The sequence below is a fragment of the Actinopolyspora biskrensis genome (genome assembly GCF_013408175.1).
GTDB lineage: Bacteria > Actinomycetota > Actinomycetes > Mycobacteriales > Pseudonocardiaceae > Actinopolyspora > Actinopolyspora biskrensis.
This window is the reverse complement of sequence record NZ_JACBYW010000001.1, coordinates 1-230,686: the sequence shown is the minus strand read 5'-3', so window position 1 is coordinate 230,686 and position 230,686 is coordinate 1. Positions and strand designations below refer to the sequence as shown.

The following is a 230,686-nucleotide window of genomic DNA, read 5'->3' as shown; positions in this document are numbered from 1 at the left end:
TCCAGCACGGCGCCGAGCACGTCCTCCTCGCTCAGCCCGTTCTTGGGCAGGAGCACGACCCCGCGCCTGTTGAACAGGTACGACACCGAACCCGCGTCGGCCATCGAACCACCGTGGCGGTTCATCGTGGTCCGCACCTCACTGGCCGCGCGGTTGCGGTTGTCGGTCAGGCACTCGACCAGCACTCCCACACCGTTGGGTGCGTAGCCCTCGTACATGACCGTCTGCCAGTCGGCGCCGCCCGCCTCCTCACCGGCACCACGCTTGCGGGCGCGCTCGATGTTGTCCTGCGGCACCGAGGACTTGCGCGCCTTCTGCATGGCGTCGTACAGGGTCGGGTTGGCCTCGGGATCGCCCCCGCCCATCCGCGCGGCAACCTCGATGTTCTTGGTCAGCTTCGCGAAGAGCTTGCCGCGCTTGGCGTCGAGGGCGGCCTTCTTGTGCTTGGTAGTGGCCCACTTGGAGTGGCCGCTCATCAGTCCTCCGTGGTATCTGCTCTTGCCGGAGTGGTGTCGCGGGTGTCTCCGGCACCGCTCTCGTGGATTACCCGCACGAACAGGCGATGCACCCGATCGTCCCCGTCGACCAGCTCCGGGTGGAACGCGGTCGCGAGCACCGGACCCTGCCGAACGGCGACGATGGTACCCGTCCCGGCTTCGGAGGCCGAGTCGTGCGACGACCGTCCCGGCACTTCGGCCAGCACCGTGACACCGGCACCCGCCTTCTCCACGACGGGGGCGCGGATGAACACGGCGTGCAGCGGATCCCCCTCGATCCCCGCGAAGTCGAGATCGGCCTCGAAGGAGTCGACCTGACGTCCGAACGCGTTGCGCCGGACCACCACGTCCAGCGCTCCGAGGGGGCGGACACCGGGACCGCCCCGGTCGTCGGAGCGGTCGTCCAGCACGCTGCCCGCCAGCAGCACCATGCCCGCGCAGGAGCCGTAGGCGGGCATGCCGTCCCGCAGCCGTTGCCGCAACGGTTCGAAGAGCTCGAAGTTCTCCAGCAGGCGTGTCATCGTCGTCGACTCGCCCCCGGGAAGTACGAGCCCGTCGACAGCGGCGAGTTCCTCGGGCCTGCGCACGGGTAGCGCCGAGACTCCGATGCGCTCGAACGCATCGAGGTGCTCGGCGACGTCGCCCTGCAGGGCGAGCACACCCACCACCGGTTGAGCTTGGTTCACACCCCCGATTGTCCTGCACACCCGCGATCGGGCAAAGCCAGGGTCACCCCGCCCGGGAGACGCCCGCCCGGCGGCGGACGACACTCCAGCCGAACCATATCGCCACGATCAGCAGCGGGACGGCGTACAGCGACCAGCGGGCCGCGACGTCCGAGGAGAACCCGGCCAGCACGAGCACGAGCGCGAGGAAGCCGAGCACGATCCAGTTCGTGTAGGGCGATCCGGGCATCCGGTAGGAGGGGCGCTGCAGCCGACCCAGCTTCGCGAGCCTGCGCATCCTGAGCTGGCTGTACAGCAGCGCCGCCCAGGTGGCGATCACGCCGAGCGAGGAGATCGAAGTGGCGATCTCGAAGGCCTTGTCCGGAACCGCGTAGTTGAGCAGCACCCCGAGCAGGAAGACGGCCGCCGTGAACAGCACGGCTCCGTAGGGGGCGCGTTGCGCGTTCATCCTGGCGGTGAAGGAGGGGGCCTCCCCGTTGAGCGAGAGCGAACGCAGGATGCGCCCCGTCGAGTAGAGGCCGGAGTTGCAGCTGGACAACGCGGCGGTCAGCACGACGAAGTTCATGATGTCGCCGGCCCACGGAACGCCGATGCTGGAGAACACCGTCACGAACGGGCTCTCCGCGCCGCTGTAGGCGGTCCAGGGCAGGACCATGCACAGCAGCAGCAACGAGCCCACGTAGAACAGCGCGATGCGCGCGATGACGCTGTTGATGGCGCGCGGCATCACCTTCGCCGGATTCCGCGTCTCCCCCGCGGCGATACCGGCCATCTCCATCGAGGCGTAGGCGAAGATCACGCCCTGCAGGCTCATCAGCACCACCGGCAACCCCATCGGGAGGAAGCCGCCGTGGTCGAAGAGGTTCGACACGCCCGCCGTGGTCTCGCCCACCTGCGCGCCGGTGGCGACCAGCCAGGTTCCCACGAGCAGGAAGCTGACGATGGCCAGCACCTTGATCACCGAGAACCAGAACTCGAGTTCGCCGAACAACCGGACGGAGAGCAGGTTCACCCCCAGCAGGACCAGCAGCGACAGCAGCGCGGTGACCCACTGGGGGAACTCCGGGAACCACTTCCCGATGTAGATCCCGGCGGCGGTGATCTCGGCGACACCGCTTCCGACCCAGTTCACCCAGTACATCCAGCCCGCGGCGAATCCGGCCCACGGGCCGATGAACTCGCGGGCGTACTCCACGAAGCTTCCCGAGACGGGGCGGTACAGCACCAGCTCGCCGAGTGCCCGCATCACGAAGAAGACCGCGATGCCGCAGCCCAGGTAGGACAGGATGATCCCCGGCCCCATCTCCTTCAGGAGGCCGCCCGCCCCCAGGAAGAGCCCGACTCCGATCGCCCCGCCCATGGCGATCATCTGGACCTGGCGGTTGCCCAGTCCGGCCGCGTAGCCTTCCTCGCTGCCCTGCTCACCCGGCCGGTCGGTCGTGGCCGTGCTGTCGTTCGGAGGGTCGGGTGCGCTGACCAAGGTCTGCCTCCCACTGCGCATCGGCCGGGTACGGATGGCCCGGCTCGGTACGACGCGAACCCGTGGTGCGGGTTCGGCGCGATCGACAAGACCCTAATCAGTCGGTTTTCGACCCCCGCACGGGGGTTAACGAATGTTCACATAAAGGACGTGTCAAAGAGCACACGCATCCCCGCGGCAACCCCGGCGGCCACCAGCACCACCACCACGAACGGCGCCCGCCGCCAGGCCAGCACCCCGCCGACCACGACTCCGCCGACCCGCGCCATCCCGGCGAACGCTCCCGACTCGTACAGCGCGCTGGTGGTCACGAAGGCCCCGAGCAGCACCAGGGCTGCCGTGGCCAGCAGCCGTCGTCCCCGCTCGGGAACGCGCAGCCTGCCGCGCAACAGCGGACCGGCCACCCGCAGCGCGTAGGTGCCCGCGGCCAGCGCCACCACGACTCCCAGGGTCATGCCGGTTCCTCCTCACGCGTCCCACGGCGCGCACCACGTGAGATCGGAAGCGCGGCCAGGGTCCCGAGCAGGGCGAGCAGCACGGGGAGCCCCTCCGCCAGCAGCGGGGTCAGCACCACGGCCACCACGGATCCGAGCGCCACGGCCCGGAGGGTGGGGCGGTCCCGCAGCGAGGGCAGCACCAGGGCGAGCAGCCCGGCGGGCAGGGCCGCGTCCAGCCCGAGGGCGCGCGGGTCCCCGACACCGTTGCCGATCAGCCCGCCGACGAACACGGAGGGGGCCCAGACCCCGTACAGGGTGAGTCCGGCGGCCCAGTAGGCACGTCGCTGCCGGTGGGGGTCCGACTCGGCCAGCGCGAAGGCCACGGCCTCGTCCACCAGCAGGTGGCTTCCGAACAGCCTGCCGAGCGGTCCGCTCGCCTCCAGCACGTTCCCCAGAGCCAGCCCGTAGGGCAGGTGCCGGGCGTTGAGCAGCACCCCGCCGAGCACCACCGCGAGCGGGGCCGCCCCGGAGGTGGCCATCCCGACGGCCATCAGCTCGGAGCCGCCCGCGAACACCAGGGCGGCCATCAGGGTGGCCAGCCACAGCGGAACACCCCGCGAGACGGCGATGGCCCCGAGCGAAGCGCCGATCACCGCGAGCGCGAACCCCATGGAGGCCACTGCGGCGAGCAGGGAGGATTCACCCCCGGAAACCTTCGCTGTTCGCTTTAATGAACGCATAGTCAGTTATATTGAACACAACAGCGATTGTTCGTCAAGGCGAACAAATGGAAGGACACAGCGAACAACGATGAGCGACAGCAGAGCAGCCACCGCCCTGGAGGTCATCGCCCCCGCGTTGCGGCACGCCCGCGAGGACGCGGGGATCTCCCTCAACGAACTCGCCAAACGCGCCGGACTCGCGAAGTCCACCCTCTCCCAGCTCGAGTCCGGAGCGGGAAATCCCAGCGTGGAAACGCTGTGGGCGGTGGCCGCGACCCTCGAGGTCCCCTTCAGCAGGCTCGTGGAACCCCCCGCCCCGCACGTGAAGGTCATCCGATCCGGACGAGCTCCCAAGCTGGGATCCGAGCAGGGGGACTTCGCCGCGGGCCTGCTCTCGTCCTGTCCCGCGGGCGCCAGCAGGGACCTCTACGAGATCACCCTCCCTCCGGAGCAGGAACGACACGCGGAACCGCACCACCGGGGGACGATCGAGCACCTGGTCGTGACCTCCGGAACGCTGCGCGCCGGTCCGGCGGCGGAGCCCGTCGAGCTGGAACCCGGCGACTACCTCACCTTCTCCGGCGAGGTCGCCCACGTGTACCGGACGCTCTCCCGGCAGGCCACGGCACTGCTGATCATGGAACACAAGTAGGGGCTCCCTCACCCCGGCGAGGGAGCCCCGGGCCCACGTCGACGGTTTCGCGCGAAACGCTCCCGTCGCGGCGGGACGAGCGGTCACCAGCCGCGCTGCGCGTAGTGCTGCCCCTCCGGCAGGTCCTCCACGTTGAGACCGACCATGGCCTCACCCAGCCCGCGCGAGACCTTGGCGAGGAGGTCGGGGTCGTCGTAGAACGTCGTCGCCTTGACGATCGCCTCCGCACGGGCCTTCGGGTCACCGGACTTGAATATCCCCGAACCGACGAACACGCCCTCGGCGCCCAGCCGACGCATCATCGCCGCGTCGGCGGGCGTGGCGATGCCTCCGGCGGTGAACAGCACGACGGGGAGCTGTCCCGTGCCGGCGATCTCCCGCACGAGTTCCACCGGTACCCGCATCTCCTTGGCCGCCGCGTACAGCTCCGAGCTGTCCAGCACCGAGAGCTTGCGCAGCTCCGCACGGATCTGGCGCATGTGCCGCGTGGCCTCCACCACGTTGCCGGTTCCGGCCTCGCCCTTGGAACGGATCATCGCGGCGCCCTCGGCGATGCGCCGGAGAGCCTCCCCCAGGTTGGTGGCACCGCAGACGAAGGGGACCGTGAACGGCCACTTGTCGACGTGGTTGGCCTCGTCCGCCGGGGTCAGCACCTCGGACTCGTCGACGTAGTCGACCCCGAGCGACTGCAGCACCTCCGCCTCGACGAAGTGCCCGATGCGCGCCTTGGCCATCACCGGGATGGACACCGACCGGACGATCTCCTCGATCATCGAGGGATCGGACATCCTGGCCACCCCGCCCTGGGAGCGGATGTCGGCGGGCACCCGCTCCAGCGCCATGACGGCGACCGCTCCGGCCTCCTCGGCGATCCTGGCCTGTTCGGGGGTGACGACGTCCATGATCACGCCGCCTTTGAGCATCTCCGCCATGCCCCGCTTGACACCGTCCGTGCCGGAAGTCCGCACGGGGCGGTTGCTCGCGACGTCTCCGTTGGTCACCTTGGATCGATCCTTTCTCACGACCACGATCCGTCATCGGATTACGGCTTCGACGGTAGGGAAGTCCGCGCCCGCGGAAACGGGCCACTGTCCGGGTTTCTGGCTAGGCCACTGGAGGCAGCGGCCTCGCTTGGAGCCGCCGAGCTCCCGCCGGGGAGTCCCGACCAACAGGCCCACTCCAGCGCAGGCACTCTGAACCCGAACAGTCGGCACCGCCGAACTCCCACCGGAAACTTCCGGAAGAAGGCTTCACCCCAACGCGAGCGCTCTGAGTCCGAGCAGGACGAGAAGATCCGGTGCGTGAGTCGGATGCATTGCCAGGCCGGACCGCTCGCCGCGCAGGCCGCTACTCGAGAGCGGCCCGACACAGCGAGGCGCCGACTCACGTGACGGCTAAGAAAACACCCACTCACCCCGCACCACTGCCCTTCAGCCCGCCTTGCGTACTCATCCCATCGGGTGTGTGCTCGGTGTCACACACAGCTGTCGGCGCTAGGCGCGGGAGCGGCCATGGCCAACAAGCGCGGGGACAACGGTCCCGCGACGGCGGGACCGTCGAACCCCACATCCATCCGCAACGTGGTGTTCGTCGGTCCCTCCGGCGCGGGGAAGACGACGCTGGTGGAGCGCCTGCTCGCGGCGAGCTCGACGATCGCGCGGCAGGGCTCGGTTCCGGAGGGGACCACGGTCTGCGACCACGAGACGGCCGCCGTGGAGCAACAGCGTTCCGTGGGGATGGCCGTGGCTCCGCTGTGGCACGGCGACACCAAGATCAACCTCATCGACACCCCCGGGTACGCCGATTTCGTCGGGGAGCTGCGCGCGGGGCTGCGCGCGGCCGACGCCGCCGTCTTCGTCGTCTCCGCCACGGAGGGCGCGGACGCGACCACCCGGGCGATCTGGCACGAGTGCGCCAGGGTCGGGATGCCCCGCGCGGTGTTGGTGTCCCGGATCGACCAGCCGCGCTCCGACGTGGCCGCGGCCGTCGAGTCCTGCAGGAACGCCTTCGGACCCGGGGTGGTCCCGCTGTACCTGCCCCGCTTTCACGAGGACCGCCCGACCGGGCTCCACGGGCTGCTCACGGGCAGCGACCACGACCACGTGCTGGACGACGTCCCCGCCGCGTCGACGCACACCGGCCTGTCGGACGCGGAGGTCGAAGCGGCGGGCAACGAACTGATCGAGGGCATCATCTCGGGCAGCGAGGACGACTCGCTGCTGGAGAGCTACCTGGCCGGCTGGCGCATCTCGGAGGGAACGCTGCTGAGCGCCCTCGAAACGGCGGTGGCACGCGGCGGGCTCCACCCGGTGATCCCGGTCTCGGCCGAGACCGGGATCGGTGTGCACGAACTGCTCGACGGGATCGTGCGCGGTTTCCCCACACCCCTGGAGCACGTGCCCCCGGAGTCGACCACCCCGGAGGGCAGGGATCCGCGCGTGCTGGACTGCGATCCGGACGGACCGTTGGCCGTGGAGGTCGTGCACACCTCGGTGGACCCCTACATCGGGAGGGTCTGCCTGGCCCGGGTGTTCTCGGGCACCCTGCTGCCGGACCGGTCCGTGCACGTCTCCGGGCACGCCCCGAAGGGGCGGAGACGTCCCGAGCACGATTCCGAGGAACGGGTCGGACACGTCTACACACCGCTCGGGGCGGGGCTGCACGAGGTGCGCCACTGCGTGGCCGGGGATCTCTGCGCGCTGACCAAGCTGGGCGCGGCCGAAACCGGCGACACGATCTCGGATCCGTCGAGCCCCCTGCTGATACAGCCGTGGGACGTGCCCGATCCGCTGCTCCCGATGGCTCTGACGGCGCGCAGCGGGACGGAGGCGGACGCGTTGTCCCGGAGCCTCAACCGGCTGCTCGCGGCCGATCCTGCACTGCGCCTGGACCGCTCCACCGAGACCCGCCAGATGGTGCTGTGGTGCATGGGCGAGGCCCACGCCGAGGTGATCCTGCGCCGACTGCGGGAGAGCGGGGTGACCGTGGAGACCGAGCCCGTGCGGGTGGCTTTCCGCCAGGCCTTCGCGAAACGCGCCGCCGGACACGGCAGGCACGTCAAGCAGTCCGGAGGACACGGCCAGTACGCGGTGTGCGACATCGAGGTGGAGCCCCTGCCGCGCGGAAGCGGGTTCGAGTTCGTCGACCGGATCGTGGGCGGCGCGATCCCGAAGCAGTTCGTCGGCAGCGTCGAGAAGGGGGTGCGGGCCCAGCTGGAGCGGGGCGTTCAGCCGGAGTGCCCGCTCGTCGACGTACGCGTGAGCCTGGTGGACGGCAAGACGCACAGCGTGGACTCCTCGGACGCTGCCTTCCAGGCGGCCGGGGCCGCGGCGCTCCGGGACGCCGCGGAGCGGGCGGGATTGCTGACCCTGGAACCGGTGGACGAGGTGGAGATCCACCTTCCCGACGTCCACCTGGGAGCGGTGCTGGGCGACCTGTCGGCCCGCAGGGGCAGGGTGCTGGGCACCGAACCGGAGGACGCGGGTTGGACGGTGGTGCGTGCTCACGTCCCGAGCACCGAGCTGACGCGCTACGCGGTCAACGTGCGCTCGCTGAGCTCGGGAAGCGCCAGCTTCACCCGGGACTTCGCGGGCTACGAACCGCTTCCGCGGTGAGCACGACGCGGACCGCGGCGGCCGTCGGCGGACGGCGGGCACCCGCCTGACCGGTGTTTTCCGCTCCTCGGCCACAGGCGATCGCCGAACGGAGCCTCTCACGGGCTCGTGCGCGGGGGCTCGCTGCCGGATCTGGCCGCGTCCTGGTCACTGTCCGGCGGCCGCGCGAAACGTGCGCGGGTCCGGTCGACGTTCGGCGGAACCGGTCGATCGTTGCGGCGACGCGGAGGGAAACGTGTACCGGCGGAGCCGCGACGGACAGCCTCAGTTCTCCGGAAATGCCCTGGCATTCCCGGAGAGAGGAAGCCATGAGCACACGGACACGCACCACCTGGCTGGTCACCGGGGGCCGTCGTCGGGCTCGCGCTGATCGCGGCGCTCTTCGCGGTTCCGAAGCTCGTCGACCCGAGCACGGAGAAAGCTGCACCTGATCGAACAACTCCAGGTGAGGCTTGGTATACGACGCAAGCAAGGACGTCGCCTTCCGGACTCCGAACAAAAGAGAACCAGCCCGTGATCCGAAGATCAGAGGGGCTGGCCATGTTAGTGACTAATGTAGCAGAGGCTGCCGTGCGAAGGCGAGACGAGTCGAGGTCCAGGCTCCCTCAGAAACACCGAGCTAGGCGCGGTAGGCACCGGCCAGCCGCTGGCCGACGGTGAGGATCGATATCGCGGCCAGCCCCCACAGCGCGATGTCCAGCACGTAGGGCACGCCCATCCCGTACAGGCCGGTGCCGACGAGCAGGACGACCAACCGCTCGGCCCGCTCGGCCATGCCCGCCTCGACCTTCACCCGCTGGGCCTGCGCGCGCGCCTTGACGTAGGAGATCACCTGGGCCGCGACCAGGCAGATCAGCAGCGCGGCCCCTCTCCAGTACTGATCCCCGACCAGGGCCCACCAGACGAGCGCACCGAACACGACCCCGTCCGCCACGCGGTCGCAGCTCGCGTCCAGCACGGCCCCGAAGCCGTCGTCCGCACCGGCCGCCCGCGCCGCCGCCCCGTCGAGCAGGTCGAACAGCAGGAAGAAGGCGACCACCAGGGTTCCGGCCAGCAGGTGTCCGAGCGGGAACAACGTCCCGGCCGCCAGGACGGTGCAAACCGTCCCGACCACTGTCACCACGTTGGGTGACATCCGATGCCGCACCAACCACGCACCCACCGGGTCGGTGAGCCTGGCCACCGAAGCTCGCGCGAAAACGTTCAACATCGTTTCGATTCATCCACCGCCACACGGGAGTTTCCCGCACACGGCAGCCTAACCGGCGACGATCGCCGGCTCCCACGCGCACCACCGACGAGGGGCGGAACCGGCCAATGATCCATGACACACCCGGAATGAGCAACGAAACCGGTTAGTTGGACATCGGTGGAACATCCTCACCGATTCCACGGAGGTCCGGTATGACAGACGCCACGCAGATCCCCGGTTACACGACGGGCACCTGGGACATCGACGCGGTGCACTCCGAGGTCGAGTTCACCCTCCGGCACATGGGGGTCGGCCGCTCCCGCGGTCGGTTCGACAAGTTCGAGGGGCAGATCGTGACCGCGGAGAACCCGCTGGACTCCAGCGTCTCCGCGACCATCGACGCCGCCTCCATCAACACGGGCAGCGCCGACCGCGACGCCCACGTGCGCGCCGAGGACTTCCTGGACACGGACAACTACCCGACGGCGGAGTTCCGCTCCACCGGAATCAGGGAGAACGGTGACACCTGGATCATCGACGGCGACTTCACCCTGCACGGCGTGACGGTTCCGGTCTCCCTGGAAGCCGAGCTCGGCGGCTTCACCGACACCTCGGACGGGGGAAAGCTGCTCGGTCTCTCGGCGAGCACGACCCTGAACCGCACCGACTTCAAGGTCGGCCCGAACGGTGGCGCCATGCTCGGCGAGAAGGTCAAGATCAACCTGGAGATCGAGGCCACCCTGCGCGGATAACAGGTTTTCCGTCTCGGTTGGCGTAGGCGGTCACCCGGCGGAGCCTCTCGCGGCCACTCGGCCTGGCACCGTGGTCATCTCGGTGCCGGCGCCGGAGAAAAGCCTCAACTCGACCGGAGGACTCCACTGAGCGCGGAAACGCCGACTCACGTGACGGCTTACCCGACCAGCTACGCGAAGTTCTGTTATGAGCTATTGGAAGGGCCGCCGCACCGCTCGGTGCGACGGCCCCTTCGTCGTCCTGTGCCGCCGCGTCGTCGCTCAGGCGATCCGCTGCCAGGCGTCGGCGAGCAGCTCACGGGTGTCGGCCAGCAGCTGGGGAAGCACCCTGGTGTGGCCGATCACCGGCATGAAGTTCGAATCGCCGCCCCAGCGGGGGACGACGTGCTGGTGCAGGTGCGCCGCGATCCCCGCACCGGCCACCGGCCCCTGGTTCAGCCCGATGTTGAAGCCGTGCGGAGCGGAGACACCGCGGATCACGCGCATGGCCCGCTGGGTGAAACCGGCCACCGCGACGGTCTCCTCCCCGGTCAGCTCCGTGTAGTCCGCGACGTGGCGGTACGGCAGCACCATCAGGTGGCCGGGGTTGTACGGATAGAGGTTCAGCACGGCGAAGACCAGCTCGTCCCTGGCCACGATCAGCGTCTCGCCGTCGGAGCGCTCGTCCGCCAGCAGCCCGCAGAACGGGCACCCGTCACTGCCGTCCCCGGTCGGCTTGTTCTCCCCCTGGATGTAGGAGAGCCGGTGCGGGGTCCACAGCCGCTGCAGCGCGTCCGGGACCCCGATACCTCGCTGCCCGGCGAACTCCGCCCCGGAATCCGCGGAAGAACCGCCCGCGGAGTTCCCGGGTTCATCGTTCGATGGCCGTTGTGTCACGCCAACTCCGCTCCGAAGCTCTCCGCCGTCGGCGAGGCGTTCTCGCGCCGCCCGACCCAGTGGCCGAGCGCCTCGACGGCTCGTTCCACGGGTACTCCGTTGAGCTGACTGCCGTCGCGGAAGCGGAAGGAGACCGCGTCCGCCTCGACGTCCTTGCCACCGGCCAGCACCAGGAACGGAACCTTCTGCGTGGTGTGGTTCCTGATCTTCTTCTGCATCCGCTCGTCACCGGTGTCGATCTCGACCCGCAGCCCCTTCTCCCGGAGCCGCTCGAAGACGCCCTCCAGGTGCGGGACGTGGTCGTCGGCGATGGGGATCCCCACCACCTGCACCGGGGAGAGCCACGCGGGGAACGCGCCTGCGTAGTGCTCGGTGAGCACGCCGAAGAAACGTTCGATCGAGCCGAACAGCGCGCGGTGGATCTTCACCGGCCGCTGCTTGGAACCGTCGGCCGAGGTGTACTCCAGGTCGAAGCGCTCCGGCATGTGGTAGTCCAGCTGGATCGTGGACATCTGCCAGGTGCGCCCGAGCGCGTCCTTGGCCTGCACCGAGACCTTCGGGCCGTAGAAGGCCGCCCCGCCCGGGTCGGGCACCAGTTCCAGCCCGGAGTCCTCGGCGGCACGCCGCAGCGTCTCGGTGGCCCCCTCCCAGAGCTCGTCGCTGCCGACGTACTTCTCCTCGTTGCGGGTGGACAGCTCCAGGTAGAAGTCCTCCAGGCCGTAGTCGCGCAACAGGTCCAGCACGAAGTTCAACAGCGATTTGAGCTCGGACTGCAGCTGGTCGGGAGTGCAGTAGATGTGCGCGTCGTCCTGGGTCATGCCGCGGACCCGGGTCAGCCCGTGCACCACGCCGGACTTCTCGTAGCGGTACACCGAACCGAACTCGAACAACCGCAGCGGCAGCTCGCGGTAGGAGCGTCCGCGCGAACGGTAGATGAGGTTGTGGAACGGGCAGTTCATCGGCTTCAGGTAGTAGTCCTGCCCGGGCTTGCGCACCTCGCCGTCGGCGTCGCGTTCCTCGTCGAGGTGCATGGGGGGGAACATCCCGTCGGCGTACCAGCCGAGGTGCCCCGAGGTCTCGAACAGCGCGCTCTTGGTGATGTGCGGCGAGTTCACGAACTCGTAGCCGGCCTGCTCGTGCCTGCGACGCGAGTAGTCCTCCAGCTCGCGGCGGATGACCCCGCCCTTGGGGTGGAAGACCGGCAGCCCCGATCCGATCTCCTCCGGGAACGAGAACAGGTCCAGCTCCGCGCCCAGGCGCCGGTGGTCCCGCCGTTCCGCCTCGGCCAGCCACTCCAGGTGGGCGTCCAGGGCCTCCTTGGACTCCCAGGCGGTTCCGTAGATCCGCTGCAACTGCCGGTTGCGCTGATCGCCCCTCCAGTACGCCGCGGCGACCCGCGTCAGCTTGAAGGCCGGGAGGAACCTCGTGTGCGGGACGTGCGGCCCCCTGCAGAGGTCTCCCCAGACCGTCTCCCCGTGCCGGTCGATGTTGTCGTAGACGGTCAGCTCACCGTCCCCGAGCTCCATCACCTCGCTGGTGTCCACGTCCGCCGACCCCGACTTGAGGTCGACGAGTTCCAGCTTGTACGGCTCCGCGGCCAGCTCCTCACGCGCCTCCTCGAGGGAGCCGAGCTCGCGGCGGGAGAACTTCTGGCCGGACTTGACGAGCTGCTTCATGCGCTTTTCCAGCGCCTGCAGGTCCTCCGGGGTGAACGGCCGCTCGACGTCGAAGTCGTAGTAGAAGCCGTCGGTGACCGGCGGGCCGATTCCCAGCTTGGCCTCGGGGAACAGCTGTTGTACCGCCTGGGCCAGCACGTGGGCGGTGGAGTGCCGGATGACACTGCGGCCGGCCTCGGTGGCGGCGGGCACCGCTTCGACCTCCACATCGACCGGGGGAGCCCAGGCGAGATCACGCAGTTCCCCGTCGCCGTCGCGGACGACGACGATCGCCTCGGGACCTTTGGAAGGCAATCCCGCCTGCTGGACGGCATCACCAGCCGTAGTGCCCGCCGGTACCTTAACCCGGGATTCCTGCTGGGTTTGGAGCGGCGAGACTGACACGGTTACTCCTACGATCGTTGCTCGAATGGGATGCGCGACCCGACCACGACCGAAGGAGCTCCGGCGACGACGCGGTCGGGGCGGGCGAACGTTTTCGCGTCGATGCTATCGGCCACCGGTGTCCTCGCCGCGATCCGGCCGAGCGGTCACCATCGGCGGTCTCTCCGGGACATCCCCCTCGCCCGGGCCGCGCGCCCGGACGAGGGGCGACCGTTCAGGCACCCTCGCCCAGGAGCTCGCCCACTTCCATGGCCGAGACCGGCTCACCCACGTGCTGCCCCTGTGCGGCGTACACGTTCATCGCACGCAGCCGGTCACCCTGGCGAGCCGTGTCCACCCCGTCGGCGAGCACTGTCATGCCCAGCAGGTGAGCGGCCGAGACCACGCTGCCGACGAGGTGCTCGTCCAACGGATCGGGGTGTTCCGGCTCCGACAGGCGCTTCAGGTACTCGCCGGAGATGCGCACCGAGGTGACGGGCAGTTCCCGCAGTCTGCGCACTCCGGTGTAGCGGGCGCCGAAGTCCCGGACGACGAAGGCGGCCCCGAGCTCGCGGACGATCTCGACGGTGTCGACCGGATCGTCCACCTCGTCGAAGAGCGCCGATTCCGGCACGCCGAGCCGCAGCTGCTCCGCGGGCAGCTGCGTTTCCGCCAGGATGCCCTTGAACCGGCTGACCAGGTCGGGGTCCCGGAAGTGCCGTTCCGACAGGTCGACCGTCACCAGCGGGGCGTCCGCACCGAGCTCCCGGACCCACCGGGAGGCGTGCTCGCAGGCCTGACGAAGCAACCAGTCACCCAAACGGGTGATAACACCGGTTTCCTCGGCCAGATCCACGAAATCATCGGCGTCCAACTCGCCGTACTCGGGATGGTCCCAGCGCACGGCCGCGTGCAACGCGATCACGCTTCCGTCGGAGAGCCTGCGTATCGGCAGGTACTCGACGAAGAACTCGTGGTTGTCCAGCGCGGCCGGCATGGTGGCCGACATCCGGAAACGACGTCTGGCCGCGGCGTTGCGCTCCGCGTCGAACATCACCCACTGCGCCTTGCCCTCGTCCTTGGCCCGGTACAGCGTGATGTCGGCCTCGCGGAGGAGCTGGTCCGCATCGACCCCCGCCACCGGTTGCTCCACCACCCCGGCGCTGGCCGAGGCGTTCAACTCGTGGCCTCCTATCCGCACCGGCCGATGGATCTCGTCCAGCAACCGCTCCACCAGCCGGAGCATCCCGGCGGAACCGTCGGTGTCCGGCACGAGGACGACGAACTCGTCACCACCCATCCGGGCAGCCAGCGCCCCCTGACTCGTGGCGAGCGCGTTGACCCGATTGGCGACCTCCCGCAGGAGATCGTCCCCGATGGGGTGACCGAGACTGTCGTTGATCGTCTTGAACCCGTCCAGGTCGAGATAGCAGATCCCCACCCTGCGGTCGGCGGGGACGGCCCGGAGCGCCTCGTCCATCCTGGTGCCCAGCAGGGTGCGGTTGGCCAGGCCGGTGAGGGGATCGTGCGTCGCCTGCCTGCGGAGTTCCTCCTGCAGGAGGTACCTGTCCGTGACATCGGCGTAGAGCACCACCTGGTACTCGGGCACTCCCTCCGAATCCTTGACCAACGCCCCGGAAACCTGCGCCCACACCGTTCGCTCGTCCGGGGCCGTGAACCTCGTGTCCACCGCGAACTGCTCGGTCGATTCGTCCAGCAGCCCGCTGTCGGCCTCCCGCAGCACCTCGACCCAGCGGGAGTCGGACAACGCCAGCATGTCCCGCCCCACCAGCTCGGCGCGCGGAATGCCGAAGATCACCGTCATCGAATCGTTGACGTCCTGCAGCACCCCGTCCAACCCGACGATGGCGATCCCGAGGGCCGAGGAGGTGAAAACGGCCCTGAAGCGCGCCTCGCTCGAGCGCAGGGCCTCCTCGGCGGCGTCACGGGCGTTGAGCACGGCCTGCTGGATCACCCCCTGCTCGGCGAGCACCCGGTCCTGCGCCGCCCGCTCGAACCCGGCGCCGAACGAGGCGGTCAGCTCGTTGACACGTCCCGGCTCCACGGGGGTCTCCGGCGCGAGCCTGCTCGCCAGCTCGGGCAGTTCGGAACCGAGCAGGCGCAGCGACCGCCGCAGCGCCTCCGGCGCGACTATGTGCGCCCGCACCAGGTCGACGGCCGCCTCCGCGCAGCGTTCGTCGTCGTGGTGCTCGGCCCACAGCGCCGCGAGCAACCGCTCGGTGCGTTCCTCGAGGAACTTCCACAGCTCGGGGCGGGCCATCGGGACGTAGCTCGTGCCGATGACCAGACGTGCCCACTGCCGCGCGAAATCCACCACGGTGGCGGTCTCCACCTCGTTCGGGTCCGCTCGCCCGCGCTCACCGTCGAAAACGGGTGATTCCTCGGAGGAAGTGCCGCTCATCGATCACACCTTGTACCCGACCGCTCCGTACACCAGCGAACTCGCCGGATCCTGCCAGCGGTCCTCCTCGGTGTCCGGACGCCATTCCGGCACGTAAACCAGCCCCGGCTCGACGAGGTCGAACCCCCCGAGCAAATCCGCCACCTCCGCGTGGCTGCGCACGATGACAGGACTGCTGCTCCCCGCGTACAGCTCCACGAGGCTCCGGGCGTAATCGGGGTAGTCATCGGAAGTGACGTGCGAGAACCCGAGGAAGCTACCCGGTGCCATGCGCTCGTGGTACCCGTGGATGATCTCGCGGGGCCGCGCGGACTCGGGGACGAAGTGCAGCAGGGCGATCATCATCACCGCGATCGGCTCCTCGGGGTCGAGCAGCCGCCCGGCCTCCTCGGAACCGAGGATCCCCTCGATGTCCTGTAAGTCGGCCTGGACGACTCCCGCCTGATCGTTGCCCTCCAGGAGCGTACGACTGTGCGCGACGGCCACGGGTTCGTTGTCGACGTAGAGCACCCGAGCGCCGGGGTCGACCGCCTGAGCGATCTCGTGCACGTTGCCCACCGTGGGGATGCCCGACCCGATGTCCAGGAACTGGCGAATCCCCCTGTCCAGGCAGTAACGCACCGCTCGACGCAGGAAGGCCCTGTTGTCCTGTGCCAGCGGTTTCACGTGCGGGACCTGCGCCTCGACCTTGTGGGCCAGTTCCCGGTCGACCTCGAAGTTGTGCGACCCGCCGAGGTAGTAGTCGTAGCAGCGCGCCGCGCTGGCCTTTTCCAGATCGACGTCCGCAGGCAGACGGTTCGGCTCTGACATGGAAGCTCCCTGTCGTCACGGGCCACCAGCAGCGCCCCCCGATACCAAGGCCCTCGTAGCTGTGTGTACTCGATCACCGATGCGACTCCCCCGCCCGACTTTCCGGAGCTGCCACCGGGTGATCAACACAAATCCTACTGTGACAGCTCGAGTTCAGTCATTCACGGTCGGCTGTCGCGAAACAACAGCGCATCACCCCTTCGGGGATTCTTCAGCCGTGTAAGCAGCCTCACGCGTCCACATTACGGGCCGCCGGATTAGGTATGCCTAAGCTGTCATAGGACAGCATGTCGCGCTCCACGGACCCGCAGTCGGCGCGGCACCCCGGTGATCACGCACGGCGAACCACCACTACGGAAACCGAACACCGAGCAAGCGACATCCACGCGAACAGGGAACAGCCGCAGCCGCACGTCGCCCAGGAGGAGAACCGTGAGCCACCCGCTCCGAGTAGCCGTCATCGGCGCCGGCCCCGCAGGCGTCTACGCCGCGGACATCCTGACCAAATCGGAAACGACCACCGAAGTGGACCTCTTCGACCGGATGCCCACCCCCTACGGGCTGGTCCGCTACGGCGTCGCCCCGGACCACCCGCGGATCAAGGGAATCGTCAACGCACTGCACAAGGTGCTGGAAAAGCCGGGCATCCGTTTCCTCGGGCACGTCGAGTACGGAGTGGACTGCAAGCTGGAGGACCTGCGCAGGCACTACGACGCGGTGGTGTTCGCCACCGGCGCGGCCGACGACAGGAACCTGGGGATCCCGGGCGCCGAGCTGCCCGGCAGCCACGGCGCCTCCGAGTTCATCTCCTTCTACGACGGCCACCCGGACGCCCCCCGGGACTGGAACCTCGACGCGCGGAACGTGGCCGTTCTCGGAGCGGGCAACGTGGCCCTCGACGTCGGACGTGTGCTGGCCAAGCAGGCCGACGACCTGCTCGGAACCGAGATCCCGGACAACGTGTACCGCGCCCTGAGCGAATCCCGCGTGACCGATGTGCACGTGTTCGCCCGGCGGGGGCCCGCGCAGACGAAGTTCACCCCCCTCGAACTGCGCGAGCTCGACCACGAGCCGAACACGGAACTGATCGTGCACCCCGAGGGCTTCGAGATCGACGAGGCCGGCGAGGAGGCGATGCGGACGAACAACCAGGTCAAGTCCGTGGTCAAAACCCTGCAGGACTGGGCGCTGCGGGACCCCGTGGGCAACACGGCGCGCAGGCTGCACTTCCACTTTCTGCGGCGTCCCGTGGAGATCCTGGGCGAGGACGGGGTCAGCGGGCTGCGCACCGAGATCATGGAACTCACCGGTGACGGCTCGGTCCGCGGGACCGGCGAGTACGAGACCTTCGACGTGCAGTCCGTCTACCGTGCCGTGGGCTACCTCAGTTCGGCGCTGCCGGACCTGCCCTTCGATCACGGCTCGGGAACCATCCCGCACGACGGGGGCAGGGTGCTGGACCTCGACGGGGACCACGTCCCCGGCGTCTACACGACCGGCTGGATCAAGCGCGGTCCGGTGGGGCTGATCGGTCACACCAAGGGCGACGCGCTGGAAACCGTCAACAACCTGCTGTCCGACACCGAGAACCTCCCGGAACCGGCCGAATCCGACCGGGACTCGATACTGCGGATGCTCGACGAGCGCGGGGTCCCCTACACCACCTGGGAGGGCTGGAACCGGCTCGACGAGCACGAGCGCGCCCTCGGCGCCGAACGGGGCAGGGAGCGCCTGAAGGTCGTCGAACGCGACGAGATGGTGCGGATCAGCCGCGGGGCCGACGCCTGACCGGGCAGTGGCCGCACCTCGGTTGACGTGGGTGGTCGCTCGGCGGAACCTCTCGCGGCGGCGCGAGTTGCTCGGATGGTGTGCTCGGCGCCGACTGCGCCGAAAAACAGCCCGGCCGGAAAGCTCTCGCGAACCCGCCGCTCCGCGGCCGACCCCGCGAACCGGGGGTCGGCCACCGGCCCCCGAATCACTGCGACCATCGTCGCCGCGCCGTACTTTCGAGCGCGGGCCGGTCCTGCCGTGCTTCACACACGCGGGGGTGTGCGATGAGCTGGGAATGGTTCTGGGCACCGGAGTACGGACCGGCTCGGTTCGTGTTCCAGCACCTGCTCGCCGCCACGTACGCGCTGGCCTTCGTCAACGTGCTCGCCCAGTTCCGGCCGCTGCTCGGCGAACACGGGCTGACGCCGGTACCGCGCTTCCTGCGCGACGTCCCCTTCCGCAAGGCGCCCAGCCTGTTCCAGTTCCACTACTCGGACCGTTTCCTGCTGGTCGTCGGGTGGTGCGGCCTGCTGCTGAGCCTGGCCGCCTTCCTCGGCGTCGCCGACGTGCTCCCGGTGTGGGGCTCGATGGCGGTGTGGTTCGTGCTGTGGGCGGTGTACCTGTCGATCGTCAACATCGGTCAGCTCTGGTACGCCTTCGGCTGGGAATCGCTGCTGCTCGAAACCGGCTTCCTCGCGATCTTCCTCGGACCTGCCCACACCTCCCCGCCCGGACCGGTGATATGGCTGCTGTGCTGGCTGCTCTTCCGCGTGGAGTTCGGCGCGGGGCTGATCAAGATTCGTGGCGACCCGGCGTGGCGGGACCTGACCGCGCTGCACTACCACCACGAGACCCAACCGATGCCCGGCCCGCTGAGCCGGCGGTTCCACCGGGCGCCGCGCGCGCTGCACAAGGTGGAGGTGCTGGCCAACCACTTCACCCAGCTGATCGTCCCGTTCGGGCTGTTCCTCCCCCAGCCGGTGGCCTCGACCGCGGCGGCGATCATGATCGTCACCCAGGTGTGGCTGCTGCTCAGCGGCAACTTCGCGTGGCTGAACCTGATCACGATCACCTTGGCCTGCACCGCGCTGGACACCACCCTGCTCCGGTGGGTCCCGATGGACGCCCTCACCCCGCCCGCCGTCCTTCCGGAGCAGGACGCGGCGAGCCCGCTGTGGCACCGGGCCGCCGTGCTGGCGTTGACCGCGCTGGTGATCGTGCTGAGCTACTGGCCGGTGCGGAACATGCTCGGGCGCGGGCAGGTGATGAACCGCAGCTTCAACAAGATCCACCTCGGCAACACCTACGGAGCCTTCGGCAGCATCACCCGCACCCGCTACGAAGTGGTGCTCGAAGGCACTGGCGACCGCGACTCGGGATGGCGCGAGTACGAGTTCCGCGGCAAGCCGGGGGGCGTCTCGCGCCGCCCGCCGCAGATCGCCCCCTACCACCTGCGTCTGGACTGGCTGATGTGGTTCGTGGCGATCTCGCCCTCCTACGGGAGGGGCTGGCTGGAACGGCTGGTGATCGCGATGTTGCGCGACGACCGCCGGATCCTGCGGTTGCTGCGCCACGTCCCGTTCCGGGAAGAGCCCCCGCGCTACGTGCGGGCCCGGCTCTTCGAGTACCGCTTCAGCACGGGGGAGGAGTACCGGGAGTCCGGGGTGTGGTGGGTGCGCACTCCGCTCACCGAACTGATCCCCCCGGTCGCCGCGGAAGATGTGCGCACGGACGGTTGAGCGAGCCCGCCGGTTGGCCCGCGTGGCGGCGCCGGTGGACGGAAAGCGGTTTCGCGCGGAACGTTGCCTCCGGAACCGTTCCGGGGACGACGTTCCGCGCGAAACGTGCCGAGGACGGCGGCCTCACCAGTCGGGGCGCAGCGGCATCGAACTGGCACCGCCGTCGGAGCGCACCCCCAAGGTCTGGTGCAGCTGGATGTCGTCGCGTTCGAAAGCCAGCCGCGAGGCGGCCATGTACAACCGCCACACCCGGGCACGAGCGGGGCCGACCTCGGCCACGGCCTTCCGCCAGTTGCGGTCCAGGTTCGCGCACCAGCCTGCCAGGGTCAGGGCGTAGTGCTCCCGGAGGTTCTCCTCGTGCCGCACCTCGAACCCGTTGTCGTTCATCCGCCCGAGGATCTCCGCCGGAGATTCCAGCTCCCCGTCCGGGAACACGTAACGGCGGATGAACTTGCCCGGACGAGCCGGGTAGGAACCGTCCGGGCGGGTGATGCAGTGGTTGAGCAGCCGTCCGCCGACCCGCAACCTGTCCCGCAGCGACCGGAAGTACCCGGGCAGCTGGTCCCGCCCGATGTGCTCGGTCAGCCCGATCGAGCTGACAGCGTCGAACCCCGTCTCCGGGACGTCGCGGTAGTCCTGGTACCGCACCTCGGCCAAATGGCTCAGCCCGCGTTCGGCGATGGTGTGCCGCGCCCAGTCGGCCTGCTCCTCGGAGAGGGTGACACCGATCGCGCGCACGCCGTAGTGCTCGGCAGCGTGCAGGACCATGCCGCCCCAACCCGCGCCGATGTCCAGTAAGCTCATCCCCTCGCGCAGCCCGAGCTTGCGCGCGACCAGGTCGTGCTTCTCGTGCTGCGCCTGTTCCAGGGTGGCGTCCTCCCGCTCGAACACGGCGCAGGTGTAGGTCATCGACGGGCCGAGCACCCACTCGTAGAACTGGTTGGACACGTCGTAGTGGTAGGAGACGCTGCGACTGTCCCTGCTCTTGGAGTGCCGTCTCCCCCGCGCGGCCCGGTTCTCCTCGGCAGGGGGGCTCACCGGCCACCACATCCGGTACGCCCCGAGACGCGCCGCGAGCTCGATCCGCTGCCCCAGCGGGATGTCGGCGACTTCGATCGGCGGAAAGGCCGCCAGTGCGGTGTACATGTCACCCCGCACCTCGAGGTGCCCGTTCACATAGGCCCGTGCCAGTCCCAGCTCTCCCGGAGCGGAGGCCAGGTGGGCCAGCGCCAGGGGAGACTTGAGCACTATGGCGGCCGAACAGCCGGAAGGTCCGTGCCTGCTGCCGTCGTAAGCCCGGAACTCGATCGGCAGATCGTCCCCGAACACACGTGCGAACACGGCTGCCAACGCCATTTGCTGATCCTCCATCGCAACCAGAAAGGAAGGGAGTCGTGTCGTGGTCCCCGAGCGGGCCGTGCGCAGCAGGCCGCTCAGTTCCCCAACACGCACTTTTCGTACAGTCCCGGCAGTTTTCCCGCCTGGTCGTACCGGTCTTTGAGGCTCCGGTACGTCTCCCCGTCGTAGTGCTCCCAGAACTCCTCGCGTCCGTAGTAGGCGGTCGAGTACAACGACTTGTGGCCGTCGAGCTCGCTCACCTTCCCCTCGATCGCACGATTGTGCGCGCCGAGCTCCTGGTCGGCACGCAGCGGAACGGTGGCCCAGAAACCGACGTTCACGTACAGTGTCCCCGGGTCCATCGGATACAACGGCCAACCGGCCGTGTCCCGGAGCCGCACCGGGCACAGCCACACGGGGCTGATCCCGATCTCGTCGTGGAAGAACTCCAGGAACTCCGCGAGGCGGTCCACCGGGATCTCCACGTCCTGGATCACCGGCTCCCTGCGGGGGCGTCCGCGCAGCCGGTTGATCCGGTCGGACAGCGCGAAACGCTGGTCGAGGGCAACGGCCTTGCGATAGAAGTCGGAGCGCAGGAAACGCCGCGGCCAGAACGGGCGGAGCAGCGGGTGCTGGGCTCCCATGGCCCGTGAGCACCAGAACCAGTCGGTGTCCCAGCGCCACAGGTAGTCACCGACCTTCAGGTGGTCCACATCCCGTTCCCGGATGGACCGGTAGTAGATCCTGCTGCCCGTGTAGTCGCTGGTGTAAGGAGCCCCGTCGGCGAACGTCCCCAGCGTGAGGTACAGCTCGGACCGCCCGAACACCGTTCCGTCGACGAAGTCCACCCGCCGGTCCCGCCAGGTTCCGGCGCCGTGTATCTCCTCGATCGCCGTCGCGCACTCGTCGGCCGAGGTGAACCGCACGTGCCGCAGCCGCACGTGGTCCCGAACGGGTTCGAGCTCGATGACCAGCCGCAGCGCGTATCCCAGGGAACCGTAGGAGTTCGGAAAGCCCCTGAAGAGTCCGGCGTGCTCGTTGTCCGGCCTGGCCAGCACCACCTGACCGTCCCCCGTGAGTATCTCCATCTCGCGGACGGATTCGTGGGGAAGACCGTTCCGGAACGAGGACGCCTCGATCCCCAGCCCCGCCACCGCGCCGCCGATGGTGATCGTCCGCAGCTGCGGAACCACGAGCGGCATCAGCCCGTGGCGCAGCGTTTCGGCGACCAGGTCCTCGTAGGTGGTCATTCCCTGCACGTCGGCCGTCATGGTGTCCGGGTCCACGGACAGCACCCGGTCGAGCCCCGTCACGTCGAGTCCGCCCCCGCCCACGGGCGAGCGGAAACGAAAGAGGTTCGAAGTGGACTTGGCCAGTCGGACGCGTTCGGAAGCCGGGATCCGGCCGTAACGCGTCGCCAGCGCGGCGACTTCGTCCGCGTGTTCGGCACCGGTTGAGGGCACTGGGGGATCGGTCTCCATGATCTCCGACCATATGCCGCTCGACCGATGACGGCATCCTGTTTTGCCCCGGAGCACTCCACGGCCCCCGGATCGGCGACACACCGTGTTCCGATCGGCACGTTCGATGGGAACTCCGCCCGGCTCGTCGCGGGTTCCGCGACCCGCGCCGCCACGCGGACCGGGACGGCGAAGCCCCGCCACGACCCGGCCGGGCGACCCCCATCAGCCGGCTCGACGCAGCGCCCAGGCCTTCAGTCCGCGGAACCCGGACACCTTGTTCGGGCCGAGCGCGGTGAGGTCGAAACGGGACAGCTCGCGCAGTTCGCTCGCGCACTCGCGGTCCACCAGCACCGAAGCGGGCCGCGCCAGGGTGGTGAGCCTGCTGGCTATGTTGACCGTGGAACCGTAGACGTCACCGAACCGGGCCAGCACCCGCCCGCTGGCCAATCCGATGCGGAGCGGGGGAAGTCGCGGTTCCTCGGCCACTCGCTCGTTGAGCGACAGGGCGATCTCGCCAGCGTCCCCGGCCGTGTCGGCGACGAACAGCACCTCGTCACCGACCGTTTTCACGATCCTGCCGTGGTTCTCGGCGATCACACCGGTGACCAGCTCCTCGAAGGTGTCTATCAACCTGGCCAGCTCGATCTCGCTGTAATCGCGGATCAGCCTGGTGTAGCCCACGATGTCGGCGAATCCGACGACCAGGGTGGGTTCCTCGGCCCGGTCCTCGCTCTCGTTGAGCTCGCGGGCCGCGATGGCGGACAGGTGCCTTCTCCAGACGTAGCCCTGGAGGTGTTCCATCACCGGCAGGATCGCCTCGGCGACCTGGGCCGTGGTCTCGCGGTCGCCGGTGAAGCTCTCCCCCAGCACGGACTTGAATATGCCCACCTGCCACTCGGCGAGCCGCGACATCGTCTGCGCGAGCGAACGCGCCACCGCGGTCTCCAGCTCGGGAGGGATGACCTCGGCCGAGACGAGCCGGACGACGGTGCGCAACGCCGTGATGTCGAAATCGGTGAACACGACCGCCTCGTCCGAGACGTGCGCGAACCCCATCGCCTGCCAGAGCCGTTCCGCCCTGGAAAGCTCCACACCTGCCAGCCGCGCGACTTCGCTCTTCCGATAGCGCGGTTCGCCACCCAGCAGTGACCACTCCACCGGGTTCTCGGGCGCTACGAAATCATCGTGCGGTTCGAACGACGAGCACATCACTCTCCGAACGTCGTGAGATCTCCGAGGGGACCGACCCCAAAATGCGCCCCTTCAACGTGTTCAGCCCACGGCTTCCGACCACGAGCAACTCGGCCGAGCGCCGTTCGGCCGCTCCGATCAGCGACTCGACCGGCTCGCCGAGCACCGCCACGGTATCGACCGCACGCGCACCGGCCGAACGGGCGTGATCGGCGGCCGTGCGCAGGCTGTCCTCAGCCGGTGCGGAACCGACCACTTGGAAGGCCTCCTGTCCCATCTCGTCCCTGGCGTGCTCGACCTCACGCCTGCTGTTCGGATAATACGCGCAAACGATCAACAGTTCGGCGGACTCACCCGCCACCTCGGCGGCACGGGCGACGGCGTGCATCGACGGAGAAGAGCCGTCGGTTCCGACGACGACGGTGCTGTACGGCGACATGACTTCTTCCGTCCTCCGGAGCTGGGTCGATGTGGCACACGGACGTGAACACCAACGAGCGAGCGGCCGAAGCGTCACGGCTTCCGCCCGGAAGTTCCGCCTCCCGGACGAACCAGCGCCACCGCGGCGCCCGCCCGCGGAGCGGGCTCACGAGCCACCTGCGGAACCTCGGGAGCGGGCCGGATCCGCGCGCTCCACGTCAACGGCGCGGGCCACCCTCACCTCGGCGGGCCGCCAGCAGTTGCAGGTGAACGCTCAGCCGTTCCGCGGGGTCGTCGAGATCGACACCGCAGATGCCGACGGCCCTGCGGACGCGGTACCGCAGGGTGTTCGGGTGCACGTGCAGCGCCAGGCTGGCCGAACGCACGTCCCCGAAGGATTCCAAGTAGGACAGCAACGAGCGGCAGAACTCCGTTCCGTTGTCCCCGTCGTAGGCGCGCAGTTTCGCCAGGCGCGGGTCGCGCATCCGCTCGTTGTCCCGCAACGTGGTGAGCACCTCGCTGAGCAGCACGCGCGAACGAACATCGGCGATCGTCGCGACCTCGGTGCCCGGCTCGTGCCCGAGCGCGTCCAGGATCCGGTCCGCCTCGGCCCTGGACGCCGCCGCCTCCTCCAGACTCGGGACGACCGAACCGATGCCCGCCTGCACCCTGGAGCGGATGTGACCACGGGCGGCGGCGACTATCTCCTGGGTCAGCCCGGAAACGGCGGACTCGGGCTGCCGCTCGGACAGGTCGGGGAGCAGCACGTAGACCCGGGACCCGATCGTGGTGACCAGAGCGCTGCGCCTGTAAGCAGCGGCGTGCACCGAGATCAGACTGGTCATCTCGGCACGTTCCAGTTCGATCTCGGAGCGGTTGGACGCGCCGGACTGGTCCCGCGGGCGCAAAGTGAGCACCACCACGGCGACGGGCTGGCGGACGTCGGCACCGATGTTGGACGCAGCGGACTCCCCGTCGATCCGGTTCTCCAACAGCCCGGCCAGCAGGTTCTCCCTGAACCGCGGGCCCATCGTCGACTCGGTCCGCTGCCGGATCAGTTGCAGCGCCGCGACCCTGGCCGCGCCGATGAGCGCCCGCTCGGTTCGCTCGCTCAACGACCGCGTCCCCTCCTGGACCCAGATCGTGCCCAGGGGCTGCGCTCCGGCGTGAATGCCGACGGCCATCCTGCGGCGGATCCCGAGGTCGGGACGCTCCTCGATCCGGACGACCTCCTCACCACCACGCAGACGCTGGTACACCCCCCATTCGCGCAGCATGGCCAAGTACGATTCCGGGCCGCGCCTGCCGAGGATGGAGAGCCTGCGCAACTCGTCGACCTCGTCGTCGGAGCGCGAGTAGGCCAGCACCCGGTTGGCCGTGTCCTCGATGCTGACGATGCCGTCGGTCATCGCGGCCACCGTCTGCGCCAGCGAGAACAGGTCCCCCAGCGCCTCCCCGACGTCGGGGTCACCGGTGATCCGCGCGTTGTCCAGGGCGGACCGGGCGAACGACTCCAGCTGTTCCCAACGCACCCCGGGGCGCACCCCGAGCAGGGCCACTCCCTCGTCGATCGCGGCCTCGCGCAGCGCGCGCACGTCCTGCTCGGCCTCCACCTTCACCGCTACGGCGGTAGCGGCCGAGCGGGCCACTCGCCGGACCAGACGCACCGCCGAGCGGCCACGCGCTCCGATGACCAGCACCAGATCGTTGGCCCCCGCCCCGGAGTCCTCCTCCGGATCGACGATGACCACATCGCGCACGTCGACGTCGAACCCCGCGGGAGCGGCGAGCACGTCCACGAGCGGCTCCCCCACGGCGATCAGCAGCTGCCGCAGCGGAACACCCTCCGCCCCCGCCTCGCCCACCGCGGGGGGATCGGACCCCTCCGCCGCGGTCCGCGTGGGACCCGGGTCACTAGCGATTTGTTCGATCGGCCAATCCATCACCGACAACGATAGACGCGCGCACAAGCCGCCGAACGGCCGGAACTTCTATTCTCGGTGGGTGAGGAAACCGCCCCCACGGGGCGAGGTCACCGACCCGAGACGGAAGTCGCGCGAGGAGGCGTAACGGCCATGGATGCCATCACTTCGGTCCCCGTGCCGGCCAATGAGCCGGTCAAGTCCTATGCCGAGGGAACGGCCGAGCGACAGTCCCTGCAACGGCGCCTCGCCGAGCTCCGGTCCGAACCCGTGGAACTCACCATGACCATCGCGGGCAAACAGCGCATGGCCGGCGGTGAGCGGTTCGATGTTGTGGAACCGCACAACCACTCCCACGTTCTGGGCGTCTGCGCACAGGCCACCAACGAGGACGTGGCCGAAGCGGTGCGCGCTGCCAAGGACGCCTCCGAGGAATGGGCGAACACGCCGTTCGACGAGCGCGCCGCCGTGATGCTGCGTGCCGCCGACCTGCTGTCCGGCCCGTGGCGGGACACCATCAACGGCGCGACCATGCTCGGCCAGTCCAAGTCGGTGCACCAGGCCGAGATCGAAGCGGTCTGCGAGATGGCCGACTTCCTGCGGTTCAACGTGCACTTCGCACGGCGCGTGCTCGCCGAGCAGCCCAACTCCGTGCCGGGCGAGTGGAACCGCATGGAGTACCGCCCGCTGGACGGGTTCGTCACAGCGATAACCCCCTTCAACTTCTCCGCCATCGCGGCGAACCTGCCGACGGCCCCCGCCCTGATGGGCAACACCGTGGTCTGGAAACCGACTCCGACCCAGCAGTTCGCCGCGCACTACACGATGCGGATGCTGGAGGCGGCCGGGCTGCCCCCGGGAGTCGTCAACATGGTCACCGGGGACGGACAGGCCGTCGGCGAGGTCGCGCTCACCGATCCGGACCTGGCCGGACTGCACTTCACCGGTTCCACCGGAACCTTCAAGAAGCTGTGGAAGACCATCGGGGAGAACCTGGACAACTACCGCACGTACCCCCGCATCGTCGGCGAGACGGGCGGGAAGGACTTCGTCGTGGCGCACCCCTCGGCGGACCCGGCCAAGCTCGTCACCGCGCTGGTGCGCGGGGCCTTCGAGTACCAGGGGCAGAAGTGCTCCGCGGCCTCCCGCGCCTACGTCCCCCGATCGTTGTGGGAGTCCGGACTCCGCGAGGACCTGATCGCCGCGACCAGCGACATCACCTACGGCGACCCCACCGACTTCGGGCACTTCGGCGCGGCGGTGATCGACTCCCGCGCCTTCGCCAAGCACAAGGCCGCCATCGACCGGGTGGCGACCGAACCCTCGCTGGAGGTCCTGGCCGGCGGTGAGTACGACGACTCGGTCGGCTACTTCGTCCAGCCCACGGTGCTGCTGGGCAGCGATCCGCACGACGAGGCGTTCACCACGGAGTACTTCGGCCCGATCATGGCCGTGCACGTCTACGACGACAACCGCTACTCCGAGATCCTGGACACCGTCGACGAGACCAGCCCCTACGCGCTGACCGGAGCGGTCTTCGCCACGGACCGGGACGCCATCCAGCAGGCGCACCACCGGCTGCGGCACGCCGCGGGCAACTTCTACGTCAACGACAAGCCCACCGGCTCCATCGTGGGACGTCAGCCCTTCGGCGGCGGTCGTGCCTCGGGCACGAACGACAAGGCCGGTTCGATGTTCAACATCCAACGCTGGGTGAACCCGCGCGCCGTCAAGGAAACCTTCGACGCGCCCACCAACCACACCTACCCGCACCAGGGCTGACCCGAGGCCCGTCCGGGAGGACGTCCCGGACGGGCCTCGCGCCCGCATCCACGAGGAGACAAGATGCTGCGCACCACGATGCTGGCCGCGGCCCGTTCCAGTGCGGTACGTCGGCTGGTGGAGGCCAATCCGCTGACCCGCACGGTCGTCGACCGCTTCGTCGCGGGCTCCGACACCTCGGCGGCGATCGGGGTGACCGGTCGGCTGGCCGACAAGGGCCTGCACGTGACCCTCGACCACCTCGGCGAGGACACCACCGACGCCCGGCAGGCGAACGAGACGGTGCTGGCCTACCAGGGGTTGCTCTCGGAACTGCGGCGGGCCGGCCTGGCGCACCGCGCCGAGGTGTCCGTGAAGCTCTCCGCGGTGGGGCAACAGCTGGCCGCCGACGGCGAGAAGATCGCGCTGGACAACGCCCGCCGGATCTGCGAGTCCGCGGCCGAGGCGGGCACCACGGTCACCCTGGACATGGAGGACCACACCACCACGGACACGACCCTGCGGACGCTTTCCGACCTGCGGGTGGACTTTCCCTGGGTGGGGGCCGTGCTGCAGGCGTACCTGCACCGCACCGAGCAGGACTGCCGTGATCTGGCGAACGAGGGTTCCAGGGTCCGGCTGTGCAAGGGCGCCTACTCCGAACCGGCCTCGGTGGCCTTCCAGGACAAGCACGAGGTCGACAGGTCCTACGTGCGCTGCCTGCGCGCCCTGATGAACGGGCAGGGCTACCCGATGGTGGCCACGCACGATCCACGCATGGTGCGTATCGCCTCCGAGCTCGCCGGAAGCGCCGGACGCGCGAAGGAGAGCTACGAGTTCCAGATGCTCTACGGCATCCGCCCCGGCGAGCAGCAGCGCATGGCGGAGAACGGTGACCGGCTGCGCGTCTACGTTCCGTACGGCCAGGAGTGGTACGGCTACTTCATGCGCAGGCTGGCGGAGCGGCCGGCCAACATCGGCTTCTTCCTGCGTTCCCTGCTCACCCGCTGAACGGGCTCGTTCGGCTTCTCACCCGCGGCCCTCGGACCGCGACGGACCCCGGGGACGGACGGCCGTCCCCGGGGTCCGGTCTCCACGTCACGCGGTCACCGGAGCCCACCGGTTCCGCCGTGGTAGCGGACGTGCAGCTCGCGAACCCGGTCGACGAGTTCCGGCACCGGACCCTCCACCCGGAGCGCCGGGACCACCTCCCCTATCGGCAGCGCTGCCACCGGGGCAACGGGAGCACCCAGCTCGTCCAACCACTCCCCCAGCTGTTCCGAGGAGACGATGTAGACGATCCGCCCCAAGCCGGCCCAGCCGTGGGCGGCGGCGCACATCGGGCAGTGCTCACCCGAGGTGAAGACGGTGGCAGCCGCTCGCTGCGGCCGTGTCAGGTGCTCGGCGGACCAGCGGGCCAGGGCGAATTCGGGGTGCCGTGTGTCGTCCCCGCTCGACACACGATTGCGTTCCTCGGCGAGTACGGTCCCGTCGGCGGCCACGAGCACCGAACCGAACGGTTCGTCCCCGGCACGCAGCGCGTCCTCCGCCAGTTCCGCACACCGGCGCAGGCACTCGAATTCGTGGTTAGAAACGGTGGACATGCTCCGGAGGGTACGAGCACCCCGGCAACTCACACACCAGGATGAGAACCCACGTGCTCACCCCGAGAACCTCACGGGGGCCGTGGTGCGCGGTACCGGCCACATACGAGGTTCGGTGCCGGTCACAGCTGCCGGGACCACCATCCGCCCCGGGGCCGGACCCGACGGGCTGCGCTCCTCGTCCCCACGGAACCCGAAGACCGCGACCGCGAGCGGGCCCGGACACCGACGTGTGCGGCGCACTCCGCATGCGCTGCGTGGATCGATGGCCTGCTCGGCGAGCGGAGGCAACTCGACCGCACCCGAGCAGCCAAGCGCGAAGCCCTCGTCGCCGAGGTCGGCAGCACCGGGCCCGGCACCGTCGTCGTCCCGGCACTCCGCGTCCCGAACCTCGCAGCAGCGGGATCGAAACGCGAGGAGGCCGCAGCCACCCACACGGCAGCTGCGGCCTCGAAGGACACGGACGGAAAATGGCCGAACCGGTGCGCGATGCTGGGATCGAACCAGCGACCTCTACCGTGTCAAGGTAGCGCTCTCCCGCTGAGCTAATCGCGCGAGGCGGAGGCGGGAATCGAACCCGCGTACAGGGCTTTGCAGGCCCTTGCCTAAGCCACTCGGCCACTCCGCCGAACCCACCCGCGACCGGCAACGCCGGAATCAGGTGGCACCAGAGCGGATGACGGGATTCGAACCCGCGACCCTCAGCTTGGCAAGCTGATGCGCTACCGCTGCGCTACATCCGCACTCACGACGGGGCCGAAGTTCGCCTCGGCCGTTCCGCCGTGTTGCACCAAAAACTCTAGACCACGCCCTGAACGGCGATCAAACCGGGGGGCCCGTTCGACGACCACGGCCCCACCGGAACCGCCCCCACCGCACCGGGGATCACGAAAGGTCGTGCGGAAGCAGCCTGGTCAGCGCTTCGTCGATACTGACCCACAGGCTCTCGTTGCCCGGCACGACCACGTCGTAGGTGCGGTCGAGGAAATCCGCCAGCTCCTGGGCCGACGCCTCGAACACGGCGTGCCCGGAGGGCGAACTGAGCTCGATCACCACCACCTCGGGGTCGTCCGCCGCCGGCCGGATGGCCACGTCTCCCTCACCCGCGTAAGCGATCAACCCGTCGGCCAGCAGGTCGCGCGCGAAAACCCACTCGACCCATCCGGCGCGGCCGGTGCGGAACGCGGCCACCACGGCGTACGGATCGCGGGTGTCGTAGCGCAGCTCCACCTGAACGGGCACAGCAGGCGTCTGCGGCGCCAGCAGATCGAACACCGCTGTCGAGCGAAGGGTCACATGATCGTTGCGCATCGTCCTCGCCTTCCTTGCTCCCTCCCGGTCTCTGTGAAAATCGACCGAGCAACACAGTTGTGACGGCTGTCCGGGTTCGTTCGCTCGCCACTCACGAACAGATCACCCACACGGGGGAAAATTAATTCGCTGAGCTACCGGTGAACTCCGCAGAGTAACCGACAACCCAGGTGGCCGAGGCGGATCCCCGAGATTCATCAACACGGCTCTCACCGCCCGACACCAACGAAGAAAACCACCGAGTGCGCTGACCACGTATTCGGGAACCGCACCGGTTCCGATATCAACGTGATACTTCCTTTCGGATCTCACACCCACACACGGCCGTTCCTCGGCCGGACATGGCACGAACCCGTTGTCAACACCCCGAAACGACCACCGCAACGCTCGAAATCACGATCCGTCTCCCGCGGCCACCACGGGGCGCTGTTTTCAGGATAGTCGATACTTATACGACAGGCCGTTTCACACAAGTGCCCCGCGAGAGGCACACCACAAACATTCACCGAAACGGGCGAATATCAAATACTCCGAAGTCGAGCTTTCACGCCTGAAACGCCCCTCGAAAAAGAGAGCGGGGTCACAGTGTGAGATGGCCTGCCCCGTGCGCGCGAGATCGACGCGACACCGGACGAACGAGCGCTATCCTCGGGTTACACCCGCGGAGCACTCCGCTCGCAGGCCCCGGCGCGGACCCCGGAACCGCCGGCCCCGGCGCACCGGACTGCGGAACAGCCGACACGTCCACCTTACAGACGAGGTGGCACTCCGTAAGCTGAGAGACCGAAGGATCGCGGCCTCGCCCCCGCGGACGAGACCGGAGAGAAGACCCCTGAAGCTGGCAGGTGTGTTCTGAACAGGACGGCGGAACCCGACTCGCGACAACACCGGGCAACCCCCCAGCGAGCCACTTCGGCCCTGCGCACCCGGCTGCACGAGCTGCGTGAGCGCTTGCGGGCGCGCAGGGAGAGGATTCGTGCCAAGCGCGGCCTGAACGCGCTGTACCGCTTCACCCTGGGGCTCACCGGCGGCCTGGTGCTCGTCGTCGGCATCGTGATGATCCCCTACCCCGGACCGGGCTGGTTGTGCGTGTTCGCGGGACTGGGGTTGCTGGCCACCGAATTCGCCTGGGCACACCAGGTGAACATGTTCGCCAGGCACCACTACCACCGCTGGGTCCGCTGGCTCTCCCGCCAGCACCTCGTCGTCAAACTGACGATCATGGGAACCACCGGCCTGATCGTCCTGGCCACTCTCTGGGCGATCGGGGCGTTCTCCCTGCTCGGAAACCTGTTAGGGCTGAACTGGCCGTGGTTGACCTCCCCCCTGTTCGGCCCCTGAGAACGATCGTGTAAGCTTTTGGCTGTCGCTGACAGGGGACGGCGAGGACGAACAGAACACGGGCGATTAGCTCAGCGGGAGAGCGCTTCGTTCACACCGAAGAGGTCGCTGGTTCGAACCCAGCATCGCCCACTCACATGATCCGGCCGCTCGGGAGCACCTTCCGGGCGGCCGGATCGTTGTCATTCTCGCCACGGCGCGCGGAAACCGGCTGACTCCGGAATTTCCCCACCGCCAGGCGGGAGGCACCGCCTCCCGCATTCCACCGGTGGTGTCCGTCGCCCACCACACCGGGCGCGCGATCCCGCGACAACGGCCCGGCACTCGTCCACGGTTTCCGTGATCCGAGTTTCCGTGATTCCCACCGGGGAAAGTGACACGGTGAACCACTGCCCGGCAAATCGGCACCGGGACGCAATTTCGAACAGCTGCGCACTTTCCGTGTCCGGAAAGACACGAAAGGTTACCACCGCTCCGCTCGGAAGCGATTCCGCCCTCCGCACGAACGAATCCCGCGAGTAAGTACGCACCCCCGCCCCGCGGGAGTCGAAACGATCGCTGGTTTCGCCCGGCCGAAAGCCGAGCGGGGCGAAAAGCCAAATCGTTCTTCCGGCCGAGCCCCTCGGTCGGAGGATATCGGCCGATCGGCCGGGACCTTCCGACCGAATTGCCGTCCCCCGCGCGGAGGTCCTCGCCCAGACTGGGACGCATGAACGGATCCGTTCCCGGTGCGCACCGGGGGAAGCCGGACGGAGCGGAAGGCTCGCCGGAGGAACATCCCCCGGGCTCCGCACCCGAGGACCCCGCTGCCCGAGCCGACGAACCGACGACGAACCTCACGACCAGAATGACCGAGCTCGACGCGCTGCGCGGTTTCGCTCTCTGCGGGATCATATTCGTCAACGTCCCCCCAGTCATGAGAATGACCGGGATAACCGACGGTGCGGTACAGCCCGTGAAGCACACGCTGGACCTGCTCGTTCAGCAGCGCTTCTTCCCCTTGTTCTCGCTCCTTTTCGGCATCAGCTTCGCTCTGGTGCTGCGCAGCGCGCAGGACAGGAACAGACCCCCCGGAGCGGTGTTGGCCAGAAGACTGCTGTTCCTCGTCGCTCTCGGCGCCCTGCACCACCTGTTGCAGCCGGGAGAGGCACTGCTGTACTACGGGCTCGGCGGGCTCGTGCTCCTCCTGCCGCTCAACCGGGCTCCGCTGTGGCTCAACGGCCTGCTGGCAGGTGGTCTGACCGCCGCGGGAGTCGCTGTCGCCAGCGGCGGGCTCGCCCTGGTTCCCGGGATGCTGCTCGCGGGATTCGTCATCGGGCGAACCGGTCTGCTGCACCGGGTCGAACAAAGCTCCACCGGACTCGCCACCGCCTTCTGCGTGTCACTGGTGCTGGCCACCAGTGGCCTGATCTGGCAGGAACAGGAGCCACTCTCCGCCGGATTCACCCGCTCGTCCGCGATCGCCGGACTGTGCCTGGCCGCGGTCTACGCCACCGGATTGCTGCTCGTGCTCCGCACGTCCACGGGCAAACGAATCTCGAGCGCGTTGGAACCGCTGGGGAGGATGGCACTGACGAACTACGTGGGCGCCACTCTGATGTTCGTTCCGACCGGTCACCTGATCGGCCTGTGGCAGTCGAACCACTGGGGCGGATTACTGGCGCTGTGCGTCGGGATCCTTGCGGTGCAAGCGATCGCGAGCAACCTGTGGTTGAAGAAGTTCCGCTACGGTCCGTTCGAGTGGGTCTGGCGCTGGGTCACCTGGTGGCAACCGGTCCCCTTGCGCAAGGAGACTTCGTCGGCTCGCTTCACGTGAGTGGTGCTGACGAGCGGACCTCGGACGACGTCCGGCCGCGCCGGTCCCCGACGTCGGGTACGCGCCTGCACAACGTCGGGGGCCGTCCTCGCGGCACTCACCGGAGACACCTCGGCGGTGCGGTGGTACGGGGCCCCTTTTCCCGAGGACGCGACTCGGCAAGGATGTGCGGCATGACAGCCACCAGGGACGTGACGGTCGTCGGCGGAGGCATCGTCGGACTGGCCACCGCGTACGCCCTAGCCATCACGGGCACCGGAGGACGTGGGAACACGAGGGTCACCGTCATCGACAAGGAGCTCTCGTGGGCGGCGCACCAGAGCGGGCGGAATTCCGGGGTGATCCACAGCGGCCTGTACTACAGCCCCGGGAGTTCCAAGGCACGGCTGGCACGTGCCGGAGGCGAGGAGATGTACGAGTTCTGCGCTCGCCACGGGGTGCCCGTCGAACGAACCGGCAAGGTGGTGGTGGCCACCGAGGAGCGCGAACTGCCCGCTCTGGAGGAACTCGCCCGCCGCGGCAGGGCCAACGGGGTGGGTGTCAGCGAGCTGGACGGCGCGCGGCTGCGGGAGCGCGAGCCCGAGATCAGCGGCGTCCGGGCGCTGTTCGTCCCCGAAGCGGGCGTGACGGATTTCGCCGCGGTGTGCCGCAAGCTGGCCGAGCTGCTGTCCGAGGCCGGCGTGGAACTGCGCACGGGCACGGAGCTGCTGAGCAGCACGTCGACGGGCGACGAGCTGGTCCTGTCCACCACGTCCGGAGAGATCCGCACGCGGAGGGCGGTCAACTGCGCCGGTCTGCACAGCGATCGGGTCGCCCACCTGGCCGGTGGCGACGTTCCGGTGCGGATCCTGCCCTTCCGGGGCGAGTACTACGAGAGCTCCGCGTCCAGCGACCTCGCGGTGCACTCGCTGGTGTATCCGGTGCCGGACCCGGCCTTCCCGTTTCTCGGGGTGCATCTGACCCGGATGCTCGACGGAAGCCTGCACGTGGGACCGAACGCCGTACTCGCCCCGGCACGTGAGGGCTACGAGCGCCGGGACCGGTCCGCCGCCCACGTCCGCGAACTCGCGGGGGATCCGGGACTGCGCGCCCTGGCACGCAGGTACTGGCGCCCCGGTCTCGCCGAAGTGGCCCGTTCGCTGGCCAAACCGCTGTTCGTGCGCGCCGCCCGCAAGCTGGCCCCGCGCGTCCGCTCCTCCGATCTGGTCCCGGCCCCCGCCGGAGTACGGGCGCAGGCGGTCAGGCCCGACGGGACGCTGGTGGACGACTTCCTGATCACCGAGGACGCCCACTGGGTGCACGTGCTCAACGCACCGTCCCCCGCGGCCACCGCTTCCCTGGTGATCGGCAGGGAGATCGCCACCCGCATCCGGCGCAAGACGCCGGACTGAGCCATCGCGGGGCCGGTCCCTCCGCGCCTCCGCGCCGAGGGGCCAGCCACCCGTCCCACCGCGCAGACCGCCCCGTGTGAAGCCTTCAGTCGTCGACAGAGGCGACCCGCCGCACGATCGCGTGCAGAAGGCTGCTGACCACGGTGACGACGATCGCTCCCCAGAACGCCGCCCAGAAGCCGTCCACGTGGAACGGCAGGTCCAGCCTCGTGGCCAACCAACCGGTCAACCAGAACAGCAAGGCGTTCACCACGAGACCGAACAGGCCGAGGGTGAGGACGTAGAGCACGCACCCCAGTGTTTTGGCCACGGGTTTGAGCACGGCGTTGACGATCCCGAACACCACGGCCACCACGAGCAGCGTCAGCGCCTGGTCCGCTACTCCTTGGGTGGGGTCTCCCGGGTCTCCGAGGGTGATGCCGGGCAGAGCGGTGGTGGCCCACACGGCCACCGCCGTAATCAGGATATGCACTACGAGTGTCACGATGCGTCCCTCCGCGGTCGCTGCCGTTTCCGCGGTGCTCAACGCTACTTGTACTGATCGCGCTTTTCGGAAGACACCGTCCCCCGAAGGGGGGAGTTCCCACCTTCGTGCTCGTTTCCCGGTGGGTGGCGACGCGCCCTCGTCGAGCACGACTCCCGGCCGCGGGGAGGGACGACCGCGCACAGGGACTGCCCAACTGCCGTACTCGCCGGTAACCTGTGCGCGATCCGTCGAACCACTCCGGGTCGCGGACACTACGCGCAGAGCGGGACCGATCCCCGGCAGAGAGCGAGAGACATGCGTATCGGTATGCCGCTGAGTTTCAGCGGGGGCTTCAAAGAGACCGTCGACGAGCTCGTCGACCACGAAAAGGCCGGGCTGGACATCGTCTACGTCCCTGAGGCGTACTCCTTCGACGCGGTCAGCCAGATGGGATTCATCGCGGCTCGCACGCAACGACTGGAGATCGCCTCCGGAATCCTGCAGATATACACCCGCACGCCGACGCTCACGGCGATGACCGCGGCCGGGCTGGACTACGTGTCCGACGGTCGGTTCACCCTGGGGATGGGCGCGTCGGGACCGCAGGTGATCGAAGGGTTCCACGGGCTGCCGTACCAGGCTCCCCTCGGGCGCACGCGCGAGATCGTGGATATCTGCCGCAAGGTGTGGCGCAGGGAAAAGCTGACCCACGAGGGCAAGAACTACAACATCCCCCTCCCGGAGGAAGAGGGCACCGGCCTCGGCAAGCCGCTCAAACTCGTCAACCACCCGGTCCGGGAACGCATACCGATCATGATCGCCGCCATCGGCCCGAAGAACGTGGCCATGACCGCGGAGATCGCCGAGGCCTGGGAACCGATCTTCTACGTGCCCGAGAAGGCGAACGAGGTGTGGGGGGAGTCCCTGGCCACCGGGAAAACCAAGCGGGATCCCGCTCTCGGGGAGCTGGACACGGTGGTGCAGGCCCCGCTGGCCATCGGCGAGGACCTCGACGAGCTGCTCGACTCGATGCGTCCCATGCTCGCCCTCTACATCGGCGGCATGGGAGCCAAGGGCAAGAACTTCTACAACAACCTGGCCCGCCGCTACGGTTACGAGGCCGAGGCCGAGCGCATCCAGGACCTGTACCTCGACGGGAAGAAGGACGAAGCCGCGGCGGCGGTTCCCCGGGAACTCCTGACCAAGACCTCGTTGATCGGCACCGAGGGGCACGTGCGCGAACGACTCGCCGCGTTCAGGGAGTCCGGCGTGACCACCCTCAACGTGACCCCGCTGGCCGGTTCCGCGGTCGAGCGGACGCGGTTGATCGAACGGGTGCGCGGGCTCGCCGACGAACTCTGATCGGAGTTCGCCGTTCGGGCGCGGTGGGCGTCCCGGCTGTCCGGACTTCACCGGGCAGCCGGGCGCCGGTTGGCCCTCCGAGGCGTCAGGGCACCGCCCGGACGGGGTCCGCTCCCCCGGGGCACCGGACCGGCGGTCCGCCGTCAGCCACCGTTGAGCACCCGCACGGGGCTCCCCTCCAGGAACCGGCGGATGTCCTCCACCGTCTCGGTGTAGAACGCGCGGTAGGTGGTTTCGCTGACATAACCGATGTGCGGGGTGAGCACCGTGCGCGGCGCGCTGCGCCAGGGATCGTCGGCCGGGAGCGGTTCGCGCTCGTAGACGTCGATCCCCGCGCCGCCCATGCGGCCCTCGTGCAACGCGGCGAGCAGTTCCGGCTCGTCCACGATCGGACCGCGGGAGGTGTTGATCAGGTAGCCGTCCGGTCCTATGGCGTCGATCTCCGGACGACCGACCAGCCCTCGGGTGCGCTCGCTCAGTCGCATGTGGATCGTGACCACGTCGGAGGCCGAGAACAGCTCCCGCTTCCCGACCGCCCGGGCCCCGAACTCGCTCGCCCGCTCCTCCGTGAGGTTCTCGCTGAAGGCCAGCACCTCCATGCCGAAGGCGCGTCCGACGGCGGCGACCTGCCCGCCGAGACGTCCCAGCCCGAGCACTCCGAGGGTTCGTCCCGCCAGGTCGACGCCGATGGTGTGCTGCCATCCCCCCGTGCGCACCGCGCGGTCCTCCCGCGGAATCCCCCGAGCCAGCGCGAGGATCAGCCCCCAGGTGAGTTCCGCGGTGGGAGCCCAGTCACCTCCTGTGGCGGAACCGTTCCCGGTCCCGCAGACGGTGACCCCGTGCTCGGTCGCCGCATCCATGTCAATGGCCGCATTGCCCATGCCGGTTGTGACCAGCAAGCTCAACTTGGGAAGCGCTTCAATAACCTCCCGGGGGAACGCGGTCCGCTCCCGCATAACCGCTACGACGTCGAAACGTCCGAGCCTGCGCACGAGCTCGTCGCGATCGGCGATGTGCTCGTCGAACACCACCACTTCGGTGTTCCCGGGCAGGCTCTTCCAGTCTCCGTACTCGCGCGCGACGTTCTGGTAGTCGTCCAGTACCGCGACGGCGATGCCGGTATCCGAGCTGTTCGCGGCGTCCTCAGGGCCCTGTGCGCTGTCACCCAGCATGGCACTCCCAGTCACTGGTCGGGTTTCGGTCAACGGCTGATCTCCTCCGGAGACGGCAGGTTACCCGCCGGGGGAAGTTCTTCGCGGCCCGTGGAGAGCATCGGAGAGTGCGCGGCTCCGCCGCTCGGCTGACGACCGGACCGGGCGAGCAAGCACTGGCCCGAACCGCGCGGGCACTCGGGGAGGACTGTTTCGCTTCGTGTGGCGCCCCGGAGATACTCTGATGCGTGACCACAACGACGCTGTTTCACCTGCTGCCGTTGCGGGAGTACCGCTCGGAGAGCACGAGTCCGATCACGGCCGACTCGCTGGAGCACGAGGGGTTCGTGCACTGTTCCCCGGACCCGGAGACCACGCTGGCCGTGGCCAACGGGATGTACCGTTCCGCTGAGGAGCAGCTGGTGCTGCTCGAACTGGATCCCGCCGAGCTGTCCAGCCCCGTCCGCTGGGAGCCCCCCACCCCGCGCCCGCCGGAGGGGGTGCCCCCGGAAACCCCGTTCCCGCACGTCTACGGCCCGTTGGACCGCGCCGCCGTTCGCGGCGTCCGTTACGCGCGCCGCGACGTGCACGGCGAGTTCGTGGCTTTCGAGAACCGCGGAGAAACCGCGCAGCGTCTCGACCTGCTCCCGCACCCGGAGGGTGGCTGGTACCGCCGCACCTGGACCTGCGCGGAGAAAGCGTTGCTCACGGATCGTGGCGAACGCCCGAGCGCCACCTCCATCTACTACCTGCTCACTCCCGGGGAGCGTTCACGCTGGCATTCGGTGCGCTCGGACGAGCTGTGGATGTGGCACGGCGGAAGCCCACTGCTGCTGTCCACCGCGGCCCGGGGTGAACATCCGGACGCACGGGCGGAGACCGTCACGCTGGGCCCGGACCTCCCGGCGGGTCACAGTCCCCAGTTCCTGGTTCCCGCCGGGACCTGGCAGTGCGCCGAACCCGCGTCCTCCGCGGAGGAGACCCTGGTCAGCTGTGTGGTGTCCCCCGGATTCGACTTCGCCGATTTCGAGGTGTCCTCCTGAGCGGGCTCCCGGTCGTGGCGCCGGTCACCGACCGCGCATCGGTGACCGGACCCCCCGCTGAGTCAGCACGCAGACCAGCACCACGGCCACGCAGACCCCGGACAGCGCCAACCCGCGAACGTCGGTGGACTCGCTTCCCGCTCTTCCCGCCGCCGTCCTCCCCGAGCGGCTCATCACCGCTGCGCGCGGTGACCACGCGCGTTCACCGCTCCGCCGGGCGGGCGAAGCGCTCGTCACGTTGACGGCCCCGCCTGCCGGAGAGGGGCTCCGGGGGGACGGGACCACCGGTCCCGGAAACCACGAACCGGTCCCCGGCGTGTTCTCACCGCTCGGTTCGGGTGGGGACGACTCGGAAGGGGCTGACTCGGTCGGCGTCCCGGCCACGGAGGGCGAACTCTCCGTGGCGGGTTTTTCACCCACCCGAGTGGGGGTGAACGGAACGGTTCCCACCCACCGCTGCTCCACCCAGCTCATCGCCACCAACGCGGTCACGATCGAACTCATGGTCCCCGTGGCCACCATCACGAAGACGGCAAGACTGTTCACCAGCAATCACCCCGGATGTCCCGAAGAAGGGGGCCGCTCACGAACGCGCGTTTCGCGGCGTACCGAGAAGCGGGAATCTGATTGCGCGACATCGTGCTTCGGAAAGCGCATCGACCTGTCGACCACGGTATAGGCGAGCGCGGAATGATGTCGGCAACCCTCCGGGAGGTCCCCTGAAAGAGGGAGACCGTGGTTCACGGCGGGCGGGACCGCGCGGGGGCGGCCACTTCCGTCCCCGGAAGTGGCCGCCGGTACGGAGCTCATGGCGGATCCGGAGAACCTCACCGGAGAGGCGACCGCGGCACGGCCCCGGCTCCGGAGGACCCCGTCAGGCTTCCGCCCCGGAAACGCCGGGATCCACCGGTGCCTCGACCGAGCGGTTCCGGGCCGAACGCCGAGCCGCTTCGATGATCGCCAATCCGCGCGCGGCGTCCTCGGCAGCCACGGGGGCGGCGGTTCCGGACTCCAGCGCGGAGGCCACTCCGGCGTAGAAGTCCTGATAACGTCCCGGTTCGCTCGGGCGGGAACGCGCTTCGGAGCCCACTCCGACCACGGCCCGGGTCTCCTCGGACTCGACCCCCCAACCGGGGTCGCCCGGCAGCCCTCCGGCGCGAAGCGCCGCTTCCTGCGGATCCGTCCCGTACTTGGTGAACGCGCCACGATCACCGAGCACCCGGAAACGGGGACCGTACTGAGCGGCCAGTTTTCCAGTCCAGAGATGACTGATCACACCGCCGGAGTGCTCGAGCGCCACGAAGGCGTCGTCGTCGGCCGCCACACCGGAACGGAGCGTCTTCATCTCCGCGTACACGGAGTCCACCCCGCCGAACAGGTACGTCGCCTGATCGATGAGATGGCTGCCGAGGTCGTAGAGCACTCCGGCCGCCTCCTCGGGGCCGCCGCTGTCCCTCCAGGAGTCCTTGGGCGTGGGAACCCAGCGTTCGAACCGGGACTCGAAACGGTGAACCCCGCCCAGCTCCCCCGAACCGAGGACCTCGCCCAGGGTGAGCATGTCGCTGTCCCAGCGCCGGTTCTGGAACACCGTCAGCAGTACCCCGCGTTCGCGGGCGCGGACGATCAGTTCCCGAGCCTGTTCGAGGGTCGGGGTCAGCGGCTTGTCCACCACCACGGGCAGCCCTGCCTCGATCGCGCGACTCGCCAGCTCGGCGTGGCTGCTGTTCGGAGTGGCCACGACCACCAGATCCAACTCGTCGGCGTTCTCGAAGAGCTGCTCGGCCCGCGCGTGCACCCGCGCGTCCGGATGATCCTGTCGCACCTGCTCGGCACGTTGCGCGCTGCCGGTCACCACCGCTTCCAGTCGCGTACGCGGTTCCGCCTTGATCAGCGGCGCGTGGAACGCCGCCCCGGCCAAGCCGTAACCGAGCAGACCGACACGTAACTGCCCCGGGGAATCCATGCCCTCATTACATCAACGGCGTTCGCCGGCGGACCGAGCGGTGACCGGGTCACGACCGGGCGGAGCCTGCCGCGGAGCTCACCCGCTCGGGAGCCACACCTCGCGAGGGTCCGGGGCCGGGCGACGACGCGCAGCAGACCGGCCCGGGATCAGGCGCTCTCGCCCCGGGAGTTCCGCACGGCCGCCCCCACCCCACCGAACGGTTCGCTCGTCGCGCCGTCCCGGCCGGGGCAGACCAGCCCGGTCTCGTACGCGGTGATCACCAGCTGGGTGCGGGAACTGAGGTTGAGCTTCTGCATCACGTGGTAGACGTGCGATTTCACCGTCAGCTCGGCCAGTCCCAGATTGGCCGCGATGTCGGCGTTGGAACCACCTCGGGAGACCTCGAGCAGCACGTCCCGCTCACGCTCGGTGAGCGCGGCCAGCTCGCTGGAGGCCTCGCGCACCTCGAGGGAGGCGAATCTGTGCAGCAGTCGGCGCGTCACGCTGGGGGCCAGCAGGGCGTCCCCCGCGGCGACGGTGCGCACCGCTCGGACGAGTTCCTCGGGAGGCGCGTCCTTGAGCAGGAAACCGCTCGCCCCGGCGCGCAGTGCCGAGTAAACGTATTCATCGAGGTCGTAGACGGTCAGCATGACGACAGCCGTGTTGCCGCCGGTGCTTTCGACGATCTCGCGAGCAGCGGCGATGCCGTCCAGCCCGGGCATCCGCACGTCCATGAGGACGACATCGGGTCTGCGACGCCGGACCGCCGCCACGGCGGCCTGACCGTCGTCGGCCTCGGCCAGCACGCGCAGGTCCGACTCGGCTGACAGCAGGGCCACCAGACCGCCACGAATCATCGCCTGGTCATCGGCGACCAGCACGTTCGTGATCGACTCTGTCATCGCCAGCGGACCTCCTCAGGCTCACGTCGGGCCCGAAGTTTCGGGGCACGGTAGCACGGCCGACAAATGAAACCCATTCGGAACAGGGTGTGCGGTAAGCGCCCCTCCGAGCAACGACACGCGCTCGCGGAGACCGATCAGACCATGCCCGGCCGCCCCCCGGTGCTCCTCCGCGGCGCTCTCTCCCCCTCCCTCCGCCCGAATGGCGGAGATCGGGCCACCTCCCCCGATGAACGAATCAGTGGCGTGGTTGCTCACCTCGATCGTCAGCTGATCCCGCTGGTACTTCACCAGCACCCGCGCGTAGCCGGCCCCGGCGTGTTTGAGCACGTTGGTCACGGCCTCCTGGACGATCCGGTAAGCCGTCATCTCGACCCCCGGTCCCAGGTCCCGCACTTCTCCACAACGCTCCAGCCGCCAGGCGACCCCCGTGCCACGCACCGAATCGATCAGCTCGTCCAGCTGGTCCAGCCCCGGGGAAGGCCGTCGTTCGGCCCGCTCCGGCTCCTCGGTGACGAAGTCGGCCGATGTGGACTGGTCGGGAGCGGTGCGCAACGCCCCCAGCAGCTGACGCATCTGCTCCAGCGAGGAGCGCGAGGTCTGCTCCAGCTCCCGCAGGGTCTCCCGCGCGTGTTCGCGGTCCTCGTCGACGAGAGAGCGCGCCACCCCGGCCCGCAGGGCCACCACGGAAAGATTGTGCGAGACGATGTCGTGGAACTCCCTGGCGATCCGGGCCCGTTCGACGGTGGCCGCCTCTTCGGCGAGCTGGTCCCGCGCCTCGTCGAGCAGTTGGACGGCCTGTTCCAGTTGAGCGGCCTGCCTTCGCTTGACCCGCATCGACCAGCCCCAGCCCAGCACCATGACCAGGTTGGCCAGTGCCCCGGAGAGCATCACCGCTCCCGCGCCCGCCGACATCAGCGGGAGCTTGCTCACCGGCCAGGCCATGGCGGCGGCCCCCGCGCCCAGCGTGGCCAGGAGTCCACCACGGACGCAAACCGAGTACACGCTGACCAGAATGGCCAGGTTCAACGACCCGACCGGCTCGTTGATCCAGGTCAGCAGGATGATCACTACCAGGAGCACGCTCAGGCTCACCCACGGCAGGTACCGCCGCAACAGCAGGGACCCGAACGCGGGAAGGCTGAGCAGCACCGACCACCACCAGAACGGCTCCCGCGGGTGGGGCGACAGGAACATCACGAGCACGTGACAGGCCGCGAAAACCAGCACGAGCCCCACGTCGAGCAGCACGGCGCGCCGCGGAAGCCTTCCGGGACCTCCCGGAGCCGCTCCGGTCTCACCGACGGCCTCACCGTGCAACACACCCATCGGCACCGCTTCCGATCCGCACCTTCGCGTTCGATTTCCCGGACGTTCCCGGCACGGACGGGAAACGAGCGGAAAATCACCGCGCCGCGTCCCCGGAACCGCCCGAGAACACGACCCCGCCCGGACGAACCGGGGCAGGGCGCACATCCGGCAGAGCACCGCCGATACCGGCCACTTCCGGCAAAACTAGCAATGAGTTCCCGAACGGAGGTAACGCGGATATTACGTGGCGAGTTCGCGGCTCGGTTCGCTCGGCGAATCGGGGCCGAACCTCATCCGGGGGAGCCCGCGGGGCCACCTCGGTGCACCGACCGGAGCGGACCGGGTTTCTCCCGCGAAGGCACCGAACCGTCGCTCGATCGGATGCGCGAAAGCGCAAAAGTGACACACGCCATTCCCCGGTTACTCCGGGGTTGCAGTACTATTAGTCATCAAATGACTACATTATGAGTTCAACCCGACGGCCCACTCGCACGGCAGGTGAGCGGTGTCGGACGTTTCCGGCCACACCTTCGTGATGCGTCCACTTCGGATTCGCAACGAAGCCGTTCCACGATCGCCCCTTCCGTATCCGATGGCACCCCCCGGGTGACGCTCCACGGCGCGATTCGGGAAAGCAGGCGGTAATGACCACGGAAAACCCACGCCACAGGCGAGAAATGGACCTGACGCGTCCGTGCGCGGCTCGCATCGCCGACGCCTTCCTCGGCGGCTGCCACAACTTCGGCGCCGAGCGACGATTCGTGGAACGGGCCGAACGGGCGCTGCCCGGGATCACCGGCACCTTCCGGAGGAGCAGGGACTTCCTCCGCCGCGCCGTCGACCACGCGCTCTCCTGCGGAATCCGGCAGTTCGTCGACCTCGGTTCCGGACTGCCGACGGTGGGCCACATCCACGAGATAGCGAACAGGATCACCCGTGACCACCGTGTGGTCTACGTGGACAACGAGCCGTTGACGGCCACGCACGGAGCACACCTGCTCGCCGGACAACCGCGGACGACCCTGCTGCACGCGGACTGCCGTGACGTGGAAGCCGTGCTGAGCGCTCCCGAACTGCGCCGGCTCATCGACCCGAACGAGCCCATCGCGCTGGTGCTCACCGGCACGCTGCACTTCCTGCCGGACAGCGTCGAGGCGCGCGCGGTCGTCGATTCCTACCGGGACGCCGTTCCCGCGGGCAGCCACCTGATCCTCGGGCACTTCACCGAGAGCCTCGCCCCCGAGCACGGAAGAGCGCTGCGACAGCTCTACGCGGAGAGCAGCGATCCGCTGTTCACCCGCGGAATCGAGTGGATCGAAACCCTGTTCGGCGACTTCGAGCCGCTCGAACCGGGCATGGGGCTGTTGACCTCGTGGCGCCCCGACCCCCGCACCGGGGCGGGCGACGATGAGAACCACCCGGTCCTCTACGGCGGTATAGCACGCAAAAGGGTCCGCTCGACCCGTTTCCGGAGCGAGCCGTTCTCAGCCGGAGCGCTCCGCCGCGACGCTCCTCCTGGCGAGCCACAGCAGCACGGCGCCGAGCACGGCGACACCCCCCGCGGCCATCCACGCCGCGGACAGACCCGCGTGAGAGGCCAGCACTCCGAACAGCAGCGGTCCGCTGCTGCCACCGATGTAGACCCCGGTCTGACTGATCGAGGTGGCCCCGGCCACGCGCCCGGGGTACAGCGCCGCCACGGCGAAGTTGAGCAGCCCCGGCCAGGCCCACCCCGCTCCGAAACCGATCACGGCTCCCAGCGGGAAGACGAGCGGGACCGGGAACGCCATGAGGGCGAACCCCGCGGAACCGATCACCAGCATCAACGTGATCAGCACGATCGGATCGGGGTTCCTGCGGTCGGTCAGCACCCCCACCGCCAGCCGCATGCAGAGCCCCACTGCGGAACCCACGACCAGCACCATGCCGGCGGAGGCCTGAGTGAACCCCACGTGCACACCCGTGGTGGTCACGAAGGAGCCCAGTGAGTTGGCCGCCGCCGATCCGAGCCCGGCGGCCGTCGCGATCAACAGCAGCACTCCCCGCCCCGGGGAACCGCCTCGTCCTCCGGTGGAGGCGGCCCCGGAGGGCTGTTCCGAGCGCACCCGAACCGGCAACAGCAGCACGACGCACACTCCGACGAACGCCGCCATCGCGAACGCCCAGCGCCAACCGAGCGTCAGCGCGACGGTCGGCACGGCCACTCCGGACAGGAGAGTGGCCGTGGGGATGGCGGCCTGCTTGATCCCGAAAGCCGTGGCCCGGTGGCGCAGGGGCACGCACCGGGCGATCAACGAGTTCGAGGCGGGCTGCCCGAGAGCGTTCGGCAGCCCCGCGAGCCAGAGCACCGCCAACAGCCAGAACCGGTTCGGTGCCACGGCCGTTCCCAGCAGACACAGCGAGCTGCCCGTGGCGGCCACCCGCAGCGAGGTGACCGTCCCGATCCGTTCGGCCACCCACCCCATGGGACGTGAGCAGAGGGCCGCGACCGCGAAGAAGCCCGCGACCCCCAGACCGAGGACGGCAGGCCCGAAGTCGAGCCGCTCCTGCAGCTGCACCCCGAGCCCTCCCACGAGGAACACCGGAAGTATGCCGACGGTGACCACTCCCGAGACCGCCGGAACCACGCGTCCGGGGCCGTACGCGGTACGCGCGGCCGCGCTCGCGGGAACTCTGACCATCACCGCACCTGCCGTTCGGTCGACTCCGGGCCCACCGCGTCATAGCACCCGAGGGCCCACCTCCGAACGGAGCAGTGACCGATCCCTCGCCGTACTGTTGAGAGCTCCGCTCAGGTTGACTGGACGGTTGCCCGGCGGAACCTCTCGCGGCGGTGCCGGTTTCCGGGACGGTGCGTTTCGGCGCCGCCGCGCCGAAGAACACGGCGAGCTGCCACGGCCGAACGGGCGCACCAGGCCTTGACGGGACCCCGCCAGCTGGTTGCGTGGCGTAACCGCCCGCGAGGGGCGTTCACCCCCGGAAGGCGTCCACTCCCGTCAGGGCCGCGCCGATGGTCAGCGCGTGCATCTCGGAGGTGCCCTCGTAGGTGAGCACCGACTCCAGATTGGTCATGTGGCGCATGATGGGGTATTCCATCGAGATGCCGTTGGCACCGAGCAGGGTCCTGGCGGTGCGCGCGACTTCGAGAGCACCGCGCACGTTGTCCAGCTTGCCGAAGCTGACCTGCTGGGCGAGCAGAGTCCCCGCGTCCTTGCGCCTGCCGAGGTGCAGCGCGAGCAGTCGTCCGTTCTGCACCCGCACGGCCATGTCCGCGAGCTTGGACTGGGTCAGCTGGTGCCCCGCCAGGGGCTTGCCGAACTGCTCGCGGGTGGTCGAGTACTCCAGCGCCGTTTCCAGACAGCTGCGCCCCGCCCCGTTGGCTCCCCACACGATTCCGTAGCGCGCCTCGTTCAGGCAGCTCAGCGGCCCGCGCAGTCCCACGGCCTCCGGCAGCACCGCCTCGGAGGGAAGCCGGACGTCGTCGAGCACGAGTTCGCTGGTTATCGAGGCGCGCAGGGACAGCTTGTGCTCGATCTCCGGTGCCGCGAACCCCGGTGCGTCGGTCGGGACCACGAAACCGCGGATGCCCTCTTCGGTGCGGGCCCAGACGACGGCCACGTCGGCGATCGTCCCGTTGGTGATCCACATTTTGCGCCCGTTGAGCACCCAGTCCGAGCCGTCCCTGCGTGCCGAGGTCCGCATCGAGGAGGGGTCCGAGCCGTGATCCGGCTCGGTCAGGCCGAAGCAGCCGATGGCCTCGCCCGCGGCCATCCTCGGCAACCAGTGCTGCTTCTGCTCCTCCGAGCCCCAGCGCCATATCGCGAACATGGCCAGCGACCCCTGCACCGAGACGAGCGAACGCAGCCCGGAGTCGCAGGCCTCGAGCTCCTCGCAGGCCACCCCGTAGTCCACGGCGGACATCCCCGCGCACCCGTACCCGTCCAGGTGCATACCGAGCACTCCGAGCTCACCCAGTTCCCGAGCCAGCTCACGGGCCCGGGGAAGCTCGCCGCGTTCGAACCAGTCGGCCACGTACGGCCGTACGCGGTCCCGGCACAACGCGCGAACGCTGTCCCTGATGGCCAGTTGCTCGGTGCTGAGCTCGTCGTCGATCCCGATCGGGTCGCGCGGGTCGAAGTCGGGGCGTTTTCCTGCGTTCATCTGCTCCATCCTCCAAGAACGAAATCAGGAGATTCGGATGTTCGGCCCGTTCTCGGGCGCGTCGGGAACCCGCGTTTCCGGCTCGGGGCCACCGAGGGGGTGGGAATACGGGCGGGAGAGCCAGTCGAGCACTTCGGCGTTGTGCTCCCCCAGCGCGGGAGGCGCGGTCGGAAGGGTCCTCGCCGCTCCGGGGAGGTCGACAGGAAAACGCACACCGGGCGTTCCGCCGCCGACGGGGGTGACCGTCGGGTCGAGCCCGAGCGATTCCGCGTACCGCACTGCACCGGCGAGGTCGTTGACCTGTCCGCAGGCTATGCCCACCCTCCGCAGACGTTGCTGCCACGCGGTGGCGGGCCTGGCCCCGAGCACGTTCTCCAGTTCGACGACGAGCGCTTCCCTGTTGCGCACCCGCTCGGCGTTCGTGGCGAACCGCGTGTCGTCGGCCATACCGACCAGTCCGAGGGTCTCCGTGAACCGGCGGAACTGCTCGTCATTGCCCACAGCAACGGCGAGCAGGGCGTCCTCGCAGCGCAGGGTCTCGTAAGGGGCGATGCTCGGATGCCGGTTGCCCATGCGTTCGGGGCTCTCGCCGGTGGCGAGGAAACCTCCGGCTTGATTCACCAGACCGGACAGCAGGCTGGAAAGCAGGTTGACCTCGATGTGCTGCCCCCGTCCGGTCGCCTCGCGCTGCCGCAGCGCGGCCATGATCCCCAGCGCCGCGTCCTTGCCGGTGAGCACGTCGACGACGGCCACCCCGACCTTGGTCGGCGGGCCGCCCGGGTCTCCGGTGATGCTCATCAGGCCGCCCACCGCCTGCACCACGAAGTCGTACCCGGCCAGGTCCGCCCCTTCGGCGCTGCCGAACCCGGAGATCGAGGCGTAGAGCAGGCCGGGGTTGTCGACGCTGAGCGCCGGGTAGTCCAGCCCGAAGCGCTTCAGCGCCCCCGGTTTGTGGTTCTCCACCAGGACGTCCGCCCTGTTGGCGAGTTCGACGGCGGCGGCGCGGTCCTCCTCGACGGCCAGGTCGAGGGTGACGCTGCGCTTCCCCCTGTTCAGGGATTCGAAGTACGAGGAGCTCACATCCGTCCACGGGGGACCCCAGGCGCGGGTGTCGTCCCCGGTTTCCGGGCGTTCCACCTTGACGACGGTGGCCCCGAGATCAGCGAGCATCATCGTCGCGTAGGGCCCCGCGAGCACCCGGCTGAAGTCGGCGACCAGCACTCCCTCCAGCGGCAGCGTCCGCGTCATTCGGCTCTGACCTTTCCACACTCGTCGACCGGGCTGGACGGCTTGCATCGACGCAAAGTTGGATCCAATATACAGTCGGGCAGTCATCGGTCAACCCGGACAGAACATGCGCGGAGTCCCCCGCTCGACCGCATCGGTCAAGTTCCGGGAACACGGCTTCGGGGTGTCCGGTTCCGGGGATCGACCCGTGTCGACGCCGACTCACGAGGATCCGATGTCACGACCGCCTACCACCCAGCAGTTCGTCCTCGCCGAGCTGCGCAGGGCGATCCTTGCGCGCGAACTCCTGCCCAACCAGCCCATAAGACAGGACAGCGTGGCTCGCGGTCTCGGAGTCAGCCGCGTGCCGCTGCGGGAGGCTCTGAAGATCCTCGAGGCCGAGGGGCAGGTGGTCTACCGCCCGCACCGCGGTTACACGGTGACCGAGCTCTCGCTGACCGACCTGCTGGAGGTCTACCGGCTGCGCGAGTTGCTGGAGTCCGAGGCCGCGTCCCTGGCGGTGGAACGTTACGGAGCGACGGAGCTGGAGCGCGTCGAGCAGGAGCACCGCGCGGTGATCGACGCGGCCGAGCGCGACGACCTGGTCGAGATGATCGCGGCCAATCGCAGGTTCCACTTCGCCCTGCTGGAGCCTGCCGGGATGCCGCGGTTGATGCGCGTGATCCGCACGCTGTGGGACACCACCGACGCCTACCGCGCCGTGTACTACAACTCCGCGGACAACCGCTCCAGGGTGCTCGACGAGCACGAGGAGATCGTGCGGACCGCACGTGACCGCGACGGCGCCGAACTCGTTCGGTTGTTGCACGCGCACCGGCAGCACGCCGTGGATTCGTTGCGCGAAACGGTCGGCACCGACCGGCAAGCCCCCGGGCAGAGCTCCGGCGGGAGCGCCGGAGCGGAGACCCGAACGGAGCCGTGAGCACGACGTCACTCGGGCACCGACCCGGTCTCCGCTCGTCGCGCCCCCTGTGGACAACGTCCAGTTATAGGCAAAATTGGGCCACAGGGGGCGGCGCGCTGCGGAACTCCGCTCAGGAATAGCTGTAGAAGCCCCTGCCCGACTTCTTGCCGTACAGCCCGGCGTCTACCATCCGCCGCAACAGCGGCGGCGCCGCGTGGTTCGGGTCCCTGTACTCGGCGTACATCGAGTCGGCGATGGCGACGACCGTGTCCAGCCCGACCATGTCGGCCAGGGTCAACGGTCCCATCGGGTGGGCGCACCCCAGCACCATGCCGTTGTCGATGTCCTCGGCCGAGGCGAAACCGCTCTCGAACATCCTGACGGCCGAGAGCAGGTACGGAACCAGCAGGGCATTGACCACGAAACCGGCCCGGTCCCGCGCGCGGATCGCCTGCTTGCCCAGCTGGTCGACCGCGAAAGCCGCGGCCCGCTCCACCGTGTTCTCCTCGGTGACCAGTGAGGGGACCAGCTCGACCAGTTTCAACACCGGGACCGGGTTGAAGAAGTGGATACCGAGCACCTTGCCCGGGCGGTTGGTGGCCGCGGACAGCTGCGCGATCGGGATCGAGGAGGTGTTCGAGGCCAGTATCGCCTCCTCATCCGTGACCACCCGGTCCAGCTCGCCGAACACCGAACTTTTGACCTCGGGATTCTCCGCCACGGCCTCGACGACCAGCTGCCGGTCCGCGTGCTCGGCCAGGCTCGTGGCGAAACGCAGCCGCCCGAGCGCCGCGTCCCGGTCGCCCTCCTCCAGCTTTCCGCTGCGGACGGCGCGGTCCAGCGATTTCCGGATCCGCGAACTCGCCGCCTCCGCGGCCGAGTCGTCCACCTCGGAAACCACCACGTCGAGCCCGGCACGGGCGCCCACCTCGGCGATGCCGGACCCCATGAGGCCGCCGCCCACGACCCCCAGTCGTTGGATCTGCTCCACCACTCGCGTCCCTTCGACTCGAAGAACGGCGGGCGGCGAGGACGGCCCCGCTGCCCGCCAACTGCCACGGATCCAAAGATTACCGTCCGGTAACCATACTGGCCGCCATTGTGCCCGCGGCAGCAAGACGGGTGAACGGCAAGGCCCCTCCGAAAAGCACCCGGAGGACGCGGGCCACCACGGCACCGGGCGGGTGCGCCCGAGAACGAGCGCTCAGGACGGCGTGGAGGAGGGCTCGAACAGGTAGTGGGTGAACCACGCCCGGGCGGCCTGCCCCACCTGTTCCAACGCCCCCTCCTCCTCGAACAGGTGCGTCGCCCCGGGGACCCGGTGCACCTCCTGCTCGGCCGGGATTCTTCGGGCGAAGTTCTCGTTGAGCCGCAGCACCTCGGCATCCCGCTCACCGACGATCAACAAGGTGGGCGTGTGCACGTCTTCCGGCCGATCCGGCGCGAGATCGGGGCGGCCACCGCGCGAGACCACCGCCCGCGCCGCCCGCGGACGACGCGCGACAGCCCCGAGCGCGGCGGCCGCCCCGGTGCTCGCACCGAACAGTCCCACCCTGCGAGCGTTCAGATCGGCGCGTTCGGACACCCAGTCGAGCACTCCCAACACGCGGTTGGTCAGCAGCTCGATGTCGAAACGCAGCCTGCCCGTCCGCTCGTCCGAGGCGTGCTCGGTCGGGGTGAGCAGATCCATCAGGAGCGTGGCGAACCCGGCCCGGTTCAGCCCGGTCGCCACAGCCCTGTTCCGCGGGCTGTGCCGCGAGGAACCGCTGCCGTGGACGAACACGACCAGACCGTCGCGATTGTCGACCCCGGCCAGATCTCCCCCCAGCTGCTCACCGGAGGCGCTCCCGCTCGCGGGCAGCAGGACCTCTCCCTCGGCGGCGCCCGCCCCGTGATTCCCTCGTTCAGCGCCCACTGTCCTCAACCCGTTCGGCGTCTTCCTCGGGGTTCTCGTCCACGACCCGGGACTCGTCCGCCTCGAATCCCTCGACCGAGGAAGCACTCCTGCCGGTCTCCTCGGTCCGCTCCGGCTCGACGACCGTGCTGTGCTCCGCCGCTACCGGCTGGTCGGCGTACTCGTCGGCGTCCACCCCGTCGGCCACTTCGGCCGAGGCCCGCTCGTCGACCGACTCGTCCAGATCGACCGTCCTGGTCTCACCCACCGACCCGGTGTCCTCCTCAGCGGTGAAGTCCGGACGCTGCTGCGCCAGGCGCTCGTCCAGGTCGTCGGCCTCGAACTGATCACTCGGCGTCGGAGGGTCCCTGCTCACCGACGACCAGCGCTGCGGCGGTTCCATACCGCCCTCCAGCGGGTCGGTGTCCAGTTCGTCCTCGTCCAGATCGCCCGCCGACTGAAGCTCGGCAGGGTCCCTGGTTCCCTCCTCGTGCTGTACCTCGTCCGCCGAGGGAGTCTCCGCGTCGAACGGATCCGACATGCTCGCCCCCTTCTCGTCGGGACTCCACGTACCATCCGCACCCGGCCGATTACCCGAGAACCACCGAGTCAAACCAGCCGCTCCCCAAGACGGCACCGGCCGCGGGTCCGGAGTCACGGGCCATCGGGCCCGGCGAGCACGAAACCGGCGTTCCGCGCGAAACGTCCCGCGCGTACGCGGCGCCCCCCGCGCGGATGCAGCAGAATGCGAGCGGGGCCGTACTCCGCGCGGCCGCCCGTTGCGTCCTGCCCCCGCGTGCCCGAAGATCGACGACGAGCGGGAATCGGTGGTCATAACAGCACGGAGAGGAGTTCGGCGTGGGGCAACTGCAAACCGAGGTAGCGCCCGCGGACGTGGGGCTCGCCCCCGAACGGCTGCAGCGCATCGAGGACCACTTCGCGAAGTACGTGGCCGACGGCAGACTGCCCGGCTGGCTCGTGCTGATCGCCAGGCACGGCAAGATCGGCTACCTGCGCACTCACGGACTGCGGGACGTGGAATCCGGGCTCCCCGTGGAAAGCGACACGATCTTCCGCATCTACTCGATGAGCAAACCGGTCACCTCGGTGGCGGCGATGATGCTCTACGAACAGGGCCTTCTCCAGCTGACCGATCCGGTGGCCGACTACATCCCGGAGTTCGCACAACCGCGCGTCTACGTCAACGGCCCGGCCGAGGCCCCGCAAACCCGTCCGGCAGCCGAACCGATCCGGATCTGGCACCTGCTCACCCACACCGCCGGGCTCACCTACGGTTTCCACCGCATCCACCCCGTGGACCAGATGTACCGGGAGCGGGGCTTCGAAGCGGGCTACCCCGAAGGGACGGACCTGGCCGGGGCCTGTTCCGCCTGGTCCGAACTGCCGCTGCTGTTCGACCCCGGGCGGTCGTGGAACTACTCGGTGGCCACCGACGTGCTCGGGCGCGTCATCGAGGTGATCAGCGGCAAAGCACTGGACGAGTTCTTCCGGGAGAGCATATTCGACCCGCTGGACATGCGCGACACCGGTTTCGCGGTCCCCGAGTCCGAACTGGAACGACTCGCCGCCCTGTACAGCGCGGACAGGAACGGCCTGGCCGTCCGCAACACACGGCTGAACCGGGTGAGCAGCCACCAGCCGCGTGTGCTGTCCGGTGGCGGCGGACTGGTCTCCTCCGCTCGCGACTACCACAGGTTCACGCAAATGCTGCTCGGCGGCGGAGCTCTCGAGGGGACCCGGCTGCTCGGCAGCCGGACCGTGGGGTTCATGACCCGCAACCACCTGCCCGGAGGGGCTGATCTGGCCGACATCGCCATGGGGTCCTTCTCCGAGACGAGCAACGCGGGCAAGGGGTTCGGTCTCGGCTTCTCGGTCAACGAGTCCCCGCAGGCCGCCAAGGTGCTCGCCACCCAGGGGCAGTACGCGTGGGGCGGCATGGCCAGCACGGCCTTCTGGGTGGATCCGGTCGAGGAACTGACCGTGCTGTTCCTGACCCAGCTCATGCCCTCCAGCGCGCACCCGATCCGCACCCAGCTGCAGCCCCTCGTCTACCAAGCCCTCGTGGACGGTTGAGAACCGACGAAGTCCTGCGAGGGCGTTCGGTTGGCCCGCACGCGAGTCGGCCGTCCCGGGAGCGTTGCAGGGCAGCTCGAGCAGCGGCCCGCAGCCACGTGCCCTGCCGCCTCGCGACGCGTCCGACTCACGCACCGGAACTTCTCGGGCCGCGTGGGCCGGGCGCCCGGGACACTGCCGGGGTGCCGACCGCTCGGGTGGACGGCCTCGGGGCGTGCCCGGGCGGAGCGGATGTCAGCTGCCGCGGTTCTCCCCGAGCTCCTCCACGATCGGGTTGCTCGAGGTACCGGTCTCGTGCTCCGCCAGGCCGTCGGCCGTACGCCTGGTGTTCTGCTCGGCCTTGTCCGCGTCGCTCTGCCCCTCCTCGGCCGCCGTGTCCGACATGACCGAGCGCTCGACCTCGGTCATGTTGGCGTAGTCACTGGCACGCGGCATCGCGCGCAGGGCCTCCCGGGTCTCCTCGTCGGCCCCGTTGTTCTCGGCGTGCGTCACCAGATCTTCCTTGCTCGCCGGAAAATCCACGGAAGACAGGCTCGCGCGCAGACTCCTCCTGTCGATCGTCGCCACCGCGTCTCCTCCAATCCGTCTCTACGGGCGCGGATCAGTTCCCGCCGCCCGAGTCGCTGTAACGCAGGACGCTTCCGATGCCCGCGGTCAAGCGGCTCCGCTCCGGGTCGATCAACACGAGCTCGGCATCGGTGCCAACCAGCGCGCGCACCACGGCGGCATCGGCGGAGACGCTTTCGGGCTCCGCGACACCCAGCTCCGTCAAGGTCCGCCGCTCGGTGGCGATCTGATTGGGCTCCGGCCCCGTCCAGAGGGTTTCCGGAGGTTCACCGACCTCCTGCCTGCTGCGCAGCAGTGTTCGCACCTGACCGCGTTGCAGTGCTCCCACGGTCTCGGCCCAGCCGTTCACCGCCCGGTCGTGCTGACCCAGCTCGCGGTCGAACTCCTCGACCGTCGCGTTCACCCGCTCCCGCACGGCGGAGCGCACGGTCTCGCTCACCTCACGCTGGAGGGTCTCCTCCGAGGCGTTGCGATCCCGATGACTCGCCTCCGTGGCGTGGACCGAGTCCTGCAGTCCCTTGCGGACGTGATCGTGCACCATCTTGCGCATCTGCACGTCCCCGGCGAGCACGATGGTCTCGGCCCCGACGCGCAACGCCTGCTTGTCGATCTCGTCCGCTATCTGCTTCGCATTGCGCAGCCACTGCTCCTCGACCACGTCGTGATGGTGCTTCTCGGAGCCCTCGCCGGCCCGGCTGCTCTTGTGTATCGGGCTTCCGTCCCCTTCGACGGTGGTGCTGCCGCTGTGCCGCCCGGCATCGACCACGTGCAGGTCGGCCCCGGTCTGGTCCACCAGGGCCAGCACGTAGGGGAGCCGGGCACTTCGCAACCGCAGGTAGGGCATCAGGTGCGGCAGCGGTCCGACCCTCGCGAGCTCGTCGTCCGCGAACTCCTCGGGGGCCTCGGGCAGCTCGTCCCGGAAAACGACCTCTCCGCCGGCGGCGACCAGCACCTGGCCGCGTTGCCCGGCACGCCATCCGTGCTCCCCGACGACGTTCTCGATGGCCCGCAGGTCGTGCTCCTCGGCACCGTTCCGGGACAGCTGCTCACGCGCGGACCGCCAGCGCAGCTCTATCTCCTTGCTCGCGTCCTGGTCGTCGCCGGAAGTGTCCAGGTAGACCGTGACGAACGGTCCACTGTTCTCGTACACGTCCTGCAGATACCCGAGCTTCATGGAAGTCGTTCTCCTATTTACGGTCTCGTGGCCTTCACCCGGCCACCGCTGTGTCTCTCTCGAGCGCGGGGCGGATTCACGGCACCTGCTCGATGACCAGGCGCCGGAGTCCTGCTAGCCCGTTTCCGCTTCCTCTCGGTGCGCGCTGCGGGCCTGGGCACGGTGCTTGCCCTCGGCGACCTCCTCCACCAGCTTGGCGCAGAACGCGTTCAGGTCATCGGGAGTGCGGCTGGTGACCAGCCCCGAGTCCACGACGACCTGCTCGTCGGCCCAGTTCGCCCCGGCGTTGCGCAGGTCCGTGGCCAGGCTGGGGTAGGAGGTGACGTTCCTGCCCCGCACCACATCGGCCTCGATCAACATCCACGGGGCGTGACAGATCGCCGCCACCGGCTTCTGCGCGGAGAAGAAGCCCCCGACGAAGCGAACGGCTTCCGGATACCGACGCAGCGCGTCGGGATTGGCCACGCCTCCCGGAAGCACGAGCCCGTCGTAGTTCGCGGATCCCACCTGGTCGACGGTTCTGTCCACGGTGAAGGTGTCCGCCTTGTCCAGGTGGTTGAACGCCTGGACGGGCCCCGAGGAGACCGACACCAGTTCGGCCTGCCCGCCCGCTTCACCGACAGCGCGCCACGGCTCGGTCAGCTCGACCTGCTCCACGCCTTCCGGCGCCACCAGGAAGGCGACCCGCAATCCATCCAAGCTCGCTGCCATCCGACGATCACCCCACTTCGTTCAACGATCTTCCGCTGGACCACGTGAACCGGTCCGTGATCGGGTCGTCCGCACGCCGAACGCTGAGGACGGTGGTCGCCAACCGGCTCGTCACACCGCCTTACCCGCTTCCGCGAAGGTCGAAACCTCGACCGCGGCCACCGGTCCGGGCCCGGGACCTCCGACGAGAGGCGCCGTCCGGATCGGGTGCTCAGCACCCACGCGGGGCGAGCGGCTCGGAGCGCGTGAGTCGGACGCGGCGCGGGGCCACGGGACACGCGGCGCGGGTGCCCCTCGGGGTGGGCGGACCCCGCAGCGAGCCCCGACCGAGATTCCCCCACCCGCACCACCGGGCGAACCAACCCGCGCAACCTCTCAACGGGTAGGTTGGGACGGGACCGAAGCCGATCAGCGGAGGCATCAGTGCAGTCTGGGGAGCTCGCGCCGGATTTCGAACTCGCCGATCAGCACGGAACTTCCCGCTCGCTGTCCGGCCTGCTCACCGGGGGTGTCGTTGTTCTGTTCTTCTATCCGGCCGCGATGAGCGCGGGGTGCGGCGCGGAGAACCGCCACTTCAGGGACCTGGCCAACCGATTCGCCACGCTGGGAGCGCAGCCGGTGGGTGTCAGTCCCGACCCGGTGGAGAAGCAGTCCCGCTTCGCCGCCGAGAACTCCCTGGAGTTCCCGCTGCTTTCCGACGGGAACGCGGAAGTGGCGCGGGAATTCGGTGTACGGCGCGGGTTCGGGCCGCTGCCCGTCAAGCGCCACACGTTCGTCCTCGACCGCGACCGGCGGGTGCTGCACGTGATCCGCAGCGAGTTCCGCATGGCGGCACACGCCGACAGGGCGATCGAGTTCCTCCGGGCGCGGAGCTGACTGGCGCTTTCCGCTCGGGTCGACCGGGGGCTCGGCGGAACACTCCTACCGATCCGTCCGTGCCGCGCACTCCGGTTCGAGCAGTTTTCGCACCTCGGGGGAGTCCACGTTCCGCGCGGTGATCAGCCGCGCACCGGTGTCGAAGTCGGCGAAGCGCCGCGAACCACCACGCAACTCCGCCACGGTCGCCCGCACCGAGCGGAACCCCATGCGGAACGGATCCTGCGCGATCAGACCGGTCACCACGCCGTCCCGCAGCGCCTGGACCTGACCGCTGGAGGCGTCCCATCCGATGATCTCGACCTCTTCCGCCCTGCCGGCCTGGCGGACGGCCTCGGCGGCCCCCAGGGTGCTGGGCTCGTTCGCCGCGTAGATCCCGTCCAGATCGGGATGCGCGGTGAGGATGTCCTGGGTGACCTGCATAGCCGTGTTGTAGCTGCTGTCACTGGACTGCCTGGCCACCATCCGCACCCCCGGCTCGCCGCGCAGTGCCTTCCGGAACCCCTCCACCCTGGTCGCGTTCGTGCTCGTCCCCGGCTGGAACTCGATCAGCGCCACTTCGCCCTCGCCCCCGAGCCGTTCGGTCAGCAGCTTCGTGCCCCGCTCGGCCGCGGCCACGTTGTCCGTGGCGAACACCGGAACCCCCGAAGGCTGGGGCGAGGTGCCCGAGTCGATGTTGGCCACCGTCACCCCCTGGCGCAGCGCCGTACGACTGACCGCGCCGAGGGCCTTGGCGTCGGTGGCGGCGTAGACCAGCCCGTCCACCCCCTGCGCGAGCAGGTTCTGCAGCAGGTTCTGCTGCCCGCTCACATCGCTCTCCGCCGTCACCCCGTCCCAGTGGAGATCGATGTCCTCGCGGTGCTTCACCGCGCACTCCGCCCCCGTGCGCACCTTCTCCCAGAAGCTGAACCCGATCGCCTTCGGCACGACCGCTACTCGCAGGGAGCCGCCACGGCCGTCGTCCCCACCTCCCGGTTGGTAGACCCGAACACCGCAGGACGCGGAAAGCAGCAGCGGCAGCAGGCAGCAGACGACCAGCGCGCGTCGCATCGAATCACCTCGCAGACAGCCGCCGTGCCCCGACGCGCCACGGCGGGAGGCGGTGGAACCTAGCCGGTTTCCTCGTTGTTGAACTTGCGGCGCTGGTAGCGGTCCCACCAGACGGCCAACCAGATGATCAGCCCGATCAGCACGTTCTGGTAGAAGGTTCCGATCCCCAGCTGGACCGCGCCGTTGCGGATGACGGCCACCAGGAACGCCCCGATCAGCGAGCCGAGGATCGTTCCCCTGCCTCCGAACAGGCTGGCGCCGCCGATCACCACGGCGGCGATCACGTCCAGTTCCAGCCCCTCCCCGAAGTTGGGCTGCCCCGAGTTGATCCGTGACGCGGCGATCATCCCCCCGAGGCCCGCGAACATTCCGGACAGCACGTAGACGGCCGTGATGTGCCTGCTGACCGCCACTCCGGACAGCCGGGCGGCCTCCGGGTTGGACCCCAGCACGTACGCGTAGCGGCCGAGGCGCGTTCTCGTCAGGATCACGTGCCCCGCCAGCGCGACGAACACGATCAACAGCACCGGGACGGGCACCGGCCCCAGCACCCCCTGGCCCAGCACCCGGAACGAGTCCGGGGCGCCGAACACGGCCACCGCCCCGGTGGTGATCAGCACCACCCCGCGCGCCACGCTGAGCATCCCCAGGGTGGCTATGAACGGCGGCAGCCCGACCCTGGAGACCAGCAGCCCGTTGACCAGCCCCGCGGTGGCTCCGACCGCGAGCCCACCGAGGACGCCGAGCAGTGGGTTCAGCCCGTGCTCGGCCATGAGCAGCACTCCGACCACACCGGACAGCGCGGCCACAGATCCGACGGAGAGGTCGATCCCACCGGTGATGATCACCAGTGTCACGCCCACGGCCATGACGGCCTTGACCGAGGTCTGCGACCCCAGGTTGAACAGGTTGTCCGCCGTGAGGAAGGAAGGCGCCACGAAGGACAGCACCACGAAGATCACGATCAGCGCCCCGGCCGCGGCCAACCTGGACACCGCGCCGGACACCCGTACCGGCGACCACAACCGCTGACGACCGCCGGTTTCCGCCTCAGTCCCGCTGCTCATGCTCGCCTCCGGCCCCTGTCGCCAGCGCGACGATGCGCTGCTCGGAGTACTCTTCGCGTTCCAGCTCGCCCACGACCCGTCCAGCGCGCAGCACCAGGATGCGGTCGCACATGTTCATCAGTTCCGGCAGGTAACTCGAGATCAGCACGATCGCCCTGCCCTCGGCGGCCAGCTGGTCCAGCTGCTGGAACATCTCGGATTTCGCGGCGACGTCCATACCGCGCCCCGGCTCGTCGAAGAGCAGCACCTCGGCGCCGGTACGCAGGATCCGCGCCAGCACCACCTTCTGCTGATTGCCGCCGGAGAGCAGGCTCACGGCGCGGTCGACCCGCGGAACCCGGATACCGAGGCTCTCCCGGTAGTGCTCGGCCACCCGGCGCTGTCCGCGAAGGTCGATCAGACCGCCGCGCATCGGAAGCCTTCCGAGGGTTATGTTGACGTCCACTCCCAGCTGCAGAGCCAGTCCGTCGGACTTCCTGCTCTCCGTCAGGTAGCCGATCCCGGCGGCTATGGCGTCCCGTGGTCGTCGGATGCGCACCGGACGACCGTCCAACCGGATGCTTCCCGCCGTGGCCGGTTCCGCGCCGAATACGGAACGCGCCAGTTCGGTGCGTCCGGCACCCACCAACCCGGCCAGACCGACGATCTCGCCCGCTCGCACGGTCAGTCCGGCGTGACGCAGGGCTCCGGGACGTTCCAGCCCCCGCGCCTCGAGTCGAACCGGCCCCGGCTCGCGGAAGGTGCGCGGATAGAGATCGTCGACCTCGCGACCGACCATGGAACGCACCAGAGCGGACTCGTCCATCCCTCCGACCGGGACGGTGGTCACCACCGAACCGTCCCGCAGCACCGTCACCCGGTCGCCGATCGCGAAGATCTCGTCCAGCCGGTGGGAGATGTAGCAAACGGCCATGCCCTGCGCTGTGAGTTCACCCAGGACGGTGAACAGTTCCCTGCTCTCCCGTTCGGTCAGGCTCGCGGTCGGCTCGTCCAGGATCAGCAACCGGGCATCCACGGCCAGCGCCTTGGCTATCTCGACGCGCTGCTGCTCGGCCGTGGAAAGACTCCGCACCGCACGCGTTTCCCGCACCCCCAGGCCGACCCTTCGGAGCAGTTCACGGGCGAGGGCGCGCTCCCTGCCGCGCCGTATCCAACCGAACCCGCCCGGTTCCTGCCCGATGAACAGGTTCTCGGCGACCGTGAGATCGGGGGCCAGCGCGAACTCCTGGTGAACCATCGCCACCCCGAGCCGCCGCGCCTCGGCGGGGCCCCGATGCGTGACCGGAGCACCGGCTACCTCGACACGTCCGGAGGTCGGCCGGTCCACTTGGGCGAGAATTTTCATCAACGTGGACTTTCCCGCCCCGTTCTCCCCCGCGAACACGTGCACCTCACCGCCGAAAATGTCAAGGCTGACCTCCGTTACCGCATTGACCCCGGGAAATCGTTTACTCACCTCGGTCAGACGTGCCAGCGGTTCGACTTCCGATTCCCCGACCTGCGCGAATTCACCCACCACGAACCTCCCGACGACTCGGCCACATCGGACCGGACGGCGTGACTTGGATCATAGACGCTTCGAAAATCACCCGGAAGAGATTCGATCCGGCGAGTAACCGATTACTCCACTGTCCTCCGGTCGTGCTGCGACCGCAGGCTCCCTCGAACGTTCGGAGGACCGCTCCCCTCGGAATCCGCGTGCCCCGGGCCGTCTTCCTCCGCGCGCTCTTTCGAACCGGTTCGTGCACCACCGACGGTCCGGAGGCCGTAAGCTTGGGGGCGTATCGGCGAAGGGGGACGATCTCAGTGCAGCCGCTGCTGGCCGGCGATCCGAGCAAGATCGGCGACTACCGGCTACTCGCCCGCATCGGCAAAGGCGCGATGGGCTCGGTCTACCTCGGGGGCTCCAGGGGAGGGCGCCCCGTAGCGGTGAAAGTGGCCAAGCCGGAACTCGCCGAGGACACGGACTTCCGGGAACGGTTCCGGCGCGAAGCCCGCATGTCGGCCGCGGTCGGTGGCTTCTGGACCGCCACCGTGGTCGATTCCGATCCGGAGGCTCCGCACCCCTGGCTCGCCACCGAATACGTACCGGGGCCCACACTGCACCGGGCTGTCGCCGAGCACGGGCCGCTCCCGGAGGGCACGGTGCTCGGACTCGGCGCGGGACTGGCCGAAGCCCTGCAGGCCGTGCACCGGGCCGGACTGGTGCACCGGGACCTCAAACCGGCGAACGTGCTGCTCGGCCCGGACGGCCCCCGGGTGATCGATTTCGGGATCTCCCGCGCCATGACCGCGAGCGGAATGACCGCCACCGGGATGTTCTTCGGAACGCCGGGTTTCTTCTCCCCCGAGCAGACCACCGGCACCGATGTCGCGCCGCCGAGCGACGTGTTCTCGCTGGGAGCTGTCCTCGTGTTCGCGGCGACCGGAACGGCCCCGTTCGGCAACGAGAACACCGCGGCCATGCTCTACCGCGTGGTGCACAACGAGCCGGACCTGAGCGCGCTGCCGGAGGCGGTGCGCTCACCGGTGGCGGCCTGTCTCGCCAAGGACCCCGACGCACGACCGAGCACCGGTGAACTGCTCGACATCATCGGAAGCTCGCGGCACTTCTCGGCCGACTGGCTGCCCTCGGACGTGAAAACACTGATCAACGGGCACACCGCTCAGCTGGAGCGGGTGCTCCACGGCGGCGCACCGGACCACGAGCGGCCGCCCGCCCCGCGGAAGGGAGCAGGCGGCACCGCAGTGGCCCCGCCCCCGGCGGCGGGAGCGGGAAACAACCCTTCCGTTCTCGCGCCCCGGTCATCTTCCACCGCGGGGCAGGAGCCACCCCCTCCCGGCGTCCCGCGACCGGACGGGAGCGCCGCACCTCCACATCCTGCCGGGGGGAGCCCCTCCGCGGCCGGGGAGGCCGACTCCGGACAACACCGCACCGACCCCCCGGAGGGGGTGCGGGGCGAGTTGCCCGGCCCCGTGTTCCACACGGCCGGCAGGGCGAGCGCACTGCTGTGGTCGGGTTTCTCGGCGTTGCTCGCCTACGGGACGGTGCGCACGGGAGCGGACTTCGGAGTGTCCGGCGAGAGCGCGGCCGTGTTCATGCTCGCTGTCTTCCTGCTGCTGCTCAGCGCGGTGCTGTCCCTGGCGCACGCCCTGGTCCCCGCGATCCGGCTCAAGATCAACCCCGACGGGATCCGGGTGAGCCGGATGGGACTGCACCGGGACATCCCCTGGAGCAGGGTGGGCCGGGTCGGTCTCGTCGGAACCGGCAAGAAGCAGGCCCTCGCCGTGTGGGTCGCCTCTGCTTCCACGCCCGAGTCACGCTGGTGGCACCGCGTTCGCGAGTACCACGGCGGAAGCAGGATATTCACCATCGGCGCCAGTGGCGGATGGTGGAAGAGGCGGCGCGAAGCCAGACGTCTCCGCGCCGCGCTCCAGCAGTACGCGCCGAGCAGGTACGACCCGCGGCTGGTCTGATCGCTCGCGAGAGCGGTCCCGGCGTTGTGCGGGCCGCTGCCCGCGACCGGGGGCACCCGCTCACGAGACCGCGGGAGGTCCCGTCGGCAGCGAGCACCCCGGCAACCGGGAGCGGAGAGCAACCGTCAGGGCGCCGAGAGCGGACTCGGGCTCGTCTTCTCCGCTCCGGAGAAGAACTCGGTGACGCTCGGCAGCAGCCCCCGCTCGTGTCCGGCGGCGTTCGGGTGGTACGACTCCCCGACCGGGTAGGAGAGCCCGTTGATCCAGGGTTGTGCGCCGCACACGCCGTGGCCCTCGAAGTCCTCCTCCACGTCCAGGAAGGAGAAACCGGCGGCACGCGCCTGCTCGGAAATGGCCCGGTTCAGCGTTCCGGCCGCCTCGTTGAGGCGCTGCCTCTCGAATTCGCTCAGCGGGGACAGGCAGGGACCGAGTTCGAACAACCGTGGGTACCCCACCACGCCCACCCGTGCTTCGGGAGCCTTCGAGGCGATCGCGCCATAGGTGTCGGCCAGTTGTCCGGGAAGTTGTTCCGTGGCGTAGTCCTCCGCCTCGGTGACGGCGTCGTCGCAGGCCTGCTCTCCCTCGGTCGCGCAGGTCGTCACCACGGGGACGAATCCGGCGTCGTTACCTCCGACCGAGATCGTGACCACGTCGGTGCTCCGGCTCAACGGGGCGAGTTGCCCGTCGAGGACGTCGCCGGTCTTCGCGCCGGCACAGGCCGCGAAAGCGAAAGCGTCGGCTCCCGCACCGGCCGCGGCCAGGCTCGGGTAGGCCAGTTCGCTCCTGCGGCAGTCACCGCTCCCCGAGATGTAGTCCCCCGTCCCCACTCCGGAGGCGTAGGAGTCCCCGAGTGCCACGTACTCGAGCGAATCGGACTTCTCCGAGTCCGCCGCCGCGGCAGCGGGGGAGGACAACGGCAGCAGCGCTACGGCGAAAGCAGCGGAAAGACAGCTGGACAGCACGGATTTACGCACGGGTCACCTCCGGTGGCCTTGATCGACCTTCCGTGACTATCAGCACACGAAAAACCACAAAAGGTACACACGGAGGATCAAGTGCGAATCGCTACGATCGTGTGACACCGCTCGGCGGGAGCTCCTCGGCCCGGTTCACGTCGGTGTTTCCGCGGCGGAACCCCCGCGGGACCTCGCCGCGGTGCCCCTTCAGGGACAACGCCCGCACCACCGGCTCCGGTCACCGCGCGACGCCGTGGAAAGCGGGCACCGCCGGTTCTCCCCGCCCGGAAGAACCGGCCCTTCCCTCCACGGAGGGACAACGAAGGAAAACGAGGAACCAGCACGACGCAACGAATCTTCGGAAAAAGCAATGCGTTCCGGCTGAAAGTGTCGCCACGAGGACATAGCCTGTTGCCATGACAGCGGCCGTACCCGGCGTGCGCGACACGCCCTCCGAGACTTCCGACTTCCTCGCGTTGGACGAGGCCTACTCCACGCACAACTACCACCCGCTTCCGGTGGTGCTCGCGACGGCGTCCGGAGCCCGGATGACCGATGTGGACGGTCACAGCTACCTGGACTTCCTCGCGGGGTACTCGGCGCTGAACTTCGGACACCGCCACCCCGACCTCGTCGCCGCCGCGACGGAACAGCTCAACCGGGTGACCCTCACCAGCAGGGCCTTCCACCACGACCAGTTCGGCCCGTTCTGCCGCGAACTGGCCGAACTCACCGGCACGGACATGGTGCTGCCCATGAACTCCGGGGCCGAGGCGGTGGAGTCCGCGATCAAGGTGGCCCGCAAGTGGTCCTACCGGGTCAAGGGGGTCCCCGAGGAGCGAGCCGAGATCATCGTGGCCGGCTCGAACTTCCACGGCCGGACCACCACGCTCGTCTCCTTCTCCACCGATCCCGACGCCCGTGCCGAGTACGGGCCCTACACACCGGGATTCGTCGTCACCGACTACGGCGACGCCGGAGCCGTCGAGGAGGCCATCACCCCGAACACCGCCGCGGTGCTCGTCGAACCGATCCAGGGCGAGTCGGGGGTCGTGGTCCCCCCGGAGGGATATCTGCGCAGGCTCCGGGAGCTGTGCGACGACAACAACGTGCTGTTGATCTCGGACGAGATCCAGTCCGGCCTGGCCCGCACCGGAGAACTGCTGGCCACCGATCACGAGGGGGTGCGCGCCGACCTGTACACACTGGGCAAAGCACTGGGCGGCGGGATCGTTCCCGTGTCGGCCGTGGTCGGCGACCGTTCCGTCCTCGGAGTTCTCCGCCCCGGGGAGCACGGATCCACCTTCGGCGGAAACCCGCTGGCCTGCGCCGTGGGACGTGCCGTCGTAAGCCTGCTGTCCGACGGTTGGTTCCAGGGGAGAGCACGCGAACTCGGCGAGCGGTTGCACCGGCGCCTCGGCGAACTCCTCGGTCACGGCGTCTCCGAGGTCCGCGGGCGCGGCCTGTGGGCCGGGGTGGACATCTCCCCCGGAGGGCCCGACGGCCGCCGGGCCTGCGAGCGGCTTCTCCAGCACGGCGTGCTGTGCAAGCAGACCCAGGACAACACGCTGCGCATAGCCCCGCCCCTGGTCATAACCCCCGAGGACCTCGAAACCGGGCTGGACGCGATCGCGGAGGTGCTCACGACCCGCTGAACCACGCGGAGCGGAGCTCCGGACCCCGGAGGAGACCGGTCCCGCCCGACGGTGCCCCCGCCGGGCGGGTCACGACCTGGCGAGTTCCTTGGACAGCGCGGTGAGCCTGCTCAGGGCGCGCAGGTACTTCTTCCGGTAGCCGCCCTCGAGCATCTCCTCCGTGAACAGGGCGGACAGCGAACTCCCCGAGTTCCGCACGGGCACGGCGCGGTCGTAGAGCCGGTCGGCCAGCGCGACCAGCCGAAGGGCCACCCCCTGGTTGGGCGCGGCGTGCACCCCGCTCAGATGCACCGCAGCGACGTCGTCGACCATCCGCCCGTACTTCGACGGGTGCACTCGCTGCAGGTGCGCGCACAGCTCCTCGAAGTCGTCGAAGGTGCTCGCGGGGGTGGTTCGGGCCAGCTCGCGAAGCTCCGCCTCGTTCAACGGCTCCGGCGGATCGGCCACGTCCCGGTGGCGGTAGTCGAGTCCGTCGATGCGCACCACCCTGAACCGCTCGGCCATGGCGTGGATCTCGCGCAGGAAGTCCACGGCGGCGAACCGCCCCTCCCCGAGCTTGTCCGGCAGCGTGTTCGAGGTCGCGGCCACCCGCACCCCGGCCTCGGTCAGCTTGGACAACAGCTGGGTCACCAGCATCGTGTCCCCCGGGTCGTCGAGCTCGAACTCGTCGATCGCCAGGAAACGATGACCGGAGAGCCTGCGCACGGCCTCGTTGAACCCGAGAATCCCCACGAGGTTGGTGAGTTCGACGAAGGTGGCGTAGGCCTTCGGGCCTTCCACGGCGTGCCAGATCGAGGCCAGCAGGTGCGTCTTGCCCACGCCGAACCCGCCGTCCAGGTACAGCCCGGGCCGCCGTCCACCGCTCGTCCCGGCCCTGGAACCGCGGCCGAACAGCGTCCGGAACCACGAACCTCCCCTGGAGGAGGGGTCGCCGACCTCGGCGGCGAACTCGCGACAGCTCTCGACGGCCTCGGCCTGGCTCGGCTCCTCCGGGTTCGGAACGTAGTTCTCGAACCGGGCCTCGTCGAAGCGCGGCGGCGGCGTCAGCGCGGCCACCAACTCCTCGGAACCCAGTTCGGGATGGTGTTCCACCAGGCGCGAGGTGCTCATGGGGGAACTGTAACCGTCCGCCCGAACTCCTCGGGCGGCGTGCTGAGATGGTGCAATGCACCAGCTGTGGCCAACTTCCGCGACGAAACAGGTGGACAGCGCCCTTTCCGACGTCGATTCCCTGGAATGGTTCTACTCCTACCCCGCCGCGCTGAGCCGTCCGTGGGTGAGAGTGAACTTCGTCTCCAGTCTCGACGGGGCGGTCGCCGTGCACGGCAGTTCGCGGGGCTTGTCCAGTCCGACGGATCAGCGTGTGCTCGGCCTGATAAGGGATCTCTCCGATGTCGTGCTCGTCGGCGCGGGAACAGCGCTGGCCGAGGGATACCGCGGGGTGCGCCGCACCGAGGTCCGCAGCAGGCGGCGCGGTGAGCACGGGCTGAGCGAGCTCCCCCCGATCGCGGTGGTGAGCTCCAGCGGCTCGGTCCCCGTCGACTCCCCGCTCATAACGGACACGATCGCGACCCCGATAGTGCTGACCAGCTCGAACGCACCGCGGCAGTGGCGTTCCGAACTCTCCGACGCGGGGGCCGATGTGATCGTCGCGGGAACCGATGAGGTCGATCCGGCCACCGCGCTGCGGGAGCTGGGGGAGCGCGGGCTGTACCGGATCGGCTGCGAAGGAGGTCCCGAGCTGTTCGGCTCGCTCATAGCCGCCGATGTGGTCGACGAACTCTGCTTGACGATCTCCCCGCTGCTGGCCGGTGGGCAGGCGGGCAGGATCGCCGCGGGCGACGGCGCGGGAACGCCGCGCGGGATGCGGTTGCTCTCGGCGCTGCACGTCGATGATTCCGTGCTGCTGCTTCGCTACGGAAGAGCTCCGGAGTGACTGACCCGTTGCCGAGGCGCGAGGAGCCGGCGGAGCCTGCCCGCACCCGCTTCCCCCGATCGGGTGGCATCACGCATCGCGCCGGAACAGTCGGGGCGGAACTAGCATTTCATCGGGAGCACGGCCCATCCACCCGGATCCTCCCGGGGAGGGTGAACGGCCGCGACGAGATCCTTCCCGAAGGGAGCCGAACATGAGCCAGTCCGGTGGCACGCAGTCGTCCACGACGTCGTCCTCGACGCGTTCCGGTTCGGAACAGCCGAGCAGCAGTGACGTGGCCGGCATCCCGGAATCCCGCTCCGGTGGAACCCCGGCCCGACTGGCCGACGACACCGGCGAGGGCAAGACCAGCATCGCCTCGTCCGTCGTGCAGAAAATCGCGGGCATAGCGGCGCGGGAGATCTCGGGGGTTCACTCGATGGGTGGAGGTGTCTCCCGCGCCTTCGGCGCCCTGCGCGAACGGATCCCCGGCGGGAGCGGGAGTTCGAACATCTCCGGCGTGCAGGTGGAGGTCGGCGAGCGGCAGACCGCGATCGATCTGGACATCGTCGTGGAGTACGGGGCCGCCATCGTGGATCTCGCCCGTTCCGTGCGGCGCAATGTGATCCACAGCGTGGAACGGATGTGCGGACTCGAGGTCACCGAGGTCAACATCTCGGTCAACGACGTCCACCTGCCCGACGACGAGGAGGAGGAGAGCAGCGGAGCCACCGGGGGCGGGTCGCGCGTGCAATGATCGCGACCGTGCCGGTCCGCCCGGACCGGAGCGTCCGGCCCCGTTGGGGCCCGTGCTGCCGACACTCGAAAGAGAGACCCTTGAACAGCGGAAACGCCGAAGAACACCGGGGGTCGCACGCCGAACGGATGGCCGAGGCGGTGCTCGGGCATCCTTGTGTCGTACGACTCGACGGTGGGGAGCACGGCACCGTCGCCACGTATCTGCCCGGGCGGCGGGTGACCGGAGTGCGGGTCGATCCGGACGGTGTCGAGACGGCGGAGGTCTGCGTGGTGCTGCGGCTGCTGCGCCCGGTTCCCGAAACCGTGGACGAGATCCGGACCAGACTGCGTGACGTCGTCGGGGACTCGGCCGTCGACGTCACGGTTGCGGACGTGCTCGCCCCGGAGGAATCCGAGGAGTCCCCTCGTGCGGCAGGTGATCGCGGTGAGCGACCCGAGTGAACGTGTCCGGGACGGAACCGACGCGCGGGCCAGGTTGCGCGAGTTCGTGCGCACCCATCATCCGGACGTCGGCGGGGATCCCGAGCTCTTCGCGGCACGCGTGGCCGAGCTCCAGGCGGCACGGGACGGGGCGTACGAGTGCTCCCGGCCCGCGGGACCCCGGCGTGCCGAACGTGGCGAGGCCCCGATCGTGGTCGTGCGGCGGCGTGGTCCGCGCGGTCTGTTGGCCCGGTTACGGGAGTGGCGGGCTCGCCGCAAACGTGGCCCGCGGGTCGTATGAGAGCGAAGAAGCACCACGCATCCCGCACGACGGAGTAGGAAGGTTTTCGCCTTGAACGCAACCCAGACCGGTTTGCTGGCCGGACTGATCCTCGGAGTAGCGGTGGCCGTGGGGGGTTTCATCGCCTTCCTGATCACGGTAGCCGTGGGTGTGATCGGTTTCGGCGTCGGCCGCTTCGTGGACGGCGGCATGGAGATCGGAGATCTGTTCGGACGGGGCAGGGACCGTTGACCGGAACACTCGATTCCACGAAACCCTCCGTCGAGGACGAGCGCACCGAGCCTTCCCACAGGGGGAAACTGCGGATCGACCGGTCCGTGCTGCGCAAGATCGCCGAACACGCCGCGAACCTCGAACCGGACTGCGTCCGGGTCGGACGTCGCGTCGCGGGGATCGGGATGGGTGAGCACGGTGCCGCGGCACGCGTGACCGGCCCCGACCAGCAGCTGCACGTGCACCTCGATCTCGCGTTGCGCTACCCGGCCCCCGTGACGAGCACCGTCCGGGCCATCCGCGAGCGCGTGGGGGGAGAACTGGACCGTGTGGCGGGGTGCCGGGTCGCCTCGGTCGACGTACGGGTGACCGCGCTGGTCCCGCATCCGCCCGCCCCCCGAGTGGAGTGACCGATGCGCCCATTCGTCCGATTCCTGACAGTGCTGCTCGGTCTGCTCCTGCTGGCCGCGGGAGTGGTGCTGCTGATCGAACTCGTGTGGACGGCGAGCCCTCCGCTCGAGGGAACGTTCCTGCTGGAGCGGCCCCCTCTCGAAGCCGAGCTGCGAACGCTTTCCTGGAACGCCCCCGCGGTGCGGACGGGCGCGGCTGTCACGGCGGTTCTCGGCGTGCTGTTGCTGCTGTTCGGCCTGCGGGCCGGACGCGGTGACATCCGACTGCACGATCCCGCCGAGGGCGTGGCCGTGGTCACCGGACCGCGTTCGCTCGCCAGGGTGGTGGGTCACAAGATGCGCGAGCAGGAGGGCGTGGCCAAGGCCACGGTCGTGGCGCGGCGCAAAGCGGTGCGCGTGACAGCGGTCAGCGAGTTCACCGAAGTCGGAGACCTCGAGCGGAGGCTGGCGGACACGGCACGTGCGACGATCGACGACCTGCCGCTGGTGACCACTCCGCGGGTTTCCGTGACGGTTCGCCCCACCAAACGGAGATGAGCAGCCGAGGCCTCGTCCGGGAGAAGCCGATGACGACAGAACAGCCGAGCACGACAACGGGCGGAAAACGTTCCCCGGCCGGACTTTCCCGCTCGCTGGGCTTCGAACGAGCGGTCACCTCGATCACGGGGCTGCTCGCCCTGGCCGCGGGGGCGCTCGCGCTGTTGGTGGGCTCCGGAGTCCTCGGCGCCTACCGCGCCCGCCGCCCGCTGCTCGATCCGCTCGCGCAACGTTGGGTGAGCGGAAACCCGGGCATCGCCCTCACGGCGGCGGCAATCCTGGGGGTCGTGCTGGTGGTGCTGGGACTCTGGTGGATCACGCACGCGCTGCGTCCCGAAACGCGGCCGAACCTCCACCTGGGTGGCGGAGCCGCGGGCAGGACCTCGCTGTCCGGCTCGGCGCTGAGCGAGGCCGTCCGCGCGGACGCGCGCGAGGTGACCGGTGTCGTCGGGGCCAGGGTGCGCACCACGGGAACCCCGGAGCGTCCCGGACTGCGCGTGGTGCTGTCGCTGCGCGACGACACGGACATCCGCCGGGTCTGGGACGAGCTGGACCACCGGGTGCTCTCCAGGGCACGCAGCGCCCTCGAAACCGAGTCGCTGCCCACCGTCATAAAGCTGGAACTGGACCGCTCCCGCGGGCAGCGGGTCCGCTGACACCCTCCCCCGCGGACAGCCGAACGCTCGTCGTGCGAGCGGCACAGCCGTCGGTGCCCCGGTTCAACCGCCCCGCCGAACTTCCACCGGAAACTTCCGATCAAGGGCACCGTCCGACGCGAATGCTCTGGACCCGTGCAGCACGAGGAGATCCGGTACGTGAGTCGGATGCATCGCGAGGCCGGGCCGCTCGCCGCGCAGGCCGCTACTCGAGAGCGGCCCAGCACAGCGAGGCGCCGACTCACGCGACGGCTAAGAAACCACCCGAGCAACCGGCATCGCCGGAGGTTCCGCCACGCGACCACCTACGCGGACCGAGACGACAAAGTCCTACTACCCGCGTTGACCGCTCCTCGTAGCCCCGATGGAAGCGATCACCACACAGCACACGGCCGACCACTGCAGGGCTCCGAGCCCCTCCCGCAGTACGACCAGGCCGGCCAGCGCGGCCACTGCCGGTTCCAGACTCATCAACACCCCGAACACCCTCGGAGGTATGCGACGCAGGGCCTCCAGCTCCATCGAATAGGGGATGACCGAGGACATCAGGGCGACCACCAGCCCCACCACCAGCACTTCGGGACGCAGCAGAGCGGTGTTCGACTCGACCACCCCGAACGGCAGCACCAGGGCCGCTCCGACGGCCATCCCCACGGCGAGCCCTCCGCCACCGGTGGTCCGGTCGCCGAGCTTGGCTCCCATGATGATGTAACAGGCCCAGAACACGGCCGCCAGCAGCGCGCAACCGACACCGACGAGATCGAGTCCGCCTTCCCCCCTGGACAGCAGCAGCACCCCGAGGGCGGCCAGCACGGCCCACAGCACGTCGAGTTTGCGGCGTGAGCCGAACACTGCCACCGAGAGCGGGCCCAGGAATTCGATCGTGACCGCCACTCCCAGCGGGATGCGTTCGAAAGCCTGGTAAATGCTGGCGTTCATCCCGGCCAGCACCGCGCCGTAACCCGCGACCACGAGGAAGGTCCTCCGGTCCATTCGGGGGGAGGGGCGCCACACCAGCAGCAGCACCAGGGCCGCGAAGGTGAGCCTGATCGCGCTGACCCCGAACGGCCCGGCCAGCGCGAAGAGCTGCTTGGCGAAGGCAGCACCGACCTGCAGGCTGATCATCCCGGTGACCACGAGCATCGGCGGCGGAACCGCCCCGAACGCCCGTCCCGACAGCCTGCCGAGCCGCCCGAGGGGATGCCGACCGACCGCTACCTCTTCCGTGTGCTCCACGTTCGCGTTCCACTCCGTTCCGGCCGAGCACGGCCGATCGACGTTTCCGCGGCTGCCGAACGCCGCTCTTCCTCCGAGACGCGCCGCTGGTGAGAATATGCGAACCGCGCCCTCCGGAGAGCTCCCGGAGGTACCGTCCGTTCCGCGGTCGACGGCCGCCGCGCCACGGCTGGGGTGTTCGGCGGGAGAGGCGGCTCCGCTTGCCGGGGCTCTCCCCGTGTGAACCCGTTAACTCGCGGCTCACGCCCGCCGTGCGATGCTCTCGGCGGTGGGGGAGATCCGCTAGGGACCACCGCACAGCGTTACGAAGGAGCATCCGTGCCGCGCATCATCGGACGAGCCTGCGCCGTCTTGTTGCTACTGGTGGCCGCGGGGTGTTCGGCGGGCCCTTCGGACCGCCCCGCGGTGGCCTACCGCGGCAGCGAGCAGCAGGTACCTCCCGACCGCAGGCTCCCCCAGCAGCAGCCGGTCCCCCCGCTCGGTCCGCGGAGTCAGGACGCCCTCGGCTGGCGCGAATGCACCACGGCGACGAAGAACGACCTCGGCGAAGTCGAGGTCCCCGACGGAATGCGTTTCTCGTGCACGCACCTGAGCACCAGCCTCAGCCCCACGGGGACGCGGCACAGGGGGACGATGCGGCTCTCACTGCTCGGCGTCGGAACCGGCAAGATCCCGCTGGTCGTGGTCAACGACGTTCGCGGCGAGCGGGGAACGACCTTCGCCGCCCGGCTCGCCCTGCACCTTCCCGAGAGGGTGCTGCGCGAGTACACCATCATCGGAATGGACCGCAGAGGCACCGGTGAATCGGATCCCGCCAACTGCGTCCCCGCGCAGAACCGCGAAACCATAACGGGATTCGATCCGAGGGCCACCGAGAAGTCCGAGTTGGACGAGCTGAACGAATCGGTCCGTTCGGCCAGCAAGGAGTGCCTGCTCGAACTCGAACAGCGCGCCCAGGCGTACGACACCAGAAGAGCCGCGGACGATCTGGAGGAACTGCGCATCGAGCTGGGGGTGCCGCGGCTGCACGCCATCGGACGCGGCGAGGGCTCACGCGTGCTGACGACCTACGCGCAGAAGCACCCCGGTTCGGTGGGCAGAACGGTCCTGGACGGGGCTCCCGACCCGGTGCTCGAGTCACTGGCCCGGACGAAGCAGCAGGCGCGCAGCGCCGAACGCACCTTCGACGCCTTCGCCGCCCGATGCGGCGGTTCGGGGGACTGCCCGTTGGGCGACGATCCGCGCGCGCTGCTGGACGGTCTCGTCGAGCGGGCACGTGCGGGCGGTCTGCCCACCGCGGACGAACCGCTGCGGTCCGGCGAGCTGGTTCGCGCGGTGCTGCACGGACTCACCGACGGGGACTCCTGGCCGCGCCTCGAGACGGCGCTGGCCGCCGCGGACAGCGGGGACGCGAGCGACCTCGCCGCGTTCGTCCGCTCCCCGGAACCGGGTGTGAACCGACTGGACGCGCGCATGATCACGCGCTGCAACGACACGATGTTGCGCCTCCCGCCGGAACGCGCGACCGACGTCGCTCGCGAGTGGGCCGACGCTCTTCCGCTGTTCGGCGGGGTGTTCGCGCAACGACTGGTTCAGTGTTCCCTGTGGCCACGCCCCCAGGAAGCACTTCCGACACCCGAAAACGGCGAGCTCCCGCCCGTCCCGGTGATCAGCACCAAGCACGATCCGCTCACTCCCGCCGGCGGAAGCAAGAACATGGCGAGCAGGTTGCCCAGCGGGGTCGCGGTGAACTGGTTGGGAAGCGGTCACGGCGCGATCGGGGATTCGGAATGCGCCACCAGGCTCGTGGGGCGGTTCTTCACGGACGGCGAGGTTCCGCCCGAGGAGACGGCCTGCCCGGCCTGATCGAAGTTTTCCGCTCAGGTTGGCCGGTAGGGCTTCGCCCTCCCGGTTCGCGCGGGTGACAGCTTGGTGAGCCTCCCGCGGGTCCTCGGGAGCGAGTGCCCCGACCTCGGGCAGTGACACCTACACGACGTCGGGGCCGCACTCGCGAGAGCACGAAGCAGGAGAGCCCGCTGCCGTTCGGCTCGACAGAGCCGGCCCCGGCACCACGGCGGCGCAGGGAAGCACCGGGCTCTGACGGCCGAACGAGCACACCGGACAGAGCGCTGTCAGCAGCTGCTGCAGCACCCGCAGGACGGTCCGCTGCAGCTACTGCAGCAACTGCAACCACCGAAGTGGGTTTCCGTCGCGGAATACACTACCGTTCGTTCCATGGCGGCCTCCCGATCGCAGGAACTTCGACGGGCCGATCCTCTCCCGCCCCGATCCGTGTCGATACCGCCGTACGGGCGAGAAGGAACCGTGGAACACCGCCACCGGCGAACGGAACGTGCGCTCTCCCGCCCCCGAAGCTCTCCCCTGCCTACGACGGTGTGAACTCTTCCGCATACGACCGCACCGGGAGTTACCGTTGTAGCCATGGCACGCGCCGAGCACGGCGAACCGGACGAGCCGGCCGGCCGTTTCGCCGACGATCTGATCGGACTGGACCCGTACGACCCCGAGGCCCAGGAGTTCGCCGCACACCTCGACCGCATACAGCAGTGCGACTCCAGATCCACGGTGGAGGGGATGCTGCGCGGGGTGGGGGACTTCGCGCACAGCACCAACCGGCTTCGCGGCGAGCGCCGACTCGTGGCCGTGTTCCTGGTCGTGTTGATGCTGTTCGGGGTCGGGTTCACGGTGTGGAACGCCCTGGTGTACATGACCGCCACCTTCACCGGCTGACCGACGCCTTCCCGGTCGACGGCCAGCGGCGAGGGCGAGCGGGAAAGCTCGACGGGCGCGCTCGCCGCCCGTGCCGACTGGGCCGGCGAACCCCACAGGATTATCGTGGAGGTATGGATCCGGTAGTGGGAGCCACCCCCAAGGTCGTCAAGTCCGAACAGCAGTGGCGGGAGCAGCTCGGCTCCGAGGAGTACGCCGTGCTGCGCGAGGGAGCCACGGAGCCCCCGTACAGCGGGGAGTACGTCGAGGAGAAGTCCGAGGGCGTCTACGAGTGCCGGGCCTGCGGCGCGGAGCTCTTCCGCAGCACGACCAAGTTCGAGTCGCACTGCGGTTGGCCCTCCTTCTGGAACCCGAACGACTCCGACGCCGTGCTGCTGCGCGAGGACCGCTCACACGGAATGGTCCGCGTCGAAGTGCTCTGCGCCTCGTGCCACGGTCACCTCGGGCACGTTTTCGAGGGCGAGGGATACCCCACGCCGACCGACCAGCGCTACTGCATCAACTCGGTCGCGCTGCGGCTGGTGGAAAGCGGCGAGTCCGGAAGCTGACCCCTGGCCGGGACCGCTTCAGCTCATCCGGAACGTGTGGTACCGGGTGGTGCTCTCCGTGCCGGTGACGGCGGTCTCGGCCACCGTCTCGACCGTGAGCTCCTGCTCGGCGGCCAGCTCGAGAAGGTAGTCGACATCACCCGAGGTCCCGAAGAAGACCAGCATCCGGCCCTTCCGGGCCAGGTGTCGCCGCACGTGGGTGAAGAACGTGGTCAGGGTCCGGTACCCGGGATCGGTGATGGCCGCCTCCGTCGCGTCCCGCGCCGCGAACCAGCGGAACGGCGGATCGAAGACGATCAGGTCGAAAAGCCCGGTCACCGCATCGAACACGTCACCGTTCAGGACCCGCACCCGCTCGGCCACTCCGTTGAGCTCGGCGTTGTCCCGCGCGGCGCGCACCGCGGCCGGGTTGACGTCCACGGCGCACACCTCGGAGGCCACCGAGGCCGCGAGCACGGCGTTCACGCCGCTGCCGGTCCCCATGTCGAGGACCCGGTCCCCGGGACGCACCTCGGAGAGCACCGCCTCCCCCAGCAGGTGCGAAACGGGCAGGATCGGCTGCACCGAGGGCGGCACCCCGATCGTTCGGCCCAGATAGCTGAAGGTGCGCTCGACCGAACCCTCCGAGAGGGCGGCCCGGTAGGCGCGCTCGTGCCATCTCCGGACCCGTTCGACCTCTGTGGCCGACATCCTCGGGGTGTGTCGCGCCGCGGAGTCCTCACCTGTTCGTCCCGACCGATCGCGCACTGCCGCTCACCCTCCGCCGATCAACCCCGAACGGAAGGCTGCCGCACGCTCGGGGACGGCGCAAGAGGGTCCTGGGCCTCACGGCAGCCGCGCGACCAGCGTCTCCGGCTCGACGCGGTGACCGGTGTAGAAGGGCGTCTCCTCGCGCACGTGCAACCGGGCCTGGGTCGCCCGCAGCTTGCGCATCACGTCGACCAGCCTGTAGAGCTCGTCGGCCTCGAAGGACAGGATCCACTCGTAGTCCCCCAGCGCGAAGGCCGGGACCGTGTTGGCGCGCACGTCCGGGTAGTCCCGCGCCTCCTTGCCGTGCTCGACGAGCATTTCCCTGCGCTCCTCGTCCGGAAGCAGGTACCACTCGTAGGAACGCACGAACGGGTAGACGCACACGTAGGCGCGGGGTTCCTCACCGGCCAGGAAAGCCGGGACGTGGCTCTTGTTGAACTCGGCGGGCCGGTGCACCGCCACGTTGCTCCACACCGGGTCGCTCGCCCGGCCCAGCGGAGTGTCGCGCCGGAAGTCCGTGTAAGCCGCCTGCACGTCCTCGATGCGCGGCCCGTGCCACCAGATCAGGAAGTCGGCGTCCGCCCGCAGACCGGACACGTCGTAGACACCGCGCACCACGACGTCGGAGGAGTCCTCGAGGCCGTCCAGGAACTCCTTGGTCGCGGTCCCGGCCTTCTCCCTGTCCTCGGGCAGCTCGCCGGGACGAACCCGAAACACCGACCACATGGTGTAACGGATCGTCTCGTTCAGTTCGGCGTAGTTCAGGCGGGCCATACCGCTAGTCTGCCACTGCCCGGAGCGGGGTTCGTGGAGAGGTCAACCACGTGCGTGCCGCTGTCCGGCCCCCAGGAACTCGCCGATCCCCGCCGCGGCCGTCTCACCCGTGCCCACGCAGGCGGGCACGCCCACCCCGTGCAGCGACGCACCGGCGACCTCGAGCCCGGGGGCGCGGGAGACCGCCTCCTCGATCCCGGCCACCGTCTCCGCGTGGCCGACCCCGTACTGCGGCAGCCCACCACCCCACCGGACGACGGCGGTGTCGACGGGCTCGGCCGTCGAACCGGTCAGCTCGGCCAGATCGGCACGGACCCGGCGCAGCAGCTCGGCGTCGTCGACCCGGAGCTCGCCGGGATCGCCCCTGCCGACCGAGGCCCGCACGAGAGGCTCACCGCCGCGCCCGCGCAGATGCGGCCACTTGCGGCTGGAGAGGGTGACGGCCTTGGCGGTGAAGGCCGTTCCGTCCCGGTGCCGCTCCCCGCGCGCGATGAGCACCCCCGAGGCCGGCGGCAGCTCGACTTCGGCCGGGAGGGCCAGGCCGACGACGGCCATCGACGCCAGCGAGATCCCCGCGAAGCCCGCGGAAGCCTCGGGAACGCTCTCGGCCAGCAGCCCGCGGGCCGCGGGAGCGGGAACCGCGAGCACCACGGCGTCGACGTCGAGCCTTCCCGGCCGGGCAGCGGACCCCGTGGAGAGGGACCAACCGCTCCCCTCGCGCCACAACCGTCGTGCGGTGACCCCTCGTTCGATCCGAGCTCCCGAACGACGTTCCAGGGCGTTGACCAGGGTTCCGTAGCCTTCCTCGAAGGCCCCGAACACGGGAGGTCCGGCACTGCCGGGGGGCGTCGGGGCGGGCATCGCCTCGTTGACCGCCTCGGTCAGTGACTCGGCGCCCGCGTCCAGCGCGGCCGCCAGCCCCGGCATGGTCGCGCGCAGTCCCAGAGCGTCGGCCGAGCCTCCGTAGACCCCTCCGAGCAGCGGCTCCACGAGACGCTCCACGACCTCGGCACCGAACCGCCGGCGGAGCAGTTCGCCGACCGAGGCGTCGTCGCCCGCCATCCGGAGCGGTGGCAGCTCGCTCTCCGCACCGACAGCGCGGCACGCGCCGTCGGACAGCACGTTGCGCACGGCCTCGGCCGAAGCGGGAACCCCCATGAACATTCCGCTCGGCAGCGGAAGGGTCGCGCCTCCGGCCCGGATCCGCGCCGAGGCCCCGCTCGGATGCACCAGCTCCGAACCGAGACCGAGTTCCTCGGCCAGCCTGGTGACCTCGGGGCGACGCGCGAGGAACGCCTCGGCGCCGAGGTCGTAGCCGCGCCCCCCGAGTCGGGGGGTGTGCAACTTCCCCCCCAGCCGCTCCGCCTGGTCGAGCACGACGATCTCGGCCGTCTCCCCCAGCAGACGACGCAACCGGTAAGCGGCGGTCAACCCGGAGATCCCGCCCCCGACGACGGCCACCCTGCTCATCGGTCACCTCACCGTCGCCCCGCGCTCGACGAGTGCACGAGCTCCACGATCCGCGTGAGCACGTCGGGGTCCGTGTCGGGCAGCACGCCGTGCCCGAGGTTGAATATGTGCCCACCGGCGGAACGCCCTTCCGCGAGCACCCGCTCGGTCTCGCTCCGCACGGCGTCCCAGCCCGCGAACAGCACGGCCGGGTCGAGATTGCCCTGCACCACGGGCGGCCGGTGCTGCTGAGGATCGAGCCTGTTCACCGCCCTGTCCAGCGGAACCCTCCAGTCGACCCCGACCACGCTGGCTCCCGAGTCCCGCATCGCCGTGAGCAGCTCACCGGTGCCCACGCCGAAGTGGATCCGCGGCACCTCCTCCCCCGAGTGCTCGGCGACACCGCGCAGGATCCTGTTCGTGTGCGGCTGCACGTAAACGGCGTAGTCGTGCGGGGAGAGCGCCCCGGCCCAGGAGTCGAACAGCTGGACGGCGTCCACTCCCGCGTCGATCTGGACGCGCAGGAACTCGAGCGTGGTCTCGGCCAGCTTGCCGAGCAGGGCGTGCCACGTCTCCGGCTCGGAGTGCATCAGGGCCTTGGTCCGCTCGTGGTTGCGGCTGGGCCCTCCCTCGACGAGGTAGGAGGCCAGGGTGAACGGTGCCCCGGCGAATCCGATCAGCGGGGTCGCACCGAGTTCCGCGACCAGGGTCCGGACCGCCTCGGCCACCCCTTCCACCTGCTCGGCCCGCAGCGCGGGCAGGGCGGCGACGTCGGCCGCGCCGCGCACCGGCCGGTTGACGACGGGACCGGTCCCGGCGACGATGTCCAGCTCCACCCCGGAGGCGTACAGCGGGAGCACGATGTCGCTGAACAGGATCGCCGCGTCCACCCCGTGCCTGCGCACCGGTTGCATCGTTATCTCGCTGACCAGATCCGGGGTGAGGCACGCCCGCAGCATCGGCACCCCTTCGCGGGTGCGGCGGTACTCCGGCAGCGAGCGCCCCGCCTGACGCATGAACCACACCGGTGTGTGTGCCGGAGTGCCACCACGCGCGGCCACGAGCAGCGGCGCCTCGTCGAGCTGACGACGGTTCGACACGTTCGCGGGAAGGCTCATGAAAACTCCGCTGGTCGTAAGGGCGGAAGGGCCGTGGAGCTACCACGGTCCGCAACGGTCACGGCGAAGCGCCGCAGGGCAGTCCGGGGAGCATCGTGGCAGCGCACCGCGTTTCCCGTCACGCGAGGCAGGCGGGAGCACGGCAGGAACGAGCCACTGTACGCCCCTGCGGGTGATCGGGTCCGTCTCGACGGACCCGAGGTCATGCTCGCACGCCGTGCGCGCCGGGCATCGTCCGGTCCCGCGTCACCCGAGGCCCGGTTCCCGTTCCGCGCGACCCCGCGATTCCCCCGGTACAGCCAAGGATCCGACTTCCTTCGGAGGAAGTTGTCGATGATCCACGGCGTGGCGTCACCACTCGGGAACGCAACGGGCTTACAGTTACCTGCCGTGACCGAGATGTCGGCGATTCCCCTTGTTTTTCGGGACGCGGTTGCCGCGTTGAAGTCCCTCGCACCACGTAGGGAGATTGAACTCGACGAGATCCGCCCACCGAAACGCCTGGCTCCGTGGACCTACGCGCTGGGCGCGGAGACGTGCGGCCCGAGCGGGACCGAGGTCACCGCCCGGTTGGTGTTGCTGCACGATCCGGACGGGCACCCCTCCTGGGGGGGCGTGCTGCGCATGGTGGTCTACCTGCGTGCCGAAGTGAATCAGGATTTGGCCCACGATCAGGGAATCACCGAACTCGGCTGGTCCTGGCTGACCGGAGCGCTGCGTTCGTGCCGCACGTCGCACACCGCGCTCGGCGGGACGGTCACGGTCTCCTCCTCGACGAAATTCGGCGAGCTCGCCCTCCCCGAGCAGGAGCACGAACTGGAACTGCGCGGCTCCTGGACCCCGTTGGACGAGGAGCTGTCCGCGCACGGACGTGCTTTCCACGAGCTGCTCTCCTCCGCCGCGGGCCTGCCCCCCGTGGGGGTGAGCGTGCTGGGCACCCGTTCCGCTGAGCGACGCAGGAACTCCTGAAGCATCTCTTCGTCCTCGGGAGCGTCCCGGGAGCGACCGGGCCGCTCCCGGGACGCCGGAGTCCCCGCGCCGGTTTCCGGGCCGTCGGATCCGCTCGTGGAACCGTCTCCGGCCCCGCACCGAGCGCGCCGCCCGCAGGCGAGCCGTCTCGCGCGCTTCGAAAACCTCGACGAGACGAGCGACACACCTCCTTCCCGGTTCCCGCATGCCGGGAGATACTCCCGTGAATGGGAAAACCGGCAACAATCGTCGAAACACTCGCTCGATCCGGGCGCCCGTCGTCGGCACCGCCTCGCGCGCCTTCGAGGGATGCGCTGCTCGTACCCCGCCACTGAGCGCGAACTTCCACCACCAGGAAAGTCCTATATCGAATGAACACGCACTGGTGTTAACACCGTTTTCGAGTACCACCCGAAAGAGGGAAGAAGAGTCACTTTGAGGACAACTCGATCGGGATACATACCCATTTGATCGTCCCAATAATCCGCTCGGACGGTTACGCTACAACTTGAACGACACCACTTTCGGTCGATCAGTGGCGCGGCTGATTGGCCGAGAGTCCCGGTGCCGGTCGGGGGGCACGACCGACTCCAGGGAGGTAGTGACGTGGCTGCCGTCGGCTTAGGTCAGGCCGCTCGTACCACGCCAGCCGGCACACTGCCGGCGAACATGGTTCCGCATCCGCGGGAAGAGCTGTTCACGGTGCTCGTGGTGGACGATCATCCGCTGCTCCGGGAGGCCATATCCTCCCGGCTGCTGCAGATGGGCGCCGGCACGGTGCACGAAGCCGCATCGATGGCCGAGGCCAAGGCGCGTGCCTTGGCAACCGGTCCGTGCGATCTAGCAGTGCTCGATCTGGGACTGCCGGACGGGACAGGTGTTGACCTGGTTACCGAATTACGTACCCAGGGCTGGCCGCGAATCGTGGTGCTCGCGTCTTCCGACGACCCGTACGCGGTGCGTGCCGCTTTTCAGGCAGGAGCTCAGGCTTACCTGCTGAAATCGGCCTCACCCACGGTCGTCACGGACGGGGTGCGCCGCGTACTCGACGGCGGGGTGTAAGCCGACCCGAACGTGGCCCCGGTGCTCGCTGCCGGTACCCGAGTCCCGGGAACCGACAACACACCGCGTGAGCTGTCCGCTCGCGAGATCGAAGTGCTGCAGCTGGTGGCCGATGGCCGATCGAACAAAGAGATCGGCGAGACGCTCAATTTGTCCGCGCTCACGGTGAAGAGTCACCTGTCGCGGATCGGGCGCAAGCTGGGCACCGGTGATCGTGCGCAGATGGTCGCTTTGGCGATGCGTGCCGGGGTGATTCGATGATCGGATAAACGCTGTTGGGCGGCCCGGTGTCGACGAAATCGGACCATTTGGCTCACTCGGTCGGAGGAAGGACGTATCGTCTGGGAGCCGTGGATACTGTTCACTCCGATTTCGTCGACCCGGACCGTTCCGAACCGGTACTGCTGACACGTCCCTCCGGTGGTGTTCCACCGGTGGTCGAGCAGACCCGGTCCCTTCGTCTCGCCGCCGCGGCACTGGCCGCGGGCAGCGGGCCGGTCGCGATCGACACCGAACGCGCCTCGGGCTACCGGTACTCGCAGCGGGCGTACCTGCTGCAGTTACGCCGCGAGGGCACCGGAACGGTGTTGATCGACCCGATCGCGCTGGCGGGAGAGCTGGGACCGCTCATCACTGCGCTGAGCGACGTCGAATGGATACTGCACGCCGCTTCGCAGGACCTTCCGTGCCTTTCCGAGCTCGGGATGCGGCCGAAGCTGCTCTTCGACACGGAACTGGCGGGACGCCTGGCCGGTTACGAGCGCGTCTCCCTCGGGGCGCTGGCCGAGAAGCTGCTCTCCTACCGGCTGGAGAAGGGCCACGGCGCGGCGGACTGGTCCCGCAGACCGCTGCCCCGCGAGTGGCTGGTCTACGCCGCGCTCGACGTGGAACTGCTCGTCGAACTTCGCGCCGCCCTGTACGAGGACCTGGAGCGGCAGGGCAAGCTCGACTGGGCGTTCCAGGAGTTCGAGGCCGTGCGCACGGCTCCCCCACCGGGGCCCCGCGCGGAACCGTGGCGACGCACCTCCGGGATACACCGCCTCCGCGGCCCCAGACAGCTGGCGATCGTGCGGGCGCTGTGGCGAACCCGTGACGAGCTCGCCCGGCGCAAGGACATCGCGCCCGGACGCGTGCTTCCGGACAGCGCGATCGTGCGAGCGGCTCAACAGAACCCGAGCACTCGCGAGGAGCTGGTCGCGCTGCCGATCTTCAGCGGAAAACAGCAGCGCAGGCGCGCGCCGCAGTGGTTCGACGCGCTGAAGACAGCACGGGAGCTGCCCGAGGACCAACTTCCCGAAACCAGTCCGGCCAACGAGGGCCCGCCCCCGACCAGCCGGTGGCACGACCGGGACCCGACGGCGGCAGCCCGGCTGAACGCCGTCCGCAACGTGCTGAGCGGGATCGCCGAAGCGAACACGCTGCCGGTGGAGAACCTGTTGCTTCCCGACATCGTGCGCAGGTTGTGCTGGCAGCCTCCCGACGAGAGGGGACCGGAGCAGGTGGCCGAGGTGCTGCGCGAGCGCGGCGCGCGACAGTGGCAGATCGAGCTGACCGCCGCGGAGATCGCGGCCGCGTTGCGCGCGAGCGGCGAGTGACCCCGGAAAAGCCGCACCGGGCCCGTGTTCGTCCGCCGAGGGACCGGACGCGTGTGACCGTTGAATTCGTGGTGTGGTTCAGCAGACAACGATCCCGCTGGTTACCGATCGGTAATGAGCGCTAGAGTGCACGTTACCGGCCGGTAGCGGCGTAGCCCTCCGTCGGGCTGCCCTCTCCGCCCGGCCTGGCGCGTACCCATATCGAGAAGGAGCACGCCGTGGCAGCACCTGCGTCGGCATCAGCCGACACGAGCAGCGGCCCCGCATCAGCGGGAGCACCGCGTGCCCCCAGGAACGTGGTCTTCGTCGACGGCGTCCGCACGCCGTTCGGCAAGGCCGGTCCGAAGGGCATGTACGCCGAGACCCGCGCGGACGACATGATCGTCAAGGTCATCCGCGAACTGTTGCGCAGGCACCCCGAACTTCCCCCCGAACGGATCGACGAAGTCGCGGTCGCGGCCACCACGCAGATCGGTGACCAGGGACTGACGATCGGCAGGAACGCGGCGCTGCTCGCAGGCCTGCCCAAGTCCGTCCCCGGCTTCGCCATCGACCGGATGTGCGCCGGAGCCATGACAGCCGTGACCACCACGGCGGGCGGCATCGGGATCGGCGGGTACGACATCGCCTTCGCGGGCGGTGTCGAGCACATGGGCAATCACCCGATGGGCGAGGGCGTCGACCCGAACCCCCGGTTCGTCTCCGACAACCTGGTCGACTCCTCCGCACTGGTGATGGGGTCCACAGCGGAGAACCTGCACGACAGGTTCCCGAAGCTGACCAAGCAGCGCACCGACGCCTACGCCGCCCTCAGCCAACAGCGTTACGAGGCGGCGGCCGAGGCCGGAAAGATCGCCGCGGACCTGGCCCCGGTCGCCACCCGCTCCGGCGAGCACGGCTGGGGACTGGCCACGGCCGACGAACCGCCGCGCCCCGGGACCACCGCGGAGTCCCTGGAAGGTCTGAAGACTCCGTTCCGCCCCCACGGCAGGGTGACCCCGGGTAACTCGGCCGGGCTCAACGACGGCGCCACCGGTTGTGTGGTCGCCGACGAGCACACCGCGCGCGAGCTCGGGCTCCCGGTCGGCATGCGCATGGTCGGCTACTCCTTCGCGGGCGTGGAGCCGGAGGTCATGGGCGTGGGCCCGGTGCCGGCCACCGAGAAGGCCCTCAAACGCGCCGGTCTCACCATCGACGACATCGGCCTGTTCGAGATCAACGAGGCGTTCGCCGTGCAGGTTCTCGCCTTCCTGGACCACTTCGGCATCGCCGAGGACGACGAACGGGTCAACCCGTGGGGTGGCGCCATCGCCTGCGGGCACCCGCTGGCCTCCTCCGGAGTCCGCCTGATGACCCAGCTCTCCAGGCACTTCGCCGAACATCCCGAGGTCCGCTACGGCATCACGACGATGTGCGTCGGCTTCGGCATGGGCGGCACCGTCATCTGGGAAAACCCGCACCACGACGAGACCGCTGGGGGCGCCAAGTGAGCACCGAAACCGATTTCGCAGCGCTGTTCCCCGACGAAGTCGTCACCGAGGCCCGCACCCGGCTGGTCGACGTCCCCGGGCTGAGCGGCAAACTCGCGCTGGTCACCATCGACAACGGCCACGATCACACCAAACCCTCCACGTTCGGTCCCGCCGGGCTTTCCGCGCTGGACAAGGCGCTGGACGAGGCCTTCGCCGCGGAGCCCGCCGCGATCGCGGTCACCGGCAAGCCCTTCGTGTTCGCCGTCGGGGCCGACCTGAGCGGGATCGGCCAGCTCACGGAGCGCGCGCACGCGCACCGGATCGCCAAGACCGGCCACGACGTGTTCCGCAGGCTCACGGAATCGCGGATCCCCACCTTCGCCTTCGTCAACGGTGCCGCGTTGGGTGGTGGGCTGGAACTCGCCCTCTCCTGCCACTACCGCACGGTGGCCGACAACGTGAGCGCCATCGCGTTCCCGGAGTGCTTCCTCGGGTTGTTCCCCGGTTGGGGCGGCACGCAACTGCTGCCGAACCTGATCGGCGCGGACCAGGCCGTGAGCGTCATCCTCGAGAACTCGCTCAACCAGAACAAGATGCTCAAGCCCGGCAAGGCCACCGGCATGGGCATCTTCGACGTCGAGCTGGAGTCCCCGGACTTCCTCGAGGAATCGGCGCGCTGGGCCGCCCGCGTGGTCAACGGGGAGCAGACCGTGCGGCGCCCCGAGATCGACAGGGGGCAGGCCTGGGACGAGGCGATCAACCGCGCGAGGGAGCTCGTCGCCTCCAAGACGCACGGCGCCTCCCCCGCCGTGGACAAGGCGGTCGAGCTGATCGACCTCGCCAGGAACGGTGACCTGGACGAGGGCTACGCCGCCGAGACCGAGGCGCTGGCCGACGCCCTGATGTCCGACGAGCTGCGTGCCGGGCTGTACGCCTTCGACCTGACCCAGAAAAGGGCGAAGAAACCGGCTGGTGCTCCGGACAAGTCCCTGGCCAGGGACGTCAACAAGGTCGGTGTGGTCGGCGCGGGCCTCATGGCGGGCCAGCTCGCCCTGCTGTTCGCGCGGCGCCTGGAAGTGCCGGTCGTGCTGACCGATGTCGACCAGGAGCGCATCGACAAGGGCGTCGCCTACGTGCACGGCGAGATCGACAAGCTCGCGGAGAAGGGCCGCCTCTCGGCCGACGGAGTGAACCGGATCAAGGACCTGGTCACCGGTTCGCTCGACAAGCGGGCCTTCGCCGACGCCGACTTCATCATCGAGGCCGTGTTCGAGGAGATGTCGGTCAAGCGGCAGGTCTTCGGCGAGCTCGAGCAGCACATCTCCTCCGAGGCCGTGCTGGCCACCAACACCTCCTCGCTGTCGATCAGCGAGATGGGCGCGGAGCTGGACCACCCGGAGCGTGTCGTCGGGTTCCACTTCTTCAACCCCGTGGCGGTGCTGCCGCTGCTGGAGATCGTGCGTGGTGAGCGGACGGACGACGCGACGCTGGCCACCGCCTTCGCGGTCGGCAAGAAGCTCAAGAAGTCCTGCGTGCTGGTCGCGGACGCGCCCGCTTTCGTGGTCAACCGGCTGCTGACCCGTTTCCTCGGCGAGGTCATCGCCTCGGTCGACGAGGGCACTCCGTTCGAGGTCGCCGACCGGGCACTGGAGCCGCTCGGCCTGCCGATGAGCCCGATGGTGTTGTTGCAACTGGTCGGTCCCGCCATCGCCCAGCACGTCAACGAGACCATGCACGCCGCCTACCCGGATCGCTTCGGGCTCAGCGACAACCTTCAGCGGTTCGTCGAGGCGGGCAAGACGTCCGTGTGGACCACCGCCGAGGCGGGGAACCAAATCGTCGACCCCGAGGTCGCCGAGCTCTGGAAGCAGGGCGACGCACCGCTGTCCGAGGAGCAGGTCCGCGACAGGGCGCTGCGTGCGCTGGCCGAGGAAGCTCGGATCATGCTGGACGAGGACGTGGTGGTCGAGGCCCCCGACCTCGACCTGTGCATGCTCCTCGGAGCGGGCTGGCCCTTCTGGTTGGGCGGGATCACCCCCTACCTGGACCGCGCGGGCTACTCCGAGTCGGTCAACGGCGAGCGGTTCCTCGAGCCGGGAGTCGCGAGCGTGCCGAACTCCTGACCGGAGTTCTCCGCTCGGCTAGACGATCGGGCCGGGGCGGTTGCGCGGCCGCCCCGGCCCCTTCCCGTGCTCACTGTGCCGGTGCTCCCGCGGTCCCACGTTGTGGCATGATGAATCGCGAACGAGGTGAGGTGATGCTCGGTGACCGCGCTTGTACAGCACGAGATCGGCCCGTTCACGATCGAGGACTGGCACGCGCTGCCCGCCCGCGCCGACGGGTCGCGCCTGGAACTGCTCGAGGGGTACTGGCTGGTGACGCCACCGCCGAGCGGCCCGCACCAGTGGGCCGAGAACGAAATCATCCTGCTGTTCAAGAACGCGTTGCGTGAGGCGAACCGTTCCGAGCTGTACGCGGTGGGCGGCATCGGGGTGGAGATCGGCTCCGAGCAGCGGACCGCGCTGATCCCGGACTTCGTCGTGCTGGACACCGCGCCCGTCGGGACCTCGTTCGCTCCCGAGCACGTCCTGCTCGCGGGTGAGATCTGGTCCCCGGGCAACAGCCCGCGGGAGCAGCGGGACAAGCTGGACGCCTACGCCCGCGCGGGAGTGCCCTCCTTCTGGAGCGTGGCCCAGGACAACCGGGGGCCGACCGAGCTCGTCACCTACCGGCTGGACCGGGGGGCACTACGTGCCGGCCACTTCGGTCCGCGCCGGCGACGGGGCGGTGCGCGCCGCCGAGGCCCCCGAACCCGCCGTAGTGGACATCGCCGCGCTGCGCCTCTAGAGCGCACCGGCCACGTCCCCTGCCGCAGGCACCCACGCGGTCACGCTCAACCCGCCACCGACGACCGGCTCAGCCCGCACCTGTCCACCGTGCGCCGCCGCGGCGGCACGCACGACGGAAAGCCCCAGTCCCGCCCCCGCACGGCTCGTTCGCTCGGCTCCCGCCCTGCGGAAGGGCTCGAACAGGTTCTCCACGCGTTCCGCGTCCACGTGGCTTCCGGAGGAGGAAACCGTCAGGAAGGCCCACCTCCCGGAAACTCCGGTGTCCACCTCGATCCATCCGCCGCGGACGTTGTGCCGCACGGAGTTCTCCAGCAGGTTGCCCGCCACCCGTTCGAGCAGCGCGGAATCGCCCATCGCGACCGCGGGAGCGTGGCCGACCCCGACACGCAGCTCCGCGGCGGTGATCTCGGCGTCGATGCTCTTCAACGCGTTCCCGGCGATCTCGGTGAGATCGACCCGCTCCCGCTCCGGGAGCTCGGAGCCCTCGGTGCGGGCCAACAGCAGCAACGACTCGACCAGCCGCTCCGACTTGGCCGTGGCCTCGCGGACCACCTCGGCCATCCTGCGCAGTTCCTCCGCGTCCGCCCGCGGATCGGACAGCGTGACGTCCAGCTCGGTGCGGATGACCGACAACGGCGTGCGCAGCTCGTGACTCGCGTTCGCCACGAACCGGTGCTGTGACTCGAACGCCGTCTGCAACCTGTCCAGCATTCCGTCGAAGGTGTCGGCGAGTTCGGCCACCTCGTCCCGCGGACCGTCCAGCTCGATCCGGCTGCCCAGCGAGCGGGCGGTCAGCCGCCGCGCCGTACCGGTCACCTCGTTGAGGGGGCGCAGCACTCTCCCGCAGACCGACCAGGACAGCACCGCCGCGGCGAGCACGACGCTCACGAAGGCCACTGCCCCCACCGACAGGACCTGGCTCCTGGCGTGGTTCCGCAGTGCCGCCCCCACGTCCTCCGCGGAGACCACGGCCCCGTCCAGCCGCACGGTCGTGCCCTCGGGCACACGCGGCACGGCCGCGACCACGTCCCCCACCAGCAACCAGCCGAGCCACAGCAACAACGCGCTGCCCCCCGCCACGAGCACGGTGGCCAGCATCGTCAACCGAAGCCGCAGGCCGGGACCACGTCTGGTCCTGCTCGCCGAGGAGAACAGCTCCGGCGAATCCTCCGGAAGGGACATCAACTCCGCCCCGCGTCGGAGGTGTCGAGCGTCGTCTCAGCCCCCGCCGAGGGAATCCGGTAACCGGATCCGACCACAGTGTCGATCACACCCGGCTCACCGAGTTTTTTGCGCAGGGTCATCACGGTCACCCGAACGGTCGTGGTGAAGGGGTCCGCGTGCTCGTCCCACACCCGCTCCAGCAGTTCCTCGGAGCTGACCACCTCCCCGTTCGCGGAGAGCAGCACCTCGAGGACCCCGAACTCCTTGCGGGTCAGCTCTATCTCCCCCCCGGGACGGCGAACCCTTCTTCGGGCGGAGTCGAGCACGAGCTCGGTCGCCGTCAGCGTCGGAGGACTCGCCGGAGTGGAACGTCTGCCCAACGCGCGCACCCGGGCGACGAGCTCGTTGAAGGCGAACGGTTTGGCGAGGTAGTCGTCGGCTCCCAGTGAGAGCCCCTCCACCCGGTCCTCGACGCTGCCGCTGGCCGTGAGCATCAGCACCCTGGTGAGCGCTTCGGAAGCGACGATCTCCCCGCAGAGCTCGTCCCCGGACAGCTGGGGCAGATCCCGGTCCAGCACGATCACGTCGTATCTGGTGACCATCGCCTTCTCCTGGCCGTCGGGCCCGTCGTAGGCGATGTCGACGGCCAGGCCTTCACGCCGCAGCCCACGCGCTATGGCATCGGCGAGCGGTTGTTCGTCCTCCACCACAAGGATCCGCACGTCTTCACCTGTCTCCTATCGATGGAAGCCCCGGGCTTCGGTTCGGGGAGGAAATCGGTCTCGAGTGTTGTGCGGCGCGATCACACGCCCGGAGTTACTCGTGCTCGACAGTCGTGGAAAATGATCGGTGTGCGGACAGCGTACAAGTGCCGGGCCTGCCCGGATGCCGAGCAGGCGCCCCTGTTGGTCCGTGCGTTCGGCTGCGTGCGCCTGGTGCGGAACAGGACCCTCGATGCGCGGCACCGCCGCCGGCACACCGAGGGCCGGGCCACCTCGTACCGGGAGACCGACGCGGCCAAGAACATCCTGGCCGCTGGTCGAGCGGTAGTCGGGTAGCGCACCGGCGAAGCCTGTGGAGCCGGTGTGAGTCCGCAAGGGTCCTCCCTTCGGCAATCGGCTGGGAAGCAGGACCCCTCGGGCGCGAGCCCGACGGGGAACCCCGCCTCCAAGGCGGGGAACAGTCAAACTGCCACAGCGACGCTCTTGCCGACGATCAGGACTCGGAGAGGTCGGTCGCCTCCGAGCGGGAGGTGTCCAGATCGGCGACCCGGGGGGACGAGTCCTCCATGCTGCCCTCGAGCCGATCGGCGACCCACTCGGTGATCCGCCGGGCCACGTCCTGCTCCGTCAGCCCCAGCTCGGCGAGCACCTCGCCCCTGGAAGCGTGGTCCAGGAAGCGGTTCGGGATGGCGAGGTCCCGCAGCGGGACGTCCATCTCGGCGTCGCGGAGCGCGGCCGCCATCGACCAGCCGAAACCGCCGTGCCTGCCGCAGTCCTCCAAGGTGACCACCAGGCGGTGCTGTCCGGCGAAATCGAGCATGGCCCCCGGCACGGGGCTCACCCAGCGCGGATCGACCACGGTCACCCCGATGCCCTGGTCCGACAGCCGCTCCGCCGCGGCCACGGCCATTTCCGCGAAGGCGCCCACCGCCCCCAGCAGCACATCGGAGTTCTCGTGCTCGGCGGGGCGGCGCAGCACGTCCACCCCGTTCACCCGCTCGAGCGCGGGGACCTCCTCGATGACGGTGCCCTTGGGGAAGCGCACCGCTGTGGGCCCGTCGTCGACGGCCACCGCCTCGCGCAGCTCCTCGCGCAGGGTTCCGGCGTCCCGTGGTGCGGCCACCCTGAGGCCGGGAATCATGCCCAGCACGGACAGGTCCCACATCCCGTTGTGGCTGGGCCCGTCGTCGCCGGTGACTCCGGAACGGTCCAGCGTCACCGTCACCGGCTGGCGGTGCAGCGCCACATCCATGAGCAGCTGGTCGAAGGCCCGGTTCAGGAACGTGGAGTAAACCGCGAAGACGGGATGCAGTCCCGCCATGGCCATCCCCGCGGCCGAGGTCATGCCGTGTTGCTCGGCGATGCCCACGTCCACGCACCTGTCGGGGTAGTGCCTGCCGAACTTGTCCAGTCCCGTCGGCCCGAGCATCGCACCGGTTATCGCCACGACGTCCTCGCGCTCCCCTCCGATCCGGACCAGCTCGTCGGAGAACACGCTGGTCCAGCTGGTCGCGCTCGGACCGGTCGGAGCGCCCGTGTTCGGGTCCATGACCTTGACCTGGTGCATCTGGTCCGCTTCGTGGTTCTCCGCCGGAGCGAACCCGTTGCCCTTCTGGGTGACCGCGTGGACGATGACCGGACCGCCGAAGGTCTTGGCCATCCCCAGCGCGTAGTCCAGCGCCTTGAAGTCGTGACCGTCGACCGGTCCCAGGTACTTGATCCCCAGGTCGGAGAACATGACCTGCGGGCTCAGCGCGTCCTTGATTCCGCGTTTCGCCGCGTGCAGCCCCGTGTACAGGGGCCTGCCCACCACGGGCAGGTTGCGCACGGTCCGCCTGCCGTTCTCCAGGGCCCGTTCGTAACCGGGGCGCAACCGCAGCGAGGCGAGGTGCTCGGCCAGCCCACCGATCGTGGGGGCGTAGGAGCGACCGTTGTCGTTCACGACGATGACGAGGGGACGTTCCTGGTCGGCGGCGATGTTGTTCAACGCCTCCCAGCACATACCTCCGGTCAGCGCACCGTCACCGACCACGGCCACGACGTGCCGGTCCGTTTCGCCGAGCTGGAAGGCCCGCGCCAGCCCGTCCGCGTACGAGAGGGAGGTGGAGGCGTGGCTGTTCTCCACCAGGTCGTGCTCGCTCTCCGCGCGGGAAGGGTATCCGGACAGGCCGCCACGCTTGCGCAGCCGCTCGAAGCCTTCCTGCCTACCGGTGATGATCTTGTGCACGTAGGCTTGGTGCCCGGTGTCGAACACGACCGCGTCGCGCGGTGATTCGAACGCCCGGTGCACGGCCAGAGTCAGTTCCACCGCACCCAGGTTCGGCCCGAGGTGCCCTCCGGTGCGCGAGATCTTGTCGATCAAGAACGATCTGATCTCGGCGGCGAGCTCAACCAACTCACCGTGCTCCAGGCGCTGTACATCGGCCGGACTGTGCACGGACTCCAGCAGCGTCACCGCTCCACCTCGCTCGTCGTGCCCGACTACAGGTCGAATCTCGGACCGGCCCGGAACGGCCGGTCCGCGTTGTGGGCAACCGACTGTGCGGATGCCCGGAAACACGTTTTCGGGCCCTCGTGCTTCCGCCGCGTGCCCTTCCGGTGTTTTGGGCTACCCCTCGCGACCGTGCCAGTCTACTGAGCCGTACACGAGTCCGGTCCAGACGGCTGCCCGGAGTGCTCGCTCATGAAGGGGGCTCAGCGACCTCCAGCAGGGCGACGCACTCCACGTGGTGTGTCATCGGGAACGCGTCGAAGGCCTCCAGCCGGACGAGCCGGTACCCGTCCCGTTGAAACAGGTCCAGGTCCCGCGCCAACGCCGCCGGGTCGCAGGCGACGTAGACCACCCGGCGCGGCCGGGAGCGCGCCACGGCGTCGACGACGTTCCGCCCAGCCCCCTTGCGGGGTGGATCGAGCACGACGACGTCCGGCGCGGGCATCGTCGGGTCCGTGACCACGTTCTCCACCTCGCCCTCGCGCAACCGCACCTGCGGCATGTCCGCGAGGTTGGCGGCGGCGTCCCGCACACTGGTCCGGGCCGACTCGACGAGCACCACGTCCCCCGAGTCCCCCACCCGGTTCCCCAGCACGGCGGCGAACAAACCGACCCCTCCGTACAGGTCCCAGGCACAGCCTCCCGGCGGCACCTCGACCATGCTGTCCACCACTTCGGCGAAGCGCTCCGCCGCCTGCCGGTGGACCTGCCAGAAACCGTGCGCCGCTACTGCCCACTCACGTCCGGCGGCGGTCTCGTGAGCGACTCCCGAGCCGCGCACCTTGCGGGTCTTCCCCGGTTTCGCACCTCCCCGGCGACGCGCTCCCCGTGCGGGCGCACCACCGGGGAGGTGCTCGGTCACGTGCAGTTCTCCGGAACCGTCCGCGGTCACCTCGATCTCCGCTCCCGGCGTCCAGGAACTGGAAGCGACCTCGTCCACGGCTCCCTCGACGGTGATCGGGCAGTCGTCCACCGGCACCACGCGATGGCTGCGGTGCGCGCGGAACCCGGCCCGCCCCGCTTCGTCCACGGCCAGCCGCACCCGAGTGCGCCAGCGCAGCGCCCCGCCGGGAAGCGGTTGCACCTCCACCGGGTGTTCGATCCCGGCCAGCCTCCACAGCTGTTCGGCGACCACGGAAGCCTTCAGCTCACGCTGGGTCACCGGATCGGCGTGCTGCCAGTCGCAGCCCCCGCAGCGGTTCGTCCCCAGTGACATGTCCGCCAGCGGGCACGGTGGTGTCACCCGCCCCTCGGCCGCCTCGACGACCCGCACGGCATCGGCTCGGCAGAACCCCCCACCGCGGTCCTCGGTCACCTCCGCTTCGACCGTTTCCCCCGGCAGCGCGTGCCGCACGAAAACGACTCTTCCCTCGTGGCGGGCGACGCAGTGCCCGCCGTGCGCGACCGGCCCGACCTCGAGCCGGAGCCGACGTCCGTTCCAGTCCGGTTTCTCGTTCACCGCTGGTCGTTTCCCTTCCCCTCTTGTCCGGCACCCCAGCGCACCGAACGACGCGGTGTCGGCGCGCGCAGATCGACCCTGTTCGAGGACTCGAGCTGCCAGGGAACGCTCGTGACCATCACCCCCGGCTCGAACAGCAGTCTGCTCTTGAGCCTCAGGGCACTCTGGTTGTGCAGCAGTTGTTCCCACCAGCGCCCCACCACGTACTCCGGAATGAACACCGTGACGACGTCGCGCGGACTACCCTTACGAATTCTTTTCACATACTCGACGACCGGGCGCGTGATCTCCCGGTACGGGGACTCGAGGACCTTCAGCGGAACGGATATGCCGCGCTCCTCCCATGCGGCCACGAGCTGCCTCGTCTCCGAATCGTCCACGTTGACGGTGATGGCCTCCAACTCGTCGGGACGAGTGGCCCGCGCATAAGCCAGCGCCCGCTTGCTCGGCAGGTGCAGCTGGGACACCAGCACGAGACCGTAGTTGCGCGCGGGAAGGACGGTCTGCCCCTCGGCACGTCGCAGCTCCTCCGCGACCCGCACGTAGTGCTTCCGAATCCCCACCATCAGCAGATAGCTGGCCACCATCGCCGCGAGAGCTATCCAGGCTCCGTGCACGAACTTCGTGACCAGCACTATGACCAGCACCGTAGCCGTCATGCCCAGCCCGACGGAATTGATCGCGCGCGCTCTGCCGATCTGCTTGCGCGCCTCCGGGTCGGTCGCACTGCGCAACTGGCGGTTCCAGTGCCGGATCATCCCGCTCTGGCTGAAGACGAACGAGACGAACACGCCGACGATGTAGAGCTGGATGAGCTTGGTCACCTCGGCCTCGAACACCAGCACCAGCACGATCGCGAACCCCGCGAGGAACAGGATGCCGTTGGAGAACGTCAGCCGGTCCCCCCTGGTGTGCAGCTGCCGGGGCAGGTACCGGTCCTGGGCGAGCACCGAGCCCAGCAGCGGAAAACCGTTGAAAGCCGTGTTGGCCGCCAGCACCAGGATCAGCCCGGTGAAGAAGATCAGGTAGTACACGGCAGGCTGGAACCCGCCGAACACCGCTCCGGCGAGCTGGGCGATCAGCGTCTTCTGCTCGTACCCGGCCGGGGCGCCGATCAACTGCTGCTCCGGGTCCTGCACGACCAGCACACCGGTGATCCTGGCCAACATCAGCAGCCCCATGAACATGGCGACCGCTGTCAGCCCCATCATCAGCAGCGTGGTGGCGGCGTTGCGCGACTTGGGCTTGCGGAAGGCAGGCACACCGTTGCTGATCGCCTCCACCCCGGTCAGCGCGGCGCTCCCCGAGGAAAAGGCGCGCAGCACCAGGAAGACGAAGCCCAACCCGGCCATCTGGGAGGGCTCCTGGGCCAGTTCGAATCCCGCGCTCTCCGCGCGCAGCTCGTCCCCGAGCACGTAGGTGCGGTACAGCCCCACACCGATCATGCCGAGGATCCCGAGGGCGAAGGCATAGGTCGGAACGGCGAACATCGTCCCCGACTCCCGCACCCCGCGCAGGTTCACCGCCGTCAGCACGACGATCGCGCCCACCGCGAACGCCGCCTTGTGGGTGGCCACGAACGGCACCAACGAACCTATGTTGGCGGCGGCCGATGATATGGACACCGCCACGGTGAGGACGTAGTCGACCATCAGCGCACTGGCCACCGCCACTCCCCACCTGGATCCGTGGTTGACGGCGGCCACCTCGTAGTCACCTCCGCCCGAGGCGTAGGCCCGCACGTTCTGGCGGTAGGAGGCCACCACGACCAGCATCACGGCGGCGACCACCAACCCGACCCACGGACTGATCGCGTAGGCCGACACCCCGGCCACGGACAGCGTGAGAAGGATCTCCTCCGGCGCGTAGGCGACGCTGGACATCGGATCCGACGCGAACACCGGTAGGGCGATGCGCTTGGGCAACAACGTGTGCGACAACCGATCGCTACGGAAGGGTCGCCCCACCAACAGACGCTTGGCCACGGTCGCGAGCTTGGGCACGACCCAGAGCGTAAGGGCCGGGGATCACCGGACTCGGTGACCCTCGGCCCTCGTCGCGTCCGCCGTGACGCCCGCGGGGGCACAGCTCGTCCGGAACTACCGCGGACGTTCGCCCACCGGAGCGGAGCGCACGGACTCGCCGCTTTCGGAGCCCTTCCGGGGGACAGACGTGAAAACCCCTGTGGACGAGCGGTTCCGTTCACCCGATACGGTGCAGCAGCCCGGATGCGGTGACCCGTTCGCGGGAATGAGTTCCGGCCGGCGAAGAAGCACGCGGCGAAGAACGAGGAATTCCGTCACCCGAGGAGTACTGTCATGGCCGTGGAACGGTTCGCCGAACCGCCCACGGTCGGTCCGGCAACCAGCCGAGAGCGAGGAAACCGGTCGTGCATGTTGTGATCCTGGGCTGCGGCCGAGTCGGAGCGTCCCTGGCCGCGGCACTGCAACGGCTAGGTCACACCGTGGCTGTGGTGGACAAGGACCCCGAGTCCTTCCACCGACTGAGCAAGGAGTTCCGCGGAAGGCACGTCACGGGCAACGGTTTCGACAAGGACGTGCTGGCCGAGGCGGGCATCGAACAGGCCGGGGCCTTCGCCGCCGTTTCCAACGGGGACAACTCCAACATAGTCTCCGCCCGGGTCGCACGCGAAACGTTCGGCGTGGAGCAAGTCGTCGCTCGTATCTACGACCCCAAGCGGGCCGAGGTCTACCAGCGCCTCGGGATCCCCACCGTGGCCACCGTTCCCTGGACGACGGACCGTTTCCTGCGCATGCTTCTCCCCGAGGGGGCGGCCACGGAGTGGCGGGACCCCTCCGGTTCGGTCGCCGTGCTGCGGCTCCCCCTGCACGAGGACTGGGTCGGCAAACGGGTCCGCGACCTGGAAGCAGCGATCGGCTGCCGAGTGGCGTTCGTGATGCGCTTCGGCAACGGGGTGCTCCCGCAGTCCAACACCGTCGTCCAGGCCGACGACACCGTCTACGCGGCCACCCTGTCCGGCACTGTCACCGAGGTCACGGCCACCGCGCAGCGCCCACCCGAGGAGAGCGAGTAATGCGTGTCGCGATCGCCGGCGCAGGCGCCGTCGGACAGTCCATAGCCAAGGAGCTGTTGGAGGGCGGGCATCAGGTGATGCTCCTCGAGCGCTCCACCCGGAACTACCACCCCAGATCCATACCCGATGCCCAGTGGGTGCACGCCGATGCCTGCGAGCTGTCCTCCCTCGAAGAGGCGGGCATCGAAACCTGCGACGTCGTGATCGCCGCCACGGGCGACGACAAGGTGAACCTCGTGGTCTCCCTACTGACCAAGACCGAGTTCGCGGTACGACGCGTCGCGGCCCGCGTGAACGACCCCCAGAACGAGTGGTTGTTCACCGAGGCCTGGGGAGTGGACGTGGCTGTTTCCACCCCGCGGATGCTCGCCGCCATGGTGGAGGAAGCGGTCAGCGTCGGAGACGTCGTCCGGCTCATGACCCTGCGCCAGGGGCAGGCCAACCTCGTGGAGATGACCCTGCCCGAGGGCACGCCGTTGGCGGGTCACCGAGTCAGGGACCTGAGCCTCCCCCGGGACGCCGCGCTCGTGGCGATACTCCGGCGCGGGCGGGTGATCGTCCCCCAGTCCGACGACCCGCTGGAAGTGGGCGACGAAATGCTGTTCATCGCCCCGGAAGAACTCGAACACCGCATCAGCGAACTGGTCCACGACCCGCCGGGGCTCGACTGAGGGACGGAAAGGCCGGTCGTTCGGTCCCGAGCGGGCCACGGACCGACAGCGGGGTCTCAACCGGTAGCGGGCCGCCCGGAAGTGGGATGCTCCTCCCCTCGCGGCGGCCCGGAGTCGGTCGCTGCCGTCGCCGTCTGCAGTTCGGCGATCTTGTTGGCCCGTCGGATCGCCCAGACGGTGATCAACAGAGCCAGCGCGGTGAGCGGATAGCTCATCGCGATCCGCGCGAAGGCCAGCCAACCCGTCTCGTCCGCCGCGTAGAGCCACTGCTGCACCACGAACTTGGCGATGAAGACCACGGTCCAGGACAGCGTGGCCAGGTCGTACCCGAGCAACGCCCTGCGCTGGTGGCGCCAGGAGAAACCGCTGCCGTTGAGCACCGACCAGGCGACACCGACCAACGGCCACCGCACGACTGTCGAGATCAGGAAGACTCCGCCGTAGATCAGGCTGGTCCAGATACCGAGCAGGAAAAACCCCTTGGCGTCCCCGGTCCGGTAGGCGATGAAGGAACAGACCACGACACCGAGCACACCCGATATCGCGGGTTGCAGGGGTTCCTTGCGGATGATGCGTGCCACGGCTATCAGCAGGGAGACCGAGATGGCGATCCAGATGGCCGGAACCATTCCGACCAGCGAGTTCGCCACCACGAACACGACGATGGGCACCGCGGAATAGGCGAGTCCGCTGACGCCGCCCATCTGTTGCAGCAACGTCTGCTCGGTCCCGCCGGACCCTGCCGCGGGACGTAACCCGAACGGCGCCTTGGCTTCCCTCGACGAGTCGGAGCCGGCAGGATCGGCTGACGCCGCGTCAGTAGACCCCCCGACAGGTGTTTGTCCTTCGGGGGGCGATGAACTGGATTCGGTCATGCGGTGTTCTGCAACTCGTAGTAGGGGTTGTAAAGAACCTTGTGTCCGTCACGATCGGCAATTCGGCCCCGCGCCTTGATGGTTCGGCCGGGATCTATTCCGGTGATCTTCCGCCTGCCGAGCCAAACCAACGTCACACCCTCGGTGCCGTCGTACAGCTCCGCTTCCAGAGTCGGAACCGAGGCCTTCGGGACCATGCCGACACAGCGGAGTCGGCCGAGCACCTCCGCCTGCTCGCCGCACTTGCAGTCACACGCGCGCCGCGCCCCGCTCGCCTGTGACATCTCGGAGAGGTCATCGGCGTCGAGCTCGGCGACGTCGCTGGTGAGACGGCGGACGAGACGACGTAGGTAGCCGCCTCCGGTATTGCTCATCTCGCGCTCCCGTGCGCAGTGGGCCTCGCGACCCGTGCAGGTTACACCCGTGCGATTACAGCCTAGCCGTGTCCGATTCCCGCGTCTCCGGGCCGACGGAAAACGACCACGTTCTCCTGTCGGAAGGCCGGCACGGGGCCACCCAACGGGATAACGCGCATCAGGCCTGCGCCTGTTCCTGCTGTTGTTGAATGTGCGCGGCGATCTCCTGGGGCAGTTCGATCGGCAGCGGAGTGCGCACCGGCATCGGCTCCGAGCCACGGTCCACCACGGTTTCGTCGATCACCGCGTAGAGCAGCTTCGTGCAGGCGTCGAGATCGGCGGCTGGACTCGCCGCCACACCGCGCAGCAACCAGCGCGGCCCGTCCACGCCCACGAAACGCAACGAGGTCTTCGCGGTCTCGGCGACCAGTTCGGTGTCCCAGCCCCCGTCCTCGAAACGCACGGTCGCCCCGTCGGAACGCAGCTGCTCCACCAGTTCCTGGCGGACCTCCTGCCAAAGATCACCTGTTCGTGGGGCTGCGAAAGCGCTCACGGTCAGCCTTCCCGAGGGCGTGAGCAAGTGGACCGCCCGCACCGGCCCCTCCGGGTCGATCTCCACCTGCAGCTGACTGTTCTCCGGAACGGGCAACCGCACGGACCCGAGGTCCAGCCGCTCGATCTCGTCGTCCGGGGCTTCCTGGCTGTCGTACGGGCCGCCCTCGACGTCGGACTCATCCTGCCCACGGTGTTCGTCGCCGAATCCGGAATCGTCGTCCACCCGGTCGTTCCGCCCGCCGCGACGGCGCCATCCGAACATCCCCTCAGACCTCCGTACTACCGGTCGTGTTGCCCACGGTCCCGGCGTCGATCGAATCCATCAACGCCCCGTGGCCTCCGGTCGAACCATATCCGCCGGTGCCACGCACGGACTCTGGCAGTTGGGCGACTTCTTCGAAAGCGGCCTGCTCGACACGCTGTATCACCAACTGGGCTATTCGGTCCCCACGCAGCAGATTCAACCTCTGCTCCGGATCGTGATTGATCAGACACACCTTGATCTCCCCACGATAGCCCGCGTCGATCGTTCCCGGCGCGTTCACCACGCCGAGTCCCGATCTGGCCGCCAGCCCGGAACGCGGGTGCACGAACCCCGCGTAGCCCGCGGGCAGAGCTATCGCCACCCCGGTACCGACCACGGCACGTTCCCCGGGGCGCAGTTCGAGGTCCTCGGTCGTGACGAGGTCGGCCCCCGCGTCCCCCGTTCGCGCGTAGGACGGTATCGGCACTTCGGAATCGGTACGAGTCAGCAGGACCTTCACGCTTGGCACGAGGGACAAGACTACCCTGGGGACGTGTCGGAAAGTTCAGAAGCGGGGCCCGTGGACGGCTCGCCGTCCGAGACGTCGAAGAGGCGCGGACACTTCCGCTACCGGGAACGGGTGCACGCCTCGTGGTGGAGCTGGCCCCTGCCCCTCGTCGCGGCGACCCTGCTCGCGGCCGAAGTGCACATGGGCCATCCGGGTCTTCGCGCCTGGCTTCCCTACGTGGTGCTGATCCCGCTCTCGCTCGCGCTGCCCGTACTGCTGAGCAGGCTGCGCATACTCGTCACCGACGAGGAGCTCGTGGTCGGCGACGCACGGCTGCCGCTGCGCTTCGTGTCCGAGGTCGAGGTGATCCCGCGCGAGCGCAAGCGACGTGCCCTCGGTCCCGAGCTCGACCCGGCAGCTTTTCTGGTCCACCGCCCGTGGGCGCCGACAGCCGTACGGATCTGGCTGGAGGACCCCGAGGATCCGACACCCTACTGGGTGATCAGCACCCGCCACCCCGAACGACTGGCCGCCGAGCTGAACACGGAGTGAGCCCGGAGGTCCCGCGCCCCCGGATCCCCGTTCCCGAAGATCGTCCCGAGAACAGCGGACTGGACATGCGCATGCTCCCGCTCATATCCAGTCCGCTTCAAACCTCCGTGAACAGGCGGCTCAGGCCGCGCAATCGCGGCACACGTACTTTCCGTTGCGCTCCTCGGCCAACCGGTTGCGGTGGTGCACCAGGAAGCAGCTGGAGCAAGTGAACTCGTCGGCCTGCTTCGGCAGCACCTTGACCGTCATCTCCTCGCCGGAGAGGTCGGCTCCCGGCAACTCGAAATTGTCGGCCATCTCGCCTTCGTCGGTGTCCACGGACCCGGACTGCGCGTCGTTGCGCTTGGCCTTGAGCTCTTCCAGCGAATCCTCCGGCAGGTCTTCGCTCTCGTTACGGCGCGGAGCGTCGTAGTCGGTCGCCATTTCCTTTCACCCCTGCATTGTGGAGACTTGCAATGGTGTGCCGCTGGTCAACGATCCAGGGCCCCGTTTTGTGCCCGCACACTCGAGTGGCGGAGGTCTCGTCTTACCTGCGCTCCAAGTTCCCCCGAAACGAGCGACTACCTCCGTTGACACAGCGTGGAGCGCCGGAAGGGTAGCTCATGACGCCGCGGAACACGTACCGGGTCACCCACAGGTGTGGTTTGTACTGCACTCGCCGGGCCGAGCGCCGGGTGATCTCGCTTACAACGTGGCATCCTCGGGACATTCGTGACTCCGATGCCCGAAGGGCACCATCGTGGGGGCGTGATCGCACGTTCGGACGAGCCCGGCGGCGAACCGGGGTATTCCGCACAACAACTTCGACACGACCACCCGCACGATGCCGCACCGAAACGGGACAGCACTTAAGCTGACCGACAGAGGACGGTTCGGCGAAGATCCGGACCGGCGAACTCACCGGCAAGGCGAAGGCTCGACCAGGGAGGTTGGCAGAACGTGTCCACCGCGAGCACAGGACAAGGGCCGCGGGGTCCGCGGTACCGGCGCCGCCGCCCGTTGCCCGCACTGATTCTGCTCGCGGTGCTCGTCGTGCTGTCCGGGTTCGTCTGGACGAGAGTGTTCGAGTCGACCGAATCGGTCGAGATGGCGACCCGGTGCAACGTGCCCGGCGCCGAGCCGGGGACCTCGGAGGCACGTCCGGGCAAGCCGCCGACCGAGACGGCCGCCGGGACGATGTTGTCCAGGAGCGCCCTGAACGAGACCACTCCGGTACCCCCGCAGGACGTCTCGGTGCGGGTGCTCAACGCCAACGGCGAGGTGAACCAGGCCAGCCTGGTCAGCGAGGAGCTGACCAACCTCGGTTTCGGGCAGGGCGGCTCCCCCTCGAACGACCCCGTTTACACCGAGATGAACCTGAAGTGCCACGCCCAGATCCGCTACGGGGAGGCCGGTGCGGGAGCCGCGCGCACCCTGAGCCTGATCGCACCGTGCGCCCAGCTGGTCAGGGACCAGCGTTCCGACGCCAGGGTCGACCTCGCCCTCGGCTCCGACTTCGACGGGGTCAAGGCCACCCAGCAGGGGCACCGGGCACTGCAGCAGCTGAAGAACTGGGCCAAGCAGAACAGGGGGCAGACCGGGGACCAACCGCAGGCCTCCGACCCCGGGCTCGACCCGAAACTGCTCAGCGCCGCTCGCGACGTGCACTGCTGAACACCGGAGGCCCCGCACCGGAGGCCCCGCACCGGAGCGGTTCGTTCGGCGCACGGGCCCCGACCGGGGATCCGCCGGACGACCACCCGGGCGAACCGGACCGGCAGGATCCTTCCGGAGGAAGCGACGCACCCGCTCCCCTCCACCCGCGCAGCCGGCACCGCCGAGCGAACCGAGCCGCCGACCCTCCGAGTCAGATCGTTCCCGCTCTCCTCTCCAGGAGGGCGCGGGTGAGCGCGTCGGCTATCCCCGGGGTCACGCACAGGACGGCCTCGTCGCCGAGGCCGTCCGTGGACCCTCCCGCAGGCAGCCGCGTGCGGGCTCCGGCCTCGGCCGCGATCAGGCTCCCCGCCGCCCAGTCCCAGCGGGACAGTCCGTGCTCGTAGTAGCCGTCCGTCCAGCCCGCCGCGACCGCGCAGAGGTCGAGCGAGGCGGCACCACCGCGCCGAATGTCACGAATCTCACTCAGCAGTTCGGCCAGCACCGCGGCCTGCCTGCCGCGCCGCTCCGGCAGGTAGTTGAAGCCGGTCCCGATCAGCGAGAGATCGAGCCTTCGCGCGGCCGACACCTCGAGAGGGCGGCCGTCCAGATCGGCCCCGTGCCCACTGGCGGCACTCCAGGCCCGCCCCGAGCGGGGTTCCACCACCGCTCCGGCCAGGGAGGCACCGTTGAGCTGAACAGCGATGGAGACCGCGTAGTTCGGATGGCCGTAGAGATAGTTCACGGTCCCGTCGATCGGGTCGACCACCCAGCGCAGTCCTTCCTGGTCGATGGCACCGCCCCCTTCCTCACCGAGGACCGGGTCCTCGGGACGCAGTTCGGCGAGCCGGTCGCGGATCAGCCGTTCGACGGCGCGGTCCGCAGCGGTCACCACGTCGGTCTCGGTACTCTTCGTGTCGACGGCACCCTCGGTGACCACTTCGTTTCGCATCGTCTCCGCGAGCTCCGCGGCCTCTTTCGCGACCTGCACGGAGATGCCGCGTAAACGCTGGGCGTCATACTCGTGTGTCAAACCCACGTTCACATCGCAACACGGCGCGGTTAAGGTCTGCACACCTCGTCCTGAATCGAATAGGAAGGATCAGGCATGGGCACTGCCCGTGGTTTCGGCGTGGACGTCGGCGGTTCCGGCATCAAGGGGTGCCCCGTCGACGTCGAAGGCGGAGTTCTGGCCGACGATCGACTGCGCATCTCCACCCCACAGCCGTCCACCCCCGAATCGGTGGCCGACGCGGTGGCCGAGATCGTCGGCAAGTTCGGCTGGGAAGGACCGGTCGGCATCACTCTGCCGTGCGTGATCAAGAGCGGCACCGCCATGACGGCGGCCAATATCGATGAGGACTGGATCGATACAGACGCGCAAGGACTGTTCGCCAAGCGGCTCGGTCGAGCACGCGAGCAGATCGTAATGCTCAACGATGCCGACGCGGCAGGGATAGCCGAGATGCGTTTCGGAGCAGGCGCGGACCGGAGCGGGCTCGTGGTGGTGCTCACCTTCGGCACCGGCATCGGGAGTTCCACGTTCCTGAACGGGCGGCTCGTCCCCAACACCGAGTTCGGGCACATCGAGGTGGCCGGCCGGGACGCCGAGGAGGAGGCCGCCGCTTCCGTGAAGGACAACCTCGAGCTCAGCTACGAGGAGTGGGCCCCACGGGTGAGCAGGTACATCCAGACACTGGAGAAGTTCCTGTGGCCGGACCTGATCATCGCGGGCGGCGGCGTGAGCAAGAAGGCGCACAAGTGGCTCCCCCTGCTGCAAACCCGTACTCCGATCGTGGCAGCCGACCTGAAGAACGACGCGGGTATAGTCGGAGCCGCGTCAGCCGCTGCGCAAAACGCGTAGTATCGGCTGCGACGAGAAACAGGCGCCGCATCGTTCGAATCACGATGTTGAGCCCGCCCCGTTCGGGTGGCAACAGCGGTTCGAGGGCTGCGGCGTGAGGTCGGATGAGGGCGGATTCGAACGGCCGGAGCATCACGAATACGTGACATCGTGCTCTGATCAGCCTTGCAGCGGAACCGCACTCACCTGACGCAGTTACAATGGAACACGTCCCACCGAATTCACGGCCTTCCGGCACGCCTCGTAGGGCTCGAACGGTGGGTTGTCCCCGACCCCTGGCGGCCGAGGTTTCGCGCCCCCGGCCAGCCCTGGCAGACCGTCGCGAAAGGGCGTACGTGGCAGCCGCAGAAACCGCAACCCGACGCTCCGGCTCCGCTGCAGCATCAGGCGGGGTCCGGTCCGAGCCCAGTGAGACGAACACCGCTTCGACGACCGAGGCGGTTTCCGGGTCCGAAACCGACGAGCCGAAAAAATCCTCGTCCTCCGGAAAGAAGACGTCCAAGGGCTCCACCGCGACCAAGTCGAGCGGAACCAAGTCGAGCGGAACCAAGTCGACCAGCCGCAAGAGCACTTCCAAGTCGACGGCCAAGAAGGGCACGAAGTCGACCTCGGACAAAAGTGCCTCCGATTCGAGCGCCGACTCGACTTCCGACCAGGCCAATGCCGACAACATGGGCATTGACGAACCGATCGAGACGGACCTCACCTCGGCGAACATCGGCGACCTCGACGACATCGAGGTGGACATCCCCGAAGAGCCGGAGGTCGTCGAGGACGAGGAAGGCAAGACCGACCCCGACTTCGTCTGGGACGAGGAGGAGTCCGAGGCGCTCAAGCAGGCGCGCAAGGACGCCGAGCTGACGGCTTCGGCGGACTCGGTCCGTGCCTACCTGAAGCAGATCGGCAAGGTCGCTCTGCTCAACGCCGAGGAAGAGGTAGAGCTGGCCAAGCGCATCGAGGCCGGCCTCTACGCGGCGGAACGGCTACGGCAGGCCGAAGAAGCAGGCGAGATGCCCCCGCTTCAGCTCCGCAGGGACCTTCGCTGGATCGTGCGAGACGGTGAACGCGCGAAGAGCCACCTGCTTGAGGCCAACCTCCGGTTGGTGGTCAGCCTCGCCAAGCGCTACACCGGACGCGGTATGGCCTTCCTCGATCTCATCCAGGAGGGCAACCTCGGCCTGATCCGCGCGGTGGAGAAGTTCGACTACACCAAGGGCTACAAGTTCTCCACCTACGCCACCTGGTGGATCCGCCAGGCCATCACCCGCGCCATGGCCGACCAGGCCCGCACCATCCGGATCCCGGTCCACATGGTGGAGGTGATCAACAAGCTCGGCCGGATCCAGCGTGAGCTCCTGCAGGATCTGGGACGGGAGCCGACTCCGGAGGAGTTGGCCAAGGAGATGGACATTTCCCCGGAGAAGGTGCTGGAGATCCAGCAGTACGCCAGGGAGCCCATCTCGCTCGACCAGACCATCGGCGACGAGGGCGACAGCCAGCTCGGGGACTTCATCGAGGACTCCGAGGCCGTGGTCGCGGTCGACGCCGTCTCGTTCACTCTCCTGCAGGACCAGTTGCAGTCGGTGTTGCAGACCCTGTCGGAACGCGAGGCCGGCGTCGTCCGGTTGCGCTTCGGACTCACCGACGGACAGCCTCGGACGCTGGACGAGATCGGACAGGTCTACGGCGTCACGCGGGAGCGTATTCGACAGATCGAGTCCAAGACCATGTCGAAGCTGCGGCACCCCTCGCGTTCGCAGGTGTTGCGCGACTACTTGGACTGACGGACCGGCCGGCAGCCTCTCGGGCTGCCGTGCCACGCCCCGCACTCCCGGATCCCCAGCCCGGTCGAGTGCGGGGCGCTTTCATGCGGTTCCCCTGTGTTCGCCGGAGGCGGCTCGCTCCACGGGGGCGTCGCTCCGGAGCCAGGAAACCACTCGATTGTGTGTGACACACATCACTGATTCGGCGTTTTCATCCCTTCATGAGTGGTCGGGAACTGTTCGCCCACAGCGGAACACCTCCGCCGAAAACCGGGCGAAAATATGCCGAAAAACACGTTTTCCCCCTTGACCCCGCAGTCAACCGGAGTGGAACACAGGAAAAACGAACGCTTTTTTAGCAGGTCACAGCTTCAAAACCGGAAATGGTCACGCTGTGCTCCCGATCACTGCGCCATCCGGGCATTTCCCAGTGACTCAAGTCGCTGATCGAACCTGGAACAGTGACGCGGCTCCAAGTGTCTGTAAGAGTGGAACTTGCGACACCGGCCCCGTCGCCAGCGGGCTACCGGTGGTTGCAGCAGGATCGAGGCGTCGGGTACCCCCGACGCCGGGACGGAGGGAGATTCCGATGCCTGACACACTCACCCGCCCCGAGTTGACCGCCGCCGACCGCTGTGACCGCTGCGGGGCCGCCGCAAAGCTCAGGGCAGTTCTCCAGTCCGGCGGAGAGCTGCTGTTCTGCGGACATCACGGCCGCGAATTCAAGGCCGGTCTCAGTGACATCGAGGCGGATCTGCAGGAGGACGAACAGATCGACCTCTGAGACCTCGTCGGGGTTTCCGTTCGGGTTGTCGCCGGTGGTCCGCTGAGCGGAACCTCCCGCGGCGGCGGGAGCACCGCTCCGGTCGGCAACACGACGGGAAGGCCTCGGTCAGGGCTCTGAAGATCCGAAAACGGAAGCGAGCCGAAGTGCCCGGTCGGAAAAGGTTCCGGCCGGGCACTTCGTCTTTCCCGCCCCGGTCGCGCACACGGCCGCCCCGGGGCCGAGGTCGGCCACAGCCGATCACCAGGACCGGAGCGTGGCGATGCGCTCCTCCAGCTGTTCGATGGTCGCCGAGGCCGTGGGCGGCCCCCCGCAGGTGCGACGCAGCGCGCCGTGGATCACTCCGTACGGCTTGCCCGTACGTTGGTGGTACAGCGCGACCAGACTGTTGAGTTCCTTGCGCAGTGCCTTGAGACGCTCCTGAACGCTCTGTGGGCGCTGTTTGCCCCCCTCTTCGGCCAGCCCCTCCGACTGGGCCGATTTCGCGGACTCCGCGGCTTTGTGCTGCTGTTCGCGCTTGTCCACTTCCTGCAACTGCTGCTGCTGGCGCTGTTGCAACAACGCACGCACCTGATCGGGCTCCAACAGCCCCGGCAGCCCCAGGTAGTCCTGCTCCTCCTCGGTGGTCGAGAAGGCCGCGGTACCGAACGAGGAACCGTCGTAGATGACCTGGTCGAGCTCGGCCTCCGCGCCAAGCGCCGTGTAGGGCTGCTCCTCTTCGCCCGGCTCGTCCCGCTGTCGGTTGGCCTCGGCCAGTTCCTGGTCGTCCCAGCCTTCCTTCTCGCGCTGCGGTTTGCCGAGCACGTGGTCCCGGTCGGCCTCCAGCTGGCTGGCCAGGTCCAGCAGCACCGGCACGCTCGGCAGGAAGATGCTCGCCGTTTCGCCCGCCTTCCGCGCACGCACGAACCTGCCGATCACCTGGGCGAAGAACAGCGGGGTCGAAGCACTGGTCGCGTAGACCCCTACCGCCAGCCTGGGGACGTCGACCCCTTCGCTTACCATGCGCACCGCGACCATCCAGCGGTCGTCGGACTCGGCGAACTCCGCGATCCGTTCCGAAGCCTGCGGATCGTCCGAGACGACGACCGCCGGTTCCGTTCCGCTGATCCGTTGCAGGGTCTTGGCGTAGGCGCGGGCGCTCTTCTGGTCCGAGGCGATCACCAGGCCACCCGCGTCGGGCATTCCACCGCGGCGCAACTGCGTGAGCCTGGTGTCGGCCGCGTGCAGCACCGAGGGGATCCACTCCCCACCCGGGTCCAGCGCGGTGCGCCAGGCCCGGGCCGTCTGCTCGGCGGTCAGTGGCTCACCCAGCCGCGCCGAGAACTCGTCACCCGCGCTGGTCCGCCAGCGCGCTTCCCCGGAGTAGGCGAGAAAGATGACCGGCCGGACCACCCCGTCCCGCAGCGCGTCGGCGTAGCCGTAGGAGTGATCGGCCTTGCTGCGCTGCGCCCCGTCCGAATCGGGCTCGTAGTTGACGAAGGGGATCGGGTTGTCGTCCGAGCGGAAGGGCGTGCCGGTGAGCGTGAGTCTGCGGACGGCGGGGGTGAAGGCCTCCCGCACGGCGTCGCCCCACGACTTGGCGTCCCCGGCGTGGTGGACCTCGTCCAGGATCACCAGCGTCTTGCGTCGCTCGGTGCGCAGCCTGTGCAGGTTCGGGTGAGCGGCGACCTGCGCGTAGGTGAGCACCACACCCCGGTAGTCGCCGGACGTGGTGCGGTCGGAGTTGCTGAACTCCGAGTCGAGCGGGATCCCCGCCCCTCCCGAGGCCAGGGACCACTGGTGTTTGAGGTGCTCCGTCGGAGTGACCACGGTCACGGCATCCACCGTGCGGTCACTCAGCAGCTCGGCCGCCACGCGCAGGCCGAAAGTGGTCTTGCCCGCGCCCGGGGTCGCGACGGCCATGAAGTCCCGGGGTTTACTGGCCAGGTACCGCGTCAGCGCCCTGCGCTGCCAATCACGCAGCGGCTTGTCGTTCGCCTGCGACGGATCACTGAGCACTGAGCGAACGGATTGGTCAACCTGCGTCTCGGACACGCCCGTCTGCCGCTCCCTTCCAATCAACGCCGTTCGACAAGCCTGTGAAGGTGCTCTCGGCCGCCGTCCCGCGGAACAACGTCGCTTTCGTCCCGCGACCCGCGGGACGGTACGCGGCGCCGCGAGATTTCCACGCCGCCCCCGGCCCGCGTCATCACGACACGGCACTTCACCGAAGCGGGTGCCGCCCGGGAGCCGAGCCGCGCACGGATCACTGCGCGAACCACGCTGCGCGGACCGGACACCGACGAACGGGCCACGGCCCGGACCACGGAGGACTCCCCGCGCCGACCCGTCCGGCACTGCACGCCCGGAAGCCCTCTTCCGAACCGTGCGATCACTCCGCGGGAGTCCGGTCACGACCGGACACGCCCGTGCTACGGGTCACCGTGGAAACCGGTGAATCCGCCTTCGCGCGAACAACCCCTCACCCGGGCGAACGGGTGCCGTGCCGGACGGCCGCGCCCCGGCCGGGTGGTGTCCGCGCGTCGCCGCGGCCCGGGGAAGCCTACCGTCCCCACCCCCGCCAGCGCGCCCTCCGGGGAGGTCCGCCAGGAGAATGAGAGTCCGCGACGGAAAACGCCGAGATCACGATCGCCGAACACTTTGGAAGTGGGATGGGTTCAGCGAGTCCGCACGAGGAGAGCCGGACGGTTTCGGGGCCGAACACCGCCGGAACCGTTCGACGCGGACCGCTGCGTCTCGTGACGCGCACGTTGCGCAAGTCGTGGGACGACGACATCTTCTCCGAAGCGGCGGCGGCGGCCTTCTGGCAGGCCCTGTCGCTGCCGCCCCTGCTGCTCGGACTGCTGAGCAGCCTGGGGTTCATCGGAGGGTGGCTGGGCCCCGAAGTCGTCGAGACCATGCAGCGCAGAATCGTGGACTTCGGCGGGACGATCTTCAGCACCGGCGTCGTCGACCAGATCATCCGCCCCACCGTCGGCGACATACTGACCAGCGGGCGTACGCGAATCGCCTCGGTGGCCTTCCTCCTGTCGCTGTGGGCCGGTTCCTCGGCGCTGGCCTCGCTGATCGAGTCGATCACTCTCGCCTACGACCAGTACATGGTCCGCAACGCGATCTGGCAGCGCGTGCTCGCGCTGCTGCTGTACTTGATCAGCCTGGTGCTGGCCGTGCTGGTGCTGCCCCTGACCGCGATGGGCCCCCGCTGGCTGCTCACGGTGTTGCCCCCGTGGTTGCGCGAGGACGTGGCCACGCTGATCCGGCTGCTCTACTTCCCGGTGACGGGAATCCTGCTGGTGCTGGGGCTGGCGACGTTGTACAAGCTGGCGCTTCCGCGCAAACTCCCCTGGCACCGGGGGCTTCCCGGGGCGCTGCTGGCGATGCTGGTGTTCCTGTGCTCCAGCTCCGGTCTCCGGATCTACATCACCTGGGTCACCTCGACCGGCTACACCTACGGGGCCCTGGCCACGCCGATCGCCTTCCTGCTGTTCGCCTTCTTCATCGGATTCGCGATCGTGGGGGGTGCCCAGTTCAACAACGCCATCCAGCAGATGTGGCCGGCCGGAATGACCAGGCGGGAACGCAGGCGGTGGCGTCGGCTGGAGATGCGGCGCGCCGCCCAGCGCTTGCGCACCGAGCAGGGGTATCAGGCCTGGCGCGGCAAACGCGCGCGGCGCGACGGCGTTCCGGGGGCGGAACCCGAGTGATCGGAGGAGCTCAGTCCGGGCTCACTCGTCGTCACCACCCGGAGGCAGCCCCTCGAAGATCTCCTTGCACTCGGGGCACACCGGAGAGCCCGGCTTCGCGGACTTCGTCACGGGAAACACCTCACCGCAGAGCGCCACCACGTGGCTGCCCATCACGGCGCTCTCGGCGATCTTGTCCTTCTGCACGTAGTGAAAGACCTCGGGCCGGTCGTCGCTGGTCTGCTCGGTGGTTTCCGGGTTGGTCTCGGTTTCGGGAAGAGTAGTGGTCATAACCCCATGATGCCGCACCGCGGACGCGGGTGTCCCCTCGGTCGTCGCCCCTGCCGGTGCGACTCACGGGCTGTCGACGACCCGGTGCTGCGGATCGTCGATCTCACGCGTGTCGGGTTCCCCCTGGAAACGACTGACGTGCTCGCTCTTGCGCGGCGGCCGGTCGTTGGCCACGAGCACCGCTATCCAGGGCAACGGAATGGACACCGCCACGATGATCAGCGAGAGCCACCAGACCGGGTAGACCATCACGGCCGCTATCAGGCAAGGGATGCGCAAGGACATCATCAATGCGTACTTCTTGCGCCGCGCCGCTTGCTGATCGTCGTACGACGGCTCGGCCTCGGTGATAAGCACCGGGGTGTCGTCACCACGCTGGAAGCCACTCACGACACCACCTCCGACTTCCATCGTCCCACTTCCGCCCCCGGCGATGCAGGACCCCCGAAGGGGTTTCCGCGCGCAGAGCTCGGAACCGGGGGGCGGCGGATCGGGCGGAGTCCTCCGCCGCCCTGGCCGGGTACCCGGAAACCGGGGAGCTGACCCAGGTCTCCGGGAGCGGGCCGGAAGGCGTGCCGGGGAACACGGACAGCGGGTCGCGTCGACCGGAGGTGTGCGGGGCGTGTGAGGATCGCGGCGTGACTCTCGAACTCTCACACGACCGCATCGACCTCCTGCGCGAGGCCCTGCTCGCGGCGAACTACACGGCCGACGGCGTGCTGGAACTGCTGGGCCCGGAGGCCCACGCGGCACTGGGAAGGGGGGAACCCGAGCCCGCGTTCCGCGCCACGGCCGAGGCCGGAACGCTGGGAACCCTGATACGCGTGTTCCTGCTCGGTGAGCCCGTCGACACGGACTCGGCCGGGCGGGCTCTGGCCCCGCTGCCGCTGTCCGAAGCCGCGGCGGCGGGCATCGCCCTCGTGGAAGGGGATTCGGTCCGGGCGGGGCTGGACATCCGTCCCCACGCCGCCGCTGCCGATTCGTGGTGGGTCGTCTCCGACCTGGACGCCGAGACGCGCTCCCCCTCGGATCCGGTCACGGAGGAGCACGTTCTCGGGGTGGGGCAGGCTTCGATGAGCCTGGTGCAGGCGACGCCCAAAAGTTCCGTGGGGTCCGTGCTGGACCTCGGAACCGGCTGCGGAGTGCAGGCGCTGCACGCGGGCGCCCGTGCCGAACGGGTCACGGCAACGGACGTCTCGGAACGGGCTCGCGCCCTCGCCGCGGCGACCTTCCGCCTGAACCGCGTGGACGTGGAACTGCGCGGTGGTGACTGGTTCGACCCGGTGGCCGGAAGCCGTTTCGACCAGGTCGTGTGCAACCCCCCGTTCGTCGTCGGCCCGGCACGGACCGATTTCGTCTACCGCGATTCGGGACTGCCCGGGGACGAAGCCAGCGCTCTCGTGGTGCGCAGGACCCCGGAACTGCTCAACGGGGGCGGGACCGGGCACCTGCTCGCCTCCTGGCTGCACCGCGAGAACGAGGACTGGCGGGATCGGGTCGCCTCCTGGATCGACGCCCCGGATGTGGACGCCTGGTTCGTGCAGCGCGATATCGCCGAACCGGAGCTGTACGTGGGCACCTGGTTGCGGGACGCGGGCATCGACCCGCGTTCGGAGCTCGGCAGGCGCAAGTCGGCGGAGTGGCTGGACTGGTTCGCGGACAACGACGTGATCGGCGTCGGCTTCGGTTTCGTCACCCTGCGCCGCACTCACGGGGAACGCGGGCAGACGGTCTGCGAGGACCTGCGGCAGACCTTCGACGCCCCGCTCGGCGAGGAGGTCGACGGCTGGCTGCGCCGCCTCGACTGGTTGCGCGCCCGTCCCTCGGCGGATGACCTGCTCGGAAGCAGGCTGGTCACCGCGCCCACTCTGGTGCTGGAACAGGTCAGTTCCCACGGTTCGGAGGGCTGGGCCGAGTTCGTGCACCGGCTGCACCGCACCGACGGTCCGGGATGGCAGCACGAGGTGGACGAGCTCGGTGTCCGGCTGATCGCGGGCTGCCAGGGCGCCCTCCCGGTCGACGAGCTGCTCGAGCTGCTGGCCGCCGCGTACGGGGCCGATTCGGCGGAGCTCACGCGCTCCGCCGAACCGGTGCTGCGCGAGCTGATCCAGCACGGCATGTTGCTGCCGGCGGAATGGCAGGAGTCGCGGGAATGAGAGCGGTCGTAACCCGAGTGCTGCGGGCCTCGGTACGGGTGGACGGCGCGGTGGTCGGCGCCGTGGACGAACCCGGCCTGCTCGTGCTGGTCGGCGTCACCCACTCGGACACCACCGAACAGGCCGGGGTCATGGCGCGCAAGCTGCACGAGCTGCGTGCGCTGCGTGACGAGCAGTCGTGTGCCACGGCGGACGCGCCGTTGCTGGTCGTCAGCCAGTTCACCCTCTACGGCAGCACCAGGAAGGGGCGCAGGCCCTCGTGGAGCGCCGCCGCCCCTCCCGAACACGCCGAACCCCTGGTCGAGTCCGTGGTCGACCGGCTGCGGGAACGCGGAGCGCGGGTGAGCACGGGGAGTTTCGGAGCCGCGATGGAAGTGGACAGCACCAACGACGGCCCGTTCACCCTGCTCGTCGAAACGTGACGAGCTTCCGCTCCGGTGCGGCGGATCCCCCGCCCGGCTCCGGCCCCGTTCCGGAACGGGGCCGGAGCCGGAGCCGGGAAAACAGCCACTTCACCGCCGAACCGACCCTCCGCCCCCGGAATAGTTCCGAACGTATTTCCGTTGCACTCCCCGAGTTCTCCGGAAAACCGACCATCCGGGAGGCGGTATCCCCGAAAAAGGCAGGACCCGTTTCCATCCGACGTCCGGACACTTCGACGAGCACCGCACCCGGACCTTTTCGGAACAATTTTCCCGTTTCGAGCCGGTGCCCACCACCACGGAGGTCACCTGAGGCACGAGCCCGATCCCGCGCACGGGAGCGGCCGGACTCCGCCGGAGCCGGACGGCCCGCACGATCACTTCCGACCTCCCGCCCCGGAGCACCCGGGAACGGTGGCCCGGCAACGGGGACTCAGCGAATTCTCAGGTTATGGGCACAACGGGTGTGACGACGCTGACGTCCTTCGTTCGACGAATCCGGGAACGATTTCGACGACTCACGCGTTTTCCGGGTAGCCAACTCAACACGGCATCGGCAGCCGCCGGTCATCAGCCGTCGGCCACCGGTCGGCCGCGGCCGACTTTCCGGCGATCACGACACCATCACGCCCGGTGCGGATCGACCGGGAGCGGACGGCAACCAACGACGAGACATGCGACAGGCCACGGAACGAACGCTTCGCAAGATCCCGACCAGACGACCACCCCGATCGGATGACCCGGCCGGTCCGGCCGCACAGCCGACCCGACCGAACCGACAGCTTCGACCAAAACGCGAAATCGAACCAACACAACCACCGGCACCACCGGTCACCGGTGTTACCGACGAGGTACGACCTCTCCCCTCCACACCGAGCGTACCCGTCCTTCGAGCGGCGCAGTGTCGCGCCGGTGCACCGGCACCCGACAACCAGCCCGTCAGGGAGGTAGCTCTATGACCGTCCCGCAGACCGTCGCCCCGGATGTCACCAACGAGGCTGACCTCGACAACCAGGGCCCTTCGGCCGACCTGGTGCGGGTCTACCTGAACGGTATCGGTCGCACGGCACTGCTCAGCGCACAGGACGAGGTGAATCTCGCCAAGCGCATCGAGGCGGGCGTGTTCGCCAAGCACCTGCTGGACACCTCCGAGGACCTGAGCAGGCAGCGCCGCGCCGACCTCAAGACCGTCGTCCGCGACGGCAGCGACGCCAAGAACCACCTCATGGAAGCCAACCTGCGGTTGGTGGTCAGCCTCGCCAAGCGCTACACGGGCAGGGGAATGCCGCTGCTGGATCTCATCCAGGAGGGCAACCTCGGCCTGATCCGCGCGGTGGAGAAGTTCGACTACACCAAGGGCTACAAGTTCTCCACCTACGCCACCTGGTGGATCCGCCAGGCCATCACCCGCGGCATGGCCGACCAGAGCCGGACCATCAGGCTCCCGGTCCACCTGGTGGAGCAGGTCAACAAGCTCGCCAGGATCAAGCGTGACCTGCACCAGAAGCTCGGCAGGGAAGCCACGGAAGAGGAGATCGCCTCGGAAGCGGACATGACCGTGGAGAAGGTCGTCGATCTGATGGACCACTCCAAGGACCCGGTGAGCCTGGACATGCCCGTCGGCTCCGAGGAGGACGCCCCTCTCGGGGACTTCATCGAGGACTCCGAGGGCGCCGACGCGGAGAACGCCGTCATCTCCGGTTTCCTCCAGGACGATCTGCGCCGTGTGCTGGACACGCTGGAAGGACGTGAGCAGCAGGTCATCCGCATGCGCTACGGCCTCGACGACGGCCAACCGCGCACGCTGGACCAGATCGGCAAGGCCTTCGGCCTGTCCAGGGAACGCGTCCGGCAGATCGAGCGCGAGGTGATGTCCAAGCTCCGCCAGGGTGACCGCGCGAACAAGCTGCGCTCCTACGCGAGCTGAGGCGGCCAGGGGCGCGTTCGACACCTCCCGCACGTCGGCGCGCCCGCACCGCCCGTGTCGGTGACCCGCCGAGCGGGTTCGGCGCGACACGCCGAACCCCCGGGGACCGAGCACCGATGCTCGCCGAACGGCGAGCATCGGTCAGACGGCCGGTTCGAGGAAACGACGCCTCCAGCGGTCCAGCTCCTCGACCGTGGCCCCCTGCTCCAGCAACCATCCGGCCGCGCCTCCCTCCGCGGAGTCCACGAGTTCCAGCGCGTGTTCGATGGCCTCCCCCGGCGCGGATATGAGGTCGTTCACATCGGCTTCGTCCACTCCCGGAGGCAGCGCGGGAGCTATCCGCAACCGCTGCAGCACGCGGTACATGTTGTGGTCGGTGCGCACGTAGTCCGAGACGATCGCGTCGTGCCGCACCCCCGCGGCACGCAACAACAACGCGCAGGCGACGCCGGTCCGGTCCTTTCCCGCGGCACAGTGGATCAGCACCGGCCCGTCCGCCTCCACCGTGGTGCGGAACACCTCGAGCAGTCGCTTCGGGGCGTACCGCACCATGTAGGCGTACAGCTCATCCAGGGTCAGCCACGGGTCCTCCCCCGAATCACCGCGCAGCCCTTCCAGGACCGGAACCCGGTGCACCGTGCTCGCCGAGTCCAAGGGGTGCACGACATCGGACTCGGCGTCGGTGTCCCGCAGGTCGATCACCACCGACGGTGGCCACTGCTCGGCCCCGTCCGGCGGACCGTCCCCGACGTACGGGGCGTCCCCCCTGTAGAGCACCCCGGATCGCGTGGTCACCCCGTTGTCCGCGGGAAGCCCTCCCAGGTCCCGGAAGTTGACCAGTCCGTCCGGACTGCCGTGGATCTGTTCGCTCATGTGAACGTGCCCTTTCGCCGTCGGCCTCGCACCCGCGCACAGGATCGCAGCTTTGGCAGCGGGCTTGAAGGGAATCTCCCGTTTTCGATCCCGCTCAGCGCTGCTCCCCCGGGCACAGGATGCCTCCCGCAGGAACGGTTCCTGCGGGAGAGCACGGATCACACGACCGTCACCGCCGTTCAGCCGCCGGAGACGGTGGTCTCCCGCTGGGTGAGCACGACCTGGCGGCTACCGAGCTCCTCGTCCAGCGGAGCGGTCACCGGCGGGTAGCGCAGATCCATCGTGCAGGGCCCGGCGTCCTTCGGCGTCTCCTCGACGAGCTCGAGCCCGATCCGTTCCGGGGTCTGCTCGGTCACACGCGCGTGCACGCTGCCACAACCGCCTTCCTGGCCGGTCGCGACGAGCACGGCGCCCTCGCGCTGAGTCCAGACCTCCTTCGGATAGCCGTCGGGAAGCTGCGAGGCGTCCACCTGTTCCGCGGGCACCCGGGTGCGCTTCTCCTTCGGCACGGGCTTGATGTTTCCGTCGGTCGACTGCTCTTCCCCGGACCGGTCGTCCTCCGCGGCCGAAGGCGGTTGGCCACCGAATCCGACATCGGGCTGTTCCTCGGCGCAGGCCGTCAGTGCGAACAGCACCATGCCCGCGCCCAGGAGAGTCTTCAGGCGTCTCATACCTCATGGACGAGGGCACGTTGACGTGGGGTTGCGTGCATTCTTCGTGTTGGCGACATTTCGACAACCGCTCGGGATCGAGCTCCCGGACACGGCGGGGCCGCACCGCGCGGGGCCGCACCGCGCCGCCGCGACGGCCCCGAACTCATCTCAGCCTCCGCGGCCCCGAGTCGGGGGAGTCCGGAGTGCGTCCCAGCCCGAGCGCCGCTCCGGCGACGTGGGCCCCCGAAGGAGTCGCGAGCACCGGTTCCAGCACCAGTTCCCGCACTTCGGGCAGGTCCTCGGCCAGGCTGGCCACCCGCAGCACCAGGTCCTCCATCGCCGCCATGTCCGCGGGCGGGGCACCGCGGTAGCCGGTGAGCATCGGAGCCGCGCGCGGCTCCCGGATCAGGGCGGACACGTCGGTGTCGGTCAGCGGAACCGCGCGGTACGCGCGATCCCCGAGCAGATCGTTCGCCAGACCTGCCAGTCCGAAGGACACGAGCGTGCCGAACGAGGGGTCGTCCATGAGGCGGATGACGCACGAGGTCCCCTTCGGGGCCATCCGCTGCACGTACACCTCACCGCTGCCCGCGAGTTCGCACAGATCCGAGTAGGCCGTCCGGACCACGTCGACGGTCCCCAGGTCGAGCCGCACCCCGGCCAGGTCCGTGCGGTGGCGCAGTTGCCCGCTCGCGGACTTCAGCACCACGGGAAAACCGACCTCCTCCGCGGCCGTCACGGCGGACTCGACGTCCGCGACGAACCGGAAGGGCGACACCCCGATCCCGTAGCACTCCAGCAACCGCACCGTGTCGGCGTCGGACAACCGCTCCACGCCCCGCTCGATCCACTGCTCGACCAGTTCACGGGCGTGCTCGGAATCCACTCCCTCCGGCCGGACGAACTCGCCCTGCGGTGCGGCACGCCAGTTCGCGTACCGCACGGACCTGCCCAGTGCCAGTACCGCTCGCTCCGGCGTCGGGTAGGAGGGGATCGAGCCGTACCCGGGAGTTCCGTCCTGCCCGGGAACCGCGAGTTCGTCCGGTACCCCCTCGGCGGCCAGAAACGTGCTCACCACCGGTTTGCTGTGCGACGTGTCCGCCTCGTGCAGGGCTTCCCGCAGCTGACGTGCGTAGGAGGCCCCCGGAACGGCCACCGGGGGTGCGAACACGGTTACCAGCGCGTCGACCTCCTCGTTCTCCGCGGCGGAGCGGACGGCCGCGGCGAACTCCTCCGGGCCTGCGGAGGCTCCCACGTCGACGGGGTCGAGCACCGGGCGCAACCCCTGTTCCAGAGCCGCGTCGGCGGCCAGCATCCCCAGGGCGCTCGAATTGCCGACTATCGCCACGCGATCCCCTCCGGGAAGCGGCTGGTGCGCCAGCAGCAACGCCACGTCGAACATCTGCGCCACGGATTCGACCCGGATGACACCGGCCTGGTCGAACAGCGCCTGCACGCTGGTCTCGTCGATCCGCACCGAAGTGGCCGCCAGTCCGGCCCGTACCGCGTTGCGCCCCGATTTGACGGCCACGATCGGTTTGCTGCGTCCGAGTCTGCGGGCGAGCCTGGCGAACTTGCGCGGGTTGCCGAAGGACTCCAGGTACAGCAGCACCACGTCGGTGGTCGGGTCGGTCTGCCAGTACTGCAGCAGGTCGTTGCCGGAGACGTCGGCCCGGTTCCCCGCCGAGACGAAGGTGGACAGCCCCAGGCCGCGTTCGGTGGCGGCGGCGAGGATCGCGACCCCCAGCGCTCCGGACTGGCAGAAGAACCCGGTCCGCCCCCTGCCCGGCAGCTGCGGAGCCAGACTGGCGTTCAACCGCTGCGCCGGATCGGTGTTGACCACTCCGAGCGCGTTCGGCCCCACCACGCGCATACCGTGCACCCGGGCCTCGTGCACCATCCGGCGCTCCGTCTCACGTCCGCTCGGCCCCGCTTCGCTGAAACCGGAGCTGACGATCAGCAGCGCCTTCACGCCCTTGGCCAAGCAGGCGTCCAGGGCTTCGGCCATACCGCCTGCCGGTATGGCCACCACGGCCAGGTCGATGTCGTCGGGGATGTCCAGCACCGAGGAGTAGGAGCGCACCCCGCGGACGGCCCTGTGCTCCGGGTTGACCGGATAGATCGGCGCGGCGGAGTCGGCGCCCAACAGGTTCGCCAGCACGGTGTGCCCGATCTTGCCGGGATCCGTGGAAGCACCGATCACCGCGACCGAGCGCGGATGCAGCAGGTTGTGCACACTGCGGGCCTCGGCGGCCTGTTCACGCGCCCTGGACACGGCCAACGACTCCTCGGTGGGGTCGAGCGGGAACTCCAGGTGGACGAGCCCTTCCTCCATGGCTCGTTTAACCTGGTAACCGGCGTCGCGGAACACGTGGACCATCTGGGAGTTCTCCGCCAGCACCTCGGCGACGAACTTCCCCAGCCCGCACTCCCTGGCCGCGGCGGCGAGGTGTTCGAGCAGGATGGAGCCGAGCCCTCTGCCCTGGTGGCCGTCCTGCACCACGAAGGCGACTTCGGCCGATTCCTGCTCGGTGAGCCGGTCGAACCTGCCCACCGCGACGATGTTCTCGCCCAGCAGGGCCACGAGGGCCACCCGGTTGACGTAGTCGACGTGGCTGAAGCGCTCCACATCGCGTTGCGGCATCCGGGGGTACGGGGAGAAGTAGCGGTAGTAGCGGGTGCGATCGCTGAGCCTGCCGTGGAACGCGACGAGCTGGTCGGCGTCCTCCGGGACGATCGGCCGCAGATGAACCGTTCCGCCGTCGGAGAGGACCACATCGGCCTCCCAGTGCCGCGGATAGGCACTCCCCTCCGCCTCTTCTCGTTCCCCGAACTCGGAAGAACCGCCCATAACGGACCTCTCAGCGCCTGTTCGCCGAACCTGCTCGGTGTCTCCGGGAAAGCACTCCCCCGTCAACCACCGGGGAACCACCGGTTCCCGCCCCCGGACACTTCACCGCCCGTCGCCCCGGACTCAATCACGGCCGTCGGCGGGATCCAAGCCGTGCAACGGGAAGACGGCGTGTCGGGTGTCCCTGATCGCCGCGTCGACCGACAGCTCGGTCACACCGTCCCACGGAGTGAACCCCGGATCGACTTCGTCGGTCATCGTGGTCGGCAGCGCCACGTCCGAGGCCAGCGTGGTGGCGTAGGCGGTCCACTCGGCGGGCACGATCCGAGCGGGATCGACGTCCCTGTCCAGCAGTGTGGCGAGCAGATGGGTCCACGCCCTCGGAACCACGCGGTGCAACGCGTACCCACCCCCTCCGAGCGCCAACCACTTCCCGCCCGCGTGGCGGTCGGCGAGATCCCGCAGCGCGCCGTACACGGCCCGCTGCCCGTCCACCGACATCGCCAGATCGGCCAGCGGGTCCTCCCGGTGCGGATCCGCCCCGCACTGGGTGACCAGCACCTGGGGCGCGAAGGACTCCAGCATCGAGGGCACCACCGCCCACAGGGCACGTAACCAGCCCGCGTCGTCCGTACCGGGCGGCAGCGCCACGTTCACCGAAGTGCCCTGCGCGTTCTCCGCACCCACCTCGTTCGGGAAACCGGTGCCCGGCCACAGGGTGAACGGATGCTGGTGCAGCGAGATCGTCATCACGCGGGGGTCGTCGTAGAAAGCGGTCTGCACCCCGTCCCCGTGGTGCACGTCGACGTCCACGTAGGCGATCCGGTCGACCCCGTTGGCCAGCAGCCACGCCACGGCCACGGCGCAGTCGTTGTACACGCAGAACCCGGCCGCGTTGTCCGCCATCGCGTGGTGCAGCCCGCCGGAGAGGTTGACGGCCCGGTTCGCGCGTCCCGATGCGATCCGTTCGGCCGCCGCGATCGAACCGCCCGCCACGAGCGACGCGGACTCGTGCATCCGGTCGAAGACGGGGTTGTCGGCCGTTCCCAACCCGTGCCCCACGCCCTCCGCGGCCGTGGGGGCCGTGCGCACGGCCTCCACGTAGTCACGGGTGTGGATCCGCGCGAGGTCCTCGTCGGTCGCCGGGTCGGGAGCCGACGGTTCGATGCCGTCCAGCACACCCAGTGAGCGCGCCAACCTCATGGTCAGGTCCAGGCGGACGGGATGCAGCGGATGGTTTCCGCCCAGGTCGTACGCGAGCAGTGACTCGTCCCAGATAACGGCGCACTCGTTGCCCATGGGGCGAAGCTACCCTTGAAGAGGCGAACGCCACAGCCCTCAGGCACGTTCGGCGGCTCGGTTTGCTCAGCGGGTCACTTGGCGGAACCTCTCACGGGCTCTCGCTCCGGCGAGGCCCGACATCGGGGAGCAGCCTCCATCAACCCGCTTCGGGGCCGACGGCCGCCGCGCGTCGCGGATCCCCGGCCCACTCCGACCACGAACCGGGGTAGAGCACGGCGGGCTCGTCCGGGGAGCACAACCCGGCCTGTTCGAGCGCGAGGACCACGGAACAGGCATTGACCCCGGATCCGCAGTAGGCACCCACCTCACCCGCCTCCGAAACACCGAGTCCGGCGAAACGTTGCGCCAGCTCCTCCGGAGCCCGCCACCGACCGTTCGGCGCGACGTGCTCAGCCGCGGGAGCGTTGACGGCGCCGGGGATGTGCCCGGCCCGGGGGTCCACGGGCTCGCGCTCGCCGCGATAGCGCTCGCCCGCACGCGCGTCCAGCAGCACCCCGGTGCGCGCCAGTCGCGCTGCGGCATCCGCATCGGCGGTGGGCATGCCGCCGGGTTCGACCACGAAGTCACCCGGCTCGGGCCGCGGAACCCGTGTCGTGGTCGGGCCTCCCTCCTCGACCCAGGCCGCGAAACCGCCGTCCAGCACGAACACGCGTCCGTGTCCGGCCCAGCGCAGCAGCCACCAGCCACGCGCGGCGACCGAACCGTCCCCCGAGTCGTGGACGACCACCGGCCGTTCGGAGCCCACCCCGGCGTCCCGGAAGGCGCGCTGCAGTTCCCCCGCGTCCGGCAGGGGGTGCCGTCCACCTGGCCCCGGCGGAGCGGCCAGTTCGGTGTCCAGGTCCACGAAGACCGCCCCCGGAAGGTGCGCTCGGTCGTACTCCTGGCGCCCCGGTGGCCCCATCAGGTTCCAACGGACGTCCAACAGCGTGGGAGCCGGTTCCTCCTCCCACGTCGAACGCAGCTCGGACGGGCTGATCAGCGGAGTCATCATCGCCTCCGGTCGGTCGAGGTCGGAGCTCACATCCTCTCAGGGAATGAGCCGGATCGGCCGTCCCGTTGTTCCGGTACGGCCGTCGAACGGGCGGTCCCCTGGAGACGTCGACCGGGCGGCCTTCGACGTCGCCCGTTCCGGCTAGCATTGGTGCCGGACCGAATGGGGAGCTGGCGTGAACGATCTCATCGATACCACCGAGATGTACCTCAAGACCATCTACGAGCTTGAGGAAGAAGGACTCGTGCCGCTCAGGGCCCGCATCGCGGAGCGGCTGGAGCAGAGCGGGCCGACCGTCAGTCAAACGGTGGCTCGCATGGAGCGGGACGGCCTGCTGGCCGTCGCCGAGGACCGGCACCTGGAACTGACCAAGTCCGGTCGCGCCCGCGCGATCGGAGTCATGCGCAAGCACCGCCTGGCCGAACGGCTTCTCGTCGACGTCATCGGACTCGAGTGGGAGCACGTGCACAGCGAGGCGTGCCGTTGGGAACACGTGATGAGCGAAGCGGTGGAGCACAAGCTCATCAACCTGCTCGGCGGCCCGGGCACCTCGCCCTACGGCAATCCCATCCCCGGACTCGACGACCTCGGGGTCGGGGAGGCCGCACCGGCCGTGGACAGCGAGTTGCAGCGTGTGGACGAGATCGCACGCAACGGCGGTGGTCGTGCTCTCGTGTGCCGGATAGCCGAGCACGTGCAGCTGGACCCCGAGCTGATGAACGCGCTGAAGACCGCCGGGGTGGTCCCGGACGAGAACATCGAGATCGTTTCCGTGGTGGGCGGCAACAAGCCCATCGACGTCCACGGTGTCTCGGGGACCACGCAACTTCCCCCGTCCATCGCGCACGCGGTACTGGTCAGGCCGCGATGAGCGAGGCGGCGGAACGGGCCACGGCGACGTTCGTGGCGGAACACGGGGCGGAACCGGACTCGGTCTGGTCGGCTCCGGGCCGGGTCAACCTCATAGGCGAGCACACCGACTACAACGACGGGTACGTCTTCCCGTTCGCGCTGCCGCACCGCACCGCCGTGGCCGCGCGACGGCGCACGGACGGGAAGCTGTCCGTGACCAGCCTGGACTCGGACGGTTCCCCCCAGCGGGGCGGCACCGTGCCGATCGACGAGCTCACCCCCGGTGCTCTCACGGGCTGGGCGGGCTATCCGGCCGGGGTCACCTGGGTGCTGCGGAAGGCCGGTATCCAGCTGCCCGGCGCCGATCTGGTCATCGCGGGGGACGTCCCGACCGGGGCGGGGCTTTCCTCCTCGGCGGCCCTGGAATGTGCCACCGCCCTCGTACTGCTGGACACGGCGGACCGGCCCGCCGACGGCCCGGAAGGCCCCGAACTCGCCGAGATAGCGCACTGGACGTGCCGGGCCGAGAACGACTTCGTCGGGGCACCGACCGGTCTGCTCGACCAGACCGCCTCGTTGCGCTGCCGTGCCGCGCACGCGCTGTTCTTCGACGTCCGCTCGGGGGAGACCGAGCAGGTTCCCTTCGACGCCGCGGGCAGCGGGCTGGAGATCCTGGTGATCGACACCCGGGTGAATCACTCGCACAGCGAATCCGGCTACGGAGATCGCAGGAACGGTTGCGAAGAGGCCACCGCGCTGCTCGGCGTCCCCGCGCTGCGCGACATCACCGCGGCCGAGCTGGACGGTGCGCTGAACGGGCTTCCGGAACGGCTGCGCCCGTTGGTGCGGCACGTGGTCACCGAGAACGGCAGGGTGCTCGAAACGCTGGATCGGCTGCGGAACGGAGCGTTGACCGAGGTGGGGGAACTGCTGACCGCCTCGCACGCGAGTCTGCGCGACGACTACCGGGTTTCCTGCCCCGAGCTCGACCTCGCGGTCGAGACCGCCCTGGACGCGGGCGCTCTCGGAGCACGGATGACCGGGGGCGGTTTCGGCGGGTCCGCGATAGCTCTGGTCCCCTCCCGGGAACGGGAGCACACCGAACGGGCGATAACCGAGGCCTTCGAGCGGAACGGTTCGGCGGCACCGCGGCTGTTCACCGCCGTGCCTTCGACCGGGGCCGCGCGGGAACCGCGGTCGTGAACCCGTCCGTGGGTGGTCGGCGGAGGCCGATCCGTCCGCGGAGCGCTGCCGGGCCGCGCTGGGCCGGAAGCGTCCCGGTGGTTCACAGCCGCGCGGTGTACGTTGGGGGCGATCTTTTCCGTTCGGTTGCGCCCCGGCTTCCGCGAGAACGCTGTGCCCGGGCGTTTCCGTGAGCGACCGACGAGCATGCCGAAGGGGAGAACGCGGTGAAGCTGCTGGTTACCGGCGGGGCGGGTTATGTGGGCAGTGTCTGCGCGGCCCGGCTCGACGAGGCCGGACACGAGGTGGTCGTCCTCGACGATCTGTCCACCGGGCACGCCGACGCCGTGCCGAGCGGTTGCCGGTTGGTAACCGGTGACGTGGCGGAACGGGCCGCCGAGGTGCTGGCCGAGGGCTTCGACGGTGTGCTGCATTTCGCGGCCAAGTCGCTCGTGGCCGAGTCGATGAGTGACCCCGCCCTGTACTGGCACGGCAACGTGGTCACCACCCTGCGGCTGCTCGACGCCATGCGCGAGCGGGGCGTCCCCCGGCTGGTGTTCTCCTCGACAGCGGCCGTGTACGGCCAGCCGGACTCCGTCCCCATCCCGGAGGACGCACCGACCGGACCGACCAACACGTACGGGGCCACCAAGCTGGCGATCGACCAGGCCATCGGCTCCTACGCGAGCGCCTACGGAATCGCGGCCACCAGCCTGCGCTACTTCAACGTCGCCGGTGCGCACGACGGTTTCGGGGAGCGGCACACCGTGGAGACGCACCTCATCCCGATCGTGCTCGAGGTCGCCAGGGGGCTGCGCGATCGCGTGCACATCGCCGGGGAGGACTGGCCCACCCCCGACGGAACCTGCGTGCGGGACTACATCCACGTCCGCGACCTCGCCCAGGCTCATCTCCTCGCGTTGGAGAAGGCCGTGCCGGGTGAACACCGGATCTACAACCTGGGCAACGGGACCGGGTTCTCGGTGAAACAGGTGGTCGACGCGTGCCGTTCCGTGACGGGAAGGGACATCCCGGCGGAGACGGCCGAACGTCGTCCGGGCGACCCCGCCACGCTGGTGGCCTCCAGTGAGCGGGCCCAGCGCGAACTGGGCTGGTCCCCGCAACGCCGGGAGATCGAGGACATCGTGCGCGACGCGTGGAAGTTCGTGCTCGACCGGGCCCAATAGGACCTCGTCGCCCCGCTTCGCGCGGCGGTGCTGATGGCGGCACCTCCGGCCTGCGCTCACCGCGGTTCCCGGCCGGGGGTGGTGCCGCTCGGCGGTCCGGGTCGTTCCGGCCTCCGTCTTCCCGGCGAGTGCCCGCGCGTGCCCGTTCCGCCGGTCAACACTCCTCCTGCTCGATCATCGCCTGCGCGTCGGCGACCGTGTCCCGCACTATCACCGACAGCGCGCTCGGACCGATTCCGGTGTCCAACGCCCTGCGCAGCAGCTCGCCGAGGCGGTGCGCGGGGCGTGTCCGCTCCACCCGTTCCAGTGCGACGCCGGCCAGCGCCCCGTCCCCGCGCAGGTAGGCGGAGAAGGCCAGCAGCACTGCCGCATCGGCGACCTCGGGCTCCGGTGCCTTGCGCACCAGGGTGAGCCAGAGCCGCTCGGCGGCACGTGCCTCGGTACTCAACGCGCTTCCCATGGCCAGGTCCCGCACCCGGTAGTCGGACAGCGCGACGAGAACCCGCAGCAGGTCGTCCTCCGTCAACGCCTCCTCGCGCGCCGTACGGCGGATCGCCGCGAACACCGTCTCGACATCGGTGGTGCACATGTCGGCCGCACCGCGGTGCGGCTCCGCGTCGTCCTGCAGCAGGTTCAACCGCGCGGACCAGCGGGCCGGTGTCTCCGCGGACTCGGGAGCCACCGACTCGGCCAGTTCCGCTCTGCTGGGGAAGGTCACCGTGCCGGAGACGGCCAGGGCGGCTGCCAGCGGGGACGCCTTCGGATCGGGCGTTTTTCCGCTGCGCCCGTCGGTGTAGCAGTACCACGGGAACCCCTTGCCGATCTCCGGTGTCCAGAGCGCCTGGGCGAGGGACAGGTCCGCCTCGTACAGGACGTCGTGGAAGAACCCGATCAGTTCGCTGTGGGGCGGTGCGGGAATCCCGCCGTCCGGGGTGTCCGGTGCCCCGGACGGCGGAACCGCGCGTTCGGTGCTCCCGGACAGGAGTCCGCCGACCACGGCAAGCAGCACGCCGGCCGGTTCGTCGCGTGCGATCGGTCCCCGCACCAGTTCGGTGGCCAGTTCGGCACGTCTGCCCTCTGCCGGCAGGTCCACCCGCGCGGTGAACCCCAGTCGCGTCGCCGCCGGTGCCCCGTGCAGCGTCGTGACGATCAGCGACTCCTCCGGGTAGAACCCGAGCAGATGCGGGATGGCGGCCACGAACTCGGCCGGATCGGAGAGATGTACGGTTTGTTGCTTCGCCGAAGAACTCATACTTCCCGCATCGGCGGAAGGCACCGGAGACGAGAGCCGCGGTTCGCGAAGCTGTGGACGCCTCCGGGCGGTGTGGACGGGCACCGGCCCTCCGCGACTCGCCGAGGGCGCGGAACACGAGAAGCGGCCCGGCGGAGGTGCTCACTCCGCCGGGCCGCTCCCGCGTGGAAAAGGTGCTCGGAAGGTTCCCGGGCTCACGCCGGCCGAGCAGTCGAAGGCCTACTGGAACACCCCCCGCCCCGCGACCGCGGGCACGACCAGGCTGCTCTCCGACAGGTCGAGACTCAGCCCGGTTCCGGGCGCGGGCCGCAACGTGTACTCGTGATCGCTGGACAACACGACCATCCCGAGCCGATGCCCCCTTTCGAGCACGTAGTCGTCCGGCATCATCTCCACGTTCACCCGGTACCGCTGCCCCGGCTCGACCGGAGTGCTGCGTTCGACGGACCTCCTGTTCTGCGGATCGGCCCATCCCCGCGTGATCGGCTCGACCGAACCGTCCGGAGCACGGTCGACCAGCATCGCGGTCACGTTGGCCGCGGGCCGGTCGAAGGACAGGGCCAGCTCCGCCCGCGCGGTACCGCTGATCCGCACGGGGCGGGGCACGCCGCGGGTGAAGTAGGCCAGCCGGTGCGGTGAACGCCGGGCGCCGGCCAGTTCCCCGGCCGGCACGCTCGCGTCGTCGCGCAGTGTCTCCACCTCATCCCCGGAAGCGTGCCCGCGCGGGCTCAGCCCTCCCCTGGCGTCGCCGCCCGGGGTCGGGGTCAGCGAAACCTCCCGTGCCGCGGGGGCGGGCCACTCCCACTCCCGGTGCCAGCTGCCGTCGGCTCGCTGGATCGTCGCCCTGGGTTCGTAGGTCACCCCGTTGGACGCGCCGTGCAGGTAGTGCGTGAACCAGCGGTTCAACGTGCGCAGCCACTCCTGCTTCCTGATCCCGATCGGATCGCGGTGTCCCCGCTGGTGCCACCAGATCCGGTGCTGCACGCCCTGCTCGCGCAGCGCGCGGTACCACTGGGCCGCCTGCCTCGTCTTGACGTTCCAGTCGTTCAGGCCGTGCACCGACAGCACCGACGCCTCGATCCGGTCCACATCGTCGAGGTAGTTGCGCTCGTCCCAGAACTCGTTGTAGTCGCCGGTCAACCGGTCCTGCCCGGAGCGGAGACGTTCCGTCGCCGCCGCGCAGTCGCGGTCGTTGGTGTGCACGTACTTCGCCAGCACGTCTGCGTCCTCGCCCTGGTACCCGCCCGGCGCCACGACGGCCCCGTCCGAGCGGTAGTAGTCGTACCAACTGGATATCGCCCCGATGGGCACGATCGTCTCGAGGCCATCGACCCCCGTGGTGGCCACCGCGTTCGGCAGTGTCCCGTTGTAGGAGACACCCATCATCGCGACCTTGCCCGTGGACCAGTCCGCCCGGACCGGTTCGCCGTTCGCGTCGTGGCCCGGGGCCCGGCCGTTCAGCCAGTCCACGACCGACTTGGCACCCAGGGTCTCGTTCCGCCCTCCCGAGGTCGGGCAACCGTCCGACGCCCCGCTGCCCAACGACTCGGCGTAGACGACGGCGTACCCCCGCTCCAGCAGGAAACGCTGGTATTCCCAGTCGATCGCGGCGTTGGACGACCGCGGAGAAGCCTCCGCGGTTCCGGCCGACCGGGCCGCGGCCCGGTCCGGCACGTACAGTTCCCGGTCCACGTCGTGGTTCGAGACGGGATTGCCACCCGCGGAGTAGGGGCTGGCCCGGTAGACGACGGGCACGCGCATCCCCCGTTCGGTCCCCTTCGGACGGACCACCTGGACGTGCACCCTGTCGTCCCGGCCGTCGTCGTCACTGTCCACGTTCGCCGTCACGAACAGGTCCTGCCGCACCGCTTTCGACGCATCGAACACCGGCTGGGCGGCACCGTTCTCGATGACGGGGGCGGACGGTTCGGGTTCGGCGTCCGCCGTGGGAACACCGAGCAGCGGTAGGACGACCACCGCGGAGAGAAGAGCGGTTCGCGCTCGCCACATGCGAACTCCCCATCAGGTTTCCAAGGACGATCAGCAGCTTGCCAGCCACATCGGCGATGTCAATCACGCAGCGCGGCGTTTTCCAGCCAATCCGCGCCGCGCAGTGATCGTCTGCAAAGGACAGTCCGGGAGGGCGGGTCCGTACGGACGGGGCCGGAAAGCTCCCCGGACGCGGGCACTGCCTTCTGGGACGGGACGAGAACGGCGCTCCCCGGCGCGGCGACGGAGCGGGAACCTGCCGCGGGACGGACCCGGGGCTGAGGGCGGAGAGCTGACGGCGCGGTACGACGCCCGGTGGGCCGGCGTCGCGCTCGACGCACACAACGGGCCCTCCGCCGGGAGCCGGAGGCGGCGCCCCGCGAACGCCTCCGGAACGAGCGAAGGGGAGCCGGCCGTCGTGGCCGACTCCCCTGTCGAGCCCGAGCCGGGAGAACCCGCTCTCGGAGCTCACCGTGCTCGGTCGATCGCTCAGCTGCAGCCCGAGGTGGCTCCGCAGCCCTCACAGAGGTAGCACGCCCCGGAGGGCCGCATCTTGGTACCGCAGGTCATGCACAGCGGGGCGTCGGCGGCCTTGCCCAGCTTCAGCTCCAGCAGCTCGGTCGAGCTCCCCGCGTCCGAGTCGTCGCTCGGGTTCTGCACCACGGGCTTGGGCTGCTCGGCGTACTCCACCGAACCACGCATCGAGTCCAGCTGGTTCTGCTCCTGCCCCGCCTCGGCACCGTTGGTCTGCTCGGTGCGCTCGGCGGCGGTGAAGATGCCCAGCTGGGCCCGCTTCTCGTAGGACAGGTGATCCAGCGCGAGCCTGCGGAACAGGTAGTCCAGCACGCTGCTGGCCATGCGCACGTCCGGATCGTCGGTCATACCGGCGGGCTCGAACCGGACGTTCTGGAACTTGGAGACGTAGAACTCCAGCGGGATCCCGTACTGCAGACCGACCGAGATGGACATCGCGAACGCGTCCATCACACCGGCGAGCGTGGACCCCTGCTTGCCGAGCTTGATGAAGATCTCGCCGAGACCGTCGTCCGGGTAGGAACCCGCGTGGAGGTACCCCTCGGCGCCGCCGACCGTGAACGAGATCGTCTGGCTCGGGCGCTTCTTGGGCAGGCGCTTGCGCACCGGGCGGTACTCGATCTCCTTCTCGACCTGCTTCTCGCCCTTCTCCTTGCCCCCGCTGCCCGCGGACAGCGGCTGACCGACCTTGCAGTTGTCCCGGTAGATGGCCAGTGCCTTGAGGCCGAGTCGCCAGCCCTCGAAGTAGATCTCCTGGACGTCCTCGACCGTGGCGTGCTCGGGCATGTTCACGGTCTTGGAGATAGACCCGGACAGGAACGGCTGCACCGCGGCCATCATGCGGACGTGCCCCATCGGGGCGATGGAGCGCTCACCCATCGCGCAGTCGAACACCTCGTAGTGCTCCGGCCGCAGCCCCGGCGCGTCCACCACGTGACCGTGCTCGGCGATGTACTCGATGATGGCCTCGGCCTGCTCGTCCGGGTAGCCCAGCGCGCGCAGCGCGCGCGGGACCGTCCGGTTGACGATCTGCATCGAGCCGCCACCGACCAGCTTCTTGAACTTGACCAGGGCCAGGTCCGGTTCCACACCGGTCGTGTCGCAGTCCATCATCAGGCCGATGGTTCCGGTCGGAGCCAGCACGGAGGCCTGCGCGTTGCGCCAGCCGTTCCGCGCGCCGGTCTCCAGCCCCTCCTGCCACACCTGGGTGGCCAGGTCGTGCACGTGGACGTCGTTGTGGTGGTAGGTCCGCACCAGATCGTTGGCGGCCGCGTGCTTGCGCATCACACGCTGGTGGGACTCGGCGTTGCGCGCGTAACCCGCGTACGGCCCCACCGCACCGGCGAGTTCGGCGGAACGCTTGTAGGCGGCCCCCGTCATCAGCGAGGTGACAGAGGCGGCGAGCGCCCGACCGCCGTCGGAGTCGTAGGCGTGACCGGTGGCCATCAGCAGCGCGCCGAGGTTGGCGTACCCGATTCCGAGCTGGCGGAAGTCCCGCGTGGTCCGCGCGATCGACTCCGTGGGGAAGTCCGCGAAGCAGATCGAGATGTCCATCGCGGTGATCACGATCTCGACGGCGCTCTTGAACAGCTCCGCGTCGAAGGTGAGGTCCTCGCGCAGGAACTTCATCAGGTTCAGCGAGGCGAGGTTGCAGCTGGAGTTGTCCAGGTGCAGGTACTCCGAGCAGGGGTTCGAAGCGCTGATCCTGCCGGACTCCGGGCTGGTGTGCCAGTCGTTGATGGTGTCGTCGTACTGGATGCCCGGATCCGCGCACTCCCAGGCGGACTTGGCCATCTTGTTGAACAGGTCCCTGGAGCGGAGCGTGTCCGTCACCGACCCGTCGGTGCGTGCCCGCAGCCCGAACTGGCCGTCGCTCTCGACGGCGCGCATGAACTCGTCGCTGACCCGCACCGAGTTGTTCGCGTTCTGGTACTGCACGGAGACCATGTCGGAACCGCCGAGGTCCACGTCGAAGCCCGCGTCGCGCAGGGCGCGGATCTTGTGCTCCTCCCTGGACTTGGTCTCGATGAACTCCTCGACGTCCGGGTGGTCGACGTCGAGCACGACCATCTTGGCGGCGCGCCTGGTGGCCCCGCCGGACTTGATGGTGCCCGCCGAGGCGTCGGCGCCGCGCATGAACGAAACCGGCCCGGACGCGGTTCCCCCGGAGGACAGCAGTTCCTTGGAGGAGCGGATGCGGGAGAGGTTCAGCCCCGCTCCGGAGCCTCCCTTGAAGATCAGCCCCTCCTCCTTGTACCAGTCGAGGATCGACTCCATCGTGTCGTCGACCGACAGGATGAAGCAGGCCGAGACCTGCTGCTTGGAGCTGGTCCCCACGTTGAACCACACCGGCGAGTTGAAGCTGAACACCTGGTGCAGCAGCATGTAGGTCAACTCGTGCTCGAAGATCTCGGCGTCGGTCTCGGAGGCGAAGTAGCCGTGTTCGAGACCGCTGTGCACGTAGGTCTTGACCACGCGGTCGATGAGCTGCCGCAGGCTGCTCTCGCGTTCCGGCGTGCCGAGTGCGCCACGGAAGTACTTGCTCGTGACGATGTTGGCCGCGTTCAGCGACCAGAAGTCCGGGAACTCGACGTCGCGCTGCTCGAAGTTGACCGAACCGTCGCGCCAGTTGGTCATCACGACATCACGGCGCTCCCAGGTCACCTCGTCGTAGGGGTGCACTCCCTCGGTCGTGTAAACACGCTCGACCCGGATTCCCGCCGTGCGGGTTCCTGCCTCCGACTCCCCTGCGGAGGCCGGACTACCGACGGTCTCTGTCATGGCGTGGGTCTCTCCCTCGTCGCTCGCTCTCCTGCTGCCACCGTCCGGGTTCCCCGTCCGGCTCGGTCGCTTCTTTCCCTGCTCGGGGCCGCCCGCGTGGGCCACCCGCTTGCGTTTGGCCGCGCCGTTCCGGCGCTGTGCCGCTCCCCGCCCCGGTTTAGGCATTCGCGTCCGCTTCGCTCCTTCGACCGGGCTGCTCGTCCGTGTCGGCCCCGCTCCGCGGAGTCACCTCCGCACCGGCGGTGTCGTCGGGATCCTCGTCGGCGTCGCGCAGGTCCGCGATCTCCCGCTCGAAGTCCTCGACCGAGGTGAACGACCTGTACACGCTCGCGAACCGCAGGTAGGCGACCTCGTCCAACTCGCGCAGCGGCCCGAGGATCGCCAGTCCCACCTCGTGGCTGGGCACTTCCGGCACCCCCAGCGACCTGATCGTCTCCTCCACCCGGTGGGCGAGCTGCTGCAGCGCGTCCTCCTCCACCGGACGTCCCTGGCAGGCGCGGCGCACCCCCCGAACGACCTTGTCCCGACTGAACGGCTCGGTCACCCCCGAGCGCTTCACCACCGTGAGAACCAGTTCCTCGACCGTGGTGAACCTGCGGCCACAGCTCGCACAGGACCGCCTGCGCCGAATCGACTGCCCTTCCTCCACCTCGCGGGAGTCGACGACGCGCGAGTCGTCACCTCGACAGAACGGACATCGCAACGCGAGTCATCTCCTCGACACAACCCGACCGGCCACCGGTGCGCATCACGCAACACACTTCGTCGTGCGGACAGTCGGCACGATAAGACTCGGACAACCGCTCACCGGCCAGTATACCCAAGTCATTGATTAATTACACCGATGAAACTACTAGATGTTGTGGTCGACTTTAGCTCCCGGGGCCATCCTAAGCAAATCGGGGCCCGGTTTTCCGGCGACTCGCCGAAGCGGCGGGCACAAGCCCTCGAATCCGCCGAAGTCCCCTCGGAAAGGAGCGCCGAACCCCCGAATCCCCCCGGAGGGAAGCCGCCGCGAACACGGAAAGCGCCCCCCACGCACGACGCGGGGAGGAACACGGACACCGATCGAGTGAGTTCGTGGACGGACCGGTCGAGCGCTCGGGCACGTCGACGCATCGCGGGAACCGAGTCCCGGACAGCCGCTCGCCCGGGAAGGACCGGGCGGGTACTCGACTCGCCCCGCACGCGGACGAGCGGTCGACGGCCCCGCCGGCACGCCCCTCGGGAAAATACCGCGCCGGAGATCGCGCGAAACCGCGGCTCCCCTCGGCCCACGCCGGAGGGGACCCGAAAAGCAAACCTGTGACCAGCTGTTCCGCGGAAAACGGACCCGACAGGCGGCCGAGGCGGTGGGCACTCACGCGCGAGCGAGACATCTCGCACCCGACCCTGTAACGGTGCCGCCGAAGGCAACGAAGTCGAACACCAGTACGAGTGGTGTACCATCGGTCTCGAACGAACGCGGAAAACACCGGGCGGAGTCGCAACCGACTCACTCGAACTGGTGTTTGGTGTCGTCTCCCCGTGCCGTCTACTGTGGAAATGTGCGTGCACGTGCGGACAGTGGTGGACAGGAGGCCGCGACGGTGAGTGACTCTTCCGACCCCGCCGGGCGCGGGGGCACCGAGGACGCCGCGGGGACGACCGCGTCGCCCGAGCGGTCCACCCGGACCGCGGAGACCGGGTACGACTCCGAGCTCACGGAACGCCAGCGCCGAGTCCTCGACACCATCCGCGGCTGGATGCACGATCACGGCTACCCGCCGAGCGTTCGGGAGATCGGCGACACCGTCGGGCTGACCTCGACCTCCTCCGTCGCCTACCAGCTGCGCGCGCTGGAACGCCGCGGCTACCTGCGCCGCGACCCGCACCGTCCCCGCACGGTCGGCGTGCTGACCGCGGAGGACACCTCCTCGTCCTCCGAGTTCGCCGAACGGGCGAATCCCGCCTACGTGCCGCTCGTCGGACGCATCGCAGCGGGCGGCCCCATACTCGCGGAACAGTCCGTCGACGACGTGTTCCCACTGCCCAGGGAGATCGTGGGTGAGGGCTCGCTGTTCCTGCTGAACGTGGTGGGCGACTCCATGATCGACCTGGCGATCACCGACGGGGACTGGGTCACCGTCCGCCAACAGCCCGACGCGGAGAACGGCGACGTGGTCGCCGCGATGATCGACGGAGAGGCCACCGTCAAAACCCTCAAACGCACCGAGGACCACGTGTGGCTGCTGCCGCACAACGCGGACTACGAACCGATCCTCGGTGACGAGGCCACCGTGCTGGGCAAGGTCGTGGCCGTTTTCCGGAAACTCTGACCGAGGTTCTCCGCTCTCCGCCACCCGACCCCCCGCGAGAGGGGCGAACGGAGAACACCGCTCAGCCGCCGCGCCGTCTGCGCAGGCGCGACACCACGGACAGCACGGCCAGCAGCGCGAACAGCCCACCCGCCGTCAGCGCGACCTCCCGTGTCGAGGGGGACCACCCCGCGGAGACGGATCCGTCCGAGTCGGCCCCTCCCCCGGTGGAGCCGTTTCCGGTGCCGCGCCCGTGGTCGGCCGCGAGCCCCACCGCGTTCGGCACCACACGCACCGGGGCCAGCTGCTCGGAAGCGGAGAGCAGGTCACCGTTCGGTTCGAAGGCGACCGCCTCACCCTGCGGTTCGTCGGCCAGCGGCACCCGCAGCGGATCACCGTCCAGGGCTTCGAGCACCTTGCCGTCCGGAGCCGGATACAGATAGACCTCGGTGTAGGTCCGGACGGCCACCACCTCGCGCCCGGAACTGACCGCGGCCCCCGTCACGGCCACCGAACCGAACGAACCGGGCAGCGGGCCACCGGGAGTGCCGGTCGACTCCAGACTCAACGTGCCCACCCGCTCCAGCTCCACCGGTGTCCCCTCGCTCGGTTCCGAAACCGGCCGGTAGATCCCGGCCTCCCCGAAGGGGTTCTTGGTGACGACGTGGGGCACGGAGTCCCGGCCGAGCAACAGCGCCTCCGCATCGTGCGGGCCGTCCGGGTACCGGAACCGGTAGAGCTTCGCGGTCCCCTCCTCCGGGGACAGCACGTGGGCGGCGACCGTTTCCCGCTTCCGGCTGTTGTCACCCGTGTCCGCCAGCCACAGCCTTCCGTCCTCCGCACGCGCGAGATCCTCGACGTCGTACGGGTCCACGTCCCAGCTGTGCGCGTCGACGATCGAGCAGTTCCGCGGGTCCACCTCGAAAACCCGCAGGGCGGTGCCGCCGTCGCCCACGGCGTACCAACCGCGTGGCCCCGCGGACAGCCCGGACAGCTCGGCCAGTCGCTCGTCCCGTGGAGTACAACCGGTTCGCGGGGCGGGAACCTCGGCCGCCGAAGCGCCCGGCCGGGCAGTAGCCTGCCCGGCCCCCGTGCAGACGGGGGCCGCTGCCAGGAGAAGCACGGCGGTCACACGCCCGAGCAGGACTTTGCTGTCCCGGTTCGCGTGGGTGGTTCCGTGGCGGAACCTCTCGCGGGCTCTCGCCGCGGGTGCCCCGACCTCGGGGAGCCACCTACACAACGTCGGGGCCTTCCTCGCGAGAGCACCACGGGAGAACCCGCGGCGGCGCCGGTGGGCGGGGTGGTGGTTTCGGCGCTCGCCGCGCCGAACGACACCAACCGGGCACCACATCGACGACCACACCAAGACCTAGCAAAACACCACTAGCCCGGACCTCAACCCGTCGTGGCGAACGGCTCGAGCGCGTTCGCCAGGTCGGTGCGCACCTTGGCACGGAGCCGCGTTCCCTCCGCGGTGTGCTCCCGCTCGACGAGCTCGCCCTCGGTGTGCACCCGCGAGACGAGCTCACCCCTGGTGTAGGGCACGAGCGCGTCCACGTAGACATCGGGCTTGGGGAGCCACTCGGCGATGGCCCGGTGCAGCTCGTCGATGCCCGCACCGGAGCGGGCCGAGACGAAGACGGCCTCGGGCAACAACCGCTTCAGCTCGGCGAACTTGGCCGTGTCCAGCGCGTCGGCCTTGTTCACCACCACCAGTTCCGGCGGAACGGCGCCCCCCTGCTCGGAGCCGATCTCGGAGACCACGTCCCTGACGGCACCGACCTGCTCCTGCGGAGCGGGGTCCGAACCGTCCACCACGTGCAACAGCAGATCGGCCCTGGTCACCTCCTCGAGGGTGGACCTGAAGGCCTCCACCAACTGGTGCGGCAGATGCCGGACGAAACCGACCGTGTCGCTGAGCGTGTAGGGCCTGCCGTCCACGGTCCGGGCCCGGCGGGTCGCCGGATCCAGCGTGGCGAACAGGGAGTCCTCCACCAGCAGACCGTTGCCCGTCAACGCGTTGAGCAGGCTGGACTTGCCCGCGTTGGTGTAGCCACCGATCGCCACGGAGGGAACGGCGTTGGCCACGCGCCGGGAACGCTTGGTCTCGCGGATCGTGCTCATCGCCGCGAGCTCCTTGCGCAGCTTGCTGATCCGCTTGTGGATACGCCTGCGGTCGGTCTCCATCTTGGTCTCACCGGGACCACGGGTACCGACACCGCCCTTACCGCCACCGGCACGACCGCCGGCCTGCCGGGACATCTTGTCACCCCAACCACGCAGCCTGGGCAGGTAGTACTGCAGCTGCGCCAGCTCCACCTGGGCCTTGCCCTCCTTGGAGTTGGCGTGCTGGGCGAAGATGTCCAGGATCAGGGCGGTGCGGTCCACGACCTTGAGCTTGAGCTTCTCCTCCAACTGCCTCAGCTGACCGGGGGCCAGCTCACCGTCGCAGATCACGGTGTCGGCGCCCGCAGCCAGGGCGATGTCCCGAAGCTCACGCACCTTTCCCGCACCCACGTAGGTCGCGGGATCGGGGCGGTCCTTGCGCTGGACCAGTCCTTCCAGCACCTCCGAGCCCGCTGTTTCGGCCAGCCGGCTCAGTTCGGCCAACGACGCCTCGGCCTGCGCCGAGGTCCCCTCGGTCCACACCCCGACGAGCACGACTTTCTCCAGCTGCAGTCGCCGGTACTCGACCTCGGTGACGTCGGAGAGCTCGGTGGAAAGACCGGAGACCCGCCGCAGGGACGCGCGTTCCTCCCGCTCCATCTCTCCGATGGAGGGTTCGTCCTCGGGCGCGTTCGGGGCCTCGTTGATCGCTTGCGTGTCGAAGCCGTCGGTATCGGCCACGCGCTCCGCGGTGTCGAAGCGCTCGTCGGTGAAGTAACGGTTGGTCAAGTGATCCTTACTCAGCTGCTCGTGGATCGTTCTCGAACTCGGCGCGTCCCTCCCGGGGTTCCACAGCCCCACCGGACATCCGCCGGGCTCCCCAGCTGAACCACCGGGGGCGGGACCACGGGAACAACCTCACCACCATGTATTATGGCACGTTCGTCGACCGCTTTTCAGGAAGTAACACTCGAAGCGGTCAGTGGCTCCTCGTCGAGCGAGCTCCACCACCCGGCATCCAGCCGTCCCCGCGCCACCAGTTCGGCGGGGCCGGTCAGGGTACTGGTGACCGGTGTGACCCGGACTTCGACGATTCCCCCCTGGACGTGCACGAAACGGGAACCGCTCTCCTCGCCCGCCGCGCGCACCACCGCCGCGGTCGCCGCCACCGTCCCGGTCCCGCACGAACGGGTCTCGCCGACCCCTCGTTCGTAGACCCGCATGCGGATCCGCTCGTCGTCGAGCGGCTCCACGAGTTCGATGTTCACCCCGTCCGGGAACAGATCCGGGTCGTACCCCGGCTGCACCGACAGGTCGAGCTCGGCGAGCTCGCCGGTCAGACAAACCAGATGGGGGTTTCCCAGGTCCACGGACAACGCCGACATGGCGTACCCGGCGACGGTGACGCTGGAGTGCCCGTGCACGGCGGCCGAGCCCATGTCCACCGTCACCCGCCCGTCCGGTTCCACCACCACGGTGCGCACCCCCGCACGGGTACCGACGGGAACACTTCCGGTGGAGACCAGCCCCGCGTCGAACAGGTACCGCGCGAACACCCGGACCCCGTTTCCGCACATCTCGGCCACCGAGCCGTCGGCGTTGCGGTAGTCCATGAACCAGGCGTCGGCGGGAACGTCGGCAGGCGGTTCCTCCTCCAGCAATCCGCTCGGCACCACGCGCAGCACCCCGTCGGCCCCCAGGCCGCGCCTCCGGTCGCACAGTGCCCGCACGCGCCGAGCCGTCAGCTCCAGTTCCCCGCGCGGATCGGGCAACACGACGAAGTCGTTCTCGGTGCCGTGCCCCTTGAGAAATTCCGGTCCCGCGTAAGACTGCACCGGACCAGTCTAGCCGTCGCCCACCGGGACGTGACCCACCCGACCGCCCGCCCGGCTCACCCGGCGTCCGCGCGCTCCAGCAGGCTCAGCACCGCCTCACCCGGAGCATCGGCGGTCGCGTCCAGCCAGTGAATCCGCCCGTCCCTGCGGAACCAGGACCGCTGCCTGCGCACGAACCTCCTGGTGAGCCGGGCCGTCTCCGCGGCGGCCTCGCTCATGTCCCCGGAGGAGTCCAGTTCGGCCAGCACCTGCTGATAACCCAGCGCCCGCGACGCGGTGCGCCCGTGGCGCAGCCCGACGCGCTCGAGCTCGCGCACCTCCTCCACCAGCCCCTCGTCGAACATCTCGGCCACCCGTGCGTTGATCCGCTCGTCCAGTTCGGCGACCGGGCGGTCCAGACCGACCAGCAGGGTTCCGTACCTGGGGGGTCCCGGTTCGGGGAGGTTGGCCGAGAACCGCCTCCCGGTGATCTCGATGACCTCCAGCGCCCGGACGAGTCTGCGCCCGTTGGTGGACGGTATGGACTCGGCCGCGGGGGGATCCAGCTCGGCGAGCTCCCGGTGCAGCCGTTCGGTGCCGACCAGCTGGAGGTGCTCCTCCCAGCGAGCACGCACCTCCGGGTCCGTCCCCGGGAAGTTCAACTCGTCCAGCAGTGCCTGGACGTAGAGACCGGAGCCGCCGACGACGATCGGCGGAACCCCTGCTCCCAGCAGTCGCTCGACGACCTCCCTGGCCTGCCGCTGGTACGCGGCCACCGAGGCGTTCTCGGTCACATCGAGCACGTCCAGCTGGTGGTGCGGAATCCCCCGGCGCAGCTCGGGAGGGGTTTTGGCCGTCCCGATGTCCATGCCCCGGTAGAGCTGCATGGCATCGGCGTTGACGATCTCACCTCCGAGCCGTTCGGCCAGCCACAGGGCCAGCTCGGACTTCCCGGTTGCCGTGGGGCCGACAACGGCTACGGGGCGCTGCATCATCGCGGACACGTTCCCAGCCTAGAAAGTTCCCGGGGAACCGTCCGCGCGGTGGTCGGCCACCAGCGCCGCGACGCTCCCCCGCCACCGGGCACGGCTACTCCGCGCGTGTCCACACCGCCACGTGGTACCCGACACCGAACGGCGTGGCGGAGTGGAGCAGTTCCCCGCTCCAAGCGGCGTCGTCGGACTCGACCAACCCGGCGAGACTCCACAAGGCCGCCCTCCCCACGACTCCCGAACGCTCCGCCGAACCGGCGTCCAGCGCATCCAGCTTCCCCGAGCCGGGCACGGCCAGGCCGTCACGGATCAGCTCCGCCACCCCCTCGGGATCTCCCTCCCGCTCGTAGTCGCCGAAGCGGCGCGGGCCGTCGGCGAGGACCAGCAGCCCCGCCGGTTCACCCCCGGCGGAGTTCGACAGCCCGGCACCGACCTGGCCGGCGACCGCGGGGGAGGCCTCCTCGTCCAGCAGTCGCATCCGCACGCTGTCAGCTCCCGCCACTCCCCGCAGCCATCCGGCGACCAACGCGGCCAGGGGAAGCTCGTCGTCCCCGCAGCCCCGACTCGCCCCGGCCCGGAGAGAAACCGCGACGTCGACGCCGAAACCGGCGAAGGTTCCCGTGCTCTCGGGAGAGAGCTCACCGCTCACCCGTCGATCGGTGCCGATCGCCAACCAGTCCCCGGAGACCTCCGCGAGGGCGGACACTGCGCGGAGGCAGGCCGCGCGCAGCTCTTCGGTCTCCGGCCTGGAGCGCACGGTCAGCTCCGGCACCAGCAGGGGCGGTTGGGGCACCACGGCGACACGGCTAATCACACCGTCGAACAGTAGAGGCCCGCTCCGGAACGCGAGGGGACGGGCGGGCCCGGTTGGCTCGGACCGAAGTTTCCGCGCCGTCCGCGCCGGAGCACCACGCCGGTCCGCGACACGGCGGGAAGGCATCGATCGGCGCGGAAAGGGATTCCTGGCTCCACAGCTGTGGTGCCGTCCAATATCGTGGTGGGGCACACTCGTAGCGAGAGCTGTCACCGGGCGTCATCGGCCGCACCGGAACCGCGCCCCGCCGATGCCGGCACCGCGGACTGGTCGATGTGCGACCCGACTGTTTGAATGCGCCGACGGCGGCACATCCGACCACGTGCCGCCGCGTGCTGGGCCCCGCCACGGCGGGGCGCTCGTGCTCGGCACGAGCACCTGAGCGGGCAGAAGGAGGAAGCCGGCCATGACAGACCAGGACACGACGCCGAACACCGCCGACGCTTCGGCGGCCGCGGACTCGACAACGAGCGGTTCGGGACGCGGCGCCGCGCCCGCGGTACCGATCGCCTCCAGCGATCCGGCGCACTGGGGCCGGGTCGACTCCGAAGGCCAGGTCTACGTGCACACCTCGACCGGGGAACGTTTCGTCGGATCCTGGCAGGCGGGTGAGCCGACCGAAGGGCTCGCCCACTTCGCGCGGCGGTTCGACGATCTGCGCACCGAGGCCGAGCTGCTCGAGACACGGCTCTCGACGGGCTCGGGCGATCCCAAACAGGCGCTGTCCAACGCCAAGCACCTGCGCGACGGACTGCCCGAGGCCTCGGTGGTCGGTGATGTGGACTCGTTGGCCGCGCGCATCGACCACATCGTCGAACGGGCCGAGCACGCGGTGGAACACGCCAAGGCCGAGCGGGAGAAGGCCCGGGCAGACGCGGTGGCCCGCAAGGAAGCGCTGGTCGCCGAAGCCGAACAGATCGGCGCCGAGGCCACCAACTGGAAGGCCGCCGGAGATCGGCTCAAGGCAATCTTCGACGAGTGGAAAACCGTCAAGGGGGTGGACCGCAAGACGGACGAGGCGCTCTGGAAGCGGTTCACCAAGGCCAGGGACGCCTTCAACCGACGCCGCGGATCGCACTTCGCCGAGCTGGACCGGCAGCGCAACGTCGCCAAGGAGAGCAAGCAGGAGCTGGTGAACGAGGCCGAGTCGCTGACCGAGTCCACGGACTGGGGGCCGACTGCGGACCGCTACAAACAGCTCATGACGGAGTGGAAGTCCGTGGGTCGAGCGCCCAGGGACAGCGACGAGGCGCTCTGGAAGCGGTTCCGAGCCGCTCAGGACCGGTTCTTCTCCCGGCGCTCCGAGGCGTTCGCCGAACGCGACGCGGAGTTCGCCGAGAACGCCAGGTTGAAGGAGGAGCTGCTCGCCGAGGCCGAGCGGATCGATCCCGCCGCCGACCTGAGCGCGGCCCAGTCGCAGTTGCAGCGCATCCAGCGGCGCTGGGACGAGATAGGCAAGGTTCCGCGGGAACGGATGCGCGAGCTGGAAGGACGGCTGCGCGCGGTCAACGACCGGGTCCGGTCGACCGAGCAGACCAGGTGGCGCCAGACCGACCCGGAGGCGCAGGCACGGGTCGAGCAGTTCCGGGAACGCGTGGAGCAGTACGAGCAGCAGGCGCAGAAGGCGCGCTCGGCCGGCGACGAGAAACGTGCCAAGGAAGCCGACCGGCAGGCTCAGCAGTGGCGGGAGTGGCTGACAGCCGCGGAGAACGCGCTGGCCGACAGGTGAACGGGGCCTGACTCCGTGGCTCGGTTCCCGGGAGGGGGCCGAGCCACGGAAGCCCTTCACCCGGCCGCGTCGCGGACCGCTTCCTTCCGGCGGTTCACGGACGGGACCAGGCGATCCGCAACCACTGGCTGGCCAGGACGGCCATCGAGATCACGGCGAGCACCAGCCCGATGGAGGGACCGGCCTGGTCCTGGGGGACCGTCTGCCGCGACCAGATCGCGATGACCCCCTCGACGGTCACCACCGAACACGTCATGGCGGTCACCCAAGAGAGCGCCCACCGCCTGGTCGCCAGCGTCAACGCGCCGAGCAGCACTCCGGCTACGGTGGCGTTGATCGAGAAAAGCCGCGGCAGCAGCTTGATCTCCAGGGCCGGATCGGCCTGCCCCGAGACCACCTGCCAACCGCTCGCACCGCCGACCCACGGCAGGACCGCGGTGAGCACCAGCACCAGCATGACTCCGGTGATCACCAGAGCACGGCCGCCGGGGTCGATCCTGCGACTCATGTCCCGCTCGGCACGCGACAGGTCGGCACGGAACCGCTGCTGTTCACCGGACTGGTCCACCACGGCGTCCTCCTCTGGGATCTTCCCGGCCCGCGCATTGTCACTCAACAGCCGCACCCCTGCTCCGCGGACTCGGCGGGCCCGGCGGACGGAGCCCCGAAAGTGGGAAGCCCGAGACCGACCCCCGAAGTCTTGGGGCGCTGCCCGACCTCCCAGTGGTCCCCCGCCTTCGTGCGGCGGTGTTCGCTCACCCCGTCGTCGGCGAGCAGGTGGTGCGGAGCCGCCTGGCTGACCCTGGTGCGCACCACGTCCCCGGGCCGGATCCGGTCCTCGACCTCCCCGCTCGGGGTGAAGTGCACCAGACGGCCGTCCCTGGCACGTCCCGACCAGCGGGCGGTGTGGGCGTTCTTGCGTCCGGCCCCCTCGGCGACGAGCAGTTCGACCTCGCTTCCGACCAGCTCGGAGTTCGCCTCCAGCGAGATCTCGTTCTGCAGCTCGATCAGCCGGTCGTAACGCTGCTGCACCACTTCCTTGGGGAGCTGTCCCTCCATCTCCGCGGCCGGGGTGCCCGGACGCTTGGAGTACTGGAAGGTGAAGGCGCTGGCGAACCGGGCCTTGCGGACCACGTCGAGGGTCGCCTCGAAGTCCTCCTCGGTCTCGCCGGGGAAACCGACGATGATGTCGGTGGTGATCGCCGCGTGCGGCATGGCCGCGCGCACCTTGTCCACGATGCCGAGGTAGCGCTCGGCGCGGTAGGAACGCCGCATCGCCTTGAGCATCCGATCGGAGCCCGACTGCAACGGCATGTGCAGCTGCGGACACACGTTCGGCGTCTCGGCCATGGCGGAGATGACGTCGTCGGTGAAGTCCCTCGGGTGCGGGGAGGTGAAACGCACGCGTTCCAACCCCTCGATGTCGCCGCAGGAGCGCAGCAGCTTGCCGAACGCGTAGCGGTCGCCGAACTCCACCCCGTAGGCGTTGACGTTCTGCCCCAGCAGGGTCACTTCCAGCACGCCCTCGGAGGCCAGCGCGCCGACCTCGGCGAGCACGTCCCCCGGGCGCCGGTCCTTCTCCTTGCCGCGCAGCGCGGGCACGATGCAGAAGGTGCAGGTGTTGTTGCAGCCGACCGAGACCGACACCCAACCGGAGTAGGCGGACTCGCGCCGCGCCGGGAGGGTCGAGGGGAACTTGTCCAGCGACTCGAGGATCTCGACCTCGGCCTCCTCGTTGTGCCGGGCGCGTTCGAGCAGCGTCGGCAGCGAGCCGAGGTTGTGCGTGCCGAAGACCGCGTCGACCCACGGCGCCCGCCGCACGATCTCGCCGCGGTCCTTCTGCGCGAGGCAACCGCCGACAGCTATCTGCATGCCGGGGTTCTCCTGCTTTGCGGAGCGCAGTCGGCCCAGATTGCCGTAGAGGCGGTTGTCCGCGTTCTCCCGCACGGCGCAGGTGTTGAACACGACCAAGTCCGCGGTGCCCTCCTCGGAGGACCGCACGTAGCCCGCTTCCTCCAGCACGCCGGAGATCCGCTCCGAGTCGTGCACGTTCATCTGGCAGCCATACGTGCGCACTTCGAATGACTGAGGCGCCCGGTTGTCCGTCACGCTCCCACCATATCCCCTGGTGGGAAGCGCTCTTTCGTGGTATGGGCGCAGCCGGTTCCCGCCGCCGCTCCGCCGGAGAGCGTCGCTGGTCACTGCCCCGGCCCCGCACGCGGAGGCGGCGGCCCGGCGCGGGAGCTCCGCTCACGATCCGGCCGGGGGTCCGCCCCGGCCGCCCCACGACGACCGACGCGGAAACCCTCCGCACCGGGAGTCGAGGACGGACCGTTCCACACCGCGCGTGACCGGACGATTCCCCCATGCGTTCGCGGAGCAGCCCCGCGGGCGAACGTAATCGAGTTGCAATCTCCGTTGACCGATCAGTGCTGGACTCACCGCCGTGCGCGGCTTAGGTTGCCGTCATCGTGTTCGCCGCTTCCGACCGGTCTGGAGATCGAATGACCGAAGCTTCCACGGATACACCGATGATCCGGGTGTCCGCGGTCGACAAGTACTTCGGCTCGCTGCACGTCCTCTCCGACATCGACCTGGAGATCCCGCGTGGACAGGTCGTGGTGGTTCTCGGCCCGTCCGGATCGGGCAAGTCCACCCTCTGCCGCGTGCTCAACAGGCTCGAGGTGGTGAGCTCGGGATCGATCCTCGTGGACGGTGTCCCGCTCCCGGAGGAGGGCCGGGCGCTCGCCGAGCTGCGCGCCGACGTCGGAATGGTGTTCCAGCAGTTCAACCTGTTCGCCCACAAGAGCATCATCGACAACGTCACGCTCGGCCCCGTCAAGGTCCGCAAACTGGGCAAGGACGAGGCGCGCGAAGAGGGAATGCGCCTGCTGCGTCGCGTGGGAATAGCGGACCAGGCCGAGAAGTACCCGGCACAGCTGTCCGGTGGTCAGCAGCAGCGCGCCGCGATCGCGCGAGCGCTGGCCATGCGCCCCAAGGTGATGCTCTTCGACGAACCCACCTCGGCACTGGACCCCGAGATGGTCAGCGAGGTCCTCGAGGTCATGGCCGACCTGGCCGAGGAGGGCATGACCATGCTGGTCGTCAGCCACGAGATGGGCTTCGCGCGGCGCGCTGCCCACCGGGTGCTGTTCATGGCCGACGGAGAGGTCGTCGAGGACACCACTCCCCGGCGGTTCTTCGAGGAACCGGAATCGGACCGCGCCAAGGACTTCCTCGGCAAGATCCTCACCCACTGACACCGAAAACCCCACGGACGCCGGCCGCCACAGCGGCCAACACTGGAAGGGACTCCCATGCGCAAAGGCAAGCTGACCGCTGCCGCCGTGGCGGCCTCGACGACCCTGCTGCTCGGTGCCTGCGGAGGCGGATCGAGTTCCGGGGGTTTCTCGGCTCCCGTCGCGGAGGACCCCTCGTTCGAGCAGGGCACGACCATGGCCCACTACGCCGAGCAAGGCGAGATCACCATCGGGACGAAGAAGGACCAGCCGCTGTTCGGCCTGCAGGGCCTGAACGGTGAGATGCAGGGCTTCGACGTCGCCATCGGCGAGATCATCGCGGGCCAGCTCGGCATACCCGCGGACAAGATCGTCTGGCAGGAGACCCCGAGCAAGAACCGCGAGAAGTACATTCAGGACGGCACGGTCGACATGGTCGTGGCGACCTACACGATCAACGACAAGCGCGCCGAGCGCGTGAGTTTCGCCGGTCCGTACTACGAGGCCGGTCAGGACCTGATGGTGCGCCAGGACAACGACTCGATCACGGGCGCGGAGTCGCTGCGGGACAGTGACGCCAAGGTCTGCTCGGCACACGGTTCCACCCCCTCCGAGCGGATCCGCGAGTACGTCGACGAGTCCAGGCTGGTGCTGTTCGACTCCTACTCCAAGTGCGCCGACGCGCTGAGCAACGGCCAGGTCCAGGCCGTCACCACCGACGACGCGATCCTGATGGGACTGGTCAGCGAACGCGAGGAGGACCAGTTCAAGGTGGTCGGCAACACCTTCAGCGAGGAGCCCTACGGCGTGGGCATCCCCAAGGGCGACGCGGACTTCTGCGAGTTCGTCAACGAGAGCCTGCGCACCGCCGCGGAGAACGGCAGCTACGCGGAGGCGTGGAACACCACCGCGGGGCAGGTCTCCGAGAGAACCCCGGAACTGCCCGAACTCCGGTCCTGTAGCTGATCCGTCTTTCCGCTGAACGGAGCCTGTTCACGCCACCGGTTCGCGCCCGGTGAGGGGCGGTCCGGGGCGTGCGAGTCGCGCACCACGCCTTCCGGGACTCGCCGGGTGCCCGGCCCGCTCCCGGCCCGGCGAGCCGACCGCGGAACAGGTTCCGCAGAGGGGCATCGGCGACTCCGGTGCCCCTTTCTGTTGGCTGGAGTGAACCGTGCAAGTCCTCACAGAGAACTACCAACTCTACCTGAACGGTATCTGGACCACGCTGCAGATCTGCTTCTACGCGGGGCTGCTGACCCTGCTCGTGGGCACGGCCGTAGCGGGATGCCGCGTCTCGCCGCTGGCTCCGCTGCGCGCCTTCGGCACCGCCTGGGTGACGGTGTTCCGCAACTGCCCGCTGGTGGTGGTGCTGTTCTTCATGGCGTTCGCGATCCCCACGCTCGGGCTCAACGCCTCCTACTTCGTGTTCGGAACCATCGGCCTCGCGCTGTACACCTCGGCTTTCGTCTGCGAAGCGATCCGCAGCGGCATCAACTCCGTCTCACCGGGACAGGCCGAGGCCGCCCGCTCGATAGGGCTCGGTTTCACGCAGACCCTGCGTCTGGTGATCCTGCCGCAGGCAGTGCGCAGCATCGTCCCCCCGCTGGGCAGCGTGATGATCGCGATGATCAAGAACTCCGCCATCGCGGGGGCCTTCGGAGTCGGAGGGGACCTGTACGAGACCGGGACCCGGTTGTCCTCCGCACAGGGTGAGGCGATCGTGCCGGTGCTGCTGGGCGTGGCCCTCGGTTACCTGATCATCACCATCCCGGCGGGGCTGCTGCTGGGGTACGTGGAACGGAAGGTGGCGATCGCGCGATGACCGACTCGGTGCTGTACGAGGCCCCCGGGCCACGAGCCAGGCGCCGGGCGCGCTACGCGAGCGTCGTGACCGCGCTCGTGCTGCTCGCGGGGCTGACCTGGGCGCTGTACCGTTTCGCCGCGGAAGGCGAGTTCGCCTACGACAAGTGGGGGGCGCTGGTCGACCCCACGAACGAGAACTTCAGCGCGCTGTGGACGCTGCTGGGCGGAGGGCTCGTCAACACGCTGACGGCGGCGGGCTGGTCCATCCTGTTCTCACTGGTGATCGGCACTCTGCTCGCGCTGACCCGGATCACGGCCGCCGCGTGGTACCGCTGGGCGGTCGTCGGGGTGATCGAACTGCTGCGCGGTACGCCCGTGGTCGTGCTGATCTTCTTCTCCGCCCAGGCGCTGCCCGCGTTCGGGCTGGACATCTCCCTGATGTGGGCCCTCGTCGTCGGGTTGACCGCGTACAACTGCGTGATCATCGCCGAGATCGTGCGCGCCGGCATCGCCGCGCTCCCCAGTGGACAGAGCGAGGCCGCCTACGCGGTGGGGATGCGCAGACACCAGGTGATGTTCAGCGTGCTGCTGCCGCAGGCCTTCCGCGCGATGCTGCCCGCGCTGATAAGCCAGCTGGTCGTGGTGCTCAAGGACACCTCGCTGGGCTTCACCATCAGCTACCCGGAGTTCGTGCAGCGCGGGGAGATCGCCATCGAGAACCTCGGCAACCAGATCCAGGTCTACCTGGTGGTGGCCGTGGTGTTCATCCTGATCAATTACACGTTGAGCAGGGTCGCGGTCCGCACCGAGCGCGCGCTGAGCAGGGGCCGCAAGTCCTCCGCCACCGCACGGGAGCCCGAGAGCGCCGCGGCCACGGGAGACTGACCGGTGTTTCCCGCTCGGTTCGCGCGGGTGGCCACCTGGTGCGACCACCCGCGCGAACCGAGCGGGGCCCCTACTCCCCGGACAGTTCGGGGGGCCGTGCGCTCGGCCGTCGTTCCAGCAACGTCCGCTCCGCGGCGTGCTGCCAGCTTCCGTCCGCCACGGCCTCGCCCAGGACCTTCCGCAGCCGCGCGCGGAACTTCTCGTCCCCCGGCTCGACACCGACGAGACGCTCGGCGCGCCCACCGGCGGAGCCGGTGGTCACCACGTAGGGAGCCACCACGCGCACCCCGTCCGCTCCGCGTTCGACGCCGCCGAGCTGCACGTCCACGCTGCCGCGGGAAACCGCCCCGCTGCGCAGGCCCGGCGGAAGACGTCGAAAAGCGAGCTGCTCGCGTGGGTCCATCCCCAGTCCTTCGGCGAGGATCCGGGCGATCCGCACGTCGAAACCGCGGTACTGCCCCTCGGACCGGCGCACGAAGTCGGGGGCGTCCGTGGGGACGCCGACCAGCAGGGTTCCACGGCGCCGGATCTCGGCGACCGCGGGCGACTCTGGCAGTTCGTCACCGGCCGCCGCCCCGGGGCTTTCCACAGCGGACGAAATCGCCCCCGCTCCGCGCCCCGGGGGCGCGAGCTCGGCCGCCCCGCCGCCCCCGGCCCCACCACATCCGGACAGCACCGAGACGAGCACCGCACCCACCACCGTCACCGAGATCGCTCTACCCCACATACCCGCGATCCTCGTGGCCTTCGGGGCCCGTGTCCACTTACCTGACGTGACGTCAAGAGGTTTGCGCGGATTGGTTCGCGTGGGTGGTTGCGTGGCGGCGGCGACCGCGCAGGTGGGGAAAGCGGCCTCGAAGCTCGCCCGACGACCGACCCCGACCGAGCGAGCGCTCGGCCCGATCCGCGCGGGCGCTAAGGTAGGCTGAGTGCCATCTGGATCGGTTGTGATGCGTGTTCGACACGGGTTAGGGTCACACCGATCCGCACCAGTCGAGGCGCCAACGTCGTCGCCCACCCGTAGGAGCTCCTCCACGGAACCGGCTTTTCGGCCCGAATGCCCGGATCGGAGACGGTGACCCGTTCCGAGACCGGATCGATGCGTTGCCAAGCAGCGGGGCACGCGGCACGGCCGCTCGAGGCGCTCTCCCGGCACGGCAAGGTATCGAGCCGACCACCAGGGTCGTCCGGCCAGTCGTGAACGACCTCCAGCACACATCCCCGTACGCATCGGGAGGCGATGAATGTCCCAGGTCAGCTTGCACCCCGTGATCCGACGTGTCACCGAACGCATCGCCGAGCGCAGCGCCGACTCGCGCCGCGAGTACCTCGAACGGATCCGGGCCGCGAAACGCACCGAACCAGCCAGAGCCGACATGGCCTGCAGCAACCTCGCACACGGTTTCGCCGCGATCAACGGCACCGACCGCGAGTCAGTCAAGGGGCTCGTGCGCCCCGGCGTGGCCATCGTCTCCGCGTACAACGACATGCTCTCGGCGCACAAGCCGTACGCGGAGTTCCCCCAGTGGATCAAGGAAGCCGCACGCGGCGCGGGCGGGGTCGCCCAGTTCGCCGGCGGCGTCCCCGCCATGTGCGACGGCATCACCCAGGGACGCACGGGCATGGAGCTGTCCATGTTCTCCCGGGAGGTCATCGCCATGGCCACCGGCGTGGCCCTGTCCCACGAGATGTTCGACTCGGCGCTGCTGCTCGGCATCTGCGACAAGATCGTCCCCGGACTGCTGATGGGCGGGCTGTCCTTCGGCCACCTCCCGATCACACTGGTGCCGGCCGGGCCGATGCCCTCCGGGCTCCCGAACAGTGAGAAGAGCAGGATCCGGCAGTTGTTCGCCGAGGGGAAGGCCACCAGGGAGGAGCTCCTCGAGGCGGAGGCCGCCTCCTACCACTCCCCCGGGACCTGCACCTTCTACGGAACGGCCAACTCCAACCAGCTCGTCGTCGAGACGATGGGACTGCACCTGCCGGGAGCCACCTTCGTCCACCCCGGGACACCGCTGCGCAAGGCGCTGACCGAGGAGGCGGCGCGGCAGGCGGTGCGAGCCGCGAAGGACGAGAACGCACCCTCCATCGGAGAGATCGTCGACGAACGCGCCGTCGTCAACGGGGTGGTGGCACTGCTGGCCACCGGGGGCTCCACCAACCACACCATGCACCTGCCCGCCGTGGCCGCGGCAGCGGGAATCGAACTCACCTGGGACGACTTCGCGGAGCTCTCCGCGGTGGTGCCGCTGCTCGGCAGCGTCTACCCGAACGGCTCGGCCGACATCAACCACTTCACCGCGGCAGGCGGTGTGCAGACCCTGATCAGCGAACTGCTCGACGCGGGACTGCTCCACCCCGACGTGCGGACCGTGGCCGGGGAGGGGCTGGAACGCTACCGGCAACAGCCCTTCCTCGAGGACGGCGAACTGGTCTGGAGGGAAGGCCCGCGGGAGAGCCTGGACACGGACGTGTTGCGCAGCGTCTCCGCCCCCTTCGACAAGGAAGGGGGACTCCGGGTCCTGGACGGCAACCTCGGCCGTTCGGTGCTCAAGGTCTCGGCGGTCAAACCGGAGCACCGCTCCGTGACCGCGCAGGCCCGCGTGTTCGACACCCAGGAGGAGTTCAAGGCCGCCTTCCAGGCCGACGAACTGAACAAGGACGTGGTCGTGGTGGTGCGCAACCAGGGACCGCAGGCGAACGGGATGCCCGAGCTGCACGGCCTGAGCCCGAGCCTCGGAGTGCTTCAGGACCGGGGGCACCAGGTGGCCCTGGTGACCGACGGGCGCATGTCCGGCGCCTCGGGCAAGATCCCCTCCGCGATCCAGGTGACCCCGGAAGCCAGCGCGGGAGGCCCGTTGGCCAAGGTCCGCGACGGGGACGTGCTTCGCGTGGACGGTGAGCAGGGCACCCTCGAGGTGCTGGTTCCGGACGACGAACTGGGCTCCCGGGACCCCGCCGCCCCCGCGGCGGCCCAGCAGTTCGGCACCGGCCGGGAACTGTTCGCCAGCTTCCGGCAAGCTGTCGGACGGGCGGATCGGGGAGCGAGCGTCTTCCCGGCCCCCGAACGGCAGGCCTCCTCCGAAGAAGTCTCCGCCTGATCCCACGAGCAGCAACGGAACGGAAAGCACCGATGCCAGCCGCAACCGACATCCTCGACATCAGCCCGGTCGTCCCGGTGGTCGTGCTCGACGACACGACGCACGCGGTGCCCCTGGCGCAAGCGCTGCAACGCGGCGGAATACACACCATAGAAGTCACCCTGCGCACCCCGGTCGCGCTGGAAGCGATCGAACGGATCACCGGCGAGGTGGAGGGCGTCTCCGTCGGAGCCGGAACGATCACCGGACCGGGCCAGGCCAAGGAAGCGGCCCGGGCCGGGGCGAGTTACCTGGTGACCCCGGGAAGCACCGATCGTCTGCTGGACGAGGTAGCCGACACCGGGCTGCCCTCGCTGCCGGGGATCAGCACGGTCTCGGAGGCGCTGCGGCTCGCCGAACGCGGGCACCGTGCCCTGAAGTTCTTCCCGGCCGAACCCTCGGGCGGAGTCCCCTACCTCAAGGCGCTGGCCAGTCCGCTACCGGAGCTGTCCTTCTGCCCGACCGGCGGTATCACCCCCGACAACGCGGGGAACTACCTCGCGCTGCCGAACGTGGGCTGTGTCGGAGGGACCTGGCTCGCACCGCGGGACGCCCTGGTCAAGGGCGACTGGGGACACGTCGAGGCGCTGGCCCGCCAGGCGGTTTCACTGGGCTGACTCCCTCCGGGAACGCCCCCGCCGTGGACGGAAGCTCCGGCCGCTCGAACGCACCACATCACCGGAGTCCGGACAACGGGGTTCGTTCGGGAGTCCCGAGTTCGGTCTCCGCGACGCGGCAACGCCGGAAAACCCGGGTCCGTCCGGACGAACGGAAGCCCCGCCTCCGGACGGACGTGGGACCTTCCCACGGCTGCCCCGGATCACCGCACCGGTTCGACCTCGGTGCTCGGATCGCCGTCGACCGCCTTGGCCAGTCGCGGAACCAGCCCGTCGAGGGCGATGGGCAGACTCAGCGGGCTGGCGAACGAGACCGCGCCGTTGAGCTCGCTCTCCCGCGGCATCTTGATGTCCCGCCCCTGCTCGACCGTGTCGAGCCGCTGGTAGATCGCCTTGCGGGAGATGCTCTCCTCCGGGGAACCGTAGATACCGAGCAGCAGCGCATCGGATTCGAGCACCCCGAGCCGCTCCTTGCTGAGCTGAACCGGCTCCCGGTTGTCCCCGGAGAACAGGTTCTCCGCGGCCGAGGGCATCCGGAAACCGAGCGAGCGGAGCATCCGCGGGGCGGGACCTTCCGCGTACACCCACACCTGACCGCTGATCGAGGTCGCCAGCAGGCCGGTGGAGTCCGCGAACCCGGGGTGCTGCGACTTGGCCCGCTCGAAGCGGGACTCGATGTCGGTGACCATCCCTTCCGCCTGCTCCTTCTTGCCCAGGGCACGCCCGATGATCCGGGTCATGTCCTGCCAGGGGACGCTGAAGTTCGCGAACTCGGCGGGCTGGGCGACCGTGGCGGCTATCCTCGAGAGCTTCTTGTACTCCTGCTCGTTCAGCCCCGAGTTCACCCCGATGATCAGGTCCGGTTCCAGCGCGGCGATCCGTTCGAACTCGAGCTCCTCCCGCGCCAGCACCGTCGGGAGTTCGCGATCGCCGAGAGCATCGCGCGCCCACGGCCACAATGCTCCGTCCTTGCCGCCGAACCACTCCCGCGTTCCCACGGGAGCCGTGCCGAGTGCGAGAACGGTGTCCTGGTCGGTGAGTCCGACCGTGACCACACGCTTCGGCCGTGCGGGGATCTCGGTGGTGCCGTGCTTGTGCTCTATGCGCACGGGAAAGCCGTCCCCGGCCGAACCACCGCCGGAGCCACCGTCCCCGCCCGGAGCACAGGCGGCGAGCAGCAGCGCTCCCGCTCCACCGATCAGGCCTCTGCGACTGATTTCCGAACGCGACGGACCGGACGTGTTGCGCGACATTGGACACCTTCAATACCGGGAGCTGTGTTCAGGACTCCTTCCAGGAAGCGGCCGCAGCCACTTCGCGTCCGTGTGAGCCGCCCCGCCACACGGACCCCCTGCAAGGGATCCTTAGGTTAGGCTAAACAAAACCAAAGCCCGGGATCAATACGAGTCCGCGCTCCGAGGGCCCGAATCACATTGCCCGGGCCCCCGCGAGCCGCTCCACGACCTCCCCCAGTGAATCCACCACGGGATGACCGGTCGCCTCGAGCGCCTCCCGCGACATCACCCCGGTGGTGACCAGGACGCAGCCCGCGCCCGCCCACTCCGCCGCGGAGGCGTCGTCGGCCACGTCCCCGACCACCACCGTCTCGGAGGGGGCCACACCGAGCGAGTCCAGGTGCGCGACGAGATGTCCCGCCTTGGAGCCGCCCACCGCCGGATCACGCAAACCGTCGATGCGGCTGAACACCGAGCTCAGCCCGAAGTCCTCCACCAGCGGGACCAGCTCCTCGTGGAAGAACATGGAAAGCAGCGACTGGCTCCGGCCCGCGCTCCACCAGCCACGCAGCACCTCCGGCGCGTCGGCGGCCAGTTCACAGGTGTGCAGCAGCTCCCGGTACGCCTCGTGGTATATCCGGTCGATCCGCGCCCAGTCCCGCTGCGCGATCTCGCGGTCCAGCACCTTCTCGTAGGCGCGCCACAACGGTCTGCCGAAGACGGAGCGCCAGCGGGAGAGGTCCACGTGCGCGGCACCGAAAGCCGTGCACACCGCGTTCACCGCTGCGACAACGGCGTGGTTGTCGGCCAGCAGCGTCCCGTTCCAGTCCCAGACGATGTGGTGCCCGGTGGGCACGATGGTCGATTCGGTCACCGCAGAAGTCTATTGAAGTTCCCCCTCCGGTTCGCGCAGGTGGTCACTCGGCGGAACCTCTCGCGGCGGTTCCGCCGTCCAGTGCCGCCCACGCGGTGGTACGGAGCTCACGGATCCGGGTCCACGAACCCCTCGTCCTCGAGAGCCCCCTCCTCGTCGAGGGCTTCCAGCTCCTCCCGGACCACCCGGAAGGCCAGCGCCTCGCCGTAGCCCTTGCGGGCCAGCATGCCCATCAGGCGCCGCATCCGCACCTTCGGATCGGTCACCGCCGTACCGGCGAGTTTGCGCCGCACCAGCGCACGCGCGCGCGACACCTCGTCATCGGTGTCCAGAGTGTCCAGAGCGGCGGAGAGGGCGTCGTCGTCGACACCCTTCTCCCGCAACTCCTCCTCCAGGGCCCTCCGGCCGAGTCCGCGCTGCCGGTGGCGGCTGCGCACCCACTCCGCGGCGAAAGCCGCGTCGTCGACCAGACCGGCGTCCACGAACTTCCCGAGCACCGAGTGCGCCGTGCCGGAGTCCACCCCGGCCCTGCTCAGGGCACGCAGCAGCTCGACACGACTGCGTGCCCGGACCGCCAGCAGGCGGTACACCGTCTCGCGCGCGGTCTTCTCGGCATCGGCGGCCCCGGGGACCTCTGCGGCGGAGTCCGGCCCCTCCGAACCGTCCGCCTCCGCCGCGTGCGGATCGTCCGCGACACGACCGGCACCGGGGACTCCGCCCCCGCTCGTGGTGTCCATGACCTCGATCAGAACTCCACGGAAGCCGGTTCGCTCTGCTCGGCCGACGACTCGTCGGAACCGGAGGTCGAACCGATCCCCATCTTCTCCTTGATGCGCTTCTCGACCTCGTTGGCCACGTCCGGGTTGTCCCGCAGGAACTTGCGCGCGTTCTCCTTGCCCTGCCCGAGCTGGTCGCCCTCGTAGGTGTACCAGGCCCCGGACTTGCGGATGAAGCCGTGCTCCACCCCCATGTCGATCAGCGATCCCTCGCGGCTGATCCCGTGGCCGTAGATGATGTCGAACTCCGCCTGCTTGAACGGCGGGCTCACCTTGTTCTTGACCACCTTGACCCTGGTGCGGTTGCCCACCGCGTCCGAACCGTCCTTGAGGGTCTCGATCCTGCGCACGTCCAGCCGCACCGAGGCGTAGAACTTCAGCGCCTTGCCGCCCGTGGTGGTCTCGGGGGAGTTGTGCACCATCACGCCGTCCACGAAGTAGTTGTGGTTGCCCTCCACCTCGATGTCGAACCGGTGCATGCTCCGCGTCTCCGGCTTCACGTGGATATCGAGGATTCGCGACGGGACGAGCCGCGTCTCGGGTTCGCCGAAGACGGGAGCAACAGCACACCGTCCCCGGTAGTCCGGCAGCAACTTGTGCTCCATGCTCGAGGGCACGTAGGCAGCGATCAACTCGTGGAACCTGGCGGTGGCCGCGGTCGTGAAACGCAGCGTGGCCACCTCGCGCTCACCCTTGGAGCAGAGCGTGACGTCCAAGCCGTGCGTATCGCGCAGGTACTGCGCCATCCGCTCACGACTGCCCTCGCTGAGGACTTCGACGCAGATCTCTACCCGACCGCTACCACTGCGGGTCCGTTCCTGCGCCCCCTTGGAACGAAGGGTGAAGCAACCGTCGTCCATGTACCAGACGGCGAGCGCCAAGGGGGTCAGCGCCTTGAGGTAGTCCCAGGAAACAACCTTCTTGCCGTCGCCGAAGTACACGGATTCGTAGAGCTCGTGCAGTTCCGGAAGTGGTGCGAAGTCGGCGAACTCCGCCCCGTGCTCGTTCCGCGTACGGCTGTGCGAGAGGTTGCCGAGCAATTCGGTCTTCCACTCCAGGTACGCGGCCTGCTGCTGACCGTGTCCCATTCTGAAGCGCACGTCCTGCCTGTCGCGGCGGTTCGGTGACAGGTTTCCGTCCCCGAGCAACGAACCGAGCACCACGCTCCACTGCTGCTCGTTGAGGTAGTGCTTTTCCGTCGTCAACAGGCGGTCGCCGGTGGCCAGCTCCCCTGCCTGCCTCCAACCTCCCGGGGTGCGGACCAGGTGGTTGGGGGTGGCGGCGAACTGGGCCCGCCCGTTCTTTCCGGACCTGGCCACCGTGAACTGCAAGAATTCGTCGGCGACGCCGTTGTCGAACCAGTTGACGATTTTGCGGGGAACTATCGCGTCGGATTCGGGATCGTAGGACATCACTTCGACGTCCTGCTTCTGGTTGACGATCTCCCCGATTTTCTCCTGCGAACCGTCGGCGAGAGTCACCCGCGTGTCATAGTGCATACACCCGAACATGACCCCGACTTTTTCGCGGAGCTGGTTGATGAACATCGCGGTCGTCTGCGAGGTGTACAACGCCGAGGTCAGCTTGCGCAGCGCCTGGCTCATCAGCCGTGCCTGCAGGCCGACGTGGCTGTCGCCCATCTCGCCCTCGATCTCCGCCTTCGGCACCAGGGCCGCCACCGAGTCGATGGCGATCAGGTCCAGCGCGCCGGAGCGGATCAGCATGTCGGTGATCTCCAGCGCCTGCTCGCCGGTGTCGGGCTGGGAGACGAGCAGCGCGTCCGTGTCCACCCCGATGGCCTTGGCGTAATCCGGGTCCAACGCGTGCTCCGCGTCGATGAACGCGGCCGTGCCGCCCGCTTTCTGGGCGTTGGCCACCGCGTGCAGGGCCACCGAGGTCTTGCCGCTGCTCTCCGGACCGTAAACCTCGACGACGCGCCCTCTCGGCAGTCCGCCGATACCGAGCGCGACGTCCAGCGAGATCGATCCGGTCGGGATCGCCTCGACGGCCGGGCGGGTGTCCTCACCCAGCCGCATGACCGATCCCTTGCCGAACTGCTTGTCGATCTGCGCGATGGCGAGTTCGAGGGCCTTGCTCTTGTCGTTGTTCTTGTCGCCACCCTTTTCGGATGCTGCTGCCATCGGGGCCACCTCGGTCGGGTCGAAGGTCGTGGTGTCACGACCGACGCTACGGGGAAGGGCCGACAGTCCGGCCGCTGGTTCGCGGCTCCGTGGACAACCGGGCCCGCTGTGGATCCATTCTAACCGAACTAATGTTCGATAACGTGGCGACATGCGAGTCGTCACGACCGCGCAAGTCGCTGATCAGGTGCGATCTTTCCCTCGGTGGGGGGACACTCGACCCACGTAGGGGCCGGTCCGGCCCCCACGACCCCCGAGTACCGGGAGGTGCCCCGATGCGCATCGACCGTTACCTGACGCCGCACCACTGGCTGAGCAAGATCTACCGGGCGGGAGCGGCCGCCTTCGGAGGGGCGCTGATCGCCTTCGGGATACTCGGCTTCACCAACAACCTCGGTTTCCTCTCCACCAGCGGAACCACGATCCTCGGGCTCTCCACCAACGGTCTTCTCTCGCTGATCTCCGTGATCGTGGGGGCGGTGCTGATCCTCGCCGCCGCGCTCGGAGGCCCGCTGGCCTCGACGACGACCGCCGCGATCGGTGCGCTGTTCCTGCTGTCCGGGCTGGCCAACCTGGCCGTGCTCGAAACGGGGTGGAACCTGCTCGCCTTCGAGATGCAGAACGTCGTCTTCAGCCTCGTCGCCGGGCTGCTGCTGCTGTTCGTGGGCCTGTACGGGCGCATAAGCGGAGGACTGCCCGAGGACAACCCGTTCGTGCGCTACCGGCACAACGAGCCCCCGGAGGGGGAGGTCCCCGAACAGCGCACGATCGAGCAGCAGCGCTCCGCAGAGCTGGAACCGCTGGCCGAGGCCGAAGTGGCCCTGGGCGAGGGACACGCCTCCCCGGAGCAGGAGAGGATGGTGCGGGCCGAGGCCGCTCGGCTGGCCAGAGCCGAGCGGCAACGCGCCCATGAGCACTACGCGCACCTCCAGCAGGCGCTTCAGGACCGGGCTCGGGAGTCCGGGGGCGGAAGCGACCGGACCGGCAACGAGCGCTGAGCGCCGGGGCCGCGACGCCCCTCCGGGCTCTCAGCGCCTGCTCTTGGGCACCTCGAACGCCTCGCAGAGCACGGACCAGACCCGCTTGGGGTCCCAGCCGTCCTCCAGCGCCTCGTTTACCGTGCGCTCGCCCAGGGCGGCCAGCACGTGATCGCGGGCCAGGGTGTCGGCTCTGATCTCGCCGAGTTCCTCGACCATCCGCTGACGCAGAGCTGTGTAGCGCATTCCTCCCACCGTACGTGGCGGGCGTGCCCTCGCGGCCCGGTGGCCGCGTCACGTTGTCCGGCGGTTCCGCGGCGGGGCGGGAAACCCACGCGTTCGCGGCGGAACGGATAGGCTGGGGGCATGTTGCAGGCCGATCCGTCCGGGTTCTCGTCCTTCTGGGGGCAGTTGGCCGTCGCCCTGATGCTGCTCGTCGTCGTGATCCTGTTGTGGCGCAGGTTCCGCAACCAGCGGAACAGGTGAGCGCTCCTCCCGAGCGGGGCGCCGGCGTGCCGCCGGGGCGCGGGAAATCCACCGTGTCGGTGTTCGGGTCCAGGATGGGCACGTGACAGACGACCCGCTGGCACCGTTCTCCCACGCCACCCGTGACTGGTTCGGCACGGCCTTCGGGAGTCCGACCGAGGGGCAGCGCGCGGCTTGGGAAGCGATCTCCGCAGGCGAGCACACCCTCGTCGTGGCCCCGACCGGTTCGGGCAAGACGCTGGCCGCGTTCCTGTCCGCGTTGGACGGTTTGATCACGGCGGAGCGTCCCGCCGAACCGCGTGAGCGCTGCAGGGTGCTCTACGTGTCCCCGATGAAGGCCCTGGCCGTGGACGTGCGGCGCAATCTCCGCTCGCCGCTGGAGGGCATCGGTGCGGCCGCACGGCGGCTGGGGCAGCGACCACCGGACGTCGAGGTCGGTGTGCGCACCGGCGACACCCCGTCCTCGGAGCGCAGGGCGTTCACCAGGCGACCTCCCGACATCCTGGTCACCACTCCCGAGTCGCTGTTCCTGCTGCTGACCTCGGCGGCACGTGAGTCGTTGCGCGGGGTGGAGACGGTGATCGTGGACGAGGTGCACGCGGTCGCCGGGGACAAGCGCGGTGCTCATCTGGCCGTTTCCCTGGATCGGCTGGACGAGCTGCTCGAGCGGCCCGCGCAGCGGATCGGTCTCTCTGCGACGGTGCGCCCGGTCGAGGAGGTCAGCGGTTTCCTCGCGGGAGGACGTCCCACCAGGGTGGTTCGCCCCCCGGACCCGAAGCGGGTCGACGTTTCGGTGGAGGTCCCGCTGGAGGACATGACCGCGCCCGAGGTCACGGCGGAGGACGGCTCGGCACCGGACGGGAGCCGGAAGGCGGCGATCTGGCCCGCAGTGCGGGAACGCGTGCTCCGCTTGGTTCGCGAGCACCGCTCGACGATCGTGTTCACCAACTCGCGCAGGCTCGCGGAGCGGTTGACGGCCGGGCTCAACGAGCTCGCCGCCGAGCGGCCCGCCGAGTCCGCCGGGGACCGTGGCCCCGCGGAGACCGGGGTCGGGGAGCTGGCCCGGGAGCAGCGGTTCCCCGCCGAGGCCGTGGGCGGCTCGGGGGTCACCGCGGGTTCCGAGGTCACCGTCGCCCGCGCCCACCACGGTTCGATGTCCAAGCACCAGCGTCGGCTGGCCGAGGAGGAGCTCAAGTCCGGTGCGCTCCCCTGCGTGGTGGCGACGTCCTCGCTGGAGCTCGGCATCGACATGGGGACCGTGGATCTCGTCGTGCAGATCGAGGCCCCTCCCAGCGTGGCCTCGGGGATGCAGCGCGTCGGGCGCGGCGGGCATCACGTCGGCGCACCGTCCACCGGGGTGGTCTTCCCGAAGTTCCGCGGCGACCTGGTCGACTGCGCGGTGGTCTCGGAGCGCATGCGCGAAGGGCTGATCGAGTCGCTGTCCGTTCCGCGCGATCCCCTGGACGTTCTGGCGCAGCAGGTGGTGGCCGCCGTGGCGATGGATCCGCGGGAGGTCGGGGAGCTGGCCGCGCTGGTGCGGCGGTCCGCTCCGTTCGCGGAGCTGTCGGACTCCGCGCTGCGTTCGGTTCTGGACATGCTCTCCGGGCGCTACCCCAGTGAGGAGTTCGGGGAGCTGCGTCCGCGGATCGTGTGGGACAGGACGACCGGCGAGTTGCGGGCGCGTCCCGGTGCGCAGCGCTTGGCCGTCACCTCCGGCGGGACGATCCCGGACAGGGGGTTGTTCACCGTGGTCGCTCCCGACGGGGAGTCCGCCGGGGGGTCCGGGGGCACCCGCGTGGGGGAGCTGGACGAGGAGATGGTTCACGAGTCCCGGGTGGGGGACACTTTTCTGCTCGGGACCTCCGCTTGGCGGGTGGCCGACATAACCCACGACAGGGTGGTCGTGGAGCCGGCTCCCGGGCGACCGGCCAGAATGCCGTTCTGGAAGGGGGACTCCCCCGGCAGACCGCTGGAGCTCGGACGGGCGGTGGGCGCGTTCCTGCGTGAGCTCTCCTCCGCGGACGAGCGGGAGGCGGAGGACAGGGCACGGCGGGCCGGGCTGGACGAGTACGCGCGCAGGAACCTGCTGGCCTATGTCGCGGAGCAGCGTGCGGCGACCGGCCACGTTCCGGACGACCGCACGATCGTGGTCGAGCGGTTCCGGGACGAGCTCGGGGACTGGCGGGTGGTGGTGCACTCCCCGTTCGGTGCCGGGGTGAACGCTCCGTGGGCGCTGATCGTCGAGTCCCTCCTCGGCGAGCGCGGCGGGGTGGACGCGCAGGTGGTCTCGTCCGACGACGGGATGGTGCTGCGGCTTACCGACGCCGCGGACGAGTCCGGCGAGGACGTGGTGCCCGGTGTCGGGGATCTGGTCGCGGATCCGGGGGACGTCCGGAGGCTGGTCACCGGGTCGCTGACCGGTTCGGCGTTGTTCGCCTCCCGTTTCAGGGAGTGCGCGGCGCGGGCGTTGTTGCTCCCGCGTCGTGATCCGCGGCGCCGCTCCCCCTTGTGGCAGCAGCGGCGGCGCGCCGCCAGGCTGCTGGAGGTCGCCGCGCGCTACGAGGGGTTCCCGATCGTTCTGGAGACGATGCGGGAGTGCGTGCGCGACGTCTACGACGTCGCCGGGCTGGTCGATCTGATGTCCCGGATCGAACAGCGTCGGGTGCGGGTGGTGGAGGTGGCCACCTCCTCGCCTTCACCGTTCGCGCGGACGCTGCTGTTCGGCTACGCGGGGATGTTCCTGTACGAGGGGGACGCTCCGCTCGCCGAGCGCCGCTCGGCCGCGTTGACGCTGGACTCCACTCTCCTGGCCGAGCTGCTCGGTTCGGAGGCCCTGCGCGAGCTGCTCGTCCCGGAGGCCGTGGAGGAGGTGGAGTCGCGGCTGCAGCGGCTGGATCCGCGCCGTCGCGCCGGGGGTGTGGAGGACGCGGCGGACATGCTGCGCTTCCTGGGGGACCTGACGGAACGCGAGGCGGCCGACCGAGGGGTGGATCCCGCTTGGCTGCGGGAGCTGGAGGAGGAGCGCAGGGCGTTCCGGGCGCGCGTCGCGGGTGAGACCAGGTGGGTCGCCGTGGAGGACGCGGGGAAGGTGCGGGACGCGCTGGGGGTCGCGCTGCCGTCGTGGGTTCCCGAGGAGCTCGCGCGGCCGGTCGCGGACCCGCTGGCCGAGCTGGTCCTGCGGCACGCCCGCTGCCGCGGCCCTTTCGACGCCCCGAGCTTCGCCGAGCGGTTCGGGCTCGGGCCCGCGGTCGCGGCCGAGGTGCTCGACCGGCTGGCGGCCTCGGGGCACCTGGTGCGCGGTGAGCTGCGCCCGTTGGAGGCAGGGGGCGGGCGGGGCACCGAGTACTGCGATCCCGAGGTGCTCCGTGGGCTTCGGCGGGCCTCGTTGGCGCGGCTGCGTTCCGAGATCTCCCCGGTCGATCCCGCCGCGCTCGGTCGTTTCCTGCCCGCATGGCAGGGGGTGGGCTCCCTCGGCCGCGGTTCGGTGGAGGACGTGTTCGCCGTGGTGGAGCAGCTCGCCGGGGTTCCGCTGCCTTCCGGGGCCCTGGAATCGCTGATCCTTCCCGCGCGGGTCCCCGACTACGGGGCCGCCATGCTGGACGAGCTCACCTCGAACGGTGAGGTCGTCTGGGTCGGCGCCGGTTCGTCGAGCGCTTCCGAGGGGTGGGTGGTGCTGGCACCGGCCGAGTCGGCCGAGCTGGTGCTTCCCGAGCGCACCGCCGAGCACGCGGAGACCTCCGTGCACGAGGAGGTGCGTGCCGCGTTGCGCGGTGGGGCGCTCTTCTTCCGCCAGTTGACGGCCCGGGTTGGTGAGTCGTTCTCGGAGCGGGGCGAGTCCGCACCCGCCGACACCGTCGTGAGCTCGGCCGTGTGGGAGCTGGTGTGGTCCGGGGAGGTCACCAATGACACGCTGGCTCCGCTGCGCACGCTGATGTCCGGGGGCGCGCGGTCCGCCCGCCGGGGCAGCGCTCCGCGGGGGCGTCGCTCCGGGCTGCGCTCGGGGCGTCCCCGCGCTCCGGGGGTGGCGGGGCCGCCGAGCATGTCCGGCCGCTGGTCGTTGGCCCCGCTCCCCGCCGAGGACCTCACCCGGCGCTCCACCGCGCGAACCGAGGTGTTCCTGGACAGGCACGGGGTGCTCAGCAGGGGCTCCTTGGAGGCCGAGCGGCTCGTCGGCGGACCGTCCCGGGTGTACACGGTGCTGCGCGGGATGGAGGAGGCCGGAACCTGCAGGAGGGGCTACCTCGTGGAGGGGCTCGGGGCGGCGCAGTTCGCCGTTCCCGGGGCGGTGGACCGGTTGCGCGAGTTCGATCGCGCGGCTCCGGAAGCGGCGCACGGCTCCGGTGGTGGTTCCCGGGAGGTGGGGGTCGTGCTGGCCGCCGCCGATCCTGCCCAGCCGTACGGGGCGGCGTTGCGCTGGCCGGATCCGGTGGGTGAAACGCGGCATCGTCCAGGGCGCAGGGCCGGGGCCGTGGTGGTGCTCGTCTCCGGGTGTCCCGTGTTCTACGTGGAGCGCGGTGGCAGGTCGCTGCTGTCGTTCACCGAGGACGAGGGGATGCTGCGCGCGGCGGCGGAACGGCTGGCCGACTCGGTGCGCGCGGGCGGGACGGGACAGCTCTCCTTCCGCACCGCGGACGGGGCCGGCGCCGCGGGGACTCGACTGGCCGGGCTCCTGACCGAGTTCGGTTTCCGCCCCACTCCCCGGGGTTTGCGGTTGCGCGGATGATCCGGGACTTCGGGGCGCGGCGTTGCGTGACCCGGCCGTGGCACAGAGTCCGACCGGCGGGCGAGCACGACGGAGGATCCTCTAAGGTGCGGAGCTGTGACCGCTGCACCGTCTCCACGTTGCGAACGAGTGGTGGAACTCTCCACCGAAGAACTACGTGCCAGACTGCCCGAAGCCGTGCGGGTTTACGTGACGGCGATGGGTTATCCCTCGTGGGCCACCCAACAGCGCATCCCGGTCTGGTCGGCGCACATGTCGCGTACGGGGTGGCGCTGTGTCGCGGCCTTCAACGAGCGTGACGAACTGAGCGGTGTCGGCTACGGCTATTCGGGGGACGCGGGGCAGTGGTGGCACGAGCAGGTCCGCCGCGGGATGCAGGAGCGCCTGCCCCCGGAACGGATCGAGGAGTGGCTCGGGGACTACTTCGAGTTGACCGAGCTCCACGTGCATCCGGAGGCCCAGGGGCACGGTCTGGGTGAGAGCATGCTGCGTACTCTGCTCGCCGCCGCCCCGGGGGCGAACGTGCTGCTGTCCACCCCCGAGGGACCGACCAGGGCGTGGCAGCTGTACCGCCGGGTCGGTTTCACCGATGTGCTCCGCGACTACCGCTTCGCGGGGGACCCACGTCCGTTCGCGGTGCTCGGCAGGCCTCTTCCGCTGGAGAGGTGAGCCGCCGAGGGAGTTCTCGGCGGCCGTCGTCGACGAACGGCCACCCGGGCAGGGTGGTCGCGGGCGGACGTTCTACAGCCGGGCGAGCTGTTCGCGCAGCGTGTCCAGCCCCATCGAGCCCATCCCGAGGGCGTCGCGGTGGAACCGCTTCAGGTCGAACTCGGCTCCGTGGCGCGCACGGGCGTCCTCACGTGCCGACAGCCAGAGCCGTTCGCCGAGTTTGTAGGAGGGCGCCTGGCCGGGCCATCCCAGGTACCGGTCGATCTCGTCCCGAACGTTGGCGGTGTCGGTGATGGTGCGGGTGAGCATGAACTCCAGGCCGAGTTCCGGGGTCCAGGTCTCGCCCTCGTGGAAACCGGTTCCCGCCGGGATCGGCAATCGCAGGTGCATGCCGATGTCGACGATCACCCTGGCCGCGCGGAACAGCTGCTCGTTCAGCATTCCCAGCAGGTCCCCGTCGTCGGACAGGTACCCGAGTTCCCGCATCAGTCGCTCGGCGTACAGTGCCCAGCCTTCCGCGTGCGCGGAGACGATGCAGGCCAGGCGTTGGAACTTGTTCAGCCGCTGCGCCTGGTGCACCGCCGTGGCGATCTGGAGGTGGTGCCCGGGGGCTCCCTCGTGGTAGACGGTGGAGACCTCGCGCCAGGTCGAGTACTCCTCCTTCTCCGGGGGCACGGACCGCCACATCCGCCCCGGCCTGCTGAAGTCGTCGGTCGGGGGTGTGTAGTAGGCCCCTGTTCCCCCGCCCGGGGGCGCGATCTTGCACTCGAGGTTCATCAGCCTGTCGGGGATGTCGAACTGCGTCTCCCGCAGCTCCCGCAGCGCCTGGTCGGACAGGCGTTGCATCCATTCCGCCAGCCCGCGTTGACCGTGGACCCGGTACCTCGGGTCGGCGTCCAGGGCCGCCGCCGCTTCGGCGAGGGTGGCGGAGGGTTTGATCCGGCCGGCGACGCGTTTCATCTCGGCCTCGATCGCGGCGAACTCGTTCCACCCCCACTCGTAGGCCTCCCGCAGGTCGAGGTCGGCACCGGTGAAGTACCTGGACCAGAGGCGGTAGCGCTGCTCACCGACGGCGTCCTCCGCCGGGGCCTGCGGCAGCAGTTCGGTGCGCAGGAAATCGGCGAGATCCGAGTAGGCTTCGGAGGCCAGGGCCGCGGCCGTGTCCAGCTCGCTCCGCAGCGCGGGATCCGAGGGCTGCGCACGGGCCACCATGTCGGCGAAGAAAGACCCGCCGTCCCTTCTGCCGGACCAGGTGTCGCACTGCTCGGCGACGCGCTTGACCTGCCTGGCCGCGGCCACCTCCCCGTTCGCGGCGGCCTCGGACAGACCGGCGGTCAGCCCTTTCACCGCTGTCGGCATCGCCGACATGCGCTTGGCGACGTCGTGCCACTGCTCGGGGGTCTCGGTCGGCATCAGGTCGAAGACCTGGCGCAGTTCCTGCACCGGGCTGGCGATGACGTTCAGGGAGGACATGTCGGCACCCGCGTCGTGCAGCTCGACGTCGAGACCGACACGTTCGGTGAACACGGCTTTGGCCACCGTCTCCGCGTCGTCGGCCGGTTCGGCCGCCGACATCTCGGCCAGGGCCCGACGGGCGAGTTCGCCACGCGCTCGGTGCCCGTCCGGGGAGTAGTCCGTCAGCTCCTGCTGGCGAACGGGAATCCCCAGGGAGGTCGCGGTTATCGGGTCGAGCGCCGCGAGTTCCTCCACATGTCGATTGCTGATCTCGTGCACACCTCGGGCCTCGGATGACATGGCAGCACGCTATCGCGTCCGCTTCGCGTCCTCGATACCGATCCGTTCCGAAAAATGTGGTCCCGAATCCGGTTCAACGGGTGAAAAACGCTGTGACGTGGCACGATCACAAAGGTGCGGGGTGTGTGGTGCTGTGTCGACGTGGCGCGGTCCCGTTTGGGTACAGCGCTGATGATCTTGCTTGTGGGCGTTCTGGTTTCCGGATGCCTGAACGCGACCGTCTCCCTGAGCATCGACGAGCAGGACGAGGTCTCCGGAGAGGTCATGATCGCGGCCCCTCCTGCCGCGAACCAGCGCGACCTTCGGATGCGGGTGCCGCGCGACCTGTCCGACCGGGTGAGCGTCAGTCCCTACCAGGAGGGTGATCGGCAGGGTTCCAAGCTCGAGTTCGAGTCGCTCGACTTCGATGAGCTGGAGAGGCTCGCCAGGGAGCTGAGCAGCTCCGACTCCAGGTACTCGCTCTCGCTGTCCCGCTCCGGCACCCTGGTCAGGATGAACGGGTCGGTGGATCTGACCCCGCTCGCCGAGACGAACTCCGAAGTGCTCGTCGAAGTCAGCACCCCGGGCGAGGTGACCACCACCAACGGGGAGACCGACGCGGGGATGGTCAGCTGGCGGCCCAGCCCCGGTGAGGTCACCGAGATGTCGGCGACCTTCCAGTTCAGCAGCAACCGCAGCGCGGGGCTTCTGGGCTGGTCGACGATCGTCGGTCTGGGGACCTTCGGCACGGCCTTCCTCGTCGCCGTGCTGGCGCTGCTCGCGCGTCAGCGCTACCGGAAGGAGGCGGAGCAGGGCTGACAGTTCACCGCACCGGCCGGGAGCGGCGGCCCTCCCGGCAACACGCGGTCCGGGAACCGTGCACGGGACGCGCTCGCCCCCGAGATGCGGCCGTGGGGAGTCGTCACGGAGGATGACCGGTATGCCCCTTGAGGATCTGGTGACCGGACGCGGTGCGACGGAGGTTGCCGTGGATGACGACATCCCGGAGCAGGTACGGCAGACCCTGGCGGATTATCTGCGTATCCGGGTCCGGGAGTGCGGTGATCTGGACCCGGCCGTCGCCGGGGCGGCCGAGGAACTGGTCGACTTCGTGCTGCGCGGGGGGAAGCGCATCCGCCCCACTTTCGCCTGGTGGGGATGGCGGGCCGGGGGCGGTTCGGCGCTGGGCCCCGAGGCGACCGCCATGCTGCGCGCGGCCAGCTCGCTGGAACTGATCCAGGCGGGTGCGCTGATGCACGACGACCTGATCGACGGCTCCGCCACCAGGCGCGGCAGCCCGACGGTGCACGTCCGGTTCTCCGAGTTCCACCGCGAGCACGGTTACGCGGGCGAGCCGCGCGACTTCGGACTCGCCGCGGCGGTCCTGCTCGGCGATCTGGCGCTGAGCTGGGCCGACGACATGCTGCGTTCCGCTGGTCTCGCCTCCGGCGCGCTGGCCCGTGCGCTGGGACCGTGGCAGGCGATGCGCACCGAGGTGCTCGCCGGGCAGTACCTGGACATGCTCGGACAGGCCCGCGCCGACGAGACGCCGGAGGCCGCGCTGCGCATCGACGAGCTCAAGGCGGCTTCCTACACGGTGCAGCGCCCCCTCGAGTTCGGAGCGGAGACCGCCGGGGCCGATCGGGCGACGCTGGGAGTGCTGCGCCGCTTCGGAGCCGACATCGGAGTCGCCTTCCAGCTGCGGGACGACCTGCTCGGGGTGTTCGGCGACCCGGAGGTCACCGGCAAACCGGCCGGGGACGATCTTCGGGAGGGCAAGCGGACGTTGCTGGTGGCCGAGGGGATGCTGCGCGCGAAGCAGCAGTCGGACGAGACCGCCCTGGAACTGCTGGAGACCTCGCTGGGCGAGGCGGAACTGACCCGTGAAGGTGTGCAGCGGGTGCGCGACGCCCTGGACAGGCTCGGGGCCGTGGAGGCGGTCGAGAAGCGCATCGGCACGCTCACCGAGTCCGCCCTGTCCGCGCTGCACGAGGCGGAGCTGCCCGAACCCGCGGCTCGGGCGCTGGAGCGACTCACCGTCACGGTGACCGACCGCGACGCGTGAGCGGCGTAGGAGCCCCCACGGGGACGACCGCGTACGGGGCCGGCGAACGCGGAGGGGCCGACGCTGCCGCACCTCGGCACGGCAGCGTCCCGGCACACCCTGCGGCCCCTTCGGGAAGCGACGAAACCGCTTCCCGCCCACGTGAGCAAGCCGACCCGGCCGAGCACCCAACCTGCTCACCAAGCCGACCGATCCGCGAGGAGACCTCGGGGAACTCCCGTCAGAGCGCCATCGCCTGCGCCCGGCGCTTGACCTCACGCCCCCGGTCACCGCGCAAAGCGTCTATCGGTGTCCCGGGAAGGGTTTCGTCGGAGGTGAACAGCCATTCGAGGATCTCCTCCTCGGTGTAGCCGTTGTCCCGCAGGAGGGTGATCGTGCCGGCGAGCCCTTTGACCACGGTCGTGTCGGTCAGAAAAGCCTCGGGTACGACGTACTCCCGCTCGCGACGCATCGCCAGCAACTGCCCGTCACGAATCATCTGGTGCACCCTCGTCGGCGGATGCCCGAGGCGTTCCGCGACGTTGGCTATGGATACGACCTCCACGTCGGAAGCGAGTACATCAGGAGCGCAAGGAACCGAACTCACGTGCCCCAGAGTGCCATCACCGCGATCGGATTTCCACCGCGTATGCCGCGCACGTTTTCACGAAGGAGCTCACCTACCATCGGTAGTGTGTTCGAGAACGTATGCGGGCTGGTCCACGCGGGTGGCCACGCGACGATTTCGCCCCGGAAACCGAGCGCGCGGTGCGTTCGGTCACTCCCAATCTGCTTACCACGGGCGGTGGCAACGCGATGACTTCCGGTTCATCGGCGAACGGGCCGTACGACCTGCTCGGATACGCGTTGGAGCGCCGCTACCGGGTGGACTCCGTGATCGCCCGTGGCGGCATGTCCACGGTCTACAGGGGGATCGACACGAGGCTGGACCGTCCGGTCGCCCTGAAGGTGATGGACTCCCGCTACTCGGGGGACCAGTCGTTCACCGAGCGGTTCGAACGCGAGGCACGCGCGGCGGCGCGGCTGCACCACCCGAACATAGTGGCCGTCTACGACCAGGGCGTTGACCCCGGCGAGCACGGGGAGCACCACGTGTACCTGGTGATGCAGCTCGTCGACGGCGGAACGCTGCGCGACCTGCTGCGCCAGCGGGGGCACCTGTCCCCTCCCGTGGCGCTGTCCGTGCTCGAAGCCGTGTTGTCCGCGTTGTCGGCGGCGCACCGGGCCGGGATGGTCCATCGCGACATCAAACCGGAGAACGTGCTGATCGGCAGTGGCGGTTCGGTCCAGGTCGCCGACTTCGGCCTGGTGCGTGCCGCCGCGGGCGCGGGAACCACCGGGGACAGCGTCATCCTCGGAACCGTCGCCTACCTTTCCCCGGAGCAGGTGGCCAGCGGGGCGGCCGACGCCCGTTCGGACGTCTACGCGGCCGGGACGGTGCTCTACGAGCTGCTCACCGGAGCCCCTCCGTTCACGGGGGACACCGCCCTGTCCGTGGCCTATCGCCACGTCAACAGCGATGTGGACGCGCCGAGCCGATACGTGCCGGGACTGCCACAGCGCCTCGACGAGCTGGTGACGCGCTTCACCCGCAGGGACCCCGCGCAACGGCCGGTGGACGGCGCCGCGGCCCTGGAGGAACTGCGCGGGGTCCGCGAAGAGCTCGGCCTGGCGGCCGTCCCCGTCCCCGAACCGGGCCCCCGGCCGGGCGGCGAGCACCGCGCGGAAGGCGAAGGGCCGCCCACGGAACGCCTCTCCCCCGTCACGGGGACGGAGTCGGAGGGGAGCGGTTCGGGAGGCCCCCGGGGCACTCGTGCGCTGCTGCGCCCCGGCGCGGGGGCACCGTCCGCCGACGACGAGTCCGCCGGTGGGACCACCAACGAGTTCGCAGCGGTCCCCGCGAGCGGTACCGGCGGGAACCGTCCGCGGCGAAGCGGGCGACGGCGCGGCCGGATGCTGACAGCCCTCGGGGTCGCCGTCGTGCTGATCGGCGCTCTGGTGGCGGGCGGTTCGTGGCTGTGGAGCGGCAGCTCCTACGTCAAGGTTCCCGAACTCTCGGGACGCCCCGTGGCGGAGGCGAAGCGGGCCCTGAGTTCGGCCGAGCTCGAGGCCCACGTCTCCCGTTCGTTCCACAACACCGTTCCGGAGAACACCGTCATCAGCTCGGCCCCGGAGGAAGGCACCCGGATCCGCACCGGGGACCGGGTGGACCTGCGGGTCTCGCAGGGACGACCGAGCGTGCCGGAGGTCCGGGCGGGAAGCCGCGTGTCCGAGGTGCAGAGCGAGCTGCGCAACGCCCAGCTCAGCCCCGAGCTGGACTCCTCCGCCGACCGGTATCACGACAGCGTCCCGAAAGGACGGGTCATCGGGGTCGAACCGTCCTCGGGAACCGAGGTCAGGACCGGGAGCCCGGTGACGATCGTCGTCAGCAGGGGGCCCGCCCCCGAACCCGTCCCCGACGTGGGCGGTGCCGAACGGGAGCAGGCCATGCAGGCCCTCCGGAAGGCCGGGTTCGAGCCCTACGTCGCCGGGCACGAGTTCGCGGACGGAGTGCCGAACAACCACGTGGTGCGAACGGATCCCTCCGCGGGCACCGAGGTGCAGATGAGCGGCAGCCCCCGCGTCGGACTCGTGCTGTCCAACGCCGTCAGCGTCCCGAACTTCTCGGGCAAGCAGCTGTCCGAAGCACGCGAGCAGGCCGAGCGAGCCGGGCTGAAGCTAAAGGTCCACTCCGTGATCGGCAGGGACAACGGCAGGGTGTTCGGCCAGTACCCCGTGCCGGGCAACACCGTCGAGCAGGGCTCGGAAGTGCGGGTGACCGTTTTCTGACCGCTCGGGGAGTCCGCGGGGGAACCGTGAACCACCGACGTTTCCCCCGCGGCGTGCCCGCGGTGGATCTCAGCCCCGCAGCATCTCGGCGATCAGGAACGCCAGTTCCAGGGACTGCTGAGTGTTCAGTCGCGGATCACAGGCCGTTTCGTAGCGGCCCGCCAGGTCCGTGTCCGAGATGTCCTGGGCTCCGCCGAGGCACTCGGTGACGTTCTCCCCGGTGTGTTCGATGTGAATACCGCCGGGGTGAGTGCCCAACCGGTTGTGCACCTCGAAGAAGCCCTGCACCTCGTCGACGACCCGGTCGAAGTGCCGGGTCTTGTACCCGGTGCTCGACTCGTGCGTGTTGCCGTGCATCGGGTCGCACTGCCAGATCACCTGGTGCCCCGAGGCCGTCACCTTCTCCACGATGGGCCCCAGGTGGTCGCGGACCTTGTCGTTGCCCATCCTGCTGATCAGGGTCAGCCTTCCAGGCTCGTTGTGCGGGTCGAGCCGCTCCACGTACTCCACCGCCTCTTCCGGGGTGGTCGTGGGCCCGAGCTTGATCCCGATCGGATTGGAGATCAGCTGGGCGAACGCGAGGTGGGCGCCCTCGAGCTGACGAGTGCGTTCCCCCACCCACAGGAAATGCCCGGAAAGGTCGAACAACCTCGGTTCCGGACCGGAGGTGTCCAACCGCAGCATCGCCCGCTCGTAGTCCAGCACCAGGGCCTCGTGGCTGCAGTAGAAGTCCACCCCGTGCAGGCTGGAGTCGTCCACCCCGCACGCGGACATGAACCGCAGGGCGCGGTCGATCTCGGCGGCGACCGACTCGTAGCGCTCCCCCGCCGGGGAATTGAGCACGAAGTCCTTGTTCCAGTCGTGCACCTTTCCGAGCGCGGCCGTTCCCCCGCTCGTCAGGGCCCGCGAGAGGTTCATCGTCGCGCTGGCATTGGCGTAGGCGCGGATCAGCCGGGAGGGATCGTGCCTGCGGGCCTCCTCGGAGGCCGCCAGCGAATTGACCATGTCACCGCGGTAGCTGGGCAGGCCGAGCGCGTCCGTGCCCTTGGAGCGCGGCTTGGAGTACTGCCCCGCCATGCGGCCGACCTTGACCACGGGCGTGCTGGCCCCGTAGGTGAGTACGACCGCCATCTGCAACAAAGTGCGGATTCCCGCCCGGATGTGCGGTTCGGTGTTGTCGGCGAACGTCTCCGCGCAGTCCCCGCCCTGCAGCAGGAAGGCCTCACCACGGGCCACGGCAGCCAGGTTGCTCCGCAGATTGTCGACCTCGCTGGGCACGGTCACCGGAGGAACGCTCTCCAGCACCGAGCGCACGTTGCGCGTCTGCTGCGGATCCGGCCACTCCGGCTGCTGGGCGGCGGGACGGGACAGTGCGTCGTCGAGACGGGTTCGCAGGTCTGTCGGCAGCGGGGGAAGCTCGGGCAGAGTGTCCATCGGAACGTCGACGGTCCACGACCGCGAGGTGTCCGGACTCGTGCCTTGCGCTGCTGGTTCGGGGTCAACGGGCATGTCGCCCAGCGTAGCGGGTTCGTCTCGCATCCTGTGACACTGTCCCGTGTGCTGAACAGCACCGTGGGACTCCCGCCGATCACCCCGGCCCGAGCGCCCCGCCCCGATCAGCCGAACAACGCCTGAGCCTCCGTGTAGCGGTGCAGCGGAACGGTCTTGAGCTGGGCGGTGGCCTCCTCCAGCGGAACCCGCACGATGTCCGTCCCGCGCAGTGCCACCATCCTGCCGTGGTCACCTTCGGCCACCGCGTCCATCGCGTGCAGGCCGAACCGGGTGGCCAGCACCCGGTCGTACGCCGTGGGAGTGCCCCCACGCTGGGTGTGCCCGAGCACCACGGCCCTGGACTCGTTGCCGGTGCGCTGGGAAAGCTCCTCCGCCAGCCAGGTTCCCACCCCTCCGAGCCGCACGTGCCCGAAAGCGTCGCGCTCACCGGCCTGCAGCACTTCGGCGCCCCCTTCGGGGACCGCCCCCTCGGCCACCACGATGATCGGCGCGTACTGGCGCTCGAAACGGCGCATCACCCAGTCGCACACCCAGTCCACGCTGAAACGCTGCTCCGGCCCGAGGATCACGTTGGCCCCTCCGGCCAGGCCGGAGTGCAGCGCGATCCACCCCGCGTGCCTGCCCATCACCTCCACGACCAGCGCGCGGTGATGCGACTCGGCGGTGGTCCTGAGGCGGTCGACGGCCTCCGTCGCGATGTGCACAGCGGTGTCGAAGCCGAAGGTGTAGTCGGTGGCGTCGAGATCGTTGTCGATGGTCTTGGGAACTCCCACCACCGGGACGCCTTCACCCGCCAACCCGTGGGCCACACCGAGCGTGTCCTCGCCGCCGATGGCTATCAGCGCTTCGACGCGGTTCTCCTCCAGAGTGCGCTTGATCCGCTCGACCCCTTCGGCTTCCTTGTACGGATTGGTCCTGGAGGAGCCGAGAACCGTACCTCCGCGGTCGAGGACGTTCTCGACCGCGTCGAGGTCGAGCGGCATCGTCAGTCCTTCCAGCGGACCGCGCCAGCCGTTGCGGAAGCCGACGATCTCCTTTCCGTGAACCTCGATCCCCTTGCGCGTGACCGCACGGATGACGGCGTTCAGTCCCGGGCAGTCCCCACCTCCGGTGAGCACTCCGACACGTCCGGTCCCCGACATCGCGCCTCCTCGAAACCCGCCGTTGCCGACGTGACGTTGATCTCAGCTCAAGAGCTTTTCACGGGCTAAATCGGTGCAGCAAGTACCGGCGGGGGGTCGGCGACGGGGCCGAGAACCGCAGCGGTCGGCGTCTTAGCGGGTCGGAACGCCCCCGAGCCGCTGGAACGCTTCTCCGCACGGGTGAAAACGGACCGGTCAATCTCACCCGACCGACGGAACGAGCAGGATCTCGTCAGGTGCGTCCGTCCGACGGCTCCGGGAGCGCCCTCCGGCGCGCCCTGCCCCGAACGGCCGCCCGAGCGGCTCGCACCGACACGCGAACCGAGCCGTCCGCACCCGCCACTAGCGCTGCGGGTAACCCATCCGCTGCTGCTGCCGTTCGATCACCTGCCAACGCCGCAGGTTGTGCTTGGCGTCGGCGAGGGCGTCGTGGGCATTGGCCGGCGCCGAGGGCAGCTTCGGCTTGCCCACCGCCTCCCACTGCTGTCGGAGGTCCCGGGTGAACTTGGGCAGCTTCGGCGGCAGGGCGGGCATCGCTCCCCACAACTGCGCGAACGCGACATGGTCGTAGGCGGCGTACCAGGCCCACAGCTCGATCTCGGAGTCCTGCGCGGTCAGGAACTCGTAGAGCTCGTCCCGGATCCTGGCACGGGGGCGCCATGCCTCGGAACCGGCCGCCGGAAGCTGGGGCAGCACGTGCTGACGCACCCAGGGACCCGCCCGGCCGGCGTCGAACTCGGTGGAGACGGCGTAGAACTCGCGCCCCGTCTCGTCGACCACGCCGATCGAGACGAGATCGATCGTATGGCCGTCCTCGATGAACTCGCAGTCGTAGAAAAACCGCACTGGAAAAGGGTATGCGCCGTCCACCGGAGGCGGGACACGCCCCGCCCGAGGAAGCGGTTTCCGCCGGACTGGGCGGTTCCCCCCGTCAACCGGCCTTGGACTCGGGCAGCCTGTCGTTGCCCGCGGACTTGCCGCTGCCCGTGGACTTGGCCGCCTGGCGCTCCCGCTTGCTGATCACCCTGCCGCTCTCGGCGATGTCGTCCTTGGCCCGCTCGGCGTAGACGTCCACGTACTCCTGGCCGGAGAGCTCCATCAGCGAGTACATGATCTCGTCGGTGATGGACCTCTCCGCGAACCGGTCTCCGGCCATCCCCTCGTAACGCGAGAAGTCGAGCGGTTCGCCCACCACGATCCGCACCCGGTACGGGCGCCACAGCTTGGAGCCGATGGGGTTCACCTTCTCGGTGCCGATCGTGACCACCGGCACCACCGGGACGTCGGCCTCGAGAGCCATGCGGGCCACGCCGGTCTTGCCCTTGTAGAGACGTCCGTCGGGGGAACGGGTCCCCTCCGGGTAGATCCCGAGGAGCCTTCCCTCGTTGAGCAGCCTGATCCCCGTGTCCAGGGCCGCTTGGGCCGCGGCTCCGCTGGACCTGTCGATCGGGACCTGCCCCACTCCGCTGAAGAAGTACCGCTTCAGCGCCCCCCTGAGCCCCTTGCCCGTGAAGTACTCGCGCTTCGCCAGGAAGGTGACCCTGCGCGGAAGCTTCAGCGGCATGAGAAAGGAATCGGCCACGGCCACGTGGTTGCTGACCAGAATGGCCCCGCCCGAGTCCGGGACGTTGTGCGCGCCCTCCACCTTGGGACGACACCACAGTTTGATGAGGGGACCGAGAAGAACGTACTTCATCACCCAGTACAGCACCGCGTCGCTGCCTCCCTCGTGGCCCGATTACGTTGCCAGGGTACGGAGCAGCGATACGGCACACAATGCGGGCCCACCCACGCGATCTCGCGCGGGGACCGGTAGTCGGCGGTGCACGCGGCGCGTGTCGCGCCGCACCGCCACGCCGCGGGTGGGGCGCATGGCAGAGTGTGTTCGTGCGCGATTGTGTGAACGAGGGCGGCGATTCGGCGCGCCGAAGAACCGGGGCGGCATTCCTCCCGCGGTGGAAGACGACACGACCTTGCCCGGAGGGCCGCGAGCCGCGACCCTGGGACCGGGTGGTTCACGACGACCGACCCGCTCCCGCAACGACCTCGTCGCTCGGTCGCGCGCCGACGAACGCGGAAAGCACCGGCCCCGAACCCATCATCCACCGCGAGCGCGTCAGGGACCCCGTTCGACTCGTTCCCCGCCCCGGAGGGCGGGGATTCCTTTCCGGCTCGCGCCGGATGGTTCCTGCTTCGTCGCCGACTGCCCCGTCCGGGAGGACTCCCGTTGAGGTCTCACACCGGCTCCACAGGCCGACACCGCCAGCCCGGCGGCCTTGATGTTTCTCGTGGCGTTGGCGTGGCGATCGTGCGTGGTGCCGCAGCCGGAACACGTCCACGTGCGCGCTCGGAGGGGCGGCGGTTCGCCCCTCTTCGCCGACGTCGACCGGCCGTCGCGCCACGTGAACGCCGACCTGGTGCACTCCGCCGACCGGCGCGCGGACTTGCGGGAATCGGAATTCGGGTAGCGGGCCCGCTCGGCGAAGGAGCTCGCGAACGCGCTCCGCGAGTGCCGCGAGGTTCGTTGAAGCGGCACCGACGACACCTCGCCCGGACACGAGAGCCCTTCGGGGCGTTTCCACTCGGTCAACAGCTCCGACGGCTCCGCGCAGTTCACACGGCGACGCTCGGTGAACCACGCGCGAGTCCGCGCCTCCGGAGCGAGATGGTGGACATCACGCACGCGGCCGAACGTGCGCAGCAACTCGATGCGCTGCTGCCGCGTGGGGTAGAAACGGTACCTGTACGCCCGCTCCACCCGCGTCCCGCCCACGGCTCACATGCTACTCGCGTTGTTCGTGAGCCCGATTCCCGGATGTTGACCACAACGCACTCGGACAAGACTCCTCCCCGACGTGAGCGCCGGAGTTTCCGCCAATTGGAGAAGCGATGAACACGCGCCAGGGCAATTCCGACGGCCCGGAAGACATCGACAAGGCCTTCGCGGAGATCGTGGCCGAGCTGGAGCGCGATTCCTCCGTACCGCGGTGGCCGGAGGAGTCCTCCGAGCGGTCGAGCTCGGAAACCGCGTCCGCCCCGGAAACCTCCCCCGCTCCGGCCGCCGAGGAGCCGAGCGGAACCGAGGAGGGCCCCAGGGACTGGGCTCCGACGGAGGCGGAGGAGGACGAGGGCCACTACGAACCCCCGGAACCCCCGCCGCTGCCCAAACCGGGCGCGGGTGCCGTGGGAGCCGTCGTGCTCGTGGTCCTCGGAGTGCTCGTCCTCTTCGTGCCCGTGGCCGCGAGTTCGCTCGGTCCGCTGACCATGCCCGTCGGTCTGATCGCCATCAGCGCGGGCATCGGCGGACTGCTGCTCAGGCTGCGGAGGGGCGATTCCGAACCCGAGGACGGGTGGGACGACGGTGCTCAGGTCTGATCGTCCAGCACGCTTCCGGCGACCCGCCTGACCGGTATCGGACGCACCCGCTCCGCCGTGGGCCCCGCGTCCTCCTCCGTCTCCGGATCCGACGCCGCCGCGGCGTCCGCGCGTTCGTCCCCGGGGGAAGCGCCCGCCCCGGATCCGCTTCCCCCGGGGGCACGAGCGCGAGCGACGTCGCGCAGGGCGGCCAGCAACCCGGTCAGTTGCTCCGGGAGTTCCGCGGAGCGCACGCCCCTCCCGTCGTGCTGCCGCAGCAGCGACAGCACGCCGCACAGCGGGCAGCACCGGCTGTCCCGCGCCCCTTCGCCGCTGCCGGATTCCGCGGTTTCCCCCCGTGCGTCGGTCTCCTCGCCCGAAGCGGTGCGCTCTGGGCCACCGAGTTCGAGCAGGAACTCCTCGACGCGAGCGGCCACGTCCCGCAGCAGGCAACGCATTTCCCCGACCAGTCGTTCGTAGTCGGCTCCCTCGTGCTCGTCGCGCAAAACGACTCACCGCATCCACTGCTCGGGGTCCGGTCGGAAACGCACTCGCAGCCCGTCGTCTCCCGCCGCTGCGTCGACGACGACGCAGCGGCGCAGCACGGAGGGCAGGGCGATCAGTCTGCGACGTCCGTCCACGGTGACGGCGAGTTCGTCACCGACGCGCGCGAGCTCCGGTTCGGCGTCCGGTCCCAACGGCAGCGCGAGCCGCAGGCAGTAGCGCGCCCACGCATCGGCGCCCTCGTCGCTCAACTCGATCACGGGCGCGCGCTCGGCGCCGTCCAGGGGGTCGGACTCCCCGTAGATCCGCTCGCCCAGCTCGCGCAGCATCCGTGGTCCCGCCGGTTCGTCGGCGCTGTACTCGACCGTCCGCAGCGGCAGGCCGAGCCCCCGCAGCCCGTCCACGACCTCCCGCTGCTCCTTGCGCCTGGTCCGCATCCAGGCCGCCGCCTGCCCACGAGCCGACCCCGGGTCGGGGACCATCCGGTTGACCAGCAGGCCGTCGACGTGGATCTGGTGCAGGGACAGCGCGGTCAGCGTGCGGCGGGTCTCCGCGGCGACCAGGGATTCGGGGGTGGTCACCAGACGCACGCTGGTCCGGGGGTCGGTGAGCGAACCGGCCAGCGCCCCCAGCCGTTCGGCGAGCCGGCCCAGCGCGTCGGCAGCGGCGTCCCAGCGTCGCGTGTGGGGCTCACCGGCCGCTCCGGCCAGCACGCCCCTGATGACGCGTCGATGCCTGGGAAACGCTCGTTCGAGGTAGCCGGACAGCGCTTCGGGAAGGGTCAGCAGCCGGAGCGTCTCGGCGGTGGGTCCGCAGTCGACGATCACCGTGTCCCAGGGCCCCTCGGTGGCGAGTCGCCGCACCTCGGCCAGAGCCAGCAGTTCCTCGATGCCGGGGAAACCGGTCAGCTCGGCCGCCTCCACCTCGGCGATTCCGGAGGAGGCCAGCAAGGTGTGCAGGTGTTCGCGCAGTTCGCCCCAGACCCCGTCGAGCAGGTTCCTGGTCGCCGTCTCCGCCGCGTGGAACCGGACTTCGGCGGTTCCGGAGTCCGGGCGGGCGTCGCCCGGCGGCGCGGTCACTTCGCGGGGCTCGCCGCACAACGCGCTGCCCAGGCAGTCCCCGAGCGAGTGAGCGGGATCGGTCGAGACCACCAGGACCTTCCCGCCCCGCGCCGCCACACGTGTCGCCGTGGCAGCTGCCAGGGTGGTTTTGCCGACCCCACCCTTTCCGGTGAACATCAGCATTCGCATTCCTCGCCCCGCTCGAGCGCGGTCACCGCGGTTTCCGGAGGATCACCGGGCGGACTCCACGCGCCGCTTGAGCTCCTTCAACGCGGTGTCCATGATCATTTTTTCGGCTTTGCGCTTGAACAGGCCGATCACGGGAATCGAGAGGTCCACGGCCAGGCTGTAGGTCACCTCGGTGCGCCGGTCCTGCAGCGGCCGCAACGTGTAACTGCCCCGCTGGGCCTTCTGCACCTGCCCCTCCAGGAGGTTCCAGCTGACCGACAGCTCGTCGCGCCCCCACTCGTAGACGAGCGTGTAGGTGTCCTTGACCACACCCGCGTCCAGCACGAACCTCACCCGCTCGGCCCTGCCCTCCCCGTCGCGGGACAGCACCTCGGCCTCCTTGACCGCCTCCGCCCACTCGGGATACGCGCCGAAGTCCGCGATCACGGCCATGATCTCCGTGGCCGGCGCCTCGATCACGATGGACTGGGTGGACTGGTCGACCATGCCGGGCAGATTACAGGTCATCGCCCGTCGGACGGCCACCGGCAGGCGAGCTCGGGGCGCTCACCAGCGCAGCACGTACGGCTCCCCGTGACGTTTGAAGTGGCCGACGTTGACGCATTCGGTGCGCCCGATCCGCGTCCTCCCGGCCAGGGGCTGGTGCACGTGGCCGAACAGCGACCAGCGCGGGCAGTCCCGCTCCACCCGGCGCAGCACACCCGCCGAGCCCCGCTCCGCTCTGCGGGCCACCACGTCGTAAACCAGTTCGGGGACCTGCGGGGGCACGTGGGTGCACAGCACGTCCACCTCGTCCAACCCCTCCACCAGCTCGTCGAACTCCGTCTCGGTGCGCAGGTTGGGAACCCAGGGAAGGTCGTGCCGCAGCGTCCCTCCCGGGGGCAGCAGCGCCCCGCCGACGAAGCCGAAACGCAATCCGCCGATCTCCACGCTCTGACCGTCCAGCGCCCGGACACCGTCACCCGTGAACTCGGGCCAGAGCCCCGGCGCGTCCACGTTCCCCGCGGTCGCGTAGGTGGGCACCGGCATGGCGGCGAACAGTTCCGCGTACTGCTCGCGGACCGCCTGGCGAACCACCGTCGCCGGATCCGGGAGGCCGTCCCACAGCGAGCGCAGGTACCCGGCCATCTCCGCACCGCGGCGATTCCGGCGCAGCTCGGCGAAGTGACCGACCTTCTCGGGTCCGAACACGGCACCGAGGATTCCCTTCTCGTGATCGTGGTAGTCGACGAAGTCGACGAGATCGCCCAGCACGACCAACGCGTCGGCGCCGTCGCCGGCCCGTTTGAGATCTTCCACGTTTCCGTGCACGTCCGAGACCACATGCACCCGCAAGGTGCCTCCGTTCTCCGCCGAATATCCTGCTCAACCAAACTAACCGCTCACGGGACCGCGTGGCGAAGGACTCGCGCCGCGGCCCCGCGCAGGCGCTCGGCCACCGGCACGTTGGTCGACGTCCGGGAAGCGGGCCGGACCCCTCGGACGGCAGTCGGCCGCGGTTCCCGCCGGCCGGGTCCTTCCCGTCCGGTGAAGCGACTCGTCGTGGGAAACCTCCCGGGTCGCGCTATGATTCCGCCCCACAACGAGAAGGGGGGCTACCGCCCAGTAGCGCTCGGGGTTAGGTTGGCCATCACAATTTGGCGTGCTTTCGGAGGATGCAACGTGCGAGAGTTCAGCGCCCCCGCCACTGTCACGGTGGCCGCCGAGGAGAACCTCACCGACATGGTGTGGGCCAATGCCGAGCGGTTCGGCGACACGGTCGGCTTCCGCCGCAGGGTGGACGGCACCTGGGTGGACGTGACAACGGCCGAATTCGCCGCGCAGGTACTCGCGGTGTCCAAGGGGCTCATCGCCGCGGGTCTGCAGCAGGGTGACCGGGTGGGGCTGATGTCCCGCACCCGCTACGAGTGGAGCCTGTTCGACTTCGCGATCTGGTCGGCGGGATGCGTCACCGTCCCGATCTACGAGACGTCCTCGGCGGACCAGGCGGAATGGATCCTGAGCGACTCCGAGGCATCGGCGGTCGTGATCGAAACACCGCAGCACCGTGCCGAACTCGACACGGTCCTCGACGACCTGCCCGCCGTGCGGCACGTCTGGCAGATCGACGGCCCCGTCCCCGAGGACCGCTCCACCGCGGTGGCCGAACTCACGTCACTGGGTTCGGAACTGGCCGACGGGGAGGTGCACGACCGGAGGCGCTCCATCGGTGCCGACGACACGGCTACCCTGATCTACACCTCCGGCACCACGGGACGCCCCAAGGGGTGCGTACTCACCCACCGCAACCTGCTCGCCGAGGTGCGCGGCGATCTGAACGCGTTCCCCCAGCTGATGCAGCCGGGGAACTCGATGCTGATGTTCCTGCCCATGGCGCACGTGCTCGCCAGGGTGATCACCATCTCCTGCGTCTACGCCAGGTTGACCCTCGGGCACACCGGTGACGTCAAGAACCTCGTCGAGGACCTGGGATCGTTCCGGCCGACCTTCGTGCTGGCCGTGCCGCGGGTTTTCGAGAAGGTCTACAACACCGCCAAGCAGAAGGCCCACGGCGAGGGCAAGGGCAGGATCTTCGACGCGGCCGAGGAGACCGCGGTGGCCTACAGCCGCGCCCTGTCCGGCTCCGGGAAGCCGGGCGCCGTACTGCGTGCCAAGCACTTCGTGTTCGACAAGCTGGTGTACGGCAAGCTGCGCGCCGCGCTGGGAGGACGGTGCATCGCGGCGGTGTCCGGAGGTGCTCCGCTCGGTGAGCGCCTGACCCACTTCTTCTTCGGAATGGGAGTACCGATCCTCGAAGGATACGGGCTGACCGAGACCACAGCGGCCGCGGCGGTCAACGTCCAGGACAACTACAAGATCGGCACTGTCGGCCGTCCGATCGCGGGGACCTCCATAAGGATCGCCGAGGACGGCGAGGTACTCGTCAAGGGCGACGTGGTCTTCCACCGGTACTGGAACAACCAGGCGGCCACCGAGGCGTCCCTCGAGGACGGCTGGTTCCACACGGGCGATCTCGGCTCGCTCGACGAGGACGGCTTCCTGCGGATCACCGGCAGGAAGAAGGAGATCATCGTGACCGCGGGCGGCAAGAACGTGGCTCCCGCCGTGCTGGAGGATCACATGCGGGCGCACCCGCTGATCAGCCAGTGCATGGTGGTCGGGGACCAGAAACCCTTCATCGGGGCACTGGTGACCCTGGACCCCGAGTTCCTGCCCTCCTGGCTCGAGTCCAGGGGACGTCCCAAGGACACCTCGCCGAGCGAGTTGGCGGACGATCCCGAGATGTGCGCCGAGGTGCAGAAAGCGGTCGACGAGGCCAACCAGGCTGTGTCCAAGGCGGAGCAGATCAAGCAGTTCCGCATCCTGCCGCAGGACTTCGCCGAGGACCGGGGGGAGATGACCCCGAGTCTGAAGGTCAAGCGGAACAAGGTCGCGGAGAACTACGCCTCCGAGATCGAGGCGATCTACTCCTGACCTGACCGGGGAGTCCCCGGTTCGGATCGCGTGGCGGTGCGGGGGCCGAACCTCCCGCGGGGTGCTCGCCTCCACCGGGGCCCGGCGTCGGGCAGCGGCCTGCACGACGCCGGGCCTTCCGCGCGAGAGCACCGCGGGAGACCCCGCGGCGGTGCCGGTCGACCGGGTGGTGCGTCTCGGCGCGGCAGGTACCGGAGGGAACCCCGAATCAGCCGCCGATGCGAGCGGAGAACTTCAGCGGGATCCCCCGAACCACTCCGGCGCCGGGGAACCGTCGCGACCGGAAGACGGTTCCCCGGTTACCGGGACGGCCGAGCCTGCGGAACCTCGATCAACCGACCACGCGGCGCATCCGGTTGACGGACGCGATCTGGTCGTAGGGCACGACCTTGACGACCTGCCCGCTCGTCGGGGCGTGCACGGCCTTGCCGTTGCCGACGTACATGGAGACGTGGCTGACCGGGCTGTAGTAGAAGATGAGGTCACCGGGCTTGAGCTGGGAAGCGGAGATCGGCTTGCCCACCTGCGCCTGCGCGCTGCTCGAACGGGGCAGATCCACCCCGGCCTGCGCATAGGCCCAGTACATCAGTCCGGAGCAGTCGAACTGGCTGGGGCCGTCGGCACCGTACACGTAGGGCGAGCCCTGCTTGCTCAACGCCGCCTGAACAGCACCGGCCGCCGAGCCGGAACCGCCCGCGTAGTCGTAGTCGGTCTGCCCGCCTCCCGACAGCGATTCCTGCTCCTCCTGGCTCAGCTCCTCGATGTGCTCCTCGACCTCGGAGACCCGCTCCTCCATCTTGGACTTCTTCTCGGAGATCTCCTCCTGGAGGCGGGCCGCCTCCTGCTCGGCCTCGGCCGCGCGCTCGCGCGCTTCCCGTGCCTTCCGCTCCGCGGCTTCGGCCTTCTCGGTCGCACTGCTCACGGCGGAGACGGCCTGCTGGTTGTCCCTGGCCAGTTCGTCCATTATCGAGGCACGGTCCAGGAACGAGTCCGGCGATTCGCTGGCCATCAGAGCCGAGAGCTGGTTCATCCGGGAGCCCCTGTAGACGGAGCTGGTCAGCTCGTCCACCTGCCCCCTGAACTTCTCCTCCTCGGCCCTGGCCCGATCGGCGGCCTTCTTCGCCTCGGCTTCGGCCGCCTTGGCCTCGTCCAGCTCGGACATACGGGCCTCGTGGTCGTCCTTGGCCCGTTTGTACTTCTCGGTGAGCTGTTCGGCCTGGCGGGAGAGCTTCTGAAGCTGCTCGACGGCTTCGGACTTGTCGTCGGGCAGATCGGGGTCCGCGAGAGCCGGCGCGGAGCTCACGGTGACGGCGGTGGCCACCGCCGTAGCCGTCAGTGCTCCCCGCATTGAGCGTTTGAGTCCGTGCGAGGCCACTTCGCGCATTGCTCCTTCGTTTGCTCGGCCGCCGACCAGGAGGTCCCGTTGGAAGAAGCGCACCCGGCCGACGGCGACCAGCACCGTGGGCAGGAGACGTGTGCTCGTGCTCCCGCGTAAGACCGTCCGCGCAGCACCGGTGGCGCGCTCGGGAATGCTCCCGGTTCGACTCCCCCGACGAGCCGATCCGGCGACAACTCCGCGGAGCCGCCCCGGTTTGGGCGGCTGATCGCCGCGAAGTCTCGGCTAGATTACGAGAGGTGAGCCGACTAGTCCAGAGTGGGGGCAACAACACGACACAGCGTGATCAAAACCAGGTAAAAGAGTGCACGGATTGGCCTGCTTGGGTGGTTTCGTGGCGGAACCTCTCGCGGGCTCTCGCTCCGGCCAGGCCCGACATCGGGTAGCGACGCTCCGGTGCGCGAGTCGGATGCATTGCCAGGCCGGGCCGCTCGCCGCGCAGGTCGCTACTCAAGAGCGGGCCCAACGCAGCAAGGCGCCGACTCACGTGACGGCCACCCGACCACCCACGCGAAGCTCCGCCACGCAACCACCTACGGCAACCGAGCCGCCGCCTCTCTCACCCCGGGTTGATCCGCTCCAGCAACACCGCCGAAGCCACGGCGTAGGCGCCCCGCTTGCGTACCGAGTCCACCACTTCTCTGTCCGAGGTGGCCACGACCAACTGGCGCCCCCTCGGCTCCGACTCGACCAACCCCCTGATCACGTCGTCGGCCTGGACCCCCTGTTCGCTGAACAGCACCCGCACGCCACGAGGTCCCGCGTTCGGCACCGCCACGACGTTCGCCCCGTCGAAGACGACGGTCACCTCCACGCCCGAACGCGCGGCCAGCACCGCGGCCTGGTGGGCCAGCCTGTCCCGCTGCTCGGCCAGCGGAAGGTCCGGATAACCGGTCTTGGTGACGTTGTAACCGTCGACGATCAGATGCACGGCGGGCAACGCCAACAGCCGATCCAGCGCGGCCACGTCCGGCACGTCGTCCGTCGTTCCCGAGTGCGCACGGACCCCCGAGACCGTTTCGGCCGGTCTCGGGCCGGAGATCTCGTCACCGCGCCGGTTGGCGCCGATCTCCCTCCGGAGCCCGGCGACCGACCCCTCCAGGGTTTCCAGCAACAGCGCCAGCCTGACCTCGTCACCGCGTCTGGCTTCCCGGGCCGACTGCCTGGCCACCTCGGCCTCGCGGTCGGCGCGCTGGGCCCTGGCCCGTTCGTCCAGCGCACGCCCCCGCTCCCGGTCGCGTTCACCGGCGATCTCGGACAGCTCCCTGTCCTTGGACTCGGTGAGCCGTTCCAACTCGGCCCCGAGGCGTGCCACCTCGTCCTTGTACTCCTTGAGCTGGACGCCCTGCTGCCGCAATCGTTTACGCAGCCGGTCCGCGTCGGCTCCGCTGTACTGCTCGGCGCGCTGAGCCGCTTCCCTGGCTTCGGCGAGCTCGCCGCGCAGCCGCTCGTTCTCCTTCGAGAGCTTCTCGGCCCGCGAAACGGCCGAGTCACACCGCTCGCGGAGCCTGCCGTGCTCGCTCCGGTACCCGATGAGCTCCACGTAGTGCGGAGCCGTCACGGTCCCCAGCAACACCGCGGCCGTGGCAGCCGCGAGCGGGTCCGACTGCCACGGCTCCAACACCCCCGGTCTGTTCTTCCTGCACCACTCCAGCACCGTGGCACGGAACACGGCGGAGTCACGCATGGCCGCCAACAGGTTCGACTGCCCCAGCTTCGCTCTCTTGGCAACCGCGAAACGCATCACCGGACGCAGCGGGACTGGAACGTCCCCCGCTCGCATCTCACCGAGAGCGGCCGCTGCCAGCTCGGCTAACCGCGTGCACAACGGCCCGGGCAGAGCGTCCCAGTCGACGGCGCTGTCCCCCGTGCTCTCGGCGGATTCGGAAGCGGGGACGGAGTCCGTGTCGGCTCGCGGGTCCTCGGCGTTGTCGCCCGTTGTTGGCGGTATCACTCTTCCAGGCTAAGTGTTCCATCCGGCATTACCCGCATCCGGCGGTTGTTGCGGCACCGGAGCACTGTTCAACGCATGATCGGGAGCACCGCATACGCTCGCCGACCATGAGCCGGTTACCGGAGCGCGCCCAGATGTCCTTCGCCGAGCTGGGACATCCCCTGCGCGAAGTCACCTTCGTGGTAGTGGACCTGGAGACCACGGGAAAGCACCGCGAGCGGGACGGGATAACCGAGATCGCCGCGGTGAAGGTGCGCGGAGGCGAGGTCGTCGAGGAGTTCTCCACCCTGGTCGACCCCGGACGCCCCGTGCCCGCGGGGGTCGCGGCGATCACCGGGATCAGCGACGACACGCTCGCGGGCGCCCCGGCGCTCGGCACCGCGCTGCCCGCCTTCCTCGAGTTCGCGGCCGGCTGCGTGCTCGTGGCACACAACGCCCCGTTCGACACGGGGTTCCTCCGCGCCGGATGCGCACGGCTGGGCCTGAGCTGGCCCAACCCCTCCGTGGTCTGCACGCTCCGGCTCTCGCGGCGTGTCCTGTCCGGAGGGCGGACACCGAACCACGGGCTGGCCACGCTCGCCGAAACGCTGGGGACCGCCCACGCACCAGCGCACCGGGCACTTCAGGACGCCAGAACCACGAACGACGTGCTGCACGCGCTGCTGGGACTGCTCGGCCCCTCGGGGGTGTGCACCCTGGAGGACCTGCTGGAGTACCTGCCCGGTGTGACCGCGCAGCAGCGCCGCAAACGAACCCTGGCCTCCGGGCTTCCCGAGGAGCCCGGCGTGTACCTGTTCCGCGGCCCGAACGAGGAAGTGCTCTACGTCGGCACGGCGACGAACCTGCGGCGCAGGGTCGGGCAGTACTTCACGGCGGGAGAGCGCAGGAACGGGATCAGGGAGATGGTCGCGCTCGCCGAACACGTCGAGCACGTCACCTGCGCGCACCCCCTGGAAGCCGAGGTGCGGGAACTGCGGCTGCTCGACGCCCACCACCCCTGGTACAACCGCAGATCCAAGAACCAGCGGAAGCTCTGGTGGATCTCGCTCACCGAAGAGCCCTTCCCGCGGTTGAAGGTCTCCCGGGCACCCGCCCGGAACTCGCTCGGTCCCTTCCGCACCAGGAACACCGCTCTGGAAGCGGTCGAAGCGCTGCACGACGTCACCGGACTGCGCGAGTGCACCGAGCACATACCCGCCGGGGGCGCCGCGGCTCGCCCCTGCGCGGTCTACGAACTGGGACGTTGCGGCGCGCCGTGCGCGGGCTACGAGAGCCCCGCGGGGTACGAGCCCCACGTGGTCCCGGTGCGCGAAGTGCTCACCGGGGAGGGCGACTCCGCGCTGCACCGGCTACGAGCGGAGATCGACAGGCTCGCGGCGGGCCAGCGCTTCGAGGGCGCGGCCGAGCACCGGGACCGCCTCGCCGGACTCATTCGTGCGGTGGACCGCGGGCAACGACTGTCCGCGCTGGCCCGGGTACCGGAACTGGTCGCGGCGCGGCCGGACGGATCGGGCGGCTGGCTGCTCGCCGTGGTGCGTCACGGGCGACTGGCTTCCGCCGGAGCGGCACCGCGTGGGACGCCCCCGATGCCGGTGGTCGGTTCCCTGCGGGCCTCGGCCGAGACCGTCATCCCCGGCGAGGGGCCGCTGTTCGGGGCGCCCCCGGAAGAGGTCCACGTGGTCCACCGGTGGCTGACCTCGGGCGACGCCAGAATGGTCCGGTGTGACGTCCCCTGGACCGAGCCCGCGGGCTCGGTCGGGAAGTGGCGCGACTGGGTCGATTCGGCCTCGCTGGCCCGCACCCCCTACCCGGGAGTCGACTGAGGACAACTCCTGTTCCCGACTCGGTTTGCTTGGATGGTTCCGCGGCGGGACTGCCCGGAATCCGAGCAACCGAGTCGCCGAGCCTACTCCCCGAGGTCCTCGCTGGAAACGATCCTGGTGGGGGTGAGATGCACGGCGAGCTGGCCCGGGCCCGCGATCTTCTTCCCGACCCTTTCCGCCTTCTCCTCGCCCACGTAGTACGCCGCCACGGTGGTGGCCACTCGCAGGACCTCGTCCGGGTCGTCCGTGGTCTCCGCGTCGCCCTGGATCTGCACGAAGGTGTGCGCGCTCTGCTCGTCGACGCACAACGTCAAACGTGGGTCCCTTAGCATGGCCGCGGCCTTCGCACTGGCGGTGCCGGTGGTGAGCACGATCCGCTCCCCGTCCACGGCGAACCAGACGGGGGCCACCAGCGGGCGCCCGTCCGAACCGAGGTAGCCGAGCTTGCCCGTGCGACCACCCTGCTCCAAAAAGGACCGCACCTGGTCCGTGATCGTCGTCATGCTTCCGACGGTAGTACCCACCGCCCCGGCGACACCCGCGCACCGCCGGAAACCGGCGCGAAAAAACCGGCGGCTCCCGCACCTGCCTGAGGTGCGGGAGCCGCCGGTCCGGTCAACACGCCACTTCTCCGGGAAGGATCACTCCTCCGGCTGACGCGCCTTGCCGCCGACGAGCTCGCCCCGTTCGGAAGCCTCCGACTCCGGGATCTCCTCGTGCTCGCCCGCGGCCACGTGCTCCTCCTCGCGGGCAGCGTCCAGCGCGGCCGTCTCCCCGCTCGGATCGGGCTTGAGCCAACCGCCTTCGACCGGCTTGCCCGCGGCACCAAGCTTGTTCATCTTCTTCGGCACCGGAGCCCCCTGGTACTCGAGCTCCTCGGGGTGACCGTGCTCGTCCACGGGGCCGAGCGGCTGGTGCACCTCGACGAACTCCCCGTGCGGCAGACGCTTGATGATGCCCGTTTCCAGGCCGTGCTCCAGCACCTCGCGGTCGGACTTCTGCAGACCGATGCAGAGCCGGTAGGTGATGTAGTAGGCGATCGGCGGAGCGATCAGCAGGCCGATCCGGCCGATCCAGGTCATCGCGTTCAGCGAGATGTCGAACTTGAAGGCGACGATGTCGTTGACACCCGAGATCATCAACACCGAGAAGAACGTCAGCGCCATGGCGCCGAGACTCGTCCGCACCGGAACGTCCCGCGGGCGCTGCAACAGGTTGTGGTGCGCGTCGTCTCCGGTGAGCTTGCGCTCGATCAGCGGATAGGCCAGCGCCACGGTGAAGATCAGGCCCATGAACAGCGCCGTCGGGAAGAACACCGCGGGGATCGTGTACTCACCCCACAGGTAGACCTCCCAGGAGGGCCAGAGCCTGCTGGATCCGTCCGTCCAGATCATGTACCAGTCCGGCTGGGACGCGGCCGAGACCTGCGAGGCGTTGTACGGCCCGAGGTGCCAGATCGGGTTGATCTGGAAGATCCCGCCCATGATGGCCGTGACGCCGGTGACGATGGCGAAGAAACCGCCGCCCTTGGTGGCGAAGACGGGAAGGATCCGCACACCGACCACATTGCTTTCCTTGCGCCGCACACCGGGGAACTGGGTGTGCTTCTGGTACCAGACCAGAGCCAGGTGCACCGCGATCAGCCCGAGGATGATGCCCGGAAGCAGGAAGATGTGCATCATGTAGAAGCGCGGGATCAGCTCGGTTCCGGGGAACTCCCCGCCGAAGAGGATCCAGTGGATCCAGGTGCCGACCACGGGAACCGACATCGTGATCCCGGAGGCGATGCGCACACCGGTGCCGGAGAGCAGGTCGTCCGGCAGCGAGTAGCCGGTGAACCCTTCGAACATCCCGAGGATGAACAGCAGGATGCCGATCATCCAGTTGGTCTCCCTCGGACGCCGGAAGGCGCCCGTGAAGAAGATGCGCAGCATGTGGGCGACGATCGACGCCATGAACAGCAGCGCGGCCCAGTGGTGCACCTGCCTGGCGAACATCCCGCCCCGCACCTCGAAGGAGATGTCCAGCGTGCTGGCGAAGGCGCGGGACATCTCGATGCCGCGCAGGTTGGTGTAGGCGCCCTGGTACTGCACCTCGGCCATCGAGGGGTCGAAGAAGAACGCCAGATAGGTGCCGGTCAGCAGCAGCAGGATGAAGGTGTAGAGCGCGACCTCGCCCAGCAGGAACGACCAGTGCGTCGGAAACACCTTGTTGAACTGCTTGCGCAGACCGGGCGCGATCTGGAGCCGTTTGTCCACCTCGTCGGCCTGTTTGCTGGCCGCGCGGTACACCGCACTTTCCGACTTTGTCGGGGTAGTGATCGAACTCATGAATTCCGCTCCCAGTAGGCCGGACCGATCGGCTCGATGAAGTCGCTCTTCGCCACGAAGTAGCCCTCTTCGTCAACCGTGATCGGCAACTGCGGCAGAGCGCGCGTAGCGGGCCCGAAGACCGGCTTGGCATAGCTGTTGGCCACGTCGAACTGCGACTGGTGGCAGGGGCAGAGCAGCCTGCCGGTCTGAGTCTCGTACAACGAGGTCGGACATCCCAGGTGGGTGCAGATCTTCGAGTAGGCGTAGTAGTCGCCGTAGTTGAAGTCCTCCTGCCCCTTGCGCTCCACGGGGGAGTCGCCGGGCCGCAGCCGGATCAACATGACCGGGTTGTCGGAACGACGCAGGGCGTGCAGCAACGCCTCCTCGTTCCCGCGTTCGGACTCGCGGAACGGAAACACCGTCTCGAACCCGCCCGGGGTGAGATCCTGTGCCCGCACCAGCGAAACCTCGTGGGCGTTACCGGTGTTGCGACGCAGGTAGACCTTCTCGTCGCCGCTCTGCATCCAACCGGTGTGGTTGAGCGAATCGGGGCCGGTCTCGGCCCACGGGTTCTTGACCATTCCGCCGAGAACCAGCACGCCCGTGCCCAGACCGAAGGCCCCGGCTCCGAAACCGGCGGTGCGCTTGATCATCGAGCGGCGGGCGATCGTGCTCCGGGACCCGGCGTCGGCCAGCTCGGCCGCGGCCGTCTGGCGGTCCAGTTCGGAGGAACCGTGCCCGTCGTGCCGCTGCTGGACGGCGACCTCGTGCGGCATGAACTTCTTCGAGTACAGGATCGCGCCGATTCCCACCGAGAGGATCGACAGTCCGAGGAAGAAGCCGATCAGGGGGTTGTACAGCGAGTACAGGAAGTGCCCCTGCTCGTCGGCCAGCGGATTGACGTAGCGCCACGGCCAGAAGACGAAGACCCCGATGAAGGCCAGCGCCGAGAACCCGGCCAGCGAGAACCACGCGGCGACCGCGCGTTCGGCGCGCCGTTCGGCCCTGGTCCCCTTGACGGGCCACGGGTCGGGGTACTCGACGAGCTCGACGTCGTCCTGGGCCAGACCGAGCCGGACCTTCTCGTCGCGGCTCATCTCCGCGAGTTCCGCCTCGGTCGGCTGCTGCTCGTCCTTGCCGGTGAGGTGCTCGTTGTCCGAGTCGCTGCCGTGTCGTTCGCTGCTGTTCTGCTCGCTCATATCCCGCTCACTCATGCCCTGGCTCCGATCCACAGGGTGAGGCCGACGAGACTTCCGAGCCCGATGACCCAGGCCACGACCGTCTCTGGCCCCGGCCCGTAGCCACCGAGCGCGTTGCCACCGGGGTTGTTGTTGCCGTCGGTCACCGACTTCACGTAGGCGATGATGTCCTTCTTCTCGTCAGGGGTCAGCTGACGTTCGGAGAACTTCGGCATGTTCGCAGGCCCGGTGTGCATCGCCTCGTAGATCTGCTGTTCGGTGGCCTGGCTCAGATCCGGAGCGTTCTTGCCCGCGGACAGCGCGATCCCCCGACCGGTGAAGTTGTGACAGGAAGCGCAGTTCAGTCGGAAGAGCTCGGCACCGCGCGCGGGGTCGTCGCCCTGCAGCTGCTCCCCCTTCGCCGAGGGCTGCTTCGGTCCGCCTCCGACCGACTGGGCGTAGGCGGCGAGCGCCCGGATCTCCTGCGGGGAGAAGTCCTCGGGTTTGCGCGGAGCCTGCGCCTCGTGGCGCTTCATCGGCATGCGACCGGTGGAAACCTGGAAGTGCACGGCCGCACCACCGACTCCGATCAGGCTCGGCCCCCGGTCCTCAACGCCCTGCAGGTTCTCGCCGTGACAGCTGATGCAGGAGGTCTCGTAAAGTTCCTTGCCGTCCCGGACCAGTGACGGATCCTCCGCCGCCGTCGCGGTCTGCGGTTCGGGGAGCAGCACGCTGTAGAGGCCGCCCGCGGCCACCAAGGCGATCCCGAGCGCCAGCACACCGGAAAGCCGTCGCCGGAACTTGGAACCCGCGCGGTTGCGTTTCTTTTTGGTGGTCATGAGTGCGCAAAACCCTTGCTGTCATGTTCGGGACGATTCAGCGGCAACAACATCACGCTCTGCTTCGTATCGCTGCCTTGTCCCTGGTTTCCGTCGGCCCGGGCGGACCGTGTCATGGCACCAGGTAGATGACCAGGAAGAGCCCGATCCACACGATGTCCACGAAGTGCCAGTAGTACGACACGACGATCGAGGCCACGGCCTGGGCCGGCGTGAACTTGCTCATCCTCGTCCGGATCATCAGGATCACGAACGCGACGAGCCCACCGATCACGTGCAGACCGTGGAAGCCCGTGGTCATGTAGAAGACCGTGCCGAACGCCGAGGTCGCCATCGTCGTGTGGTGCTCGGTGACCAGCGTGTAGTACTCACCGGCCTGTCCCAGCACGAAGACCAGGCCCATCACGAGCGTGAGCATGTACCAACGACGAAGGCCGTAGACATCACCACGCTCGGCCGCGAACACACCCCACTGACAGGTGAACGAGGACGCCACCAGGATGATGGTGAACGGTAGGGCGTAGCTCACGTTGAGTTCGGCGGGCGGCGGTGGCCACGGGCCCTCGTTCTGGGCCTTCACCGTGAAGAACATGGCGAAAAGCCCGGCGAAGAACATCAGCTCGCTGGCCAACCAAACGATGGTGCCCACGCTGACCATGTTCGGCCGGTTCAGCGAGTGCACGCGTTGACTGATTGAGGGCGCTGCCGTTGTCACGCGACGCATTATGTCGCGAACGATTTCGGCCCGCCCGCTCGGGTCCCGCTCTCGTCCTTTTCGTCGCCCGCGTCCACCGCGGGGGTTACCCGGAGTGAACGTCACCGTGCTCGTCGGACGCCGAGCGCGCGCCGGGGGTCCCGCGATCCCCGCCGCGTGCCGGGTCCGCCGCGCACCCGCGAGAGCGGCGACCGCACGATCCCGGGAGCACGGCCCCGCCCCCGGGGAGAACCGGCTCGCTCACCTGCACAGACCCGGATACTCCCCGCGCTGCCTCCGAAGGGGACATCCGTCCCTCCCGAGCGGAACCGAAACCCGCCGCACGAGCACCCCGCCGCGTCCCGGACGCCGGAGCGGAACGAACCGGACCGGGATCACCGGGGCCACCGCCTCCCGGTGATCGCGCTACGTGTCCGGAGCTCCTGCTGGTCGAACGCGGGCGGGCGAGCTCCCCGAGCGCTTTCCCCGAGCGGTGCGGGACGGAGGTGCCGCCACGCGGAACCGCGAGTTCCCCCAGAAGTGACGAGACCTTCGCAACAGTGAGGTGTATTACCCCGCGGCGAGGCGAACCGGATACGATACGAGCACTCGTGAGCACTCGGCACGAGTCACGAACCAGACCTCACCGGCCGCCACGGCAGCCAAGGAGTGCCCATGAACACTTCGGCGAGCAACGTCTGCGTGTTCAGCCACCGACAGGAGATCCGCGACTCGATCATCACGGCCGTCGGACGCCGCCCCGCACCCGACGTCAAACGGGTGCAGTACACGGAGGCCTCGACGGTGGCCGAGATCCTCGGGAAGGTCGACGCGGGCAGTGTGGACCTGTTGGTCCTGGACGGTGAAGCCCAGCCCACCGGCGGGATGGGAGTATCGCGGCAGCTGAAGAACGAGCTCGCCGACTGCCCGCCGATCGTGGTCACCGTGCGGCGCAAGGACGACCGATGGCTCGCCACGTGGTCACAGGCAGACGCGGTCCTCGTTCACCCGCTCGACCCGCTGAACGCCGCCGAGACCGTGGCCGAGACACTGCGTGCGCACGCCTTGCCCGCACCCCACGGTTGACACGAGTACTCGAGGACACCAACGTGCGAACTGCGACGACCACATGGCCCGATCTGCTGAACCGGCTCGTCTCCGGGGAAACCCTGGAAAGCACGGAGACCGCCTGGGCTATGGACCAGATCATGAGCGGTGAGGCCACCCCGACCCGGGTGGCCGCGTTCGCGGTCGCGTTGCGCGCCAAGGGCGAAACCTCCTCGGAGATCCTCGGCATGGCCGACGCGATGGTCGAGCACGCACGTCCGCTGGAGGTTCCCCAGCACACGATCGACGTGGTCGGCACGGGCGGGGACCGTGCCGGAACGGTCAACATCTCGACCATGACCTCGATCGTGCTCGCCGCGTGCGGTGCCACGGTGGTCAAGCACGGCAACCGCGCCGCCTCGTCGAGCTGCGGCACGGCCGATGTGCTGGAAGAGCTCGGAGTGGCCATCGACCTCTCCCCGGAGGACGTCCACCACTGCGTTTCGCGACTCGGCATCGGCTTCTGCTTCGCGGCCCTGTTCCATCCGGCCATGAAGTACGCGGCGGGGCCGCGCCGCGAGATCGGCATCCCCACCGCGTTCAACGTGCTCGGCCCGCTGACCAATCCGGCCCGTCCCGGTTCCGGGTTGATCGGTTGTGCCGACCGGCGGATAGCGCCGGTCATGGCCGAGGCCTTCGCCCGCCGCGGGCACTCGGTACTGCTGGTCAGCGGGGACGACGGGATGGACGAGATCACCACCACCACGACGAGCACGGTCTGGGTGGTCGGGGACGGCTCGGTGCGGGAGGAGCGCATCGACCCCGCGGACTTCGGGATCCCGTTGACCGCCCCGGACGAGCTCCAGGGCGGTGACGCCCCGGTGAACGCACGGGTGGTGCGCGAACTGCTGGCGGGCGCGCGGGGTCCGGTCCGGGATGCCGTGCTGCTGAACACCGCCGGCGCTCTCGCCGCCTACAACGGTCCGATCACGGACCTGGGGGCCGGTTTGGAGGAAGGGCTGCGCGAGGCGGCCGAGGCCATCGACTCGGGAGCGGCGAGCAGGCTGCTGCGGGACTGGGTCGAGCTCTCCACCGAACTGCGCTCGGAGCGCTGAGCGGCTTCCGGAACCGGGGCTGCTCGAAGTGCCCTGAGACGCAGCAAGGCGCCGACTCACGTGCAGGCTGAGAAGACACCTACGCAAGACGAGTCCCGGAAATCCCGCCGCGCCAGCGCAAGCGCTCTGAGCCTGAGCAGTCAGCACCGCCGCGGGTTCTCAGTCTCGGGTCTCGCGAGCGAGGCCCGGCGTTGCGTAGGTGCCCACCCGATGTCGGGGCCTCGCCGGAGCGAGCCCCCGACCGAGGTTCCGCCGCACCACCACGGCAACCGGGCCGCCGGCCCTTTCAGGATTCGAGGCCGATGGAGAAGGTCTCCTCGGTGTCCCGCTTGGAGTACGAGCGGAACGCGATGTGCGTGTCGGTGTCGAGCACCCCGGCGACCTTGTTGATCCTGCCCGGAACGATGTCCGCGATGTCCTCGTGGGCCCGCGCGCGCACCATCGCGATCAGGTCCACATCACCGGCGCAGGAGTACACCTCGGCCACACCGTCGATGTCCGCGACTTCCTGCGCGGCCTGAGTGAGGTACTCGGCCGAGGTCCGAATGAGCACGATCGCGGTAATCACGGTTGTCCTCCGTAAGGATTTCGAAACGAAAACGGCGGCCACGGGCCCGCCGCACTCGAAGGACCGCCGACAGCGGTCCCGGAGAAGAACGCGGCCCGGCCCGGTCCACCACCGTGGACGAATCGGGCCGGGCCTGCACGCGGTTCACTCGTGGTTCGGGCCGGTGTGGTACTCGAAAACCAGGCCGGAGACGGTGATCAGCACGGCCCCCGAGGCCAGCACGATCATCCAGACGTGGCCGAAGGCCAGCGCGATGCCCGCGAACGCCGAGGCGGCCGCCACACCGATCGGCCAGTAGCTTCCCGGGCTGAAGAACCCGAGATCACCCGCGCCGTCGCTGATCTCGGCGTCCGAACGGTCCTCCGGACGCAGATCGATGCGCCGAGCCACGAACTGGAAGTAGCTTCCGATCAGCAACGAGAGTGCGCCAACGAGGATCAGCGCGACCGTTCCCACGGGCTCCTTCGCCCAGAAGCCATAAACCACAGCCGACAGGAAGAAGAAGAAGGTGATGATGTTGAAGATCTTCGCTTCGACCCTCATGGAGTCCTCACTCTCGCCCCGTGCGCCTCACTAGGGCGCACTCGTCCTCGTTGCCAAGCCGTTCCCGCGATCAACCGCTCGTCGCCCCGGCACCGGCGGTCTCATCCGGCAAGGAGTCCTCCCGGTCGGGGTCGAAGGGGATGGTCGTCACCGAGTTCGGCGAGCAGAGCCGCCCGCAGTCCATGGTCCTCAGCGCCTCGGAGGTCGTGTAGGCCTGTCCGGTGTCCGGATTGATCTGCGTGCGCAGGTCCATGTAGCGCTCGAACTTGTCCGGCGAGAGCGCGCGAACCTCGAAGTTCATCATCGAGTGGTACGTCCCGCACAACTCGGCGCAGCGCCCCACGAACGAGCCCTCTTCGTCGATGGAGTTCTGGTAGACGCTGTCCTGGTTGTTCTTGTCAGGGTGCGGGAACGTGTCCCGCTTGAAGTGGAACTTCGGGACGAAGAAGGAGTGGATCACGTCCTTGGAGCTCAACCGGTACTCCACGGTGGAGTCCGTGGGGAGCACGAGCAGAGGTGTCCAGTCGCTGGTTCCGACCGTGTTGACCGGCTCCCCGTCCGGGGTCGTGTACCCCGGGTAGCGGAACTCCCAGTTCCACTGGAAGGAGACCACGTCGACGGAGACGTCGGGATCGCTCTCCTCGGCCTGGACCTCCTGCTGGGTGGTCGCGGTGAAGTAGAACAGCACGACGACCATCACGAACGGTATGACGGTGTAGATGATCTCCAGGGGGTTGTTGTACTGGAACTGACGTGGCAACTCATCGCTCTTCTTGCGGTGGAAGGCCACCGTCCAGAAGATCAGTCCCCAAACCAGCACACCCACGGCGAGAGCCGCGATCACCGACCAGGTCCAGAGCTGACGCATCGCCGCGGCGTCACTGGTGACGCCGGTCGGCCAGCCGAACCGCAGCACCTGGTCAGGGGTGCAGCCCGTGGCCACGACACACACCAAACCGATCAGCCCACCGAGCTTGACCAGCCGTGGCACTCGGGTCCCGTCCTTCAGGGCCACTGCGCGACGCCTCCTCCATGTGAAACTCACCGGCACGGCGCTGGCGTTTTTCCTCCGTCCACGACGGAGGATCGGCCGCCGGAATACTGTAGCGACCCTAGCCCAGCAGTAGCCGCGATACTGCTCCGGGGTCAGGTGACCGCCCGAACCATGGTCACCTCCAGTGGCCCAGATCACCAGTCAGACCCCCGGCGGAACTTCGCGCAGCCGGTCGGGCACCGCCCGCGTTCCCGAGGCACCCCGGGAACGCCGGAGGGCACCTCGGGTAGCGGCGATCGGTTTGCCCGGCGGTTCGGACGGGGACCCCCGACCGGGGGCTCGCCGCGGGATCCGCCCGCATCGGGCGGGCGCCCACGCGGGCGCTCGGGCAGGGGCGCACCCGAGAGCACCGGCACCGGAAGAGTGAACAAGCAGCGACCCCGCCCCGTGCGTGCAGCCCTGCCGAGAGGGCACGGCATACTGGGGTCCCGATCACCGTATCGGGGTCAGCGAATCGAAATCCCCGCGACACGAGAGGTGCGCGAGACGCGTGTGCGGCCTGCTTGGACTGGTTTGTCCCACCGAAGAGAACGCCGGCAACGCAACGAACGCGGTGGCCAACGCGCTGCCGTGTCAGCGGCATCGAGGACCGGACGAGAGCGACACCTGGCACGGCGGTGAAGTCGTATTCGGCTTCAACCGCCTGTCGGTCATCGACGTCGAACACTCGCATCAACCGTTGAGCTGGGGGCCGCCCGAATCCCCCGGCCGCTACACCATCCTGTTCAACGGTGAGATCTACAACTATCTCGAGCTGCGCGCGGAGCTGACCGAGCACTACGGCGCAGCCTTCCACACGGACGGCGACAGCGAGACGATCATCGTCGCCTACCACTACCTCGGCCCCTCGATGGTCGGACGGCTGCGTGGGATGTTCGCTTTCCTGATCTGGGACAACGAACGGCACGTCGTGTTCGGCGCCAGGGATCCCTTCGGGATCAAGCCGATGTACTACTCCAGCGGGCCGAACGGGGTCGCCTTCGCCAGCGAGAAGAAGAGCCTTCTCCACCTGGCCCCGACGCTGGGGGTCTCCGAGGACGTCGACCGCCGGTCCCTGCAGCACTACCTGGTCCTGCAGTACGTGCCGGAGCCGGAGTCGCTGCACCGCTCGATCAGGCGCATCGAGTCGGGGACCTCGTTCACCGTCGCTCCCGGCGGGCAGCTGGTCACCGAGCGCTACTTCTCCCCGAACTTCTCGTCCCGGGAGATCAAGGACGACGGTGCGGCCGACCAGCTGCACAACGAGATCGCCGACGTGATGCGCGACTCCGTCGCCAAGCACATGCGCGCCGACGTGACGGTCGGGGCGTTCCTGTCCGGCGGCATCGACTCGACCGCGATCGCGGCGCTGGCCAAGGAGCACAACCCCGACCTGGTCACGTTCACGACCGGGTTCGAGCGCCAGGGTTACTCGGAGGTCGACGTCGCCGCGGAGTCGGCGGCGGCCATCGGTGTCAAGCACGTGGTGCGCACCGTCTCCCCCGAGGAGATGATGGAGACCCTGCCGCTGATCATCTGGTACCTCGACGACCCGGTGGCCGATCCGGCGCTGGTACCGCTGTGGTTCATCGCCCGGGAGGCGCGCAAGCACGTCAAGGTGGTGCTGTCCGGTGAGGGCGCCGACGAGCTGTTCGGCGGGTACTCGATCTACCGCGAACCGCTCTCGCTGGCCCCCTTCGAGCGCGTTCCCGGTTCGGTGCGCAAGGCCATGGGGCGCGTGTCCACTGCCATCCCCGAAGGAGTGCGCGGCAAGGACCTGCTCCGTCGCGGGGCGCTGCCGCTGGAGGAACGCTACTACGGCAACGCGCGGATCTTCCGCGACGAACAGCTCAAGAACCTGCTGACGAACTTCGACCCGAACGTCTCGCACACCGACGTCACCGCGGCGGCCTACCGGAGTTCCCAGGACTGGGATCCGGTGACCCGCATGCAGCACGTGGATCTGTTCACCTGGCTGCGCGGTGACATCCTCGTCAAGGCCGACAAGGTGACGATGGCGAACTCGCTGGAGCTGCGGGTTCCGTTCCTCGACCACGAGGTGTTCCGCACCGCCAGCACCATCCCGCTGGACCAGAAGATCACCAAGGACACCACCAAGTACGCGCTGCGCCGCGCGTTGGCCAAGATCGTCCCCGGCCACGTGCTCAACCGCCGCAAGCTCGGTTTCCCCGTCCCCATCCGGCACTGGCTGCGCGACGAGATGCACGACTGGGCTCGCAACATCATCCGCGAGTCGCAGACGGACGAGCTGCTGAACAAGACCGCCGTGCTCCAGCTGCTGGAGGAGCACCGCTCCGGCGTGCTGGACCACAGCCGCAGGCTGTGGGCGCTGCTGGTGTTCATGATCTGGCACGGCATCTTCGTGGAGAACCGGCTGACGCCGAGCGTTCCCGAACCGCACTACCCGGTCAAGCTGTGACGTTCGGGTGGGGACGCCGGTCGGCGTCCCCACCCGAGCTCTTCCCGGCTCGCCGTGGGGCCTCGCCGGGCCCCGGTGCGCCCGTTCGGCTGCGGCGGCTAGCCGGTCGCTCAGGCGCCGCCGCGCCTGAGCGACCGCTCTTCTCCACCCACGCCGGCCGAGTCGACGAGGTACGAGCCGCAACCGATCAGCGCGCGTAGCGCTCGGCCACCACGTCCGGGGTCTCCACGTTCTCGCCCGCGTCCATGTTGCGCGCCAGCCGGACGAACTGGCTCATCGACCAGGCCAGCGGTGTCGCGGAACCGGTTCCCTCCCCGAACGCGAATCCGTTCCCGGACTCCCGGTCCCAGACCTGTTCGGGGATGAGGTAGCCCTCGTTGGCCATGCGCGCCATGGTTTCCAGGTGCGTACCGGCCGAGCCGCCCGCGGCCAGCTCGTACTCCCCGCGCTCACCGGTCAGCAGCGGCCAGAGCCTGCCGACGCCCTCGCCCGTGTAGGGTTCGCCGCCGGCCCCCTCGCCGTAACCGTCGTGGTTGTAGCGGTACCAGCCGGGACCGTTCGGGGTCCGCACCCGCAGCTGCGCGTCCATCTCGGCCAGGGAGCCGCGCACCGAGGGCGCGTCGGCCGGTTTGACGCCGAGCCGGACCAGTTCGAGGAATCCCGCGTCGACGATCGCGCGCTCGTCGTGGCACCCGCCCCCGTTGTTCAGGCACAGTTCGTGCCCGTTGTTCGGGTTCCCGTCGTCGTCGACGCGCTGGTAGTACTCGCCGTCGCCGTGCGGGCCCGACGTGGTGAACGTCCAGTCCTCGACCTTGCGCTGCCACTCGTCCGCCGTGTCCAGGTAGCGCTGCGCCGCCTGCTCGTCACCGTGTTGGCGCGCCATGTCCGCGGCGGTGACCAGTCCGGCGATCTCGGCCGCGATCGTCGACGGCGAGTAGCCGCCCTCCTCCTCCCAGCGCTCCTGGGGAGTGGAGGGCCCGTTGTCGACTATGAAGTCGGCCGACTTCTTGAGCTTGGCCCATTCCGCGTCACCGGTACGGCCGAGCTCGTGGGCCAGCACGATCGGGTAGGCGACCTCGTCCAGCTGCAGGCTCTGCCAGTGCGGCTCCCCGTCGAGCCAGGTGTTCTGGGGGAACGAACCGTCCTCGTTCCACTGCACGTCCAGCAGGTAGTCGAGCGCGCGGTTGGCCGCGTCCCGGTCGCCGAGCGCCAGAGCGGCGGTGGCGGTGTGGTACAGGTCTCGCGACCACACCAGGTGATAACCGGGGGTGCAGCAGTCGTCGGCGTTCTTGGCCTCGCCCCACGGGATCGAGGTGGAGGCGACGAAAGCTCCCCGCCGGGTCTTGTCCTCCTGGGACTTCAACGTCATGGCGGCGACGTTGTACTGGGTGGTCAGCCCGCGCGAAGTGACCGACTCCGGTGGCTCGCGCAGGGAGGACAGGTAGTCGTGCCAGCCCGAGTCGTACTCGTCCCGCTTGGCCGCGTAACCGCTGTTCAGCGAGCTCTCTGCCGCCGAACGCGCGGCCGCCCGGTCCGCTCCGAACCCGAGGGCCAGCGTGAACTCGGTGTCGTCGTCCACGGGGATGCGCGCGGTCTGCACGAGGTTGCCCGGGTCCGCCGCCCGGTTGTACTCCGCGTCGAGCCGGTCGTCCTCGGCGAGGTCCTGGTAACCATCGCTGGATGTGCCGCTGTATCCGCTGGTGGCGGCTGAGAAGCCCGACGAGGCGGCCAGCGCGCTGGCGACCTCCCCGTCGCTGGCCACGAGCGTGCCCTCCGAGGTGGCTCCGGTGTCGCCCGTGCCGCTGCCGTTCAGCGAAGGGTTGTACAGGGCGTAGAGCTGCAGCGGACCACCGCGGAGCACCTCGAAGCGGGTACGCACCATCAGAACCGAACGCTGCGGATCGGTGACGTAGGTCTTGGTTATGCGGTAGCGACCGTCCTCGTCGGTGTTGATCTGCCGGTAGCGCAGCGAACGCGAGTCGGGCAGCTCGACCCGTTGCTCGGTGGCGTCGCGCTCGAGTTCGGTGAAGCCCTCCCCGTCGCTGACGACGTACTGCATGTCCTGGACGTTGGGCACGTCCAGCTGCGGGTAGTAGACCTCGTTGAGCACTCCCTGCCCGAGCGTGTGCCACACCTTCGAGTCCGTCGTGGCCGAGGTGCCGACCCCGTTCTTCGCACCGGTCGTCCACGCCGCGGAGATCCCCGGGGCGCCGGGTGCCTCCTCGGCCGCCACGGCCGGGGTCGCTCCGGCCGCGGCCGTGACCCCGGCCAGCGCCGCGGCGACCAACCCGGCCGCACGGCCACCGCGACCGGTGCGCCTTTTCCGTTCAGAATCCATCGTCGATTCCTTCCCTCCTGTCGGGACCCGCGAAGGCCTCACCGGAGTTCGCCACGGCGAGGCTTTCACGCGATCAGCCCGTGACGGATTATCTACATTCCTCCACCCGGGTCGCGCAATCGATACAGAAGAATTCCCAGGAAAAGGACTTCTTTCATTCGTTCAGAATCGAACGTCGCCCCCCGAATCCCACGCGAGTCGAACAGGAAATGACCCCGAGAAGTGTTGACTTTATCCTTTCAAGAAGCTCTGATGTGTGCCGCACAACACTGCGAGAGGAGACGGTGCGATGCGACCGGTTGCTCTGGCGACGATCACCGCGCTCGCGGGTGCTGTCGTGGTTCCCCCGATCACGACACCTCCCGCCGACGAAGCGGCTGCCGCACCGGCCACCGAGGCCGAGGGGCCGATCGTGCAGATGTTCGGATGGCCGTGGGAATCGCTGGCCGAGGAGTGCCGGAGCTCACTGGGCCCGGACGGTTACACGGCGGTCCAGGTGTCGCCGCCCACCGAGCACGTCCAACTCGCCGACCAGGGGTATCCCTGGTACGAGGACTACCAGCCCGTGAGCTACGACCTGCGGAGCAGACGGGGTGACGCGGAGAGCTTCGAGAACATGGTCTCCGCGTGCAACGGGGCCGGTGTGAAGGTCTACGTCGACGCGGTGCTCAACCACATGTCCGGCTCGGGATCCCGGGGGTCCGGCCCGGGCAGCGGGGGCACGGAGTACTCGAAGTACGACTACCCCGGCACCTACGCCGACCCCGACTTCCACGACTGCCGCGAGGACATCGCGGACTACACGGACCAGTGGGAGGTCCGCAACTGCGAGCTGGTCGGGCTGGCCGACCTGAGAACGGAGTCGGACGAGGTGCGGCGGACCCAGCTCGCCTACCTGAACAGGCTGATCGACATGGGCGTGTCCGGGTTCCGCCTGGACGGGGCCAAGCACATTCCCCCGGAGGACATCGCGGCGATCGTGGACGGTCTCCACGAGACGTCCGCCGGAACCGAGCCGTACGTCTACCAGGAGGTGATCGCGGACCCCACCACCAAGGGCACGGAGTACACCGGCAACGGGGACGTGACCGCGTTCACCTACACCGACCGCGTCTCCAACGCCTTCGCCGAGGGCTTCCTCGCCGATCTGAGCGGCCTCCCGGAGGAGACCGAACTCGCAGGTGAGCAGGCTGTCGTGTTCGTGGCCAACCACGACACCGAACGCGACTCGCCGCCGCTGAGCCACCAGGACGGGGCGGCCTACGATCTCGCCAACGCCTTCACCCTGGCCTTCCCCCACGGCACGCCGAGAATCCTGTCCGGCTTCGACTTCGGCGACGACACCGACGCGGGCCCGCCCTCCGGCGGCAACGGTTTCACACGGCCAGCGAGCTGCGCGGACGGCAGTGCTTGGGTGTGCGCCCACCGGCACGCGCCCGTCGCGGGCATGGTCGGGTTCAACCGGGCCGTGCAGGGCACCGAGCTGACCGACTGGTGGGACAACGGCAGCAACGTGATCGCCTTCGGACGCGGCGACGCGGGGTTCGCCGTGTTCAACTCCGGCGGCGCCCGAGGACAGGACCCCGGGGAGACGACCCGGCAGTTCCGGTCCTCCCTTCCCGCCGGCACCTACTGCAACGTGCTGACGGGCCGCTTCGAGAGCGGTGAGTGCGGCGGCGAGACCGTCGAGGTGAACTCGGACGGCACGTTCACCGCGACCGTCGGACCGAACTCCGGGGTGGCACTGCACCAGGAGGCCGAGATCGGGGGGTGACCACTCGGCGGTTCCCCGCGGTGGGGCGGTCCCACCGCGGGAGACCGCGCGGGAGGTCGCGTTCTTCGACTGCGGGGTGGGCGCACGACCGCCGCACATCACCGGCGGGAACCCCGAAAAGGCTCTAGGGCACCGAAAAAACGCGCCGAAAAAGGAGATCAACCGGTGAGGGCGCCCCCCACGAACGGGGCGGAACTCCGGCGGCGGGATTCTTACCTCCTCGAGGAATTCCCGCGCGTTCTCCCCCGATCGTCCGAACAAGGACGAGGCCGATTCCCGGAATGGGGTTCACCGAGTCGCCGCGGGCATTCTCCCCGAAGCGCCGCTCGGGGATTCGGCACGGACGTGCCCGACCCGCTCTCCCGGCGGCGCGGGCCGCTCGGGGCCACGTTCACGTTCGGAAGCGAGGGCAGCGGGCCACCCGGACCACGGGCGGGGTCACTTCCGCGGCGGGCGGATCGCGGCGCAACGCCCGCGACCGGCCGCTCCGAGCCCGGGGCCGCGCCGAAGAACAGCCCCGGAACAAAAGCGCGGGGCGGCCCTCGAGGGCCACCCCGCACGAGACGTTCTCCGGATCGTTCAGTGGAACGAGTCGCCGCAGGCGCACGAGCCGCCCGCGTTCGGGTTGTCGATCGTGAAGCCCTGCTTCTCGATGTTGTCCACGAAGTCGATCACGGCGCCCTGCACGTAGGGGGCGCTCATGCGATCGACCACCACGTCCAGACCGTTGAAGTCACGCACCGCGTCCCCGTCGAGCGTGCGCTCGTCGAAGAACAGCTGGTAACGCAGACCGGCGCATCCGCCCGGCTGCACAGCGATACGCAGGTGCATGTCGTCGCGCCCCTCCTGGTCGAGGAGGGTCTTGGCCTTGCTGGCCGCCGAGTCGGTCAACGTGACGCCATGAGCAGGCGCCTCGGTCTGCACGGTTGTCTCCTGGGCGGTCATGGCTCTCCCTTGCGGTTTGCGGCTGCTGGCAGGTTCCCGCGACCTCAACCGTCACGGTAAGTGCGAGTATTCCCGCGGGCCAACCCGCGCACGGCCGATTGTGACACCCTCGGGCACTACCTCACATGGTACGCGCGGAAAACCGGGGTCGATCGGCACCGTGCACACGACCGCAGCGGGGGGCAGTCCCGGACCACGCCGGAAACGAGCCGCAGCGGAAACTCGCCCTGACTCCTTATTCAGCGCGCGTGCGGTGTCGCTTACGCTGGTGGTGTGAAGTTCCTCCGTCGCAACAGTGCCGAACAGACCGCCACCGTCGACAACGACGGGGACGAACAGGCGACGCGCAGGGAAGCGGGCGATCCCACCCGGCCGAAGGGCAGGCCGACCCCGAAACGACGCGAGGCCGAGGGCGGGAAACGCGGACCTGTCCCGCCCCCGCCGCGGACCCAGCGCGAAGCGTTCAAGCGAATGCGCCGCAACAAGCCCGAGAGGCGCAAAGCGGCGGCGGAACGGCGCGAAAGGATGATGGCCGGGGACGACCGCTATCTGATGCAGCGCGACCGCGGACCGGTGCGGGCCCACGTACGCGACCTCGTGGACTCCCGCAGACACCTGATGGGGCTGTTCATGCCGCTGGTGCTGATCGTCTTCGCCGTGACGCTGCTCCGGAACCCGCTGCTGGAGCAGGCGGCCACGGTGTTCTGCCTGGCACTGCTGGTGACGATGGTCTTCGAGGGCATCATGCTCGGCAGGGTGGTCAACAAACAGGTGCGGGCGAAGTTCCCCGAGTCCGGGGAGAAACCGCTCAGCCTGGGGTGGTACGCGTTCATCCGGGCGATGCAGCTGCGCAAACTGCGGGTTCCCCGCCCCAGGGTCACCACCAAGGACGCCGCGAAGATCGGTTGATCGACCACCACGGTCCCCGGGCGCACGCGGGCCCCGTCCTCCGGGCGGAGCGGCTCGTCCGCCCGGGGACTCGTGATCGAGCCCACCGGGGATTCGGTCACGCGGGTTGGTCCCGCGTTCTTGTTCGATCTAGGCTGCTCGCATGGAGTTTCGTCGACTCGGCCGAAGCGGTCTCAACATCAGCGAGATCGCCTACGGCAACTGGCTGACACACGGTTCACAGGTCGAGGATGAGCAGGCGCAGGCGTGCGTGCTGACCGCCCTCGACGAGGGCATCACGACGTTCGACACCGCCGATGTGTACGCAGCCACCAGAGCGGAGTCCGTGCTCGGCCGGGCGCTGTCCGGGGTACGCCGGGAGAGCGTCGAGCTGTTCACCAAGGTCTTCTTCCCCACCGGCCACGGTCCCAACGACCGGGGCCTCGGACGCAAGCACATCATGGAGTCCTGCGAGGCCTCGCTGCGCAGGCTGCAGACCGACTACGTGGACCTCTACCAGGCTCACAGGTTCGACCGGACCGTTCCGCTGGAAGAGACCATGACCGCCTTCGCCGACCTCGTCCGGCAGGGCAAGGCGCTCTACATCGGGGTTTCGGAGTGGAACGCCGAGCAGATCATCCGCGCCGCGGAGCTGGCCCGTGAGCTGCGGGTCCCGCTGGTGTCCAACCAACCGCAGTACTCGATGCTGTGGCGTGTGATCGAACCGCAGGTCATCCCGGCCTCCGAACGAGCGGGCATGGGGCAGATCGTGTGGTCCCCCGTCGCGCAGGGCGTGTTGAGCGGCAAGTACGCGCCGGGGCAGGCCGCTCCCACCGGGTCCAGGGCCACCGATTCCGCGGGCGGAGCCGACACGATCTCCCGGTGGATGCGCGACGACGTGCTCGAGCCGGTGCAACAGCTCAAACCGATCGCGAACGAGCTGGGACTGTCCATGGCGCAGCTGGCTGTGGCCTGGGTGCTGCAGAACTCCAACGTCTCGGCCGCCATCATCGGGGCCTCCCGGCCCGAGCAGGTCACCGACAACGCGCGGGCCGCGGGAGTGACGCTCGAGCAGGACGTGCTCGACAGGATCGACGAGGTGATCGGGCACGTCGCGGAAACGGACCCCCGGCAAACGAGGACGCCGTGACCGAGGGGCCGCGGCGCGCGCTCGTCCTCGGCGGCGCCCGCTCGGGCAAGTCGGCCCACGCCGAGGGGTTGCTCTCCGGCACCGCCGCCGCCACCTACGTGGCCACGGCCAGGCGGGATCCGGAGGACGCCGAGTGGAACGAGCGCATCGCGGAGCACGTCGCACGCCGCCCCGAGTCGTGGCGCACGGTGGAGGTCCCCGCTCCGGGTGACCTCGCCGCCTTCCTCGGCTCCGTGGACGAGTCCGAACCGCCGGTGCTGGTCGACGACCTCGCCACCTGGCTGACGGGGGTGCTGGACGACGCGGGGGCCTGGGAACGCGACCGCGCGGCGCTGCGGGACGCCGAGGAGCACCGTGCCGAGCTGCTGCGTGCCTGCGGAGCCTGCTCGGCCCGCCTGGTCGTCGTTTCCGCCGAGGTCGGCCTGGGCGTGGTCCCGGCGACCCGCTCGGCGAGGCTGTTCCGCGACGAGCTCGGCGCGCTCAACGCCGGCTTGGCCGAACTCTGCGACGAGGTCTCGCTGTTGGTCGCTGGAATGCCCCTTCGGCTACGCTGAGTGACTCACCTACGGTGAGTCGACGGATCCAGCGTCGCGAGCACGCACTTTCCCCCGATGCAGTGAGCATCGTCGTCCCGCACCCCGGTGGTGTGTCGCTCCGGCCGAACGATTACGGAGGTAAGGCTTGTCCACGGTGCCCGATTCGCAGTCGGCGGATTCCCCGACCGGAGAACAGGTGGACGCCCCGGACCAGCCGCCTGTCGAGTTCGGCGCGGTGCCGTCACCCGACGACCAGGCACACCGCCGGGCCGTCGCGCGGCACGACGAGCTCACCAAGCCGGCCGGTTCACTCGGCAGGATGGAGGAGCTCGGCGTGTGGGTCGCCGCCAGGCAGGGCAGCTGCCCCCCGCGCCGGTTCACCCGTCCCCGGGCGGTCGTCTTCGCCGGGGACCACGGCATCGCCCGCAGCGGAGTCTCCGCCTACCCGAGCGAGGTCACCACGCAGATGGTGTCCAACATCCGCTCCGGAGGAGCCGCGATCAACGCGTTGGCCGCCAACGCGGGAGCCGGGGTCCGGGTCGTCGACATCGCCGTGGACGGTGCCACGGAGGAGACGGTCTCGGCGCACAAGATCCGCCGGTCATCCGGCTCGCTGGACGTGGAGGACGCCCTCACCGAGCAGGAGGTCCGTTCCGCCGTGCTCGCGGGGCGAACGCTGGCCGACGAGGAGATCGACGCGGGAGCGGACCTGCTGATCGCGGGCGAGATGGGCATAGGGAACACCACCCCCGCGGCCGTGCTCATCGCCGCGCTCACCGCGAGTGAACCGGTGGCCGTTGTGGGACGCGGCACCGGTATCGACGACACGGCGTGGATCCGCAAGACCGCGGCCGTCCGGGACGGCCTGCGCCGGGCCCGCAAGGTCGCCGACGACCCGCTGGCCCTGCTGCGCACCTCGGGAGGAGCGGATCTGGCCGCGATGGCCGGTTTCCTCGCCCAGGCCTCCGCCCGGAGCACCCCGGTGATCCTCGACGGGATGGTGGTCGGATCCGCGGCGATGGTGGCGGAGGAGCTCGCTCCGGGAGCCGTGCGGTGGTGGCTGGCCGGGCACCGCTCCGTCGAGCCCGCCGCCGCGATCGTGCTCGACCACCTCGATCTGCGCCCCGTTCTCGACATGGACATGCGGCTCGGTGAGGGATCCGGCGCGATGGCCGCCCTTCCCGTGGTCAACGCGGCCGTGCGCGTCCTCGCCGAGATGTCCACGTTCGAACAGGCCGGGATACGGGGGCCGACGGAGGACGAAGCGACCGGGCGGACCGAGGCCACCTCCGACGCGGAGGGCTGAACGCGTGCGAGGTCTTCGCCTGGCGCTGGCCTGGCTCACGGTACTCCCCGTTCGGGTCGACGGCGTCGACGAACGAACCGGTGGGCGGGCCGTCTCGCTCGCCCCGCTGGTCGGGGCCGCCCTGGGCGGGTTCGCGGCCGCGTCGCTGTGGGCGCTGCTCGCCCTGGGCTCCCCCGCACTGCTCGCCGGTCTCGTCACGACCGCGGCCCTGGCGCTGGTCACCCGCGGTATGCACATCGACGGGCTGGCCGACACGGTCGACGGGCTCGGCTGCTACGGATCCGCCGAACGGGCCCTCTCGGTGATGCGCGACGGCAGCACCGGCCCCTTCGCCGTCATGGCCGTGGTCCTCGTGGTCGGTATCCAGGCCACGGGGCTGGCCCACGCGGCGACGAGCGGGCAGTGGGGAGTCGTCGTGCTCGCCTGCGCGGTCGGGAGAGCCGCTTTCCAGCTGTGCTGCGGGAAAAACGTTCCCGCGGCCCGCCCGGACGGCATGGGTGCGCTGGTCGCCGGATCGCAGTCCCGCGGCACCACGGCCGTCTGGTGGGGAGTGCTGCTGCTGGCGGGGGGCGCCGCCACCTGGAGAACGTGGTGGGTGGGCGCCGCGGCCGTGCTGCTCACGGGGTGCGCGCTCTGGCTGCTCCGCGAGCACGCGCACCGCAGGTTCGGCGGGATCACGGGGGACGTGCTCGGTGCCTCCAGCGAACTCGGCACCACCCTGGTCCTCGCCCTGTGCACCCTGGGCCCGTCCCAGTAGGGAACTCCGCCGGCTCGGTCCGCGGGGCGGTGCGGGCGGCGGAAGCTCCACGCCGCGCACCGAGCTCAACCACCGGCCACGGAGGGGACCACGCGCACCTCCCCGCCGTCGCGCAGCACGGTGTCGATTCCCCGCAACGCACGGCACTCCTCCCCGTCGACGTAGAAGTTGACGTGGCGCCGCAACGTCCCGGCCTCGTCCCGCAGCTTGCGTTCGAGCGCCGGACGCGTCCGGGCGAGCTCGTTCAACAGGCTTCCCAGCGTCCCCCCGTCGGTGAGCGTGACTCGCAGACTGCCGACTCCCCCGGCGTTCGCGTGCAGCATCCGCGGCAGACGCAGCGTGACTCGCGCCCGGTTCCCCTCGTGCGGATCGACCGACATCCCGTCTCCTCTCAGAGGACCGCGGCGCGGAGGGAGAGCACATCGGGCAGGTGCGCGGCCACCCGGGACCAGCTCTCACCCCGGTCGAAGCTCGCGTACACCTCACCCGAGCGGGAACCGAAGTACACGCCGGCGGGGTCGGCGTCGTCGAGGCACAGGGCGTCGCGCATAACCGCGGACCAGAACCCCTCCGCGGGCAGGCCCCGAGCGGACCCGTTCCAGGTACGCCCGGCGTCCTCACTGCGGTAGACCCGACAGCGTCCGTCCGGGGGGAACCGGTTCTCGGCGGCGACGAGCGGGAAGGAGTAGACGACGTCCGGGTCCGCGGGGTCGACGGCTATCGGGAAACCGAAATCGCAGGGCAGTCCGTCGGCGATGGACTCCCAGGTGTCCGTCCCGTCATCGCTGCGGTACACACCGTGGTGGTTCTGCAGGTAGAACCGGTCGGGGGCCACCGCGTTGCGCGCCACCTTGTGCACGCACTGACCGAACTCCGGGTACTCGTCGTCCGGCATGAACTGGGCGCTGATTCCCGTGTTCGCCGGTCGCCAGCTCGCACCGCCGTCCTCGGTCCGGTACACCCCGCCGGTGGACATCCCCACGACCACGCGCCCGTTGTCCCGCGGGTCCGGCAGCACCGTGTGCACGGCCTGCCCTCCCCCGCCGGGGAACCAGTGCTCGCGATGCGGATGGTGCCACAGTCCCCGCACCAGTTCGTAGTTCTCGCCCCAGTCCTCGGAGCGGAACAGCGCGGACGGTTCCGTTCCCGCGTAGACGACACCGGGTTCGGACTCGCTCGCGGGCGCGATCTGCCAGACCCTCCTCAGCGCGGCTCCGGTGTCGCCGGGGAAGGCAACCGGAGCGCGCTCCGGTTCCCGCCAGGTGCTTCCCAGGTCGTCACTGGTGAGCAGGCTCGGGCCGAAATGAGGGCTCTCGGCGCCGATCAGCACGCGCGGGGACGAGCGCTTGTCGACGGCCACGGCGGAGACCTCCGTCGTGGGCAGCTGCGGGCCGGTCACTTCCCACTCGCCGCTACCGGTGTTCCCGCGTGCCAGCCACAAGCCCTTCCTGGTTCCGATAACGAGCAGTATCGACACCGACACGACGACCTCCGAGGCAGAGTGCGCTGTTCCTCGAGGAGGAAACTACTCCGTACCTCCGACAGTCGCCGTCCAAAAGAAGAGGCCCGGCCCGAGCCGAGCCCGGCAATCGGGCGCTCCCGGCGCCGGAGCCCCCGGAACAACCGGCGCCACCGCGACCTCTCCCCGCGTGCGCTCTCGCGAGCACGCCACCTCACCGGGCCGGTCAGGCCAGCTGACTCATCCACCCCTCCGGGTCGGCGAGCTTGCCGTACTGAATCCCGGTCAGCTGCTCACGAAGCTTCATCGTCAGCTCGCCCGGCTTCCCGTCGGCGATGGTGAACTCGCCGTCGCGGTGCTTGACCCTGCCCACCGGGGTGATCACGGCGGCGGTGCCGCAGGCGAACACCTCGGTCAGCTCACCGGAAGCGGCCTTGGCCTCCCATTCGTCGGTGGTCACACGCCGCTGTTCGACTTCGACCCCCAGCTTCTCGCCGAGGCTGAGCAACGAGGAGCGGGTGACCCCGGGCAGCAGGCTCCCGGTCAGTTCGGGAGTGACCAGCCGCGCCCGGTCACCGGAGCCGAACACGAAGAACAGGTTCATCCCGCCCATCTCCTCGACGGAACGGCGCTCCACGGCGTCCAACCAGACGACCTGGTCGCATCCCATCTCCGCGGCCTGGGCCTGCGCGACGAACGAGGCGGCGTAGTTGCCCGCGAACTTGGCGGCGCCCGTTCCCCCCGGGCTCGCGCGGACGTACTCGTGGCTGAGCCAGACCGTCACGGGTTTGATGCCGCCCGTGAAGTAGGAACCGGCCGGGGAGGCGATCAGGGCGTAGAGGTAGCTGCCCGCGGGCCTGTTCACCCCGAGCGTCTGCTCCGTGGAGATCATGAACGGCCGCAGGTACAGCGAGCTCTCTCCCTCTTCCGGAACCCACTGCTTGTCCACGCTCACCAGTTCGCGGAGCGAGTCGAGGAAGGTCTCCTCGGGAAGTTCGGGCATGGCCAGCCTGCGGGCCGAGTCCCTGAACCTGGTCGCGTTGGCCTCCGGCCGGAAGGAGGCGACCGAACCGTCGGGTTGGCGGTAGGCCTTCAGTCCCTCGAAGATCGCCTGCCCGTAGTGCAGCACCGTTGTCGCCGGGTCCAGATCGATCGAGTGATACGGCTCCAGGCGCGCGTCGTGCCACCCCTTCTCGGAGCTCCACCCGATCGTGACCATGTGATCGGTGAAGTACTTCCCGAATCCGGGATTCTCCAGTACCTGAGCACGGTGCTCGGCACTTGCCGGTTGCGGGTTTTCGGTCCGGGAGAACGAGAGGGGTTGGTTCATGCGCGTACCGTATCGCGCCCTCGAGAGCAGTGGAAACCGGACCGGGAAAAGTTGGCCTTCCGAGTTTCATCCGTTTTCAATGTCGGGTGCACGACCATTGCGGCCCCGTTCGGTGTCCGGTTGAACACGCGAGGTGCGGAAGACCGGGAAATTTCCCGGCGACTCCCCCGGGAGACGGACGACGGCACGCGAAAGGAGTCTTCCGGGACGGTCAACCACGCGTCGCCGCCCCCGTCCGGTCGACCAGGGCACCGCACACCGGCGGAACCAGCACCGCCCCCAGTGTGAACAACATCGCAGGCACGGGCATGCTCATCGCCAGAATCACGGACAACCCCATCCCCAGGCAGGCCGTCCGCGTCGACCAGGTCCACTCGTCGACCAGCAGCACCCTGGCCGCGGCGTTGACGAAGGCGTAGTGCACCAGCAGACAGCACGCGGCCACACCCGTCGCCACCGCGGGCGCGACGAACAGGGCGAGGACGACGGCCGCCGCGGCCAGGACCAGGTCGAACAGGTACGGAGTCCCGTTACCGCCGCGGCGTCCCAGCGGAGCGGGCAGTTCCCCGTCGGCTATCACGGCCAGCCCGGTCGAACGGCCGGATTCGAGCGCTCCCAGCAGCACCGGTGTCATGGCCAACGCCGCCCCCAGGCCCACCCCCGAGGTCAGCGTGGCGGCGTCCGCCGCGCGCAGCGCGTCGAGCAGTGGAGCGGGGGACAGCCCCAACCGCGCCGCACCCAGCTGGCGGACCACCGCGAACGAAACGGTCAGCAGCACGACCGCCGTCGCCGAGACCCCGAGGAGCGCTCCGCGCCGCACCGCCGCGCGGGGGTGCCGGTCCCGCTCCTCGTCCGGAGCCGTAAGACGCTCGAACCCCAGGAAGGCGAAGAAGAAGAACCCCGCCGAGGAGGTGATGGCCAGCGGCCCGTGCTCGACACCGGTGCTCACCGGAACGGGAGCGATCGACAGGCACGCCGTGACCACCACGGTCAGCACCGCCACGGTCAGTCCCAACCAGAGCCATCCGGAGAGCCCGCGGATACGCAGCCCCGCCGTGGAGACCAGCACGACGAGCAGCAGAACGACCGCCGTGGTCACCGGGTTCGGCGCGGGAAGGTACTCGGCCACGGCACCGGCGATCGCCGCCATGGCGGCGACATGTCCGAAAAGGCCGGTGCCCGCTGCCACACGTCCCGGAAGAACCCCCAGCTTGTCCCGCACACAGCTGTAGGCGGCGCCCGCACCCCGGTAGGAAGCCGACTGGTGCGAAGTGGAGACCACGGCGCACCATGCCGTGAGCGCGGCCAACGGCACCGCGATCAAGGTCCAACGCCCGGCCGTGCCCGCGGCCGGGGAGAGACCCACGAACACTCCCGCCCCCAGCATCCCCCCGAGGCCGAGCGGAATCGTCCGCAGCCCCGTCCTCCACGGAGAGGCTCCAGCTAGTCCGGCCACGCAAACCATCCTCGTAGTAGCGCCGGTCCCCCGGTGGCACTTCGCACTCTGACGTGAGGGGGACAGTCTACGCCGACCGCCAACTTGACCGTCCCGGTGACGTCGGCACCGCGGAGCACCCCCTCCGGGGAGCCCGCGCGGCGGGAGCCCGGCTCCGCGGCGGGTCCTCACCCCGGGAGTCCGCACAACACCGGGTGACGAGCCGGAAACCGAACGACACGGAGCGGACTGCTGCGCGCCCCGGGGAAGTACCGTTCTACAGTGCCTGCGAAAGGGATAACCCGTGGGTCGACACCATCCCTCGTCCCCACGGCACGGTCCGGGAGGAGCCACACGTGACAACGCCCAAACTCACCCTCGTCGACAACGCGGCCACCAAGCTGACGGTCGAGACCCTGGTGATCGGCACCGTCGAGGGAACGGACGGACCCGAACTCGCCCAGGGAACCAACGAACTCGCCGCGGCCTTCGACGGAAACCTCACCGAGGCGCTGACCCTGCTCGGCGCCAAGGGCAAGGCCGAGGAAGTGGTCCGGGTTCCCGCGAGCGGGTCGGTCCGCGCGAACGTGCTGCTCGCGGTCGGCCTGGGCAAACGCGACGAGAACGGGGAGGTCCCGAGCGAGTCGGTCCGGCGCGCGGCCGGGGCCGCGGCCCGCGCGCTGAGCGGCGTCTCGCACGCGGCGACCACTCTGTCCGCGTTGGACCTCTCCGCGACCGTCCAGGGAACCGTGATGGGGGCCTACTCCTACACGCGCTACAAGTCGCAGCCCGGCGAGGAGCCGGTTTCCAAGGTCGACCTGCTCGTGTCCGAGGCCAAGAACGAGACGGCGAAGTCGGCGCTGAAGGGCGCGACGGCGATCGGGGAGGCGGTCAACACCGCGCGCGACCTGATCAACACCCCCCCGAACGACCTCCCTCCCGCGACCTTCGCCGAACGCGCCAACGAGCTCGGCAAGGCCGCCGGTCTGGAGATCGAGACGATGGACGCCGACGAGCTGCGCAAGCACGGCTACGGCGGAATCACCGGGGTCGGCGCGGGCTCCTCCCGGCCTCCGCGGCTGGTGCGGATGCGGCACAAGGGCCCCAAGGGCGCGCGGAAAGTGGCGCTCGTCGGCAAGGGCATCACCTTCGACACCGGAGGCATCTCCCTCAAGCCCGCCGCGGGCATGGAGGACATGACCTCGGACATGTCCGGAGCCGCCGCCGTGGTGGCGACCATGGTGCTCGCGGCCAAGCTCAACTACCCGCTGGACATCACGGCCACGGTCCCCATGGCGGAGAACATGCCGTCCGGAACCGCCTACCGCCCCGGTGACGTGCTCACGATGTACGGCGGCAAGACCGTCGAGGTGCTCAACACCGACGCCGAGGGCAGGCTGATCCTGGCCGACGCGATCACCCGCGCCTGCGAGGACGAGCCGGAATACCTGATCGAGGCCTCGACCCTAACCGGTGCGCAGCTGGTCGCGCTCGGCAAACGCACACCGGGAGTGATGGGCAGCGAGCAGTTCAGGGACCGGGTCGCCGAACTGTCCAAGGCGACCGGTGAGGCGGGCTGGGCCATGCCCCTGCCCGAGGAGCTGCGCGGCGAGCTCGACTCCAAGCTGGCCGACATGAGCAACGTCACCGGCCAGCGCTGGGGTGGCATGCTGGTAGCCGGGCACTTCCTGAGCGAGTTCGTGGCCGAGAACACGTCCTGGGCGCACATCGACGTGGCCGGTCCCGCGTACAACTCGAACTCCCCGTGGGGCTACACCCCCAAGGGAGGAACGGGCGTTCCGGTGCGCACCATGGCGGCCACGCTGGCCGACATCGCCGAGCACGGCTGACGGCGCGGGACTCGGCCCCCGGACCCGGGGGCCGGACCGGCCGCACCCGCGGCCCGTCCCCGGACGGATCCGAGCGGGCTGCGCCGCCGCGAACACCACCGCGGGCGGGCTACTCCTCCTCCAGCCCGCGGCGGTACTCGCGGCGGCGCAGTACGCGCTGCTTTCGCTGGTAGTCGCGCATCCGCTGCGGGTACCCGACCTTGTGCACCTCGTAGAACGGAACACCGAGGCGGTGTGTGAAACGTATCGCCGCCTCGCGGTCACCTATCCGACGACGGGTCCACTCACCGTCGTGAGCGACGAAGACGATCGTCGTCTCGGTCATCTGCGTCGGTGGTTCCAGGAACCCCTCGACGCCCCGCCGTTCGGACGCCCACTGTCGGAGATGCTCGGTGTCCTGATCCCGCTCCGCTCGTGGGCGTCTCCGCCCTCCACGACGGCGTAGACGCTCGAACAAACCCACGATTCCCTCCTTGAGCAGCTACCACGATATTGCCAGTTCGGGCATAAAAAGCGGTCCGTCCGTTGTTGAGGAGTTCGGGGACTGTGATCTTCACGCCACTTGCCCCGGCGACCCCAGCAGCCCGTGTCGCGCCCGTGGCTCACGTGGTGACAAGATGGCTTCCGGTGGCGGGGGATCCTCCGCCCCAGCAGCAGTGAGTGAACAATGATGCCTGTCGAGGAGTGCGAAGTGACCGACACGTCCGCCGATCTAGTCATCCTCGGTGGCGGCTCCGGCGGCTACGCCTGCGCTTTCCGCGCGGCGGAGCTGGGCCTTTCCGTCACCCTCATCGAAAAGGACAAGCTCGGTGGGACCTGTCTGCACCGAGGGTGCATCCCCACCAAAGCCTTGTTGCACGCCGCCGAGGTCGCGGATTCCACACGCGAGAGCTCCCAGATCGGTGTGAAAGCCTCCCTCGAGGGCATCGACATGGACGGTGTCAACTCCTACAAGGACGGCATCGTCACCAAACTTCACAAGGGCCTGCAGGGGCTGGCCAAGGCCCACAAGGTCAACTACGTGGAGGGCGCGGGAACGCTCGTCGACGCCAACACCGTCGAGGTCGACGGGGCCCACTACACCGGCAACAACGTCGTACTCGCCACCGGGTCCTACTCCAAGACCCTGCCGGGGCTCGAGTTCGGCGGCCGCATCATCGCCAGTGAGCAGGCGCTCAACCTCGATCACGTGCCGGAGAAGGTCGTCGTCCTCGGCGGCGGCGTCATCGGAGTCGAGTTCGCCAGCGTGTGGCGCTCCTTCGGGGCCGAGGTGAACGTCGTCGAGGCTCTCCCCCACCTGGTGCCCAACGAGGACGAGTCCAGCTCGAAGCAGCTCGAGCGCGCCTTCCGCAAGCGCGGCATCAAGTTCTCCACCGGGGTCAAGTTCACCGGTGCGCAGCAGACCGACGAGGGCGTGACGGTCAGCCTGGAGAACGGCGAGACGCTGGAGGCCGACCTGCTGCTCGTAGCCGTGGGCCGGGGCCCGAACACGGCGGGGCACGGCTACGAGGAGGCCGGGGTCTCGTTGGAGCGCGGCTTCGTACGCACCGACGAACGGCTCCGCACCAACCTCCCCGGCGTCTACGCGGTCGGTGACATCGTCCCCGGTCTGCAGCTGGCGCACCGCGGTTTCCAGCAGGGCGTGTTCATCGCCGAGGACATCGCCGGGCTCAACCCCCCGGTCATCGACGAGGCCGGCATCCCGCGGGTGACCTACAGCAACCCCGAGGTGGCCTCGGTCGGGCTCACCGAGAGCGAAGCGCGGGAGCAGTACGACAAGGTCGAGACCTTCACCTACGACCTGGCGGGCAACGGCAAGAGCCAGATCCTCAAGACACCGGGATCGGCCAAGGTCGTCCGCGCCGCGGACGGACCGGTGCTCGGCCTGCATCTGGTCGGTGAGCGAGTGGGCGAGCTCATCAGCGAAGCACAGCTCATCTACAACTGGGAAGCTCTCCCCGAGGACGTGGCCCCGCTGGTGCACCCCCACCCGACGCAGTCGGAGGCACTCGGCGAGGCGCATCTCGCCCTGGCGGGCAAACCACTGCACGTACACGGCTGACGCGCAACGCTCAACCGGAAGAACGCCCGTCCACCACACGCCACGAGTACGAGGAGTCAGCAAAAGATGGCCTTCTCTGTCCAGATGCCGGCACTCGGTGAGAGCGTCAGCGAGGGCACGATCACCCGGTGGCTCAAACAGGTCGGGGACACCGTCGAAGTCGACGAACCTCTCCTGGAGGTCTCCACCGACAAGGTCGACACGGAGATCCCCTCTCCCGCCGCCGGTGTAGTGCAGCAAATAGTAGCCAGCGAGGACGACACCATCGAGGTCGGTGGTGAGCTGGCCCTGATCGGGGACAGCGGCGAGACCCCGCCCGCGCAGGAGCAGTCGGGACAGGCAGCCGAGCAGGCCGCCCCCGAACCGGAACCGGCTCCCGAACCGGAGCCCGCCCCCCAGCAGGCTCCGGCCTCCCGGCCCGAGCAGTCCGGCGCGGGTGCGGCCCGGGGATCCGACGTGCAGATGCCGGCACTCGGTGAGAGCGTCAGCGAGGGCACGATCACCCGGTGGCTCAAACAGGTCGGGGACACCGTCGAAGTCGACGAACCTCTCCTGGAGGTCTCCACCGACAAGGTCGACACGGAGGTTCCCTCGCCCGTCGCGGGAACGATCCTGGAGATCACCGCGGGCGAGGACGACACCATCGAGGTCGGTGCGAAACTCGCCGTGGTCGGTGAGCAGGGCGCGGCCCCGTCCGGGGCAACCGCCCCCTCGTCCGAGGAGCCGAAGCAGCAGGAGCAACCCGCTGCCCCCGCTCCGGCACCGCAGCCCTCCCCCGAACCCGCCGAAGCGGAGGCACCCGCACCGCAGCCCTCCCCCGAGCCGCAGCAGCCCGCCGCTGCCCAGCCCGCGGTGGCGGAACGGGAAGAGGCCGAGTCATCGGCCCCGTACGTCACCCCGCTGGTGCGCAAGCTCGCCAACGAACACGGGATCGATCTGCGTTCGCTGCGGGGAACCGGTGTCGGCGGACGCATCCGCAAGCAGGACGTTCAGGCGGCCATCGCCGAGCGCTCCCAGCCGCGGGAGACCGGTGGACAGCAGTCCTCCGGCGCCAAACCACCGGTGACCGAGCCCGCGACCACCGCTGCCGACCAGGAGCCCTCCCCGGAGGCCAAGGCGCTGCGCGGCACCACCCAGAAGATGTCGCGGCTGCGGCAGGTGCTGGCCCAGCGGATGGTCGACTCCCTGCAGACGGCGGCGCAGCTGACCACGGTCACCGAGGTCGACGTCACCAGGATCGCCCGGCTGCGGGAGCAGGCCAAGGAGAACTTCGAATCCGCCGAGGGGGTCAAGCTCTCCTTCCTGCCCTTCTTCGCCAAGGCCACGGTCGAGGCGCTGAAGCTGCACCCGAAGCTCAACGCCTCGGTCGACGAGGAAGCCAAGGAGATCACCTACCACGGTGCGGAGCACCTCTCGATCGCCGTGGACACCGAACGCGGTCTGCTCAGCCCGGTGGTCCACGACGCGGGTGACCTCAATCTCGGCGGACTCGCGCGCAAGATCTCCGACGTGGCCGAGCGCACCAGGGAGAGCAAGGTCAAGCCCACCGAGCTCAGCGGTGGCACGTTCACGCTGACCAACACGGGCAGTCGCGGTGCCCTGTTCGACACCCCGATCCTGAACCCACCGCAAGTGGGCATGCTGGGGACCGGGATGGTCGTGAAGCGCCCGGTGGTCGTCTCCGACGAGGCGGGGGGCGACACCATCGCCATCCGCTCGATGGCCTACCTGGCGTTGTCCTACGACCACCGGCTCGTCGACGGCGCCGACGCGGCCCGCTTCCTGAACACGGTCAAGCAGCGGCTGGAAGAGGGGGCCTTCGAGGCCGACCTCGGCCTGTGAGCGAACCCGCGCGGCCGGACCCCCCGCGTGAAGCGCCGGTAAGGCCGGGGCCGTCCCGACGGAGTGGGACGGCCCCGGCCTTTTCGCGTCCTGCCCGCGCACCACCGGGGTACTCACCAGTCGCGCGACGGACCTCGCGTTGTGGCGATCATTGCGCGAAGATCAGGGCATGCGTGTGGTGATCGCCGGTTCCTCCGGCCTGCTCGGAAGCCATCTCGTCCCCGCGCTGCGGCACGCACGGCACGAGGTGATTCGCCTGGTGCGCGGTACGGCGCAGGCACCGGACGAACGCGAATGGGACCCGGACGGGGGCGAACTCGACGAGCGCGCCCTCGACGAGGCCGACGCCGTCGTCAACCTCTGCGGAGCCCCGCTGATGGGCAAGCGGTGGACGGCCGAGCGCAAGCGGGAGCTGGCCCACTCGCGGATCAGGAGCACGACCGTGCTGGCCGAGGCGGTCCGCACGAGGCGGATCCCGACGTTGATCAACGCTTCCGGAGTGTCCTACTACGGAGACACCGGCAGCAGGGTGGTCACCGAGTCGGCCGAGCCGGGAACCGGCTTCCTCGCCGAGCTCTGCCGCCGATGGGAAGCAGCGACGGAGCACGCGGGCCCCGCCAGGGTCGTACGACTCCGGATCGGTCCGGTGCTGTCCCCCTCCGGCGGGTTGCTGGGGCGGCTCAAACCGCTGTTCTCCCTGATGCTCGGCGGCAGGCTCGGCGCGGGAACGCAGTACGTGCCCTGGATATCCCTGGACGACGGGATAGCCGGGATCCGTTTCGCGCTCGAGAACCCGGAGCTGTCCGGTCCGGTGAACCTCACCGGCCCCGAACCGGTCAGCAACGCCGAGTTCACCAGAGCCCTGGGCGAAGCGCTCGGCCGTCCCACCCCGTGGGTGCTCCCCGCCTTCGCCTTGCAGGCCGTGCTGGGAGAACTCGCCCAGCAGCTCGCGCTGACCGGGCAGCGGGCCGTGCCGGGAGCGCTGGAGGAGCACGGCTTCAACTTCCAGCACGCCACCGTGCGGTCCGCGCTGGGAACCGCGATCTCCGCATGAGGCCGGAACCGTGGCGGGGCTTGGCGTGGCGACGCGGGTGGCGGAACCTCTCGCGGGCTCTCGCCGCGGGCAGGCCCGCCACCGGGTAGCGGCTCCCTCCCCGACCGACGACTCGACCGGGGAGACCTTTCGGAGCCCCTTCGGGGGCCGCACGGGCTCGTCGCTCCGTGCGGTGAACCGTCCGGGACCCACGAGCGTTAGGCTGACGACGTGAGCGACAGCGGAAGCTCGTGCCGCTCCGCCTCGCACGAGATCGAGGTGCAGGAGCTGGGCACGATCGACTATCAGGCCGCATGGCAGCGCCAGCGGGAACTGGCCACGGCACGCGCGGAGGACTCCGGGGCGGACACGCTGCTCCTGCTGGAGCATCCCTCGGTCTACACGGCGGGCAAGCGCACCAGGCCGGAGGACCGCCCGCAGGACGGCACACCGGTGATCGACGTCGACCGCGGCGGCAAGATCACCTGGCACGGTCCGGGACAGCTCGTCGGTTACCCGATCCTGCGGCTCGCCGACCCGGTCGACGTGGTCGAGTACGTGCGCAGGCTGGAGCAGGCGCTGATCCGGGTGTGCGCCGAGTTCGGTCTGCGCACCGGGCGCGTCGAGGGGCGCAGCGGTGTGTGGCTCGCCGCCGACGGGAGCCGTCCGGAACGCAAGATCGCCGCGATCGGCATCCGGGTGCAGCGCGGCGTGACGATGCACGGCCTCGAGCTCAACTGCAACTCGGACATGAGCGAGTTCGACCGCATCGTCCCCTGCGGGATCAGCGACGCAGGGGTCACCTCGCTGTCGGCGGAACTGGGCAGGGAGGTCACCGTGGCGGAGGCGCTTCCGCTGGTGCGGAAGGCCGTGCCGGACGCGCTGGACGGAGCCCTCGAGGTCACCGAGTGCGACATCCGCTCGTCCCCCGAGGCACCGGCCGGGATGACGTTCTCGCTGGACCCGAGCCTGCGCTGACCCCGCCCCCGCCAGGGGACCCGCCGCACGGGCGGTCGGCACGGGGCCTCCGGTCAGTCCAGGCTGCCCGCCACCTCGGAGGCCACCAGCTCGATGTGGTCCGGATCGGTCAGATCGAGCACCTGGAGGTAGGCCCTGGTGATCCCGGTGCTCCTGCGCCACCGCCCGATCTTGTCCACCACCTCGGACGGAGTGCCCGCCAGGCCGTTGGCGCGGAGCTCGTCCACATCGCGTCCGATGGCCTCGGCGCGCCGGGCGAGCTCGGACTCGTTCCTGCCGACGCACAGCACGAGCGCGGCCGACCGCACGATCTCCGCCGGGTCCCTTCCGACCTCCCGGCACGCCGCGTCGACACGTTCGAACTGCGCCCGCGCCGTGTCCTCGTCCGTGAAGGGAAGGTTGAACTCGTCGGCGAACCTCGCCGCCAGCTCGGGCGTCCGCTTCTTGCCCGCCCCTCCGATGAGCACGGGAGGCCGGGGACGCTGTACCGGCTTCGGCAGCGCCGGGGAGTCGCTGATCCGGTAGTGGGTTCCCTCGTGGTCGAAAGTGGAGCCGGAGGGCGTGGCCCACATGCCGGTGACGATCTCCAGCTGCTCGCTGTACCAGTCGAAACGTTCCCGCAGCGGTGGGAACGGGATGCCGTAGGCCGTGTGCTCCTCCTCGTACCAGCCGCTGCCGAGCCCGAGCTCGACCCGTCCTCCGGACATCTGGTCCACCTGGGCGACCGAGATCGCGAGCGGACCGGGCAGGCGGAACGTCGCCGCGCTCATCAACGTGCCCAGCCGCAACCGCGAGGTCTCGCGTGCCAGCCCGGCCAGCGTCAGCCACGCGTCGGTCGGACCGGGCAGCCCGCTGGCATCCCCCATCCGCAGATAGTGATCCGAGCGGAAGAAGGCGTCGTAGCCGGCCGATTCCGCCGTGCGCGCCACTCGGAGCAGGTCGTCGTAGGTGGCGCCCTGCTGGGGTTCGGTGAAGATCCTGAGCTTGAATTCCTCGGTCACGTCATCGAGGCTAACGACCTTCGGGGCGAGCCGCTCCGCGCACCGGCTCGCGGAGGGCGGGCGCCCCGGCATCGGACAGCGCTCACCTGCCCCTTCCGAACTTCGCGGACATCGGCGAGGACGCGGCGTTGTCCCGGTGATCCTCGTGGGATAGGACTGCGGCATGACCAAGTGGGACGAGAGCGCCATCCCGGACCAGTCCGGGAGAACGGTTCTGATCACCGGAGCGAATTCCGGACTGGGGCTGCACAGCGCCCGAGCTCTCGCCGAGCGCGGCGCGCGGGTGCTGCTCGGCTGCAGGGACTCCGAACGCGGCACGGCCGCGTTGCGCAGGGTCGCGGCGACGGCCGCGACACCTCCCGAGCTGATCCGGCTCGACCTGGCCGACCTGAACTCGGTCCGCGACGCCGCCCCCGCCGTCAGGGAACGCACCGGCGATCGCCTGGACCTGTTGATGAACAACGCCGGGGTCATGGCGACCCCGCACCGGAGCACCGCGGACGGCCACGAACTGCAGTTCGGAACCAACCACCTCGGTCACGCCGCGCTGACCTGGCTGTTGATGCCCGCCCTGCGCGGGTCCGCGAACGCGCGAGTGGTGACACTGACCAGTCTCGCCCATCACGGCAGGGGGCTCGACACCTCGGACCCGAACTTCCGGCGCCGCCGCTACACCCCGATGCGGGCCTACTCGCAGTCCAAACTGGCCAACCTGCTGTTCACCCGCGAACTGGACAGCAGGCTCCGCTCCGCCGAAGCGGACGTGATCAGTGTCGCCGCGCACCCGGGCATGACCGGAACCGAGCTGATCCCCAACTCCGCTCGGCAGCGCAAGTTACCCGGGCCGGTGGGCAAAACGGTCCGCACGATCACCGGTGCGGTCACCCAGCGGGTGGAGATCGGGGCGCTGCCCCAGCTGTACGCCGCCACCGCCCCCGGGGTTTCCGGCGACGACTTCTTCGGCCCCTCCCGCGTGGCCGAGACCCGCGGTGCCCCCAAGCGAGCCAGGAAGAACCCCGCGGCGGAGGACGACTCGACCGCGGAACGCCTCTGGGAGCTCACCGCCGAGCTGACCGGCGTGGAGCCGCCCCTGTGACTTCCCCCGGGACCTCGTCCGGATGAGCGGTCGCCGTCGAGGCGGACCCGCTCGCCCGGGAGCACTCGGCACCGGGCGCGGTGCCCTCCGGGTGAAGATCGGGTGACCTCGGTCATTGTCGCCGCCCGGCGGGCGGGGCGTAACCTGTGGTCGTGACTGTGGCGCCGGAGGGGCGGAAGTTGTTGCGGCTGGAAGCCCGCAACAGCCAAACGCCGATCGAGAAGAAGCCGTCCTGGATCAAGACGCGTGCCCGCATGGGCCCGGAGTACCAGGAACTCAAGGGGCTGGTACAGCGTGAGGGCCTCAACACCGTCTGCGAGGAGGCAGGCTGTCCCAACATCTTCGAGTGCTGGGAGGACAGGGAAGCCACCTTCCTCATCGGTGGGGACCAGTGCACCCGCCGCTGTGACTTCTGCCAGATCGACACGGGCAAACCCGCCGAGCTGGACACCACCGAGCCGCGAAAGGTCGCGGAGTCGGTGCAGGCGATGGGCCTGCGCTACTCGACCGTGACCGGTGTGGCCCGTGACGACCTGGAGGACGGCGGGGCGTGGCTGTACGCGGAGACGGTGCGTCAGATCCACGAGCTGAACCCCGGAACCGGTGTCGAACTGCTCATCCCCGACTTCAACGCAGAGCCCGACCAGCTCGCCGAGGTCTTCGGATCACGTCCGGAGGTGCTCGCGCACAACATCGAGACGGTTCCGAGCGTGTTCAAGCGGATGCGGCCCGCTTTCCGCTACGACCGCTCGCTCAAGGTGCTCACGCTCGCCCGCGAGGCGGGGTTGGTCACCAAGTCCAACCTGATCCTCGGAATGGGCGAGACCCCGGAGGAGGTCGAGCCCACGCTTCGTGATCTGCACGAGGCGGGCTGCGACATCATCACCATTACGCAGTACCTGCGGCCCAGCCCGCGGCACCACCCGGTGGACCGCTGGGTCAAGCCCGAGGAGTTCGTGGAGCACACCAAGGCCGCGGAGCGGATCGGGTTCCCCGGGGTCATGGCGGGCCCGCTGGTGCGGTCCAGCTACCGCGCCGGAAGGCTGTACGCCAAGGCCACCGAGCACCGCGGCATGCCGCTTCCGGAGAACCTCGAGCACCTGGCCAAGGCCGGAACGGCCGCTCAGGAGGCGAGCAACCTGCTGTCCCGCTGAGCGGCGCGGCCGCGGAACCTCCGCACCGGCCGCTTTCGAACCGATCGGGACCGAAGCGGCGCGGGTGGGCGCACCGGCACCCGCCCACCCGCGCCGCCGGTCTCGCGGACGGGTGCCGCGCCCGGGTAAGCGCTCCTCAACGAGCCGATCCGGCGCGGGGCGAACCGTATGGACGAGTCCCGCATCCCCGGCCGTATCCTGTGGGTATGGCCAAGCAGGACCGGGCCGCCAAGAAAGAAGCGGCCAAGCAGAAGCGGCAGGCGTCGAGCGCCCGCCGCAAACAGCTGTTCGAGGCGTTCAAGATGCAACGCCGGGAGGATCGGCTGCTCGTACCGCTGATGCTCGCGGTGCTGCTCGGCACGGCCGTAGTGGCGTTCCTACTCGGCCTCGTCTGGGGACTGCACTGGTTCTTCCTCCCCGTGGGCGTCGCCCTCGGTGCGCTGGGAGCGGTCATCATCTTCGGCAGGCGCGTGCAGGCCAACGTCTACAGCAAGGCCAGCGGGCAGCCCGGTGCCGCGGGCTGGGCCCTGGAGAACATGCGGGGCAAGTGGCAGCTGGCCCAGGGAGTCGCCGGGACCAGCCAACTCGACGCGGTGCACCGGGTCATCGGGAAACCGGGGGTCGTGCTGGTCGGCGAGGGCTCCCCGAACCGGGTGAAGAACCTCATGAGCCAGGAGAAGAAACGCATCTCCCGGCTCGTGGGCGACACTCCCATCTACGAGTTCGTCGTCGGGGACGAGCAGGACCAGGTTCCGCTGAGCAAGCTCCAGTCCAGGATCATGAAGCTACCGCGCAACATCAACGCGGGACAGATCGACTCGCTGGACAAACGCCTCGAAGCCATCGGAAGCAGGGGCACGGCCACGCCCAAGGGGCCTGCTCCGCAGGGCGCCAAGATGCGCAACATGCAACGCGCCACCCGCAGGAAGTAACCGGGAGAAGCGCTCCGTGGCGAAGTCCACGCTTCTCGAACGGGCACGGTCTCCGCCACGGAGCGCGGGGATCGTGCACCGGCCACGGCCTCCGCGGGGACCGTCACGGGAGGGAGTGGTCACGGGATGAAGCACCGGTTACCTCCCCTCCTCCGTCCGGAGGAACCGTTCCCGGGGACGTAACCGAGCAGGCCCGAACCGTCAACGACGCAGCACGGCGGTTCCGCTCAGCCGGTCGTGCCAGGAGCGCCCGTCCAGGTTCCACAGGACGGCGGGGACTATCACCGCGCTCAGGACGCAGCGCAGCAGTGCCCTGGGGACTCCCACGGTCGCCGAACCGTCGAGACGCGCCACCCATATTCCGACGACGGCCATCCCCGGGGTGAACCCGAAGAAGGCGACCGGGACGAAGGTGATCACCGCCCACGCGAGCAGGCTCCAGTTCTTCGGGAGTTCGGGAGCGGTGAACAATCCGGCCACCAAAGCCGCCAGCACGATGTCCAGCAGAAACCCCGTAACACGCCGACCGGTGGGGGCCACGGAGCCGGAACCGCTTTCCGGCAGGCCGATGCGTTCCCCCCGCCAGCTCTGCTGCGGCTCGGCGGACTCACGCGCGGCCGAGGGGCCGGACAACCAGGACCCGAGTACTCTACCCACGAAAACCAGCATACGGACCGCCACGGAGGTCGTTGCCTCCCGCACCGCGGACCGCGCCGACCACGACCACGCGTCCGCCCGGCCGTCCGCCCCGGGGCAGGGCTGCGGCACAACAGAACCGAAATCCGGATTCGTTTCGTTAACGTCGGCGAAACACGCGGGTGACGGTGGGGCAACACCCCGTCCTTAACTTCGTTGCCGAGTCGGCGGCAAAGGCTTGCCCCGATGAGCGGCACCAACGCGTGAAGGAGCCATCGAGGGTGTTCAAGAATCCAGACGAGGTCCTACGCTTCATCTCCGACGAGGGTGTGAAGTTCGTCGACGTCCGGTTCTGCGACCTGCCGGGCGTCATGCAGCACTTCACCGTCCCCGCCTCGGCGTTCGACCACGACACCTTCACCGAGGGGTTGGCCTTCGACGGCTCTTCGGTGCGTGGTTTCCAGTCGATCCACGAATCGGACATGCTGCTGCTGCCCGACCCTTACACGGCCCGGATCGATCCGTTCCGCATCGAGAAGACGCTGATCCTCAACTTCTTCGTGCACGACCCGTTCACGTTGGAGCCCTACAGCCGTGACCCGCGCAACATCGCGCGCAAGGCGGAGCAGTACCTGAGCGAGTCCGGAATCGCGGACACCGCGTTCTTCGCGTCCGAGGCGGAGTTCTACGTCTTCGACTCGGTACGTTACTCCGAGGACGCGAACTCCTCCTTCCACGAAGTGGATTCGGTCGAGGGCTGGTGGAACACCGGACGGGCCGAAGAAGGCGGAAACCTGGGGTACAAGACCCGCTACAAGGGTGGCTACTTCCCCGTCGCGCCCTACGACCACTACGCCGATCTGCGCGACGAGATGACCAGCGAGCTCATCAAGGCCGGGTTCGAGGTGGAGCGCGCGCACCACGAGGTGGGCACCGGCGGCCAGGCCGAGATCAACTACAAGTTCAACACCATGCTGCACGCGGCCGACGACCTGCAGCTGTTCAAGTACATCATCAAGAACACCGCGTGGCGCAACGGCAAGACCGTCACCTTCATGCCCAAGCCGCTGTTCGGCGACAACGGCTCGGGAATGCACTGCCACATGTCGCTGTGGCAGAACGGCGCCCCGATGTTCCACGACGAGTCCGGCTACGCGGGGCTGTCCGACACCGCCCGGTACTACATCGGCGGCATCCTGCACCACGCCCCGAGCCTGCTGGCGCTGACCAACCCGACGGTGAACTCCTACCACCGGCTGGTCCCCGGCTTCGAGGCGCCGGTGAACCTGGTGTACTCGCAGCGCAACCGCTCCGCCTGCATGCGGATCCCGATCACGGGAACCAACCCGAAGGCCAAGCGCGTCGAGTTCCGCTGCCCCGACCCGTCCGGCAACCCCTACCTCGGGTTCGCCGCGATGCTGATGGCCGGCTTGGACGGCATCCGCAACAAGATCGAGCCGGCCGAACCGATCGACAAGGACCTCTACGAGCTCCCGCCGGAGGAGGCCAAGAACGTGCCGCAGGTTCCCTCCAGCCTCTCCGAGGCGGTGGACAACCTGGAGGCCGACCACGACTACCTGCTCGAGGGCGGCGTGTTCACCGAGGACCTTCTGGAGAACTTCATCGCGCTCAAGCGGGAGACCGAGATCGACCCGATCCGGCTCCGTCCGCACCCGTACGAGTTCGCGCTGTACTACGACGTGTGATCGACTGATCCCCGCACCCGTGGGAAAAGGGCCCCGCGCGGGGCCCTTTTCCCACGGGGTGCCGGCAGGACTTCGCGGTGCGGGCGGACACGTGCCCGGCGACCGCACCTCCGCGACACCTGCACGCACGACCTCTCACTCGACCGTGAGAACCAGCTTTCCGCGCACGTGTCCCTCCTCGAGCAGTTCGTGGGCCCGTGCGGCCTCGTGCAGCGGGAAGCTCCGCTGCACCTCGACGCGCAGCTCACCACGATCGATGAGCCCGCCCAGCCAGTTCAGCTCCCCCGCGTCCGGGCGTACGAACACGTAGTGTCCGCCCTGCCCCAGCACCGTGTCCGGCTCCTCGACCGAGGCGTGCCGCGTGCTGTCCCGCAGCATCCCCGGAGTCTCGCTCAGCGCCGTGCCCCCGGCCATGTCCACGGCGGCGTCGATCTTGCCGTCACCACCGACGACCTCGGCGACCCGCTCCGGAAGCCCGGGGCCATAGGTCACCGGCTCCGCCCCCAGTTCGCGCAGGAAGTCGTGGTTGCGCTCCGAAGCCGTACCGATCACCCGTTCGGCCCCCAGCGCCCGCGCGATCTGCACGGCCAAGTGCCCCACACCGCCCGAGGCCGCGTGCACCAGCACCACGTCCCCGGAGTCCGCGTCCACCGACCGCAGCATCTGCAGGGCGGTCAATCCGGCCAACGGCAGCCCGGCCGCCCGGGTGAAATCGACCGAGCTCGGTTTGTGCGCCAGAGTGCGCTCCGGGGCGGCCACCAGTTCGGCGTAGGTCCCGTTCTGCACGTGGTCCTCGCGCACGTAGCCGACGACCTCGTCGCCAGGCTTGTACTGCGTCACCGCGGGCCCCACCGCACGCACGACTCCGGAAACGTCCCAGCCGGAGATCAACGGTGTGTGGTGCGGGAACGCCCCGCGCAGATATCCGCGCCTGATTTTCCAGTCCACCGGGTTGACTCCGGCCGCCCTGGTTTCCACCAGCACGCGGTCGGGGCCGACCAGCGGATCGTCCAGCTCCTGTTGCGAAAGAACGTCGGGTTCTCCGAATTCGGTGAGCGCGATAGCCTTCATGCCCGTTCCAACACCGTTTCGGAGCAACCGTATTCCACTGTTCGGAGGCGGAAACTCCGAACGACGCGCCCCGCCACGGGTTCTCCCGCGGCGCGGCAGCGCCGAAACCGCCACCCGAACCGCGGCGTGGGCGTTTCGCGCGGAACGTCCCTTCCGGAGCGGTTCCAGAGTGACGGTCTCGCGCGAAACGCTCGAAAGGTTCCGAGGCACGTCCGACGCGGGTGCTTCAGCACGGGCAGGACCAGAGGACCCGGTGTCCGGGTCTCAGGCACCACGAGGCCGGGCCGCTCGCCGCGCAGTCCACTGCTCAGGAGCGAGCCCGACGCTGCCAAGGCGCAGACCCGCGTGCGGGCTAGCCGACCACGTGGGAAAGCACCGCTGCGACCCGTCCACGGTCACCGCTGCGGGGCCTCGTAGAAGACCCGCTCCACCACGGCACGAGCCCGTCGGGTCGCACGCAGGTAGTCGTCCAGCACCTGTCCCGAATCGGAACCGGCCGGATACCCCAGAGCCGCCGCGACCGCCCCCAGTTCCCCGGAGCGCTTCGGCAGCTGATCGCCGCCCTTGCCACGCACCAGCATCACGGCATTGCGTGCCCGCATCGCCGTCGTCCACGCGGTCTCCAGCAACTGCCCGTCCTCGGCATCCAGCACGCCCTCCCGGACGGCCACCCGCAGTCCCTCCACGGTCGAAGTCGTTCTCAGCGGGGGGAGATCACCGGCGAAACGCAACTGCAGCAACTGCAGCGTCCACTCCACATCGGCCAAACCGCCACGGCCGAGTTTCGTGTGCGTGGCCGGATCGGCACCACGCGGCAAACGCTCCGCGTCCACCCGCGCCTTGATGCGGCGAATCTCGCGCGCCTTGGTCGCGTCCAGCCCGCCCTCCGGGTACCGGATCGGATCAACGGCACGGCAGAAACGCTCCCCCAGCTCCTCGTCCCCCGCCACGGGGCGGGCACGCAACAGGGCCTGCGCCTCCCAGACCTGAGCCCATCTCCGGTAGTAGTTCAGATAGGAGTCCAACGTACGCACCAGCGGACCCGAACGCCCTTCCGGACGGAGATCGGTGTCCACTTCCAGCGGAGGGTCCTGGCTCGGCTTGCCCAGAACCCTGCGGACCTGCTCGACCACGACCGTGGCGAACCGGACGGCGGTGCTGTCCGCCACCCCCTCCTCCGGTTCGCAGACGAACATCACGTCGGCGTCCGAACCGTACCCGAGCTCGGCCCCGCCCAACCTGCCCATACCGATCACCGCGATGCGGGCGGGCTCCCGCGAGGCGTCCACCACCCCCTCGGAACCGGACCACTCCGGCCTTCCGGCCACATCCCGCACCGCCGCGTCCAGCGTCGCCTGCAGAACCGCCACCCACACACCGGACAGGGCGTCGAACACCGCACGCGGGGACATCACGCCCAACAGGTCGGCGCAGGCGAGACGCAACAACTCGTGCCTGCGCAACGAGCGAGCGGTCGCCGCGGCCCTGTCCGGATCGACGTGCCGCGACACAGCACTGCGCAGTGACCGAGCCACCTCGTCCGGATCCCGGCCCGCCAGCTCTTCGACGTCCGACAGCAGCCGGAGCACCTCCGGCGCCCGCACCAACAGCTCGGGCACCAACTTCGAGGTGCCGAGCAGCACCGCCAACCGCTCGACCACCACGGCCTCGTCCCGCAGCAGCCGCAGGTACCACGGTGTGTCGGCCAGGGCCTCCGAGACGTTGCGGTAGGCCAGCAGCCCACCGTCGGGGTCCGGGGTGTTGCCGAGCAGATCCAGCAGAACGGGCAGCAAAGCCCCCTGGATACTGGCCCTTCTGGACATTCCCGAGGTCAGAGCGGCGATGTGCCGCAGGGCACCTTCGGGGGAGGTGTAGCCCAACGCGGAGAGCCGCTCGACCGCGGCGCTCGTGGTCAACCGCAGCGCCTCGCTCGGAACCTTGGCGACCGACTCCAACAACGGCCGGTAGAAGAGTTTCTCGTGCAGCCGGCGCACCCTGCTGATCTGCTTGCGGTACTCGCCGAGCAGCACGTCCGAGGCCTCCTGGTGCCCCTGGGAACGCAGCCCCATGGAACGAGCGAGCTGGTGCAGCGTCTCGCGCTCCTCGGCCTGGGGGAACAGATGCGTGCGCCGCAGACGCCTCAGCTGAAGCCGGTGCTCCACCCCGCGCAGAAAAGCGTAGGAATCGGACATGGCCGCGGCGTCGCTGCGCGCCACGTACCCCTGTTCCCCCAGCGCGCGCAGCGCCTCCGTCGTGGACCGCGAGCGGACGGACTCGTCGCCCCTGCCGTGCACCAGCTGGAGCAGCTGCACCGCGAACTCGACATCGCGCAGCCCCCCCTTTCCGAGCTTCAGTTCCCGGTCCAGCTGGTCCTGGGGAACGTGCTGCTCCACTTTCTGACGCATGGAACGCACGTCGGCCACGAAGTTCTCCCGCTCCGCGGCCGTCCACACCAGCGGCTGGACGGCGTCCGCGTAACGCTGTCCCAGCTCGGAGTCCCCCGCCACCGGCCGGGCCTTCAACAGGGCCTGGAACTCCCAGGTCCGTGCCCAGCGGCGGTAGTAGGCGAGATGGCCGTCCAGAGTGCGGACCAGGGCCCCCGACTTGCCCTCCGGACGCAGCGCGGCGTCCACGTCGAAGAACGCCGACCCCGCTATCCGCATCAACGTGCCGGCCAGCCTGGTCGCCGGGTTGAGGTCCTCCTCGGACTCCGCGACGAAGACGACGTCCACGTCACTCACGTAGTTGAGCTCACGACCGCCGCACTTGCCCATCGCGATCACGGCGAGCCGGGGCGGCTGCCGTCCGATTCCGGTCTCGGCCGCGGCCACCGCCCAGGCCGCCCGCAGAGCGGCCACCGCCGCGTCGGAAAGCCAGGCTGTCACCTTCTCGTAGGACGGCTGCGGCATCCCGGGGTCGACCACTCCGGCGAGGTCGGCGGCGGCGATCTCGAGCAACTGCCCCCGATAGACGGCACGCAGCTCGCTGACGGCCGCCGTCCCCCGCGTCTCGGCCACCGGACAGTCGGGAGGTTCCTCCTCCGCGGCGAGCGCGCCCACGCCGTGCAACAGCTCAGCGGTGAAGTCACCGGAACGCGGCCGGTGCTCCTCCTCCGTTCCGGACAACCGCCGCCAGTCCCCGGGATGGGCTACCAGGTGATCCGCCAGAGCACCGGAGTACCCCAGGGTGGCCAGCAACCGGGCGCGCAGTCCCCGGTCCGTGCGCAACCGCTCGGCGAGCTCCGTCCAGTTCCCGCCCAGCGCCTCCCGCAACCGGTCCACCGAGTGCAGCGCGAGATCCGGATCCGGAGTTCGGGACAGCGCGCCGAGCACCTGCTCCGCTTCCGGCAGCGGTCCGCTGTCGAACCACCATCCGGCCGCGCGGAGCTGGGTCTCGGCTCGCTCCACGTCGCTGAATCCGTACCTTGCCGGAGACGGCACCGCACCGGAGCGTTGCCAGTTGGATTGGGCCATGTCCAGCACGGTAATGCGATCACGTGACGACGACAGGGCCGACCGTGGTCGATTCTCCGTGTCCGTGATCACCGTGCCGGAGCATCAGTGCTCCCCGGCCTGCCACCTGTCGTCGGTTCGTCGTCCGGATCGGGGTTCCCTTCGCCGCTCACTGCACCGAAACTCACCACCCGAGCGAACCGAGCCGCGCGGTCTCTCAGGCGAGTGGCAGGGAACGAGTGGTGGTCCGCTCTTCGGGAGGAGTGGCTGCCATCTCGGCGAAACGCTCGGCCACCGGTTTCCACGACTCCTCCAGATCGGCGTGGAACTGCTCGAGGTGCTCCTCGTCCAGCTGGCCCGGGCGTATCGTCGCGGCGATTTCCGGATCGCCGGCGACCATCCCCCGGACGATCTCCGGTGTGGTCTCGATGTGGAACTGCAACCCGTAGGCTCGGGTGCCGACCCGGAAAGCCTGGTTCTCCCCTCGTGGTGAGGCAGCCAGCAGTTGAGCGGTCGGTGGCAGCGCACTTATCTCCTCGCGGTGGAACTGGAAGACGTCCGGGGTCAGCGGAAGCGGCCCGATCAACACGTCCTCCGCTGCCGCGTCCCGCTTGGCCACCAGCAGTGTTCCCGCCTCGGGCCCGTCGGCACGTGTCCGGAGCCTTCCGCCCGTCGCCATCGCGAGCAGCTGGGCACCGAGGCCGACAGCCAGCACCGGAGTTCCGGAACTCGTCGAAGTGCTCAGCAGTTTACGCAGCGTACCGAGCCACGGGTGTTGCGGATCGGCCGTGGCGCTCATCCCCCCGTCGAGCACGACCACCCCCGAGTACTCGTCCGGCCGCTCGGGAACGGCCTCCCGTGCGGGGTCGACGACGTCGAGCTCCGCACCCGATTCCCCGAGCCAGTCGCCCAGCTTTCCCACTGGAGCGCTCTCGGAGGGTTGCACCACAAGAATCCGCGCCTCGGCCATGTGACCCAGGATACTGTTTCCGTGGGCGGTGGATCACTCACGGTGCGGGTCGATCTCGACCAGAGCGGGTGTGTGTTGTGCTGTGTTGTGAGAGATGAGTATGGCCCGGCCCCCTTGTGGTGGGGGCCGGGCTTGGGGGGGTTGGGTCGGCGGTGTCCGAGTCTCCCACACCCGTGGGGGTGCAGTACCTTGGGCGC

Annotated in this window: 193 protein-coding genes, 4 tRNA genes and 4 pseudogenes (1 of these 201 cut by a window edge); 86 read left to right on the top strand and 115 right to left on the bottom strand. The window is 69.3% G+C overall.

Translation table 11 applies throughout. From position 1 onward, the window contains the following. The 5 genes from FHR84_RS01010 to FHR84_RS00990 form a co-directional block, all read right to left on the bottom strand. Positions 1–476, bottom strand: the 5' portion of a protein-coding gene (locus FHR84_RS01010) for a YebC/PmpR family DNA-binding transcriptional regulator (RefSeq protein ID WP_179533521.1). Its footprint begins 277 nt before the window's first position; only the first 476 of its 753 coding nucleotides appear in the window; its start codon is at positions 474–476; its stop codon lies off the left edge, out of view. After that, a complete protein-coding gene (pdxT, locus tag FHR84_RS01005; RefSeq protein ID WP_179533520.1) occupies positions 476–1,183 on the bottom strand; it encodes a pyridoxal 5'-phosphate synthase glutaminase subunit PdxT in 708 nt (235 codons plus the stop codon). The genes FHR84_RS01010 and pdxT overlap by 1 nt, the downstream gene beginning before the upstream one ends. Positions 1,184–1,226: 43 nt before the next feature. Beyond that, positions 1,227–2,663, bottom strand: coding sequence for an amino acid permease (locus tag FHR84_RS01000; RefSeq protein WP_179533519.1), 1,437 nt, complete (start codon positions 2,661–2,663; stop codon positions 1,227–1,229). Positions 2,664–2,800: 137 nt separating this feature from the next. Further along, the gene (locus tag FHR84_RS00995) at positions 2,801–3,118 is read right to left on the bottom strand and encodes an AzlD domain-containing protein (protein WP_179533518.1); all 318 of its coding nucleotides are present in this window, start codon (positions 3,116–3,118) and stop codon (positions 2,801–2,803) included. Next, a complete protein-coding gene (locus FHR84_RS00990) occupies positions 3,115–3,840 on the bottom strand; it encodes an AzlC family ABC transporter permease (RefSeq protein WP_179533517.1) in 726 nt (241 codons plus the stop codon). The genes FHR84_RS00995 and FHR84_RS00990 overlap by 4 nt, the downstream gene beginning before the upstream one ends. Positions 3,841–3,910: 70 nt before the next feature. On the opposite strand from FHR84_RS00990, the gene FHR84_RS00985 reads away from it, so the two are divergent. Next, a complete protein-coding gene (locus FHR84_RS00985) occupies positions 3,911–4,474 on the top strand; it encodes a helix-turn-helix domain-containing protein (protein WP_179533516.1) in 564 nt (187 codons plus the stop codon). An 83-nt stretch (positions 4,475–4,557) separates the two neighbouring features. Here FHR84_RS00985 and pdxS read toward each other — a convergent pair whose 3' ends face one another. Further along, entirely contained in the window at positions 4,558–5,475 is a 918-nt protein-coding gene (pdxS, locus tag FHR84_RS00980; protein ID WP_179533515.1) for a pyridoxal 5'-phosphate synthase lyase subunit PdxS, read from the bottom strand. A gap of 510 nt (positions 5,476–5,985) precedes the next feature. Here pdxS and FHR84_RS00975 point away from each other — a divergent pair. Then, entirely contained in the window at positions 5,986–8,088 is a 2,103-nt protein-coding gene (locus FHR84_RS00975; RefSeq protein ID WP_179533514.1) for an elongation factor G-like protein EF-G2, read from the top strand. 619 nt (positions 8,089–8,707) lie between these two features. Here the strand turns inward: FHR84_RS00975 and pgsA are convergent. Next, positions 8,708–9,298 (bottom strand): phosphatidylinositol phosphate synthase, encoded by a 591-nt coding sequence (gene pgsA, locus FHR84_RS00970; protein WP_179533513.1) that lies wholly within the window; start codon positions 9,296–9,298, stop codon positions 8,708–8,710. 194 nt (positions 9,299–9,492) lie between these two features. Here pgsA and FHR84_RS00965 point away from each other — a divergent pair, with 194 nt between their 5' ends. Further along, positions 9,493–10,032 (top strand): YceI family protein, encoded by a 540-nt coding sequence (locus FHR84_RS00965; RefSeq protein ID WP_179533512.1) that lies wholly within the window; start codon positions 9,493–9,495, stop codon positions 10,030–10,032. Between the two features lie 261 nt (positions 10,033–10,293). Here FHR84_RS00965 and FHR84_RS00960 read toward each other — a convergent pair whose 3' ends face one another. From FHR84_RS00960 to FHR84_RS00945, 4 genes are all read right to left on the bottom strand, one after another. Continuing rightward, positions 10,294–10,908 (bottom strand): HIT family protein, encoded by a 615-nt coding sequence (locus FHR84_RS00960; protein WP_343075124.1) that lies wholly within the window; start codon positions 10,906–10,908, stop codon positions 10,294–10,296. Then, a complete protein-coding gene (gene thrS, locus FHR84_RS00955; RefSeq protein WP_179533511.1) occupies positions 10,905–12,968 on the bottom strand; it encodes a threonine--tRNA ligase in 2,064 nt (687 codons plus the stop codon). The genes FHR84_RS00960 and thrS overlap by 4 nt, the downstream gene beginning before the upstream one ends. Positions 12,969–13,182: 214 nt before the next feature. Then, positions 13,183–15,369, bottom strand: a complete 2,187-nt coding sequence (locus FHR84_RS00950) for a putative bifunctional diguanylate cyclase/phosphodiesterase (protein WP_179533510.1) — start codon at positions 15,367–15,369, stop codon at positions 13,183–13,185. A 3-nt stretch (positions 15,370–15,372) separates the two neighbouring features. Then, the gene (locus FHR84_RS00945) at positions 15,373–16,179 is read right to left on the bottom strand and encodes an SAM-dependent methyltransferase (protein ID WP_179533509.1); all 807 of its coding nucleotides are present in this window, start codon (positions 16,177–16,179) and stop codon (positions 15,373–15,375) included. Between the two features lie 432 nt (positions 16,180–16,611). Between FHR84_RS00945 and FHR84_RS00940 the strand changes: the two genes are divergently transcribed. Further along, positions 16,612–17,967: an FAD-dependent oxidoreductase gene (locus tag FHR84_RS00940; RefSeq protein ID WP_179533508.1), complete on the top strand. Its 1,356-nt coding sequence runs from the start codon at positions 16,612–16,614 to the stop codon at positions 17,965–17,967. Positions 17,968–18,233: 266 nt separating this feature from the next. Then, positions 18,234–19,688 carry a lipase maturation factor family protein gene (locus FHR84_RS00935; RefSeq protein ID WP_179533507.1) on the top strand — a complete coding sequence of 485 codons (1,455 nt, stop codon included), beginning with the start codon at positions 18,234–18,236 and terminating at the stop codon, positions 19,686–19,688. Positions 19,689–19,811: 123 nt separating this feature from the next. Here FHR84_RS00935 and FHR84_RS00930 read toward each other — a convergent pair whose 3' ends face one another. From FHR84_RS00930 to FHR84_RS00910, 5 genes are all read right to left on the bottom strand, one after another. After that, positions 19,812–21,044: an SAM-dependent methyltransferase gene (locus FHR84_RS00930; RefSeq protein WP_179533506.1), complete on the bottom strand. Its 1,233-nt coding sequence runs from the start codon at positions 21,042–21,044 to the stop codon at positions 19,812–19,814. Positions 21,045–21,121: 77 nt separating this feature from the next. After that, entirely contained in the window at positions 21,122–22,507 is a 1,386-nt protein-coding gene (locus FHR84_RS00925; RefSeq protein ID WP_179533505.1) for an FAD-binding oxidoreductase, read from the bottom strand. 204 nt (positions 22,508–22,711) lie between these two features. Continuing rightward, a complete protein-coding gene (locus tag FHR84_RS00920; RefSeq protein WP_179533504.1) occupies positions 22,712–23,698 on the bottom strand; it encodes an adenylate/guanylate cyclase domain-containing protein in 987 nt (328 codons plus the stop codon). Beyond that, positions 23,670–24,119, bottom strand: coding sequence for a universal stress protein (locus FHR84_RS00915; protein WP_179533503.1), 450 nt, complete (start codon positions 24,117–24,119; stop codon positions 23,670–23,672). The genes FHR84_RS00920 and FHR84_RS00915 overlap by 29 nt, the downstream gene beginning before the upstream one ends. A gap of 199 nt (positions 24,120–24,318) precedes the next feature. Continuing rightward, positions 24,319–26,043, bottom strand: a complete 1,725-nt coding sequence (locus FHR84_RS00910) for a PucR family transcriptional regulator (protein WP_246300085.1) — start codon at positions 26,041–26,043, stop codon at positions 24,319–24,321. A gap of 132 nt (positions 26,044–26,175) precedes the next feature. Between FHR84_RS00910 and pruA the strand changes: the two genes are divergently transcribed. Together pruA and FHR84_RS00900 are read left to right on the top strand one after the other, a co-directional pair. After that, positions 26,176–27,804, top strand: a complete 1,629-nt coding sequence (gene pruA / locus FHR84_RS00905; RefSeq protein ID WP_179533502.1) for an L-glutamate gamma-semialdehyde dehydrogenase — start codon at positions 26,176–26,178, stop codon at positions 27,802–27,804. A 63-nt stretch (positions 27,805–27,867) separates the two neighbouring features. Further along, positions 27,868–28,794, top strand: coding sequence for a proline dehydrogenase family protein (locus FHR84_RS00900; RefSeq protein WP_179533501.1), 927 nt, complete (start codon positions 27,868–27,870; stop codon positions 28,792–28,794). Between the two features lie 95 nt (positions 28,795–28,889). On the opposite strand, the gene FHR84_RS00895 is transcribed toward FHR84_RS00900, so the two are convergent. The 5 genes from FHR84_RS00895 to FHR84_RS00875 all read right to left on the bottom strand — a co-directional run bounded on the left by FHR84_RS00895 (position 28,890) and on the right by FHR84_RS00875 (position 30,698). Next, complete coding sequence (locus FHR84_RS00895; protein ID WP_179533500.1) at positions 28,890–29,387, bottom strand: nucleoside deaminase; 498 nt, start codon at positions 29,385–29,387, stop codon at positions 28,890–28,892. A 483-nt stretch (positions 29,388–29,870) separates the two neighbouring features. After that, a tRNA-Val gene (locus FHR84_RS00890) sits at positions 29,871–29,942 on the bottom strand. Between the two features lies 1 nt (position 29,943). After that, positions 29,944–30,015 (bottom strand) — tRNA-Cys (locus FHR84_RS00885). Positions 30,016–30,058: 43 nt separating this feature from the next. Continuing rightward, a tRNA-Gly gene (locus tag FHR84_RS00880) sits at positions 30,059–30,130 on the bottom strand. A 142-nt stretch (positions 30,131–30,272) separates the two neighbouring features. Continuing rightward, positions 30,273–30,698: an SsgA family sporulation/cell division regulator gene (locus FHR84_RS00875; protein WP_017976071.1), complete on the bottom strand. Its 426-nt coding sequence runs from the start codon at positions 30,696–30,698 to the stop codon at positions 30,273–30,275. Positions 30,699–31,649: 951 nt separating this feature from the next. Here FHR84_RS00875 and FHR84_RS00870 point away from each other — a divergent pair. From FHR84_RS00870 to lhgO, 4 genes are all read left to right on the top strand, one after another. After that, a complete protein-coding gene (locus FHR84_RS00870; protein ID WP_218861856.1) occupies positions 31,650–32,039 on the top strand; it encodes a TIGR02611 family protein in 390 nt (129 codons plus the stop codon). Between the two features lie 60 nt (positions 32,040–32,099). Then, positions 32,100–32,171, top strand: a tRNA-Val gene (locus FHR84_RS00865). 577 nt (positions 32,172–32,748) lie between these two features. Beyond that, positions 32,749–33,855, top strand: coding sequence for a DUF418 domain-containing protein (locus FHR84_RS00860; protein ID WP_179533499.1), 1,107 nt, complete (start codon positions 32,749–32,751; stop codon positions 33,853–33,855). A gap of 173 nt (positions 33,856–34,028) precedes the next feature. Further along, positions 34,029–35,246: an L-2-hydroxyglutarate oxidase gene (gene lhgO, locus FHR84_RS00855; RefSeq protein WP_179533498.1), complete on the top strand. Its 1,218-nt coding sequence runs from the start codon at positions 34,029–34,031 to the stop codon at positions 35,244–35,246. Positions 35,247–35,331: 85 nt separating this feature from the next. Here the strand turns inward: lhgO and FHR84_RS00850 are convergent, their stop codons facing one another. Next, positions 35,332–35,730, bottom strand: a complete 399-nt coding sequence (locus tag FHR84_RS00850) for a phage holin family protein (protein ID WP_179533497.1) — start codon at positions 35,728–35,730, stop codon at positions 35,332–35,334. 297 nt (positions 35,731–36,027) lie between these two features. Here FHR84_RS00850 and FHR84_RS00845 point away from each other — a divergent pair, with 297 nt between their 5' ends. Continuing rightward, positions 36,028–37,074, top strand: a complete 1,047-nt coding sequence (locus FHR84_RS00845) for an LLM class F420-dependent oxidoreductase (protein ID WP_179533496.1) — start codon at positions 36,028–36,030, stop codon at positions 37,072–37,074. A 143-nt stretch (positions 37,075–37,217) separates the two neighbouring features. Here the strand turns inward: FHR84_RS00845 and FHR84_RS00840 are convergent, their stop codons facing one another. Beyond that, complete coding sequence (locus FHR84_RS00840) at positions 37,218–38,246, bottom strand: D-2-hydroxyacid dehydrogenase family protein (RefSeq protein ID WP_179533495.1); 1,029 nt, start codon at positions 38,244–38,246, stop codon at positions 37,218–37,220. A gap of 227 nt (positions 38,247–38,473) precedes the next feature. On the opposite strand from FHR84_RS00840, the gene FHR84_RS00835 reads away from it, so the two are divergent. Beyond that, positions 38,474–39,268: a cupin domain-containing protein gene (locus FHR84_RS00835; RefSeq protein ID WP_179533494.1), complete on the top strand. Its 795-nt coding sequence runs from the start codon at positions 38,474–38,476 to the stop codon at positions 39,266–39,268. Between the two features lie 24 nt (positions 39,269–39,292). Here FHR84_RS00835 and FHR84_RS00830 read toward each other — a convergent pair whose 3' ends face one another. The 4 genes from FHR84_RS00830 to FHR84_RS00815 form a co-directional block, all read right to left on the bottom strand. Continuing rightward, a complete protein-coding gene (locus FHR84_RS00830; RefSeq protein WP_179533493.1) occupies positions 39,293–39,814 on the bottom strand; it encodes a hypothetical protein in 522 nt (173 codons plus the stop codon). A gap of 328 nt (positions 39,815–40,142) precedes the next feature. After that, positions 40,143–41,231, bottom strand: a complete 1,089-nt coding sequence (locus tag FHR84_RS00825) for a Gfo/Idh/MocA family oxidoreductase (protein WP_179533492.1) — start codon at positions 41,229–41,231, stop codon at positions 40,143–40,145. 149 nt (positions 41,232–41,380) lie between these two features. After that, entirely contained in the window at positions 41,381–42,115 is a 735-nt protein-coding gene (locus tag FHR84_RS00820) for a response regulator (protein WP_179533491.1), read from the bottom strand. Between the two features lie 21 nt (positions 42,116–42,136). Next, positions 42,137–43,444 carry a sensor histidine kinase gene (locus tag FHR84_RS00815; protein ID WP_179533490.1) on the bottom strand — a complete coding sequence of 436 codons (1,308 nt, stop codon included), beginning with the start codon at positions 43,442–43,444 and terminating at the stop codon, positions 42,137–42,139. A 626-nt stretch (positions 43,445–44,070) separates the two neighbouring features. Between FHR84_RS00815 and FHR84_RS00810 the strand changes: the two are divergent. Beyond that, a pseudogene (locus FHR84_RS00810) lies at positions 44,071–44,814 on the top strand (SAM-dependent methyltransferase); the annotation flags it as partial. 96 nt (positions 44,815–44,910) lie between these two features. Here the strand turns inward: FHR84_RS00810 and FHR84_RS00805 are convergent. From FHR84_RS00805 to FHR84_RS00795, 3 genes are all read right to left on the bottom strand, one after another. After that, positions 44,911–46,107: an MFS transporter gene (locus tag FHR84_RS00805; protein WP_179533489.1), complete on the bottom strand. Its 1,197-nt coding sequence runs from the start codon at positions 46,105–46,107 to the stop codon at positions 44,911–44,913. A 289-nt stretch (positions 46,108–46,396) separates the two neighbouring features. Next, positions 46,397–47,587 carry an acyl-CoA dehydrogenase family protein gene (locus tag FHR84_RS00800; protein ID WP_179533488.1) on the bottom strand — a complete coding sequence of 397 codons (1,191 nt, stop codon included), beginning with the start codon at positions 47,585–47,587 and terminating at the stop codon, positions 46,397–46,399. Between the two features lie 24 nt (positions 47,588–47,611). Then, a complete protein-coding gene (locus tag FHR84_RS00795) occupies positions 47,612–48,835 on the bottom strand; it encodes a CaiB/BaiF CoA transferase family protein (protein ID WP_179533487.1) in 1,224 nt (407 codons plus the stop codon). 214 nt (positions 48,836–49,049) lie between these two features. Between FHR84_RS00795 and FHR84_RS00790 the strand changes: the two genes are divergently transcribed. After that, positions 49,050–49,757 carry a GntR family transcriptional regulator gene (locus FHR84_RS00790; RefSeq protein WP_179533486.1) on the top strand — a complete coding sequence of 236 codons (708 nt, stop codon included), beginning with the start codon at positions 49,050–49,052 and terminating at the stop codon, positions 49,755–49,757. A gap of 112 nt (positions 49,758–49,869) precedes the next feature. On the opposite strand, the gene FHR84_RS00785 is transcribed toward FHR84_RS00790, so the two are convergent. From FHR84_RS00785 to FHR84_RS00775, 3 genes are all read right to left on the bottom strand, one after another. Next, a complete protein-coding gene (locus FHR84_RS00785) occupies positions 49,870–50,730 on the bottom strand; it encodes a 3-hydroxybutyryl-CoA dehydrogenase (protein WP_343075157.1) in 861 nt (286 codons plus the stop codon). Between the two features lie 213 nt (positions 50,731–50,943). Continuing rightward, positions 50,944–51,654, bottom strand: a complete 711-nt coding sequence (locus FHR84_RS00780; protein WP_343075123.1) for a dienelactone hydrolase family protein — start codon at positions 51,652–51,654, stop codon at positions 50,944–50,946. Continuing rightward, the gene (locus FHR84_RS00775; protein WP_179533484.1) at positions 51,644–52,174 is read right to left on the bottom strand and encodes a hypothetical protein; all 531 of its coding nucleotides are present in this window, start codon (positions 52,172–52,174) and stop codon (positions 51,644–51,646) included. The genes FHR84_RS00780 and FHR84_RS00775 overlap by 11 nt, the downstream gene beginning before the upstream one ends. A 317-nt stretch (positions 52,175–52,491) precedes the next feature. Here FHR84_RS00775 and FHR84_RS00770 point away from each other — a divergent pair, with 317 nt between their 5' ends. Next, positions 52,492–53,727 carry a serine hydrolase gene (locus tag FHR84_RS00770; RefSeq protein ID WP_179533483.1) on the top strand — a complete coding sequence of 412 codons (1,236 nt, stop codon included), beginning with the start codon at positions 52,492–52,494 and terminating at the stop codon, positions 53,725–53,727. 234 nt (positions 53,728–53,961) lie between these two features. Here the strand turns inward: FHR84_RS00770 and FHR84_RS00765 are convergent, their stop codons facing one another. The 3 genes from FHR84_RS00765 to FHR84_RS00755 form a co-directional block, all read right to left on the bottom strand. Next, positions 53,962–54,294: a DUF2795 domain-containing protein gene (locus FHR84_RS00765; RefSeq protein ID WP_343075122.1), complete on the bottom strand. Its 333-nt coding sequence runs from the start codon at positions 54,292–54,294 to the stop codon at positions 53,962–53,964. A gap of 34 nt (positions 54,295–54,328) precedes the next feature. Continuing rightward, positions 54,329–55,468, bottom strand: coding sequence for a baeRF2 domain-containing protein (locus FHR84_RS00760; protein WP_179533482.1), 1,140 nt, complete (start codon positions 55,466–55,468; stop codon positions 54,329–54,331). Positions 55,469–55,582: 114 nt separating this feature from the next. After that, positions 55,583–56,179 carry a type 1 glutamine amidotransferase domain-containing protein gene (locus FHR84_RS00755; RefSeq protein ID WP_179533481.1) on the bottom strand — a complete coding sequence of 199 codons (597 nt, stop codon included), beginning with the start codon at positions 56,177–56,179 and terminating at the stop codon, positions 55,583–55,585. Positions 56,180–56,602: 423 nt separating this feature from the next. Between FHR84_RS00755 and FHR84_RS00750 the strand changes: the two genes are divergently transcribed. Next, the gene (locus FHR84_RS00750; protein ID WP_179533480.1) at positions 56,603–57,055 is read left to right on the top strand and encodes a redoxin domain-containing protein; all 453 of its coding nucleotides are present in this window, start codon (positions 56,603–56,605) and stop codon (positions 57,053–57,055) included. A gap of 45 nt (positions 57,056–57,100) precedes the next feature. Here FHR84_RS00750 and FHR84_RS00745 read toward each other — a convergent pair whose 3' ends face one another. The 3 genes from FHR84_RS00745 to FHR84_RS00735 are packed head-to-tail and all read right to left on the bottom strand — an operon-like array spanning position 57,101 to position 60,688. After that, complete coding sequence (locus FHR84_RS00745) at positions 57,101–58,105, bottom strand: substrate-binding domain-containing protein (RefSeq protein WP_179533479.1); 1,005 nt, start codon at positions 58,103–58,105, stop codon at positions 57,101–57,103. A 59-nt stretch (positions 58,106–58,164) separates the two neighbouring features. After that, positions 58,165–59,172: an ABC transporter permease gene (locus FHR84_RS00740; protein WP_179533478.1), complete on the bottom strand. Its 1,008-nt coding sequence runs from the start codon at positions 59,170–59,172 to the stop codon at positions 58,165–58,167. After that, positions 59,156–60,688 (bottom strand): ATP-binding cassette domain-containing protein, encoded by a 1,533-nt coding sequence (locus FHR84_RS00735; protein WP_179533477.1) that lies wholly within the window; start codon positions 60,686–60,688, stop codon positions 59,156–59,158. The genes FHR84_RS00740 and FHR84_RS00735 overlap by 17 nt, the downstream gene beginning before the upstream one ends. A 290-nt stretch (positions 60,689–60,978) precedes the next feature. Here FHR84_RS00735 and FHR84_RS00730 point away from each other — a divergent pair, with 290 nt between their 5' ends. Next, positions 60,979–62,649, top strand: coding sequence for a protein kinase domain-containing protein (locus tag FHR84_RS00730; RefSeq protein WP_179533476.1), 1,671 nt, complete (start codon positions 60,979–60,981; stop codon positions 62,647–62,649). 125 nt (positions 62,650–62,774) lie between these two features. Here FHR84_RS00730 and FHR84_RS00725 read toward each other — a convergent pair whose 3' ends face one another. Further along, positions 62,775–63,623 carry a GDSL-type esterase/lipase family protein gene (locus tag FHR84_RS00725; RefSeq protein WP_179533475.1) on the bottom strand — a complete coding sequence of 283 codons (849 nt, stop codon included), beginning with the start codon at positions 63,621–63,623 and terminating at the stop codon, positions 62,775–62,777. A 398-nt stretch (positions 63,624–64,021) separates the two neighbouring features. Here FHR84_RS00725 and rocD point away from each other — a divergent pair, with 398 nt between their 5' ends. Further along, positions 64,022–65,260, top strand: a complete 1,239-nt coding sequence (rocD, locus tag FHR84_RS00720; protein WP_179533474.1) for an ornithine--oxo-acid transaminase — start codon at positions 64,022–64,024, stop codon at positions 65,258–65,260. A 69-nt stretch (positions 65,261–65,329) separates the two neighbouring features. On the opposite strand, the gene zapE is transcribed toward rocD, so the two are convergent. Then, entirely contained in the window at positions 65,330–66,370 is a 1,041-nt protein-coding gene (gene zapE / locus FHR84_RS00715) for a cell division protein ZapE (protein ID WP_179533473.1), read from the bottom strand. Between the two features lie 55 nt (positions 66,371–66,425). Here zapE and FHR84_RS00710 point away from each other — a divergent pair, with 55 nt between their 5' ends. From FHR84_RS00710 to amaP, 8 genes are all read left to right on the top strand, one after another. Then, entirely contained in the window at positions 66,426–67,196 is a 771-nt protein-coding gene (locus FHR84_RS00710; protein WP_179533472.1) for a pyrimidine reductase family protein, read from the top strand. A gap of 193 nt (positions 67,197–67,389) precedes the next feature. Beyond that, positions 67,390–67,932 carry an Asp23/Gls24 family envelope stress response protein gene (locus tag FHR84_RS00705; RefSeq protein WP_179533471.1) on the top strand — a complete coding sequence of 181 codons (543 nt, stop codon included), beginning with the start codon at positions 67,390–67,392 and terminating at the stop codon, positions 67,930–67,932. An 80-nt stretch (positions 67,933–68,012) separates the two neighbouring features. Beyond that, positions 68,013–68,375, top strand: a complete 363-nt coding sequence (locus FHR84_RS00700) for a hypothetical protein (protein WP_179533470.1) — start codon at positions 68,013–68,015, stop codon at positions 68,373–68,375. Next, on the top strand, positions 68,359–68,655 hold the full coding sequence (locus tag FHR84_RS00695) for a hypothetical protein (RefSeq protein WP_343075121.1): 297 nt from the start codon (positions 68,359–68,361) through the stop codon (positions 68,653–68,655). Before FHR84_RS00700 ends, FHR84_RS00695 begins: the two co-directional genes overlap by 17 nt. A gap of 51 nt (positions 68,656–68,706) precedes the next feature. Next, the gene (locus FHR84_RS00690; protein WP_179533469.1) at positions 68,707–68,886 is read left to right on the top strand and encodes a DUF2273 domain-containing protein; all 180 of its coding nucleotides are present in this window, start codon (positions 68,707–68,709) and stop codon (positions 68,884–68,886) included. Next, positions 68,883–69,278 (top strand): Asp23/Gls24 family envelope stress response protein, encoded by a 396-nt coding sequence (locus FHR84_RS00685; RefSeq protein WP_179533468.1) that lies wholly within the window; start codon positions 68,883–68,885, stop codon positions 69,276–69,278. Before FHR84_RS00690 ends, FHR84_RS00685 begins: the two co-directional genes overlap by 4 nt. Before the next feature lie 3 nt (positions 69,279–69,281). Further along, positions 69,282–69,815, top strand: coding sequence for a DUF6286 domain-containing protein (locus FHR84_RS00680; protein WP_179533467.1), 534 nt, complete (start codon positions 69,282–69,284; stop codon positions 69,813–69,815). Between the two features lie 29 nt (positions 69,816–69,844). Continuing rightward, the gene (gene amaP, locus FHR84_RS00675; protein WP_179533466.1) at positions 69,845–70,471 is read left to right on the top strand and encodes an alkaline shock response membrane anchor protein AmaP; all 627 of its coding nucleotides are present in this window, start codon (positions 69,845–69,847) and stop codon (positions 70,469–70,471) included. Between the two features lie 333 nt (positions 70,472–70,804). Here the strand turns inward: amaP and FHR84_RS00670 are convergent, their stop codons facing one another. Then, the gene (locus FHR84_RS00670) at positions 70,805–71,707 is read right to left on the bottom strand and encodes an EamA family transporter (RefSeq protein WP_179533465.1); all 903 of its coding nucleotides are present in this window, start codon (positions 71,705–71,707) and stop codon (positions 70,805–70,807) included. Between the two features lie 318 nt (positions 71,708–72,025). On the opposite strand from FHR84_RS00670, the gene FHR84_RS00665 reads away from it, so the two are divergent. The 3 genes from FHR84_RS00665 to msrB all read left to right on the top strand — a co-directional run bounded on the left by FHR84_RS00665 (position 72,026) and on the right by msrB (position 75,006). Continuing rightward, positions 72,026–73,573, top strand: a complete 1,548-nt coding sequence (locus tag FHR84_RS00665) for an alpha/beta fold hydrolase (protein ID WP_179533464.1) — start codon at positions 72,026–72,028, stop codon at positions 73,571–73,573. Positions 73,574–74,149: 576 nt separating this feature from the next. Beyond that, positions 74,150–74,458 (top strand): hypothetical protein, encoded by a 309-nt coding sequence (locus tag FHR84_RS00660; RefSeq protein ID WP_179533463.1) that lies wholly within the window; start codon positions 74,150–74,152, stop codon positions 74,456–74,458. 113 nt (positions 74,459–74,571) lie between these two features. Beyond that, the gene (gene msrB / locus FHR84_RS00655) at positions 74,572–75,006 is read left to right on the top strand and encodes a peptide-methionine (R)-S-oxide reductase MsrB (protein ID WP_179533462.1); all 435 of its coding nucleotides are present in this window, start codon (positions 74,572–74,574) and stop codon (positions 75,004–75,006) included. An 18-nt stretch (positions 75,007–75,024) separates the two neighbouring features. Here msrB and FHR84_RS00650 read toward each other — a convergent pair whose 3' ends face one another. The 4 genes from FHR84_RS00650 to hemE form a co-directional block, all read right to left on the bottom strand. After that, a complete protein-coding gene (locus tag FHR84_RS00650; RefSeq protein WP_179533461.1) occupies positions 75,025–75,696 on the bottom strand; it encodes a methyltransferase in 672 nt (223 codons plus the stop codon). Positions 75,697–75,831: 135 nt separating this feature from the next. Beyond that, positions 75,832–76,530 (bottom strand): hydrogen peroxide-dependent heme synthase, encoded by a 699-nt coding sequence (gene hemQ, locus FHR84_RS00645; RefSeq protein ID WP_179533460.1) that lies wholly within the window; start codon positions 76,528–76,530, stop codon positions 75,832–75,834. A 42-nt stretch (positions 76,531–76,572) separates the two neighbouring features. Then, complete coding sequence (hemG, locus tag FHR84_RS00640) at positions 76,573–78,000, bottom strand: protoporphyrinogen oxidase (RefSeq protein ID WP_179533459.1); 1,428 nt, start codon at positions 77,998–78,000, stop codon at positions 76,573–76,575. 8 nt (positions 78,001–78,008) lie between these two features. Beyond that, positions 78,009–79,097 carry a uroporphyrinogen decarboxylase gene (gene hemE / locus FHR84_RS00635; RefSeq protein ID WP_179533458.1) on the bottom strand — a complete coding sequence of 363 codons (1,089 nt, stop codon included), beginning with the start codon at positions 79,095–79,097 and terminating at the stop codon, positions 78,009–78,011. 390 nt (positions 79,098–79,487) lie between these two features. Between hemE and FHR84_RS00630 the strand changes: the two genes are divergently transcribed. From FHR84_RS00630 to FHR84_RS23065, 6 genes and pseudogenes are all read left to right on the top strand, one after another. Further along, on the top strand, positions 79,488–80,066 hold the full coding sequence (locus tag FHR84_RS00630; RefSeq protein ID WP_179533457.1) for a DUF3000 family protein: 579 nt from the start codon (positions 79,488–79,490) through the stop codon (positions 80,064–80,066). Between the two features lie 669 nt (positions 80,067–80,735). Next, positions 80,736–81,389 (top strand): annotated as a pseudogene (locus FHR84_RS23070) (response regulator). A gap of 89 nt (positions 81,390–81,478) precedes the next feature. Further along, a complete protein-coding gene (locus tag FHR84_RS00620) occupies positions 81,479–82,723 on the top strand; it encodes an HRDC domain-containing protein (RefSeq protein WP_179533456.1) in 1,245 nt (414 codons plus the stop codon). A 296-nt stretch (positions 82,724–83,019) separates the two neighbouring features. After that, positions 83,020–84,213 carry an acetyl-CoA C-acyltransferase gene (locus FHR84_RS00615; RefSeq protein WP_179534349.1) on the top strand — a complete coding sequence of 398 codons (1,194 nt, stop codon included), beginning with the start codon at positions 83,020–83,022 and terminating at the stop codon, positions 84,211–84,213. Beyond that, positions 84,210–86,318, top strand: a complete 2,109-nt coding sequence (locus tag FHR84_RS00610; RefSeq protein WP_179533455.1) for a 3-hydroxyacyl-CoA dehydrogenase NAD-binding domain-containing protein — start codon at positions 84,210–84,212, stop codon at positions 86,316–86,318. The genes FHR84_RS00615 and FHR84_RS00610 overlap by 4 nt, the downstream gene beginning before the upstream one ends. Positions 86,319–86,459: 141 nt before the next feature. Beyond that, a pseudogene (locus tag FHR84_RS23065) lies at positions 86,460–86,840 on the top strand (Uma2 family endonuclease); the annotation flags it as partial. A 198-nt stretch (positions 86,841–87,038) separates the two neighbouring features. On the opposite strand, the gene FHR84_RS00600 reads toward FHR84_RS23065, so the two are convergent. Beyond that, entirely contained in the window at positions 87,039–88,226 is a 1,188-nt protein-coding gene (locus tag FHR84_RS00600) for a sensor histidine kinase (protein WP_179533454.1), read from the bottom strand. Continuing rightward, entirely contained in the window at positions 88,226–88,930 is a 705-nt protein-coding gene (locus tag FHR84_RS23060) for a response regulator (protein ID WP_179533453.1), read from the bottom strand. The genes FHR84_RS00600 and FHR84_RS23060 overlap by 1 nt, the downstream gene beginning before the upstream one ends. A gap of 129 nt (positions 88,931–89,059) precedes the next feature. Between FHR84_RS23060 and FHR84_RS00590 the strand changes: the two are divergent. Next, a pseudogene (locus FHR84_RS00590) lies at positions 89,060–89,227 on the top strand (helix-turn-helix domain-containing protein); the annotation flags it as partial. Between the two features lie 196 nt (positions 89,228–89,423). Here the strand turns inward: FHR84_RS00590 and dxs are convergent. The 3 genes from dxs to FHR84_RS00570 form a co-directional block, all read right to left on the bottom strand. After that, entirely contained in the window at positions 89,424–91,385 is a 1,962-nt protein-coding gene (dxs, locus tag FHR84_RS00580) for a 1-deoxy-D-xylulose-5-phosphate synthase (RefSeq protein WP_179533452.1), read from the bottom strand. Positions 91,386–91,611: 226 nt separating this feature from the next. Beyond that, complete coding sequence (locus FHR84_RS00575; RefSeq protein ID WP_179533451.1) at positions 91,612–92,880, bottom strand: TRAM domain-containing protein; 1,269 nt, start codon at positions 92,878–92,880, stop codon at positions 91,612–91,614. Beyond that, positions 92,877–94,883 carry an amino acid permease gene (locus FHR84_RS00570; RefSeq protein WP_179533450.1) on the bottom strand — a complete coding sequence of 669 codons (2,007 nt, stop codon included), beginning with the start codon at positions 94,881–94,883 and terminating at the stop codon, positions 92,877–92,879. The genes FHR84_RS00575 and FHR84_RS00570 overlap by 4 nt, the downstream gene beginning before the upstream one ends. Before the next feature lie 386 nt (positions 94,884–95,269). On the opposite strand from FHR84_RS00570, the gene FHR84_RS00565 reads away from it, so the two are divergent. Further along, entirely contained in the window at positions 95,270–95,935 is a 666-nt protein-coding gene (locus tag FHR84_RS00565; RefSeq protein ID WP_343075119.1) for a potassium channel family protein, read from the top strand. Next, positions 95,935–96,606, top strand: coding sequence for a potassium channel family protein (locus tag FHR84_RS00560; protein WP_179533449.1), 672 nt, complete (start codon positions 95,935–95,937; stop codon positions 96,604–96,606). The genes FHR84_RS00565 and FHR84_RS00560 overlap by 1 nt, the downstream gene beginning before the upstream one ends. 56 nt (positions 96,607–96,662) lie before the next feature. Here FHR84_RS00560 and FHR84_RS00555 read toward each other — a convergent pair whose 3' ends face one another. The 4 genes from FHR84_RS00555 to dut all read right to left on the bottom strand — a co-directional run bounded on the left by FHR84_RS00555 (position 96,663) and on the right by dut (position 99,165). Then, the gene (locus tag FHR84_RS00555) at positions 96,663–97,322 is read right to left on the bottom strand and encodes a DUF3159 domain-containing protein (protein WP_179533448.1); all 660 of its coding nucleotides are present in this window, start codon (positions 97,320–97,322) and stop codon (positions 96,663–96,665) included. Positions 97,323–97,477: 155 nt separating this feature from the next. Beyond that, entirely contained in the window at positions 97,478–97,855 is a 378-nt protein-coding gene (locus FHR84_RS00550; RefSeq protein ID WP_179533447.1) for an OB-fold nucleic acid binding domain-containing protein, read from the bottom strand. A 160-nt stretch (positions 97,856–98,015) separates the two neighbouring features. Then, positions 98,016–98,654, bottom strand: coding sequence for a DUF3710 domain-containing protein (locus FHR84_RS00545; RefSeq protein WP_179533446.1), 639 nt, complete (start codon positions 98,652–98,654; stop codon positions 98,016–98,018). Positions 98,655–98,658: 4 nt separating this feature from the next. Beyond that, positions 98,659–99,165 (bottom strand): dUTP diphosphatase, encoded by a 507-nt coding sequence (dut, locus tag FHR84_RS00540; protein WP_179533445.1) that lies wholly within the window; start codon positions 99,163–99,165, stop codon positions 98,659–98,661. A 51-nt stretch (positions 99,166–99,216) separates the two neighbouring features. Between dut and FHR84_RS00535 the strand changes: the two genes are divergently transcribed. Beyond that, the gene (locus FHR84_RS00535; protein ID WP_179534347.1) at positions 99,217–99,696 is read left to right on the top strand and encodes a DUF3093 family protein; all 480 of its coding nucleotides are present in this window, start codon (positions 99,217–99,219) and stop codon (positions 99,694–99,696) included. A gap of 120 nt (positions 99,697–99,816) precedes the next feature. On the opposite strand, the gene FHR84_RS00530 is transcribed toward FHR84_RS00535, so the two are convergent. Further along, the gene (locus tag FHR84_RS00530) at positions 99,817–100,119 is read right to left on the bottom strand and encodes a DUF4193 domain-containing protein (RefSeq protein WP_142077683.1); all 303 of its coding nucleotides are present in this window, start codon (positions 100,117–100,119) and stop codon (positions 99,817–99,819) included. Between the two features lie 516 nt (positions 100,120–100,635). Here FHR84_RS00530 and cei point away from each other — a divergent pair. Further along, positions 100,636–101,349 carry an envelope integrity protein Cei gene (gene cei / locus FHR84_RS00525; protein WP_179533444.1) on the top strand — a complete coding sequence of 238 codons (714 nt, stop codon included), beginning with the start codon at positions 100,636–100,638 and terminating at the stop codon, positions 101,347–101,349. Positions 101,350–101,542: 193 nt separating this feature from the next. Here the strand turns inward: cei and FHR84_RS00520 are convergent, their stop codons facing one another. Beyond that, positions 101,543–102,373 carry an inositol monophosphatase family protein gene (locus tag FHR84_RS00520; protein WP_179533443.1) on the bottom strand — a complete coding sequence of 277 codons (831 nt, stop codon included), beginning with the start codon at positions 102,371–102,373 and terminating at the stop codon, positions 101,543–101,545. Between the two features lie 63 nt (positions 102,374–102,436). Here FHR84_RS00520 and ppgK point away from each other — a divergent pair, with 63 nt between their 5' ends. The 3 genes from ppgK (at position 102,437) to FHR84_RS00505 (ending at position 105,739) form a co-directional block, all read left to right on the top strand. Beyond that, positions 102,437–103,192, top strand: coding sequence for a polyphosphate--glucose phosphotransferase (gene ppgK / locus FHR84_RS00515; RefSeq protein WP_179533442.1), 756 nt, complete (start codon positions 102,437–102,439; stop codon positions 103,190–103,192). Between the two features lie 335 nt (positions 103,193–103,527). Further along, positions 103,528–104,976: an RNA polymerase sigma factor gene (locus FHR84_RS00510; protein ID WP_179533441.1), complete on the top strand. Its 1,449-nt coding sequence runs from the start codon at positions 103,528–103,530 to the stop codon at positions 104,974–104,976. A gap of 568 nt (positions 104,977–105,544) precedes the next feature. Continuing rightward, positions 105,545–105,739, top strand: a complete 195-nt coding sequence (locus FHR84_RS00505) for a DUF7455 domain-containing protein (RefSeq protein WP_179533440.1) — start codon at positions 105,545–105,547, stop codon at positions 105,737–105,739. Positions 105,740–105,979: 240 nt separating this feature from the next. On the opposite strand, the gene FHR84_RS00500 is transcribed toward FHR84_RS00505, so the two are convergent. Beyond that, positions 105,980–107,737 (bottom strand): DEAD/DEAH box helicase, encoded by a 1,758-nt coding sequence (locus FHR84_RS00500; RefSeq protein ID WP_343075117.1) that lies wholly within the window; start codon positions 107,735–107,737, stop codon positions 105,980–105,982. A 653-nt stretch (positions 107,738–108,390) separates the two neighbouring features. On the opposite strand from FHR84_RS00500, the gene FHR84_RS00495 reads away from it, so the two are divergent. Beyond that, the gene (locus FHR84_RS00495; protein WP_179533438.1) at positions 108,391–109,443 is read left to right on the top strand and encodes a YihY/virulence factor BrkB family protein; all 1,053 of its coding nucleotides are present in this window, start codon (positions 108,391–108,393) and stop codon (positions 109,441–109,443) included. 21 nt (positions 109,444–109,464) lie between these two features. Here the strand turns inward: FHR84_RS00495 and FHR84_RS00490 are convergent, their stop codons facing one another. Further along, positions 109,465–109,713 carry a DUF3039 domain-containing protein gene (locus FHR84_RS00490; RefSeq protein ID WP_179533437.1) on the bottom strand — a complete coding sequence of 83 codons (249 nt, stop codon included), beginning with the start codon at positions 109,711–109,713 and terminating at the stop codon, positions 109,465–109,467. A gap of 63 nt (positions 109,714–109,776) precedes the next feature. Then, on the bottom strand, positions 109,777–110,124 hold the full coding sequence (locus FHR84_RS00485; RefSeq protein ID WP_179533436.1) for a DUF3099 domain-containing protein: 348 nt from the start codon (positions 110,122–110,124) through the stop codon (positions 109,777–109,779). Between the two features lie 227 nt (positions 110,125–110,351). On the opposite strand from FHR84_RS00485, the gene FHR84_RS00480 reads away from it, so the two are divergent. From FHR84_RS00480 to FHR84_RS00470, 3 genes are all read left to right on the top strand, one after another. Continuing rightward, the gene (locus FHR84_RS00480; protein WP_179533435.1) at positions 110,352–111,869 is read left to right on the top strand and encodes a DUF7782 domain-containing protein; all 1,518 of its coding nucleotides are present in this window, start codon (positions 110,352–110,354) and stop codon (positions 111,867–111,869) included. Further along, positions 111,866–112,291 carry a D-aminoacyl-tRNA deacylase gene (gene dtd / locus FHR84_RS00475; RefSeq protein WP_179533434.1) on the top strand — a complete coding sequence of 142 codons (426 nt, stop codon included), beginning with the start codon at positions 111,866–111,868 and terminating at the stop codon, positions 112,289–112,291. Before FHR84_RS00480 ends, dtd begins: the two co-directional genes overlap by 4 nt. Before the next feature lie 955 nt (positions 112,292–113,246). Continuing rightward, the gene (locus tag FHR84_RS00470) at positions 113,247–114,218 is read left to right on the top strand and encodes a sigma-70 family RNA polymerase sigma factor (RefSeq protein ID WP_179533433.1); all 972 of its coding nucleotides are present in this window, start codon (positions 113,247–113,249) and stop codon (positions 114,216–114,218) included. Positions 114,219–114,359: 141 nt separating this feature from the next. Here the strand turns inward: FHR84_RS00470 and FHR84_RS00465 are convergent, their stop codons facing one another. From FHR84_RS00465 to FHR84_RS00445, 5 genes are all read right to left on the bottom strand, one after another. After that, a complete protein-coding gene (locus tag FHR84_RS00465; RefSeq protein ID WP_179533432.1) occupies positions 114,360–115,091 on the bottom strand; it encodes a tyrosine-protein phosphatase in 732 nt (243 codons plus the stop codon). A 179-nt stretch (positions 115,092–115,270) separates the two neighbouring features. Continuing rightward, a complete protein-coding gene (locus FHR84_RS00460) occupies positions 115,271–115,762 on the bottom strand; it encodes a hypothetical protein (protein ID WP_246300079.1) in 492 nt (163 codons plus the stop codon). A gap of 145 nt (positions 115,763–115,907) precedes the next feature. Further along, a complete protein-coding gene (locus FHR84_RS00455) occupies positions 115,908–118,595 on the bottom strand; it encodes a bifunctional acetate--CoA ligase family protein/GNAT family N-acetyltransferase (protein WP_179533431.1) in 2,688 nt (895 codons plus the stop codon). A gap of 123 nt (positions 118,596–118,718) precedes the next feature. Then, entirely contained in the window at positions 118,719–119,894 is a 1,176-nt protein-coding gene (locus FHR84_RS00450) for an acetoin utilization protein AcuC (RefSeq protein ID WP_179533430.1), read from the bottom strand. A gap of 139 nt (positions 119,895–120,033) precedes the next feature. Continuing rightward, positions 120,034–120,885, bottom strand: a complete 852-nt coding sequence (locus FHR84_RS00445; RefSeq protein WP_179534345.1) for a sulfurtransferase — start codon at positions 120,883–120,885, stop codon at positions 120,034–120,036. 178 nt (positions 120,886–121,063) lie between these two features. On the opposite strand from FHR84_RS00445, the gene FHR84_RS00440 reads away from it, so the two are divergent. The 3 genes from FHR84_RS00440 (at position 121,064) to galE (ending at position 124,109) form a co-directional block, all read left to right on the top strand. Further along, a complete protein-coding gene (locus FHR84_RS00440; protein ID WP_179533429.1) occupies positions 121,064–121,759 on the top strand; it encodes an iron-dependent transcriptional repressor DtxR in 696 nt (231 codons plus the stop codon). Continuing rightward, on the top strand, positions 121,756–122,943 hold the full coding sequence (gene galK / locus FHR84_RS00435) for a galactokinase (protein WP_179533428.1): 1,188 nt from the start codon (positions 121,756–121,758) through the stop codon (positions 122,941–122,943). Before FHR84_RS00440 ends, galK begins: the two co-directional genes overlap by 4 nt. A gap of 206 nt (positions 122,944–123,149) precedes the next feature. Continuing rightward, entirely contained in the window at positions 123,150–124,109 is a 960-nt protein-coding gene (gene galE, locus FHR84_RS00430; protein WP_179533427.1) for a UDP-glucose 4-epimerase GalE, read from the top strand. 154 nt (positions 124,110–124,263) lie between these two features. Here galE and FHR84_RS00425 read toward each other — a convergent pair whose 3' ends face one another. The 4 genes from FHR84_RS00425 to nrdR all read right to left on the bottom strand — a co-directional run bounded on the left by FHR84_RS00425 (position 124,264) and on the right by nrdR (position 131,368). Next, positions 124,264–125,361 (bottom strand): DUF4192 domain-containing protein, encoded by a 1,098-nt coding sequence (locus FHR84_RS00425; RefSeq protein ID WP_179533426.1) that lies wholly within the window; start codon positions 125,359–125,361, stop codon positions 124,264–124,266. A gap of 219 nt (positions 125,362–125,580) precedes the next feature. Further along, positions 125,581–127,371 (bottom strand): Xaa-Pro dipeptidyl-peptidase, encoded by a 1,791-nt coding sequence (locus FHR84_RS00420; RefSeq protein WP_179533425.1) that lies wholly within the window; start codon positions 127,369–127,371, stop codon positions 125,581–125,583. A gap of 468 nt (positions 127,372–127,839) precedes the next feature. Then, on the bottom strand, positions 127,840–130,665 hold the full coding sequence (locus FHR84_RS00415; RefSeq protein WP_179534344.1) for a vitamin B12-dependent ribonucleotide reductase: 2,826 nt from the start codon (positions 130,663–130,665) through the stop codon (positions 127,840–127,842). Positions 130,666–130,822: 157 nt separating this feature from the next. Further along, positions 130,823–131,368 carry a transcriptional regulator NrdR gene (gene nrdR / locus FHR84_RS00410; protein WP_179533424.1) on the bottom strand — a complete coding sequence of 182 codons (546 nt, stop codon included), beginning with the start codon at positions 131,366–131,368 and terminating at the stop codon, positions 130,823–130,825. 886 nt (positions 131,369–132,254) lie between these two features. On the opposite strand from nrdR, the gene lexA reads away from it, so the two are divergent. After that, the gene (lexA, locus tag FHR84_RS00405) at positions 132,255–132,983 is read left to right on the top strand and encodes a transcriptional repressor LexA (RefSeq protein ID WP_343075116.1); all 729 of its coding nucleotides are present in this window, start codon (positions 132,255–132,257) and stop codon (positions 132,981–132,983) included. Between the two features lie 61 nt (positions 132,984–133,044). On the opposite strand, the gene FHR84_RS00400 is transcribed toward lexA, so the two are convergent. The 5 genes from FHR84_RS00400 to FHR84_RS00380 form a co-directional block, all read right to left on the bottom strand. Then, positions 133,045–134,094, bottom strand: a complete 1,050-nt coding sequence (locus tag FHR84_RS00400; protein WP_343075115.1) for a hypothetical protein — start codon at positions 134,092–134,094, stop codon at positions 133,045–133,047. Positions 134,095–134,357: 263 nt separating this feature from the next. After that, positions 134,358–135,728, bottom strand: a complete 1,371-nt coding sequence (gene hflX, locus FHR84_RS00395) for a GTPase HflX (RefSeq protein WP_343075156.1) — start codon at positions 135,726–135,728, stop codon at positions 134,358–134,360. Between the two features lie 296 nt (positions 135,729–136,024). After that, positions 136,025–136,903 (bottom strand): diaminopimelate epimerase, encoded by an 879-nt coding sequence (dapF, locus tag FHR84_RS00390; protein WP_179533421.1) that lies wholly within the window; start codon positions 136,901–136,903, stop codon positions 136,025–136,027. 56 nt (positions 136,904–136,959) lie between these two features. Continuing rightward, positions 136,960–137,877, bottom strand: coding sequence for a tRNA (adenosine(37)-N6)-dimethylallyltransferase MiaA (gene miaA, locus FHR84_RS00385; protein ID WP_179534342.1), 918 nt, complete (start codon positions 137,875–137,877; stop codon positions 136,960–136,962). A gap of 94 nt (positions 137,878–137,971) precedes the next feature. After that, a complete protein-coding gene (locus tag FHR84_RS00380; protein ID WP_343075114.1) occupies positions 137,972–138,688 on the bottom strand; it encodes a class III extradiol ring-cleavage dioxygenase family protein in 717 nt (238 codons plus the stop codon). A gap of 406 nt (positions 138,689–139,094) precedes the next feature. Between FHR84_RS00380 and FHR84_RS00375 the strand changes: the two genes are divergently transcribed. Further along, positions 139,095–140,417, top strand: coding sequence for a DUF349 domain-containing protein (locus FHR84_RS00375; RefSeq protein WP_179533420.1), 1,323 nt, complete (start codon positions 139,095–139,097; stop codon positions 140,415–140,417). A 94-nt stretch (positions 140,418–140,511) separates the two neighbouring features. Here the strand turns inward: FHR84_RS00375 and FHR84_RS00370 are convergent, their stop codons facing one another. Continuing rightward, positions 140,512–141,042, bottom strand: coding sequence for an Rv2732c family membrane protein (locus tag FHR84_RS00370; protein ID WP_179533419.1), 531 nt, complete (start codon positions 141,040–141,042; stop codon positions 140,512–140,514). Beyond that, positions 141,030–142,526, bottom strand: coding sequence for a tRNA (N6-isopentenyl adenosine(37)-C2)-methylthiotransferase MiaB (gene miaB / locus FHR84_RS00365; protein WP_179533418.1), 1,497 nt, complete (start codon positions 142,524–142,526; stop codon positions 141,030–141,032). Before miaB ends, FHR84_RS00370 begins: the two co-directional genes overlap by 13 nt. Before the next feature lie 422 nt (positions 142,527–142,948). Here miaB and FHR84_RS00360 point away from each other — a divergent pair, with 422 nt between their 5' ends. The 4 genes from FHR84_RS00360 (at position 142,949) to FHR84_RS00345 (ending at position 146,344) form a co-directional block, all read left to right on the top strand. After that, positions 142,949–143,677 carry an amino acid ABC transporter ATP-binding protein gene (locus FHR84_RS00360; RefSeq protein ID WP_179534340.1) on the top strand — a complete coding sequence of 243 codons (729 nt, stop codon included), beginning with the start codon at positions 142,949–142,951 and terminating at the stop codon, positions 143,675–143,677. Between the two features lie 57 nt (positions 143,678–143,734). Then, complete coding sequence (locus tag FHR84_RS00355; protein ID WP_179533417.1) at positions 143,735–144,622, top strand: glutamate ABC transporter substrate-binding protein; 888 nt, start codon at positions 143,735–143,737, stop codon at positions 144,620–144,622. A gap of 205 nt (positions 144,623–144,827) precedes the next feature. After that, a complete protein-coding gene (locus tag FHR84_RS00350) occupies positions 144,828–145,478 on the top strand; it encodes an ABC transporter permease subunit (protein WP_179533416.1) in 651 nt (216 codons plus the stop codon). Continuing rightward, positions 145,475–146,344: an amino acid ABC transporter permease gene (locus FHR84_RS00345; protein WP_179533415.1), complete on the top strand. Its 870-nt coding sequence runs from the start codon at positions 145,475–145,477 to the stop codon at positions 146,342–146,344. Before FHR84_RS00350 ends, FHR84_RS00345 begins: the two co-directional genes overlap by 4 nt. Before the next feature lie 70 nt (positions 146,345–146,414). Here FHR84_RS00345 and FHR84_RS00340 read toward each other — a convergent pair whose 3' ends face one another. Further along, positions 146,415–147,071 carry a transporter substrate-binding domain-containing protein gene (locus FHR84_RS00340; RefSeq protein ID WP_179533414.1) on the bottom strand — a complete coding sequence of 219 codons (657 nt, stop codon included), beginning with the start codon at positions 147,069–147,071 and terminating at the stop codon, positions 146,415–146,417. Between the two features lie 517 nt (positions 147,072–147,588). On the opposite strand from FHR84_RS00340, the gene edd reads away from it, so the two are divergent. Continuing rightward, positions 147,589–149,445 carry a phosphogluconate dehydratase gene (gene edd / locus FHR84_RS00335; protein WP_179533413.1) on the top strand — a complete coding sequence of 619 codons (1,857 nt, stop codon included), beginning with the start codon at positions 147,589–147,591 and terminating at the stop codon, positions 149,443–149,445. Positions 149,446–149,477: 32 nt separating this feature from the next. Then, positions 149,478–150,101 (top strand): bifunctional 4-hydroxy-2-oxoglutarate aldolase/2-dehydro-3-deoxy-phosphogluconate aldolase, encoded by a 624-nt coding sequence (gene eda, locus FHR84_RS00330; RefSeq protein ID WP_179533412.1) that lies wholly within the window; start codon positions 149,478–149,480, stop codon positions 150,099–150,101. Positions 150,102–150,304: 203 nt separating this feature from the next. On the opposite strand, the gene FHR84_RS00325 is transcribed toward eda, so the two are convergent. From FHR84_RS00325 to recA, 4 genes are all read right to left on the bottom strand, one after another. Continuing rightward, positions 150,305–151,354: an iron-siderophore ABC transporter substrate-binding protein gene (locus FHR84_RS00325; RefSeq protein WP_179533411.1), complete on the bottom strand. Its 1,050-nt coding sequence runs from the start codon at positions 151,352–151,354 to the stop codon at positions 150,305–150,307. Positions 151,355–151,529: 175 nt separating this feature from the next. Beyond that, the gene (locus FHR84_RS00320; protein WP_179533410.1) at positions 151,530–152,210 is read right to left on the bottom strand and encodes an HAD family hydrolase; all 681 of its coding nucleotides are present in this window, start codon (positions 152,208–152,210) and stop codon (positions 151,530–151,532) included. Between the two features lie 107 nt (positions 152,211–152,317). After that, positions 152,318–152,947: a regulatory protein RecX gene (locus tag FHR84_RS00315; RefSeq protein WP_179533409.1), complete on the bottom strand. Its 630-nt coding sequence runs from the start codon at positions 152,945–152,947 to the stop codon at positions 152,318–152,320. A gap of 8 nt (positions 152,948–152,955) precedes the next feature. Continuing rightward, positions 152,956–155,127 (bottom strand): intein-containing recombinase RecA, encoded by a 2,172-nt coding sequence (gene recA / locus FHR84_RS00310; protein WP_179533408.1) that lies wholly within the window; start codon positions 155,125–155,127, stop codon positions 152,956–152,958. Between the two features lie 275 nt (positions 155,128–155,402). On the opposite strand from recA, the gene FHR84_RS00305 reads away from it, so the two are divergent. Beyond that, the gene (locus FHR84_RS00305) at positions 155,403–156,125 is read left to right on the top strand and encodes a DUF4383 domain-containing protein (RefSeq protein ID WP_179533407.1); all 723 of its coding nucleotides are present in this window, start codon (positions 155,403–155,405) and stop codon (positions 156,123–156,125) included. Positions 156,126–156,155: 30 nt separating this feature from the next. Here the strand turns inward: FHR84_RS00305 and FHR84_RS00300 are convergent, their stop codons facing one another. Further along, complete coding sequence (locus tag FHR84_RS00300; protein ID WP_179533406.1) at positions 156,156–156,350, bottom strand: DUF3046 domain-containing protein; 195 nt, start codon at positions 156,348–156,350, stop codon at positions 156,156–156,158. A 322-nt stretch (positions 156,351–156,672) separates the two neighbouring features. Between FHR84_RS00300 and FHR84_RS00295 the strand changes: the two genes are divergently transcribed. After that, a complete protein-coding gene (locus tag FHR84_RS00295) occupies positions 156,673–161,313 on the top strand; it encodes an ATP-dependent helicase (RefSeq protein ID WP_179533405.1) in 4,641 nt (1,546 codons plus the stop codon). Between the two features lie 96 nt (positions 161,314–161,409). Next, entirely contained in the window at positions 161,410–161,982 is a 573-nt protein-coding gene (locus tag FHR84_RS00290) for a GNAT family N-acetyltransferase (RefSeq protein ID WP_179533404.1), read from the top strand. A gap of 72 nt (positions 161,983–162,054) precedes the next feature. On the opposite strand, the gene FHR84_RS00285 is transcribed toward FHR84_RS00290, so the two are convergent. Beyond that, positions 162,055–163,737 carry a DUF885 domain-containing protein gene (locus FHR84_RS00285; protein ID WP_179533403.1) on the bottom strand — a complete coding sequence of 561 codons (1,683 nt, stop codon included), beginning with the start codon at positions 163,735–163,737 and terminating at the stop codon, positions 162,055–162,057. A 171-nt stretch (positions 163,738–163,908) separates the two neighbouring features. On the opposite strand from FHR84_RS00285, the gene FHR84_RS00280 reads away from it, so the two are divergent. Both FHR84_RS00280 and FHR84_RS00275 read left to right on the top strand, forming a co-directional pair. After that, complete coding sequence (locus FHR84_RS00280; RefSeq protein ID WP_179533402.1) at positions 163,909–164,535, top strand: DUF3153 domain-containing protein; 627 nt, start codon at positions 163,909–163,911, stop codon at positions 164,533–164,535. A 121-nt stretch (positions 164,536–164,656) separates the two neighbouring features. After that, a complete protein-coding gene (locus FHR84_RS00275) occupies positions 164,657–165,781 on the top strand; it encodes a polyprenyl synthetase family protein (protein WP_179533401.1) in 1,125 nt (374 codons plus the stop codon). Between the two features lie 220 nt (positions 165,782–166,001). On the opposite strand, the gene FHR84_RS23055 is transcribed toward FHR84_RS00275, so the two are convergent. Beyond that, positions 166,002–166,367: an Rv2175c family DNA-binding protein gene (locus FHR84_RS23055; RefSeq protein WP_343075113.1), complete on the bottom strand. Its 366-nt coding sequence runs from the start codon at positions 166,365–166,367 to the stop codon at positions 166,002–166,004. 209 nt (positions 166,368–166,576) lie between these two features. On the opposite strand from FHR84_RS23055, the gene FHR84_RS00265 reads away from it, so the two are divergent. After that, complete coding sequence (locus FHR84_RS00265; RefSeq protein WP_218861846.1) at positions 166,577–168,610, top strand: Stk1 family PASTA domain-containing Ser/Thr kinase; 2,034 nt, start codon at positions 166,577–166,579, stop codon at positions 168,608–168,610. A gap of 69 nt (positions 168,611–168,679) precedes the next feature. On the opposite strand, the gene FHR84_RS00260 is transcribed toward FHR84_RS00265, so the two are convergent. The 5 genes from FHR84_RS00260 to FHR84_RS23050 all read right to left on the bottom strand — a co-directional run bounded on the left by FHR84_RS00260 (position 168,680) and on the right by FHR84_RS23050 (position 174,037). Beyond that, entirely contained in the window at positions 168,680–170,119 is a 1,440-nt protein-coding gene (locus FHR84_RS00260; protein ID WP_179533399.1) for a class II 3-deoxy-7-phosphoheptulonate synthase, read from the bottom strand. A 107-nt stretch (positions 170,120–170,226) separates the two neighbouring features. Continuing rightward, positions 170,227–171,264, bottom strand: a complete 1,038-nt coding sequence (locus FHR84_RS00255) for a 6-phosphofructokinase (protein ID WP_179533398.1) — start codon at positions 171,262–171,264, stop codon at positions 170,227–170,229. Between the two features lie 342 nt (positions 171,265–171,606). Continuing rightward, on the bottom strand, positions 171,607–172,110 hold the full coding sequence (locus tag FHR84_RS00250; RefSeq protein WP_179533397.1) for a polyadenylate-specific 3'-exoribonuclease AS: 504 nt from the start codon (positions 172,108–172,110) through the stop codon (positions 171,607–171,609). An 85-nt stretch (positions 172,111–172,195) separates the two neighbouring features. Then, entirely contained in the window at positions 172,196–172,975 is a 780-nt protein-coding gene (locus FHR84_RS00245) for a 1-acyl-sn-glycerol-3-phosphate acyltransferase (RefSeq protein WP_179533396.1), read from the bottom strand. A 405-nt stretch (positions 172,976–173,380) separates the two neighbouring features. After that, positions 173,381–174,037, bottom strand: coding sequence for a helix-turn-helix domain-containing protein (locus FHR84_RS23050; protein WP_179533395.1), 657 nt, complete (start codon positions 174,035–174,037; stop codon positions 173,381–173,383). A gap of 116 nt (positions 174,038–174,153) precedes the next feature. Here FHR84_RS23050 and FHR84_RS00235 point away from each other — a divergent pair, with 116 nt between their 5' ends. Next, on the top strand, positions 174,154–174,639 hold the full coding sequence (locus FHR84_RS00235) for a DUF308 domain-containing protein (RefSeq protein ID WP_179533394.1): 486 nt from the start codon (positions 174,154–174,156) through the stop codon (positions 174,637–174,639). On the opposite strand, the gene FHR84_RS00230 is transcribed toward FHR84_RS00235, so the two are convergent. Genes FHR84_RS00230 through FHR84_RS00215 form a run of 4 tightly spaced genes read right to left on the bottom strand, consistent with a single transcriptional unit; the run spans position 174,630 to position 177,707 of the window. Next, positions 174,630–175,124, bottom strand: coding sequence for a hypothetical protein (locus FHR84_RS00230; protein WP_179533393.1), 495 nt, complete (start codon positions 175,122–175,124; stop codon positions 174,630–174,632). The two genes, FHR84_RS00235 and FHR84_RS00230, sit on opposite strands and share 10 nt — an antisense overlap. 6 nt (positions 175,125–175,130) lie before the next feature. Further along, the gene (locus FHR84_RS00225; protein ID WP_179533392.1) at positions 175,131–176,372 is read right to left on the bottom strand and encodes an ArsA family ATPase; all 1,242 of its coding nucleotides are present in this window, start codon (positions 176,370–176,372) and stop codon (positions 175,131–175,133) included. A 42-nt stretch (positions 176,373–176,414) separates the two neighbouring features. Further along, entirely contained in the window at positions 176,415–176,858 is a 444-nt protein-coding gene (locus tag FHR84_RS00220; RefSeq protein ID WP_179533391.1) for an SRPBCC family protein, read from the bottom strand. A 60-nt stretch (positions 176,859–176,918) separates the two neighbouring features. Further along, complete coding sequence (locus tag FHR84_RS00215) at positions 176,919–177,707, bottom strand: metallophosphoesterase family protein (protein WP_179533390.1); 789 nt, start codon at positions 177,705–177,707, stop codon at positions 176,919–176,921. A 327-nt stretch (positions 177,708–178,034) separates the two neighbouring features. On the opposite strand from FHR84_RS00215, the gene FHR84_RS00210 reads away from it, so the two are divergent. Then, positions 178,035–179,846, top strand: a complete 1,812-nt coding sequence (locus FHR84_RS00210) for an AMP-binding protein (protein ID WP_179533389.1) — start codon at positions 178,035–178,037, stop codon at positions 179,844–179,846. 331 nt (positions 179,847–180,177) lie between these two features. Here FHR84_RS00210 and FHR84_RS00205 read toward each other — a convergent pair whose 3' ends face one another. Beyond that, positions 180,178–181,230 carry a C40 family peptidase gene (locus tag FHR84_RS00205; RefSeq protein WP_179533388.1) on the bottom strand — a complete coding sequence of 351 codons (1,053 nt, stop codon included), beginning with the start codon at positions 181,228–181,230 and terminating at the stop codon, positions 180,178–180,180. Between the two features lie 571 nt (positions 181,231–181,801). Beyond that, on the bottom strand, positions 181,802–183,196 hold the full coding sequence (locus tag FHR84_RS00200; protein ID WP_179533387.1) for an NYN domain-containing protein: 1,395 nt from the start codon (positions 183,194–183,196) through the stop codon (positions 181,802–181,804). 107 nt (positions 183,197–183,303) lie between these two features. On the opposite strand from FHR84_RS00200, the gene FHR84_RS00195 reads away from it, so the two are divergent. After that, positions 183,304–185,019 carry a DEDD exonuclease domain-containing protein gene (locus FHR84_RS00195; protein WP_179533386.1) on the top strand — a complete coding sequence of 572 codons (1,716 nt, stop codon included), beginning with the start codon at positions 183,304–183,306 and terminating at the stop codon, positions 185,017–185,019. A gap of 83 nt (positions 185,020–185,102) precedes the next feature. On the opposite strand, the gene FHR84_RS00190 is transcribed toward FHR84_RS00195, so the two are convergent. From FHR84_RS00190 to ctaE, 5 genes are all read right to left on the bottom strand, one after another. Beyond that, complete coding sequence (locus FHR84_RS00190; protein WP_179533385.1) at positions 185,103–185,522, bottom strand: PPOX class F420-dependent oxidoreductase; 420 nt, start codon at positions 185,520–185,522, stop codon at positions 185,103–185,105. A 138-nt stretch (positions 185,523–185,660) separates the two neighbouring features. Continuing rightward, positions 185,661–187,349 carry a cytochrome bc1 complex cytochrome b subunit gene (gene qcrB, locus FHR84_RS00185; protein WP_179533384.1) on the bottom strand — a complete coding sequence of 563 codons (1,689 nt, stop codon included), beginning with the start codon at positions 187,347–187,349 and terminating at the stop codon, positions 185,661–185,663. Next, on the bottom strand, positions 187,346–188,530 hold the full coding sequence (gene qcrA, locus FHR84_RS00180) for a cytochrome bc1 complex Rieske iron-sulfur subunit (RefSeq protein ID WP_179534338.1): 1,185 nt from the start codon (positions 188,528–188,530) through the stop codon (positions 187,346–187,348). Before qcrA ends, qcrB begins: the two co-directional genes overlap by 4 nt. A gap of 11 nt (positions 188,531–188,541) precedes the next feature. Continuing rightward, on the bottom strand, positions 188,542–189,348 hold the full coding sequence (gene qcrC / locus FHR84_RS00175; protein WP_179533383.1) for a cytochrome bc1 complex diheme cytochrome c subunit: 807 nt from the start codon (positions 189,346–189,348) through the stop codon (positions 188,542–188,544). Positions 189,349–189,460: 112 nt separating this feature from the next. After that, a complete protein-coding gene (gene ctaE / locus FHR84_RS00170) occupies positions 189,461–190,072 on the bottom strand; it encodes an aa3-type cytochrome oxidase subunit III (RefSeq protein WP_179533382.1) in 612 nt (203 codons plus the stop codon). Positions 190,073–190,717: 645 nt separating this feature from the next. On the opposite strand from ctaE, the gene FHR84_RS00165 reads away from it, so the two are divergent. Beyond that, positions 190,718–191,128 (top strand): response regulator, encoded by a 411-nt coding sequence (locus FHR84_RS00165; RefSeq protein WP_179533381.1) that lies wholly within the window; start codon positions 190,718–190,720, stop codon positions 191,126–191,128. Positions 191,129–191,151: 23 nt separating this feature from the next. Further along, entirely contained in the window at positions 191,152–192,204 is a 1,053-nt protein-coding gene (gene trpD / locus FHR84_RS00160) for an anthranilate phosphoribosyltransferase (RefSeq protein WP_343075112.1), read from the top strand. Positions 192,205–192,490: 286 nt separating this feature from the next. Here the strand turns inward: trpD and FHR84_RS00155 are convergent, their stop codons facing one another. From FHR84_RS00155 to ctaC, 3 genes are all read right to left on the bottom strand, one after another. Then, a complete protein-coding gene (locus FHR84_RS00155) occupies positions 192,491–192,772 on the bottom strand; it encodes an Lrp/AsnC ligand binding domain-containing protein (protein WP_179533379.1) in 282 nt (93 codons plus the stop codon). A gap of 144 nt (positions 192,773–192,916) precedes the next feature. Then, complete coding sequence (locus FHR84_RS00150) at positions 192,917–193,315, bottom strand: cytochrome c oxidase subunit 4 (RefSeq protein WP_179533378.1); 399 nt, start codon at positions 193,313–193,315, stop codon at positions 192,917–192,919. A 70-nt stretch (positions 193,316–193,385) separates the two neighbouring features. Continuing rightward, the gene (gene ctaC, locus FHR84_RS00145; protein ID WP_179533377.1) at positions 193,386–194,330 is read right to left on the bottom strand and encodes an aa3-type cytochrome oxidase subunit II; all 945 of its coding nucleotides are present in this window, start codon (positions 194,328–194,330) and stop codon (positions 193,386–193,388) included. Between the two features lie 529 nt (positions 194,331–194,859). On the opposite strand from ctaC, the gene asnB reads away from it, so the two are divergent. After that, positions 194,860–196,788 carry an asparagine synthase (glutamine-hydrolyzing) gene (gene asnB, locus FHR84_RS00140; protein WP_179533376.1) on the top strand — a complete coding sequence of 643 codons (1,929 nt, stop codon included), beginning with the start codon at positions 194,860–194,862 and terminating at the stop codon, positions 196,786–196,788. A 187-nt stretch (positions 196,789–196,975) separates the two neighbouring features. Here the strand turns inward: asnB and FHR84_RS00135 are convergent, their stop codons facing one another. Next, positions 196,976–199,126, bottom strand: a complete 2,151-nt coding sequence (locus tag FHR84_RS00135; protein ID WP_179533375.1) for a glucan 1,4-alpha-glucosidase — start codon at positions 199,124–199,126, stop codon at positions 196,976–196,978. Between the two features lie 289 nt (positions 199,127–199,415). Here FHR84_RS00135 and FHR84_RS00130 point away from each other — a divergent pair, with 289 nt between their 5' ends. Next, complete coding sequence (locus tag FHR84_RS00130) at positions 199,416–200,900, top strand: alpha-amylase (RefSeq protein ID WP_179533374.1); 1,485 nt, start codon at positions 199,416–199,418, stop codon at positions 200,898–200,900. Positions 200,901–201,479: 579 nt separating this feature from the next. Here the strand turns inward: FHR84_RS00130 and FHR84_RS00125 are convergent. After that, positions 201,480–201,845: a HesB/IscA family protein gene (locus tag FHR84_RS00125; RefSeq protein WP_179533373.1), complete on the bottom strand. Its 366-nt coding sequence runs from the start codon at positions 201,843–201,845 to the stop codon at positions 201,480–201,482. 273 nt (positions 201,846–202,118) lie between these two features. Here FHR84_RS00125 and FHR84_RS00120 point away from each other — a divergent pair, with 273 nt between their 5' ends. The 5 genes from FHR84_RS00120 (at position 202,119) to cobS (ending at position 206,482) form a co-directional block, all read left to right on the top strand. Further along, a complete protein-coding gene (locus tag FHR84_RS00120; protein WP_179533372.1) occupies positions 202,119–202,754 on the top strand; it encodes a DUF3043 domain-containing protein in 636 nt (211 codons plus the stop codon). Between the two features lie 142 nt (positions 202,755–202,896). After that, a complete protein-coding gene (locus tag FHR84_RS00115) occupies positions 202,897–203,883 on the top strand; it encodes an aldo/keto reductase family protein (RefSeq protein WP_179533371.1) in 987 nt (328 codons plus the stop codon). Then, entirely contained in the window at positions 203,880–204,437 is a 558-nt protein-coding gene (gene cobU, locus FHR84_RS00110) for a bifunctional adenosylcobinamide kinase/adenosylcobinamide-phosphate guanylyltransferase (RefSeq protein ID WP_179533370.1), read from the top strand. The genes FHR84_RS00115 and cobU overlap by 4 nt, the downstream gene beginning before the upstream one ends. 178 nt (positions 204,438–204,615) lie before the next feature. After that, positions 204,616–205,725, top strand: coding sequence for a nicotinate-nucleotide--dimethylbenzimidazole phosphoribosyltransferase (gene cobT, locus FHR84_RS00105; RefSeq protein ID WP_179534337.1), 1,110 nt, complete (start codon positions 204,616–204,618; stop codon positions 205,723–205,725). 4 nt (positions 205,726–205,729) lie between these two features. After that, positions 205,730–206,482, top strand: a complete 753-nt coding sequence (gene cobS, locus FHR84_RS00100; RefSeq protein ID WP_179533369.1) for an adenosylcobinamide-GDP ribazoletransferase — start codon at positions 205,730–205,732, stop codon at positions 206,480–206,482. Between the two features lie 65 nt (positions 206,483–206,547). Here cobS and FHR84_RS00095 read toward each other — a convergent pair whose 3' ends face one another. The 4 genes from FHR84_RS00095 to FHR84_RS00080 form a co-directional block, all read right to left on the bottom strand. After that, positions 206,548–206,862, bottom strand: a complete 315-nt coding sequence (locus tag FHR84_RS00095) for a MoaD/ThiS family protein (protein WP_179533368.1) — start codon at positions 206,860–206,862, stop codon at positions 206,548–206,550. 11 nt (positions 206,863–206,873) lie between these two features. Beyond that, positions 206,874–207,959, bottom strand: coding sequence for a beta propeller repeat protein (locus FHR84_RS00090; RefSeq protein WP_179534336.1), 1,086 nt, complete (start codon positions 207,957–207,959; stop codon positions 206,874–206,876). Positions 207,960–208,167: 208 nt separating this feature from the next. Continuing rightward, entirely contained in the window at positions 208,168–209,271 is a 1,104-nt protein-coding gene (locus tag FHR84_RS00085) for a branched-chain amino acid aminotransferase (protein ID WP_179533367.1), read from the bottom strand. Between the two features lie 211 nt (positions 209,272–209,482). Beyond that, a complete protein-coding gene (locus FHR84_RS00080) occupies positions 209,483–210,727 on the bottom strand; it encodes an APC family permease (RefSeq protein WP_343075111.1) in 1,245 nt (414 codons plus the stop codon). Positions 210,728–211,062: 335 nt separating this feature from the next. Here FHR84_RS00080 and FHR84_RS00075 point away from each other — a divergent pair, with 335 nt between their 5' ends. Beyond that, positions 211,063–212,556 carry a leucyl aminopeptidase gene (locus FHR84_RS00075; RefSeq protein WP_179533366.1) on the top strand — a complete coding sequence of 498 codons (1,494 nt, stop codon included), beginning with the start codon at positions 211,063–211,065 and terminating at the stop codon, positions 212,554–212,556. 109 nt (positions 212,557–212,665) lie between these two features. On the opposite strand, the gene FHR84_RS00070 is transcribed toward FHR84_RS00075, so the two are convergent. Beyond that, the gene (locus FHR84_RS00070) at positions 212,666–213,019 is read right to left on the bottom strand and encodes an oxidoreductase (protein WP_179533365.1); all 354 of its coding nucleotides are present in this window, start codon (positions 213,017–213,019) and stop codon (positions 212,666–212,668) included. 228 nt (positions 213,020–213,247) lie between these two features. Between FHR84_RS00070 and lpdA the strand changes: the two genes are divergently transcribed. From lpdA to lipB, 4 genes are all read left to right on the top strand, one after another. Then, the gene (lpdA, locus tag FHR84_RS00065; RefSeq protein WP_179533364.1) at positions 213,248–214,618 is read left to right on the top strand and encodes a dihydrolipoyl dehydrogenase; all 1,371 of its coding nucleotides are present in this window, start codon (positions 213,248–213,250) and stop codon (positions 214,616–214,618) included. 66 nt (positions 214,619–214,684) lie between these two features. Then, positions 214,685–216,460: a 2-oxoglutarate dehydrogenase, E2 component, dihydrolipoamide succinyltransferase gene (gene sucB, locus FHR84_RS00060; RefSeq protein ID WP_179533363.1), complete on the top strand. Its 1,776-nt coding sequence runs from the start codon at positions 214,685–214,687 to the stop codon at positions 216,458–216,460. 169 nt (positions 216,461–216,629) lie between these two features. Then, positions 216,630–217,514 carry a TIGR01777 family oxidoreductase gene (locus FHR84_RS00055; RefSeq protein WP_179533362.1) on the top strand — a complete coding sequence of 295 codons (885 nt, stop codon included), beginning with the start codon at positions 216,630–216,632 and terminating at the stop codon, positions 217,512–217,514. A 210-nt stretch (positions 217,515–217,724) separates the two neighbouring features. Further along, the gene (gene lipB / locus FHR84_RS00050; RefSeq protein ID WP_179533361.1) at positions 217,725–218,471 is read left to right on the top strand and encodes a lipoyl(octanoyl) transferase LipB; all 747 of its coding nucleotides are present in this window, start codon (positions 217,725–217,727) and stop codon (positions 218,469–218,471) included. 53 nt (positions 218,472–218,524) lie between these two features. Here lipB and FHR84_RS00045 read toward each other — a convergent pair whose 3' ends face one another. Next, on the bottom strand, positions 218,525–219,472 hold the full coding sequence (locus FHR84_RS00045) for a TIGR03560 family F420-dependent LLM class oxidoreductase (protein ID WP_179533360.1): 948 nt from the start codon (positions 219,470–219,472) through the stop codon (positions 218,525–218,527). A gap of 163 nt (positions 219,473–219,635) precedes the next feature. On the opposite strand from FHR84_RS00045, the gene FHR84_RS00040 reads away from it, so the two are divergent. From FHR84_RS00040 to FHR84_RS00030, 3 genes are all read left to right on the top strand, one after another. Then, positions 219,636–220,568 (top strand): oxidoreductase, encoded by a 933-nt coding sequence (locus FHR84_RS00040; protein ID WP_179533359.1) that lies wholly within the window; start codon positions 219,636–219,638, stop codon positions 220,566–220,568. A 152-nt stretch (positions 220,569–220,720) separates the two neighbouring features. Next, positions 220,721–221,722, top strand: a complete 1,002-nt coding sequence (gene lipA, locus FHR84_RS00035; RefSeq protein WP_179533358.1) for a lipoyl synthase — start codon at positions 220,721–220,723, stop codon at positions 221,720–221,722. Positions 221,723–221,928: 206 nt separating this feature from the next. Next, positions 221,929–222,654 carry a DUF4191 domain-containing protein gene (locus FHR84_RS00030; protein ID WP_179533357.1) on the top strand — a complete coding sequence of 242 codons (726 nt, stop codon included), beginning with the start codon at positions 221,929–221,931 and terminating at the stop codon, positions 222,652–222,654. Between the two features lie 201 nt (positions 222,655–222,855). On the opposite strand, the gene FHR84_RS00025 is transcribed toward FHR84_RS00030, so the two are convergent. Next, positions 222,856–223,311, bottom strand: a complete 456-nt coding sequence (locus tag FHR84_RS00025; protein ID WP_425489829.1) for an RDD family protein — start codon at positions 223,309–223,311, stop codon at positions 222,856–222,858. Between the two features lie 260 nt (positions 223,312–223,571). On the opposite strand from FHR84_RS00025, the gene glnA reads away from it, so the two are divergent. Beyond that, entirely contained in the window at positions 223,572–224,996 is a 1,425-nt protein-coding gene (glnA, locus tag FHR84_RS00020; protein WP_179533356.1) for a type I glutamate--ammonia ligase, read from the top strand. A gap of 135 nt (positions 224,997–225,131) precedes the next feature. Here the strand turns inward: glnA and FHR84_RS00015 are convergent, their stop codons facing one another. From FHR84_RS00015 to FHR84_RS00005, 3 genes are all read right to left on the bottom strand, one after another. Next, positions 225,132–226,067, bottom strand: a complete 936-nt coding sequence (locus FHR84_RS00015) for an NADP-dependent oxidoreductase (RefSeq protein ID WP_179533355.1) — start codon at positions 226,065–226,067, stop codon at positions 225,132–225,134. Positions 226,068–226,462: 395 nt separating this feature from the next. After that, on the bottom strand, positions 226,463–229,540 hold the full coding sequence (locus FHR84_RS00010; RefSeq protein ID WP_179533354.1) for a bifunctional [glutamine synthetase] adenylyltransferase/[glutamine synthetase]-adenylyl-L-tyrosine phosphorylase: 3,078 nt from the start codon (positions 229,538–229,540) through the stop codon (positions 226,463–226,465). A 196-nt stretch (positions 229,541–229,736) separates the two neighbouring features. After that, positions 229,737–230,489 carry a type 1 glutamine amidotransferase gene (locus FHR84_RS00005; protein WP_179533353.1) on the bottom strand — a complete coding sequence of 251 codons (753 nt, stop codon included), beginning with the start codon at positions 230,487–230,489 and terminating at the stop codon, positions 229,737–229,739. Positions 230,490–230,686: the final 197 nt, after the last annotated feature.

What these genes read in the sequence shown, in the direction of transcription:
- FHR84_RS00550 (WP_179533447.1), bottom strand. Translation starts at nt 97,855, where the DNA reads ATGAGCAATACCGGAGGCGGCTACCTACGTCGTCTCGTCCGCCGTCTC.
- FHR84_RS00305 (WP_179533407.1), top strand. Translation starts at nt 155,403, where the DNA reads ATGCGCATCGACCGTTACCTGACGCCGCACCACTGGCTGAGCAAGATC.
- FHR84_RS00995 (WP_179533518.1), bottom strand. Translation starts at nt 3,118, where the DNA reads ATGACCCTGGGAGTCGTGGTGGCGCTGGCCGCGGGCACCTACGCGCTG.
- hflX (WP_343075156.1), bottom strand. Translation starts at nt 135,728, where the DNA reads ATGGAGCGGGAGGAACGCGCGTCCCTGCGGCGGGTCTCCGGTCTTTCC.
- FHR84_RS00560 (WP_179533449.1), top strand. Translation starts at nt 95,935, where the DNA reads ATGCGTGTCGCGATCGCCGGCGCAGGCGCCGTCGGACAGTCCATAGCC.
- FHR84_RS00990 (WP_179533517.1), bottom strand. Translation starts at nt 3,840, where the DNA reads ATGCGTTCATTAAAGCGAACAGCGAAGGTTTCCGGGGGTGAATCCTCC.
- qcrA (WP_179534338.1), bottom strand. Translation starts at nt 188,530, where the DNA reads ATGAGCGAGCAGAACAGCAGCGAACGACACGGCAGCGACTCGGACAAC.
- FHR84_RS00680 (WP_179533467.1), top strand. Translation starts at nt 69,282, where the DNA reads ATGCGCCCATTCGTCCGATTCCTGACAGTGCTGCTCGGTCTGCTCCTG.
- FHR84_RS00325 (WP_179533411.1), bottom strand. Translation starts at nt 151,354, where the DNA reads ATGTCGCGCAACACGTCCGGTCCGTCGCGTTCGGAAATCAGTCGCAGA.
- FHR84_RS00545 (WP_179533446.1), bottom strand. Translation starts at nt 98,654, where the DNA reads ATGTTCGGATGGCGCCGTCGCGGCGGGCGGAACGACCGGGTGGACGAC.
- FHR84_RS00455 (WP_179533431.1), bottom strand. Translation starts at nt 118,595, where the DNA reads ATGGGCGGTTCTTCCGAGTTCGGGGAACGAGAAGAGGCGGAGGGGAGT.
- zapE (WP_179533473.1), bottom strand. Translation starts at nt 66,370, where the DNA reads ATGAGCACCTCGCGCCTGGTGGAACACCATCCCGAACTGGGTTCCGAG.
- FHR84_RS00900 (WP_179533501.1), top strand. Translation starts at nt 27,868, where the DNA reads ATGCTGCGCACCACGATGCTGGCCGCGGCCCGTTCCAGTGCGGTACGT.
- rocD (WP_179533474.1), top strand. Translation starts at nt 64,022, where the DNA reads ATGACAGCGGCCGTACCCGGCGTGCGCGACACGCCCTCCGAGACTTCC.
- FHR84_RS00965 (WP_179533512.1), top strand. Translation starts at nt 9,493, where the DNA reads ATGACAGACGCCACGCAGATCCCCGGTTACACGACGGGCACCTGGGAC.
- FHR84_RS00505 (WP_179533440.1), top strand. Translation starts at nt 105,545, where the DNA reads ATGCCTGACACACTCACCCGCCCCGAGTTGACCGCCGCCGACCGCTGT.
- FHR84_RS00420 (WP_179533425.1), bottom strand. Translation starts at nt 127,371, where the DNA reads ATGTGGCGAGCGCGAACCGCTCTTCTCTCCGCGGTGGTCGTCCTACCG.
- ppgK (WP_179533442.1), top strand. Translation starts at nt 102,437, where the DNA reads ATGGGCACTGCCCGTGGTTTCGGCGTGGACGTCGGCGGTTCCGGCATC.
- FHR84_RS00650 (WP_179533461.1), bottom strand. Translation starts at nt 75,696, where the DNA reads ATGTCGGCCACAGAGGTCGAACGGGTCCGGAGATGGCACGAGCGCGCC.
- hemQ (WP_179533460.1), bottom strand. Translation starts at nt 76,530, where the DNA reads ATGGCCCGCCTGAACTACGCCGAACTGAACGAGACGATCCGTTACACC.
- FHR84_RS00095 (WP_179533368.1), bottom strand. Translation starts at nt 206,862, where the DNA reads ATGTCGGTCGATCCGCACGAGGGGAACCGGGCGCGAGTCACGCTGCGT.
- FHR84_RS00925 (WP_179533505.1), bottom strand. Translation starts at nt 22,507, where the DNA reads ATGGAGACCGATCCCCCAGTGCCCTCAACCGGTGCCGAACACGCGGAC.
- FHR84_RS00745 (WP_179533479.1), bottom strand. Translation starts at nt 58,105, where the DNA reads ATGCGACGCGCGCTGGTCGTCTGCTGCCTGCTGCCGCTGCTGCTTTCC.
- FHR84_RS00490 (WP_179533437.1), bottom strand. Translation starts at nt 109,713, where the DNA reads ATGACCACTACTCTTCCCGAAACCGAGACCAACCCGGAAACCACCGAG.
- eda (WP_179533412.1), top strand. Translation starts at nt 149,478, where the DNA reads ATGCCAGCCGCAACCGACATCCTCGACATCAGCCCGGTCGTCCCGGTG.
- FHR84_RS00315 (WP_179533409.1), bottom strand. Translation starts at nt 152,947, where the DNA reads ATGGACACCACGAGCGGGGGCGGAGTCCCCGGTGCCGGTCGTGTCGCG.
- FHR84_RS00220 (WP_179533391.1), bottom strand. Translation starts at nt 176,858, where the DNA reads ATGGTCGACCAGTCCACCCAGTCCATCGTGATCGAGGCGCCGGCCACG.
- FHR84_RS00115 (WP_179533371.1), top strand. Translation starts at nt 202,897, where the DNA reads ATGGAGTTTCGTCGACTCGGCCGAAGCGGTCTCAACATCAGCGAGATC.
- FHR84_RS00710 (WP_179533472.1), top strand. Translation starts at nt 66,426, where the DNA reads ATGCACCAGCTGTGGCCAACTTCCGCGACGAAACAGGTGGACAGCGCC.
- FHR84_RS00445 (WP_179534345.1), bottom strand. Translation starts at nt 120,885, where the DNA reads ATGACTCCGCTGATCAGCCCGTCCGAGCTGCGTTCGACGTGGGAGGAG.
- hemG (WP_179533459.1), bottom strand. Translation starts at nt 78,000, where the DNA reads ATGAGCAGGGTGGCCGTCGTCGGGGGCGGGATCTCCGGGTTGACCGCC.
- amaP (WP_179533466.1), top strand. Translation starts at nt 69,845, where the DNA reads ATGACGACAGAACAGCCGAGCACGACAACGGGCGGAAAACGTTCCCCG.
- FHR84_RS00130 (WP_179533374.1), top strand. Translation starts at nt 199,416, where the DNA reads ATGCGACCGGTTGCTCTGGCGACGATCACCGCGCTCGCGGGTGCTGTC.
- msrB (WP_179533462.1), top strand. Translation starts at nt 74,572, where the DNA reads ATGGATCCGGTAGTGGGAGCCACCCCCAAGGTCGTCAAGTCCGAACAG.
- FHR84_RS00135 (WP_179533375.1), bottom strand. Translation starts at nt 199,126, where the DNA reads ATGGATTCTGAACGGAAAAGGCGCACCGGTCGCGGTGGCCGTGCGGCC.
- FHR84_RS00800 (WP_179533488.1), bottom strand. Translation starts at nt 47,587, where the DNA reads ATGAACGCAGGAAAACGCCCCGACTTCGACCCGCGCGACCCGATCGGG.
- FHR84_RS00085 (WP_179533367.1), bottom strand. Translation starts at nt 209,271, where the DNA reads ATGAACCAACCCCTCTCGTTCTCCCGGACCGAAAACCCGCAACCGGCA.
- FHR84_RS00950 (WP_179533510.1), bottom strand. Translation starts at nt 15,369, where the DNA reads ATGAGCGGCACTTCCTCCGAGGAATCACCCGTTTTCGACGGTGAGCGC.
- FHR84_RS00450 (WP_179533430.1), bottom strand. Translation starts at nt 119,894, where the DNA reads ATGGGCAACGAGTGCGCCGTTATCTGGGACGAGTCACTGCTCGCGTAC.
- FHR84_RS00600 (WP_179533454.1), bottom strand. Translation starts at nt 88,226, where the DNA reads ATGTCCCTTCCGGAGGATTCGCCGGAGCTGTTCTCCTCGGCGAGCAGG.
- FHR84_RS00795 (WP_179533487.1), bottom strand. Translation starts at nt 48,835, where the DNA reads ATGACGCGGACGCTGCCGCTGGAGGGAGTGCTGGTCGCCGACTTCAGC.
- FHR84_RS00705 (WP_179533471.1), top strand. Translation starts at nt 67,390, where the DNA reads ATGAGCCAGTCCGGTGGCACGCAGTCGTCCACGACGTCGTCCTCGACG.
- FHR84_RS00285 (WP_179533403.1), bottom strand. Translation starts at nt 163,737, where the DNA reads ATGTCATCCGAGGCCCGAGGTGTGCACGAGATCAGCAATCGACATGTG.
- sucB (WP_179533363.1), top strand. Translation starts at nt 214,685, where the DNA reads ATGGCCTTCTCTGTCCAGATGCCGGCACTCGGTGAGAGCGTCAGCGAG.
- FHR84_RS00660 (WP_179533463.1), top strand. Translation starts at nt 74,150, where the DNA reads ATGGCACGCGCCGAGCACGGCGAACCGGACGAGCCGGCCGGCCGTTTC.
- FHR84_RS00030 (WP_179533357.1), top strand. Translation starts at nt 221,929, where the DNA reads ATGGCCAAGCAGGACCGGGCCGCCAAGAAAGAAGCGGCCAAGCAGAAG.
- FHR84_RS00910 (WP_246300085.1), bottom strand. Translation starts at nt 26,043, where the DNA reads ATGGATTGGCCGATCGAACAAATCGCTAGTGACCCGGGTCCCACGCGG.
- FHR84_RS00945 (WP_179533509.1), bottom strand. Translation starts at nt 16,179, where the DNA reads ATGTCAGAGCCGAACCGTCTGCCTGCGGACGTCGATCTGGAAAAGGCC.
- FHR84_RS00790 (WP_179533486.1), top strand. Translation starts at nt 49,050, where the DNA reads ATGTCACGACCGCCTACCACCCAGCAGTTCGTCCTCGCCGAGCTGCGC.
- dtd (WP_179533434.1), top strand. Translation starts at nt 111,866, where the DNA reads ATGAGAGCGGTCGTAACCCGAGTGCTGCGGGCCTCGGTACGGGTGGAC.
- FHR84_RS00255 (WP_179533398.1), bottom strand. Translation starts at nt 171,264, where the DNA reads ATGTCGGGGACCGGACGTGTCGGAGTGCTCACCGGAGGTGGGGACTGC.
- qcrB (WP_179533384.1), bottom strand. Translation starts at nt 187,349, where the DNA reads ATGAGTTCGATCACTACCCCGACAAAGTCGGAAAGTGCGGTGTACCGC.
- lhgO (WP_179533498.1), top strand. Translation starts at nt 34,029, where the DNA reads ATGACAGCCACCAGGGACGTGACGGTCGTCGGCGGAGGCATCGTCGGA.
- FHR84_RS00340 (WP_179533414.1), bottom strand. Translation starts at nt 147,071, where the DNA reads ATGTGGGGTAGAGCGATCTCGGTGACGGTGGTGGGTGCGGTGCTCGTC.
- FHR84_RS00860 (WP_179533499.1), top strand. Translation starts at nt 32,749, where the DNA reads ATGAACGGATCCGTTCCCGGTGCGCACCGGGGGAAGCCGGACGGAGCG.
- FHR84_RS00825 (WP_179533492.1), bottom strand. Translation starts at nt 41,231, where the DNA reads ATGGATTCCCCGGGGCAGTTACGTGTCGGTCTGCTCGGTTACGGCTTG.
- FHR84_RS00840 (WP_179533495.1), bottom strand. Translation starts at nt 38,246, where the DNA reads ATGCTGGGTGACAGCGCACAGGGCCCTGAGGACGCCGCGAACAGCTCG.
- FHR84_RS00470 (WP_179533433.1), top strand. Translation starts at nt 113,247, where the DNA reads ATGACCGTCCCGCAGACCGTCGCCCCGGATGTCACCAACGAGGCTGAC.
- FHR84_RS00465 (WP_179533432.1), bottom strand. Translation starts at nt 115,091, where the DNA reads ATGAGCGAACAGATCCACGGCAGTCCGGACGGACTGGTCAACTTCCGG.
- ctaE (WP_179533382.1), bottom strand. Translation starts at nt 190,072, where the DNA reads ATGCGTCGCGTGACAACGGCAGCGCCCTCAATCAGTCAACGCGTGCAC.
- pgsA (WP_179533513.1), bottom strand. Translation starts at nt 9,298, where the DNA reads ATGTTGAACGTTTTCGCGCGAGCTTCGGTGGCCAGGCTCACCGACCCG.
- FHR84_RS00775 (WP_179533484.1), bottom strand. Translation starts at nt 52,174, where the DNA reads ATGTCGGATCCGTTCGACGCGGAGACTCCCTCGGCGGACGAGGTACAG.
- FHR84_RS00345 (WP_179533415.1), top strand. Translation starts at nt 145,475, where the DNA reads ATGACCGACTCGGTGCTGTACGAGGCCCCCGGGCCACGAGCCAGGCGC.
- FHR84_RS00530 (WP_142077683.1), bottom strand. Translation starts at nt 100,119, where the DNA reads ATGGCGACCGACTACGACGCTCCGCGCCGTAACGAGAGCGAAGACCTG.
- FHR84_RS00375 (WP_179533420.1), top strand. Translation starts at nt 139,095, where the DNA reads ATGACAGACCAGGACACGACGCCGAACACCGCCGACGCTTCGGCGGCC.
- FHR84_RS00485 (WP_179533436.1), bottom strand. Translation starts at nt 110,124, where the DNA reads ATGGAAGTCGGAGGTGGTGTCGTGAGTGGCTTCCAGCGTGGTGACGAC.
- FHR84_RS00755 (WP_179533481.1), bottom strand. Translation starts at nt 56,179, where the DNA reads ATGGCAGCGAGCTTGGATGGATTGCGGGTCGCCTTCCTGGTGGCGCCG.
- FHR84_RS00300 (WP_179533406.1), bottom strand. Translation starts at nt 156,350, where the DNA reads ATGCGCTACACAGCTCTGCGTCAGCGGATGGTCGAGGAACTCGGCGAG.
- edd (WP_179533413.1), top strand. Translation starts at nt 147,589, where the DNA reads ATGTCCCAGGTCAGCTTGCACCCCGTGATCCGACGTGTCACCGAACGC.
- qcrC (WP_179533383.1), bottom strand. Translation starts at nt 189,348, where the DNA reads ATGACCACCAAAAAGAAACGCAACCGCGCGGGTTCCAAGTTCCGGCGA.
- FHR84_RS00935 (WP_179533507.1), top strand. Translation starts at nt 18,234, where the DNA reads ATGAGCTGGGAATGGTTCTGGGCACCGGAGTACGGACCGGCTCGGTTC.
- FHR84_RS00010 (WP_179533354.1), bottom strand. Translation starts at nt 229,540, where the DNA reads ATGGCCCAATCCAACTGGCAACGCTCCGGTGCGGTGCCGTCTCCGGCA.
- FHR84_RS00930 (WP_179533506.1), bottom strand. Translation starts at nt 21,044, where the DNA reads ATGGCGTTGGCAGCCGTGTTCGCACGTGTGTTCGGGGACGATCTGCCG.
- FHR84_RS00040 (WP_179533359.1), top strand. Translation starts at nt 219,636, where the DNA reads ATGACCAAGTGGGACGAGAGCGCCATCCCGGACCAGTCCGGGAGAACG.
- hemE (WP_179533458.1), bottom strand. Translation starts at nt 79,097, where the DNA reads ATGAGCCTTCCCGCGAACGTGTCGAACCGTCGTCAGCTCGACGAGGCG.
- FHR84_RS00915 (WP_179533503.1), bottom strand. Translation starts at nt 24,119, where the DNA reads ATGTCGCCGTACAGCACCGTCGTCGTCGGAACCGACGGCTCTTCTCCG.
- recA (WP_179533408.1), bottom strand. Translation starts at nt 155,127, where the DNA reads ATGGCAGCAGCATCCGAAAAGGGTGGCGACAAGAACAACGACAAGAGC.
- FHR84_RS00360 (WP_179534340.1), top strand. Translation starts at nt 142,949, where the DNA reads ATGATCCGGGTGTCCGCGGTCGACAAGTACTTCGGCTCGCTGCACGTC.
- FHR84_RS00975 (WP_179533514.1), top strand. Translation starts at nt 5,986, where the DNA reads ATGGCCAACAAGCGCGGGGACAACGGTCCCGCGACGGCGGGACCGTCG.
- FHR84_RS00195 (WP_179533386.1), top strand. Translation starts at nt 183,304, where the DNA reads ATGAGCCGGTTACCGGAGCGCGCCCAGATGTCCTTCGCCGAGCTGGGA.
- FHR84_RS00760 (WP_179533482.1), bottom strand. Translation starts at nt 55,468, where the DNA reads ATGAAGCTCGGGTATCTGCAGGACGTGTACGAGAACAGTGGACCGTTC.
- FHR84_RS00920 (WP_179533504.1), bottom strand. Translation starts at nt 23,698, where the DNA reads ATGTGCTCGTCGTTCGAACCGCACGATGATTTCGTAGCGCCCGAGAAC.
- FHR84_RS00740 (WP_179533478.1), bottom strand. Translation starts at nt 59,172, where the DNA reads ATGAGCAGCGGGACTGAGGCGGAAACCGGCGGTCGTCAGCGGTTGTGG.
- FHR84_RS00265 (WP_218861846.1), top strand. Translation starts at nt 166,577, where the DNA reads ATGACTTCCGGTTCATCGGCGAACGGGCCGTACGACCTGCTCGGATAC.
- FHR84_RS00165 (WP_179533381.1), top strand. Translation starts at nt 190,718, where the DNA reads ATGAACACTTCGGCGAGCAACGTCTGCGTGTTCAGCCACCGACAGGAG.
- pruA (WP_179533502.1), top strand. Translation starts at nt 26,176, where the DNA reads ATGGATGCCATCACTTCGGTCCCCGTGCCGGCCAATGAGCCGGTCAAG.
- FHR84_RS00225 (WP_179533392.1), bottom strand. Translation starts at nt 176,372, where the DNA reads ATGCGAATGCTGATGTTCACCGGAAAGGGTGGGGTCGGCAAAACCACC.
- miaA (WP_179534342.1), bottom strand. Translation starts at nt 137,877, where the DNA reads ATGATGCAGCGCCCCGTAGCCGTTGTCGGCCCCACGGCAACCGGGAAG.
- FHR84_RS00875 (WP_017976071.1), bottom strand. Translation starts at nt 30,698, where the DNA reads ATGCGCAACGATCATGTGACCCTTCGCTCGACAGCGGTGTTCGATCTG.
- galK (WP_179533428.1), top strand. Translation starts at nt 121,756, where the DNA reads ATGAGCGAGGCGGCGGAACGGGCCACGGCGACGTTCGTGGCGGAACAC.
- FHR84_RS00280 (WP_179533402.1), top strand. Translation starts at nt 163,909, where the DNA reads ATGATCTTGCTTGTGGGCGTTCTGGTTTCCGGATGCCTGAACGCGACC.
- FHR84_RS00355 (WP_179533417.1), top strand. Translation starts at nt 143,735, where the DNA reads ATGCGCAAAGGCAAGCTGACCGCTGCCGCCGTGGCGGCCTCGACGACC.
- FHR84_RS00815 (WP_179533490.1), bottom strand. Translation starts at nt 43,444, where the DNA reads ATGGGTGTGTTGCACGGTGAGGCCGTCGGTGAGACCGGAGCGGCTCCG.
- FHR84_RS00820 (WP_179533491.1), bottom strand. Translation starts at nt 42,115, where the DNA reads ATGACAGAGTCGATCACGAACGTGCTGGTCGCCGATGACCAGGCGATG.
- FHR84_RS00895 (WP_179533500.1), bottom strand. Translation starts at nt 29,387, where the DNA reads ATGTCCACCGTTTCTAACCACGAATTCGAGTGCCTGCGCCGGTGTGCG.
- FHR84_RS00985 (WP_179533516.1), top strand. Translation starts at nt 3,911, where the DNA reads ATGAGCGACAGCAGAGCAGCCACCGCCCTGGAGGTCATCGCCCCCGCG.
- FHR84_RS00415 (WP_179534344.1), bottom strand. Translation starts at nt 130,665, where the DNA reads ATGACAGAGACCGTCGGTAGTCCGGCCTCCGCAGGGGAGTCGGAGGCA.
- FHR84_RS00235 (WP_179533394.1), top strand. Translation starts at nt 174,154, where the DNA reads ATGAACACGCGCCAGGGCAATTCCGACGGCCCGGAAGACATCGACAAG.
- FHR84_RS00150 (WP_179533378.1), bottom strand. Translation starts at nt 193,315, where the DNA reads ATGAGGGTCGAAGCGAAGATCTTCAACATCATCACCTTCTTCTTCTTC.
- FHR84_RS00015 (WP_179533355.1), bottom strand. Translation starts at nt 226,067, where the DNA reads ATGAAGGCTATCGCGCTCACCGAATTCGGAGAACCCGACGTTCTTTCG.
- FHR84_RS00460 (WP_246300079.1), bottom strand. Translation starts at nt 115,762, where the DNA reads ATGAGACGCCTGAAGACTCTCCTGGGCGCGGGCATGGTGCTGTTCGCA.
- FHR84_RS00845 (WP_179533496.1), top strand. Translation starts at nt 36,028, where the DNA reads ATGCGTATCGGTATGCCGCTGAGTTTCAGCGGGGGCTTCAAAGAGACC.
- FHR84_RS00260 (WP_179533399.1), bottom strand. Translation starts at nt 170,119, where the DNA reads ATGCCCGTTGACCCCGAACCAGCAGCGCAAGGCACGAGTCCGGACACC.
- FHR84_RS00805 (WP_179533489.1), bottom strand. Translation starts at nt 46,107, where the DNA reads ATGGTCAGAGTTCCCGCGAGCGCGGCCGCGCGTACCGCGTACGGCCCC.
- FHR84_RS00275 (WP_179533401.1), top strand. Translation starts at nt 164,657, where the DNA reads ATGCCCCTTGAGGATCTGGTGACCGGACGCGGTGCGACGGAGGTTGCC.
- FHR84_RS00205 (WP_179533388.1), bottom strand. Translation starts at nt 181,230, where the DNA reads ATGCGCGAAGTGGCCTCGCACGGACTCAAACGCTCAATGCGGGGAGCA.
- FHR84_RS00425 (WP_179533426.1), bottom strand. Translation starts at nt 125,361, where the DNA reads ATGAGTTCTTCGGCGAAGCAACAAACCGTACATCTCTCCGATCCGGCC.
- FHR84_RS00055 (WP_179533362.1), top strand. Translation starts at nt 216,630, where the DNA reads ATGCGTGTGGTGATCGCCGGTTCCTCCGGCCTGCTCGGAAGCCATCTC.
- FHR84_RS00190 (WP_179533385.1), bottom strand. Translation starts at nt 185,522, where the DNA reads ATGACGACGATCACGGACCAGGTGCGGTCCTTTTTGGAGCAGGGTGGT.
- FHR84_RS00005 (WP_179533353.1), bottom strand. Translation starts at nt 230,489, where the DNA reads ATGGCCGAGGCGCGGATTCTTGTGGTGCAACCCTCCGAGAGCGCTCCA.
- FHR84_RS00495 (WP_179533438.1), top strand. Translation starts at nt 108,391, where the DNA reads ATGGGTTCAGCGAGTCCGCACGAGGAGAGCCGGACGGTTTCGGGGCCG.
- FHR84_RS00125 (WP_179533373.1), bottom strand. Translation starts at nt 201,845, where the DNA reads ATGACCGCCCAGGAGACAACCGTGCAGACCGAGGCGCCTGCTCATGGC.